The organism is Sulfurimonas hydrogeniphila, assembly GCF_009068765.1.
Classification (GTDB): Bacteria; Campylobacterota; Campylobacteria; order Campylobacterales; family Sulfurimonadaceae; genus Sulfurimonas; species Sulfurimonas hydrogeniphila.
In genome coordinates, this window is the sequence record NZ_CP035534.1 from 2,071,168 (window position 1) to 2,301,853 (window position 230,686).

256 protein-coding genes, 6 tRNA genes and 2 pseudogenes (2 of these 264 running past the window's edge) are annotated in these 230,686 nt (G+C 37.6%); 114 read left to right on the top strand and 150 right to left on the bottom strand.

The window, feature by feature from the left end; genetic code table 11:
* The 3 genes in view from ETP70_RS10855 to ETP70_RS10865 are tightly spaced (each overlapping or abutting the next) and all read right to left on the bottom strand, a layout consistent with a single transcriptional unit that may run on beyond the window.
* Positions 1–213: the start of an ABC transporter ATP-binding protein gene (locus tag ETP70_RS10855; RefSeq protein WP_151901198.1), read on the bottom strand. Its footprint begins 1,014 nt before the window's first position; the window shows 213 of its 1,227 coding nt (coding positions 1–213); the start codon lies at positions 211–213; its stop codon lies off the left edge, out of view.
* Positions 210–1,001 carry an ABC transporter permease gene (locus ETP70_RS10860; protein WP_151901199.1) on the bottom strand — a complete coding sequence of 264 codons (792 nt, stop codon included), beginning with the start codon at positions 999–1,001 and terminating at the stop codon, positions 210–212. Before ETP70_RS10860 ends, ETP70_RS10855 begins: the two co-directional genes overlap by 4 nt.
* Complete coding sequence (locus ETP70_RS10865) at positions 1,002–2,372, bottom strand: mannose-1-phosphate guanylyltransferase/mannose-6-phosphate isomerase (protein WP_151901200.1); 1,371 nt, start codon at positions 2,370–2,372, stop codon at positions 1,002–1,004. It abuts the gene before it with no gap.
* Between the two features lie 55 nt (positions 2,373–2,427).
* On the opposite strand from ETP70_RS10865, the gene ETP70_RS10870 reads away from it, so the two are divergent.
* A complete protein-coding gene (locus tag ETP70_RS10870; RefSeq protein WP_151901201.1) occupies positions 2,428–3,336 on the top strand; it encodes an AEC family transporter in 909 nt (302 codons plus the stop codon).
* Here ETP70_RS10870 and ETP70_RS12880 read toward each other — a convergent pair.
* On the bottom strand, positions 3,323–3,394 hold the full coding sequence (locus ETP70_RS12880) for a hypothetical protein (RefSeq protein ID WP_347400472.1): 72 nt from the start codon (positions 3,392–3,394) through the stop codon (positions 3,323–3,325). The genes ETP70_RS10870 and ETP70_RS12880 overlap by 14 nt on opposite strands.
* A 137-nt stretch (positions 3,395–3,531) precedes the next feature.
* Here ETP70_RS12880 and ETP70_RS10880 point away from each other — a divergent pair, with 137 nt between their 5' ends.
* Together ETP70_RS10880 and ETP70_RS10885 are read left to right on the top strand one after the other, a co-directional pair.
* A complete protein-coding gene (locus tag ETP70_RS10880; RefSeq protein ID WP_151901203.1) occupies positions 3,532–5,079 on the top strand; it encodes a SagB family peptide dehydrogenase in 1,548 nt (515 codons plus the stop codon).
* A 112-nt stretch (positions 5,080–5,191) separates the two neighbouring features.
* The gene (locus ETP70_RS10885; RefSeq protein WP_188109989.1) at positions 5,192–5,944 is read left to right on the top strand and encodes a TonB-dependent receptor; all 753 of its coding nucleotides are present in this window, start codon (positions 5,192–5,194) and stop codon (positions 5,942–5,944) included.
* Positions 5,945–5,962: 18 nt separating this feature from the next.
* Here the strand turns inward: ETP70_RS10885 and ETP70_RS10890 are convergent, their stop codons facing one another.
* Positions 5,963–6,151: a hypothetical protein gene (locus ETP70_RS10890; protein WP_151901205.1), complete on the bottom strand. Its 189-nt coding sequence runs from the start codon at positions 6,149–6,151 to the stop codon at positions 5,963–5,965.
* On the opposite strand from ETP70_RS10890, the gene ETP70_RS10895 reads away from it, so the two are divergent.
* The 5 genes from ETP70_RS10895 to ETP70_RS10910 all read left to right on the top strand — a co-directional run bounded on the left by ETP70_RS10895 (position 6,134) and on the right by ETP70_RS10910 (position 10,570).
* Positions 6,134–7,072: a TonB-dependent receptor gene (locus ETP70_RS10895; protein ID WP_151901206.1), complete on the top strand. Its 939-nt coding sequence runs from the start codon at positions 6,134–6,136 to the stop codon at positions 7,070–7,072. The two genes, ETP70_RS10890 and ETP70_RS10895, sit on opposite strands and share 18 nt — an antisense overlap.
* A gap of 1 nt (position 7,073) precedes the next feature.
* Positions 7,074–7,277, top strand: a complete 204-nt coding sequence (locus ETP70_RS10900; protein WP_151901207.1) for a hypothetical protein — start codon at positions 7,074–7,076, stop codon at positions 7,275–7,277.
* A gap of 51 nt (positions 7,278–7,328) precedes the next feature.
* A complete protein-coding gene (locus ETP70_RS12450) occupies positions 7,329–7,496 on the top strand; it encodes a hypothetical protein (protein WP_188109990.1) in 168 nt (55 codons plus the stop codon).
* Positions 7,496–9,388, top strand: coding sequence for a putative bifunctional diguanylate cyclase/phosphodiesterase (locus ETP70_RS10905; RefSeq protein WP_151901208.1), 1,893 nt, complete (start codon positions 7,496–7,498; stop codon positions 9,386–9,388). The genes ETP70_RS12450 and ETP70_RS10905 overlap by 1 nt, the downstream gene beginning before the upstream one ends.
* A 72-nt stretch (positions 9,389–9,460) precedes the next feature.
* A complete protein-coding gene (locus ETP70_RS10910; RefSeq protein WP_151901209.1) occupies positions 9,461–10,570 on the top strand; it encodes a GGDEF domain-containing protein in 1,110 nt (369 codons plus the stop codon).
* Between the two features lie 3 nt (positions 10,571–10,573).
* Here ETP70_RS10910 and tkt read toward each other — a convergent pair whose 3' ends face one another.
* The 16 genes from tkt to rpmJ form a co-directional block, all read right to left on the bottom strand.
* The gene (gene tkt, locus ETP70_RS10915; RefSeq protein WP_230973271.1) at positions 10,574–12,496 is read right to left on the bottom strand and encodes a transketolase; all 1,923 of its coding nucleotides are present in this window, start codon (positions 12,494–12,496) and stop codon (positions 10,574–10,576) included.
* 2 nt (positions 12,497–12,498) lie between these two features.
* Entirely contained in the window at positions 12,499–13,347 is an 849-nt protein-coding gene (locus ETP70_RS10920) for a polyprenyl synthetase family protein (RefSeq protein ID WP_151901211.1), read from the bottom strand.
* Positions 13,348–13,366: 19 nt separating this feature from the next.
* A complete protein-coding gene (locus ETP70_RS10925; RefSeq protein ID WP_151901212.1) occupies positions 13,367–14,347 on the bottom strand; it encodes a DUF7488 domain-containing protein in 981 nt (326 codons plus the stop codon).
* The gene (locus tag ETP70_RS10930) at positions 14,348–14,620 is read right to left on the bottom strand and encodes a YbaB/EbfC family nucleoid-associated protein (protein WP_151901558.1); all 273 of its coding nucleotides are present in this window, start codon (positions 14,618–14,620) and stop codon (positions 14,348–14,350) included.
* A gap of 42 nt (positions 14,621–14,662) precedes the next feature.
* Positions 14,663–15,028 carry an aspartate 1-decarboxylase gene (panD, locus tag ETP70_RS10935; RefSeq protein WP_151901213.1) on the bottom strand — a complete coding sequence of 122 codons (366 nt, stop codon included), beginning with the start codon at positions 15,026–15,028 and terminating at the stop codon, positions 14,663–14,665.
* Positions 15,029–15,038: 10 nt separating this feature from the next.
* Complete coding sequence (locus ETP70_RS10940) at positions 15,039–15,413, bottom strand: (2Fe-2S) ferredoxin domain-containing protein (protein WP_151901214.1); 375 nt, start codon at positions 15,411–15,413, stop codon at positions 15,039–15,041.
* A 100-nt stretch (positions 15,414–15,513) separates the two neighbouring features.
* Positions 15,514–16,809: a UDP-N-acetylmuramoyl-L-alanyl-D-glutamate--2,6-diaminopimelate ligase gene (locus ETP70_RS10945; RefSeq protein ID WP_151901215.1), complete on the bottom strand. Its 1,296-nt coding sequence runs from the start codon at positions 16,807–16,809 to the stop codon at positions 15,514–15,516.
* Positions 16,799–17,392 (bottom strand): hypothetical protein, encoded by a 594-nt coding sequence (locus tag ETP70_RS10950; protein WP_151901216.1) that lies wholly within the window; start codon positions 17,390–17,392, stop codon positions 16,799–16,801. The genes ETP70_RS10945 and ETP70_RS10950 overlap by 11 nt, the downstream gene beginning before the upstream one ends.
* 9 nt (positions 17,393–17,401) lie before the next feature.
* Positions 17,402–17,677 (bottom strand): NifU family protein, encoded by a 276-nt coding sequence (locus ETP70_RS10955; RefSeq protein ID WP_151901217.1) that lies wholly within the window; start codon positions 17,675–17,677, stop codon positions 17,402–17,404.
* A gap of 324 nt (positions 17,678–18,001) precedes the next feature.
* A complete protein-coding gene (locus ETP70_RS10960) occupies positions 18,002–19,246 on the bottom strand; it encodes an aldo/keto reductase (protein ID WP_151901218.1) in 1,245 nt (414 codons plus the stop codon).
* A gap of 116 nt (positions 19,247–19,362) precedes the next feature.
* Positions 19,363–19,713: a 50S ribosomal protein L17 gene (gene rplQ / locus ETP70_RS10965; RefSeq protein WP_151901219.1), complete on the bottom strand. Its 351-nt coding sequence runs from the start codon at positions 19,711–19,713 to the stop codon at positions 19,363–19,365.
* A gap of 11 nt (positions 19,714–19,724) precedes the next feature.
* Positions 19,725–20,729 carry a DNA-directed RNA polymerase subunit alpha gene (locus ETP70_RS10970; RefSeq protein ID WP_151901220.1) on the bottom strand — a complete coding sequence of 335 codons (1,005 nt, stop codon included), beginning with the start codon at positions 20,727–20,729 and terminating at the stop codon, positions 19,725–19,727.
* Positions 20,730–20,756: 27 nt separating this feature from the next.
* Positions 20,757–21,383, bottom strand: a complete 627-nt coding sequence (gene rpsD, locus ETP70_RS10975; protein ID WP_151901221.1) for a 30S ribosomal protein S4 — start codon at positions 21,381–21,383, stop codon at positions 20,757–20,759.
* Between the two features lie 11 nt (positions 21,384–21,394).
* Complete coding sequence (gene rpsK, locus ETP70_RS10980) at positions 21,395–21,787, bottom strand: 30S ribosomal protein S11 (protein WP_151901222.1); 393 nt, start codon at positions 21,785–21,787, stop codon at positions 21,395–21,397.
* Between the two features lie 11 nt (positions 21,788–21,798).
* A complete protein-coding gene (rpsM, locus tag ETP70_RS10985) occupies positions 21,799–22,161 on the bottom strand; it encodes a 30S ribosomal protein S13 (protein ID WP_151901223.1) in 363 nt (120 codons plus the stop codon).
* Positions 22,162–22,163: 2 nt separating this feature from the next.
* Complete coding sequence (rpmJ, locus tag ETP70_RS10990) at positions 22,164–22,277, bottom strand: 50S ribosomal protein L36 (RefSeq protein WP_041675103.1); 114 nt, start codon at positions 22,275–22,277, stop codon at positions 22,164–22,166.
* 289 nt (positions 22,278–22,566) lie between these two features.
* Between rpmJ and ETP70_RS10995 the strand changes: the two genes are divergently transcribed.
* From ETP70_RS10995 to ETP70_RS12705, 4 genes are all read left to right on the top strand, one after another.
* On the top strand, positions 22,567–24,675 hold the full coding sequence (locus ETP70_RS10995; RefSeq protein WP_151901224.1) for a ribonucleoside triphosphate reductase: 2,109 nt from the start codon (positions 22,567–22,569) through the stop codon (positions 24,673–24,675).
* Positions 24,675–24,824 (top strand): anaerobic ribonucleoside-triphosphate reductase, encoded by a 150-nt coding sequence (gene nrdD, locus ETP70_RS12700; RefSeq protein WP_151901559.1) that lies wholly within the window; start codon positions 24,675–24,677, stop codon positions 24,822–24,824. Before ETP70_RS10995 ends, nrdD begins: the two co-directional genes overlap by 1 nt.
* A complete protein-coding gene (locus ETP70_RS11005) occupies positions 24,790–25,491 on the top strand; it encodes an anaerobic ribonucleoside-triphosphate reductase activating protein (RefSeq protein WP_151901225.1) in 702 nt (233 codons plus the stop codon). The genes nrdD and ETP70_RS11005 overlap by 35 nt, the downstream gene beginning before the upstream one ends.
* Before the next feature lie 131 nt (positions 25,492–25,622).
* On the top strand, positions 25,623–25,751 hold the full coding sequence (locus tag ETP70_RS12705) for a hypothetical protein (RefSeq protein WP_255613235.1): 129 nt from the start codon (positions 25,623–25,625) through the stop codon (positions 25,749–25,751).
* 7 nt (positions 25,752–25,758) lie between these two features.
* On the opposite strand, the gene ETP70_RS11010 is transcribed toward ETP70_RS12705, so the two are convergent.
* Genes ETP70_RS11010 through ETP70_RS11020 form a run of 3 tightly spaced genes read right to left on the bottom strand, consistent with a single transcriptional unit; the run spans position 25,759 to position 28,019 of the window.
* Positions 25,759–26,442, bottom strand: coding sequence for a response regulator transcription factor (locus tag ETP70_RS11010; protein ID WP_151901226.1), 684 nt, complete (start codon positions 26,440–26,442; stop codon positions 25,759–25,761).
* Positions 26,442–27,656: a PAS domain-containing sensor histidine kinase gene (locus ETP70_RS11015; RefSeq protein ID WP_151901227.1), complete on the bottom strand. Its 1,215-nt coding sequence runs from the start codon at positions 27,654–27,656 to the stop codon at positions 26,442–26,444. Before ETP70_RS11015 ends, ETP70_RS11010 begins: the two co-directional genes overlap by 1 nt.
* Before the next feature lie 18 nt (positions 27,657–27,674).
* Positions 27,675–28,019 carry a hypothetical protein gene (locus ETP70_RS11020; RefSeq protein ID WP_151901228.1) on the bottom strand — a complete coding sequence of 115 codons (345 nt, stop codon included), beginning with the start codon at positions 28,017–28,019 and terminating at the stop codon, positions 27,675–27,677.
* 95 nt (positions 28,020–28,114) lie between these two features.
* Between ETP70_RS11020 and ETP70_RS11025 the strand changes: the two genes are divergently transcribed.
* Positions 28,115–28,744 carry an NAD(P)H-dependent oxidoreductase gene (locus ETP70_RS11025; protein ID WP_151901229.1) on the top strand — a complete coding sequence of 210 codons (630 nt, stop codon included), beginning with the start codon at positions 28,115–28,117 and terminating at the stop codon, positions 28,742–28,744.
* On the opposite strand, the gene ETP70_RS11030 is transcribed toward ETP70_RS11025, so the two are convergent.
* Positions 28,734–29,177 (bottom strand): HAD family hydrolase, encoded by a 444-nt coding sequence (locus ETP70_RS11030; protein ID WP_151901230.1) that lies wholly within the window; start codon positions 29,175–29,177, stop codon positions 28,734–28,736. The genes ETP70_RS11025 and ETP70_RS11030 overlap by 11 nt on opposite strands.
* Positions 29,178–29,596: 419 nt before the next feature.
* Here ETP70_RS11030 and selD point away from each other — a divergent pair, with 419 nt between their 5' ends.
* From selD to ETP70_RS11075, 9 genes are all read left to right on the top strand, one after another.
* On the top strand, positions 29,597–30,631 hold the full coding sequence (gene selD, locus ETP70_RS11035; RefSeq protein WP_269138911.1) for a selenide, water dikinase SelD: 1,035 nt from the start codon (positions 29,597–29,599) through the stop codon (positions 30,629–30,631).
* Positions 30,632–30,633: 2 nt separating this feature from the next.
* Positions 30,634–31,734 (top strand): tRNA 2-selenouridine(34) synthase MnmH, encoded by a 1,101-nt coding sequence (gene mnmH, locus ETP70_RS11040; protein ID WP_230973272.1) that lies wholly within the window; start codon positions 30,634–30,636, stop codon positions 31,732–31,734.
* A 20-nt stretch (positions 31,735–31,754) separates the two neighbouring features.
* Positions 31,755–32,438 (top strand): Crp/Fnr family transcriptional regulator, encoded by a 684-nt coding sequence (locus ETP70_RS11045; RefSeq protein WP_151901232.1) that lies wholly within the window; start codon positions 31,755–31,757, stop codon positions 32,436–32,438.
* A gap of 59 nt (positions 32,439–32,497) precedes the next feature.
* Positions 32,498–32,941: an Hsp20/alpha crystallin family protein gene (locus ETP70_RS11050; protein WP_151901233.1), complete on the top strand. Its 444-nt coding sequence runs from the start codon at positions 32,498–32,500 to the stop codon at positions 32,939–32,941.
* An 11-nt stretch (positions 32,942–32,952) separates the two neighbouring features.
* The gene (locus ETP70_RS11055; RefSeq protein WP_151901234.1) at positions 32,953–33,378 is read left to right on the top strand and encodes an Hsp20/alpha crystallin family protein; all 426 of its coding nucleotides are present in this window, start codon (positions 32,953–32,955) and stop codon (positions 33,376–33,378) included.
* A gap of 28 nt (positions 33,379–33,406) precedes the next feature.
* A complete protein-coding gene (locus ETP70_RS11060) occupies positions 33,407–33,901 on the top strand; it encodes an Hsp20/alpha crystallin family protein (protein ID WP_151901235.1) in 495 nt (164 codons plus the stop codon).
* A gap of 26 nt (positions 33,902–33,927) precedes the next feature.
* The gene (locus tag ETP70_RS11065; RefSeq protein ID WP_151901236.1) at positions 33,928–35,208 is read left to right on the top strand and encodes an SPL family radical SAM protein; all 1,281 of its coding nucleotides are present in this window, start codon (positions 33,928–33,930) and stop codon (positions 35,206–35,208) included.
* Positions 35,209–35,220: 12 nt separating this feature from the next.
* Positions 35,221–36,387: an NnrS family protein gene (locus ETP70_RS11070; RefSeq protein ID WP_151901237.1), complete on the top strand. Its 1,167-nt coding sequence runs from the start codon at positions 35,221–35,223 to the stop codon at positions 36,385–36,387.
* A gap of 226 nt (positions 36,388–36,613) precedes the next feature.
* Positions 36,614–37,873, top strand: coding sequence for a transposase (locus ETP70_RS11075; RefSeq protein WP_188109950.1), 1,260 nt, complete (start codon positions 36,614–36,616; stop codon positions 37,871–37,873).
* 60 nt (positions 37,874–37,933) lie between these two features.
* Here ETP70_RS11075 and ETP70_RS11080 read toward each other — a convergent pair whose 3' ends face one another.
* From ETP70_RS11080 to ETP70_RS11110, 7 genes are all read right to left on the bottom strand, one after another.
* Entirely contained in the window at positions 37,934–38,356 is a 423-nt protein-coding gene (locus ETP70_RS11080; protein WP_151901238.1) for a hypothetical protein, read from the bottom strand.
* A gap of 11 nt (positions 38,357–38,367) precedes the next feature.
* Positions 38,368–39,114, bottom strand: a complete 747-nt coding sequence (locus ETP70_RS11085) for a Rieske 2Fe-2S domain-containing protein (protein ID WP_151901239.1) — start codon at positions 39,112–39,114, stop codon at positions 38,368–38,370.
* Positions 39,115–39,127: 13 nt separating this feature from the next.
* A complete protein-coding gene (locus ETP70_RS11090; protein WP_151901240.1) occupies positions 39,128–40,498 on the bottom strand; it encodes an FAD-dependent oxidoreductase in 1,371 nt (456 codons plus the stop codon).
* Positions 40,499–40,817: 319 nt separating this feature from the next.
* Positions 40,818–41,372, bottom strand: a complete 555-nt coding sequence (rnhB, locus tag ETP70_RS11095; protein ID WP_151901241.1) for a ribonuclease HII — start codon at positions 41,370–41,372, stop codon at positions 40,818–40,820.
* Positions 41,372–41,851, bottom strand: a complete 480-nt coding sequence (locus tag ETP70_RS11100) for a DUF2628 domain-containing protein (protein WP_151901242.1) — start codon at positions 41,849–41,851, stop codon at positions 41,372–41,374. The genes rnhB and ETP70_RS11100 overlap by 1 nt, the downstream gene beginning before the upstream one ends.
* A 178-nt stretch (positions 41,852–42,029) precedes the next feature.
* Entirely contained in the window at positions 42,030–43,289 is a 1,260-nt protein-coding gene (locus ETP70_RS11105; RefSeq protein WP_188109950.1) for a transposase, read from the bottom strand.
* Between the two features lie 158 nt (positions 43,290–43,447).
* Complete coding sequence (locus ETP70_RS11110; RefSeq protein WP_151901243.1) at positions 43,448–44,512, bottom strand: ATP-binding protein; 1,065 nt, start codon at positions 44,510–44,512, stop codon at positions 43,448–43,450.
* A gap of 177 nt (positions 44,513–44,689) precedes the next feature.
* On the opposite strand from ETP70_RS11110, the gene rpsJ reads away from it, so the two are divergent.
* The 23 genes from rpsJ (at position 44,690) to infA (ending at position 55,461) form a co-directional block, all read left to right on the top strand.
* Positions 44,690–45,001 carry a 30S ribosomal protein S10 gene (gene rpsJ / locus ETP70_RS11115; RefSeq protein WP_013326019.1) on the top strand — a complete coding sequence of 104 codons (312 nt, stop codon included), beginning with the start codon at positions 44,690–44,692 and terminating at the stop codon, positions 44,999–45,001.
* Positions 45,002–45,009: 8 nt separating this feature from the next.
* Entirely contained in the window at positions 45,010–45,585 is a 576-nt protein-coding gene (gene rplC / locus ETP70_RS11120; RefSeq protein ID WP_151901244.1) for a 50S ribosomal protein L3, read from the top strand.
* A complete protein-coding gene (rplD, locus tag ETP70_RS11125; RefSeq protein ID WP_188109991.1) occupies positions 45,585–46,199 on the top strand; it encodes a 50S ribosomal protein L4 in 615 nt (204 codons plus the stop codon). Before rplC ends, rplD begins: the two co-directional genes overlap by 1 nt.
* Positions 46,199–46,480 (top strand): 50S ribosomal protein L23, encoded by a 282-nt coding sequence (locus ETP70_RS11130; RefSeq protein WP_151901246.1) that lies wholly within the window; start codon positions 46,199–46,201, stop codon positions 46,478–46,480. The genes rplD and ETP70_RS11130 overlap by 1 nt, the downstream gene beginning before the upstream one ends.
* 1 nt (position 46,481) lies before the next feature.
* On the top strand, positions 46,482–47,327 hold the full coding sequence (gene rplB / locus ETP70_RS11135) for a 50S ribosomal protein L2 (protein ID WP_151901247.1): 846 nt from the start codon (positions 46,482–46,484) through the stop codon (positions 47,325–47,327).
* 2 nt (positions 47,328–47,329) lie between these two features.
* On the top strand, positions 47,330–47,605 hold the full coding sequence (gene rpsS, locus ETP70_RS11140) for a 30S ribosomal protein S19 (RefSeq protein WP_151901248.1): 276 nt from the start codon (positions 47,330–47,332) through the stop codon (positions 47,603–47,605).
* A 2-nt stretch (positions 47,606–47,607) separates the two neighbouring features.
* On the top strand, positions 47,608–47,925 hold the full coding sequence (gene rplV, locus ETP70_RS11145) for a 50S ribosomal protein L22 (RefSeq protein WP_013326025.1): 318 nt from the start codon (positions 47,608–47,610) through the stop codon (positions 47,923–47,925).
* 1 nt (position 47,926) lies between these two features.
* Positions 47,927–48,643 carry a 30S ribosomal protein S3 gene (gene rpsC, locus ETP70_RS11150; RefSeq protein WP_151901249.1) on the top strand — a complete coding sequence of 239 codons (717 nt, stop codon included), beginning with the start codon at positions 47,927–47,929 and terminating at the stop codon, positions 48,641–48,643.
* A gap of 2 nt (positions 48,644–48,645) precedes the next feature.
* Entirely contained in the window at positions 48,646–49,071 is a 426-nt protein-coding gene (gene rplP, locus ETP70_RS11155) for a 50S ribosomal protein L16 (protein WP_151901250.1), read from the top strand.
* Positions 49,058–49,246, top strand: a complete 189-nt coding sequence (gene rpmC / locus ETP70_RS11160; RefSeq protein ID WP_151901251.1) for a 50S ribosomal protein L29 — start codon at positions 49,058–49,060, stop codon at positions 49,244–49,246. The genes rplP and rpmC overlap by 14 nt, the downstream gene beginning before the upstream one ends.
* A 9-nt stretch (positions 49,247–49,255) precedes the next feature.
* The gene (rpsQ, locus tag ETP70_RS11165) at positions 49,256–49,501 is read left to right on the top strand and encodes a 30S ribosomal protein S17 (RefSeq protein ID WP_151901252.1); all 246 of its coding nucleotides are present in this window, start codon (positions 49,256–49,258) and stop codon (positions 49,499–49,501) included.
* Positions 49,502–49,505: 4 nt separating this feature from the next.
* Positions 49,506–49,874, top strand: a complete 369-nt coding sequence (gene rplN / locus ETP70_RS11170) for a 50S ribosomal protein L14 (RefSeq protein ID WP_013326030.1) — start codon at positions 49,506–49,508, stop codon at positions 49,872–49,874.
* Positions 49,874–50,104 carry a 50S ribosomal protein L24 gene (rplX, locus tag ETP70_RS11175; RefSeq protein ID WP_151901253.1) on the top strand — a complete coding sequence of 77 codons (231 nt, stop codon included), beginning with the start codon at positions 49,874–49,876 and terminating at the stop codon, positions 50,102–50,104. Before rplN ends, rplX begins: the two co-directional genes overlap by 1 nt.
* A gap of 3 nt (positions 50,105–50,107) precedes the next feature.
* Positions 50,108–50,653 (top strand): 50S ribosomal protein L5, encoded by a 546-nt coding sequence (rplE, locus tag ETP70_RS11180; RefSeq protein WP_151901254.1) that lies wholly within the window; start codon positions 50,108–50,110, stop codon positions 50,651–50,653.
* On the top strand, positions 50,653–50,838 hold the full coding sequence (locus ETP70_RS11185; protein ID WP_151901255.1) for a type Z 30S ribosomal protein S14: 186 nt from the start codon (positions 50,653–50,655) through the stop codon (positions 50,836–50,838). The genes rplE and ETP70_RS11185 overlap by 1 nt, the downstream gene beginning before the upstream one ends.
* A 175-nt stretch (positions 50,839–51,013) precedes the next feature.
* Positions 51,014–51,412, top strand: coding sequence for a 30S ribosomal protein S8 (gene rpsH, locus ETP70_RS11190; protein ID WP_151901256.1), 399 nt, complete (start codon positions 51,014–51,016; stop codon positions 51,410–51,412).
* Positions 51,413–51,421: 9 nt separating this feature from the next.
* Positions 51,422–51,958 carry a 50S ribosomal protein L6 gene (gene rplF, locus ETP70_RS11195; protein WP_151901257.1) on the top strand — a complete coding sequence of 179 codons (537 nt, stop codon included), beginning with the start codon at positions 51,422–51,424 and terminating at the stop codon, positions 51,956–51,958.
* A 13-nt stretch (positions 51,959–51,971) separates the two neighbouring features.
* On the top strand, positions 51,972–52,328 hold the full coding sequence (rplR, locus tag ETP70_RS11200; protein ID WP_151901258.1) for a 50S ribosomal protein L18: 357 nt from the start codon (positions 51,972–51,974) through the stop codon (positions 52,326–52,328).
* An 8-nt stretch (positions 52,329–52,336) separates the two neighbouring features.
* The gene (rpsE, locus tag ETP70_RS11205; RefSeq protein ID WP_151901259.1) at positions 52,337–52,777 is read left to right on the top strand and encodes a 30S ribosomal protein S5; all 441 of its coding nucleotides are present in this window, start codon (positions 52,337–52,339) and stop codon (positions 52,775–52,777) included.
* A 4-nt stretch (positions 52,778–52,781) separates the two neighbouring features.
* On the top strand, positions 52,782–53,180 hold the full coding sequence (rplO, locus tag ETP70_RS11210; RefSeq protein ID WP_151901260.1) for a 50S ribosomal protein L15: 399 nt from the start codon (positions 52,782–52,784) through the stop codon (positions 53,178–53,180).
* A 2-nt stretch (positions 53,181–53,182) separates the two neighbouring features.
* A complete protein-coding gene (gene secY / locus ETP70_RS11215) occupies positions 53,183–54,445 on the top strand; it encodes a preprotein translocase subunit SecY (protein ID WP_151901261.1) in 1,263 nt (420 codons plus the stop codon).
* A 2-nt stretch (positions 54,446–54,447) separates the two neighbouring features.
* Complete coding sequence (gene map, locus ETP70_RS11220) at positions 54,448–55,206, top strand: type I methionyl aminopeptidase (RefSeq protein ID WP_151901262.1); 759 nt, start codon at positions 54,448–54,450, stop codon at positions 55,204–55,206.
* Between the two features lie 36 nt (positions 55,207–55,242).
* Positions 55,243–55,461, top strand: coding sequence for a translation initiation factor IF-1 (gene infA, locus ETP70_RS11225; protein WP_151901263.1), 219 nt, complete (start codon positions 55,243–55,245; stop codon positions 55,459–55,461).
* A 29-nt stretch (positions 55,462–55,490) separates the two neighbouring features.
* Here infA and ETP70_RS11230 read toward each other — a convergent pair whose 3' ends face one another.
* The 3 genes from ETP70_RS11230 to ETP70_RS11240 all read right to left on the bottom strand — a co-directional run bounded on the left by ETP70_RS11230 (position 55,491) and on the right by ETP70_RS11240 (position 56,971).
* On the bottom strand, positions 55,491–55,784 hold the full coding sequence (locus tag ETP70_RS11230) for a chorismate mutase (RefSeq protein WP_151901264.1): 294 nt from the start codon (positions 55,782–55,784) through the stop codon (positions 55,491–55,493).
* Positions 55,785–55,910: 126 nt separating this feature from the next.
* Positions 55,911–56,114: a hypothetical protein gene (locus ETP70_RS11235; RefSeq protein WP_151901265.1), complete on the bottom strand. Its 204-nt coding sequence runs from the start codon at positions 56,112–56,114 to the stop codon at positions 55,911–55,913.
* Positions 56,114–56,971, bottom strand: a complete 858-nt coding sequence (locus ETP70_RS11240) for a CvfB family protein (protein ID WP_151901266.1) — start codon at positions 56,969–56,971, stop codon at positions 56,114–56,116. Before ETP70_RS11240 ends, ETP70_RS11235 begins: the two co-directional genes overlap by 1 nt.
* Before the next feature lie 326 nt (positions 56,972–57,297).
* Between ETP70_RS11240 and ETP70_RS11245 the strand changes: the two genes are divergently transcribed.
* Both ETP70_RS11245 and ETP70_RS11250 read left to right on the top strand, forming a co-directional pair.
* Entirely contained in the window at positions 57,298–58,557 is a 1,260-nt protein-coding gene (locus tag ETP70_RS11245) for a transposase (RefSeq protein ID WP_188109950.1), read from the top strand.
* Between the two features lie 375 nt (positions 58,558–58,932).
* Entirely contained in the window at positions 58,933–59,130 is a 198-nt protein-coding gene (locus ETP70_RS11250; protein ID WP_151901267.1) for a hypothetical protein, read from the top strand.
* Positions 59,131–59,265: 135 nt separating this feature from the next.
* On the opposite strand, the gene ETP70_RS11255 is transcribed toward ETP70_RS11250, so the two are convergent.
* The 5 genes from ETP70_RS11255 to ETP70_RS11275 form a co-directional block, all read right to left on the bottom strand.
* Positions 59,266–60,525 carry a transposase gene (locus ETP70_RS11255; RefSeq protein WP_188109950.1) on the bottom strand — a complete coding sequence of 420 codons (1,260 nt, stop codon included), beginning with the start codon at positions 60,523–60,525 and terminating at the stop codon, positions 59,266–59,268.
* A 220-nt stretch (positions 60,526–60,745) separates the two neighbouring features.
* Positions 60,746–61,291, bottom strand: a complete 546-nt coding sequence (locus ETP70_RS11260) for a hypothetical protein (RefSeq protein ID WP_151901268.1) — start codon at positions 61,289–61,291, stop codon at positions 60,746–60,748.
* Positions 61,291–62,517 (bottom strand): molybdopterin molybdotransferase MoeA, encoded by a 1,227-nt coding sequence (locus tag ETP70_RS11265; protein WP_151901269.1) that lies wholly within the window; start codon positions 62,515–62,517, stop codon positions 61,291–61,293. Before ETP70_RS11265 ends, ETP70_RS11260 begins: the two co-directional genes overlap by 1 nt.
* Positions 62,514–62,960, bottom strand: coding sequence for a molybdopterin synthase catalytic subunit (locus ETP70_RS11270; protein ID WP_151901270.1), 447 nt, complete (start codon positions 62,958–62,960; stop codon positions 62,514–62,516). The genes ETP70_RS11265 and ETP70_RS11270 overlap by 4 nt, the downstream gene beginning before the upstream one ends.
* A gap of 3 nt (positions 62,961–62,963) precedes the next feature.
* A complete protein-coding gene (locus ETP70_RS11275; RefSeq protein ID WP_151901271.1) occupies positions 62,964–63,185 on the bottom strand; it encodes a MoaD/ThiS family protein in 222 nt (73 codons plus the stop codon).
* Between the two features lie 66 nt (positions 63,186–63,251).
* Between ETP70_RS11275 and ETP70_RS11280 the strand changes: the two genes are divergently transcribed.
* Positions 63,252–63,893, top strand: a complete 642-nt coding sequence (locus ETP70_RS11280) for an MqnA/MqnD/SBP family protein (RefSeq protein ID WP_151901272.1) — start codon at positions 63,252–63,254, stop codon at positions 63,891–63,893.
* Positions 63,894–63,927: 34 nt separating this feature from the next.
* Here the strand turns inward: ETP70_RS11280 and ETP70_RS11285 are convergent, their stop codons facing one another.
* The 9 genes and pseudogenes from ETP70_RS11285 to ETP70_RS11320 all read right to left on the bottom strand — a co-directional run bounded on the left by ETP70_RS11285 (position 63,928) and on the right by ETP70_RS11320 (position 73,272).
* On the bottom strand, positions 63,928–65,187 hold the full coding sequence (locus ETP70_RS11285) for a transposase (protein ID WP_188109950.1): 1,260 nt from the start codon (positions 65,185–65,187) through the stop codon (positions 63,928–63,930).
* A 161-nt stretch (positions 65,188–65,348) separates the two neighbouring features.
* Positions 65,349–66,653, bottom strand: coding sequence for a malic enzyme-like NAD(P)-binding protein (locus tag ETP70_RS11290; RefSeq protein WP_151901273.1), 1,305 nt, complete (start codon positions 66,651–66,653; stop codon positions 65,349–65,351).
* Positions 66,654–66,769: 116 nt separating this feature from the next.
* A complete protein-coding gene (locus ETP70_RS11295; protein ID WP_151901274.1) occupies positions 66,770–68,005 on the bottom strand; it encodes a PP2C family protein-serine/threonine phosphatase in 1,236 nt (411 codons plus the stop codon).
* Positions 68,006–68,013: 8 nt separating this feature from the next.
* Positions 68,014–69,021 carry a methyl-accepting chemotaxis protein gene (locus ETP70_RS12845; RefSeq protein WP_430739214.1) on the bottom strand — a complete coding sequence of 336 codons (1,008 nt, stop codon included), beginning with the start codon at positions 69,019–69,021 and terminating at the stop codon, positions 68,014–68,016.
* A 165-nt stretch (positions 69,022–69,186) separates the two neighbouring features.
* Positions 69,187–69,990, bottom strand: a pseudogene (locus tag ETP70_RS12850) (nitrate- and nitrite sensing domain-containing protein); the annotation flags it as partial.
* Between the two features lie 3 nt (positions 69,991–69,993).
* Positions 69,994–70,281 (bottom strand): hypothetical protein, encoded by a 288-nt coding sequence (locus tag ETP70_RS11305; protein ID WP_151901276.1) that lies wholly within the window; start codon positions 70,279–70,281, stop codon positions 69,994–69,996.
* A 40-nt stretch (positions 70,282–70,321) separates the two neighbouring features.
* On the bottom strand, positions 70,322–71,506 hold the full coding sequence (locus ETP70_RS11310) for a replication-associated recombination protein A (RefSeq protein ID WP_151901277.1): 1,185 nt from the start codon (positions 71,504–71,506) through the stop codon (positions 70,322–70,324).
* Positions 71,507–71,509: 3 nt separating this feature from the next.
* Positions 71,510–72,307, bottom strand: a complete 798-nt coding sequence (locus tag ETP70_RS11315; protein WP_188109992.1) for a pseudouridine synthase — start codon at positions 72,305–72,307, stop codon at positions 71,510–71,512.
* A 2-nt stretch (positions 72,308–72,309) separates the two neighbouring features.
* Positions 72,310–73,272, bottom strand: a complete 963-nt coding sequence (locus ETP70_RS11320; RefSeq protein WP_151901279.1) for a KpsF/GutQ family sugar-phosphate isomerase — start codon at positions 73,270–73,272, stop codon at positions 72,310–72,312.
* 68 nt (positions 73,273–73,340) lie between these two features.
* Here ETP70_RS11320 and ETP70_RS11325 point away from each other — a divergent pair, with 68 nt between their 5' ends.
* The 3 genes from ETP70_RS11325 to ETP70_RS11335 all read left to right on the top strand — a co-directional run bounded on the left by ETP70_RS11325 (position 73,341) and on the right by ETP70_RS11335 (position 76,553).
* Positions 73,341–74,075 carry a P-loop NTPase family protein gene (locus ETP70_RS11325; RefSeq protein ID WP_151901280.1) on the top strand — a complete coding sequence of 245 codons (735 nt, stop codon included), beginning with the start codon at positions 73,341–73,343 and terminating at the stop codon, positions 74,073–74,075.
* 2 nt (positions 74,076–74,077) lie between these two features.
* Positions 74,078–75,478 (top strand): NAD(P)H-hydrate dehydratase, encoded by a 1,401-nt coding sequence (locus tag ETP70_RS11330; protein WP_151901281.1) that lies wholly within the window; start codon positions 74,078–74,080, stop codon positions 75,476–75,478.
* 295 nt (positions 75,479–75,773) lie between these two features.
* On the top strand, positions 75,774–76,553 hold the full coding sequence (locus tag ETP70_RS11335) for a thiazole synthase (protein ID WP_151901282.1): 780 nt from the start codon (positions 75,774–75,776) through the stop codon (positions 76,551–76,553).
* Between the two features lie 149 nt (positions 76,554–76,702).
* On the opposite strand, the gene ETP70_RS11340 is transcribed toward ETP70_RS11335, so the two are convergent.
* Positions 76,703–76,984 carry a hypothetical protein gene (locus tag ETP70_RS11340; RefSeq protein WP_230973273.1) on the bottom strand — a complete coding sequence of 94 codons (282 nt, stop codon included), beginning with the start codon at positions 76,982–76,984 and terminating at the stop codon, positions 76,703–76,705.
* Positions 76,981–78,318, bottom strand: coding sequence for a sodium-dependent transporter (locus ETP70_RS11345; RefSeq protein ID WP_151901283.1), 1,338 nt, complete (start codon positions 78,316–78,318; stop codon positions 76,981–76,983). Before ETP70_RS11345 ends, ETP70_RS11340 begins: the two co-directional genes overlap by 4 nt.
* Positions 78,319–78,466: 148 nt before the next feature.
* Between ETP70_RS11345 and ETP70_RS11350 the strand changes: the two genes are divergently transcribed.
* From ETP70_RS11350 to ETP70_RS11370, 5 genes are all read left to right on the top strand, one after another.
* Positions 78,467–78,544 (top strand) — tRNA-Pro (locus tag ETP70_RS11350).
* Positions 78,545–78,581: 37 nt separating this feature from the next.
* Positions 78,582–78,658: transfer RNA gene (locus tag ETP70_RS11355), tRNA-His, on the top strand.
* 41 nt (positions 78,659–78,699) lie between these two features.
* Positions 78,700–78,776: transfer RNA gene (locus ETP70_RS11360), tRNA-Arg, on the top strand.
* Positions 78,777–78,781: 5 nt separating this feature from the next.
* Positions 78,782–78,858: transfer RNA gene (locus tag ETP70_RS11365), tRNA-Arg, on the top strand.
* A gap of 50 nt (positions 78,859–78,908) precedes the next feature.
* A tRNA-Leu gene (locus ETP70_RS11370) sits at positions 78,909–78,993 on the top strand.
* Positions 78,994–79,072: 79 nt separating this feature from the next.
* Here the strand turns inward: ETP70_RS11370 and ETP70_RS11375 are convergent.
* A complete protein-coding gene (locus ETP70_RS11375) occupies positions 79,073–80,173 on the bottom strand; it encodes a tyrosine-type recombinase/integrase (protein ID WP_151901284.1) in 1,101 nt (366 codons plus the stop codon).
* 81 nt (positions 80,174–80,254) lie between these two features.
* On the bottom strand, positions 80,255–80,581 hold the full coding sequence (locus ETP70_RS11380; RefSeq protein WP_151901285.1) for a helix-turn-helix transcriptional regulator: 327 nt from the start codon (positions 80,579–80,581) through the stop codon (positions 80,255–80,257).
* A gap of 96 nt (positions 80,582–80,677) precedes the next feature.
* Between ETP70_RS11380 and ETP70_RS11385 the strand changes: the two genes are divergently transcribed.
* Entirely contained in the window at positions 80,678–81,964 is a 1,287-nt protein-coding gene (locus ETP70_RS11385) for a hypothetical protein (RefSeq protein WP_151901286.1), read from the top strand.
* Positions 81,965–82,333: 369 nt separating this feature from the next.
* Positions 82,334–82,864 carry an antirestriction protein ArdA gene (locus ETP70_RS11390; protein WP_151901287.1) on the top strand — a complete coding sequence of 177 codons (531 nt, stop codon included), beginning with the start codon at positions 82,334–82,336 and terminating at the stop codon, positions 82,862–82,864.
* Positions 82,865–83,413: 549 nt separating this feature from the next.
* Here ETP70_RS11390 and ETP70_RS11395 read toward each other — a convergent pair.
* From ETP70_RS11395 to ETP70_RS12455, 9 genes are all read right to left on the bottom strand, one after another.
* Positions 83,414–84,736 carry a pentapeptide repeat-containing protein gene (locus ETP70_RS11395; RefSeq protein ID WP_151901288.1) on the bottom strand — a complete coding sequence of 441 codons (1,323 nt, stop codon included), beginning with the start codon at positions 84,734–84,736 and terminating at the stop codon, positions 83,414–83,416.
* A gap of 2 nt (positions 84,737–84,738) precedes the next feature.
* Complete coding sequence (locus tag ETP70_RS11400; RefSeq protein WP_151901289.1) at positions 84,739–87,567, bottom strand: type I restriction endonuclease subunit R; 2,829 nt, start codon at positions 87,565–87,567, stop codon at positions 84,739–84,741.
* Between the two features lie 3 nt (positions 87,568–87,570).
* Positions 87,571–88,314, bottom strand: a complete 744-nt coding sequence (locus ETP70_RS11405; protein WP_151901290.1) for a DUF4145 domain-containing protein — start codon at positions 88,312–88,314, stop codon at positions 87,571–87,573.
* A gap of 9 nt (positions 88,315–88,323) precedes the next feature.
* Positions 88,324–89,559 (bottom strand): restriction endonuclease subunit S, encoded by a 1,236-nt coding sequence (locus tag ETP70_RS11410; protein WP_151901291.1) that lies wholly within the window; start codon positions 89,557–89,559, stop codon positions 88,324–88,326.
* Positions 89,560–89,567: 8 nt separating this feature from the next.
* Positions 89,568–91,130: a type I restriction-modification system subunit M gene (locus ETP70_RS11415; RefSeq protein WP_151901292.1), complete on the bottom strand. Its 1,563-nt coding sequence runs from the start codon at positions 91,128–91,130 to the stop codon at positions 89,568–89,570.
* A gap of 81 nt (positions 91,131–91,211) precedes the next feature.
* The gene (locus tag ETP70_RS11420) at positions 91,212–92,588 is read right to left on the bottom strand and encodes a synaptonemal complex protein 1 (protein WP_151901293.1); all 1,377 of its coding nucleotides are present in this window, start codon (positions 92,586–92,588) and stop codon (positions 91,212–91,214) included.
* Between the two features lie 225 nt (positions 92,589–92,813).
* Positions 92,814–93,719, bottom strand: a complete 906-nt coding sequence (locus tag ETP70_RS11425) for a hypothetical protein (protein WP_151901294.1) — start codon at positions 93,717–93,719, stop codon at positions 92,814–92,816.
* Between the two features lie 9 nt (positions 93,720–93,728).
* Positions 93,729–95,057, bottom strand: coding sequence for an AAA family ATPase (locus ETP70_RS11430; RefSeq protein WP_151901295.1), 1,329 nt, complete (start codon positions 95,055–95,057; stop codon positions 93,729–93,731).
* Positions 95,058–95,158: 101 nt separating this feature from the next.
* On the bottom strand, positions 95,159–95,314 hold the full coding sequence (locus ETP70_RS12455; protein ID WP_188109993.1) for a hypothetical protein: 156 nt from the start codon (positions 95,312–95,314) through the stop codon (positions 95,159–95,161).
* 183 nt (positions 95,315–95,497) lie between these two features.
* Between ETP70_RS12455 and ETP70_RS11435 the strand changes: the two genes are divergently transcribed.
* The 4 genes from ETP70_RS11435 to ETP70_RS11450 are packed head-to-tail and all read left to right on the top strand — an operon-like array spanning position 95,498 to position 97,000.
* Positions 95,498–95,761, top strand: a complete 264-nt coding sequence (locus tag ETP70_RS11435) for a hypothetical protein (protein WP_151901296.1) — start codon at positions 95,498–95,500, stop codon at positions 95,759–95,761.
* Positions 95,762–96,082 (top strand): hypothetical protein, encoded by a 321-nt coding sequence (locus tag ETP70_RS11440; protein WP_151901297.1) that lies wholly within the window; start codon positions 95,762–95,764, stop codon positions 96,080–96,082.
* A gap of 56 nt (positions 96,083–96,138) precedes the next feature.
* Entirely contained in the window at positions 96,139–96,804 is a 666-nt protein-coding gene (locus ETP70_RS11445) for a zeta toxin family protein (RefSeq protein WP_151901298.1), read from the top strand.
* The gene (locus ETP70_RS11450) at positions 96,791–97,000 is read left to right on the top strand and encodes a hypothetical protein (protein ID WP_151901299.1); all 210 of its coding nucleotides are present in this window, start codon (positions 96,791–96,793) and stop codon (positions 96,998–97,000) included. Before ETP70_RS11445 ends, ETP70_RS11450 begins: the two co-directional genes overlap by 14 nt.
* Positions 97,001–97,228: 228 nt before the next feature.
* Here ETP70_RS11450 and ETP70_RS12470 read toward each other — a convergent pair whose 3' ends face one another.
* The 3 genes from ETP70_RS12470 to ETP70_RS11460 are packed head-to-tail and all read right to left on the bottom strand — an operon-like array spanning position 97,229 to position 98,924.
* Positions 97,229–97,510, bottom strand: coding sequence for a hypothetical protein (locus tag ETP70_RS12470; RefSeq protein ID WP_223176101.1), 282 nt, complete (start codon positions 97,508–97,510; stop codon positions 97,229–97,231).
* Between the two features lie 9 nt (positions 97,511–97,519).
* Positions 97,520–98,170, bottom strand: a complete 651-nt coding sequence (locus ETP70_RS11455; protein ID WP_223176102.1) for a nucleotidyl transferase AbiEii/AbiGii toxin family protein — start codon at positions 98,168–98,170, stop codon at positions 97,520–97,522.
* A complete protein-coding gene (locus ETP70_RS11460) occupies positions 98,163–98,924 on the bottom strand; it encodes a type IV toxin-antitoxin system AbiEi family antitoxin domain-containing protein (protein ID WP_151901300.1) in 762 nt (253 codons plus the stop codon). The genes ETP70_RS11455 and ETP70_RS11460 overlap by 8 nt, the downstream gene beginning before the upstream one ends.
* Positions 98,925–99,518: 594 nt before the next feature.
* Here ETP70_RS11460 and ETP70_RS11465 point away from each other — a divergent pair.
* The gene (locus ETP70_RS11465; protein ID WP_151901299.1) at positions 99,519–99,728 is read left to right on the top strand and encodes a hypothetical protein; all 210 of its coding nucleotides are present in this window, start codon (positions 99,519–99,521) and stop codon (positions 99,726–99,728) included.
* Positions 99,729–99,874: 146 nt separating this feature from the next.
* On the opposite strand, the gene ETP70_RS11470 is transcribed toward ETP70_RS11465, so the two are convergent.
* Entirely contained in the window at positions 99,875–100,288 is a 414-nt protein-coding gene (locus ETP70_RS11470; RefSeq protein ID WP_151901302.1) for an RrF2 family transcriptional regulator, read from the bottom strand.
* A 134-nt stretch (positions 100,289–100,422) separates the two neighbouring features.
* Here ETP70_RS11470 and ETP70_RS11475 point away from each other — a divergent pair, with 134 nt between their 5' ends.
* Positions 100,423–100,857 carry a globin domain-containing protein gene (locus ETP70_RS11475; RefSeq protein WP_151901303.1) on the top strand — a complete coding sequence of 145 codons (435 nt, stop codon included), beginning with the start codon at positions 100,423–100,425 and terminating at the stop codon, positions 100,855–100,857.
* A gap of 19 nt (positions 100,858–100,876) precedes the next feature.
* Here the strand turns inward: ETP70_RS11475 and ETP70_RS11480 are convergent, their stop codons facing one another.
* From ETP70_RS11480 to ETP70_RS11490, 4 genes are read right to left on the bottom strand one after another with little or no spacing between them, the layout of a single operon-like run.
* A complete protein-coding gene (locus ETP70_RS11480) occupies positions 100,877–101,578 on the bottom strand; it encodes an SIR2 family NAD-dependent protein deacylase (RefSeq protein WP_151901304.1) in 702 nt (233 codons plus the stop codon).
* The gene (locus ETP70_RS11485; RefSeq protein ID WP_151901305.1) at positions 101,566–102,813 is read right to left on the bottom strand and encodes a sugar MFS transporter; all 1,248 of its coding nucleotides are present in this window, start codon (positions 102,811–102,813) and stop codon (positions 101,566–101,568) included. The genes ETP70_RS11480 and ETP70_RS11485 overlap by 13 nt, the downstream gene beginning before the upstream one ends.
* Complete coding sequence (locus ETP70_RS12710) at positions 102,806–103,060, bottom strand: HAD family hydrolase (RefSeq protein WP_269138897.1); 255 nt, start codon at positions 103,058–103,060, stop codon at positions 102,806–102,808. Before ETP70_RS12710 ends, ETP70_RS11485 begins: the two co-directional genes overlap by 8 nt.
* On the bottom strand, positions 103,044–103,634 hold the full coding sequence (locus ETP70_RS11490; protein WP_269138898.1) for an HAD hydrolase family protein: 591 nt from the start codon (positions 103,632–103,634) through the stop codon (positions 103,044–103,046). Before ETP70_RS11490 ends, ETP70_RS12710 begins: the two co-directional genes overlap by 17 nt.
* A gap of 69 nt (positions 103,635–103,703) precedes the next feature.
* On the opposite strand from ETP70_RS11490, the gene ETP70_RS11495 reads away from it, so the two are divergent.
* Positions 103,704–104,411 (top strand): SDR family oxidoreductase, encoded by a 708-nt coding sequence (locus tag ETP70_RS11495; RefSeq protein WP_151901306.1) that lies wholly within the window; start codon positions 103,704–103,706, stop codon positions 104,409–104,411.
* Here ETP70_RS11495 and ETP70_RS11500 read toward each other — a convergent pair.
* Positions 104,401–104,655 (bottom strand): hypothetical protein, encoded by a 255-nt coding sequence (locus ETP70_RS11500; RefSeq protein ID WP_151901307.1) that lies wholly within the window; start codon positions 104,653–104,655, stop codon positions 104,401–104,403. The genes ETP70_RS11495 and ETP70_RS11500 overlap by 11 nt on opposite strands.
* Positions 104,642–105,016, bottom strand: coding sequence for a flagellar export chaperone FliS (gene fliS / locus ETP70_RS11505; protein ID WP_151901308.1), 375 nt, complete (start codon positions 105,014–105,016; stop codon positions 104,642–104,644). The genes ETP70_RS11500 and fliS overlap by 14 nt, the downstream gene beginning before the upstream one ends.
* A gap of 170 nt (positions 105,017–105,186) precedes the next feature.
* Here fliS and fliD point away from each other — a divergent pair, with 170 nt between their 5' ends.
* Positions 105,187–106,578, top strand: a complete 1,392-nt coding sequence (gene fliD, locus ETP70_RS11510) for a flagellar filament capping protein FliD (RefSeq protein ID WP_151901309.1) — start codon at positions 105,187–105,189, stop codon at positions 106,576–106,578.
* 11 nt (positions 106,579–106,589) lie between these two features.
* Here the strand turns inward: fliD and ETP70_RS11515 are convergent, their stop codons facing one another.
* The 14 genes from ETP70_RS11515 to ETP70_RS11575 are packed head-to-tail and all read right to left on the bottom strand — an operon-like array spanning position 106,590 to position 120,743.
* Positions 106,590–107,291, bottom strand: a complete 702-nt coding sequence (locus ETP70_RS11515) for a nucleotidyltransferase family protein (RefSeq protein WP_151901310.1) — start codon at positions 107,289–107,291, stop codon at positions 106,590–106,592.
* Positions 107,292–108,704: a PfkB family carbohydrate kinase gene (locus tag ETP70_RS11520; RefSeq protein ID WP_151901311.1), complete on the bottom strand. Its 1,413-nt coding sequence runs from the start codon at positions 108,702–108,704 to the stop codon at positions 107,292–107,294.
* Between the two features lie 7 nt (positions 108,705–108,711).
* The gene (locus tag ETP70_RS11525; protein WP_151901312.1) at positions 108,712–109,821 is read right to left on the bottom strand and encodes a radical SAM/SPASM domain-containing protein; all 1,110 of its coding nucleotides are present in this window, start codon (positions 109,819–109,821) and stop codon (positions 108,712–108,714) included.
* An 11-nt stretch (positions 109,822–109,832) separates the two neighbouring features.
* The gene (locus ETP70_RS12635; RefSeq protein ID WP_230973274.1) at positions 109,833–110,291 is read right to left on the bottom strand and encodes a transketolase family protein; all 459 of its coding nucleotides are present in this window, start codon (positions 110,289–110,291) and stop codon (positions 109,833–109,835) included.
* Between the two features lie 22 nt (positions 110,292–110,313).
* Entirely contained in the window at positions 110,314–111,105 is a 792-nt protein-coding gene (locus ETP70_RS12640) for a transketolase (RefSeq protein ID WP_230973275.1), read from the bottom strand.
* A gap of 2 nt (positions 111,106–111,107) precedes the next feature.
* Positions 111,108–112,097, bottom strand: coding sequence for an SDR family oxidoreductase (locus ETP70_RS11535; protein ID WP_151901313.1), 990 nt, complete (start codon positions 112,095–112,097; stop codon positions 111,108–111,110).
* An 8-nt stretch (positions 112,098–112,105) separates the two neighbouring features.
* A complete protein-coding gene (locus ETP70_RS11540; protein WP_151901314.1) occupies positions 112,106–113,200 on the bottom strand; it encodes a radical SAM protein in 1,095 nt (364 codons plus the stop codon).
* Between the two features lie 13 nt (positions 113,201–113,213).
* Complete coding sequence (gene cysQ / locus ETP70_RS11545; protein WP_151901315.1) at positions 113,214–113,969, bottom strand: 3'(2'),5'-bisphosphate nucleotidase CysQ; 756 nt, start codon at positions 113,967–113,969, stop codon at positions 113,214–113,216.
* Positions 113,963–114,568, bottom strand: a complete 606-nt coding sequence (gene cysC, locus ETP70_RS11550; RefSeq protein ID WP_151901316.1) for an adenylyl-sulfate kinase — start codon at positions 114,566–114,568, stop codon at positions 113,963–113,965. The genes cysQ and cysC overlap by 7 nt, the downstream gene beginning before the upstream one ends.
* Before the next feature lie 21 nt (positions 114,569–114,589).
* Entirely contained in the window at positions 114,590–116,029 is a 1,440-nt protein-coding gene (gene cysN / locus ETP70_RS11555; protein WP_151901317.1) for a sulfate adenylyltransferase subunit CysN, read from the bottom strand.
* Positions 116,029–116,940 carry a sulfate adenylyltransferase subunit CysD gene (gene cysD, locus ETP70_RS11560; RefSeq protein WP_151901318.1) on the bottom strand — a complete coding sequence of 304 codons (912 nt, stop codon included), beginning with the start codon at positions 116,938–116,940 and terminating at the stop codon, positions 116,029–116,031. The genes cysN and cysD overlap by 1 nt, the downstream gene beginning before the upstream one ends.
* 28 nt (positions 116,941–116,968) lie before the next feature.
* Entirely contained in the window at positions 116,969–118,093 is a 1,125-nt protein-coding gene (locus tag ETP70_RS11565) for a glycosyltransferase (RefSeq protein WP_151901319.1), read from the bottom strand.
* Between the two features lie 6 nt (positions 118,094–118,099).
* The gene (locus ETP70_RS11570) at positions 118,100–119,356 is read right to left on the bottom strand and encodes a sulfotransferase domain-containing protein (protein WP_151901320.1); all 1,257 of its coding nucleotides are present in this window, start codon (positions 119,354–119,356) and stop codon (positions 118,100–118,102) included.
* On the bottom strand, positions 119,343–120,743 hold the full coding sequence (locus tag ETP70_RS11575; protein ID WP_151901321.1) for a CgeB family protein: 1,401 nt from the start codon (positions 120,741–120,743) through the stop codon (positions 119,343–119,345). The genes ETP70_RS11570 and ETP70_RS11575 overlap by 14 nt, the downstream gene beginning before the upstream one ends.
* Before the next feature lie 67 nt (positions 120,744–120,810).
* Here ETP70_RS11575 and ETP70_RS11580 point away from each other — a divergent pair, with 67 nt between their 5' ends.
* Positions 120,811–121,371, top strand: coding sequence for an SIS domain-containing protein (locus tag ETP70_RS11580; protein ID WP_151901322.1), 561 nt, complete (start codon positions 120,811–120,813; stop codon positions 121,369–121,371).
* On the opposite strand, the gene ETP70_RS11585 is transcribed toward ETP70_RS11580, so the two are convergent.
* Genes ETP70_RS11585 through ETP70_RS11615 form a run of 7 tightly spaced genes read right to left on the bottom strand, consistent with a single transcriptional unit; the run spans position 121,347 to position 128,132 of the window.
* The gene (locus ETP70_RS11585; protein WP_151901323.1) at positions 121,347–122,039 is read right to left on the bottom strand and encodes an acylneuraminate cytidylyltransferase family protein; all 693 of its coding nucleotides are present in this window, start codon (positions 122,037–122,039) and stop codon (positions 121,347–121,349) included. The genes ETP70_RS11580 and ETP70_RS11585 overlap by 25 nt on opposite strands.
* Positions 122,039–123,085, bottom strand: a complete 1,047-nt coding sequence (locus ETP70_RS11590; protein WP_151901324.1) for a nucleotidyltransferase family protein — start codon at positions 123,083–123,085, stop codon at positions 122,039–122,041. The genes ETP70_RS11585 and ETP70_RS11590 overlap by 1 nt, the downstream gene beginning before the upstream one ends.
* On the bottom strand, positions 123,082–124,245 hold the full coding sequence (neuC, locus tag ETP70_RS11595) for a UDP-N-acetylglucosamine 2-epimerase (RefSeq protein WP_151901325.1): 1,164 nt from the start codon (positions 124,243–124,245) through the stop codon (positions 123,082–123,084). The genes ETP70_RS11590 and neuC overlap by 4 nt, the downstream gene beginning before the upstream one ends.
* Entirely contained in the window at positions 124,242–125,240 is a 999-nt protein-coding gene (neuB, locus tag ETP70_RS11600; protein ID WP_151901326.1) for an N-acetylneuraminate synthase, read from the bottom strand. The genes neuC and neuB overlap by 4 nt, the downstream gene beginning before the upstream one ends.
* On the bottom strand, positions 125,237–125,812 hold the full coding sequence (locus ETP70_RS11605) for an acetyltransferase (RefSeq protein WP_151901327.1): 576 nt from the start codon (positions 125,810–125,812) through the stop codon (positions 125,237–125,239). The genes neuB and ETP70_RS11605 overlap by 4 nt, the downstream gene beginning before the upstream one ends.
* The gene (locus ETP70_RS11610; RefSeq protein ID WP_151901328.1) at positions 125,809–126,945 is read right to left on the bottom strand and encodes a LegC family aminotransferase; all 1,137 of its coding nucleotides are present in this window, start codon (positions 126,943–126,945) and stop codon (positions 125,809–125,811) included. The genes ETP70_RS11605 and ETP70_RS11610 overlap by 4 nt, the downstream gene beginning before the upstream one ends.
* The gene (locus tag ETP70_RS11615; protein WP_151901329.1) at positions 126,945–128,132 is read right to left on the bottom strand and encodes a UDP-N-acetylglucosamine 4,6-dehydratase; all 1,188 of its coding nucleotides are present in this window, start codon (positions 128,130–128,132) and stop codon (positions 126,945–126,947) included. The genes ETP70_RS11610 and ETP70_RS11615 overlap by 1 nt, the downstream gene beginning before the upstream one ends.
* Before the next feature lie 74 nt (positions 128,133–128,206).
* Here ETP70_RS11615 and ETP70_RS11620 point away from each other — a divergent pair, with 74 nt between their 5' ends.
* On the top strand, positions 128,207–130,219 hold the full coding sequence (locus ETP70_RS11620) for a 6-hydroxymethylpterin diphosphokinase MptE-like protein (protein WP_188109995.1): 2,013 nt from the start codon (positions 128,207–128,209) through the stop codon (positions 130,217–130,219).
* A gap of 20 nt (positions 130,220–130,239) precedes the next feature.
* Here ETP70_RS11620 and ETP70_RS11625 read toward each other — a convergent pair whose 3' ends face one another.
* A complete protein-coding gene (locus tag ETP70_RS11625) occupies positions 130,240–131,457 on the bottom strand; it encodes a flagellin N-terminal helical domain-containing protein (protein ID WP_151901331.1) in 1,218 nt (405 codons plus the stop codon).
* Between the two features lie 218 nt (positions 131,458–131,675).
* Here ETP70_RS11625 and topA point away from each other — a divergent pair, with 218 nt between their 5' ends.
* The 4 genes from topA (at position 131,676) to ETP70_RS11645 (ending at position 136,636) form a co-directional block, all read left to right on the top strand.
* Positions 131,676–133,907, top strand: a complete 2,232-nt coding sequence (gene topA / locus ETP70_RS11630; RefSeq protein WP_151901332.1) for a type I DNA topoisomerase — start codon at positions 131,676–131,678, stop codon at positions 133,905–133,907.
* Between the two features lie 153 nt (positions 133,908–134,060).
* Positions 134,061–134,588, top strand: a complete 528-nt coding sequence (locus ETP70_RS11635) for a metallophosphoesterase family protein (RefSeq protein ID WP_151901333.1) — start codon at positions 134,061–134,063, stop codon at positions 134,586–134,588.
* Positions 134,581–135,426: a biotin synthase gene (locus ETP70_RS11640; RefSeq protein ID WP_151901334.1), complete on the top strand. Its 846-nt coding sequence runs from the start codon at positions 134,581–134,583 to the stop codon at positions 135,424–135,426. The genes ETP70_RS11635 and ETP70_RS11640 overlap by 8 nt, the downstream gene beginning before the upstream one ends.
* Positions 135,427–135,478: 52 nt before the next feature.
* Positions 135,479–136,636, top strand: coding sequence for a cation:proton antiporter (locus ETP70_RS11645; RefSeq protein ID WP_151901335.1), 1,158 nt, complete (start codon positions 135,479–135,481; stop codon positions 136,634–136,636).
* Here the strand turns inward: ETP70_RS11645 and ETP70_RS11650 are convergent.
* The 5 genes from ETP70_RS11650 to ETP70_RS11670 are packed head-to-tail and all read right to left on the bottom strand — an operon-like array spanning position 136,633 to position 139,757.
* On the bottom strand, positions 136,633–137,589 hold the full coding sequence (locus ETP70_RS11650) for an NAD(P)-binding domain-containing protein (protein ID WP_151901336.1): 957 nt from the start codon (positions 137,587–137,589) through the stop codon (positions 136,633–136,635). The two genes, ETP70_RS11645 and ETP70_RS11650, sit on opposite strands and share 4 nt — an antisense overlap.
* A 41-nt stretch (positions 137,590–137,630) precedes the next feature.
* Positions 137,631–138,158 carry a peptide-methionine (S)-S-oxide reductase MsrA gene (gene msrA / locus ETP70_RS11655; protein ID WP_151901337.1) on the bottom strand — a complete coding sequence of 176 codons (528 nt, stop codon included), beginning with the start codon at positions 138,156–138,158 and terminating at the stop codon, positions 137,631–137,633.
* On the bottom strand, positions 138,155–139,021 hold the full coding sequence (locus ETP70_RS11660) for a ketopantoate reductase family protein (protein WP_151901338.1): 867 nt from the start codon (positions 139,019–139,021) through the stop codon (positions 138,155–138,157). Before ETP70_RS11660 ends, msrA begins: the two co-directional genes overlap by 4 nt.
* Positions 139,022–139,075: 54 nt before the next feature.
* On the bottom strand, positions 139,076–139,405 hold the full coding sequence (locus ETP70_RS11665) for a hypothetical protein (RefSeq protein ID WP_151901339.1): 330 nt from the start codon (positions 139,403–139,405) through the stop codon (positions 139,076–139,078).
* Complete coding sequence (locus tag ETP70_RS11670; protein WP_151901340.1) at positions 139,389–139,757, bottom strand: PEGA domain-containing protein; 369 nt, start codon at positions 139,755–139,757, stop codon at positions 139,389–139,391. The genes ETP70_RS11665 and ETP70_RS11670 overlap by 17 nt, the downstream gene beginning before the upstream one ends.
* A gap of 89 nt (positions 139,758–139,846) precedes the next feature.
* On the opposite strand from ETP70_RS11670, the gene ETP70_RS11675 reads away from it, so the two are divergent.
* The 7 genes from ETP70_RS11675 (at position 139,847) to ETP70_RS11705 (ending at position 147,552) form a co-directional block, all read left to right on the top strand.
* Positions 139,847–140,767 (top strand): Lnb N-terminal periplasmic domain-containing protein, encoded by a 921-nt coding sequence (locus tag ETP70_RS11675; RefSeq protein ID WP_188109996.1) that lies wholly within the window; start codon positions 139,847–139,849, stop codon positions 140,765–140,767.
* An 86-nt stretch (positions 140,768–140,853) separates the two neighbouring features.
* Positions 140,854–141,516: a DUF7840 domain-containing protein gene (locus tag ETP70_RS11680; RefSeq protein ID WP_151901342.1), complete on the top strand. Its 663-nt coding sequence runs from the start codon at positions 140,854–140,856 to the stop codon at positions 141,514–141,516.
* Between the two features lie 11 nt (positions 141,517–141,527).
* Positions 141,528–142,109, top strand: coding sequence for a class I SAM-dependent methyltransferase (locus ETP70_RS11685; RefSeq protein ID WP_151901343.1), 582 nt, complete (start codon positions 141,528–141,530; stop codon positions 142,107–142,109).
* On the top strand, positions 142,109–143,908 hold the full coding sequence (gene asnB / locus ETP70_RS11690) for an asparagine synthase (glutamine-hydrolyzing) (protein ID WP_151901344.1): 1,800 nt from the start codon (positions 142,109–142,111) through the stop codon (positions 143,906–143,908). Before ETP70_RS11685 ends, asnB begins: the two co-directional genes overlap by 1 nt.
* Positions 143,909–144,218: 310 nt before the next feature.
* Positions 144,219–145,430, top strand: a complete 1,212-nt coding sequence (locus ETP70_RS11695; protein WP_151901345.1) for a dicarboxylate/amino acid:cation symporter — start codon at positions 144,219–144,221, stop codon at positions 145,428–145,430.
* Positions 145,408–146,280 carry a DMT family transporter gene (locus ETP70_RS11700; protein ID WP_151901346.1) on the top strand — a complete coding sequence of 291 codons (873 nt, stop codon included), beginning with the start codon at positions 145,408–145,410 and terminating at the stop codon, positions 146,278–146,280. The genes ETP70_RS11695 and ETP70_RS11700 overlap by 23 nt, the downstream gene beginning before the upstream one ends.
* 90 nt (positions 146,281–146,370) lie before the next feature.
* The gene (locus ETP70_RS11705; protein ID WP_151901347.1) at positions 146,371–147,552 is read left to right on the top strand and encodes an NAD(P)/FAD-dependent oxidoreductase; all 1,182 of its coding nucleotides are present in this window, start codon (positions 146,371–146,373) and stop codon (positions 147,550–147,552) included.
* 32 nt (positions 147,553–147,584) lie between these two features.
* On the opposite strand, the gene ETP70_RS11710 is transcribed toward ETP70_RS11705, so the two are convergent.
* The 8 genes from ETP70_RS11710 to ETP70_RS11745 form a co-directional block, all read right to left on the bottom strand.
* Entirely contained in the window at positions 147,585–148,625 is a 1,041-nt protein-coding gene (locus tag ETP70_RS11710; protein WP_151901348.1) for a CNNM domain-containing protein, read from the bottom strand.
* Positions 148,626–148,639: 14 nt separating this feature from the next.
* Complete coding sequence (gene mgtE / locus ETP70_RS11715; protein WP_151901349.1) at positions 148,640–149,968, bottom strand: magnesium transporter; 1,329 nt, start codon at positions 149,966–149,968, stop codon at positions 148,640–148,642.
* A gap of 19 nt (positions 149,969–149,987) precedes the next feature.
* The gene (locus tag ETP70_RS11720; RefSeq protein ID WP_151901350.1) at positions 149,988–150,731 is read right to left on the bottom strand and encodes a DUF481 domain-containing protein; all 744 of its coding nucleotides are present in this window, start codon (positions 150,729–150,731) and stop codon (positions 149,988–149,990) included.
* Positions 150,732–150,746: 15 nt separating this feature from the next.
* A complete protein-coding gene (locus tag ETP70_RS11725) occupies positions 150,747–151,397 on the bottom strand; it encodes an AMIN domain-containing protein (protein WP_151901351.1) in 651 nt (216 codons plus the stop codon).
* A gap of 46 nt (positions 151,398–151,443) precedes the next feature.
* The gene (locus ETP70_RS11730) at positions 151,444–151,722 is read right to left on the bottom strand and encodes a hypothetical protein (protein WP_151901352.1); all 279 of its coding nucleotides are present in this window, start codon (positions 151,720–151,722) and stop codon (positions 151,444–151,446) included.
* A 7-nt stretch (positions 151,723–151,729) separates the two neighbouring features.
* Positions 151,730–152,995: a phosphopyruvate hydratase gene (gene eno / locus ETP70_RS11735; protein WP_151901353.1), complete on the bottom strand. Its 1,266-nt coding sequence runs from the start codon at positions 152,993–152,995 to the stop codon at positions 151,730–151,732.
* Between the two features lie 41 nt (positions 152,996–153,036).
* A complete protein-coding gene (recA, locus tag ETP70_RS11740; protein ID WP_151901354.1) occupies positions 153,037–154,074 on the bottom strand; it encodes a recombinase RecA in 1,038 nt (345 codons plus the stop codon).
* A gap of 159 nt (positions 154,075–154,233) precedes the next feature.
* Entirely contained in the window at positions 154,234–154,716 is a 483-nt protein-coding gene (locus tag ETP70_RS11745; protein ID WP_151901355.1) for a hypothetical protein, read from the bottom strand.
* Positions 154,717–154,819: 103 nt separating this feature from the next.
* Between ETP70_RS11745 and ETP70_RS11750 the strand changes: the two genes are divergently transcribed.
* Genes ETP70_RS11750 through ETP70_RS11760 form a run of 3 tightly spaced genes read left to right on the top strand, consistent with a single transcriptional unit; the run spans position 154,820 to position 156,750 of the window.
* Positions 154,820–155,683: a menaquinone biosynthesis family protein gene (locus ETP70_RS11750; protein WP_151901356.1), complete on the top strand. Its 864-nt coding sequence runs from the start codon at positions 154,820–154,822 to the stop codon at positions 155,681–155,683.
* A complete protein-coding gene (gene fliQ / locus ETP70_RS11755) occupies positions 155,684–155,950 on the top strand; it encodes a flagellar biosynthesis protein FliQ (protein ID WP_151901357.1) in 267 nt (88 codons plus the stop codon).
* The gene (locus ETP70_RS11760) at positions 155,950–156,750 is read left to right on the top strand and encodes a UDP-N-acetylmuramate dehydrogenase (protein ID WP_151901358.1); all 801 of its coding nucleotides are present in this window, start codon (positions 155,950–155,952) and stop codon (positions 156,748–156,750) included. Before fliQ ends, ETP70_RS11760 begins: the two co-directional genes overlap by 1 nt.
* Before the next feature lie 245 nt (positions 156,751–156,995).
* Here the strand turns inward: ETP70_RS11760 and ETP70_RS11765 are convergent, their stop codons facing one another.
* The 7 genes from ETP70_RS11765 to ETP70_RS11795 form a co-directional block, all read right to left on the bottom strand.
* A complete protein-coding gene (locus ETP70_RS11765; protein WP_151901359.1) occupies positions 156,996–157,748 on the bottom strand; it encodes a TIGR04219 family outer membrane beta-barrel protein in 753 nt (250 codons plus the stop codon).
* 183 nt (positions 157,749–157,931) lie between these two features.
* Positions 157,932–158,438: a thiol peroxidase gene (gene tpx, locus ETP70_RS11770; RefSeq protein ID WP_151901360.1), complete on the bottom strand. Its 507-nt coding sequence runs from the start codon at positions 158,436–158,438 to the stop codon at positions 157,932–157,934.
* A 127-nt stretch (positions 158,439–158,565) separates the two neighbouring features.
* The gene (gene tsaD, locus ETP70_RS11775; protein WP_151901361.1) at positions 158,566–159,543 is read right to left on the bottom strand and encodes a tRNA (adenosine(37)-N6)-threonylcarbamoyltransferase complex transferase subunit TsaD; all 978 of its coding nucleotides are present in this window, start codon (positions 159,541–159,543) and stop codon (positions 158,566–158,568) included.
* Positions 159,534–160,613 carry a 1-deoxy-D-xylulose-5-phosphate reductoisomerase gene (gene dxr / locus ETP70_RS11780; protein ID WP_151901362.1) on the bottom strand — a complete coding sequence of 360 codons (1,080 nt, stop codon included), beginning with the start codon at positions 160,611–160,613 and terminating at the stop codon, positions 159,534–159,536. The genes tsaD and dxr overlap by 10 nt, the downstream gene beginning before the upstream one ends.
* On the bottom strand, positions 160,614–161,369 hold the full coding sequence (locus tag ETP70_RS11785) for a phosphatidate cytidylyltransferase (RefSeq protein WP_151901363.1): 756 nt from the start codon (positions 161,367–161,369) through the stop codon (positions 160,614–160,616).
* A 42-nt stretch (positions 161,370–161,411) separates the two neighbouring features.
* A complete protein-coding gene (locus tag ETP70_RS11790) occupies positions 161,412–161,732 on the bottom strand; it encodes a cupredoxin domain-containing protein (protein ID WP_151901364.1) in 321 nt (106 codons plus the stop codon).
* Positions 161,733–161,947: 215 nt separating this feature from the next.
* Positions 161,948–163,276 (bottom strand): NFACT family protein, encoded by a 1,329-nt coding sequence (locus ETP70_RS11795; RefSeq protein ID WP_151901365.1) that lies wholly within the window; start codon positions 163,274–163,276, stop codon positions 161,948–161,950.
* 79 nt (positions 163,277–163,355) lie between these two features.
* On the opposite strand from ETP70_RS11795, the gene ETP70_RS11800 reads away from it, so the two are divergent.
* On the top strand, positions 163,356–164,027 hold the full coding sequence (locus ETP70_RS11800; protein ID WP_151901366.1) for a precorrin-2 C(20)-methyltransferase: 672 nt from the start codon (positions 163,356–163,358) through the stop codon (positions 164,025–164,027).
* Here the strand turns inward: ETP70_RS11800 and ETP70_RS11805 are convergent.
* The 7 genes from ETP70_RS11805 to ETP70_RS11835 are packed head-to-tail and all read right to left on the bottom strand — an operon-like array spanning position 164,024 to position 170,105.
* Entirely contained in the window at positions 164,024–164,824 is an 801-nt protein-coding gene (locus ETP70_RS11805; RefSeq protein WP_151901367.1) for a precorrin-3B C(17)-methyltransferase, read from the bottom strand. The two genes, ETP70_RS11800 and ETP70_RS11805, sit on opposite strands and share 4 nt — an antisense overlap.
* Before the next feature lie 19 nt (positions 164,825–164,843).
* The gene (locus ETP70_RS11810; protein ID WP_151901368.1) at positions 164,844–165,893 is read right to left on the bottom strand and encodes a cobalt-precorrin 5A hydrolase; all 1,050 of its coding nucleotides are present in this window, start codon (positions 165,891–165,893) and stop codon (positions 164,844–164,846) included.
* Positions 165,890–166,639, bottom strand: a complete 750-nt coding sequence (locus tag ETP70_RS11815) for a cobalt-precorrin-4/precorrin-4 C(11)-methyltransferase (RefSeq protein ID WP_151901369.1) — start codon at positions 166,637–166,639, stop codon at positions 165,890–165,892. The genes ETP70_RS11810 and ETP70_RS11815 overlap by 4 nt, the downstream gene beginning before the upstream one ends.
* Positions 166,632–167,801, bottom strand: coding sequence for a precorrin-6Y C5,15-methyltransferase (decarboxylating) subunit CbiT (gene cbiT / locus ETP70_RS11820; RefSeq protein ID WP_151901370.1), 1,170 nt, complete (start codon positions 167,799–167,801; stop codon positions 166,632–166,634). The genes ETP70_RS11815 and cbiT overlap by 8 nt, the downstream gene beginning before the upstream one ends.
* A complete protein-coding gene (gene cbiD, locus ETP70_RS11825) occupies positions 167,795–168,886 on the bottom strand; it encodes a cobalt-precorrin-5B (C(1))-methyltransferase CbiD (protein ID WP_151901371.1) in 1,092 nt (363 codons plus the stop codon). Before cbiD ends, cbiT begins: the two co-directional genes overlap by 7 nt.
* A gap of 6 nt (positions 168,887–168,892) precedes the next feature.
* Positions 168,893–169,402, bottom strand: a complete 510-nt coding sequence (locus tag ETP70_RS11830) for a (2Fe-2S) ferredoxin domain-containing protein (RefSeq protein ID WP_151901372.1) — start codon at positions 169,400–169,402, stop codon at positions 168,893–168,895.
* Positions 169,392–170,105 (bottom strand): precorrin-8X methylmutase, encoded by a 714-nt coding sequence (locus tag ETP70_RS11835; protein WP_151901373.1) that lies wholly within the window; start codon positions 170,103–170,105, stop codon positions 169,392–169,394. Before ETP70_RS11835 ends, ETP70_RS11830 begins: the two co-directional genes overlap by 11 nt.
* Before the next feature lie 50 nt (positions 170,106–170,155).
* Between ETP70_RS11835 and bluB the strand changes: the two genes are divergently transcribed.
* Positions 170,156–170,782: a 5,6-dimethylbenzimidazole synthase gene (gene bluB, locus ETP70_RS11840; protein WP_151901374.1), complete on the top strand. Its 627-nt coding sequence runs from the start codon at positions 170,156–170,158 to the stop codon at positions 170,780–170,782.
* Here bluB and ETP70_RS11845 read toward each other — a convergent pair.
* Positions 170,766–172,022: a cobyrinic acid a,c-diamide synthase CobB gene (locus ETP70_RS11845; RefSeq protein WP_151901375.1), complete on the bottom strand. Its 1,257-nt coding sequence runs from the start codon at positions 172,020–172,022 to the stop codon at positions 170,766–170,768. The two genes, bluB and ETP70_RS11845, sit on opposite strands and share 17 nt — an antisense overlap.
* 41 nt (positions 172,023–172,063) lie before the next feature.
* Here ETP70_RS11845 and ETP70_RS11850 point away from each other — a divergent pair, with 41 nt between their 5' ends.
* On the top strand, positions 172,064–172,900 hold the full coding sequence (locus ETP70_RS11850; RefSeq protein ID WP_151901376.1) for a sirohydrochlorin cobaltochelatase: 837 nt from the start codon (positions 172,064–172,066) through the stop codon (positions 172,898–172,900).
* A 14-nt stretch (positions 172,901–172,914) separates the two neighbouring features.
* On the opposite strand, the gene ETP70_RS11855 is transcribed toward ETP70_RS11850, so the two are convergent.
* A complete protein-coding gene (locus ETP70_RS11855; RefSeq protein WP_151901377.1) occupies positions 172,915–173,592 on the bottom strand; it encodes an energy-coupling factor ABC transporter permease in 678 nt (225 codons plus the stop codon).
* Between the two features lie 62 nt (positions 173,593–173,654).
* On the opposite strand from ETP70_RS11855, the gene ETP70_RS11860 reads away from it, so the two are divergent.
* The gene (locus ETP70_RS11860) at positions 173,655–174,080 is read left to right on the top strand and encodes a hypothetical protein (RefSeq protein ID WP_151901378.1); all 426 of its coding nucleotides are present in this window, start codon (positions 173,655–173,657) and stop codon (positions 174,078–174,080) included.
* Entirely contained in the window at positions 174,081–174,881 is an 801-nt protein-coding gene (locus ETP70_RS11865) for a phosphotransferase (RefSeq protein WP_151901379.1), read from the top strand.
* Positions 174,882–174,952: 71 nt separating this feature from the next.
* On the opposite strand, the gene ETP70_RS11870 is transcribed toward ETP70_RS11865, so the two are convergent.
* From ETP70_RS11870 to ETP70_RS11900, 7 genes and pseudogenes are all read right to left on the bottom strand, one after another.
* The gene (locus ETP70_RS11870; RefSeq protein ID WP_151901380.1) at positions 174,953–175,195 is read right to left on the bottom strand and encodes a DUF2442 domain-containing protein; all 243 of its coding nucleotides are present in this window, start codon (positions 175,193–175,195) and stop codon (positions 174,953–174,955) included.
* Between the two features lie 120 nt (positions 175,196–175,315).
* Positions 175,316–175,456 (bottom strand): annotated as a pseudogene (locus ETP70_RS12480) (DUF4160 domain-containing protein); the annotation flags it as partial.
* Between the two features lie 77 nt (positions 175,457–175,533).
* The gene (locus ETP70_RS11880; RefSeq protein WP_151901381.1) at positions 175,534–175,860 is read right to left on the bottom strand and encodes a Rap1a/Tai family immunity protein; all 327 of its coding nucleotides are present in this window, start codon (positions 175,858–175,860) and stop codon (positions 175,534–175,536) included.
* A gap of 84 nt (positions 175,861–175,944) precedes the next feature.
* Positions 175,945–176,940: a 5'-nucleotidase gene (locus ETP70_RS11885; RefSeq protein WP_151901382.1), complete on the bottom strand. Its 996-nt coding sequence runs from the start codon at positions 176,938–176,940 to the stop codon at positions 175,945–175,947.
* 252 nt (positions 176,941–177,192) lie between these two features.
* A complete protein-coding gene (locus ETP70_RS11890; protein WP_151901383.1) occupies positions 177,193–177,876 on the bottom strand; it encodes a hypothetical protein in 684 nt (227 codons plus the stop codon).
* A gap of 12 nt (positions 177,877–177,888) precedes the next feature.
* Complete coding sequence (locus tag ETP70_RS11895; protein ID WP_223176105.1) at positions 177,889–178,116, bottom strand: HTH-like domain-containing protein; 228 nt, start codon at positions 178,114–178,116, stop codon at positions 177,889–177,891.
* Between the two features lie 82 nt (positions 178,117–178,198).
* Positions 178,199–179,194, bottom strand: a complete 996-nt coding sequence (locus tag ETP70_RS11900; RefSeq protein WP_151901384.1) for a PDDEXK family nuclease — start codon at positions 179,192–179,194, stop codon at positions 178,199–178,201.
* 339 nt (positions 179,195–179,533) lie between these two features.
* Between ETP70_RS11900 and ETP70_RS11905 the strand changes: the two genes are divergently transcribed.
* From ETP70_RS11905 to ETP70_RS11955, 11 genes are all read left to right on the top strand, one after another.
* On the top strand, positions 179,534–180,544 hold the full coding sequence (locus ETP70_RS11905) for an aminotransferase class I/II-fold pyridoxal phosphate-dependent enzyme (protein ID WP_151901385.1): 1,011 nt from the start codon (positions 179,534–179,536) through the stop codon (positions 180,542–180,544).
* On the top strand, positions 180,541–180,972 hold the full coding sequence (locus ETP70_RS11910; RefSeq protein ID WP_188109997.1) for a thioredoxin family protein: 432 nt from the start codon (positions 180,541–180,543) through the stop codon (positions 180,970–180,972). Before ETP70_RS11905 ends, ETP70_RS11910 begins: the two co-directional genes overlap by 4 nt.
* Positions 180,973–180,975: 3 nt before the next feature.
* Complete coding sequence (locus ETP70_RS11915) at positions 180,976–182,367, top strand: cobyric acid synthase (RefSeq protein WP_151901387.1); 1,392 nt, start codon at positions 180,976–180,978, stop codon at positions 182,365–182,367.
* Positions 182,357–183,202, top strand: coding sequence for an adenosylcobinamide-phosphate synthase CbiB (cbiB, locus tag ETP70_RS11920; protein WP_230973276.1), 846 nt, complete (start codon positions 182,357–182,359; stop codon positions 183,200–183,202). Before ETP70_RS11915 ends, cbiB begins: the two co-directional genes overlap by 11 nt.
* A 39-nt stretch (positions 183,203–183,241) precedes the next feature.
* Positions 183,242–184,117 carry an AraC family transcriptional regulator gene (locus ETP70_RS11925; protein ID WP_151901388.1) on the top strand — a complete coding sequence of 292 codons (876 nt, stop codon included), beginning with the start codon at positions 183,242–183,244 and terminating at the stop codon, positions 184,115–184,117.
* A gap of 256 nt (positions 184,118–184,373) precedes the next feature.
* Complete coding sequence (locus tag ETP70_RS11930; protein ID WP_151901389.1) at positions 184,374–185,831, top strand: NADP-dependent isocitrate dehydrogenase; 1,458 nt, start codon at positions 184,374–184,376, stop codon at positions 185,829–185,831.
* 136 nt (positions 185,832–185,967) lie between these two features.
* Positions 185,968–186,945 carry a sodium-dependent bicarbonate transport family permease gene (locus ETP70_RS11935; RefSeq protein ID WP_151901390.1) on the top strand — a complete coding sequence of 326 codons (978 nt, stop codon included), beginning with the start codon at positions 185,968–185,970 and terminating at the stop codon, positions 186,943–186,945.
* Between the two features lie 3 nt (positions 186,946–186,948).
* Positions 186,949–187,227, top strand: a complete 279-nt coding sequence (locus ETP70_RS11940) for a P-II family nitrogen regulator (protein WP_151901391.1) — start codon at positions 186,949–186,951, stop codon at positions 187,225–187,227.
* A gap of 30 nt (positions 187,228–187,257) precedes the next feature.
* A complete protein-coding gene (locus ETP70_RS11945; RefSeq protein ID WP_151901392.1) occupies positions 187,258–188,100 on the top strand; it encodes a metallophosphoesterase in 843 nt (280 codons plus the stop codon).
* A gap of 60 nt (positions 188,101–188,160) precedes the next feature.
* Positions 188,161–188,874, top strand: coding sequence for a carbonic anhydrase (locus ETP70_RS11950; RefSeq protein ID WP_151901393.1), 714 nt, complete (start codon positions 188,161–188,163; stop codon positions 188,872–188,874).
* Between the two features lie 58 nt (positions 188,875–188,932).
* Positions 188,933–189,142 carry a hypothetical protein gene (locus ETP70_RS11955; protein WP_151901394.1) on the top strand — a complete coding sequence of 70 codons (210 nt, stop codon included), beginning with the start codon at positions 188,933–188,935 and terminating at the stop codon, positions 189,140–189,142.
* 54 nt (positions 189,143–189,196) lie between these two features.
* Here the strand turns inward: ETP70_RS11955 and traT are convergent, their stop codons facing one another.
* Positions 189,197–189,289 (bottom strand): complement resistance protein TraT, encoded by a 93-nt coding sequence (traT, locus tag ETP70_RS12485; protein ID WP_223176106.1) that lies wholly within the window; start codon positions 189,287–189,289, stop codon positions 189,197–189,199.
* Between the two features lie 67 nt (positions 189,290–189,356).
* Between traT and ETP70_RS11965 the strand changes: the two genes are divergently transcribed.
* Together ETP70_RS11965 and ETP70_RS11970 are read left to right on the top strand one after the other, a co-directional pair.
* Positions 189,357–190,412, top strand: a complete 1,056-nt coding sequence (locus tag ETP70_RS11965; RefSeq protein WP_151901395.1) for a nicotinate-nucleotide--dimethylbenzimidazole phosphoribosyltransferase family protein — start codon at positions 189,357–189,359, stop codon at positions 190,410–190,412.
* A 58-nt stretch (positions 190,413–190,470) separates the two neighbouring features.
* Positions 190,471–192,060 (top strand): methyl-accepting chemotaxis protein, encoded by a 1,590-nt coding sequence (locus tag ETP70_RS11970; RefSeq protein ID WP_151901396.1) that lies wholly within the window; start codon positions 190,471–190,473, stop codon positions 192,058–192,060.
* A gap of 12 nt (positions 192,061–192,072) precedes the next feature.
* On the opposite strand, the gene ETP70_RS11975 is transcribed toward ETP70_RS11970, so the two are convergent.
* A complete protein-coding gene (locus tag ETP70_RS11975; protein ID WP_151901397.1) occupies positions 192,073–194,868 on the bottom strand; it encodes an SUV3 domain-containing protein in 2,796 nt (931 codons plus the stop codon).
* A gap of 267 nt (positions 194,869–195,135) precedes the next feature.
* Positions 195,136–196,395 carry a transposase gene (locus ETP70_RS11980; RefSeq protein ID WP_188109950.1) on the bottom strand — a complete coding sequence of 420 codons (1,260 nt, stop codon included), beginning with the start codon at positions 196,393–196,395 and terminating at the stop codon, positions 195,136–195,138.
* Positions 196,396–196,604: 209 nt separating this feature from the next.
* Here ETP70_RS11980 and ETP70_RS11985 point away from each other — a divergent pair, with 209 nt between their 5' ends.
* Positions 196,605–196,925: a hypothetical protein gene (locus tag ETP70_RS11985; RefSeq protein ID WP_151901398.1), complete on the top strand. Its 321-nt coding sequence runs from the start codon at positions 196,605–196,607 to the stop codon at positions 196,923–196,925.
* Positions 196,909–197,232 (top strand): DUF309 domain-containing protein, encoded by a 324-nt coding sequence (locus ETP70_RS11990; RefSeq protein ID WP_230973277.1) that lies wholly within the window; start codon positions 196,909–196,911, stop codon positions 197,230–197,232. Before ETP70_RS11985 ends, ETP70_RS11990 begins: the two co-directional genes overlap by 17 nt.
* Positions 197,233–197,441: 209 nt before the next feature.
* Here ETP70_RS11990 and ETP70_RS11995 read toward each other — a convergent pair whose 3' ends face one another.
* Positions 197,442–198,572 (bottom strand): MFS transporter, encoded by a 1,131-nt coding sequence (locus ETP70_RS11995; RefSeq protein WP_151901399.1) that lies wholly within the window; start codon positions 198,570–198,572, stop codon positions 197,442–197,444.
* Positions 198,573–198,653: 81 nt separating this feature from the next.
* Between ETP70_RS11995 and ETP70_RS12000 the strand changes: the two genes are divergently transcribed.
* The 5 genes from ETP70_RS12000 (at position 198,654) to ETP70_RS12020 (ending at position 202,920) form a co-directional block, all read left to right on the top strand.
* On the top strand, positions 198,654–199,139 hold the full coding sequence (locus tag ETP70_RS12000; protein WP_151901400.1) for a PAS domain-containing protein: 486 nt from the start codon (positions 198,654–198,656) through the stop codon (positions 199,137–199,139).
* A complete protein-coding gene (locus ETP70_RS12855; RefSeq protein ID WP_188109998.1) occupies positions 199,108–200,544 on the top strand; it encodes a methyl-accepting chemotaxis protein in 1,437 nt (478 codons plus the stop codon). Before ETP70_RS12000 ends, ETP70_RS12855 begins: the two co-directional genes overlap by 32 nt.
* A gap of 176 nt (positions 200,545–200,720) precedes the next feature.
* On the top strand, positions 200,721–201,044 hold the full coding sequence (locus ETP70_RS12010; RefSeq protein ID WP_230973278.1) for a nucleotidyltransferase domain-containing protein: 324 nt from the start codon (positions 200,721–200,723) through the stop codon (positions 201,042–201,044).
* Complete coding sequence (locus ETP70_RS12015) at positions 201,034–201,420, top strand: HEPN domain-containing protein (protein WP_151901401.1); 387 nt, start codon at positions 201,034–201,036, stop codon at positions 201,418–201,420. Before ETP70_RS12010 ends, ETP70_RS12015 begins: the two co-directional genes overlap by 11 nt.
* 3 nt (positions 201,421–201,423) lie before the next feature.
* Positions 201,424–202,920, top strand: a complete 1,497-nt coding sequence (locus ETP70_RS12020) for a B12-binding domain-containing radical SAM protein (RefSeq protein ID WP_151901402.1) — start codon at positions 201,424–201,426, stop codon at positions 202,918–202,920.
* A 337-nt stretch (positions 202,921–203,257) separates the two neighbouring features.
* Here the strand turns inward: ETP70_RS12020 and ETP70_RS12025 are convergent, their stop codons facing one another.
* On the bottom strand, positions 203,258–204,754 hold the full coding sequence (locus ETP70_RS12025; protein ID WP_151901403.1) for an HD domain-containing phosphohydrolase: 1,497 nt from the start codon (positions 204,752–204,754) through the stop codon (positions 203,258–203,260).
* A gap of 72 nt (positions 204,755–204,826) precedes the next feature.
* Between ETP70_RS12025 and ETP70_RS12030 the strand changes: the two genes are divergently transcribed.
* Both ETP70_RS12030 and ETP70_RS12755 read left to right on the top strand, forming a co-directional pair.
* The gene (locus ETP70_RS12030) at positions 204,827–209,152 is read left to right on the top strand and encodes a PAS domain S-box protein (protein ID WP_151901404.1); all 4,326 of its coding nucleotides are present in this window, start codon (positions 204,827–204,829) and stop codon (positions 209,150–209,152) included.
* A 51-nt stretch (positions 209,153–209,203) separates the two neighbouring features.
* The gene (locus tag ETP70_RS12755; RefSeq protein WP_151901405.1) at positions 209,204–210,283 is read left to right on the top strand and encodes a methyl-accepting chemotaxis protein; all 1,080 of its coding nucleotides are present in this window, start codon (positions 209,204–209,206) and stop codon (positions 210,281–210,283) included.
* A gap of 3 nt (positions 210,284–210,286) precedes the next feature.
* Here the strand turns inward: ETP70_RS12755 and ETP70_RS12040 are convergent, their stop codons facing one another.
* The 6 genes from ETP70_RS12040 to ETP70_RS12065 all read right to left on the bottom strand — a co-directional run bounded on the left by ETP70_RS12040 (position 210,287) and on the right by ETP70_RS12065 (position 214,554).
* Complete coding sequence (locus ETP70_RS12040) at positions 210,287–210,730, bottom strand: hypothetical protein (RefSeq protein ID WP_151901406.1); 444 nt, start codon at positions 210,728–210,730, stop codon at positions 210,287–210,289.
* A gap of 14 nt (positions 210,731–210,744) precedes the next feature.
* Positions 210,745–211,176, bottom strand: coding sequence for a methyltransferase family protein (locus tag ETP70_RS12045; protein WP_151901407.1), 432 nt, complete (start codon positions 211,174–211,176; stop codon positions 210,745–210,747).
* Positions 211,166–211,936 (bottom strand): metal ABC transporter permease, encoded by a 771-nt coding sequence (locus ETP70_RS12050; RefSeq protein ID WP_151901408.1) that lies wholly within the window; start codon positions 211,934–211,936, stop codon positions 211,166–211,168. The genes ETP70_RS12045 and ETP70_RS12050 overlap by 11 nt, the downstream gene beginning before the upstream one ends.
* A complete protein-coding gene (locus ETP70_RS12055) occupies positions 211,927–212,811 on the bottom strand; it encodes a metal ABC transporter substrate-binding protein (RefSeq protein WP_151901409.1) in 885 nt (294 codons plus the stop codon). Before ETP70_RS12055 ends, ETP70_RS12050 begins: the two co-directional genes overlap by 10 nt.
* Positions 212,812–212,820: 9 nt before the next feature.
* Positions 212,821–214,065, bottom strand: a complete 1,245-nt coding sequence (locus tag ETP70_RS12060) for a hypothetical protein (RefSeq protein ID WP_151901410.1) — start codon at positions 214,063–214,065, stop codon at positions 212,821–212,823.
* A gap of 213 nt (positions 214,066–214,278) precedes the next feature.
* Positions 214,279–214,554: a hypothetical protein gene (locus ETP70_RS12065; RefSeq protein WP_151901411.1), complete on the bottom strand. Its 276-nt coding sequence runs from the start codon at positions 214,552–214,554 to the stop codon at positions 214,279–214,281.
* Between the two features lie 105 nt (positions 214,555–214,659).
* Between ETP70_RS12065 and ETP70_RS12070 the strand changes: the two genes are divergently transcribed.
* The gene (locus ETP70_RS12070) at positions 214,660–215,073 is read left to right on the top strand and encodes a winged helix-turn-helix domain-containing protein (protein WP_230973279.1); all 414 of its coding nucleotides are present in this window, start codon (positions 214,660–214,662) and stop codon (positions 215,071–215,073) included.
* 19 nt (positions 215,074–215,092) lie between these two features.
* Here the strand turns inward: ETP70_RS12070 and ETP70_RS12075 are convergent.
* The 4 genes from ETP70_RS12075 to cobU form a co-directional block, all read right to left on the bottom strand.
* Positions 215,093–215,180 (bottom strand) — tRNA-Ser (locus ETP70_RS12075).
* Between the two features lie 29 nt (positions 215,181–215,209).
* On the bottom strand, positions 215,210–215,773 hold the full coding sequence (locus ETP70_RS12080) for a histidine phosphatase family protein (protein WP_151901413.1): 564 nt from the start codon (positions 215,771–215,773) through the stop codon (positions 215,210–215,212).
* Positions 215,770–216,495, bottom strand: coding sequence for an adenosylcobinamide-GDP ribazoletransferase (cobS, locus tag ETP70_RS12085; RefSeq protein ID WP_151901414.1), 726 nt, complete (start codon positions 216,493–216,495; stop codon positions 215,770–215,772). Before cobS ends, ETP70_RS12080 begins: the two co-directional genes overlap by 4 nt.
* Positions 216,492–216,986 carry a bifunctional adenosylcobinamide kinase/adenosylcobinamide-phosphate guanylyltransferase gene (cobU, locus tag ETP70_RS12090; protein ID WP_151901415.1) on the bottom strand — a complete coding sequence of 165 codons (495 nt, stop codon included), beginning with the start codon at positions 216,984–216,986 and terminating at the stop codon, positions 216,492–216,494. The genes cobS and cobU overlap by 4 nt, the downstream gene beginning before the upstream one ends.
* 150 nt (positions 216,987–217,136) lie before the next feature.
* On the opposite strand from cobU, the gene ETP70_RS12095 reads away from it, so the two are divergent.
* The gene (locus ETP70_RS12095; RefSeq protein ID WP_151901416.1) at positions 217,137–219,062 is read left to right on the top strand and encodes a DUF1538 domain-containing protein; all 1,926 of its coding nucleotides are present in this window, start codon (positions 217,137–217,139) and stop codon (positions 219,060–219,062) included.
* A gap of 135 nt (positions 219,063–219,197) precedes the next feature.
* On the opposite strand, the gene ETP70_RS12100 is transcribed toward ETP70_RS12095, so the two are convergent.
* The 5 genes from ETP70_RS12100 to ETP70_RS12120 are packed head-to-tail and all read right to left on the bottom strand — an operon-like array spanning position 219,198 to position 224,543.
* Positions 219,198–220,571: a chloride channel protein gene (locus ETP70_RS12100; RefSeq protein ID WP_188109999.1), complete on the bottom strand. Its 1,374-nt coding sequence runs from the start codon at positions 220,569–220,571 to the stop codon at positions 219,198–219,200.
* 57 nt (positions 220,572–220,628) lie between these two features.
* Entirely contained in the window at positions 220,629–222,071 is a 1,443-nt protein-coding gene (locus tag ETP70_RS12105; protein WP_151901417.1) for a TrkH family potassium uptake protein, read from the bottom strand.
* Positions 222,061–223,374, bottom strand: a complete 1,314-nt coding sequence (locus ETP70_RS12110) for an NAD-binding protein (protein ID WP_151901418.1) — start codon at positions 223,372–223,374, stop codon at positions 222,061–222,063. The genes ETP70_RS12105 and ETP70_RS12110 overlap by 11 nt, the downstream gene beginning before the upstream one ends.
* 19 nt (positions 223,375–223,393) lie before the next feature.
* Entirely contained in the window at positions 223,394–224,032 is a 639-nt protein-coding gene (locus tag ETP70_RS12115) for a DNA-binding protein (RefSeq protein ID WP_151901419.1), read from the bottom strand.
* A gap of 13 nt (positions 224,033–224,045) precedes the next feature.
* Positions 224,046–224,543, bottom strand: coding sequence for a YajQ family cyclic di-GMP-binding protein (locus tag ETP70_RS12120; RefSeq protein WP_151901420.1), 498 nt, complete (start codon positions 224,541–224,543; stop codon positions 224,046–224,048).
* Between the two features lie 305 nt (positions 224,544–224,848).
* On the opposite strand from ETP70_RS12120, the gene ETP70_RS12125 reads away from it, so the two are divergent.
* The 3 genes in view from ETP70_RS12125 to ETP70_RS12135 are tightly spaced (at most 48 nt apart) and all read left to right on the top strand, a layout consistent with a single transcriptional unit that may run on beyond the window.
* Positions 224,849–226,561, top strand: a complete 1,713-nt coding sequence (locus tag ETP70_RS12125) for a nitrite/sulfite reductase (protein ID WP_151901421.1) — start codon at positions 224,849–224,851, stop codon at positions 226,559–226,561.
* 48 nt (positions 226,562–226,609) lie between these two features.
* Entirely contained in the window at positions 226,610–230,455 is a 3,846-nt protein-coding gene (locus ETP70_RS12130; protein ID WP_151901422.1) for an FIST N-terminal domain-containing protein, read from the top strand.
* Positions 230,445–230,686, top strand: partial view of an HD domain-containing phosphohydrolase gene (locus ETP70_RS12135; protein ID WP_151901423.1) — the 5' portion only. 799 nt of this gene lie beyond the right edge of the window; the window shows 242 of its 1,041 coding nt (coding positions 1–242); its start codon is at positions 230,445–230,447; the stop codon falls past the right edge of the window. The genes ETP70_RS12130 and ETP70_RS12135 overlap by 11 nt, the downstream gene beginning before the upstream one ends.

The following is a 230,686-nucleotide window of genomic DNA, read 5'->3' on the forward strand; positions in this document are numbered from 1 at the left end:
GATTTTGAGCAGTGTGCTTTTGCCTGCGCCGTTATGGCCGACGATACCTATGGTTTCTCCTCTCTTGGCAGAAAAAGAGATATCTTGCAAAATGGTAGAGAGATGCATACTGTTTGGGGTGTAGCCAAACCATCTTGCAATTTGCTGCCAGGGACTTGCATACATTTTATATACTTTCGTTACATTATGAACTTCTAAAATAACATCATTCATAACACATCCGCCATTTCTTCATTTGCCCGTGCATACATATACAATGAAAGCATGGCAATAAAAGTACCTAAAACCAATGGATAGAACAAAACTGAAAGTTCAGGTTGTTTGTTATAGACTAAAATATTTTGATAGCCTTGTATAATACCACTTAGAGGATTAAGCATTACCAAATAAAGATATTTTTGAGGAATGATACTCCAAGAGTAGACAATAGGTGTCAACCAAAACCAAAACTGTAAAATAATCGGTACTATCTGTTGGGTATCGCGAATAAAAACATTTACTATACCCAAAAACAAGCCCATAGAAGCGCCAAGAAAAACTGTTATCAATGTGAGCGGTATAATCCAAATAACTGCTGTAGAAATAGTATGCCCAAGTAAACCAAAAACAAGCAGAATCGAAAAAAACAGTAAAATATTGTTTATGATGGCACTTCCGATAATAATCAAGGGCAAAGTCATTTTTGGAAAAGCCATTTTTTTAAGTAAATTTGCATTTTCAACAAAAACATTTGTCATTCTTGTAATAATTTCAAAAAAAAGGTTCCATCCTAAAATACCTGCCATAAGATATATGGCATAGGCATATTTACTGTCTATACCCGGCAGTTTTGCCGCAAGTACCGCAGAAAGCACCAAAGCATAAATCGCAACCTGGGCCAAAGGATTTAAAACAATCCATAAACCGCCCAGTTTGCTTCTAATAAATTTTGTAACGAATTCTGATTTTATCGAGGTAAGTATATAATGTCTGTATTTCCATAAATTTTTTATATGTGACACCTAAATCCTTTTGTAGTCATCTTCAACTCTGACAATGTCATCTTCTCCGAGATATTCTCCGACCTGTACCTCGATAAGAATCACATCTACTTTTCCCGGGTTTTCCAGGCGGTGCAATTCTCCCATAGGAATGTAGGTGGATTCGTTTGGTTTGAGTAAAACCTCTTTGTCTCCTATGGTGACAAGTGCCATACCTTCGACTACTATCCAGTGTTCACTGCGGTGAAAATGTTTTTGCAGACTCAAGCGTTTGCCCGGTTTGACGATGATGCGTTTTGTTTTATACTTTTTGTCTTCTTCCAAAACAGTATAGGTTCCCCACGGGCGGTGTGCCGTGAGATGAATGTGATGCAGGTTGCTTTCTCTTCCTTTGAGCTCTTTTACTATGGTTTTTATTTTTTGCGAATTGCCTTTTTTTGTAATGAGCAGGGCATCGGGTGTATCAACCACTATAAGGTTGTCTATGTCGGCAAGTGCCACCAGGCGTTCATTGGCATAGACGAAATTGTCTTTTGAGTTAATAGCAATGAGATTGTCATTTTTACTGTTGCCGTTGCTGTCTTTTTCAAACTCTTCAGAGAGGGCATCAAAACTGCCAAGGTCTGACCAGCCTATGTCTGCTGCAACTACCTTTACCCTGTCGCTTTTTTCCATCACGGCATAGTCTATGCTCTCTTGCGGGATTGCTTCCATATCTGCCTGTGAAATACGTATAAAATCAGAATTTTTTGCATTCTCAAAAGCCTTTTTTGCGGCGGCATAAATCTCGGGGGCATACTTTTGCAACTCCTCAAGATAGACACCTGCCTTGAAACAAAACATACCGCTGTTCCAGTAAAAGTTTCCTGCTTTGACATAACTTTGTGCTGTTTGCAGATCCGGTTTTTCATGAAATGCTTTAACATTTTCACCGTTTGCTTCTATATAGCCAAAGCCTGTTTCTGCAAATGTCGGTCGGATACCAAAAGTCACCAGGGTATCTTGAAGTGCCAGCTCTTTTGCCTGCATAAGTACCTCTTGATAGCTTTTTTCATCTTTGATGAGATGATCAGAGGGAGAGACAAGAACTACTTCCTGTGCATCCAGCGCAAAACAGGCCAGTGCGATTGCCGGTGCGGTATTTCTGCCTAGAGGTTCAAGTAAAAATCTGTTTTGTATGCAGTCCAGCTCTTCAAGCTGATCGAGTGCCAAAAAATACTGTTCACTGTTTGAGACAATAAACTGTTCTTTACATGTAGTCTTGTTTCTTTGCAGTGTCAGTTGAAAGAGAGATTTGTCATCAAAGAGTTTTACAAACTGTTTTGGCATCAGGGTGCGACTGATGGGCCAGAGTCTTGTACCGTTTCCGCCACATAAAATTATATTTATCATAACAGCATTTTACACAAAAAAATTTAAACTTAGCCAAAAAGTGTATAATTGCAGGATGAGTTCCATAATTTTTTCCATTCTCAGTATTTATGTTTTTATCGTGATGGGATACATCGCCAAACGCAGCTTTAAAGAACAGATAGACGAAAGAACCATTACACTGTTAAATGTCTATTTTCTCCAGGTTTTTTTGACTTTTTGGGGGCTTTTGCTGCATCCTGTAGATATTACCCTGCTCTATGCCCCTGCTGTCTATCTTGTCATTGTTGTGCTTGTGCTTGTGTTGTCTGCTCTTTTTGCCGCAAAACTGTTTGCAGACAAAAAAGAGTACTCCATTGCCATGGTTGCTTCCGTCATAGGCAACACAGGCAATCTCGGCATCCCTTTAAACATAGCTGTTTTCGGGGAAGCTTCCATTCCCTACACAACGGTTGTCAACCTTGTGAATGTTTTTGTTGTCTATACTGTAGGGGTTTATTTTTATTCGCGCGGGAATTTTGATGCCAAAACATCCCTGAAAAACATCTTCAAACTCCCTATTCTCTGGGCAGCAATCATTGCCATTGTACTCAGTGTCAATCATTATACACCCTCAGATGCCGTTATGAATATGCTGATGATGGGTGCCTATGCTTCTATGACCATGCAGCTGTTTTTGTTTGGCATCTACATGTATGACATTAAAATACGCTCAATCAACAAAAAACTCATTGGCTGGGTTATGTCACTCAAATTTGTCCTGCTGCCGCTTGTCGCTTTTGTCATTTTATACAATATCGATTTGGCACCGATGATAAAAGGCATTATATTTATAGAACTGCTGATGCCGCTCGCCGTTGCCAATGTCAACCTGGCTTCACTCTATGATTGTCAACCCAAACTTGTGACGGCTTTGGTGTTTTTCTCTTCTGTTTTATTTTTGGGGGTTGTCTTTTTTGGTGTTTCCATACTCAAATATCTTTAACGATGAGTGCCAAGGTCCTTGATGTGCTGATATAAAGACCGTGCATTGCCTCAGACATTAAAAACTCACGTATACTCGAATGCAAAACAGCCAATTAGTTTCATCTCTTCATTGATTGCATTAAAAAAAGCTACTTTAAAAAATTAATTTTTAAAACGCTGGAAACTTTTAAGCAAAAAATATTACACTCCGGGCATGAATAAAGAACTCCAGACACTGTTTCACTACCATGAAACAACCAAACACTCCCAAAAAAGATATGCAAAATCTTTAGGCTATATGGACTGGGCGACACAGCCTGATCCTTTTCGTATGTATCAGGGGACAAAGAGCATAGCACTTGCATTGAGTTTTGACAATCCCACGCCGCCCTATTCTCTTTTGGATGAGGAATTACCCTCTGCACCACTGATGTTAGAGTCCCTGTCTCAACTCTTGCAGTTTTCTATGGGCATTGCCGCATGGAAAAGTTCCGGCGGCAGTTCCTGGGCTGTACGGTGTAATGCCTCAAGCGGAAACCTGCATCCCACAGAGGCCTATCTTGTATTGCCTCCGATATCGGAAAATACAAAAAGCACCGTAGCCCATTATGCGCCAAAAAACCATTCTTTGGAAATTCTGACTGAGTTTGAGAGTGATTTTTTTGACACCCTCCCCAAAGAGAGTTTTGTCGTTGCACTTTCAAGCATTGCCTGGCGTGAAGCATGGAAGTACGGAGAGCGTGCCTTTCGTTATGTCCAACTCGATGCGGGACATGCCTGGCAGGCACTTGCAGTATCTGCAAAAATGCTTGGCTGGAAGATTACAAGAGTTGAGAGTGTCAGTGATGCGCAAATAGCGAAAATCATCGGGCTTGACCAAAAAAACAGATTTTTTGAAGAGGAAAAGCCTGATATGCTTTTGATTGTTTCCAAAGAAGAGATTTCCCCAGGCCTGGATGTTGCACCGCTGACAGACGCGCTTGTAAAAAAATATGAAGGCACAGCAAACAAGCTCAATCCTTCAGTATATGAGTGGACAATTATAGATGAAGTTGAAAAAGCAACTTCAGTGATGCAGATTCCACAGGTACAGACAGACAGATGCAAGGTTGCAAGAGAGCCGAGCCGTGAGTCAAAAGAGGTTGTACTGGGCAGAAGAAGTGTCCATGTAATGGATAAAGAAAAATCCAAAATTTCCAAAAAACAGTTTCATACACTTCTAAAGTCGGTAGACTGCTCACTTGACGGCAAAGCCAATGCCGCCCACCTGGCAATATTTGTTCACCGGGTAGAAGAGTATGCCCAGGGACTCTACTTACATGTAAGAAACCAAAAAGATTTAGAACATTTCAAAAAAGAGTTTCATGATACATTTCTTTGGAAAAAAACAGACTTTGAAAACCTCTATCTATTGGAAACAGCTGATTTTACCAAAGCTTCCAAAATCATAAGCTGCAACCAGGATATAGCCAGTGACGGGGCTTTCTCTCTGGGGATGATATGCAGATACTCCGAAGAACTGCTTGCCTTTAATGCCCACAGATACAAAGAACTCTACTGGGAGTGCGGCATGATAGGACAGCAGCTCTATCTTGAAGCCACATCACTCGGACTCTCCGGCACAGGCATCGGCTGCTTTTTGGATGATCTGATGAATGTCAATGTGCTGGGTCTCAAAAACAATCTCTACCAGAGTCTCTACCATTTTACGGTAGGTGTCGGATATGTTGACTCCAGAATAGAGACAAAACCGGCGTATTAAAATCCGACTGTATTTTGTTTTAATATGTTTTAAGTGGATCTTCCCTATAATTGCTTTTTTTAATGGTAAACGGTAAAACGATGAGGAGAGCGGGAAAATAAAATTTTTATTTGTGATAGGTTTTTGTACAGCACTTTTTTCCCAGGAGCTCCATTCTCTGCTTGATGCCTACAAAAAAGAGTCTGATCTCTCAAAAGTAACAAAAAGAGACACCTCGGGATTTCTTGAGATATATACAAGAGAAGACCTTGAAAGAATGCAGGCACATAACCTTCTGGATGTTTTAAAAACAGTACCGGGTCTCTATCTCAAGAGAGGGGCAAACAACCTGACACTTTTCACAACAGCCTCTGCCCAGAGTACACCTGTCACTTTTTCAAGAATTTACATCAATGACCATGATATGACATCCAGCTCTTTTGGAAGCGGGTTTTTAATCTGGGGTGAGATGTCTATAGAGTATATTGACCACATAGAAATTTACAAAGCAACCTCTTCCATGGAGTTCGGAAATGAAAATGCTTCAATCATTGTCAAACTCTACACAAAAGATGCGGCGCGTGACAACGGTTCAAAAGTAAGGATAATAGGCGATTCGCGAGGAGGCTATGATGCCAACATCTATACAACCGATATCACAAAAAACAGTATAAGCTATTTTGCTTATGCCAACAGTGACAATATACTCAGAAAAACGTATCATAACACCTATAACAACAAAACATATGATTTTAAAAGTGATAAAAAAGGGTACAATCTTTACGGCTCTCTCGGCTATAAAGATTATAAACTGGAATTTGGAAAATATTATAAAAAAAATGACAGTTTTATAGGGATAGGAACACACAAAACACCCGAGGGATGAGGACTTGATGCCCAACAGTTATACATACATCTTACAAAAAAATTCCCCAAGAGACTCAAACTGCAAATCTCCTACGACAACCTTGAATACAACAGACAATACAATGATGAAAACGGCATACGCATTGCCAATGCCCCTCTCATCAATAGCTACAATATAAAATTTAATGATGACATCTTTTCTGTCATTTTGGAAAAAAAGTTTCAAAACGATGCCAATACTCTTTTTATAGGATCTTTTTACAAATATAAAGCTTTTACGGCCGAAGGCGACTATTATGACACCGCTTTGACATACAGACACCAAAACCAACTTTCAAACAGCCTGAATCTGGTTTCTCTCTATGCAGAAGACACCTATGCAGTCAACGATACCACGCATATTTTGGCTTCTGTGAAAGGAGATTTTTTTCGTTATCAAAAAGATGTAAAATCGCAGAATGAATACCTTGCAAAAATCGGTTTTGTCAAAGCCGCAGGAAGGGCCCGATTTAAATTTTCATACAGTAAAACATACATTCCCCTTGCTTTTTATCAACTCTACAATCCCCAAAATATTCCATACAGGGCAAATCCTCAACTTAATGCGCCAAAAATGGATCTCTTTACAACAGGAGTCTATTATCAGGATCACTCCAAAAAGCATAAATTCTCCCTAGAATTTGTTCATGCCACGCTCAAAGATACACTTGTTTATGATCCGAGCACGGTATATGGCTGGGTAAACAGCAAGGAGGACATATACAAAGAGCTCCTGGAAATGGGTTACAGATATAAGTTTGATCTTGACAATAAAATTGTATGCAATATTGACTTTGGGCGAAACAGTAAAGATACAAACTTTTCACCTGCTTTTGAAACAACAATCCGTGCTTACAACAGGTACAAAAAATTTGATTTTTACAATGAACTGATTTATCGGAGTTCTTATACACTTTACAATATATATACAAAAGCCAGTCTTGACTTTACCTCTGCTGTAAAATACAACTACTCAAACGATTTTTCTGTAGGCCTCCGGGGTGAAAACATATTAAACCGCGGCTTTGCTTTGCCATACAGAGGGGTATCCTACGCGATTCCTGTGACTGACCAGAAATTTTTTCTGAATATGGAGTATACTTTCTAATATGAAAAAATACCTTTTGCTTTTCCTGTTTTTAACAGAACTTTTATCAGCTTCGCAAATTGAATATGAATTGAAGATATATCAGACAATTTTTCAGGCGCTTTTTCCGGGCAAAAATGTTGTACATGTATGGAGTGACTCACAGACAACAAACAGAATTTTTACAAAAACAAGAGATATACAACTGGTCACAGCACCTGCGTAGGCAGATATATTACTGTTAGGTACAGGTGAAAATGCCAGCAACCTGAATGGTTTGAAATTTGCCACAAACTATAAAACATTCAAAAAATACAAAAAGAGTCTTATCGGTGGTTTTTATTGGCAAAAAGGGCGTCCGAACATTATTTTTATAAAACGGAATTTGGAAAAATATCATATAACGCTTCCAAAATCAATGTCTGAATATATTGAGGACTATTGATGAAAAATTTAGCAAAAATATATTTTTTTATTTTTATTTTAATCGCTGTTGGTATCGGATATCTCTATTTTTCGCTGCAGCATACGACACAAAAATTATCTGCAAATGTCAACAGACTCTTTATACAGCAGGCAAACGAATTTGCAAAAAACATATCCCGTGAGATAACACAGCAGCTGCCGCAAGATGAAAATTTTTTTGATGCACTTTTTGAGGGAGAGTATCTCAGAGAAGAGTTGGAACGGGAAATAAGCCTGATTGCAACAGATACTTACAAATATGTTTTTGTGCTCTACAGAGATGAATCGGGAACCTACAGATATCTCCTCGACGGCAGCAAAAAGGACAAAGGCGAATTTGGAGAGAAACTGCATGTAAACAAAGAGATATGGGATCAGGTCTGGAAAAATGCCCGCAGTCATGTTTTTTATCACAAACAAGTGGAAACTCTTTGGGTTACCTATCTTTATCCTGTTGTAATAGACGGAAAAACGCAAGCGATCATTGCCATAGATTTTTCAAACAATATAGAAAAACAGATACATGAAGCACTGTTACCGCTGAAGACAATCCTTTTTTCAATTTTTGCCGCTATTTTTCTCATGTTTATTGTCATACTGCTGCAACTCTATTTTACTTATAAAACAAAAAAAGAAAATCTTACAGATCCGCTTACCGGAGCATACAACAGAAACTATTTACGGGAATTTTTAAACAATGTACAGATAGAAAACTATAAAATACTGATGGTGGATATAGATCACTTTAAGCAGGTCAATGATACATACGGGCACCAGACAGGGGATAAAATACTTCAGGAAGTCTCCAAAATTATAAAAAATACAATCCGCGATGAAGACAGGCTCATCCGTTTCGGCGGTGAAGAATTTATCATATTTATCAAGAAAAGCAGAGGTCTGGCTTCTGAATGCAAGGTTGCAAAGAGAATCAGAGAAAATATTGCTGCTACAAATTTTCATTATAACAACCAGGATCTTCGCATCACTGTTTCCATAGGCGTTACATGTAGACCGCAAACATTTAAAACGGTAAGTGATGCCATCAAACATGCAGACGAAATGCTCTATGTCGCCAAAAGAGACGGGCGCAACCAAGTTGTATTAGATGCTGTAAATAGGCAAAAAGAAGCAGGAAAACAGAAACTCCTTCCGGTGTATGAGGTACAAGAAGCAATAGAAGAGGGAAGAGTTGTTTGCTATTATCAACCTATTTTCCATATAAAAAGCAGAAAAATTCATAAATACGAAGCACTTGTGAGAATTCAAAACAGAGACGGCAGTATTACTCCCCCGATGGAATTTTTGCCGGTTGTCATGCATACAAACATATACAATTTACTGACAAAAACTATCTTAGGCATTGTTTTTGAAAAAATCAAAGAGAACAGAGTTTCTATAAGTATCAATCTAAACTTTTCGGATATTATTGACAAAAATATATTTTCACTGATTCTCAATGAATTGGAACAAAACAAAGAATATGCCCACTGGCTTATTATAGAGTTACTGGAGTATGAACCACTCGATAATTCAAGTGAAATATTTATAAAAAACCTGCAAAGCATTAAAGCCTGCGGTGTAAAAATAGCTATAGATGATTTTGGAAGCGGATTTGCCAACTATACACTGTTTCAGTCACTGCCGATAGACATTGTCAAAATAGATGCCTCTATTATCAAAAATATAGATACACCAAACATCTCTAAATCAATTACAGAGTCTATTCTCACTCTGACAAACGCACTCAACATTGAAACTGTGGCTGAATTTGTCCATTCGCTAAGTGTTTTAAAAACCCTTGAAGATATGAATATTGATTATGCGCAGGGATATTATCTGGGCAAGCCCGAAGCGACAATCAGTATTTTATAAATTTTCAGTTCAAATTAAAATTTTTTCTCCCCCGATATAAAAAAGATGTGATGATTGTGATATAATTATTACATGAATAAAATATTAGATTTTTTTATCCTGGAAAAAGAGAGTGATTTTTGTAACAGACGTTCTGTTGTTATAAAATTTGCCTTGATTGCCACTATTGTTCTCTTTTCACTTTTTGCCTGTATCAACCTTCTCATTGGGCAGTACTGGGCAGCGATTATAGACTCCGTCTCTGCCGTAGTCAGCATACTCTCTTATATTTATATGCAAAAAACGGGCAATATTCTTCTGTCTGTCCGTATAGTGACTTTCAATGTTGTTGTCTTTTTTCTTGTTTTTGCATATATTTCACAGGCCTCTCATTTCTCTTTAATCTGGACTATTTTTGTTCCTGTTTTTGCCATTATCAGTAACGGCAAAAAAGCTGGGTTGTATTTTTCACTCCTGTTTTACACCTTTCTTTTTGCTCTTGCCTACCATTACATCAATGTATGGAATGGAGGAGAGTGGCACTTTACAGACTGGGTACGACTGGTCCTTGCTTCCACAATTCTCACACTTTGTATGTATATTTATGAAGCCCTTTTGGATGCGGCACAACAGGACTTACAGCTTGCAAGAGCCAAAGAGCGCCAAAGAAGCGAAGATCTGCATCAGCAGTCTGTTACCGATCAGCTCACCGGTTTGTACAACAGAAGATATTATGACAATATGATCAACAAACTCTCTTTTTTGGCAAAACGCCAGGATCTTTATATCACTTTTTTTATTTTGGATATTGATTATTTTAAATACTATAATGATTATTACGGGCATATAAAAGGTGATGAAACACTCATACAGGTAGCAAATGTACTCCGAGAACACATACAAAGAGGCGATGATTTTGTTTTCAGGCTCGGAGGGGAAGAGTTTGCGGGTATCATTCTTTCAAACGAAAAAGAAAAAACACATCAGTGGGTATCTCAACTCACTGCAATTATAGAAAATCTGAAAATAGAGCACAAAGCCTCTGAAATATCAGATTTTTTGACTGTAAGTATAGGAATCGCCACCCTTGAGCATCTTGATGGTGAAAAAAATATTGATTTACTCTATAAATATGCCGACAAGGCTCTGTATGCCGCCAAATACAGCGGCCGCAACAGAAGCCTGGTCAGTCAGGATTCGTAAAGTCTATTTGATTTTTTCCAGTATGGCATCTACTGTAAAACCAAATTTCTCAAACAGTTCTTTTGCCGGTGCTGATGCGCCAAAAGTATCCATGCCGATGACTTCATCCGCCAAACGGTACCACTCCAGTCCGCGCGCCGCTTCAATGGCTACTTTTTTTGTATCTGGAAGAATAATTTCATCAATATAGTCCTGATCCTGTTCTATAAACAAATCATAGCACGGAACAGAAACAACATTGACAAAAAGACCTTTTTCATTCAGTGCCTCTTTTGTTTTGAGTGCCAGTTCCACTTCGCTTCCTGAAGCAATAAGCGTCAGCGAAGCATTTTCATCACTTGCCAGCAGATACCCTCCGCGGCTTATTTCACCTTTTACCGGAGCAGGGACAATAGCGAGACCCTGGCGGGAACATACAAAAGCAGACGGAGATTTTTTCATTGTCAGTGCTGTTTTCCATGCTGCAACATTTTCAGCACCGTCAGCCGGACGCCACACATAAAAGTTCGGCAGGGCACGGAACTGTGAAAGATGCTCGATCGGTTCATGTGTCGGGCCGTCTTCTCCAACACCGATACTGTCATGCGTCCATACAAAGAACTGCTGAATGCCTGTCAGTGCCGCAATCCTTGCAGCAGGCTTGAGGTAGTCCGAAAATACAAAGAACGTTGAAGTAAACGGCATGAGCGGACCATACAATGCCATTGCATTGGCAATAGCCGCCATCGCATGCTCTCGAATACCAAAATAGATATTTTTTCCTTTTGGAAAAACACCCATATCATTCAAATATGTTTTGTTTGAAGGACTTAAATCCGCCGAACCGCCGATAAAACCGGGAATCGCTTTGGCTATGGCATTGAGAATTTTTCCGTTTGTATTTCTTGTTGCATCGGCTTTTTCAAAAACCGGCCATTGTATTCTTGAAAAGTCATGATTCAGGAGTGCCTCAAGTGCTTCATTCTGTTCCATTAAAGGAGCAGTTTTAAGCGAATGTATCCACTCGCGTTCTGCCAGATCACCCGCTTCAACGGCACATCGAAAACGTACCATCACATCCTCAGGCACAAAGAATTTCTTCTCCGGATCAAATCCTGCACCTCTTTTGGCATCTGCAATCACATCTTCACCAAGCGGTGCCCCGTGAGCATGATGAGAACCTTCAAGAGGACCTGCTCCCTTGGCTATAATAGTATTTGCAATGATAAGGACCGGTCTGTCTGCTTTTTTTGCCTGAGCAATTGTTGCGTCTATCTCATCATAGTCATGCCCGTTACACTCAAGTACTTCCCAGCACTGCGATTCAAAACGTGCTCGGATATCTTCACTGATACTTAAGTCAGTATTACCCTCAATAGTTATACGGTTTGAGTCATAAATAAGAATAAGATTGTCGAGTTTGTTGTGTCCGGCAAGAGAGCATGCCTCATAAGAGATACCCTCTTCCAGGTCACCGTCTCCGCACAGACAGTAGACAGTGTGATCAATCAGTTTCGCTGTATCCGAATTCACCTGTGCACCGACATATTTTGATGCCATAGAAAAACCTACCGCATTGGCGATTCCCTGCCCCAGCGGACCGGTTGTGATTTCTATGCCTTCAGTGTGTCCGTATTCAGGATGTCCCGGTGTTTTTGAATCAAGCTGACGAAACTGCTTTAAATCATCAAGCGTCAAGCCATATCCCCAAAGATAATAGAGGGAGTAGATAAGCCCTGTTGCATGCCCGCCTGAAAAGACAAGTCTGTCACGGTTCAGCCATGAAGGATTTTTAGGGTTATGCTTGAGATGTTCACTCAAAACCACTGCAATATCGGCCAGTCCCATTGGTGCGCCCGGATGACCCGAATTTGCCTTTTGTACCATATCTGCTGCTAAAAATCTTATCGTATTCGCCATCTTTTGACGCATTGCATTTTCATTCATTTTTATTCCTTGTGCCTGTTTATGTATTTTGTTAATAAAGGTGACAACTCGCCTGACAAGCTCTCATCAAAATTACACATTTCACTGTTGAGCTCATCTGCCAAAGCATCTGCCTCTCTTACTGCCGTTTGCAGTCCAAGTATCGTTACGAAACTGTTTTTCTCTTCATCATTGTTTGTCAGCTTTCCTGCTTCGTCTGAACTTTGTGTGACATCCAAAATATCATCCTGAATTTGAAACAGCAATCCGAGTTTAATCCCAAAATCATACAACTTTTCTGCCATATCATCACGCCCGACAATAATCGCGCCCATCTTCAAAGAGGCGGCAATGAGTTTTGCTGTTTTGTTGGTATGCAAAATCTTAATCTCTTCTATCTTCAAAGGCTTGTTTTCAAAATAACAGTCTATAGCCTGTCCCAGCACCATGCCGCCCAGTCCTCCGTTGCTTGCAAGCTCACGAATCAGTTTTACCCGTATTTCATCAGAAAAAGGAGCATTGGACAAAAACTCGAAGGCATAGGTGTTTAAAGCATCCCCTGCCAATATTGCCGTTACTTCATCGAAGCTTACATGTAAAGTCGGATGTCCGCGACGCAGTGGAGAATTATCCATAGCCGGCAGATCATCATGAATAAGCGAATAAGTATGTAAAAATTCTATAGCCAGGGCTGCATGGTTTGCAGATTCAAGCATGAGAGGGTTGTACGCTTTGACAACACCCAGCAGCAATGCAGGACGAAATCTTTTTCCGCCTGCTTTGAGCATATCTTGCAAAGCACGCTCATATGTAGGATGAATACTTTGTGATGTCGGTAAGTTGTCTAATAAAAATTGTTCGAAGTTTTGCATGTGAAATTGTATTGTTTTTCTACTTAATCTTTACAAAAAACTGAAAGTTATTGCGTTCAAATAACAAAGAAGAGCAGTCTTTAAAGTTTTCTATATATTTTCGCAGTTCTTCCTGGTTCTTTACAGTGATGCCGTTCACCTGTATGAGTCTGTCTCCACTCTTGAGTCCATAGTTTTTAAAGGCTTTTTTTAACCGGCTTACATGTAAACCCTCATCAAAATAGATCCCTTTTTGTTCCAAGAAGGTATCACTCAAAAAACCACCGCCGTATCTTTGCCTGCTCTGCACTTCAAAAGTCAGCAACTTTCCTCCACGCTTTATCTGCACCGTGTGTTTAGCTCCCAAAGAACCGAAAAGAACTTTTCTCATAAATGATGCGGCATTTTTCACTTTTTTGTTGTCGTAATACAGTATGCAGTCACCTTTTTTAAAAGGATTGTCCGGCATATAGGGATCACTTGCAATGACGACTACTGATCTGTTTGCATCATTTACACGAACACCGATATCAGCATAACGGACCTTTTCTGTTTTGAGAAAATACTGCAGATACTCTTTTTCTATCACCCCTTTTTTACTGACAACAGCTTCCAAAGAGCAGCAGCTGCTGCTGATGATAGCCGGCAAAGAAAGTTTTTGACTGTATTTTCCAAAAAAGTCGAGTCCTACCTGATGTACCAGCATACTTCCTTCTTTGGCTTCCTCGGCATTGACTATAGCAGTTCCAAGCTGTAAACGCATATTCAGATCATACGGATAGGCAAAAGAGGTTTTCTCTTCGATAAGATACAGAGACAAAAAGGGGTCATGTTTTAAAATTTTTGATTGGGGTTTTTGTCGGGAAAAGACAATACGGTGATTTTTTTCGACAGGAATAAAAAGTGCCCTGTCATGTATGATTTTTGCATCTTTTGCTTTTTTGACACAAAAATCATACCCGCCTTTACAGGCATAAACATTGAAAAAGAATAAATGCAGTATGAGAAACAGGCGAAGCACCTATTTGAGCCCGCCAAACATACTCAAAGCACTGTTTTGTTGATTTTGTTGTACCATTTTATTTGCATCATTGATGGCGCCTATAAGTAAAATTTGCAGGGAGTCTTTGTCGCTTAAGAGCTCTTCATCAATATTAAGATCAATGACTTCGCCGTTGCCGTTGAAGGTGAGTTCAATCATCCCTCCACCGCTTTTGACACTAAAAGTTTTATTTGCCAGCTCTTCTTGAAGTTTTGCAGCATTTTCCTGCATTCCTTCAAGGAGTTTGCCCATATCGCCAAGATTACCAAACACTATGACATCTCACATTCATCATTAAATCTCATCGTGAATAGCGTCGATGTTATTGTCATCATCCAAAATAACAACTTTTGGTTTGTAGCTTTCAAGTTCTTTTTCGTCATAAGTACCGTAGGCTACAATGATAACCTTGTCGCCTTTGTGTACTTTTCTTGCTGCTGCACCATTTAAGCAAATGTCACGTTTTCCTCTTTCGCCTAGAATGATGTAAGTAGAAAATCGCTCACCATTGTTAATATTAAGGATCTCTACCTTTTGTCCGACTCTCATCTTGGCAGCTTCTAAAAGTTCTTCATCTATGGTAATCGAACCAACATAGTTCAAATTAGCATCAGTTACAGTGGCACGGTGTATTTTGCTGTACAACATTTCCATTAACATGACTGTTTTCCTACATTCCCATCTGTTTTTTTGCATCAGCAGGAGATATAGGCTCATCCCACATTTCAGAATCAATTACATATTCTTCAACAACTTTTCCGCCGATTATATGTTCTTCTATAATACGGTCAATTTTTTCCTTGTTTAGGCCTACATACATAGTATGTCCCGGCTCTACTAACATAACAGGACCTGCCGAACAACGGTTAAGACATGAAGTGCGCACGATTGGTGCTGTCATCATAATCCCTTCTTTCATCAGTTTTTGGGCCGTGTATTGAAACAGGTCCTGCGTCTCTGGTGTAACACATGATGGTTTTGGCATACCCGGAGGAGCAGACTGCTCACACTTGAAGATATAAAATGCCGGTTGTGGAATTCCCATTGAAATAATCCTTAATTTTTTCGCAATTATATCGAAAATTTGCATCTGTTTTCTAATAAAGTGAAATAAGTTTAGATTTTTAAGCTATTTTCTACTATTTTCACTCTAAATTTAAAAGTTCTTTTACAACTTCTCTGTCATCAAAAGGAAATTTTTCATCATAAATAATTTGGTCTGTTTCATCGCCTTTTCCGAGAATAACAACAACGTCATCTTCTCCTTGCAACGCAAGTGCCATCTGTATTGCTTTTTTTCTGTTAAGCTCAACCATAATATTTGATTTTTCCTGTATACCTTCTAAAATATCCTCTACAATTGTCTGCGGATCTTCATAACGCGGATTGTCACTCGTAACAATGACCTTTTTGGCAAGACTTGCAGCTACCCTGCCCATAAGCGGTCGTTTTTTTCTGTCTCTGTCACCGCCTGCTCCAAAAACGACAATCAGTTCTTTTTCTTTCAAAGCATTGAGTACCTGAGCCATACCGTCAGGTGTGTGTGCAAAATCCACTATGACATTCGGAGCAGCACAGACCTGTTCCATTCTTCCGCTCACCCCTGCAAAATTATCCACCACATCTGCAATCTCTTCAAGACTTTTGTCTGTTATGAGATGCGTTGCCGATATGGCAGCCATCAAATTATACAGATTAAAAAAACCGTGAAGTGAAGCGGTAAAAGGGACAATCTCTTGAAAATGCTGGATAATACCACTTGAGCCGTCATTGAGAGAATATGCCATAAGTCTGTATGTTGCAGGATTTTCTATACCGTATGTGTAGGCATTTTTAAAATTAAATGCAGCTTTGGATTCATCTTTATTTATAAGTTTTTTGCTCTCATCCTGAAAAAAACTGTTTTTTACATGTATATATTCTTCTAAAGTTTTATGATAGTCCAGATGATCCTGAGTGATATTTGTCAAAATTTTCAGCGCAAAACTGAGGCCTTCAATACGTTTTTGCACGATTGCATGGGAACTGACTTCCATTACAAAATACTCACATCCCGCACTCACTGCCTGGTAAATATGCCGGTAGGTATTGAGTACGGATGGGGTGGTAAGCGTTTTTCCCTCACATGCCTCATCATTCATAAACAACCCGCGGGTTCCCTGCATTGCAGCCTTGTAGCCAAGATCGAGTAAAAATGAATAGATTGCACTCGCCGTTGTAGTTTTGCCGTTTGTACCGGTAATACCGATTATTTTAATCTGGTCAACACCAAAGAACTCTGCAATGTCTTCGATTCTGACAATAGAGTGGGCATTATTCCTCTTTGCATCTTCTATATAGCCGCTGTTTTGGTGCGTCAGAACAAACGCCGTCTCGGCATCACACTCTTTTGAGTTTTCAGTGATATATTTATACGCTTGATTTGGCAGTTCAATTTTCAATATTTTTGCCCTGTGCCAGTTTTTTTAACAGTTTTCGCAAGAGTTTGTCACCGGGATATACACTCAGAGCATTTTCAAGATAGGTTAATGCCATTTGTGCAAAATCATGTTCTATCAGTTTGTCTAAAAAATCTAAAAAATCTTCTTTGTTTGTTATAATTACTCGGGTAGAAAACATAATATTTTCAAAGGTTTCTACAAAATCTCCGCCTTCATCCAAAATTTTTTGAAAATCACTGTAGAGAATCCCCTCTTCAAACTCCAATCTGTTACGCAAAGGTTCGGCAAATACTTCACTGAGTTTTTCCAGGGTACCGTCCATGCTTTCAAGTATTTCACTCATAATAGCATCAGCTTCTTCTTTGTCTTCTTCTCTTAATATTTCATAATAATCAAACAGTGCTTCGGCACCCTCTTCTCCGCTCATAGCCATTTCCGAAAGTATAACCCCGTTAAAAGCCTCTTTTGAATCCGGATCGTTTTGCAAAACCTGTGCAAATTTATCTAAGGCATTTTTATATTCCGCCCGCGAAAAATTCTCTTTTGCCTGTGATAATATTTTATATTTACTTATTGTTCCCATATGCTTCTTTTATAAATTATCTATATCGTTTTCCATGCCCATCGGGACATTAACAACAGTTATTTCAGGATGGATATCCATTCTCAACTGTCTCTCGACACCGTACTTTAATGTACTTCCACTGCTCGCACACCCTATGCATGCACCTTTTAGCTGTACATAGACACTTCCGTTTTTCACGGTAATAAAATCTATGTCTCCCCCGTCAAGCGCCAAAGAGGGGCGCACCTTGTCTATAACACGCCGAACCGGTTCCAATAATTCTTCATCTGTAAATGGAATCATACTTATCCTTTTTATATTATTGCCATCCCAAAGCAAACTTAAGCATACCAGCGATTAAAAGAATATGCAATTGCGAGGCACAAATTCGCAGGAGCTACTAGTAGCTTCAAGGATTTGTAACGAAGTCAAGTGTATGTTCTTTTAATCGTCCTTTGGATAACACATAAAGAGGCAACCTGCAAAGCATCTATTCCTCAACTCTACTAGTAGAGCCTTCAGAATAGCTACTTCACATCTTACCTCTTGATGAGTTACTGGTATGCTTAAGTTTGCTTTGGGATGGCAATATAACTCTTCTATTATCATAAAATATGACAAAATCGCTTAACAAGTCATAAAATTATTATTTAACTCATCTTTTAAAGCCATAACCTCTTGTACGTAAGAGGGCTTTCGCATACCGACGAGTATATAATCAATTGCATCCTGTTTATATAAAAATTCCAAAGCACACACCTGGATTTTTTTATGACACCCCTGAAATTCTTCTTTGAGTTCACTTCTCACACGTTTTGAACACTCGTATGCAACCATTGTTCTGTACTCTTGTAAAAAAAGATCTACAAATCTGAGTAATTCATCCAAAGAATCCGGTTCTAAATTCTTCAATGCTTCTCTTATGTGAGGAATAATCTGTGAATGCAAAAAAGTGTCATACTCACCAATCCATCCGAACCTGTGCTTATTTTCATCCATTTGTTCAATCAAATTATACAACGGTTTGAGTAAATCATTGTCACAGGCCTGAAGCAATTCATTCAGATAGGTATAGTATTCCCTGCTTTCATCATAATCGGCCAGTCTGTGCATCAGTTTGTTTTTTTGTGCATTTAACGGACGGTTGGCAAGGACTCTCAGCCCATTTTTTTTCGCCCAGGCCGCACATTTGAGACCTTCTTTTTCAACTTTGTTTATTGGCAGTTGCACTGTGGTAAAACTGTGTTGTCTGTTTCCCGCTTCATCTGCGGCATTTTGGGCAAGTGTCAGTAAACTTTCATAGGGCAAAAACTCCAAATCGTCCTCTGCCTTTGCAAAGCTGTTGGAACTGATACCGTAGGAGCTGATACGTCCCTCTTTGACCTCTTCTTCCAAGCCCACAAATGCTTCATAGATTCTTTGGTACATTTCATCCAAAACTTCATCTCTGTTTTTGCCCTTATTGAGAGCATCAAGCAAAAAATACTCAGGATTGTGAATTAAATAACAATCAAGTTTACTCATTTGCAGTCTTTGGAGTGAAGCATCAAGCTGTTTTTTTAGAAACGATTTTGCAATTGAGTGGTAACAGTGTTCACTGAACTCTACAACATCTTCAAAAGGCATTTCTTTGTGTGCGAGCAAATTTGAACCCTGGATATATCCGCATTTGCTTACAATTTTAATTTTATCTCTGATTTCATCAGGAACACTGCGCAGCACTTTGCCGATTGCTCTTTCGGCACCGCCGTCTGTATAGTTTGTAGAGGTGTCAATCAGTTCTATCCCGGCGTATACAGCCTCTTTCAATGCTTCTATATGCAAAGGATTCTCATCTGTGACTCTGTAAGTTCCGAATGCGAAAGTACTCATAATGCGTCCTGTATTGTAAAGTATTTTAGAATTCGTAAATTCTCTCTGTCTAATGGGGAAAGTTTAAAAAGAAGTTACAATAACAGACACAGGGTCTGGTATTGTAAATATAGTAACTATACTAATTCGATAAATGCCATTGGTGTAGCATCACCACGACGAATACGAGTTCTCACTATTCTAGTATATCCACCTGTACGATCAACATACTTCGGTGCGAGTTCATTTACTAAAGTTTTCGTTGCTTCTTTGTTTTGAAGCGCAGCAAATACTGCTCTGTGTGCATTTGAGTCATTTTTACCAGCAGTTGTGATAAGTTTCTCAATATAAGAGCGCAGCTCTTTTGCTTTTACAGCAGTTGTTTCTATTTTACCATGTTCTATTAACGAAATACTAAGGTTCGCTAAAAGTGCTTTACGGTGTGCACTTGTACGACCTAGCTTACGATATCCATGACGGTGTCTCATATCTCATTCCTCTATTGTGCCTGTACGGCTTCTATTTTCTTTTTTAGTGCAGTAACTACATCATCAGCTAAATCAGCACCAACTTCAAAACCAAACTCTTGAACTTTTTCTACGATTTCATCGTAAGATTTTTTTCCAAGATTTTTCACATTTTTCAAATCGTTTGTACTCATAAGTACAATCTCACCAATAAGTTTAATGTTTGAGCGATCAAGACAATTAAAGCTACGCGCACTTAATCCTAAACTGTCAATGTTTGTTGTTAGTTTTTTCAAATCAGGTGACTCTTCAACTCTTTCAATGGTAGCAGGCGCTTTAATACTGATTTCTGAATTAAATACAGCCAACTGTGCATACATTACTTCCAAAGAGTTTCTAAATGCATCGATTGGTGAAATTTGTCCATCAGTTCTGATATTCATAATAACTCTTTCAAAGTTAGGGTTATCTTCTACCAGTACATTGTCAATTTTATATGTAGCACTTCTTACCGGAGTAAAATATGCATCCAATGCGATATATTCATCATCATCAACTTCCGCAGCAGTATCTTCACTCGCAACATAGCCGATACCCTGTGCAATTTTAAGCGTAAAATTCAGTGTAGAATCTTCATTTAAAGTTGCAAGCGGAGCATCCGGTGTTACCACCTCTACTTCATCATTGCTGAGATCGCCGCCTTTAATGGTACACGGTCCCGCAAAGCTGTAGTTAATCTCAGCTTCTGTTGCATCATTGTTCAGTTTGAAGCGTATCTCTTTCAAATTTAAAATAAAATCTGAAATATCTTCAAGCATACCGCGAACCGAGTCAAACTCATGTTTGGCACCTTCGATTTTAATTGCGATTGGTGCATAACCAACCGAACTGCTTAATAAAAAACGGCGAAGTGGATGAGCCAACGATATAGCGTACCCTACTTCAAAAGGGTATGCCATAATGTTTGCTTCATTGTCACTTATTTGTTCTACCTCAAACTCTTGTGGAGCAAGTGGAGTAGTTTTAATTTTTTTCATATCTTTTACGCCTTTTGTATTAAATTATTATTTCGAGTAAAGTTCAACGATTAAACGTTCTTCAACTGGAATAACAACTTCTTCACGCTCCGGAAGACGAGTAAAGATACCATACACTTTTTCAGCATCAATGTCTACCCAAGGAGCAAGACCAGTTTGGTTTGTAAGCTCAATAGCACGAACAATCTGATTGTTCTTTTTGCTCGCTTCTTTTACTTCAATCTTTTGTCCCGGTTTAACACGGTAAGAAGGAATATCAAGTTTTTTGCCATCTACCAAAATATGACCGTGTGTTACAAGTTGACGTGCAAATCTACGAGTAGATGCGAATCCCATTCTGTACACAACATTGTCTAATCTCTGCTCGATTAATGTAATAAGGTTTGTACCTGTATTTCCATCACGACGCTTAGCTTCAACGAATAAAGCACGGAATTGCTTTTCAGAAATACCATACATAAATTTCGCTTTTTGCTTTTCATTAAGCTGTAAACCATACTCAGAAACTTTTTTACGACGCTGACCATGTTGGCCTGGACCGTAAGGACGCTTCTCTAAAGCAGATTTTCCTGCCAAACGACGCTCACCTTTTAGGTTAAGGCTTACTCCGAATCTTCTCTCGATTTTTTCTACTGGACCTCTATATCTTGCCATCAGTAATCTCCTTAAACTCTACGACGCTTAGGCGCGCGACAACCGTTGTGTGGTAATGGTGTAACATCTTTCATAAATGTAACACGGATTCCTTCGATAGCTCCGACAGCTTTTACTGCAGTTTCACGACCAGAACCGGGACCTTGAACTTTAATACCAAGCTCTTTTATACCATGTACCTGTGCTTTTGCAACTGCATCTTCAACAGCAGCCTGTGCAGCAAACGGAGTTGATTTTTTAGAACCTTTAAATCCTAAAGAACCGGCAGAACTCCAAGCAATCATATTACCCATTTCATCTGTAATAGTCACAAGAGTATTATTAAATGATGCCGCAATATGAATGATACCACGTGATATATTCTTTTTTATTACTTTTTTTCTAACAGCTTTTCTTTTTGCCATACTATAATTCCTTACGCTGCGCCGACAGTTTTACGTTTACCCTTACGAGTACGCGCATTTGTCTTAGTTTTTTGACCACGGCATGGAAGACCACGACGGTGACGAAGCCCTCTGTATGAACCTAAATCCATAAGTGCTTTAATATCCATAGCAACTTTTTTACGCAAATCACCCTCAACCATATGGTTTTCACGGATCTCTTTTGTTATAGCTGCTACATCTTCTTCGTTTAATTCGAAAACTCTTTTATTGTAGTCAATTCCTGTCGCGTCTAATATTTGACGGGCAGTATGAAGACCAATTCCATAGACGTATGTTAATGCATACTCTATTCTTTTTTTCTTAGGTAAATCAACACCAGCAATACGAGCCATGATTATCCTTGTCTCTGTTTATGTTTAGGGTTCTTGCAGATTACTCTTACAATACCTCTTCTTTTGATAACTTTACAGTCATCACACATCTTCTTTACTGAAGCACGTACTTTCATTGAAAGTCTCCTGTGGTAACATCTTTACTGCCTTTAGGCAAGCGCATAACACTTGTAATAACGTTGCTTGCCAATACTTTTATCTACATGTAATCATATAGATAGAAATACTCTTTGCTTTGTTAAAACAGTAAAGTGGATGGGAATTATATCCAAAACAATGTAAAAGTATTATTAAGAGCATAGGAAGTGACACAAAAGTGACAAATTTTATTAGTGATTTTTAACGCCGGTTTTTATAAACTGTCGATATCACTTAAGAAGGAAAACATAAGAAGGAAAACAACAGATGGTAGAGTATATTTTAAAGCGAGACGGTTCCTACAAACAATTTTTCTCTTATAAAATAGAAGATGCCATCAAAAAAGCCTTTTTAAGTGAAAATGTAGATTTTGACGAAGCGGTATACATCAAAGTCATTCAAAGACTTGAAGCTAAACGGATTGTTGCTGTTGAAGATATACAGGACATTATAGAAAAAGAGCTGTACAAAGCAAAATATTTTGATGTTATGCGCTCTTTTATACTCTACAGACATCTTCATAAACTTCAAAGAGAAAAAGCCATTGAAGATGATACTACCTATATCCATTCGACACAGACTATAGAAGAGTATATCAGCGGAAGTGACTGGAGAATAAAAGCAAACTCAAATACAGGCTACTCCAGCGCCGGTCTTGTAAACAATACAGCAGGCAAAGTGATTGCCAACTACTGGCTTGACAAAATTTACTCAAAAGAAGAGGGGTATGCACATAGAAACGGGGACTATCACATACACGATTTGGACTGTTTGACCGGATACTGTGCCGGCTGGAGTCTGAGGGTTCTTCTGGATGAAGGATTTAACGGAGTAAGGGGAAGAGTTGAGAGTGATGCACCAAAGCATTTCAGAGAAGCTCTCGGACAAATGGCGAACTTTTTGGGAATTTTGCAAAGTGAATGGGCCGGCGCCCAGGCCTTTTCATCTTTTGACACCTATCTGGCGCCTTATCTTTTTAAAGATCAACTTTCATACAAGGAGGTAAAAAAAAGTATTCGCAGTTTCATATACAACCTAAACGTACCCGCTCGATGGGGACAATCACCTTTTACAAATATTACTATAGACTGGAACGTTCCTGATGATTTGAAGGATCAGATTCCAACATGTAAGCAGGAGCATCTTTTTAAAAATATTTCAGATACCGGGTTAAGATTCAAAGCACTGCAGAGGGGTGTTTCATCCCTCACAGAGATGACCTATAAACATTTTCAAAAAGAGATGCACATCATCAACAAAGCTTACTATGAGGTTATGACAGAGGGAGACAAAACCGGTCAGCCTTTTACATTTCCTATACCTACCGTCAATATTACAGAAGATTTTGACTGGTACGGTGAAAATACGGATTTGCTGTTTGAAAACACCGCTAAGATTGGCTCCTCCTACTTCCAAAATTTCATAGGGAGCCAATACAAACGGGACAAAAACGGGGAAATCATCGCAAACGAAGAGGCCTACAAACCCGGACATGTCAGAAGTATGTGCTGCAGACTACAGCTTGATTTAAGAGAATTGCTTAAACGAGGCGGTGGTCTTTTCGGCAGTGCGGAAATGACGGGCAGCATAGGGGTTGTCACTATTAATATGGCAAGGCTGGGCTTTTTGCACAAAGGCAATATGGAATCTCTGCTTGAACGCCTTGACGAACTGATGGAGTATGCAAAGTCTACACTGGAGAAAAAACGTGTTTTTATTCAAGAGATGTACGACAGAGGACTTTTCCCTTATACAAAAAGATATCTGCCCGGGTTTAGAAACCACTTTTCTACCATCGGGGTCAATGGGATGAATGAAATGATTTTGAATTTTACCGGAGGAGCCTATGACATCAGTTCCACACAGGGCATTGACTTTGCCACTGAGATATTAGACCACATAAGAAAAAGAATGGTCGAGTTTCAGGAGGAAACAGGCAATCTTTACAACCTTGAAGCCACACCGGCGGAGGGAACAACCTACCGGTTTGCCAAAGAGGACAAAAAAAGATACGGTGACAAAATCATACAGGCCGGTATGGATGAAAACATCTACTATACCAACTCTTCACAGATTCCTGTAGGTCTGACAGATGACCCTTTTGAAGCACTCACTCTGCAGGATGAACTGCAGACAAAATACACCGGTGGCACTGTTTTGCACCTTTACATGCAGGAGCGTCTCAGCTCAACCGAAGCCTGCCGCAGACTGGTCAAAAATGTCATCACAAATTTCAGACTGCCTTACATTACGGTAACACCGCTCTTTTCAGTTTGTCCAAAACACGGCTATCTCTCAGGAGAACACGAATACTGCCCAAAATGTGACGAAGCACTGATACAAGAATATGAAAACAACAAAAAGGAAGCATCATGATAAATAAAAATAAAATCTTAGAAGAACTTAAAGAACAGAGACAAAAATGTATAGTATACACACGAGTCATGGGATATCATCGTCCTGTTGAAAGCTTCAACCTAGGAAAAACCGGTGAACACAGACAACGCAAACAGTTCAAAGAGTAAAAAATGCATTTATGATATCACAAAGTTTACCCATCTGGACTACCCTGATCATCTAGCCTGCATCATATGGTTCAGCGGGTGCAATATGCGCTGTGATTTTTGCTACAACAAAGAGATAGTCTTTGCAAAAGAAGGCAGTTACAGTATGGAAGATGTGCTGAAGTTTTTGCGAACAAGAGTCTCTTTGCTTGATGCTGTCGTTCTCTCAGGCGGAGAAGCCTCTTCCTATGCCCTCACTGACTTTTGCAAGGCAATCAAAAAGCTCGGATTTTTAATCAAACTTGATACCAACGGCACAAACCCTTTACATGTAAAGGAACTCCTTGGTCTGGACCTGCTTGATTATGTCGCGCTGGATTATAAAGCCCCCCAATATAAATTCACATCTGTAACACACTCCGGCAAATTTCATGAATTCAGCCAAACACTTAACCTGCTTATCCGCAGTGGTATTGATTTTGAAGTACGCACCACACTCCATAGCGATTTGCTCAATGTAGATGACATCAACTGCATTCTGTCAGATTTAAAAGAAAGAGGCTATAAGAATACCTATTATATTCAGGAGTTTATCGAAGCAAAAAGTACTGTAGGCGGACTGCAAAAACCTTCAAAACCTTTCAACAAATCCCTCTTAAGAAGTAATTTTCCTGTTATTTGGAGATAAATTCCTTTTTCTTGACGTAAATCAATTTTTTACTGCCGTTTATAAGTTATCATTCTGTGAAATTTAAATCAGACAAAATTTGTCTTATTTAAAAAAACTGAGTATTTGTATACTCTTCACAAGGAAATATCATGACAAAAGTTATACTGACATTTACATTGGCAATGGTTGCACTACAGGCACAGGACACAGTACACTACGACAAAAAAGAAGTGAAAAAACCGGCTATTGCAAGACCATACCATCCGGGTCAGAATTAATCCGAGGCTATTGATTAAACGCTATCTGATAGCCAAGTCCTTTTACATTTATAAGGAACTCTTTGGAGGTTTTTTCTCTAAAGCGCCTTATAAATGTTCTCAATCTTTCATCACTTACATCTTCCTTCCAAATCATGTTTTTGATTGTTGCATACTCCAAAATACCTCGGTTCTCCTCATAATTTTTGACTAACGCCTGCAAAAACAGAAGTTCCTTTTTTGAAAGTGCGATATATCTGTTGTTTTTGTATAGACTGTTGGTGGTTTTATTAAATACAAATCCGTCCAAAAAATTTAAAAGCTTTTTACCAATGCTTGCTTCGAGTGAGAGAATATACTCTAAAACCTCATCCGGATCAAAAGGTTTTATAAAATACTTAACGACTCCGGTATCTATTGCACCCAACAATTTTTCAACATCACTAAAAGCACTCAGTATTATAATTTTACTTTGTGGATTTATACGTTTGATCTCCTGAGCCATCTCCAGTCCGCTTTTGTTTGGCATCATAATATCGGTAATCACAATGTCCGGAAAAACCTTCTTGTATATATGTAAGCCCTCATCTCCGTCTTTTGCCAGTAAAAAACTGTGAAAATGGTCTCCGATAGCATTTTTCAGCAACAGTGAAAGTTTTTCTTCATCTTCAACAAATAAAACTTTCAGACTTTTTAAAAATTTATTTCTCATTATCTTTTCTCTCTGTTTTGCAGCGGAATTTTTATACTGAAAGTTGTAGAACCGTTTTTGGATTTTACATCTATGGAACCGTTCAAGCCCTGTTCACAAATCATTCTCGACATAAACAGCCCAAGTCCTGTACCCGAAGAGGAGTGCTTTGTCGTAAAATAGGGTTCAAAGATTTTATAAATCTCTTTTTCTTTGATACCGCCGGCATTGTCACTAAACTCTATAAGTGCAAAATCTTTTTCTTTTTTTACACGTATATGTATCTCTTTTATCAAAACAGACGACTGTAAAAAAGCATCTTTTGAATTTTGGATAAGATTGATAATCACCTGTGTCAACTCATTTGAAATGCCTAAAATTTCCACATCTTCAAACTCGGTATGCACACTGATCATCTCTTTGATTATAATTTTTTCTAAAATGTTTAATGATTCATTGATACTGTCTGCTATTTTGAAATAGTTTTTCTGCTTTGTCGGTTTAAAAAAGTTGGTAAAATCATCAATCGTCGTCGACATATTCTGTATAATTGCCTTGCTCTCATCATACAGACTCTGCACTTCCTCTTCTTCGTTGTTAAGCGCTGCTTTTTTTAAACTAAAGAGTGTCAGACTGAGTTCTGTGAGCGGTTGTCTCCACTGATGGGCTATGTTTGCAAGCATCTCGCCCAGACTTGCAAGCCGTGACTGCCAAAACATCACTTTTTGCTTTTGTTCATTTTTGGCTATCTCTTCTTGCACCCGAAGCTCAAGCGTTTCATTGAGTTCTTTAAGCTCCTGTGTCTTCTCCTGCACCCTTTTTTCAAGATTTTCATTGAGTTCCTGCAGCTCTTTTTCTTTTTGTTCCAGACTCTTTTTGTAAAACACCTCTTTTGTAACATCATAACGAATCGCCACAAACTCTTCAATGTTGTTTTGTTTGTCAAGGATGGGAATGACGGTGGTATTGACATAAAAAGTTCTTCCGTCTTTTGCTCTGTTTTTTACGGTGGCCTTATATGTTTTTTTTGCCTTGATTGTCTCCCACAATTTCTTAAACACGGAGGTTGCGACATCAGGATGTCTGACAATATTGTGGTTTTTCCCGAGCAGTTCCTCTTTTGAATAGCCCGAAATTTTGCAAAACTCCTCATTGACAAAGGTAATGATGCCGTTGACATCCGTTTTTGAGATAATATTGCTTTTTTCAATCGCTTCTTTATACTGTTCTAACATAGTTTAATTTTAGCCAAACTAATCCCAAAGTACACTTACGCCATACTCTTCATTCAAAATTATATTTTTTGTATAGTAAATCTTTTTGCCGTATTTTTTACTGAGCAGTTCCACTTCGAGTTCCCCCTCACTTAAAAGTTCTCTGACCTCCTTGTAACCCAGCCATTTACCGTATTTTGCCAAAGAGTTCTGCCAGATTCTGAAGCTGCATGTAGATTCCGGCGTCACTTCAAACATCTCTCCGTCTTCTGTCTGCCAGTGGGCGTTTGAACAGGCATAGAGTTTTACTTTTTTTCCTCGCACCTCTTTGTCACGTACCTCAATCTCCCCATCCTCGCAATATGGGCATTTTCCTAAAATCATTACTTACCTCCCGGCTTTTGTGCTATGATTATAAAACATCTTTACAACTGCTCTGCAATTTATTGCAATTTGACATATATAAAAAGGATCAGACAATGCAAAACAAATTTATGGATGCGATGAACTTTCGCCATGCCTGTAAAATATTTGATGAAACCAAAAAGATAAGTGATGAAGATATGCACTTTATTCTTGAATGTGGCAGAAAATCACCCTCCTCTTTCGGTATGGAAGCCTGGAAATTTTTGGTCATTACAAACGAAGACCTCAAAGCCGAGCTGAGACCGGCATGCTGGAACCAGGTACAAATCACTTCCTGTTCGCATCTCGTTGTTATTCTTGCCGGAATAGAGAGTCTCAAACCGGAGTCAGGAGAAGTCAAAAAAAGATTTTCAAGGCGTAATATGCCGCAGGAATCACTTGATATGTATATGGACCTCTATGCCAAACATTTGGAAAAAACACTTAGCAGCGATGAAAATATTTACTGCTGGAGTGCAAGACAGACCTATATAGCTGCTGCCAACATGATGACCGGTGCTGCCTATACAGGAATAGATTCCTGTCCTATAGAAGGGTTTGAAAAAGAAAAAGTCGAAGATATTTTAGGTCTTGATACTAAAAAATTTCAAGTCGCAATGGTGCTTCCTTTTGGCTACAGACTCAATCCGCAACCAAAACAGATCAGACTGCCGTTCGACGAAGTGGTGGAGTTTATACTCTGAGTGTGGCAGTCAACCGTTTAGGATAAATGAAAAGTTCGAGTGCTTCGGTGACAGACTTGCAGACTATATCCGAAGCGAGCAGACTTTTTGTGCTGCAGCCCTCATCACCAAGTACACAAATGCCTATGTGCGCTTTTTGCAGCATTTTCATATCGTTGTTTCCGTTACCCACAGCCGCACACTCACTTGCATTTAATGCAATAATATATGCCTCTTTTTCCAAAGTATGGTTTGCACTCTCCAATACCTTTACATGTAAAGCATACTCTTTTAGCTCATTTTTGACACTGCCAAAGGTATCTGCCGTGATTACATGTAAAGTATATTCTTTGGCCAGAAGCGGCAGCAGTCTCTTTGCCTCTTCCAGTAAAATACCGTCTTTTGCAAGCGTACCGTTATAATCCAAAATAATATGTTTTATATTTCTCTGCATTTTTTTCCTTCCTGTTTTGTATAGTTTTCAAGTCTAAAGCCCGCACTGAAGTACGGGTTCCGAGAAAATCACTTAACTTTGAAATATCGTCTTTTACTACAGTACTGTTATAATCAAGAACAAATTGTTTTGTGTAATTTTCAAGCCTAAAGTCGGCACTAAAGTACCGATTCCGAGAAATAGTACAGTTTTTCACAACCCGTATTTCAGTGTCAATGCCATTAAGTTAAGCATCTTTTTCGGAACCGGTACTTCAGTGGCTTTATTTTTTTGAAGACTAAAGCCTGGGTTCCAGGAAAATCTCAGTTTTTGTCTTAACTTAATGGCATTGATGCTTCAATACAGATTCCGGCATACTTCTTAATCTCTCTTTTAGTCAAAGAAGACTAGTATATGAAAAAATATTTAGGACATTATACATTATGAAAGGTATAAAACTCACACAATACAGTCACGGGGCGGGTTGCGGCTGTAAAATTTCTCCAAAACTGCTTGATACTATTTTAACAACTACGAGAGAAACGATTGCTTACCCTGATTTGCTTGTCGGCAATTCTTCAAAAGATGATGCCGCGGCTTTTGATTTGGGCAACGGGACGTCTGTTTTAAGCACGACTGACTTTTTTATGCCCATAGTCGATGACCCGTTTACTTTTGGGCGCATAGCTGCCACCAATGCCATTAGCGATATTTACGCTATGGGCGGTAAACCGCTTATGGCCATTTCCATTTTTGGCTGGCCGATTGACAAGCTTGATGCGGATGTGGCACGCGAAGTTATTGACGGCGGCCGCTCAGTCTGTGAAGAAGCAGGTATTCCACTGGCAGGCGGGCACAGTATAGATTCTCCCGAACCTATATTTGGACTTGCAGTTACAGGCATAGCACAAAATAAACATCTTAAACGCAATGATACTGCCGAAATCGACTGCGAACTCTACCTCACAAAACCACTGGGGATAGGCATACTGACAACGGCACAAAAACAGGGAAAAATTGCCGAGGGTGACATAGATATTGCCGTAGAAGCCATGTGTACCCTGAACAAAATCGGTGCAGAAATTTCCGCATTAGAAGGCGTAACCGCACTTACCGATGTGACAGGTTTCGGACTGCTTGGGCACTTAAGCGAAATATGTGAGGGAAGCAGTATCAGCGCTGTTGTAGAATTTGACAAAGTACCGACACTCAAAAATGTCAAAAAGTATCTGAAGATGGGCTGTGTTCCGGGAGGCACACGCAGAAACTTTGAGAGTTACGGAAATAAAATTTCTCCGATGTCCCAAGAACAGCAGGACATTTTATGTGACGCACAAACCTCTGGCGGACTGCTGTGTGTGGTGAAAAAAGATACAAAAGAAGCCTTTTTGGCACTTACAAAAAATGCAGGGCTTTGCCTGGAACCAATCGGATTTACATGTAAAGCAAGCAAATATCTTGTAAAGGTAGTCTGACTTTGCCCAATAATATTACAAATGTAACAGATGATTTTTTATCTATTGTCCTCAATGAAACACCTCTGCTTGATGTCCGCGCCCCTGTTGAGTTTGAAAAAGGAAAGTTTATCAATGCAACAAACCTGCCTATACTTGATGATGAAGAACGCAGACTTGTCGGCATACGGTACAAAGAGGCCGGAAATAGTGCAGCCATAAAGCTGGCCGAGTCTCTTATTCAAAATGAGGGAAAAGAGAAAAGAGTCCGCCTCTGGCAGGACTACCTCAAAAAAAATCCCGAGGCAAAGCTTTACTGTTTTAGAGGAGGACAACGCTCAGGGATTGCACAGGAGTGGCTCAAAGAGAGCAATATTGATATTACCCGACTCAAAGGCGGATACAAGGCTTTTCGCAATTTTTTGATGCAACAGAGTGAAGACATCAGTACGCAGACACCCACACTTATTTTAGGTGGCAGAACAGGCTCGGGAAAAACCATTCTTTTAAATAAACTGCCAAATACCATTGACCTTGAAGCCGTTGCCAATCATCGCGGCTCTTCATTTGGAAGTTTTGTCAACGCACAGCCCTCGCAGATTGATTTTGAAAACAATCTTGCCTACAAACTCATACAGTTTCATCATAAAAATTTCACCCATCTTGTTTTGGAACATGAAAGCCATAATATCGGCAGAACATTTATTCCAAAACCCGTATATGACAATTTTATGCAGGGACAGCTTGTATTGCTGCAGACTCCGATTGAAGTTCGCGCACTCATAACGTATGAGGAGTATGTTCTTGGCGCACTCAAAGAGTATACATTACACTACGGGGAAGAAGGTCCGCAAATATGGGCACACAATGTACAATCAGGGCTCAAAAGAATCCAAAAACGTCTGGGTGACCAGCTTTACAGACAACTTGCACAACTCTTTGACGAAGCCTGTTCCCAAGATACCCAGGCAGAGGCAAAAACATTCTACTTGGAGTGGATTACCCTTTTGTTACAAAGATACTACGACCCGATGTATGATTACCAGATTAAAAAGAGTCCCATACCTGTTGTATTTGAGGGAAATGCTTCTGATGTGTTGCACTTTTTACAACACCAGTTATGAAAATATGATACAATTTCCTCATGCAAAACAATTCAACACAATTAGAGCTTTTAAACAATACAAATAAAACCTTTGAAGAAGAGTTTTTCCGATATGCCAAACCTTTTGAGTATGAAAAAGGGTCTTCGCCATTTTATCCGGATGATCTGCTCAAATATTTTTATATAGTCGTTAACGGCAGAGTCAAAACATATCAGATAAACTTTCAGACAAACAAAGAACAGACTCTCTTCATCTATAAGCGCGGAGATATGTTTGATGTCATCTCCCTGCTTGACGGCAAACCGCATGAGGTTATTTATGAGGTTATCGAAGATGCAAATATTTTACGCCTGCCGATTGAAAGAGTCCGCTACTGGCTTGAAAATGATGCTACTTTTAATAAAAAGTTCTTTCCCTACCTTGCTGCGCACATGCGCTATACGGAAGAACTTGCTACCGAACTTGCCCTGTATGATACAAAAGAGCGTTTTTTAAATCTTTTAGTACAGAATTTAAACCCCAATCACAGATTCCGCTACCAACTCCTGCAAAATCTCTCCAACAGCGAAATAGCAAAACTGCTCGGAACGGTCCGTCATGTTATAGAAAGAAGCATCAAACAGCTCAAAGCCGACGACATTATAGAAACCAGCAGACGCAACATAAAAGTAAAGAATCTTCAAAAACTTTTAGACAAAACCTCCCAAATGCTACTTAAGTAGCAAAATACTTTTTCAAAACAGACTATCATTTCTTAAATAAAAAATTTAAGGAGTGAGACATGTTAGTGACAAGACATAGAAATCCGATACAAAATACAAGAAGATTTGATTTAATTAACGAATTTTTTAATGCACTGGAAACACAAAGCAGCGAAGAGCCAAGAGAGGTTTTTGACTTTATTCCTGCTGTAAATACCAGAGAAGGTGACGATGCCTACTATATTGAGCTTGATCTGCCGGGTATAAAAAAAGAGGATGTGGAGATCAGTGTTGACAAGAACATCTTAACCATCAAAGGCAAAAGAGAAGTCAAAAAAGAAGAAGAGAAAGAGGACTACTACAGAATAGAGAGTGCCTACGGTACTTTTTCAAGAAGTTTTACGCTCCCTGAAAAAGTAGACAGTGAAAATATCCGTGCAACCGGAGAAAACGGAGTGGTCGAGATTACCATACCAAAACTGAAAGTCGAAAAAGATACAACGAAAAAAATTGAAATCGAGTAAGGAGGATTATCATGGATATTGTACAAACATCAAAAGAGTTAGTGGAAAAAGCGGAAGAAAAAGTTGAAAAAGGTTTGGAAGTTGTCAAAGATACATTTCACAATGTAGCATCACATCTTCCTCTGGCAAACTTGGCAAAACATCGTAATGACACCTTCACAATCGAAGTTGATTTACCGGGTGTTAAAAAAGAAGATATAGAATTAAAAGTCGAAGATGACTATCTGACTGTTACAGCGGTCAGAAAATTTAAAAACGAGGTCAAAGAGGATGATTACTATCTCTGTGAATCAAATTTTGGCGTCATCTCAAGAAGTTTTATCCTGCCTGACAATATAGACAGAGATAAAATTCAGGCAAAATTTGAAGACGGAAGACTGTATCTGACTCTTGAAAAACTCGAATCCAAAAAGACAAAGAACATCAGCATCCAATAACAAAGGGTGCTGACACAAGGAGTTAGCTATGAAAAAACTAGTAAGCAGTCTGTTGCTTTCATCTTTGCTGACCGGATCTGCATTCGCGAGTATGGATGCCATGAACCCCTATGATGCAGATTTTGCAAGAATGAACCAGTATTTCAACTCTTTAATAGAGTCCCACTTAAGCAGTTCGGCATTAAATAATTTCAGTTATCCAAGAACGGACATTCAGGATGCAAAAGACAAAATAGTATTAAAGTTTGATTTGGCGGGAGTTGACAAAAAAAATATTAAACTTTCCATTGATGACAATAAAATTTTGACTGTAAAAGGTGAGAAAAAAGAGTCCAAAGAAGAAAAATCCAAAGATTTTGTCAAAAAAGAGATTTTTTACGGTGAGTTTCAAAAATCAATTCAACTGCCTGAAAATATTGATGAAAGCAAACTCGCAACAAAATTTGAAAACGGTATTTTAACCGTCACGATTCCTAAAACAGAAGTTAAAAAACCAAAAGCAAGACTTATCCCTATAAAATAATTAATTTTTTCTGCTAGAATTCCTCTATGAATTCATACGCAGAAAAATTTACCAACGCTATAGAAAACAGTTTTTTTAATAAACTTCCCAAACATGAACAGGAGTTTATCAAAGAGAAATCCTTTGAGTACAAATTTTCCTATCAGGAAATCAAACAGATAATCAATTTCGCGCGAGATCTGGGGATGTGGGATGAGAAAAGAATCACTGCAGTATTTCCCGAACATCCTCAAAGAAAAGTTGTTTTCTCCAGGCTTAAAAAAGCCTATGAAAATATACGCAACAAACCAAATTCCTATAAAAACTTTACCCTCAAAAATATCCCCCAAGAACAAAAATATACCTTTAAAACAGTACCAAAAGAAGGTTTCGGACTTGGACTCTGCCCTGTGGCAAGTGAAAAGACACGCTGCTGCAATCTGCTCACGCTTGATGCGGTTGAGAGCTGCGGGTTTGACTGTTCCTACTGTTCCATTCAGAGTTTTTACAATCAAAATACCATTACCTTTGACAGCAGTTTTGCAGACAAACTCTTAAATCTGCAACTTGATCCAAACAAGACCTACCACATAGGTACCGGTCAGGCATCGGACTCACTGATGTTTGGCAACCGTGAGGGTGTTTTGGATGCTCTTTTTGCCTTTGCAAGAAAAAATCCCAATGTCATTTTAGAATTTAAAACAAAATCGGACAATATAAAATATCTGCTTGAAAATGAAGTGCCGAAAAATATACTTTGTACCTGGAGTCTCAATACCCAGACCATTATAGACAACGAAGAGCATTTAACCGCTTCTCTTGCAAAACGTATAGCAGCCGCTCGAAAAATGGCGGACAAAGGTGTTAAAGTCGGCTTTCATTTTCATCCCATTGTAGAATACGAAGGCTATCTTGACGAATATCAAGAAGTATATGAAGAACTTATACTAAAATTCTCTCCACAAGAGGTTGCGCTTGTCAGTTTTGGGACACTTACCTTTATAAAGCCTGTCATAAAACAGTTGCGTGAGCGTGAATTCAGAAGCAAAATTACACAAATCCCGCATGAAGATGCAAGCGGAAAGACATCGTATCCTGATGCGACAAAAGTTGAAATGTTCAAACATGCCTATGAAAGTTTTGCTCCATGGCACCCCAAGGGCACTTCCTCCGGGGTGACAAAAGAGCAGGTCTTTTTTTATCTTTGTATGGAAGAGCATCACATGTGGGCCAAAACATTTGGATATCAATACTCTACAAACAATGACTTTGAACGCGCTATGCTTGGAGCATACTGCAAAAAACTCGGTCAGGAATTTTTATTATAGGACGGTAGCGTTATGCAGACAAAAGAAAACTATTTTTTATCACAACCCCATCAACCCTTTTTTCTTCTTGGAATACTCAATGCAATCGTTATGATGCTCATTTTTGCATTACAGTACAAAGGCATATTCTCCTTACATGTAACGCTCTTGCTCTTTCACAGCTATTCTTTGATATTTCTGGTTTTTACAAATTTTTTTACAGGGTTCTTATTTACAACTTTTCCGCGTTTTAATCAGACACAGGTGATAGCAAAAAAATACTATTCCAATATTTTTTATGCAAACACGCTTGCATCACTGCTTTTTCTTATCGGTGTTTTCAGCTCTGAAACCCTTTTACTCGGGGCAATGGTTATAAGTCTGACAGCTCAGGTTTTTATAGTATTGAAACTAAAAAACATCTATGAAACAGGAATGGCAGCGGACAAATCAGACTCATTTTGGATACTCAATGCAAACTACTTTGGGCTCTTTGGTAATTTTCTTTTTATACTCTCTTTGTTTATACCGGAAATTTTACCAGTTGCCATCAGTATCTCTTTTTACATGTACCTTATTTTTCTTGCTTTTAGTGTCGGACAGAGAATGATTCCTTTTTTCTCCCATTCATTTGCGCCAAAAAATGAAAATTTTGTCAAAATAATTTTTGTTTTGTTTATTTTAAAAAGTATCTTTGTTTCTGCAGATATAAAAAGCTTGCAGATAGTTATAGATTTACTGCTTGCCGGTTATATGTTTTTTGAGTTTAAACGCTGGGATTTACACCCTTTGCAGTCCCCTCCTATTTTGTGGGTACTGCATCTTGCACTTTTTTGGCTGCCTTTGTCTTTCTTTCTTTCGGCACTCAGTTTGGGTGCGGAGATATTTTTAGATACATCTTTTTTCTTTTTAAATATTCATCTTCTGGCAATAGGTTTTTTAACAACACTCCTTATAGGCTTTGGAACACGTGTGACACTTGGGCACTCAGGACAACCGCCGCAGGCAGATACTTTGGCAACAAAGATATTTTTGTTTATACAGCTTGTTGTGTTGTTCCGTGCGCTTTACAGTATCAATATAGCTTTTGGATGGGGGCTTGGATTTTTGTTTGACATCTCTTTTACTGCCTGGCTCTTGCTCTTTTTGATTTGGGGAGGGAGATATTTTCAAGTGTTGGTTTTTGGAAAAAAATTGTAGCATTGTTTTGCAAAAAGCAAAATTTTCAGATCGGGCTGGCACTTCAATGCCAATGCCATCCAATCAAGCGGCTTTTCGGAACCCGTACTTCAGTCATAAGTATCTACACAACTCAAAAAAGCAAAGAAAGCGGAATAGATATTGCATAAGATTTTAAAAAACAAGAGAGTTTATGCAATGGAAGAGCGTTTAAAAAAAAAGATATATGAGACTGGTAAAAAGTCATATGAATCATAAACAACACAGTACCAATGGATTAAACCTGCTACAAAAGACTGAAGGATTTTCACAAGCACAAAGTGCTTGGAGATTTTACAATAATGAGCATGTAGATATAGAGTCACTCAATGAGCCAATGCTTACAAGAGGGATTAAAACTATTAATAAAAGCAGTGATGAATATATACTTGTAGCCCATGACTGGTCACTCATAAATTATAAAAACCATACGGCAAAAACAGATTGTATACGAAAACGCAGAAGCAATGTAAATAATGCTTCATCAAGAGGATATGAGTTGCAAAGTTCCCTTGCAATTGAGAGCAGCAGCGGCAAACCAATCCTTCCCTTGGTACAGAACCTAAAGACACAAGATAAAGTGCTCTCAAGCTATAATCCTACAATGAAGAGTCATCTTACCCATCTCGGTGAATTAACACAAAGAATAGCTTATATCAATCAATCCCTCAACATACAAAAGAAAATTGTACATGTAATTGACAGAGAAGCAGACAGTGCGGGGTTTTTCAGAGGACTGCAAAAAGAGGATTTATATATAGTACGAGCATTAGACAATGTCAAAGTCAGGTATGAAGATGAAGATATTACCCAAAAAGAGTTGTCCAAAAAAATGGATAAAGGCAAATATGTAAAAACTATACAGTATCAAAATAAAAAAGTAAAAATTTATGTTAATACGGTAGATATACTTATAACAAGAGACAGCTATCAAAAGACAGATACGCCACAAGGTAAAACAATAAAACAAAAAGTAAAAGGCAAGCCAATAAAAAACAGATTTATAGTCCAAAGACTCATAGATGAGAAGAACAATACAGTTGCTACCTGGCTTCTGTTAAGCAATCTTCCAAAAGATGTTGATATAACAAGGATAGGATTGTGGTATTATTACAGATGGAATATAGAAACGTATTTTAAACTGTTAAAAAGCTCAGGGTTTAATTTGGAAAAATGGCAGCAAGAGAGTGCACAGGCTATATTTAAACGCTTGTTTGTTGCCTCTTATGCCTGTTTGCTTGTATGGGAAATTGAACATACAAATAGTAAAAACATGCTGGCAATTAGAAAGTTTTTAGTTCGATTAAGCGGGAGATTGGTAGCAAGAAAGAAGATATCTACCTCTCCGGCTCTGTTAGCAGGTTTATGGAACTTCTTCTCTGCTATGGATATGCTTGAACTTTATGATATTGAAGAACTCCATAGCATTAAAAAAGAACTCAATGACTTTATGCAGATGGAGTTTTAAGTTGTGTAGATACTTATGACTTCAGTGCCGGTTCCGAGATTATTTCACTCCGATTCCTTCTTATTTTAATTTCCAGGCATTTGCTCTTATTCTGGAGTGGCATGATGTACACTGTCTGATAATCTGGGAATAATCTTCTATGGCATCATCTATGTTTTCATTGTTGAGAGATACAATCATATCATCCGCATACATTGTAATCATTTTGGCTCTTTTTTGAGCGAACTTGTCCGCATAGGCTTCATTTGCAGGAAGGTAACTTCTTGCATCTGTTATTGTCAGTGAACCAATTGCACTCTTTAGTTTATTGACGCCCTCTGTCATGCCCTCTTTGTTGTAGTAAAACCCTGCCGTTTGAATCTGATTGACTGCCTGTAACATTTTGCGCATATCTGAAGCAAGTTCTGACTGTTTGAGCGTATCGCCTGCCTGAAGAGACGAAGAGAAGATGAAAATTGCTGTCATGATGAGTAGTGACTTCACTTTGCTATCCTTTAGTATCTTATAATATCTTTTGTAAACTCTGCAAGAGTTACAGTCGGGGCTTTGTCTTTTACAAGTTTTTTTGCTTTTCTTTTTCCGCCATACTGCTCTTTAAGTTCTGGTTTAAATGCTCTGAAAAACTCATGAAATTTATCCGGGCCCAAAACACCGACAGCCCATAAGGTATCATCATCATGATGCTCCAATACAATCGAAGCCAAAGGCTGCGGTGCAGGGCCGCCAAGTACTTTTGCTCCTTTTTTGGGATCATACACCGATAAATGAGAACCGCATACTATTACCTCTCCTTTGTCATGACAGGGCATACTTTTGGTGCAGCCCATAGTTTTGCCCCCTGTTTTTAAGTAAGATATAAATGTGTCACTTTTGTTGATATGTGTAAGCTGGTGCGGGCAGATGGATGAGAAAGCAACAATGTTTCTTTCTTTGCCGACTCCGCCTTTCCATATATATTGGACACCGTCTTCACTTGTCAGTTTGACATTTTTCTCTGTAGGATGAGGCAGGGCAATCAACATACAGCTTGTTCCCGCATACGGATAGTTAAAAACATAATTAACCTCTTTGTCCAGCTGTGATGCCAACAAAGGCTTGCCCTCGGCATCACTCAGCTGTACTTTCTTGTACGATGTATAGAGTGTACCATCCTCGGCATAGAGTCTGCCCTCTATCAAAGAAGGTGCTACAGCGACAACGCCAACACCTCCGACTACTTTTAAAAAGTCTCTTCTTAGCATGCAAAACTCCCTGTTACGCGTTAAACATATCTCTAAACATACCTTTTGCCCATTCATTCAGAGCTTTTCCGTTGTTTAGGCCTGTTTTGCCGCGCCATTGCTGTGAAAGATCGACATTTGTAAATCCTTTGAGTTTTTTGCCCTCAAACTCATACTCTGCCCTGACGGAAATCGCATGTATCGGTCCGGCTGAAACAGCAGAATAACAGACTGTCAGCGGAGACTTCCAAGGAATGTCTTTTTTGCCGTTGACTCTTTGTGCTATAAGTTTCCCGATATAGTGACCTTCAGAATTTGATGTGTTGCCTGATTTGGAGTAACCCATCGGACGTGCATCACCGGAGACAAAAATATCTTTTTCGCCTATAACCTCATAGGTAAACGGGTCAATATTTCCTACTTTCTTGTTAAATACATTGTCTTTTGCAACGCCGCAGACTTCCAAGAGCTTTCCGCCTCTGACATGCGGATAAAATGCAGCATCTTCAAAGGAATACTCATCATCAAATTCACCCGCGACAACGACTTTTTTATCTAAATCTATGCTCATTATTTTAGAGTTTGGATGGTACTCGATATAGTCTTTGTACATTTCGTCAAAAGAAGACTGGAATCCCTCTTTTTTGATCGTTATATCCGGATTTTCATCAAGAAGGATCACCTTGCCCTCAATCTCGTTTTTCTTAAAATAATCTGCTATCAGACAGGCTCTTTCATAAGGAGCAGGCAGACATCTGTAGTTTCCGCCCGGAACCGTCAGTATAAAATTACCGCCCTCAAAATCTTCCAGTTTTGCTTTGAGTGTCATGTGCTCGCTTCCGGGAATAAAGGCGGCAGGATACTCGGTGCGAAGCCTCTGTTCTGTAACAGTATCGACATTCCATGCACTGTAGTCATAGTCAATACCGGGAGCCAGTACCAGATAGTCATATTTGATGTCTCCGTTGCTTGTTTTAATGATTTTGTTTGCTTTGTCTATACCGATAGCCGTAGCATTAAAGTATGTATATTTGTTTTCGCGGGCTGCCTGTAAATAATCATGTGTTAAGAACTCCAAATCCACTTCACCGACAAGATACAGGTTGCTTATAGGACAGGATATAAACTCTGTTCTTTGTTCCACTAAAACAACATCCGCATTGGGTGCGAATTTCTTTGTGTATTTTGCGATAGACAAACCGCTCCAGCCGCCGCCTACAATCACTACTCTTTTGCCGGTTGCCGGAGGAAGGGGTGCCGGTGTGCCCATACCTACACTGCTGTTTGTTTTGTTTTGTTTTTTTGAGGGTTTTGCTTCACCATAAGCGCACCCGGTCAAAGTTGTAGCAGCTGCAGCTACACTGATAGCACCAAGTCTCAGGGCATCTCTACGATTCATATTCATTCCATTCTCCTGTAAAGTTAAATATACTTTAAAAACAAAAACTTGTTTTCAATCAGGAAAATAGTATTACTGCTCGTCTTAAGCAATCTTAAAATATAAAATTAATTTATAATATTAAAGCATTAATCTTTTAATAATCATAATTATTAATTATTATTGTAGAGTTTTTGACCGTGTGTGAAAATGAAAGTTTCATACAGCAGGGCTTTTGAAACAATTTGAGTTTATTTAAAATAATTTTATCACAAAAATGTAATATATCTAAAATATTTTAATGATGTGTATAAAAGTAACATATAGGAAATATTAAAGTCTATTTTTAATCGAAGAGTGTAGATTCCAGTGCCTTAATTTTATAGCTTCTGCGATGAATTTCGCAGTAGCCATACTTTTTTATCATGGCTACATGTAACTTGGTGCCGTAGCCTTTGTGCTTTTCAAACTGATACTGGGGGTATTTTTTTGCCTGTTCCAAAATATCTCTGTCATGTGCAACTTTAGCCAGGATGGATGCTGCACTTACTTCGGGGACTTTACCGTCAGCCTTGATCATAGTTGTCAGGTTTTGTACTCCATAGCTTTGGTTGCCGTCAAACAGATACTCATCCGCCTGCAGATTTTTCATAATTTCAAGAAGCCCTTTTTTTAAACATGCAGATATTCCGTTGTTGTCTATCTCCTGTGCAGAAAATTTGACGATATGGTAACTTGCATTTTTGACAATCAAGGTATAAAGAGCTTCACGCTTTTTGGCTGTCAGTTTTTTTGAATCATGCAGTCCGACAATGGTATTGTGCAAAATACAGCCGGCCATTACCAAATCTCCCGCCAGAGGTCCGCGCCCGGCCTCATCTATACCACAGAGCAAATGCATCAGTTCATGCTCGCCATGGTAAACATTACAGAAATAATATATAAGAAAAAGAGGCAAACAAAGAGAACATAGACCCATACAACCCATTGATTGTATCCGCCAACTTCTTTCATTGTCTCAATACGTTTTTGCGGATCCGCAATAGCATTTTCTATCTCGGCTTTTTTCTGTTTATAGCCTTTGTATACAAAATAGGTAGAAAAACCGCCCGCAAGTATGGCAACAAGCAATCCGCCAAAGGGTATGGCTGTGGCCAATATGGAAAGCACAAAAAGCACAAGTGCAGGGACATACTGTTTTCTGTAAAGCAAAAAGGCCCATCCGCCAAAAAAAGCCCACCAGCTCCAAACCCATTTCATCGTGTCAATCCCGTTGACATCAAATTTGGAAAACGCCTGTTGGTACCAGAATGTTTTTTCCGGTTTGTTCACAAAAGCCTCCAGCATTGCTTTTTCATATTCGTCTTGAGGTAATTGCATAAACTTTTCCTGTTTGTTTTATATAACGTATTATAATGAAAGAAGTTAATAAAGTACAGCTTTGCCAACAAAAGTCAGCCAATTCTCCAGCCACTCCCGGCCCGCACTGAAGTACGGGTTCCGAAAAAGCCGGAAATCTTCCCGGAACCGGTACTTCAGTCATAAGTATCTACACAACTTAAAACTCCATCTGCATAAAGTCATTGAGTTCTTTTTTAATGCTATGGAGTTCTTCAATATCATAAAGTTCAAGCATATCCATAGCAGAGAAGAAGTTCCATAAACCTGCTAACAGAGCCGGAGAGGTAGATATCTTCTTTCTTGCTACCAATCTCCCGCTTAATCGAACTAAAAACTTTCTAATTGCCAGCATGTTTTTACTATTTGTATGTTCAATTTCCCATACAAGCAAACAGGCATAAGAGGCAACAAACAAGCGTTTAAATATAGCCTGTGCACTCTCTTGCTGCCATTTTTCCAAATTAAACCCTGAGCTTTTTAACAGTTTAAAATACGTTTCTATATTCCATCTGTAATAATACCACAATCCTATCCTTGTTATATCAACATCTTTTGGAAGATTGCTTAACAGAAGCCAGGTAGCAACTGTATTGTTCTTCTCATCTATGAGTCTTTGGACTATAAATCTGTTTTTTATTGGCTTGCCTTTTACTTTTTGTTTTATTGTTTTACCTTGTGGCGTATCTGTCTTTTGATAGCTGTCTCTTGTTATAAGTATATCTACCGTATTAACATAAATTTTTACTTTTTTATTTTGATACTGTATAGTTTTTACATATTTGCCTTTATCCATTTTTTTGGACAACTCTTTTTGGGTAATATCTTCATCTTCATACCTGACTTTGACATTGTCTAATGCTCGTACTATATATAAATCCTCTTTTTGCAGTCCTCTGAAAAACCCCGCACTGTCTGCTTCTCTGTCAATTACATGTACAATTTTCTTTTGTATGTTGAGGGATTGATTGATATAAGCTATTCTTTGTGTTAATTCACCGAGATGGGTAAGATGACTCTTCATTGTAGGATTATAGCTTGAGAGCACTTTATCTTGTGTCTTTAGGTTCTGTACCAAGGGAAGGATTGGTTTGCCGCTGCTGCTCTCAATTGCAAGGGAACTTTGCAACTCATATCCTCTTGATGAAGCATTATTTACATTGCTTCTGCGTTTTCGTATACAATCTGTTTTTGCCGTATGGTTTTTATAATTTATGAGTGACCAGTCATGGGCTACAAGTATATATTCATCACTGCTTTTATTAATAGTTTTAATCCCTCTTGTAAGCATTGGCTCATTGAGTGACTCTATATCTACATGCTCATTATTGTAAAATCTCCAAGCACTTTGTGCTTGTGAAAATCCTTCAGTCTTTTGTAGCAGGTTTAATCCATTGGTACTGTGTTGTTTATGATTCATATGACTTTTTACCAGTCTCATATATCTTTTTTTTTAAACGCTCTTCCATTGCATAAACTCTCTTGTTTTTTAAAATCTTATGCAATATCTATTCCGCTTTCTTTGCTTTTTTGAGTTGTGTAGATACTTATGACTTCAGTGCCGGCTGTTGCAACTTTTTAATCTCCCAGTGCCCAGATATCAAAAGGGATGATATCCACACTGCTGAGCGGATGCGCGATATTTCCCTCTTTGTTCATGGTTATGACCGTGATTTTGGTAATTCCGTAGCTGAATATAAAAGCTTCAATACTTTCAAGTTTCTTAAAGAGTCTGCGTTCATCCACAAAAGGTTTGCAAAGAATAATTTCATCGTTTGTGGGAAGATAAAAATCAATACCTTCTTCATAATAACATTCGGCAGATGATTTAAGCAGTTCAAGATAGACCATGTTTTCAAAAAGTTTTGCAAAGTTTTTTTCAATGCTTAAGGCACTTTTTAAAGAAGTATCACACAGATAGACCTTTTTTGTTGCACGTGTATGCTGATATTTTGCCAGTAAATGAATATACTTTTTTTCTGCCAAAAGAGCAAAAGATGCATACAATCTGTCTTTGGAAATTTTACGCGTACTTTTAAGCCTTTCGTATAATGTATAGGCAGAGAGCTTCTGCGACATGAATTTTGCACATAAACACAATATGTCAAATTCAATTTCGCTCAGGGTGAACTGTAAAATATTTTGCAAATAAATTACTCGCTCATCCGGTGCTACAGTATGCATAGATGCAAGTCCTCCGAGTTGGAAAAAGTGGTTGAGCGCACTTGAGTCATATTTGTGCTCATATGCCAAAAATTCTTCATAATCAAGCGGATAAAGTGTCAAAGGCTCCAAAAAGTCAAAATTGTAGGGAATTTCACTTGTAATGACCAACTGCGAAACATTCACGAATTTGATGGTTGGATTGTAGTTATCCAAAACAAGTGTGTCAATTTTGTTGATATTGCAAAAAGAGGGGAGCGCGGCATTGAGTTTTTCGCTCTCTATGCGTACATCATTGCAGTTGATATAAAGATAGGAACTCTTTTTTAAAGATAAAAGATAGTTTTTGACCAAACGGGTTTTTCCGCTTTTGGTGATACCGCTGATTTGGTATGATCTGTCATCTATAAAAACTTTTCTTTGTATATATTTTTCTACATGTAAGTCGGTTTTATAAAATTCTTCGAGTAGTATTTCCATAAAATTTCCAATTTTTAAACTATCCAATTGTATCATTTCCTTATTAAAAGGAAATAAATTATAAAGAAAAACGATTTTTGGACCCTAAATCCTTGAATATTCAGAGCTCTTTGAGTATAATTCCGTTCCCTTAAAATAGTTGGGCTAGGATCCAACGAGTTCTTTAGAAGGAAAAACATGGAAAAAATTCGTTTAAAATTGAAAGCTTACGATCATCGTGTGTTAGATAGATCAGTAGCGTCAATCGTAGAGGCTGTAAAGCGTACAGGTGCCGTAATTCGTGGTCCAATACCTTTACCAACAAAAATTCGTAAATATACAGTATTGAAATCAGTTCACGTTAACAAAAAAGCGCGTGAGCAGTTTGAGATTCGTATGCACGCAAGAATGATCGACATCGTTTCTGCAACACCGGAAACAGTGGATTCATTAATGAAACTAGATCTTGCACCGGAAGTGGACGTTGAAGTTCGCTCTATGGACAAATAGGAGTAATCGTGGAATATATTGTTGAAAAAATCGGTATGAGCCGTACTATCACAGTTCCGTCTAAACCAGTTACTCTGTTAAGAGTTTTAGATGCGAAAGTATGTGAAGTGAATGAAGGTACTGCTATTGTCGCGTATAACAGTGGTAAAAAAATGAATAAAGCAATAGAAGGTCAACAGAAGAAATACAACCTTCCGACTGAATTTAACCGTTTTGTTACATTAGAAGTAACAAATACCGAAGCCGGTGATTTGGATTTAGCTCCGCTTGCAGAGGCAAGTGTACTTAAAACTACTTTCAACACAAAAGGTCGTGGTTTTTCAGGTGCAATGAAGCGTTGGAATTTCGGTGGTGGTCCTGCATCTCACGGTCACAGATTTGGTCGTAGAACAGGTTCTATCGGTAATGCTGAATGGCCAGGTCGTGTAATGAAGGGTAAAAAAATGCCTGGACAATACGGAAATACACAAAACAGTGTGAAAAATGAAATCGTTTCTTTCGATGCTGAAAACAAAATCATTGCGGTTTTAGGTTCAGTTTCAGGTGCTAACGGTTCTTTAGGTCGTGTAAAGGTAGCTAAATAATGAGCGCAATCGTTTTAAATGAAAAAATGGAAAAAGCATCTGAGTTAGCATTGCCAGAGTCTTTCTCTGGAATTAACCCTCATAACCTTTACCTTTATGTAAAGTCTGCTCAGGCTGCACAACGTGCAAACACAGCGACAACTAAGGGTAGAAGTGAAGTACGCGGTGGTGGTAAAAAACCATGGGCTCAAAAAGGTGGCGGTCGTGCCCGTGCGGGTTCTCGTCGTTCTCCTATATTCGTAGGCGGTGGTAAAGCTTTTGGTTCTCAAAACAACCGCAACTACGATTTAAAAGTAAACAAAAAGCAGAAAAAACTTGCTTTAAACTTTGCTTTGAATGAGCATGCACAAAATGGTACTCTTTTTATCGTTGACAGCATCTCTGTTGAGTCTGGTAAAACTAAAGATGCGGCAGCAATGTTCAAAGCTTTAGGTCAAAGAGATACACTTTTTGTTAAATCTTTATTAGATGAAAAAACATATTTGGCGTTTGAAAATCTGCACCAGACATATGTTATCGAATCTAATGAGTTAAACGCATACTTAGCTGCCAACTATCGCTCAATTGTGATAGAAAAAGCTGTATGGGAAACTTTGACAAGTGAGGCTAAGTAATGGCTGATATTACAGATATTAAATCTATTTTATATACAGAAAAGACTTTGGGTTTACAAGAAGATGGTGTTATAGTTGTTCAAACATCACCACGTATGACTAAAACAGGTCTTAAAGAGGTGTTTAGAGAGTATTTCGGAATAATTCCAACAAAAATCAACTCTCTGAATCAAAGCGGAAAAGTAAAACGTTTCCGTGGTGTACAGGGGAAACAAAATGACTTTAAAAAGTTCTATGTTACTCTCCCTGAAGGTGCACAAATAGAAAGTTTGGCGGTATAAGATGGCAATTAAAACTTATAGACCGATAACTCCGTCTCGTCGTTTTTATACGAATGTAGACAGTTCAGATATCACTGCTAAAGCGAGTGTCCGTTCATTACTTGTAAAACTTCCGACAACTGCCGGTCGTAACAACAATGGTCGTATCACTTCTCGTCACAAACAGGCTGGGGCGAAAAAGCTTTACCGTATTATTGATTTTAAAAGAAACAAGTTTGGTGTACCGGGTACAGTCTCTACTATTGAGTATGATCCGTACCGTAACTGTCGTATCGCATTAATTACATATGCAGACGGTGAAAAAAGATACATCTTGCAACCAAAAGGTTTAAATGTTGGCGATACAGTTGAAGCTGCAGAGTCTGGTTTGGATGTTAAACCGGGTAACACGATGAAACTCAAAAACATTCCTGTCGGTACACTTGTTCATAATGTTGAGTTAAAAGTTGGCAAAGGCGGACAAATGGTTCGTTCAGCCGGAACTTCAGCTCAGATTATGGGTCGTGACGGCAAATATGTATCTTTACGTATGCCTTCATCAGAAATGCGTTTAGTGCTTGGTGAGTGTTTAGCTACTGTAGGAATTGTTGGAAATGAAGAATTTGCTAACATTGTTATAGCAAAAGCCGGTCGTCAGCGTCACCTTGGTATTCGTCCACAGACTCGTGGTTCTGCGATGAACCCGATTGATCACCCGCATGGTGGTGGTGAAGGTAAAACGAACTCAGGTCGTCATCCGGTTACTCCTTGGGGTAAACCAACGAAGGGTGCTAAAACTCGTCGTAAGAAAGCTAGTGATAAGTTAATTATTACTCGCCGTAAACCAAATGCTAAAAGGGTAGGTTAATAATGGCTCGTTCAGTAAAAAAAGGTCCATTCGTAGATGATCATTTAATGAAAAAAGTGGAGGCTATGAAAGCCGAAGCGAAGAAAAAACCTATTAAGACATGGTCAAGAAGATCTATGATTCTTCCTGACATGGTTGGTTTGACAATAAATGTTCACAATGGTCGCCAGTTCGTTCCTGTATATGTTACAGAGAACCATATTGGTTATAAACTTGGTGAATTTGCACCAACTCGTACATTCAAGGGCCACAAGGGCTCTGTTCAGAAGAAGGGGTAGTCATGGCTAGAGCATTACTAAAATTTATCCGTGTATCACCTATCAAATCTCGTCTTATTGCACGTGAAGTGCAGGGTATGAATGCTGAAGAGGCAATGGCAGCTTTAGAATTCACTCCAAACAAGGCGGCAAAAATTATCTCTAAAGTAATTGCGTCAGCAGTTGCGAACAGCGGTAGTGAAGCTGAAGATTGTGTAATTACATCATGTCGTGTTGACAATGGTCCAGTACTTAAACGTTTCCGTCCACGTGCTCGTGGTATGGCGTCTGGTATTCGTAAACCAACAGCACATATCTTAGTAGAAGTAGAGGGTAAATAGTATGGGTCAAAAAGTTAATCCTATTGGTTTACGTCTTGGAATCAACCGTAACTGGGAATCAAGATGGTTTCCTAACTTTAAAACAGCTCCTGCTGCTTTGGGTGAAGATCACAAGATAAGAACATATTTGAAAAAAGAGCTTTACTATGCTGGTGTTTCCAACATCATCATTGAAAGAACAGTGAAAAGACTTCGTGTAACTATCGTTGCTGCTCGTCCTGGTATCATTATCGGGAAGAAAGGTGCTGATATCGAAAAACTTAAAACTGCTGTTCAAAAGTTAGTTGGTAAGTCAATCTCTATCAATATCAAAGAAGAGAAAAAAGCACAGACTTCGGCACAATTGGTTGCTGAAAATGTTGCGACTCAGTTAGAACGTCGTGTTGCATTTCGTAGAGCTATGAAAAAAGTTATGCAGGGTGCGCAGCGTTCTGGTGCAAAAGGTATCAAAGTTGCAGTTGCAGGTCGTTTAGGCGGTGCTGAAATGGCAAGAACTGAATGGTATTTGGAAGGACGTGTTCCTCTTCATACTCTTCGTGCAAAAATTGATTACGGTTTTGCCGAGGCACATACAACATACGGTATTATCGGTGTTAAAGTATGGATCTTCAAAGGGGAAGTACTGACTAAAGGTATTCCTGCAGAAGCGAAAGAAGAGAAAAAAGAGCGTCGTGGCAGAAAACCAGCCAGACGTGAAAATAGTGAAAAGGCTGAATAATCATGTTAATGCCAAAAAGAACAAAATATCGTAAAGTGATGAAAGGACGTAACCGCGGTTACGCTCGTTCTGGTTATAAATTATCTTTTGGTGACATCGCATTCAAAGCGGTAGAAGCCGGTCGTATTAACTCTCGTCAGATTGAGTCGGCTCGTATTTCTGCAACACGTCACATTAAAAGACAAGGTAAGATTTGGATTCGTGTGTTCCCTGCCAAGCCGTTAACTGCAAAACCTCTTGAAACTCGTATGGGTAAAGGTAAGGGTGCTGTTGATCAGTGGGTAATGAACATTAAACCAGGTCGTATAATCTTTGAAATGGGTGGTGTACCGGAAGAGCTTGCTCGCGAAGCATTAACTCTTGCTATGCACAAACTTCCATTCAAATGTAAAATTGTTACTGCGGAGATGAACAATGAAATATTCTGATTTAGCAGATAAAAATGCAGCAGAGCTTCAGGCGATGCTCAAAGAGAAAAAGACAGAACTGTTTACTTTAAAAATTAAACAAAAAATGATGCAATTACAAAATACTAGCGAACTTCGTGTTGCTAAAAAAGATATTGCTAGAATCAATACTGCACTTGCTGCAGTAGCAAAGTAGGGGCGGGCGATGGCTAATAAGCGTGAAATTCAAGGTAACGTAATTAAAATTGCAGGCGATAAAACAGTCACTGTACTTGTTGAACGTCGTGTAATGCATCCTCGTTATCATAAAGTTGTAAAACGTTTCAAAAAGTACCTGGTACATGATGAGCGTAATGAAGTAAAAGTCGGAGACGAGATTATTGCAATCGAGTGTCGTCCGCTTTCTAAGACTAAATCTTTTAGACTTAAATCAGTTGTAAAAGGAGCGTAGTAGTATGATACAAGGTTTTACTCGTTTAAATGTAGCTGATAATACAGGTGCTAAAGAGATTATGTGTATTAAGGTACTTGGCGGTTCCAAGCGTCGTTATGCATCAGTGGGTGACGTTATCGTTGCTTCTGTAAAAAAAGCGATCCCGACTGCCAAAGTTAAAAAAGGTAAAGTTGTAAAAGCTGTTGTTGTTAGAACGCATAAAGAAGTCCAACGTGAAAACGGTTCTTTAATCCGTTTTGATGACAATGCGGCAGTTATACTTGATGACAAGAGAGAACCAATCGGTACTCGTATCTTTGGACCAATCGGTCGTGAAGTACGTTACGCAGGATTCATGAAAATTGTATCTCTTGCTCCGGAGGTTGTGTAATGGCAAAATTTAAGTTTAAAAAAGGCGATATTGTAGAAATTATCGCTGGAGATGACAAAGGTACAAAAGCAGCTGTACTTGCGGTATTTCCTAAGAAAAACAAAGTAATCGTTGAGGGTTGTAAAATAGCGAAAAAAGCTGTTAAACCAACTGAAGAGAATACAAAAGGCGGGCATATCAAAAAAGAGATGCCAATCGATGTTTCAAACGTACGCAAAGTGGAGGCATAATAGATGGCTCGTTTAAAAGAAAAATATTTAGCGCTTAAGCCGGAAATTCAAGCAGCTTTAGATATTAAAAATGTAATGCAGATTCCTGAATTTGACAAAATTGTTATCTCTGTCGGTGCAGGTTTTGCTATGAAAGATAACAAACTCATTAAAAATATTGAAGATACTATCACTACTATAGCCGGTCAAAAAGCTTCTACTGTGATTGCGAAGAAATCTGTTGCAGGTTTTAAAGTACGTGAAGGTATGCCTGTAGGTGTTCGTGTAACACTTCGTGGTGAAAATATGTATAACTTCTTCGATCGCCTTGTTTCTATCGCACTTCCTCGTGTGAAAGATTTCCGTGGTGTTCCGAGAAATGGTTTTGACGGTCGCGGTAACTATAACTTCGGTCTTCAGGAACAACTTATTTTCCCTGAAATCAGCTATGATTCAATCATGCAGATTCATGGTATGAATATTACAATAGTAACATCTGCAGATTCAGACAAGGCGGCATTTACTCTTTTAGAGAAAATGGGAATGCCTTTTAGTAAAGGGAGCAACTAATGGCTAAGAAGTCAATGATAGCTAAAGCAAAACGTACTCCAAAATTTAAGGTACGTGGTTATACACGTTGTCAGATTTGTGGTCGTCCACACTCTGTACTGAGAGATTTTGGAATTTGTCGTATCTGTTTTAGAAAAATGGCAAATGAAGGTTTAATACCAGGTGTTAGAAAGTCTTCTTGGTAAGCCAAGAGGAAACTGCTAGCAGTCAGCAGTTACTGGAAGTTAACTATAAGTGCGGATTACTGCACGTGGGCTCTCTGCCGAAGAGAACTCAGCGTTAGCGTAGTTGGCGGAATCTAGGTGCCCCTTGAGGGTATACTTCCGACAACGTGAGTAACTACATAAAAGGAAAATATAAATGGCAATTAATGATTTAGTATCAGATGCGTTAACACGTATTCGTAATGCCGGTATGAGAAGATTACCGGTTACTACTTTGGTACACTCTAAAAGTGTAGAAGCAGTAGCAAATATCTTAGTAGACAAAGGTTACATTGAGTCTTGTAATGTAATCGAAGACGGTGTGAAAAAAACTATCAAAGTTGTACTGAAGTACGGTGAAGATGGAAAATCTGTAATCAATGAAATGAAAAGAGTTTCAAAGCCTGGACGTCGTGTTTATAAAGGTAAAGAAGATATTAAACGTTTCAAAAATGGTTACGGAACTATTATTGTAAGTACATCACATGGCGTACTACCAAATGACAAAGCATATGAGCTTGGCATTGGTGGTGAAGTTATGTGTACGGTATGGTAGGAGTATAGCATGTCAAGAATTGGAAAAAATCCTGTAGAATTTGCCAGTGACATTACTGTTACTACAAATGGAAATGTTATAACTTTTGCTAAAGGCAAAAACAGTGTTGATTTAGATACTAAAGGTTATGTGACTTTCGAAGTAGAAGGAAACACTTTAACTTTTAAAAATCTTTCAGACTCTCGTGAGCATAGAGCTTTCTGGGGAACTTTCAGAGCATTGGCCCAAAATATCGTAACAGGTTTGACTACCGGCTATGAGAAAAAACTTGAAATTAACGGTGTTGGTTACAGAGCAGCCGTTAAAGGAAAAGTTTTAAATCTTCAGCTTGGTTTCTCTCATGATATCAATTATGAGTTACCTGAAGGTTTGGAAGCAAGCGTTGAAAAGAATGTGATAACTCTTAAAAGCCATGACAAACAAATGTTGGGTCAGGCAGCTGCAGAGATCAGATCATTCCGTCCACCAGAGCCTTACAAAGGTAAAGGTGTTAAATACATAGATGAGCATATCGTGCGTAAAGCCGGTAAAACTGCTAAGAAATAAGGGAGGAAGATAGATGAATGCTAAAGTATTAAAAAGCAAAATTGCGAATCGTTTAAAACGTAAGCGTCGTATCCGTGCAAAAATATCTGGTAGTGCTGAACTTCCTCGTGTTTCTGTATTTAAATCAAACCGTTACTTAAGTGTACAGGCAATTGATGATGCAACTGCAACAACAATTTGTTCACTACACTCAAAGGCTACTGGTCACAAAGCTAATAAAGAAGGTGCTGCTGCACTTGGTGAGGCATTTGCTGCCAAACTCAAAGAAGCAAACATCTCTGAGATTGTATTTGACCGTAATGGTTACCAATATCACGGCGTAATTGCTGCATTTGGTGACGCAATTCGTGCAAACGAAATCAAGTTCTAGGAGCACAGATGGAAATCAATAGAGATGATTTTGAAGAATCAATAGTAAATATTGGTCGTGTAACAAAAGTTGTTAAGGGTGGTAGACGTTTTCGTTTTACTGCACTTATCGTTGTTGGTGACAAAAACGGTACTGTAGGTTATGGTGTTGGTAAAGCAAAAGAGGTTCCTGATGCTATACGTAAAGCTGTAGACAATGCTTTTAAAAATTTAACAACTGTTAAGATAAAAGGTTCTACAATAGCACATGACATTGAGCATAAGTACAATGCCAGTCGTGTTTTATTAAAGCCGGCATCAGAAGGTACCGGTGTTATTGCCGGTGGAGCAGCGAGACCTGTTCTTGAACTTGCAGGGATTAAAGATATCCTTACAAAGTCAATCGGTTCAAACAATCCAAACACACTGGTACGTGCTACAATTGAAGCACTTTCTCGTATAAAAGGATAGGAAAATGGGTATTGAAAATTTACAACCTGCTCCGGGTTCAACACATTCTCGCAAACGTGTTGGGCGTGGTCAAGGTTCTGGTACTGGTAAGACTGCCGCTCGTGGTCAAAAAGGTCAGAAATCTCGTTCAGGTTACAAAAGAAAAAGAAACTTTGAAGGTGGGCAACAGCCACTTGCAAAACGTTTGCCAAAAATCGGTTTTCACTCGAAAGTGATCAAACCGTATGTGATAAACGTTGAAAAAATCAAAGCTGTAGCAGAACTTGGTGAAATTACAATGGAATCAATCCGTTCAGTTCACAAGGTTGCTTCTTCAGTGACTAAAATTAAACTAGTAGGTGCCAAAGCAAAAGATTTGGCATCGAAAATTAAAGACGAAAACGTTACAACAACAGGTAACTAGTTGTGAATAAAAATCTAGTAAATAAGATACTTATTACTATCGGTTTTTTATTTATCTACCGCCTACTGGCCTATGTGCCGGTTCCCGGCGTAGATACAGCTGTTATTGCTTCTTTCTTCGACTCACATCAATCAGACGCATTGGGATTGTTTAACATGTTCAGCGGAAATGCTGTACAGAGACTCTCTATTATTTCACTCGGCATTATGCCTTATATCACCGCCTCAATTATTATGGAGCTTTTAGCTGCAACATTTCCGACACTTGGTCAAATGAAAAAAGAGCGTGACGGTATGGTGAAATATATGCAGATTATTCGTTATGCGACTATCGTTATAACATTAATTCAGGCTGTCGGTGTCAGTGTAGGACTGCAAAGCTTAACCGGACCTACGGGCAACTCTGCAATTCTTGCCGATCACACTACATTTATCATGCTTTCTGCTGTTTCAATGCTTGCAGGTACAATGCTTTTAATGTGGATTGGTGAGCAGATTACACAAAGCGGAATCGGTAATGGTATCTCTCTTATTATCTTCGCAGGTATTGTTTCGGCAATTCCAAGAGCAATTGGTCAAACAATCGAAATGGTAAATACCGGTGCAATGAGTTTTATTATTGTCATAGCAATTCTTGCTTTGATTCTGACAACGGTAGGAATTATCATTTATGTTGAGCTTGGTGAGCGTCGTGTGCCTATAACCTATGCGAAAAAGACGATGATGCAAAACCAAAACAAACGTGTAATGAACTATATTCCTATTAAAGTGAATCTGGCGGGTGTTATCCCGGTTATCTTTGCCTCGGCAATTTTAATGTTTCCGATGACTGTGCTTTCAAGCAGTACAAATCCGGCTATTCAGGCTATTGCGGATTATCTGAATCCAAACAGTTACTTTTTTAACTTTTTGACCTTTGTGTTTGTTGTGTTTTTTGCATTCTTTTATGCCTCAATCACATTCAACGCAAAAGATATTGCGGATAATCTCAAACGTCAAGGCGGGTTTATTCCTGGTATTCGTACCGGTGATGCTACGAGAGAGTTCTTGAATGAAACGGCAAGCAGATTGACATTTACCGGAGCACTCTATCTTGGACTCGTTGCGACTCTGCCTTTTATGATTATAAAAGGGATGGGGGTACCGTTCTTCTTTGGCGGTACTGCCGTGCTGATCGTTGTGCAGGTTGCTCTTGACACAATGAGAAAAATTGAAGCTCAGATATACATGAGTAAATATGAAACTCTCAGTGCAGTTGGTCTGTAGCAATGGCTATTGCGCTTAGAAAACCTCAAGAAATTGAAAAACTTCGTGCCGCCAACAAAATTGTCGGCGGCACATTAGATCTTCTTCGTAAAAATACCAAAGTCGGTATGAGTTTAAAAGAGATGGATGCCATGGCAGAGGATTATATTCGCTCTCATGGTGCAAAACCCTCTTTTAAAGGATTGTACGGCTTCCCAAATGCGGTATGCACCTCACTCAATGAAGTTATTATTCATGGCATTCCAAGTGACTACAAACTCCAGGAAGGAGATGTTATAGGGTATGATATTGGAACAGAACTTGATGGCTGGTTCGGTGATGCCGCAATAAGTATGGGTGTCGGAGAAATCAGCAAAGAAGATGAAGATTTAATAGCCTGTGCAAAAGATACTTTGTATTATGCTATTGAAAATATCAAAGAAGGAATGCGCTTTAAAGAACTTTCCTATTTAATGGAACAGTTCATATTGGAGCGCGGTTTTGTTCCTTTACGTAATTTTTGTGGGCACGGAATAGGAAGAAAACCTCATGAAGAACCTGAAATTCCTAATTATTTGGCGGGCGGAAATGCGAAATCCGGACCGAAAATAAAAAACGGAATGGTTTTTTGTCTGGAACCTATGATATGTCAAAAAGAGCCAAAACCTGTTATCTTGGATAACGGGTGGGATGTTGTCAGTACCGACGGTTTACGCGGTTCTCACTATGAGCACACTGTCGCAGTTGTTGACGGTAAAGCTGAAATTTTATCTCTTGCGTGAGAGTTAAAGTAAGAAATTTCTTTATAAAGGACTAAAATGGCTAAAGCAGATGTTATTGAAGTTGACGGCAAGATTATAGAGGCTTTGCCGAACGCAACTTTTCGTGTTGAATTAGAAAACGGACATGTTATACTGTGTCATATCGCAGGTAAAATGCGTATGCACTATATTAAAATACTTCCAGGAGACAAAGTGAAACTTGAGTTGACACCATACTCTTTGGACAAAGGGCGTATCACCTACAGATACAAATAGGCAAAAGAGGTCTCGGCCTCTTTTTAATTTTAAAAATTCCCGGCGTTTCTTAACTCACTTATTTCCGTTTCAACCATTTCATCAATCATTATCTTAAAGAGTTCAGAGATCATATTCGGATTGACATTGAGCTCAATCGCCTTTTTTCTTACTTTCTGCATAATATCATCAATCCTGTCCTGGGCTTTTACCTCTGCCACACTCTCTTTGAAACCGGCTGCCTGACGAATTAAATGGCTGCGCTCAGATATCAGTTCAACAAGTTTTTTGTCAATAATATCCACCTCGTCTCTTACTTCCTGCAGTGTATTGCATTTTTTCATATTTTTACTCCTTTTTCAAGTTTTGTTAACACTATTGTAACAATTTAAGTATATAATCTTACTTGCGATTCTCCTTGTATATCTTTAACATGATTCATTATGGATATGCGTCCATAGAGCCCAGCATTAATTGGGCTTTATACTCTTTTTTACTGCTTTGGGCAAATGTGCAAAAGGCATTTCAATATTCGTTTTTTCATTCTTTTCTATCTTTATTACATCCACTGTCATATTTGAAGGATTAAAACGTAAAACTTTGTAAAAGATATTGTCCTGTATATATTCTACATTTTTTTTACTTAAATCATGTGTTTGTTTCTTTCTTGCCATTACTTTGCCTTGAGATATATACCGGTATCTTTGACCGTAATTTTTCCGTCATCCTGAAGTTGTGTCAAAGAGCGTTTGAACTCTTTTTTACTCAGACCAAATACATTTTTAATCAGCTCGGCATCACTTTTGTAATTATAAGGCATAATACCCATGTTCTGTTCTAACAGGTTGAGAACTTTTTGGGCAGAGGAGCCGTCTTTTTTACTGCCGGGACGCCGGAGTGTAAGGTCGATATTGCCGTCTTTGCGCACTGTTTTGACATAGGCAGTCTTTTTGTCTCCCAGTTTTATCTCTTCAAATATTTCATTGTGATATATCAGTCCTTCATATTTACCGTTGACAATACATTTAAAGCCAAGCGGCGTTTTGGAAATGACTAATATTTCTGCCTCTTTGTTCTGTGCAAGGTCTTTGACTTTGCGATCAAAAAAATCACCGAGTTTTTCTGTGCCGACGAGTCTGTGTGTCCGTTCGTCATATATGATGCGAATAAATCTTTTTTCGCCGATTTCAAAAGGTGTTTTTTGAAACATCTTAGGGACAAGTAAATCTTTTGGCAGTCCCCAGTTCATAAAAGCACCGAAAGGAGCCACATCCACGACTTCCAGGAGTGCAAAATCATCCAGCATTGCAAGGGGTCTGTCGGTAGTGGCTACCAGTCTGTCTTCAGAATCTGTGTATAAAAAAACATCTACAAGAGCATTTTCGCACATATCATCTGTGACATACTGTCCGGGAAGAAGGACATCATTGCCGTCCTCAGCCATAAGGTACAGGCCGGGTGTTGTGTCTCTGTCGACACGCAGGGTATTCATTTTGCCCAGTTCCAGGTAAGGGCTTGTCTCTTTTTTCATGGTAATTCCGTTGTATTAATATGGTGACATTATAGCATTTATTCTTCACTCTTCTTTAAATAATCCGGTTAAGAAAAAACTTGATGTTTCCAAAGAACTTGGGTTTGTACGCTATAGTGTAACCTGACAAAACACAAAGCCCGCACTGAAGTACGGGTTCCGAAAAGCCGCTAAATCGGAATCGGTACTTTAGTCATAAGTATCTACACAACTCAAAAAAGCAAAGAAAGCGGAATAGATATTGCATAAGATTTTAAAAAACAAGAGAGTTTATGCAATGGAAGAGCGTTTAAAAAAAAAGATATATGAGACTGGTAAAAAGTCATATGAATCATAAACAACACAGTACCAATGGATTAAACCTGCTACAAAAGACTGAAGGATTTTCACAAGCACAAAGTGCTTGGAGATTTTACAATAATGAGCATGTAGATATAGAGTCACTCAATGAGCCAATGCTTACAAGAGGGATTAAAACTATTAATAAAAGCAGTGATGAATATATACTTGTAGCCCATGACTGGTCACTCATAAATTATAAAAACCATACGGCAAAAACAGATTGTATACGAAAACGCAGAAGCAATGTAAATAATGCTTCATCAAGAGGATATGAGTTGCAAAGTTCCCTTGCAATTGAGAGCAGCAGCGGCAAACCAATCCTTCCCTTGGTACAGAACCTAAAGACACAAGATAAAGTGCTCTCAAGCTATAATCCTACAATGAAGAGTCATCTTACCCATCTCGGTGAATTAACACAAAGAATAGCTTATATCAATCAATCCCTCAACATACAAAAGAAAATTGTACATGTAATTGACAGAGAAGCAGACAGTGCGGGGTTTTTCAGAGGACTGCAAAAAGAGGATTTATATATAGTACGAGCATTAGACAATGTCAAAGTCAGGTATGAAGATGAAGATATTACCCAAAAAGAGTTGTCCAAAAAAATGGATAAAGGCAAATATGTAAAAACTATACAGTATCAAAATAAAAAAGTAAAAATTTATGTTAATACGGTAGATATACTTATAACAAGAGACAGCTATCAAAAGACAGATACGCCACAAGGTAAAACAATAAAACAAAAAGTAAAAGGCAAGCCAATAAAAAACAGATTTATAGTCCAAAGACTCATAGATGAGAAGAACAATACAGTTGCTACCTGGCTTCTGTTAAGCAATCTTCCAAAAGATGTTGATATAACAAGGATAGGATTGTGGTATTATTACAGATGGAATATAGAAACGTATTTTAAACTGTTAAAAAGCTCAGGGTTTAATTTGGAAAAATGGCAGCAAGAGAGTGCACAGGCTATATTTAAACGCTTGTTTGTTGCCTCTTATGCCTGTTTGCTTGTATGGGAAATTGAACATACAAATAGTAAAAACATGCTGGCAATTAGAAAGTTTTTAGTTCGATTAAGCGGGAGATTGGTAGCAAGAAAGAAGATATCTACCTCTCCGGCTCTGTTAGCAGGTTTATGGAACTTCTTCTCTGCTATGGATATGCTTGAACTTTATGATATTGAAGAACTCCATAGCATTAAAAAAGAACTCAATGACTTTATGCAGATGGAGTTTTAAGTTGTGTAGATACTTATGACTTTAGTGTCGACTGTTAGGGTGCAAAAGTCTAAATTGTATGAAGGAGTGGTTTTAAAAAAGCCGCTTAACTTAACTGCATTGAGCGGTTCTGAAGTTATTTCCTTTAAAATTTATGTTTCAGTGTCAATGCCATACAATCAACAGTTTTACCGGAACCCGTACTTCAGTGCGGGCTGTGTGTCTTGGAAATTAAAACCCAGGCTATAGAAAAAGTTTCAAAGTATTATAATACCAATCCCAACCAAGGAGCAGCATATCTTAGATGAAAATGTAAAAATTGCATTGTATATATGAATAAGAGTAGAACAAGTTGTACGTGATATTATTGCATAAAAACTTAACAAGGATGAGAATATGTTTAAAATAATAGTAGAGAGAGAATGTGGCTGTTTTAAAAGAAGTAATCTTCAAAGTAGTACGGAAATAGCGTCAAAAGATGAGGCGTTGATGAAGTCATTGGAGATGGTCAACCATATGAATGATGAATTCTGCGGCAAACACAAGTTTAAAGTTGAAGAAGCTGACAATACTTTTATAATTAAAATGCAGTAAAAGTTACGTATTTATCGGAACCCGTTTTTTAGACGCCAAAGCGTGGCTTGTGAGAAAATTAAATATTTTCTGTAACCCAGGAATAAGTCTTAAAAGACGCAAAGCCGGCACTGAAGTCATAAGTATCTACACAACTTAAAACTCCATCTGCATAAAGTCATTGAGTTCTTTTTTAATGCTATGGAGTTCTTCAATATCATAAAGTTCAAGCATATCCATAGCAGAGAAGAAGTTCCATAAACCTGCTAACAGAGCCGGAGAGGTAGATATCTTCTTTCTTGCTACCAATCTCCCGCTTAATCGAACTAAAAACTTTCTAATTGCCAGCATGTTTTTACTATTTGTATGTTCAATTTCCCATACAAGCAAACAGGCATAAGAGGCAACAAACAAGCGTTTAAATATAGCCTGTGCACTCTCTTGCTGCCATTTTTCCAAATTAAACCCTGAGCTTTTTAACAGTTTAAAATACGTTTCTATATTCCATCTGTAATAATACCACAATCCTATCCTTGTTATATCAACATCTTTTGGAAGATTGCTTAACAGAAGCCAGGTAGCAACTGTATTGTTCTTCTCATCTATGAGTCTTTGGACTATAAATCTGTTTTTTATTGGCTTGCCTTTTACTTTTTGTTTTATTGTTTTACCTTGTGGCGTATCTGTCTTTTGATAGCTGTCTCTTGTTATAAGTATATCTACCGTATTAACATAAATTTTTACTTTTTTATTTTGATACTGTATAGTTTTTACATATTTGCCTTTATCCATTTTTTTGGACAACTCTTTTTGGGTAATATCTTCATCTTCATACCTGACTTTGACATTGTCTAATGCTCGTACTATATATAAATCCTCTTTTTGCAGTCCTCTGAAAAACCCCGCACTGTCTGCTTCTCTGTCAATTACATGTACAATTTTCTTTTGTATGTTGAGGGATTGATTGATATAAGCTATTCTTTGTGTTAATTCACCGAGATGGGTAAGATGACTCTTCATTGTAGGATTATAGCTTGAGAGCACTTTATCTTGTGTCTTTAGGTTCTGTACCAAGGGAAGGATTGGTTTGCCGCTGCTGCTCTCAATTGCAAGGGAACTTTGCAACTCATATCCTCTTGATGAAGCATTATTTACATTGCTTCTGCGTTTTCGTATACAATCTGTTTTTGCCGTATGGTTTTTATAATTTATGAGTGACCAGTCATGGGCTACAAGTATATATTCATCACTGCTTTTATTAATAGTTTTAATCCCTCTTGTAAGCATTGGCTCATTGAGTGACTCTATATCTACATGCTCATTATTGTAAAATCTCCAAGCACTTTGTGCTTGTGAAAATCCTTCAGTCTTTTGTAGCAGGTTTAATCCATTGGTACTGTGTTGTTTATGATTCATATGACTTTTTACCAGTCTCATATATCTTTTTTTTTAAACGCTCTTCCATTGCATAAACTCTCTTGTTTTTTAAAATCTTATGCAATATCTATTCCGCTTTCTTTGCTTTTTTGAGTTGTGTAGATACTTATGACTTCAGTGCCGGCTGGTGTTAGCACTGCATTGACAATCTGCCATGCCACAGGGTCCGCACTAAAGTACGGATTCCGGAAACAGTGGGTTATGCTGCGACATTCATGGCAAGCTGTGCCATTTTTTGCATATATTCTGCAACATTGTTTTTCGCTGCAACCGCTTTTTTCAATTCATTGATAAAATACTCTTTTGTTCTCTCGTCGGCAATATTAAATGTATAAAGCACCCATTCGGTGTTGAGCGCAATTTTTTCGCCGTTTTTTTCCACCGTGAATGTTTTGTAGAGATTTATGTCTGTATCGGCCAGCACATCCAGTACTTCTGTGTAAAATGCATTTACCTCGGGATTGATTAAAGAATGCAGTTCCTCTTTTGCAATTTTGGCATCAACATCGTCAAAACCGTCTCTGCCCAAGATCAGGGCATCCCCCAAAAGAAGCTGTTCTCCTATGAAATAGGGTTTTTTCTTTTCACTCAGGGCATTTGCATCTGTATATATTACATGTTCTTTCAGACCTGCCAGTTCGTCAATTAAAATTGAACTGAAAAAAGTATATACGGTATTTGCAGCCATGGTAATATCAATCTCTTCAACCACCAGTGTCTGATTGTCTATACTCAGCGCTTTCATTAAAAAGTATCCAGTAAAATAACATTCACAGATGTTCCCGCTTCCAGGAACTTGTCATCTTCGCCTGTAATCATTAATGCACTCTCATGAAGCATATTTGTCAAAATGGCAGAACTTCCTACTTTCTTTCCTTTGAAATTCACAAAATACTCACCATCCTCTACCACAATATTGCATGCGGTAAACTCTGTAAACCGGCTTCGTTTTGTAAAATCTTCCTGCAGTTTTGCAGCAACAGTTTTATACGGAACTTTTTTGCCAAGCATTTTTGCAATCAGCGGCAGTGCATACAAAATCGCTGTAACTGTTGAAGAGTAGGCAAATCCCGGCAACGCCAGAATAAACTTGTGCCCGCGCTGCGCAACCATAATATGGCGCCCTGGCTTGATGCCGACACCTTTATAGACCACTTCTGCACCCAAACGGGGAATAATGTCTTTTACAAAGTCATAATCACCGACACTCACTCCGCCGGTACTCACCAAAATATCTGCAGACTCCAAAGCATTCTCAAACGTTTTCATAATAGTATCTCTGTCATCGGGAGCAGTTCCAAGCTGTATGACCTCTGCACCGGCCGACTCAAAAAGTGCTGCAAGCGTATAATTGTTTGAACTTCTTATCTGGGCAGGGTTATCAGAATTTTCGCCCAGATCGAGTATCTCGCTTCCGGTTGCGATAACTGCGACACGGGGGCGAAGGGCTACTTTTACCATCACCTGATTGAGTCCGGCCATTACACCGATTTGGGCAAAACCTATTTTTGTGCCTTTTTGAATAAGCACATCCCCTGCTCCGTATCCTTCACCGACCGGACGCACCGCATTGCCTTTTTCAACCGGTTCATTGATAATTATCTTGCCGTCACTGTAGCTGACATTCTCTATCTGAATCAGCGTATCACTTCCCTGCGGCATCATCGAACCTGTAAATGTTTTAATAGATTCCCCTGCAGACAGTACCCGTATCTCATCATGTCCCGCAGGGTTGTCACCGAGAACAGCCAGCATGCCGTTTTGCAAATCTTCATGACGCACCGCATACCCGTCCATGGAAGCGGTAGGAAACTGCGGATCATTAAATTCGGCCACAATGTCCTCTGCCAACACACGGCCTAACGCATCGCTTAAAGGCACTCTTTCATACCTGTGGTTGTTTACCTGTAAAAGCTCCAGCATATTTTGGCTTGTCTCAAAAGAGATAAAATCAGTTCCTGTTATACTCATTGTTTTGCTCCTAAAATTCCGCTGCCTTTTATTGCGGTTGAGCGGTCTTTTGCATAGACTCTCTGTCCGTTTTTCAAATCATATTTCCATATCGGCGCGGATGCTTTGAAATCTTCTACAAATTCGTCTATAAGTTCCAGCGCCACCCGTCTTTTTGGTGAAAAGACTGCGGCAATATATGAAGATTCATGCAGCATTACATCTCCGCGGGAGTGCGCCATTTTGACCACAGCACCTTTTTCTTCTGCTTTTTTCTGCCAGTTTTTAAACCATGCTTCCAAAATCGGTTCATAGATATCAAAACTCAGTCCTTCAATGCCGTCTTCGCTGCGTACCGTTCCGACAAAAGGGATATATGCGCCATAGTTGCTTTTCGCCTCTTCTTCATACCATTCCTGCAGGATTTTCGGCACATCCAGTGAATTGTTATATAGTTGCAACAAATCTCAGCCTCCGCAAACAGGAGGAAGCAAAGAGATTTTATCTCCGTTTTTAAGCTCACACTCCAAAGAGGTCACAAGATTGTCATTCACTGCCACCGCACAATTGTCAAGCCACTCTTTTACCTCTTCGTCTTTTTGCAAAATTGCTGCCAGTTCATTGAGATTGGCTATTTCTAATTCCAACGCCTCTTTTTGTATCGGTCCTAAAAATTCTACTCTTACCAAAACAACATCCTCATCTTAAATTACTCTAATTATATCTAAGATAAGTTAAGTGATGTATAATTACGCATGATTTTTGGAAAAATAGAATACCTCAATCTCTTGCCTTTTCATGTATTTATGAAGCGATTTACACGAAGCACACAGCAAAAGCTACAGATGGAATACAAAAAAAATGTTCCGGCAAAAATAAACGATGCTTTTTTAAACAGACGTGTTGATGCCGCATTTATCTCAAGTATCAAAGCAAAAAAAAGCAAACATGTAAACCTTGGAATCATTGCAAAAGAAGAGGTCAGAAGCGTTATTGTTATTCCTTCGGTACAGAATAAAACAGATATTGAATCTGCTTCATCCAATCTTTTGGCAGAGCTCTTACATGTAAAGGGCGAAGTGCTCATAGGAGACAAAGCATTGCGTTATGCGCTTGTAAATAATAACTATATTGATTTGGCGCAACTGTGGAATGAAAAGTATCATTTGCCTTTTGTTTTTGCGCTTTTATGTTATCACAAAAATCAAAAGCAGTACAAAAAGATAGAAAAAGCATTCCTCAAAAGAGAGATAAAAATTCCGCAGTACCTCCTGCAAAAAGCATCAAAAAAGACAAATGTTGCCCCCGCTGATATACTTGAGTATCTGCAGCTTATCTCTTATAAACTTGACTACAAGGCAAAAAAAGGTCTCAAAAAATTTTATAAATTACTGTAACAGCCCGCACTGAAGTCATAAGTATCTACACAACTTAAAACTCCATCTGCATAAAGTCATTGAGTTCTTTTTTAATGCTATGGAGTTCTTCAATATCATAAAGTTCAAGCATATCCATAGCAGAGAAGAAGTTCCATAAACCTGCTAACAGAGCCGGAGAGGTAGATATCTTCTTTCTTGCTACCAATCTCCCGCTTAATCGAACTAAAAACTTTCTAATTGCCAGCATGTTTTTACTATTTGTATGTTCAATTTCCCATACAAGCAAACAGGCATAAGAGGCAACAAACAAGCGTTTAAATATAGCCTGTGCACTCTCTTGCTGCCATTTTTCCAAATTAAACCCTGAGCTTTTTAACAGTTTAAAATACGTTTCTATATTCCATCTGTAATAATACCACAATCCTATCCTTGTTATATCAACATCTTTTGGAAGATTGCTTAACAGAAGCCAGGTAGCAACTGTATTGTTCTTCTCATCTATGAGTCTTTGGACTATAAATCTGTTTTTTATTGGCTTGCCTTTTACTTTTTGTTTTATTGTTTTACCTTGTGGCGTATCTGTCTTTTGATAGCTGTCTCTTGTTATAAGTATATCTACCGTATTAACATAAATTTTTACTTTTTTATTTTGATACTGTATAGTTTTTACATATTTGCCTTTATCCATTTTTTTGGACAACTCTTTTTGGGTAATATCTTCATCTTCATACCTGACTTTGACATTGTCTAATGCTCGTACTATATATAAATCCTCTTTTTGCAGTCCTCTGAAAAACCCCGCACTGTCTGCTTCTCTGTCAATTACATGTACAATTTTCTTTTGTATGTTGAGGGATTGATTGATATAAGCTATTCTTTGTGTTAATTCACCGAGATGGGTAAGATGACTCTTCATTGTAGGATTATAGCTTGAGAGCACTTTATCTTGTGTCTTTAGGTTCTGTACCAAGGGAAGGATTGGTTTGCCGCTGCTGCTCTCAATTGCAAGGGAACTTTGCAACTCATATCCTCTTGATGAAGCATTATTTACATTGCTTCTGCGTTTTCGTATACAATCTGTTTTTGCCGTATGGTTTTTATAATTTATGAGTGACCAGTCATGGGCTACAAGTATATATTCATCACTGCTTTTATTAATAGTTTTAATCCCTCTTGTAAGCATTGGCTCATTGAGTGACTCTATATCTACATGCTCATTATTGTAAAATCTCCAAGCACTTTGTGCTTGTGAAAATCCTTCAGTCTTTTGTAGCAGGTTTAATCCATTGGTACTGTGTTGTTTATGATTCATATGACTTTTTACCAGTCTCATATATCTTTTTTTTTAAACGCTCTTCCATTGCATAAACTCTCTTGTTTTTTAAAATCTTATGCAATATCTATTCCGCTTTCTTTGCTTTTTTGAGTTGTGTAGATACTTATGACTGAAGTACGGGTTCCGAAAACGGCTGCTTAAATTTTACCGTCTAAATGATCCGCTAATCTTTGCAGTTTTATTTTATACGCATCAGTGTCAAAATCCTTTACACGGGCAACACCGTCTTGTATCGCTGCTTTGGCAACCGCGGAAGCGACATACACCAAAACCCGTCTGTCAAAAGGCGAGGGAATAATATACTCGTGCCCAAACTCCATATTTTCTCTGTGATGTATCTGTTTTACATGTTTTGGAACCGGCTCCTTTGCCAGAGCGGCCAAAGCATGTGAAGCTGCAAGTTTCATATTTTCAGTAATTTTTGTTGCTCTTACATCCAATGCACCGCGAAAAATCTGCGGAAAACCGAGTACATTGTTTACCTGATTGGGGTAATCACTTCTGCCGGTTCCAATAATCACATCCGGCCGCGCTTTTTTTGCATCCGCAGGGGTAATTTCGGGGTTTGGATTTGCACAGGCAAAAATAATGGGATTTGTCCGGGACATGGATTTTACCATTTGGGGTGTGACAAGGTCAGGTCGGGAGAGCCCAAGCACCATATCTGCGTTTTTCATTGCATCTGCCAAACTTCTGTCAGCTGTCTCAAATGCAAAAAGTTTTTTGTATTTGTTGAGATCGCTTCTGCCGCTGTGAATAACCCCTTTGGAGTCAAGCATGGTAATATTTTTCACGCCCAAAGCCTTATACATTTTCCCGCAGGCAATTCCCGCTGCTCCGGCACCAATAATGACGACTTTGAGATCCTGTATATTTTTATTGCTCATTTGGGCAACATTCATCAGCCCTGCTGTTGTAATAACGGCTGTCCCATGCTGATCATCATGAAAAACAGGAACATTGCAAATCTCTTTGAGTCGTTCTTCTATTTCAAAACATCTTGGTGCTGAGATATCTTCCAGATTTATACCGCCAAAACTGTCAGCCATCGATGCAACAATATTCACAATTGCATCTGTATCTTTTGTGTTGAGTTCAATATCAACAGCATCAATATTTGCAAAAGATTTGAACAAAACACCTTTACCCTCCATCACCGGTTTTCCCGCCAAGTGACCGATGTCACCAAGCCCGAGGACCGCTGTGCCGTCACTTATCACTGCAACCAGATTTCCTTTGTTGGTATATTCATAGGCAAGGTCTGCATCTTTTTGTATCTCCAGACACGGATATGCGACACCGGGACTGTAGGCCATTGAGAGCTCTTCTTGTGTTGTGCACGGTTTTGTCAGCAGTGTTCCTATTTTTCCGTTTGTGTCAAACTCGCTTTTGGCTTTGTGGTAATCCAGTGACGCCTGTTTAAATGATGGTTTCTCTGCCATAATTGTTATCCTTGTTGTTTATATTTCAAATCTGCTGCCAACACCAGCCGACACTGAAGTACCGGTTCCAAGTGGAAGTATCCGTTGTGAAATTATTCCGCACTCTGCAGAGACTTTTAGACCTTTGTTAGAAAAAGGACACTGTTGCCTTTTGAGTTGTAGTATATGCCCATAGAGTTTTTACGGGAGACAAAAACTCCGCGACCATTGAATTTTTTTGAATTTCTAAAGATTGTCGCCAGTTGATTTGTGTCAAATCCCTCTCCCTCATCTGTGATTTGTGTCACTCTGTATTGGGCAGATGCAGTTTTGATATTATATATTTTTACGGTTATTTTTTTTGTACACTCTTTTTCAAGCGAAACCAGTGTCTCAAAATATTTATCCTGCTCAAGCAACTGATGTTTTATTTCAGAATCAATACCCAGATTTCCATGCTCGTATGCATTCATAAAAAGTTCATTAAAAGCAAGCCCGCTGCAATGATTCCGACAAATACCATCATACCAGTTATTTGCTTCTTCAACGGCATCCAGCGTTGTTTCAAAAACCTTTGCACTGACCAGTGTTGTTTCATTTAATTCTAATCTGTTGATAAATATAAAAGTAAAATCATCTTCCTGTATGGCAATTTTTTCCAATACATGTTTTTTCATCTCTTCTCGGGTAAAAGAGCCTATAAAATCATTTTCAATAAAACTGTTATATACGATTCCCTCTACAGTATTGTTTTCTACTATGCCGTCACTGTAAAAAAGAAATTTATGTATATTTTTTACAGAGCAATTGTCTATCTTGTATGTTTCGCTCCACTTGCTCATCGGCGGATTGTTTGATTTGATTTTTATCACATTGCCTGCATTGTCCTCAAGTAAAAAAGGCGGCATTGCAAATTTGGCATATTCCAATTCAAAAGAGTAGTTGTCAAATAAAATATAGTCTACAGACAGAGCTTCCTCATCAAGCAAGATAGGCTTCATAAAATCCATAGACTCTTGAATCAGTATATCAAGACTGAAATTCTCATACTCTATCATTTTGTCTATCAAATGATTGACAAAGACTGTCACAGCCATGGCACTGAGTGAAGCACTCAATCCTTTTCCCATCCCGTCAACAAGAAAGTAAAAAGTTTTGTCTTCATTGATTCTTCGAGCAGAATAGGCATCCCCGCTCAGTGTGTCAAGAGGCTGATAAAAAAAGTCTACCAGTGAAATATCTTTAGAATCAATCATCTTGTAATAAAAATCATTTCTCAGGATATTGAGCTCTTTTTGAAATGCCAGCTCTTCCTGGTAGGCGGCATAGGCATCTTTCTCCTGTAATGATTTATCTGTACTCTTTTCCTGCATTGTTTGGACTAAATTTTAAATTTACTGAGTTCATTTTTTAAAGCAGCGGCATCCTGAGAAAGTGTTGAGACAACAGCTTCTATCGTTGTGCGCAGCTCATTGTTTTTTGTAGAAACAACAACAATCTCATCCATCGTACTCACAAGCTCTTTTGTTTTTGTTGCTATGTATATGCTTTGGTGCATGACATCAGTGGAGCTCTCTTTTGTCTGCATCAGATTCTCTTTTGTATCATTGGATGCTACGATTAATTCCTGCGCGGATTCTGCAATCTGATCCATACTTTGTGAGGTATGCTGTGTCTCTTCGGCGATTTCAACTACATTTTGGGTAATGAGATTTACATTTGCACTGATTTCGCTTAAGGATTTTTGTGTACGCTCGGCAAGTTTTCTCACTTCATCGGCAACTACGGCAAAACCTCGACCATGTTCCCCGGCACGGGCTGCTTCAATAGCGGCGTTGAGTGCAAGCAGATTTGTCTGATCTGCAATATCTGAAATAATCTCCAGCACATCTTTGATATTTTTTGCCTGTTCTGTCAACTCGCTGACTTTTTGAACAAGCTCCTGCTGTTGTGAACTGCCCTCTTCTATAGACTCTACCACTGTGCTCAGTTTGCTTATAAACTCTTCCAAGAAATTCGATGTTGTCTGTAAATCTTCTGTCACTGTCACAGTAGACTCTTCTACCGTATCGAGTTTACTACCGATATCTACCGCCAGTTCATTGACCACACTGATTTTGCCGTCTTCCACTTCACTGTTTTCTTTTAAAGTAATCACGACATCCCGTAATCTCTCAGATTCATTTTGGTTTCTTCTTGAGACATCGGTAACACTCAGAACTGTCTCTTTAAAGGCACTGATCATTACATGTAAAGCTTTGGAAATTTGGGAAATTTCATCATTGCCTTCTACAATGATGTTACATGTAAGGTCAAGATCACTCGAAACGCATTTTATTTTTTCCAAAGAGCTTTGCACGCTTTTGTTTACGCCTCTGCTGATTGTCATAATGATGATAAAAATAATAATTGCAAAAGCAATATAACTTACAAGAGTAATGACTGTCCGTTTTTTATATTCTGATTCTATTTTTGCCAAAATTGCATCATTGTTTTTGGCAAGTTCATCATCTACATGTTTTAAAAGATTTATCTTTTTTGTAATGGTTTGAAACCAGACAACACTGTCAACCCCAAAATTACCTTCATTTGCTTTTATTTGGGCAATTTCTCTCATTTTGTTTACTTTATCCACAGCAGGAGAGTTCATTGTGCTTCTGTAAAGTTGCTTTGCCCTGTCTGTCGCCATCGTTAAGAATGCATCTATATAAGCGTCCTGCTGCGCCACAAGTGTAATAAACTTGGCATACATTCCCGGAGCAAACCTGTCTGCAGAAAATGTAGCACTCAGTACCGCACGCTCTATCCCCGCTCTCTCTTTTGATTTTAAAAAGTTTGTATAGGCGTCCAAGGCTTTGACCAGTTCAGGAGTCGATGCCAGTTTTGCACTCAATCCGACAATATTTAAAATCTTCCTGTTCATCTTTGTATAATATGCAACTTCTTTTGCAACACTGATACTGAAACTGTCAACAAGATTTCTGATTTGACTGATTTTATTCATATATTCTTGCAGTCCGCGAATCTGATCTTGAAGTTCTTTTGGAAAATCATTTAAATCCAATGTCTTGAGATACTCTTTGAACTCCTGGTTCCTTTTATCTGTCAGTTCTCTTTGTTTAGGAAGAATACCTGCAAATTTCTTCCCCTTCGAACCCAAATAACCGGCACTTGCCCCTCTCTCTTTTTGCGTCTCATGAATCAACAGACTCAGTTTTTGAGACATTACATTCAACATCTTTGACTGTTGTACAACAGTATCTTCTTTCAGCGCTGTGTTAACCGTCAGTCCTATAATTACCAAAGCAAAAGAGACAACAATGGCAGTAATAAGATTGAGTTTGCTTTTTATAGTCATTTTTTATACCTTTTTTACGTGAAATAAAGAGACAAGATTCAGATCTTCAAAAAGCTCCATAAGCTGTTCATCGCCTACTTCCACATGTAAATCAACATTGTCCTTTAAAACAAGTTTGTTTAAATACCCGATCACAGAGGAGGTGATGGATATGGAATCTTTGATTACGAGAACAATATGCCTGTGTGTTGTTCTGAGCGTATCTATCGTCTCTTTAATCTGTTGATAGTCCTGTATCGATTTGATATTTCCGTTTATAGTTACAGTATTTGCAGACACTGAAATAGTCATATAATCTTCCTTGTTGAAAAGTATTTTTTCAAGTATATCATTATTTTGATGAGTGTTTTATAATTTTAATCCACTCTTTCATCTTTTTTTCATAGCCTATCTCTTTTAACTCCACAAAATGCATCGGTTTTGCAAGATAGTTTTGTTCGACATAGCCGCCAAAATCGTGGGGATACAAATAGTTTTCATGATTGTTTGTGATATTTTTCGGGATTTCTGCAATGTTACCCTCTTTCACACTCTTTAAAGCTTTATTTATTGCCAAATATGCAGAATTGGATTTTGGAGAGGCACAGAGATAAATAACCGCCTGTGCCAGGATAATTCTTGCCTCCGGATAGCCTATCTTGCTTACACTTGTCAGGCAGGAGGTCGCCAATGTCAGAGCCTGCGGGTTTGCATTCCCGACATCTTCGCTTGCCAGGATTACAAGCCGTCTGGCGATAAAATCGGCACTCTCTCCGCCTGCAATCAAACGTGCAAGGTAATAAATCGCTGCATCCGCATCACTGCCGCGAATAGACTTAATCAGTGCTGACGTCAGGTCATAATGTACACCGTCTTCACTGCTTCCGGACTGCAGCGCATTGGGACGGAGCGACTGCAACAGCTCCAGAGTCACTGTTTCGTTGATGCTGGCGGCAAATTCCAACAGATTGAGCATCGCTCTTGCATCTCCGCCGCTTGAAGCTATGAGGTACTCTTTTGCATCCTCCTCAAGGACAATATTAGTTTTATTCAGTGCTCTCAGTAACAGTTTTTCCAAACCGGCATGGGAGATACTTTTGAGCTCAAAAAGCATAGAGCGTGAACGGATCGCAGAGGTAAGCGAATAAAAGGGGTTTTCGGTTGAAGCGCCTATGATGAGCACAGAATTGTTTTCCATCACCGGCAATAAAACCTCCTGCTGATTTTTTGAAAGCCTATGCACCTCATCTATAAATATAAGCGGCTTTTGCAGAGCATTTTTATACTGATCAAATATTTTACGAAGCTGTTCGACCTTCAGCGAAGTGGCATTAAACTCATAAAAAGGGAGCTGCATAGTTTTTGCTATGACTCTGGCAAGTGATGTCTTTCCGACACCGGCAGGTCCATAAAAAAAACTGTGACCAATTACTTCTTTTTCACATAAAACACGCAAAGGCGCATCTTTTGCTGTTAAATGCTCCTGTCCTGTCATCTCATCAAAATTTGCAGGTCGCAGCAGATGTGTAAAATCCATCTCCTACTCTTTTTCTTCTTTTCTCTTTTTCTCTCTGGCTCTCTTTTTCTCTTCTTTTAAAAATTTGTAGAGTGCAGAATATTCACTGCGCGTCAAATATCTTGTTTTGCCCGTTGGCAGGTTGTTTAGTTCGATTTCAGCAAAACTTACACGTTTGAGATCAGCCACCTCTGCGCCAAAGTGTGCAAAAAAGCGGCGAAGTTCACGGTTTTTCCCCTCTTTTAGCGCTACTTTGAGGATGGAGTAGTTGGGCTGATTCTTTTGAATCTTATAGCCTATAAAAGGTTTTATGTCCATTGAGATAATTTTGGAATGCGAATGCGCTCCGGCACTTGCATCATCCAGATAGATCCCGTTGAGCATGGCATCCTCCATATCCGGAGTCACCATCCCTTTGATTTTAATCTTGTAAATTCTCTCAAGATCTGACTCCATCAGCGCCGTCGCTACATGGGAGGCATCTGTCAGAAGCAGCAGTCCTTCACTTGCAAAGTCAAGCCGGCCGACAGGAATAAAATGCTTAAACTCTTTGCTTAAAGAGTCGTAAATTGTGCGTCTGCCTTTTGGGTCATTTTTGGTTACAAGCTCGCCTTTTGGTTTGTTATACACAATCACCGTGTATTTTTCCTGAGGAGAAACCTGCTTGCCGCTGATATAGACAATGTCTACACCCTCTTGTATCTGTGTTGCAGGATTCGTTTCTATCTCTCCGTTTACACGCACATAACCGTCCTGGACAGCTTTGTCAGCCTCTCGTCTTGAGTAGGTTGAATAGTGTGCAATATATTTGTTTAGTCTCATTATTATGAAATTCCTTTTTCTATGAGCGTATGAATATGAAGTACGCCCTGTATCTTTTTGTCCTTGTCTGTTACAACCAGAAGCTGGATTTTTTTCTCTTCTATTAAAACAAGTGCATCACTCGCAAGCATCTCTTCATCATCTATACTCATAGGATCAGATGTGGCATATTTAAGCACATCATCTTCAAGTGAAAAGTCATCTCTTAAAAGTGCCCGGCGGACATCGCCGTCACTCATAAGTGCTGCAAGCTTTCCTGCATTATCGGTTATCAAAACAGTTCCGAGCCTGCCTTCGCTTATTTTCAAAATAGCATCTTTTACTTTTGCATCTTTTGAAACTACAGGCAGATCATCGCTTTTCATCAGATTTTTCACTTTAATAAAAAGTTTTTTTCCCAAAGCGCCGCCGGGATGAAAAGAAGCAAAATCACTCTTTTTAAAATCTCTGGCCTTCATCAGAGCCACAGCCATGGCATCACCGAGTGCAAGCGTCAGTGTTGTCGAGCTTGTCGGTGCGATATTGAGAGGACAGGCCTCTTTTTCAACAACAACCTTAATGACTATATCACTGTACTGTCCAAGCGTTGAGTGTTTGTCCCGTGTCATGCCTATAAGCGGTATGCCAAAACGTTTGATATGCGGCAAAATAGAACTGAGTTCTTCGCTCTCTCCCGAATAACTGATAGCAATAACAACATCATTTTTGTCTATCATGCCAAGATCGCCATGCAGTGCTTCTGTTGGGTGCAGAAAAAAGCTCGGTGTTCCTGTCGAGGCAAAGGTAGCCGCCATTTTTGCACCGATAAGTCCGCTTTTTCCAACACCGCTCACAACAAGTTTGCCTTTGCATGCAAGTATGATTTCTACAGCTTTGTTAAAGGCATCATCAATGTTTTTTGCCGCATTGAGCAGGGTATTTGCTTCGATATTTAATGTTTCCTGTGCAATTGTTTTATAATTCATAGTCTAATTATACCTTTTTTATCATCAAGAAGATATAATACTAAAAATATGATTTTTAAGGACATGCTATGAGAAATGTTATTGGTAGATATTTGGATACTATTGATGCTTTAAGATTAGAAAACAGAATGCTCACACACAATACATTGATTTTGGGTGAAGAGGGTGCGGGCAAGACAAACCTGGCCTGCAAAATAAGGAATTTTGTCATTGACAATAATGTACCCACGCTCTATATGGACTTTGCAGATTCCCATGAGGATGATGTTGAGCTCAGATACAAAGATGAGCACTTTAACTATATTCGTTTTGAAGAGAGCGAAGCGTTTGATGAGGCTTTTGCTGCACTTGTAGCTGAAAAAAAGCATATCTATATGGCTGTCAATCCTAATTTTTTTGCCACCAAAAGAGAGAAAAAAAGCAAACTTTCAAAAGTAATTTCCCAGCAGGAACTTTTGGACAACTATTACTATTTTTTCCATGATATTGAAAACCTCAATGGATTTTATACAAAATTTGAAGATTTTTTACTCTATATGCTCAGCTTCACAAATCTTCAAAAACAGGGCTTTACATTTTTGGCACAGCCGCATCCGACTTTTGAGAACCCGCATCTCAAACTGTTGTTTTCCTTTCTTTATGTAGGAAAATGTTCCAATGCCAACTATTTCAATACAGCCATTTTAAAAACACTGAAAAAAAACCACTTTTACTACCAGTACAGAACTGCCTACCCTACACTGCTCTTTAACGATATAAAAAGCAGTATGGTAAAAATAGACGAGTATGTTCCTGAAGTCTGATTATGCAAAAGATATTTGAAGAGGTTGCCCCGCTTGATCAAAGATGCTACCAAGAGTTCTTTTTAAGCGAAGATATTTTAATGGAACATGCCGCAAACGGCATGGCCTCCTATATAAGAGCCAACTTCTCAAACGAAGAGAACATCCTCATAGTCACAGGAAGCGGCAACAACGGAGCAGATGGAATCGCTTTGGCACGGCTTTTGCATGGTGAGCATAATGTCTGCCTTTTGTATGCCAGAGACCCAAAGTCCCAAATGGCTTTGCTACAGGAAAAAAGAGCCAAGGCTTTACATGTAAAGCAGATAAAAGAATTTCAGGAATGTGATATCCTTGTTGATGCCATTGTCGGCACAGGCTTCAGTGGAGAATTTTCTGCAGAAATTGCAAACCTTTTACATGTAATGAACACAGTCAAGGCTTTTAAAATTGCCTGTGATGTGCCAAGCGGGCTTACAAAAAGCGGTGCCTGTGCAAAAACAACCTTTTGTGCAGATGTGACGCTGACAATGGGAGCTTTAAAAAAAGCACTCTTTTTGGACGAAGCAAAAGAGCAGACAGGAAAGATTGAAGTTCTGGATTTGGGAGTTGCAAGAAAACTCTATGAAACACAGACAAACTGGCAGCTTCTGGATCTGTGTGATTTACAGCTTCCGACAAGAAAAGAAAAAAATACCCATAAAGGCAGTTTTGGCCATTTAAGCCTGCTTTGCGGTGAAAAACCGGGAGCTTCCATCATGAGTGCTCTGGGTGCTCTTAGATTTGGTGCAGGGCTTGTTACCCTTGTCGGATATGAAAATCATCAGATGTTGCATATTCCGCATTCCCTCATGTATGCCCATGCTCTGCCGGCTAATACAACTGCAATTGCCTGCGGTATGGGACTGGGAACAGAATTCAGTGATGCTGAACTTAAAGAGCTGCTAAATAACGATCTTCCTCTTCTGGTGGATGCGGACCTGTTTGCGATGCCTCTTGTTTTGGAAATTTTAGAGCGTAAAAATATTGTGCTCACACCGCATCCAAAAGAGTTTGTATCACTTTTAAAACTCACAGAACTTGCCGACATTACTGTAGGGGAATTGCAAAAAAAACGATTTTTCTATGTGGAACTCTTTTGCAAAGCCTATCCGGATGCAACCCTTCTCTTAAAGGGGGCAAATGTTATTATCGGTGCAGGAGATGCATTTTTCATAAACCCTCACGGCAGTGCCAAACTCGCCAAAGCAGGAAGCGGCGATGTACTCAGCGGACTCATAGGCTCTTTGCTGGCACAGGGAAAAACCCCACTCGATGCTGCAATACACGGATCTCTTGCACACACAAAACTGGCACAAAACTATTCCGGTGCTGATTTTTCTCTTACACCGGAGAATTTGATACAGGGAATTGGGAATTTATAAGATTGCTTATGTTATAAATCGTATAATTTCTCTTATAAGCTTTTTTCGGAACCCGGACTTCAGTCTCAATTCCATTAAGTTAAACAGTTTTTCGGAACCCGTACTTTAGTGCGGGCTTTATATCTTTAAAGACAAAGGCCCAGGTTCCAGAAAAACATCAGGTTTTTTCTTAACTTAATGGCACTCAGACTAAAGTCTAAGCTGAGTGTCTTTAAGAAACTTGCTTCCGAAAAATATCATACTCTTTACTCCACAGCATTGTGAAGGGAATACAACAAAAAAGGACAGATAAAAAATGGATAACAAATTAAAAATCGGAAAATATGAACTCGGTTCAAGACTTATTGTCGGAAGCGGGAAATATGACTCTTTTGAAACAACAAAAGAAGCAACACTTGCCAGCGGAAGCGAACTGATCACCGTTGCGGTCAGACGTCTTAATATTACAGACCCGGACAAGGAAAATCTGCGTGATACTTTTGCCGGAACAAATGTAAAGTTTCTGCCAAACTCCGCGGGATGTGTGACTGCCGAAGAAGCAATTACGACATTTCGTTTGACACGCGAGGCTACGGGTATTGATCTGATCAAACTTGAAGTCATCGGCGATACGCAAAAAACACTCTACCCTGATGTGCTTGAAACCATAAAAGCCTGTGAGATTTTGGCAAAAGAAGGTTTTACAATCATGGCATACACTTCGGATGATCCGATTATGGCAAAGCGTCTTGAAGATGCCGGAGCAGATGCGGTTATGCCTCTTGCCGCCCCTATCGGAAGCGGCCTGGGTATTCAAAACCCATACAATATTGTATTTATCCGCGATGCGATAAAAGTACCGGTAATTGTGGATGCAGGCATCGGCTGTGCCAGTGATGCTGCCTATGCAATGGAACTTGGTGCTGACGGTGTTTTGACAAACACAGCCATAGCCCAGGCACAGAACCCTATGGTAATGGCAGAGGCTATGAAGCATGCCGTACAGGCGGGAAGAATGAGCTACCTTGCAGGAAGAATTCCAAAACGCCCTTATGCAACCGCATCATCTCCGGTAGACGGTATGATACAGTTTTAGTCCCGTAAAAGAACAAAGTTCTTTTACTTTGCTTTTAGCGGTGGAGCGGGTGTTTGTAATCTGACGGATTGGCTGCCTTGTACACCAGTCCGCTTACTGCCAAAAGCAAAACAACTGCGATAATAATATTTTTTACCATAAAAACCTCCTTATTTAATATCAAATTTTTCAGAAAGATGTGTCATCAAAAGAAGTTTTCCCATTCCCTCAAAAAATTTTTCAATTCCCATCTCTTTTGCAACTACCGCTTTTTTCAAAGCACTCAAAAATACCAGCCGTGACTCTTCTGATGCCTGCATATACGTTTCTATAATATAGATAAAACTCAAAGAGTGTACTTTGCCGTTCACATCAAAATCTATAGCAGAGACCGGATTTATTCCCTCCTTTTCCAAGATTTTTATACACTCGTCTTTAATTTTGTCCATCATATAATCCCCATTAGTGAAAGCATCACCACAAACATGGCGACAGGCGTAATATAGCGAAGAGAAAAGTACCATGGACCAAAGGCCCATTTTAACTGTGGTTTCATTGTTGCTTCCACTTCCGAACGCGGCATGACATAACCGACGAAAATCGCCATCAAAAGCCCGCCAAGAGGCAACATAATCGCAGCAGTCACATAGTCAACCCAGTCAAAAAAGTTTTTGCTGCCCCATGTCAGATACTCTTTTGCACCGTCTATGTTTGAGAGAATGGCAAAAATACCGAAAAACCAGAAAAATGTCCCCACAGAAAGAGTCGACTTGAGACGATTCCAGCCAAATCGGTCTATAAAATACTGTACCATAGGCTCAACAAGAGAAACAGAAGATGTCAATCCTGCAAAGGCCAAAGCAATAAAAAACAAAATGGCAAAAATATTTCCGATGATGCCCATCTCATAAAATGCAGCCGGCAAAGAGATAAAAACAAGCCCCGGACCTTTTGCAGGACCCGAACCGTACTGGTACAAAAAGGTAAAAAGCATCAGTCCCGCGACTATCGCTATTGTCGTATCCAAAAAGACAACCCAAAAAGCGCTCTTGACAATATTTGCATTTTTTTCAAGTGATGCCGCATAGGTCATAATGGCACCCATCCCAAGACTCAGTGTAAAAAAAGCATGCCCGACAGCGACCACAAAGGCTTCCGAGGTAATCTTGGACCAGTCAGGAGAGAACATAAAGGTGACCGCTTTTGAAAAACCGTCAAGGGTAACGGCATACGCAAACATCGAAGCCAAAATAATCATCAGTGCCGGCATCAAAAACATATTGAGCTTTTCTATACCACCTTTTAAACCCTTGTGCAGGACATAGGTAATCATCACAAAGGAAAGCGTATGGTAGAAAAACTGTGTCCAGAAATCAGCATGAAGCATCTTTGTAAAGGTTGTTTCTGCTTCGGCAACCGTCGAGGGAAGATAGGTCAGCGAGGTAACTATATAGTTGAATATCCATCCGATGACTACAGAATAGAATATCATGATAAAAAGACCTGCCAGCCCTTGAAAACCGGCAAATTTCCATAAGTTTTTATGTTTTGGTGCCAACACTTCAAAAGAGGTCACGGTATCACGTCTGCCAAGATACCCGATGAGCATTTCCGCTGTCATAATGGAAAAGCCGATAAGCAGTACCGTGATGAGATAAACAAGGACAAAAGCTCCGCCGCCATACTCTCCTGTAATATAAGGAAATTTCCAAATATTTCCAAGTCCTACAGCACTGCCTGCTGCTGCCATTATAAAACCAATCCGACTAAATCTAGCTATTTTCATGCGTAACTTTCTGTATTGAAGTAGTCTAATTATACTGAAAAAATCAGTTTTTTAAAAAGAATTTCCAAATACTATTGACATTTTGAATCAAATTAACTATAATTTCGCCTCATTAATCAGCATAACTGTCTGTTTAATGTGTGCAGGTCGGGGTGTAGCTCAGTATGGTTAGAGTACCTGGTTTGGGACCAGGGGGCCGAAGGTTCGAGTCCTTTCACCCCGACCACTTTAAATTTTTACTTTATATTTTATATAACAATATGGTGGGATTAGCTCAGCTGGTTAGAGCACTGGTTTGTGGTGCCGGGGGTCGCGGGTTCGAATCCCGTATCCCACCCCATGAAAAAATATAAAAAATTAAATAATATAACAAATGTAGTAGCGTCCGTGGCTCAACTGGATAGAGTTTCGGATTTCGGCTCCGAGGGTTATAGGTTCGAATCCTATCGGGCGTACCATTTTAGCCTCCTTAGCTCAGCTGGATAGAGCAACGCCCTTCTAAGGCGTAGGCCACACGTTCGAATCGTGTAGGGGGTACCACTAAATTTTTTATATTATTTTGTCAGAAGTGACGTTAAAAACTTATCCATGCGGATGTGGTGAAATTGGTAGACACGCCAGACTTAGGATCTGGTGCCGCAAGGTGTGAAGGTTCAAGTCCTTTCATCCGCACCACTCAACTAAACAACCCCTAAAATACTTACTTTCAGAGATTATCAAAATTACTTGGTGCCAAATGAGTGCCATTCAGTGTCTATATATTATTAAAAGCTTTTCCAAAATCACCCAAATCTCTTGGAATATATTTTGAATAAACTTCAAGTGTCATTCTTGTTGAACTATGCCCAGCAATTTTACTAATCAAATTTATATCTTCTCCTGCACTAATATGTGTAGAACAAAATGTATGTCTAGTTTGGTGAATTTTTCTATACTTGATACCAGCTCTTGCTAAGTCTTTTGTCCATTCACCTTCTCTAATTTTAGAAATATCCCAAAATGGTTTAGAGCAAGTATTTAAAAAGACATAAGAATTTTTATCTCCTGTCATTTCAAATTGCTTTTGTAAATAAGGAAGTAATGCTTCTGTTATTGGAACAGTTCTAAATGAGTCCCATTTTGGTGATCCAACAACTCCCCTACCAATTTGAGAACTTATTTCAATCTCCATTTTCTCAAAATCTACTTTACTCCATTCTAAACCTATTGCTTCTCCACCTCTTAGTCCAGTTGTAAACAAAAGCATATACAAATTTTTCATTTGTTCTGTTCTTGTAGACTGTATCAAGCTCTTTATTTCACTAATACTAAATGGCACTATTTCATTAGTTGCTTTTTTTACTTGTTTTCTTTTAGACATAATAGAAGCATATTTTACAGGATTCTTTTCAATTAGTTCTGCCCTAATTGCTTCTTCAAAAATAGTACTTAAAATACCTCTGACACTTTTAATAGTTTCAATAGCATAACCTTTTTCTAACATACTGTTTTGCCATTCTGTAATGTCTACACCTTTTATAGTATCTAAAAGTTTTTTACCAAAAACAGGTTGCAAATGCTTATTATACTTACTGATATAGTCTACAATAGTAAACTGTTTTCTATTTGACTTCTGCAAATCAAAAGAGATTTTCATATATTCATCAACAGTTTTCATTTTATTTTTAAAGAACTCACCTGTGCTAATCTTATATTGTATAGCTGGTAATATTTGCTTTTCAGCCAATTTTCTATTAGCTGGTGTATTATCAAGGTTCAAAGGTTTTCTATGTCTTACTCCATTATGAGTAAAATCAATCCATAGTGACTCCTTTACACCTTTTTTGTTTTTTGTTTTTTTTACATATAGTCTCATGTGTTTTCCTTTTATTTGAAACCACTTTCAACCATAATTACAGATTATAATTATAGTTGAAAATAGATGAATCTTTTATTATTAAGCTACAATTTTCTCTACAATACTTTCAACAGTATTTTTCATATCAGCTTCAAGTTCTTGGTAATCTTTACCCATTACCCATTTATCTAACACTGCTCTATCAAACATTCTTTTTGAACTGTTTTGATAATAGTGATATCCAGGAAGAAAGTCACCACTTTTAACTTTTGCATTAATGGAGTCTATGGAATATCCAAGATATAGAGCTGCTTCTTTTGTTGAAAGCCATCTCTTATCTACTTGTTTATTGATATCTTCTGATATTTTTTCTAATAGTTTTAACATTGCTGGAATCTGTTCCAATGCCTCAAAATTAATATTCATATTCTTCCTTCAAGTTAAAAGATAAATGTATTCTATTACTATATTAGGTGCTAATTAACACTCAATATGCTATACTTAATAATATAAAGGAATCTTATGATAGAAGAAGAGAAGAATACAATTATCAGCAAATTAGAAAATGTCAATCCATTTAACATTGATGACAACTTAGCAAATATAGCAACAGAATTATCTTTACCATTTGAAGAAATTGAAGCCTTGTATAATGAAATGAATAATAAATTTATGTCATCTTGCAAAAGATATAAAATAAAAGAGAATGAAATCAATACAGTCATATATGAAGTTCTAAACTTTTTTATAGAGGAAGACAAACCTTTACCAAGAACTAAAATAAAAGATTTCATTGAATTCAAATATGATAACAGAAGTGAATACTCTTTGGATTATTTTCTAAAAGGCAGTATTAACCATCTAAAATGTTTACACCTTATCCAAGATATTTCTAAAAGTGAACAAGAAAAAACTCAAAATAAAAAATTATCCTTTTATCAAGTCTTTACACAGTACTGGTTTACTAATAGTCAATATATTATTCATAATAAAAAATTACTCAAAATCCTTACTCCTCTTTTAGTAGAGTATGTAAAATCTTCATCACATGCTAATGCAGTAAACTTTTTTGAGAAAATTGATACTCTTTTTGGGTATGTCATACAACCCTATCAAAATCACAATGAGAACTTTACTCTTGAAAAGTATTTACTTGATAATATTTATGAGACTATACAAATAAGAGTTATTGATCATACCAACAAAAGTAATAAAACTATTACAGTACATAACACTGTATTACATACAAACATTATTCAGATTGTTCCTGTATCCATTTTATTTCAAGATAAAGAAAAGATTTTAGTCTGTGAAGATGATAAAGGTAAGAAAAGGGAAATCCCTCTTAATGACATTATTAGAATTATTGTAGATAAAGAGAAACTCCCAACCAACAAAAAAGTAACTAAGAAGCATAGCAGTGCTTTTGCATACATTAAAGATGGGAAACATTTCTATATTACCAATCCCAACTATATAAAAGACAATATAGCAACAGAATATTTTATAGAGGATACACAACAAATTATATTGGAACTACCTCTTACAACACTTGAATATTTTAGGATAAACCCCCTTGCCAATATGACTCTTTATGTTACAGATAATGAAATAAAAGACTTCACTACAAAATATAAAAAAGTATCTATAAAACCATCTCACTTTTATGTTGTTGCTATTGATACTATTGAAAATGCAACCTCTATTATTATGCATGTACTTTCTGATGTTCAAATTATTGAACCAAAAGAGTTAGTAAAATCTGTACATGATAATATTAGACAGTTTTCAAGTAAACACCCTTGGTAATAGACTCATAAATTTTTAGATACCAAGCTAAAATCTTGGTCTATTTATCATAGAGCCAAGATCTTTATTCCTACTCAATTTGTAAATGTCATTCCCATTCCCTTAAATCTATTCAGTAGCTCTCATTGTTGAGAGCTTTTATTATAGAAGTTTCTTTAAAACTTAAAACCCTTTTGAGACACAAGAATTCTTACAAATATACTATTACATAAAAATCAAACAAGTTTCTATTTTTCTCTAAGAGTAATTTATTCTTGGTCTGCTGTTCAAAAGGGCATTTAAGCCCAAAAGAATATGAGGAAGAGCAAGAGAGTTTCACTCTATGGAGTGCCAAATATTTTTCAAAACATTTGATAAAAGGATTTTATTATGAGAGTATACATTACAGACTTAGAAGCTTACAACAATGGACATTTAGTTGGTTCTTGGTATGACTTACCTATGAATGAGGATTTACTTACTGAGGCTATTGAAAATGAGTTACAGAGGGGCAAAGAGGTATGTGAATCAAAACATAATCATGAAGAGTATTTTATTACAGATTATGAGTGTGATTATATAAAAATTGGAGAGTATGATTCACTTACAAAATTGAATAAAATTGCTGAAAAAATAGAAAAGTTAGAGAAACAAGAACAAGCAGCAATAAAACTAATGCTTGAAAATGCTCTTGCTCCTGATATAAACAATGCTATTGAAAATATAGATAATTTCATCTGCACAGGAGAGAGCAAAATGGAAGATATTGCATATAACTATCTTGAAGAGACAGGAGCTTTACAAAATCTACCTGAAAACTTACAAAACTATTTTGATTATGAAGCATTTGGCAGAGATATGGAGATAGAAGGCTCATATTATGAAGACAATGAGGGGATTTTATGGGAGTATGTGGCATAGTTGCCACATAGATAATTTTATTTATCTTTTTATATCATTTGATGCTTAATTTGGAATAAATTACCACCTGTAATCTGGTGATTTTTGAGAAATTACTCATCACTAAAATATAAAAAGTTGTTGAATGGTGTCATGCACCAAGTATATATAGATTTTAAGTGTAATCTGTTTACTTTTACAAACTCTGAAAAAATGCTATTTAAACTAAGTGAGACCTACTATCCCATTATAAAAGACATAGTTTCACCCCATTGAGGATATATTATCCCACTAAAAAGACTTAATATCCCATTAGTTTTTCAGTTCTTCTAAGAGTACTCTAAGAGTCCTTTTAAGGACTCTCTTAATTAAGTCTCTCTTTATGAGAGATTAATACAAGAGTCAAGGAGTTAATAAAAGGAAAAAGACTACTTTGATAAGCATAATAAGATGCTATCTTGAAGTAAGGGTTTTTAAAAAGAAAAATAGTAATAATAAATTGCTTCAATTCAGCATTTATTGACTGTTTTTTCTGCCTTTAACAAATTATGAGTATAAAATATAGTAAAACTATTTTCTTTTTGTGTTTTGCCTTACTGACACAATAAATTGATAAATTAAATATGCTAATATAGCCTTTAGAACTAAGTGATACATTGAAATATTCTCAGAACTGAATTTTAAAAGAGAATGAAGAGACATTGCAATAGAGTCCAGTTTCTTATCACCATCCATAAGACTTACAATAGAATCATAAGCATTATCTTTTATACCAAGTATACCAATAACCAAAATCCAAACAAGTCCTGATATATAACTTTGTGAATGATTAGAAGACACCCAATGTATTTTAAAAATTATCCACTCAAATGGATTTTTAAAAAAAGACAACTCTTTTCTTTTCTCTCTTAACTCTAAAGCATAATATTTATTAGACTCAATAAGGTTTTTTTGCTGTTCAAATGAACTTTTAATTTGCCTTGCTGTTTCTCTATTAGCTGGATTAACTTCAACTCCTAAAAAAGTAGCTTCATCCCTAAAAATACTATCTCTAAGATCCAAAGTCTTTTTAAACTTACTATCCCTAAACAATACTAACTTTGCAAAAGTAGTATAGTTAAAAGAAACATGATCTTGAAAAGTTACATTTATAAACACCACAGTATCAAAAAACTCAGTAGCAGTAAAATTAGTCTTATTAAAAGTGGAGTTCATAAAGTTAGCAAAGCTGTTAAAAGTGGCATAACTAATATCTAATAAATTGATATTTTGACAATCTTTCATAATAAACATATTTTCAAAATTTGATTCACTAAAACATAAATCCTGATTACTAAAATCACATTCATAAAAACTTACTTCTGATTTTTGAGTTTTAGATAGTAAAACAGTCTTCTTAAATTGACACTGCTCAAAGCTAATAGGATGTGTTCTATCGTATTTTCCAAAGTTTGCTACATCTAAAAATATACAGTTTTCAAAAGTAATATTCAATTTGTTGAAAATTTGATTGACTTCTGGCATTGGTTGTTCATTTGGATGTTCAAATACTTTAAATGAAAAAAAGTTTGTACCCATATCATCTTCATTATAAAAATCATACTCATACTCTGTTTCAAACTTTGGAAATATCACCTTTGTATATGTATAATCAGAGTCACCATTAACATCATAGAAACTATATTCATAGATATTATTTAATTCTAATTGAATGTATGACCAGAAAGTCTTTATTTTACTAGTCCACTCTTTTTCATTAGAAGCATTGATACTATACCAATCATTTTTATCAGTTTTTTCACAGTGTAAAATACACTTATTTTGTTCTTTATCAAAGTATTGTTCCTCAAATAAATTGTCACATACTGAACAAGTGTATCTTTTATCTTTCATAATCAACTCTCATAAAATTTCTCAACAAATGAAATGATTTTATCTAGTACCCTTGGAACTATTTTTCTTCTCTCTAAGAGTTTTGGTTTGACCTGTAAAGTTTTCACTATATCATCATTGAGAGGTTTTCTCTCATCATAAAGATAGGTATCAATTACATTTTTCACTTCATCCTTATTAAGATTTTCTTCTTCACAAAGAGAGTCAAATGCCTTGACTCTTTCTTCATTCCAAAACTTCTCAAACTCACTTTCTATTGATTCACTATCTGCAATATTCATAAGATTTTCATTGATAAACTTCTCAATCAACTCTTTTTTACTTCTAAGCTTTGTATTGCTATTCATAATATTTGAAATTTGCTCTTTTTGCTTCTCTTTATCTGAACCTTTTGCATCTTTGTATCTTGCTAACAACTTTAAAATATAGGCTACATTTATTTCATCTTTATGAATAAGCTCCAACTCAAAGTCCACATCTTCAAGAATAGAGACTTTTTCACTGCCTACACCTCTTTCATTTTTAACTTTTTCATATAAGTCAAGATACTTGCTCTTATAATCTTCATATTGCTGTTCAGTCATTGAAAGGTCATTAAAGCTAAAATCACTAAATGAAACTAATATATTTTTAAGTCTCATTAACTCCCTAAAAGCTTTGATAAAAAGTAATATATCTTCTTCACTGATAAGACTATCAACATGGTTAACACTTGGAGCTATTTTTAAAAGTTCTACAAAGGCTTCATTGAACTTCTTCACATACTCTTCATAAGGCTTCATAAGAATGATTTCTTTTGCATCCTTGTTTGAGAAAAGTGCTATTGCATCATCTGTATTTTTCTTCAAGTTTCTAAAACAGACTATATTCCCTTGTGATTTTTGCTCATTGAGGATTCTGTTAGTTCTTGAAAAAGCTTGTATAAGACCATGATATTTGAGGTTTTTATCAACATAAAGAGTATTTAGCCTTGGACTATCAAAGCCAGTAAGAAACATATTTACAACCAGTAAAATATCTATCTCTTTTTGCTTTACTCTTTTAGATATGTCATTGTAGTAGTTGTAATAACTTTGAGAGTCTTTTGTACTGAACTTTGAACCAAACATAGCATTATAATCTTCTATAAATTCATCTAGTTTTTCTCTACTATGTTGATTGATATGCTCTTCATCTATATGAGCACCATCAGCCTCCTCTATATCTATAATACCATCTGCATCTTTATCATCTTCATTGGCACTATATGAAAAGATAGTGGCTATTTTTAGGTTATGCTTTTTCTTCTTGAACAATTCATAGTACCTAATTAACATTTCAACACTACCCACACACATCATAGCTGTAAACTCTTGTGAGTGAGTTTTTCTTGCATGGTTAGCTAAAATGTAGTCAGTAATTTTATCTATTCTCTCTTCACTTTCTAAAAGCTCTTTTGTATCAATACTCTCTACTTCAATATCAATATTGGTAGAACCCTCTTTTTCTTTATATTTTCCAATGTATTCAATGGAAAACTTAAGAACATTTTCATCACTAATAGCATCTGTAATGACATACTTATGAAGTGATTTATCAAATAATTCAGCAGTAGTTCTTTTGCCATATTGATTACCAACAGCATTTTCAGCAAATATAGGTGTACCAGTAAAGCCAATCATCTGATTTTTCTCAAAAAATTTATTGATTTTTAAGTGTGTTTCTCCAAACTGGCTTCTATGACACTCATCAAATATAAAGACAATATGCTTGTCTTTAAGCTTTTCCATTTGTGCTAAATGCTTCTTCTTACTAATGGCAGTATTTAACTTTTGAATAGTAGTAACTATAAGTTTAGTATCATCAGTAAACTGTTTTACCAGTGCTTTTGTATTATCTGTTCCATCCACAGAGCCATCACTAAAACTATTAAACTCTTTTGTTGTTTGGTAGTCTAAATCTTTTCTATCAACTACAAATACAACTTTATGTACATGAGGCAATTTCATAAGTATTTGAGCTGTTTTAAATGAGGTAAGAGTCTTTCCACTTCCTGTTGTGTGCCAAATATAACCATTTTTATTTGAGTTTTCCACTCTATCAATAATGGCTTCTGTTGCATGGTACTGGTAAGGTCTTAACACCATTAGTATTTTTGGTACTTCTGCTAAAACTATATACTTGCATATCATTTTAGAGATATGGCAAGGCTCCAAGAAAACCTTTGTAAACTCTTCTAAATTAGTTATATTTTTGTTCTCTTTATCAGCCCAAAAGAAAGTTTGTTTAAAAGATTGCTTTCTGTTGTTGGCATAGTATTTTGTATTGACACCATTAGAGATTACAAAGAGCTGTACATAGTTAAACAGAGCACTATTTGAACTAAAAGAGTGTCTTTGATATCTATTAATCTGATTAAAAGCTTCTTTGAGTTCTATACCCCTTCTTTTAAGCTCTATCTGTACAAGAGGAAGCCCATTTATGAGAAGAGTGACATCATATCTATTTTTATACTTACCCTCAATAGTAACTTGGTGAGTCACTTGAAAAAGGTTTTTACACCAATGCTCACTATCTAAAAACTCTATGTATTTTGTAGTCCCATCATCCATTGGTAGGACAAACTTATCTCTAAGGATTTTTGCTTTTTCAAAGACATTACCTTTGTTCAAGTGGTTAAGTACTCTTTTAAACTCACTCTCACTAAAAGTGATTTTATTGTGTTTTTCAAGTTGTCTTTTTAGGTTAGCAATTAATTCTTCTTCTGTACTTACATTGACTTTTTCATAGTTGAGTGAAACCAGTTGCTTTATTAAGTTCTCTTCTAAAATTGCTTCACTTTGGGTACTCATATCTTATCTACCATCTCTTTGGTCTATTTGCTTTTTTTTATCATCAGGTATTATATTCTCATATAATTCATCCATTTCTTTTGGTATTGTAATCATATCATTAGCTATTAGATTTAAAATCTTAAATAGTGTCAGAGCTATATCCTTATTATCATCAAGGTTTATTTCCCCTGGGTGGACTGCCTCATTACCAACAACCCTTACAAAATCTAATGCTTTTTGTATTTTAGGACTTAATCCTTTTTCAACTAAGCTTTTAATATTTCTATCTATCTTTTTGTCTGTTTCCCCAAGTTGAAGCAGAAGTTTTTGTAATGCTAATCTTAGTATTGCAGCAGCACCTTTTGGAGAATCAAAAAGTATCTTGGAAGCTTCATTGTACAAGTCTTGAATATCTTTATCCATGTCAAGATTAGGGGGAGTTGTAAAATTAATTTTAGGATAAACAACTTCTCTTTTAACCCACAAAGCAAAATTATCACATGCTTGACACTTTGAAATTGATAAGGATGATGGTAAATATTCATTTAATTCTTTTGGTAACTCATGTTTCATATGTACAAGAAATTTTTCTATGGATGATTGTTGATAATCTTTAATTGAGCCTCTGTAATCAAGAAAATTATGTATATATATACTGTCAACTATCTCAGACATCATAGTCTTGCTAAACCAATCTTGTTTAGCTAATGCATTGCAATGGGGGCATACAAACTTTTCTTCACCATATTTTAATTTACTTGACATAATATTCCTTTATACAAACATCTGCTGTAACAGTGCTTTTTTAAATTGTTTAGCTTGATTTAGCTGCTTATTTACTTGTTCTATTTTACTATCAATAGAGCTTAGAAATGAAGCTATTTTTTGTTGCTCTTGAACAGATGGAAGACTCCATTTTAACTTTACAAACTCTTTTTTACTCATAACCCTATTTCTACCAGCTCCACCTGGTGAAATTAAATCTAGCATATATCTAAATCTTTTTTGAATAATGACATATTTAAAATATTCATGTAGAACTATATCTCTTTTAAAAGTATATGTTGGAAATCTATGTGAAACCAAGCCACCTTCATCTTCTTTCTTAGCCATTGCTATGGCACTTTCCCAAGCAAATGTAATACTTACAATTAAATCATTCTCTTTTACTTTATAAAGCTTATCCATAGAAATTTTTTTAGGGTCTGATTCAGGTCTTTGAAAAGTACCTTTGCAATGACTTCTAACACCAAGTGCTAAATACTTCTCTTGTGGTTTTGGCACTTCTCTTAATGTCAATATTAAGAACTCTTCCAATCTTTTTTCTTCCCAATCAGGATAAGAGTTTCCACTATCATCCTTAAATCTAATCTCTTGTGAAAATATTTTTTGCATAACCCCTTTTTTATACTCTTGTAACAATTCCTCTTTTTTTGTAAGTTGTTCTATTTTTATATCTACTGCTGTTAAAAAGGAAGCTATTTTTTGTTGTTCATTGATAAAAGGATATTTAAAAATAACCTTATTCAAAAGTGTGCCACTTGTTAATGCCCTTGTTGTAAAAGAGCTTTTAATTACTATCTCTTTTCTAACAGATTGAATAGAAAAACAATATTTTTTAAAAGAATCTAATAAAACATTATGAATTGGTCTGGCTCTTAGTACAAATCCACTAAAAACACAGCCTTCTATCTCTTCCATTAGTACTGCTGACATTCCTATATCAAGAATTGTTTCAGAAGTTCTAGTAAAAAAAACATCTCCTTTTTTTGCAGAAAAATTTTTTTGTTCTTTTTCACTACTTTCTACTAAACCTAAAATATTGTTTTTATTCAACTCATACTGATGATATACATCTTTAAAGTTGATTATAGGAAACCCTTTACCAAAAAATTCCTTTTCTTTATTAATACCATTTTTAAATTCAAAGATATCTTCAATTTTTTTAACTTCCCACTCTCCACTAAACTCAGGAAATCTCAACTTAGGAACTTTTTCTATCTTACTCATAAGAAGTCCTAAAATGGTGTAGATATACCAAGCTCTTTACAGAACTTAGCTATCTCACCATCAGTAGTTTTCATATCAACTTCAAGAGCTTTTAGGGAACTTGTCACCTTATCTAAATCAACAGGCTCTTCTTCTTCAAAAGTATCTACATACCTTGGTATATTCAAGTTATAGTCATTCTCTTTTATCTCTTGAAGGGTTGCTAAATAAGAGTACTTCTTTATCTCTTTTCTCTCTTTAAAAGTAGAGATTATCTTCTCTATATTTTTATCACTCAAATAGTTCTGATTTTTTGCTTTTTCAAACTCATTACTTGCATCTATAAAAAGAACATTGTCACTATCTTCTCTACACTTTTTAAAGACTAAGATACAAGTAGGAATGGAAGTACCATAAAAGATATTTGCAGGAAGCCCAATAACTGCATCAAGATAGTTCTTATCTTCTATAAGATACTTTCTTATATGCCCCTCAGCTGCACCCCTAAAAAGCACTCCATGAGGCAGAACAATAGCCATGGTTCCATTTTCATCTAGATGATAAATCATATGTTGAACAAATGCAAAATCTGCTTTTGATTTAGGTGCTAATTTTCCATATTGAGAAAATCTATCATCACTCATATGTAGTGGATTAGCTGACCAGTGGGCAGAGAATGGAGGGTTTGCAACTATTGCTTCAAACCTTTTATCCATATGCTGAGGATTTTCAAGAGTATCTTCTTGCTTGATATCAAACTTTCTATAATGCACATCATGCATAATCATATTCATTCTTGCCAAGTTGTAAGTAGTTCTGTTTAACTCTTGTCCATAAAAAGCAGATACATCCTTAACCTCTTTTGCTACCCTTAAAAGAAGTGAACCACTCCCACAGGTAGGATCATAAACAGATTTGAGTTTAGTTTTTTTGTTTGTAACAATTTTTGCCAAGATTTTAGATACCTGTTGAGGAGTATAAAACTCCCCTGCTTTTTTTCCTGCTCCTGCTGCAAACTTTGAAATAAGATACTCATAGGCATCTCCAAGCACATCTCTATCATGATTTTTCAGTTCAAAGTTGATATTGTCAAGATGAGCCAAAACTTTTGATATAAGAGTGTTTTTTGCTTCTTCTGTTTTACCAAGTTTTGTACTTGTTAAGTCAAGGTCTTCAAAGAGATGTTCAAAATCATCTTCACTCTCATGCCCCATTGTACTTTGTTCAATACTTCTAAGTATTTGAGTTAAATCTTCTAAAATAAAGTTGTTATTTTCTTGGTTACCCCTTTTAGCTACTGCACTAAACAGTTCAGAGGGTTTTAAAAAATATCCAAGTTTTTCAATAGCTTCTTCTTTAATAGCTTCCAAATACTCTTTACCTTGTTCAGAATTTTCATCTAAACTAGTATAAAAAATCCCATCTTCTTCAAGTATCTCATTGGCATAATCTTCCATTTTTTCAGAAAGGTATTTATAAAAAATAAACCCTAGTATATAGTCTCTAAATTCATCAGCATCCATCTTACCTCTAAGAGTGTTTGCTATGTTCCAGAGTTGTTGTTCTAACAGTTTTTTTGCTTCTTCACCCAAATTGAATCCTGATTTTTTATGTTTATAAATAGTTATAGTGATTATAGCTAAAAGATGATAATTGTGTCTTATATGCACTCTTTATTTACTTATAATATCTATTAAACTCATTCTATGTTCATTATCTCTTAGTCTTAACCTTTTAAGTGTAGCTCCTATTTTTGCCTTTGCTCTTTTCATTATTTCATACTGTTTTTCAAGAGACTTTATCTTCTTTTCAAGTGCTTTATTTGTAGCTGTAAGACTTTCCACTTCTGTTACTTTTTCTTTATGAACTCTTTCTAAATTATGATGTATTTTTGTAAGTTTTGAGAGTTTATGCTCTGATCTAACAAGTTCAGTATTTTTTGCCCTTACTTTTTTGTTAAAAACTTCTACACTTTCTTGGTAAAACTCAGAAGAGAGTCTCTCTTTTCTCTCTAACTCTTGTTGCAATTTTTCAAGCATAAAATTAAGCTGATTGTTTTTTTTGAGTAGTTTGTTTGTACCAAGTGAAGATATAAGTAATTTAAGCTCTATTTTCATAGTTTTAATAGTGTTTAAAAGAGAGTTTAAAACTTTTGTTTTATCAATGTTTCCTTTCTTATCTTTGCTTTTATGTATAATCTTAGCTTTTAGCTGTTTTGTCTCTTGTATAGCTTCATTAGTCACTTCTTCAAGAGTCTCTTTCTGTTGTCTTTTATACTTTTTGAGAGTTGTATATTCTCTTTTTCCACCTTTTACTATATCTTCATACTCTATGTTAAATTGCTCTATTACACCACTCTCTTTTACTTTTTTTTCCCACTCCATGTTCAAGTCTTCTATATGTTTTTCATCATCTTTATATTTTCTCTTCATATCTTTTGTAAAACTATTCTCTGGGTCATATTCAACTAAATAATGGATATGAGGTACTTCCCCTGGTTGATCTCTATGTATGACAGCTTTTACAATCTTAGCACTAATACTTTCTATTAAAAACTCTTTTGAAAGACTATATAATCTATTGGCATATTGTTCATCTTCAAGGAGGTGTCTCACCCCAGTTATACTAAAAACTATCTCTCTGTAAGAGATTTTATTAGCTCCTCCATTTTGTTCTCTACCATCATTTAGAGCTTCTCTTTGAGCCAAAAGTTCATCTAGTTTTACTTGATTTCTTTTGATTGCTGCTTCTGCTCTTTTAATAGCCTTACTATCTCTTTCAAACTGAGCCTTTTTTAATTTGGCTTGTTGCTTTTTCAACTGGCTCTTATAGCTACCTCTTTTTCTGGTAAAATCACTCCTACTTATTTTCTTTTCCTTCACAACAGATACTTGCTGTAATTCAGTTTGACTGGAAAAGTCTTGATTTAAAAATATAATATTGTTAATAACTCCTTTAAATCTATTCCCCTCTTGAACTATATGAGATACTCTCTCTTGTAAATGTTGTTGTGTTCTAATTGATTTAAACTGCATAAATGATGTTGACATTGTAGATACTCCTTTTGAGCATCTATTTTAAGTAACTCTATTGCTAATTTTGTTCTCAACAAAATTGTATACATTAAGATTAACCATTCTTTTGTACAGCAAAAACAAGTAGTGTTAAATATGTATAAAGATTTAGTAAACTAAGCTCTCTATACACATTAAACTCCTTGCTCTATGAGATTCTTTTAAGAGAGAGGGAGCTAAATAGGTTAACTATATAGCCATTTAATAACCTGTAAATCCACTTGCTTGATTATAGCTAGAATCTAGTAATATATTATTAGCCTGTTTGCTATTTGATACTGGTGAATTAGCACTTGCTTTTTTTAGTTCAGTGGCTACATTCCAAAAAATAATATCAGCTTTTTTTCTATATAGGATTTGTTCTGTATGACTTATACTAATGTTAAACTCAGATAAATCATAATCTTTTATTTTTTTCTTGATTCTATTAAATTGTCTTTTGGACATTGTGTGTTCACTGATGTCTAGCTCCTTCAGTATAGAATCTAACTGAGCATTTTTCCAATTATTTGAAATGCCATATCTAATAAATGCCTTAATTGTATCATTTTTGATAGCTAAGATACTTGGTAAGTATTTATTATAGTTAATGACTATATCAGACTGAAAACTATCAATATAATCACTATTAAAAGCAATAATATATTTCTGTTGCTTTTGACTATAAGCAGCTTTATCTAAGATATGAATATCTGACCAGCCACCTGAAAAACCATCCAATCTTTCAAGATTAATAACAACATCAACTAAGTCTTGAATTTTTTCTTTTATCCAAGTTCTATCAGAACCACCAGCAGATTTACCTAACTTTTTCAATATAGAATACAATGTAAACTCTGCATAATATTGACCCTTATTTGTCATTTTTAAAAGCCCTTGTGAAAATATCACATCTAAGATATCCCTATGAGACTGACCTAAAAGTCTGTTCCTAATATTTAGCTTGAATTCTTCATTTTGAAAAAACAGACCTTTATTTTTGTTCTTGACAAAAGCTTTGTAAATGTTTGTATTCTCAATATTTGAGTATGGAAGAAAAACTGAGCTTCTCATTTGGGTCACACTGTTTGTTGATTGATTTAATAAATTGACTAAAAGTTTACTCATGATTTTCTCCTAAAATGGTATATCATCATAATTATCAATATCCTTAGATATTTCTAATATCTCTAAATTGGATTCAACTATTACTGTGGAAGATATGGTAGATTTTTGTGTCAATTGTTCATTAGGAAACAACTGAATTTTATAGACACTATCTGCTTTGAAATGATTAGCTTTTTCTACTTTGCAATGTACACACCCATCATTTTTTTCTTGTTTACTATTTTGCTCATTTTTTTTCTTTTTAGTAGGTTTAATTCTTGGATCATTTTTACTCAGAGAATAATGTACTCTAACTGCATCTATAATAGCTGATGCACCTCTTACACTTGTTGTTTTATTACCATCAGCATCATTACTTCCTTTATTATGATGGTGAATAATTATCAAAGTTTTATTTTCCTCTTCACACCAAGTATTTAATAAGTTAAAAAAGAACCTTACCTCTCCATTATTATTTTCATCAATATTCCCCATAAATTGGATAAGAGGATCTAGTAATAAAACATTATACCGCTGCATCTCTTTTTTAAAAAAATAGAAAAAATCACTTGCTTGAAGATTTCCATTTTTACCTTTATCTACAAAACCCATTGCATGACCCTTACCAGCTATATCAAAATTAGTATTGATTTTTTCTTGATAAATAGCTTTTAATTTGTTTGCTCTATCTTTTACAAATCCTGTTGTATCTTCACTAAACCAAGCAAAAATATTTAATTCATACATATTTTGTAACATTGATAAAAGCAATATACCTAAATAACTTTTACCACTACCACCAGCTGCACTAATAAGATTTATTTCATTAACTTGTAAAGGCAAAAAATCTTTTAAATAAAACTCAGGTTGCTCTACTATGACATCAGATAAATTCTGAATATCTAATGAAAAAGTATTCTGAGAAGAGTCTTTTTCTACTTGGGTTATCATGGTAGATAATTTTTCTATCATTTCATTTGAACTAACATCAGTACCTAATGAAGCATATTTCTTCAAACTCTCTTTAATAGCTTGTTTTTTAGAAGCTTCTTTCATTCTGTTGACATATCTTGTAATATCATTAACTGACTGTCTTGCAACCTTTTTTTTATACTTTTCTATATAGTGAGCATCACACTCTGATTCAAAAAGCTCAACAAACTCTATATGTTTATCTTCTTTATATTGTTCTTGCATATTCTTAAATAATGCCTTATTTTCTTTAACTGTAAAATCACTTACAGTTAAACTGATGTCTTCCATAAGACTATTATTATGCAAAATAGAATCTATAACTATTGATTCATTTTCTGCACTTTGATTAATAGCACTATCAGTGCTATTCTGAACTTTACTCATAAATATCCTTTATTTTTTACAATTCATTTAGTGATTTTATTTACTAAATGAATTGATTTTGTATTATTTCATTTTATAGAGTGCTAATATGCACCCTATGTTTAATAATCAGGGTCACTTGCATATTTATCTTCTCTTGCTTCATGCTCTTCATGAGAATCTATTTCATATTGCTCTGAGTTTAAATATTCTTCAATAAGTAAATCTTCTAAAACTTCAATGATTAGCTTTACAATTTCTTCTTCTGACTTTTTCATAAATATCCTTCTTTTATTTCAATCCATTTAATGAATTGATTTTGTATTATTTCATTTTATAGGGTGTTAATATGCACCCTATATATTTTAAGCAATAGAAGTTACTCCACTTCCTAAAAATAAATCAAAAACTAAGTCACCTTTAATATTTATTACTTAAAATAAATATTAAGGGAAGAAAATATGAGTGAGGAAAAAGAAGTGCAAGAGGAAAATATGATTAAAGAGTTTCTTTCAAATAAAAAAGCATTAGAACTATTAAAAAAGACAAGTGAACAAGATTCAATAGAGATAATGAAATATGGAGTATCTAAGTACCAATCAAAGACACCATTTGAGATGGCACAAGATTTTATAAAGCTAGCTACTCTCTATCCAAATGTAATTCAGAGTAGAGATATATCTAAGATTATTTCAAAAATTGATCTTAAAGAAGAGGAGGAATAGATGATTTATATTTTATTACTGTTACTATCAGAGAGTAACTCAGAAGAGTTAATTGAAGCCTTTAATACTATGAGTAGAGAAAGAAAGAAAATCATTTTAGATGCACTTAAAAAACTGTTTATTGAAGAATTCAATCAAGAAATAATGATTCATAAAAGAATGCATCAAGAGTATGAAGATAAGAAAATTGAACTTGCTATACTGCATAAGTTTGGCTTAGAGCAAGGGTTTATAAAAGAAGATTTTTCTTTTGAAAATGATATAGATTTTCAACTCTTCAACAACTTCAATAATGTTAGCAGTTTAGAAGATATGATATAAACTTGTTGTATTGGTACAAACAATGTACAATTATTTATTAAAAATAAAGGCTTACTTTGAATGATACAGAGCTAGTTAGCAATGCAATAGACTATCTTAATAAAAACAAAAAAGAGTTTATTGCACAGTTTACAGATGAAATCCAGCCTGAACAAAATAAAGTAGTCATTTTTACTGCTGGTATGAGTGGTGTTGGAAAAACTGAATTTGCTCAATTCTTAAAAGAGCAAAATCCTAATTTACTACATATAGATACTGATGAAATTAGAGAGTTTTTTAGACCTATTGGATACAATGGACAAAACTCAAATACTTTTCAAAAACCTGCCAGTAAAGGTTTTAGTAAACTTTTTGATTATGCTGTAAAAAAAGGCTTCTCAATCATACTAGATAGTAATCTATCTAATATCAGTAAAGCTGTTGAGAATATTGATAGATTGATTAACAAAGGGTATACTATTGAACTTTACTATTTATATAATGATCCTGCTGTTTGTTATGAATATGCCATTAAAAGAGAGGTTGTAACTAATAGAAAAGTTCCTTATGACATTTTTGTTAAAAGTAATATAGACTCTTTTCACACAGTTATTAGTATAAAACAGCAATATAATGGTAAAATTACATTAAATTATTTAGACAAAAGAGATGATACCCTTTACAAAGATATTGACTCAGATACATTAATAGAAAAATTAGGAGGTTATTTTGATACTAAGTGAAGAACAGATAAAACAAGCTATTCATAGAATCAATGAGCTCCAAAGAGAAACTATTGAAAAAGCTGATAAAATTCAAGGTTCAAAAGAGTATGTTGAAGAACAAATGAAATTATTTAAAGAGGCAGAAGAGTATAGAAAAAAACTCAATGCAATCAAACAACAGCAAAGAATAATTTCTGAACAGTTTGCCAGTTAAAATCTGGTGCCAAATGAGTGCCATTCCCTACCAAAAAATGGCACTCATTTTAAAAAACTAAAAAATTCAAAGCCTGTATTTATGGTATTTAGTGGTATTTGAAGGGGTTGTCCCCAGTTTCCTTTCATCCGCACCATTTGAAGGCACAACGTGCTCTCAGAGACTTTCTTTCTTAACAAAATCACTTAATTTTTTTACTAGGGTATCAATAAAGGGTATCACTCTACTTTATTCTATACTGTTTTTATTTTTTAGTACCAAACTACGTTCCAACTTTTCAAAAGCTTCTAAACGTTTCACTTTATCCATTTTCTCAAGATTAAGCATTTTCCACTTTACCGATGGAAGCTGGTCAATATTCTCGAACGGCAATAGATTCCAAGCAGGATCCCCTTTTTTGAACCCAAGCAAAAATGCTTTATGTCTCTCTGTTAATTTCTGGTGCAGGAGCTTGATCAGTTCTTCTCTTGTATCTGTCAAAATCTCTAACTCTATGGATTCTGTGGTCATACCCACAAATTATTCTTCAAAAGTATGGCTAATGTCTATGAGGTTTGGCTGTAGCAGTTTGGATATGGGTTGACTGGAGCTGATAAGATAAACCATAAACACCTCCATAAGAGAATCACTGATGCCTTCTTTGTCAAGCAATCCTCTTACATCAAAAAAGTCTCTTGGATGCTGACGGTCAAGTGCAGCACATATTTTACCGGCATAGAGATCATCATGATGTACTACAAATGTTTCTGCAAATCCAAATGCTTCTTCTACTTTTGGACTTACCATTTGAACAGTCGGTTCTTTTACTGTTCCTCTCATGACAGGTGATGTCTCTATCTTAATACGCACACCATCTTTTTCAACTTGCAGCTTAGAGAGTGTTCCGTCTCCTCTTTGTTCCAGTCGGTATACTTTTGAACCTCTAAGACTCTTTTCAATGTCCTGTGCAATTCGTTCAAGTGACTCTGCAATATGCTTTAGACTGCTTGTTCTGTCTTCAATGGGCAGATACATCAAGTCAATGTCTACAGAGAGTCTGGGCATATCTCTGACGAACATATTGATAGCTGTCCCACCTTTAAGTGCAAAACATTCTTCATTGTTGATATATGGTAGTGCTTCTAAAAGTAGTTGCACCTGTTTATAGTAAATATTTGAACTGTCAAGCATTAAATTCCTTTGGTACTGTAATCATATAGGTTTTATTATAATTTCCATCTTTTACTATCTGTAATTTTCCTGCTCCTAGATCCAACGTTTTACTGATGTGTTTAGCCCAGGGAAAGCTATAGTAGTTTGCAAAGAAGAGGAACAGTCGTTTTACTTTTCTATTGCTACAGTTTTGCAGTAACTCATTGAGTAGCCGTGGACTCAATGTAGTTAAGGATTCAAATATCTCTGACACAAACTTAAAAGTGATGCCTTTGTCATCCACCTGATAGAGAAGCTCAAGTATGGCTCTTTCTGCTGAAGATATGGTTATCTGCCAGTTTCGTATAGAGGTACTTTGCTTCTTTAATCCCAGGTCTCCAAAGAGAGGCTTTTTATGAAAGGTGAATGAAGGAGATTCCATTTGTCTGATCCAGGCGGGAGGTGTCTTCTCTCCATATAGAGTGATGGTTTTCTCTCCCCCTATAGGTAAATAGTGTGCATATCCCAATATATTCAGTGAAGAAAGCCCACCCACATGAAAAGGCAGTTCTTCAAGTTTCTGGAGTCCCAGTACAGCTCCCTGCCATTCATGTATGGATGCAGGTCTTATATAGGCTCCATTCCCAAGTTTGGTCAGCCATCCATTTTTAACGTACTTGTAGACTAGCTGTGATGAATAGCCATTAGTCGTGAACCACGCACTTGGTGCTACAACACTTTCGGGTAACAATTGATATAGTTGTTTTAATTTTAACTCTTTTTCTAAACTCATAGTTTATATTCTAGCATATTTTAGAACCAACTAGTATAAAATAGTTCTAAATATTTAAAATAAATAAACTATAGGTATATATATTCATGTATTTTGGAACTAAAAGGAGTTTTTGAGGTATATATAAACGAGACAGATATAGCTTATACCTGTCATCATATCTCTCGTTGCCCACAACAACTTCAATCTATCTTTTGTCATTGTTGTGTGTAAATAAATTGGAGGCACAAATGCCATGGAAAGAATTAGCTTCAATCGCAGTCTCTATTCTCGTACTCGTTATAGAACAGAGTACAAAAAAGAAATAGTAGACTCCCCACACCCACAATGGTTAAAATGGTGGATCATCAAAACAGTGTCAACGGCGGAGTTAAATTCTGCAGTTGACATATGCCATTAAACGAGAGGTTGTCACTAATAGAAAAGTTCCTTATGACATTTTTGTTAAAAGTAATATAGACTCTTTTCACACAGTTATTAGTATAAAACAGCAATATAATGGTAAAATTACATTAAATTATTTAGACAAAAGAGATGATACCCTTTACAAAGATATTGACTCAGATACATTAATAGAAAAATTAGGAGGTTATTTTGATATTAAGTGAAGAACAAATAAAACAAGCTATTCATAGAATCAATGAGCTCCAAAGAGAAACTATTGAAAAAGCTGATAAAATTCAAGGTTCAAAAGAGTATGTTGAAGAACAAATGAAATTATTTAAAGAGGCAGAAGAGTATAGAAAAAAACTCAATGCAATCAAACAACAGCAAAGAATAATTTCTGAACAGTTTGCCAGTTAAAATCTGGTGCCAAATGAGTACCATCCCCTACCAAAAAATGGCACTCATTTTCAAAAACTAAAAAAAAATTCAAAGCCTGTATTTATGGTATTTGAAGGGGTTGTCCCCAGTTTCCTTTCATCCGCACCACTTAATTATTTATTCTTTTAAATTTTCGTTTCTTTGTCCTTTGCAAGAGAAGCTAAAGAAGTTGTCTGCAGCATATTTTCAATATTTGTCTTGGGTTCAACCCATTGCGAATGCAGGGCACAGGGATTTGACGCGTCACACATTTCAAAACCCAAAATACACCGGTCAAATTCCAACGGTTCACCTATTGCTTCAAGAATATCACATAAAAATATTTGCTCAGAATCCTTTGCCAGGTTAAAACCTCCGTTGCGTCCTTTTGAGGCATGTACCAAACCCTGTTTTTCAAGTTGGGTCATAAGTTTCGTAAGGTATTTATAAGGAAGCTCCAACTCTTTATGCAAAAAAGAGACTGAATGTGCCTTATTTGGGTAACGGTCCAGGTAGGACAAAGCGCGAATAGCATATTCAGTTGTTTTTGAAAAGTGCATAAAATACCTCGAAAAATTGAGTTTATTGATTGTAACTTATAAATCATAACAGATTGCTTTTTAGTTAAACAACAATATACCACTTTAAGGTAGTATATATATAATTCCGCATAAATTAAATTAAGGAATATCCTATGAGCTTATCTCAAGAGACAGTAACAGCTGTTAAAAAAACAATCCCGTCAGTCGGAAAAAATGCCGAAAAAATAACAACACGTATGTATGAAATACTTTTCAGCAAATACCCTGAAACAAAACCTTTGTTTGCAAATGCACAAGGTGATCAGCATAAAAAACTCGCAGGTGCTATTGCAGCTTTTGCCGCAAATATTGACAATCTTGGCGCTTTATCTGCAGCAGTTGAAAAAATGGCAAATACACATGTACTGACAAAAGTAAAGCCGGAACACTATCCTATGGTTGCCGATGCTTTAATCACCGCTATGGGCGATGTTTTAGGTGATGATTTCACTGATGAATACAAACAGGCATGGATCGAAGCATATACATTTTTGGCCAATATTTTAATGCAACGCGAAAAAGAGCTTTACAGCCAACAAAATAGTTAAATTAACCTTAGGTTCAAACCTAGGGTTTTAAAAACTCTTCTATATCATTTACAATTTTATCAATTGCCACAGTCGCTTTTTTATACAGCACTTTTGAATACAATTCATCATTTATTGCACTGCTTTTTTCTAAATTATTGAGTATGGAATATCTGATATTTCCCTGCAAAAAAGCATCTGTATTGATAACATTGCCGCTTGTTCCTATAACAACCAACATTTCACAGTCTTGCAGTTCATTGTACAGATCCTGGTATTTCGGAGCCTGCTCTGCAAAAAAGACAATATTCGGGCGTAGTTTATTTGAACATTGAGGACAGTTCTCATATGCTTCACGTAATTTCCTATAGCCTATATTATCTGTAAAACCGCAGCTTTCACACCTGACTTCCGGTAGAAACCCATGCAAATGTAAAACATCTCTGCAGCCTGCACGTTCAAACATATCATCAACATTTTGTGTGATCACGGCTATGTCATCCGGATACTTTTCTTTTAATCTGCTGATTTCACTGTGTGCTTTGTTTGGTTTTTTATCTTTTATCTCTTCTCTTCGTTTGTCATAAAACCCTATCGTAGCCTCATAATTCCAGTCCAGGCAACCGGCATAACAGATCTCTTCTATTTTATAGTTCTCCCAGAGTCCGCCGCTGTCCCGAAATGTTGAAATTCCACTCTCCGCACTCACTCCTGCGCCGCTGAATATTATTACTTTTGCCATGATTTCCTCCAACCTGTCATTTTATGCCATTGTAATCCATACATCAGAATCACTGCATAACAAATAATGCCTATCAGATAAGACATCTGCATATCCTGTGTCAGTTGTGCCACTTTTCCAAAAACAAGCGGTACAACTGCTCCGCCTGCTATTGCCATAATGAGTAATGCACTTCCTTTAGCTGTGTGCTTGCCCAAATTTTTTAATGCCAAAGGCCAGATTGTCGGCCAGACAAGAGCATTTGCCAAACCTAGCATTGCCACAAAAGCCACGCTGTCAGGAAGGCCCGTTATAATGTGTGACTCAGTCGTAGAGCTAAAGGCCACTCCAAACAAAAAAACAATACCAAACAAGGCAGAAAGAACAAGTGCTTTTTCCTGCGATAAATATTTTGGTATAAAAAAGACACCTGCAAGATAGCCGACAACCATAAATCCCATAGTGTATGCAGTTAAGGCAGTTGCATTGGACATACCCAGACTTTGCCCGTACAGCCCAATCGTATCACCGGCTATAACTTCTATGCCGACATAAAAAAAGAGTGCCAAAGCCCCCAATACAACCCGGGGAAAAGCAAAAATACCTGCCTTATCATACGGATCATCTTCAAACTTCACATCAGGCAATGAGGAGAACCAGACAAAACAACTCAACAAAAAAAGTATCCCTGCCATTGTCATGTAGGGGCTAATGAGCTTATGTGCCAGTTCTTGTGTATTTATACTTTCCAGGTCTACGCCAAAACCGATGTCTGCCAATATAAATGCGGTAAAAAGAAGCGGAGCCAAAACACCTGCACTTTTGTTGATGAGTCCCATTATACTGATACGCATTGCCGCTGATTCTATCGGCCCTACCAAAACTATATAGGGATTTGATGCCGTTTGTAGTATTGTGAGTCCTGTTCCAAGTGTAAAAAGTGCTGTCAGAAAAACCAAAAATTCACCGCTCAGTGCTGCGGGAATAAAAAGCAAAGCACCAAGACTCATGACCAGAAGTCCCAGTGCCATCCCTTTTTTATAGCCTGTTTTTTCCAAAATCACAGCCATTGGCAACGCCATTACAGTGTAAGCAATATAAAAAGCAAAGGTCACAAAGAGCGCTTCAAACTCATTTAAATGACAGATAACTTTCAGATAGGGAATTAGAGAGCCGTTGAGCCAGGTTACAAAACCGAATATAAAAAACAAAACACCTATAATGCTCATTGCCAAAACACTTGACTGTTTATGCATTGCTGATTTCCTGCAGATACTTTGCCACACCGTCCTCATCATTTGTATGTTTTAACACTATGTCAGCACACTCTTTTACCTCTTTTTGAGCATTTGCAACCGCTATGGAAGTATTTGCAAGCCTAAACATACCTATATCGTTAAAATTATCGCCAAATACTGTTAGCTTTTTCAAATCAAAACCGACCGCTTCACTGACACTCTGTATGCCATGGGATTTATCGGCATCTTTATGCAAAAGTGTCAAAAAATAGCATCCCATATAGGCTTCGGGTGCCAAAATATACTTCAGTTCCTCCCCCAAAAACAGCTCTGAGATTTTTTTCCAACTCCCTTAAAAGTGCTTCATCTCCCATATAAACGATTTTAAAATTGTTCTGCATGGCTCGTAAATTTTCAAACACCTGTGTATGGTCATCATTCACATAGCGTTTTATTATTTCACTTTGATAGCTGTTGAGCGTTGTAGAATAAGAAAATGCTTCATTAAGTTCATCATCAACCAAAGAAAGTACAAAAGGATAAATGCCGAGTTTTGTACCCTCTTCTATGATAGTGTCGCCTGCTTCTTTGGTCACAAACTTTGTATCAATGATCTTTTTATCCATTGTCGCTATGAGTGCACCGTCAAGCAGTATCATCGGCGCATTCACATGCACACCTTGTAAAAACTGTGCCGTTTTTTTATAGGTTCTTGCTGTTGCAACAGATAAAATCGATCTGTCTGCATACGAGTTCCATATATTTTTAGTATAATCACTCAAAGACAAATCACTCCGTAAAAATGTGTGATCCAGGTCCGTTATGTAAATATTTTTCATACATATAGTATATCAAAATTGTGAAAATAAATTTGACAAGAACTAAATTTCAATACAGGAAGGCACTAAATGTCGAGTCGTAAAAAAGCAGTAGTCACCGGAGCAAGCAGCGGCATAGGAAAAGCTATAACAAACAGACTGTTAACACTCGGGTTTGAAGTGTTAGGTGTTAGCAGAAGTATACAGGAGAAGGATTTCAGTCATGTAAACTTTCAGGCAGTTACATGTAACCTCGCAGAAGAAAAAGAGACAATAAAACTATGTGAAAAGCTTAAAAAAGAAAATCTCTTTTTACATGTAAACTGCGCAGGTTTCGGCCGTTTTGAACCGCATGAAGAGTTACATGTAAACACTATCACCGCCATGACATTTTTAAACCTTACCGCTCCGATGCTGCTCACAAATGCCTCACTGCGTTCTCTCAAAGAAAATGAAGGCTACCTCATCAATATCAACTCCATTGAAGCCTTACGGGCAAGTAAATTCGCAGCCGTTTACTCAGCCACAAAAGCAGGTCTCAAAGCTTTTGGCGATGCCCTTTTCGAAGAAACCAGAAAAAGCAGACTCAGTATAACAAACATAAATCCGGATATGACACAAAGCAACTTTTATGATGAGCTGCGTTTTGATGTCAGTCCAAAAGAAGATGAGAGGCTGATTGCTGCGGATATTGCCGATGCTGTAGAGCATATACTCACCATGCGAAAAGGTGCCGTGGTCACTGAGTATACTCTCAGAAGTTTACATTTTGGAATTGCTAAAAAAGCTAAGAGGTGATGTCAAACTTATTATTTGTCATTGGAGCAGTTGCACCTAAAAAATCTTGATGCTGGCGTAACTTTTTTAAAGTCTCTCCTGTTTCACTTTTCAGTTGCCTTACAACTTTTAATGCCTCTTTTATAAGTAAAGCAGCAGATTTCATCTGCTCTATTGTCTCAAACTTTGGCATTTGTGATACAAGTATATCAATGCGTTGTGCATTTTTTTCTATAATGGCAATCTGCAGTTTAGTATGCCACATCAGTTGTTTCTCTCCATCCTGCAAGCAAACCTTTGAAAACATTACTTACCTCATCAATTTTTGCTGTATTGTTTTCAATATTTGCATAACTTAATAATTGGATCTGATAATTATAAAGTCCGTCCAGATATACAGCAACCTCTCCCTGCGATTTATCCAGCACTGCAATCAGTTCTACAATTACTGAAACGGCACGGTTTATCCAATATACTTTTTTCGCATTATCTTCATCCAAAATAGCTTTTTTTGCCTGTGCATTAAAACGTAAAACACCCTCATACATCATTTCTATTAATTTTTCCGGTGATTCTATATTGACATTGTTTTGATTGTAAATATTATAAGCTGCATTACTGTACATCGCAGATTCCTTTTGTTTTTCTTCATTGTTCATTCAATGTATATCGGCAACATTATGAATAACTTGAACATAAATTTATAAAAAAACATTGTCAATTATGCTAAAGTTTTTATCGCTTAAGACGATATAGTTATAATTATAGTTATAATTATTGAAAGAAGGAATTTATTATGGCAGGAAACATCAGTTCACTCGGTATAGGTTCAGGTGTTTTAACAGCAGATGTTATCGACCAACTCAAAGCAGCCGACACGGCAAAAATAATTGACCCTATTGACAGAAAAATTGAAACAAACAATCAAAAACAGCAATCATATGACCTCCTCTCTTCATATATGAATAGCTTTAAGGGAAGTACTTTTGCCCTTAGTAACGATACTCTTTTTGACAATAAAACAGTTGATGTAAGCGGAGCTGCCGAAGTTACGGTTGATGCCGGAGCCAATGTTGACTCTTTTACTCTCGAAACAGTTACATTAGCCAAAAAAGATATTACAAAACTCGGTGCACTAAACAGTAAAACTACGCCCATCGCTTCTGCAGCCGGCGTTTTGAACCTTGATATCAACGGCACGACCTATAACATTAACTATGATGCGACAACAACACTTGAAAGCCTGACACAATCCATAACAGATATTGCAGGAACCCAGATAGATGCCTCCATTTTAGAGACAAGCTCCGGAGCATTCAGTCTTGTACTCTCCTCTAAACTAACTGGCGCAAATCAAGCTATCACGATAACTGATACAGATGACGGAACCAATGGAACAGGTTCACTTGATGCGGCTCTTTTTGACACGACTGTAACAGACGGCTACCAGAAAATACAAAACGCTACAGATGCTGTTTTTAAATTCAACGGAATCACAGCAACACGCTCAACCAATGAAATAAGTGACTTGATTTTAGGTGTAACTATTACGCTCAAAACGGAGGGGGACATTTCCAATGTTACCATCAATCAAGATACTCAAAAAATTGTTGATGAAATGCAAATGTTTGTTGACAACTATAATACCTTAATGACCAACCTTAACGATATGACCATTTTTGACAAAGAGCAGGGAAAGCGGGGAATCTTCCAGGGAGACAGCTTTGTTAACGGGCTAAAAAGAGATATCGCAGGTACTGTAACAAGCCGTTTTAGTTCAGGGTCTCTTATGGACTACGGAATTGATATAGACAGATACGGAGTAATGAGTTTTGACAGTAGTGTTTTGGAGTCAAAACTGCAAACTGATTCCGCAAGTGTTAAAACTTTTTTTGCAGGAGGAACGGACAGCAACGGCAATACCGTAACAGGTTTCTTTACAAATCTCGATGATAAAGTAAAACAATATACCGGGTATGGCGGGCTTCTCTCAAATTTTGACAGTGGACTGACAAAAGATGCCAAAAATTTAGCCGATGCAAAAGAAAAAGCCCAGGCTTCTCTTGATACAAGATATGAAATTATGACCAAAAGATTCACTGCATACGACGGAATAATCAGCAGACTCAACTCCCAGTTTTCATCACTGCAGCAAATCATCTCAGCGCAACTTAACAGTAACAACTAGCCATCTTGCACTTATACGTACAGATATTCTATCTGTGCCAAGGCATAACTTTCTACAGTTCCAATATCCCTGTGATACACTCTGTTTTCATAAGTGTATATCTTTCCCATAAAATGAGGTAAAACATCCAGACTAAAATCTATATTTTTTTTATGCAAACTTTTCAGAAAAGGAAACAGCGTCGGCTCACAGATATAGACAGCACCGTTTGCCAAATTTGAAGGCGGGTTTTCTACTTTTTCAAAAAAATGCTGTACTATTTCTTTTTCATCCAATTCAACTATTCCACAAGATGACGGTGTATCTGTCTTAAATGTCATCATTGTGATCTCACAGATTTTCGGACGCGTTTTGTGTGCGTTGACAAATGCCTGAAAATCACAAAATGACAAGTTGTCGGCATGAATCAAGAAGAATGCCTCCTTATCAAAAAAATTTTGATTTTGCAGCAGTGTTCCTCCTGTATTAAGCAGTTGCTCTTCATGCACAAGCGTTATTTGTTCACAAAAAGAACTCTTCTCCTTCCATGCCAACACCTGTTCGGCAAGATAGGATGTATTTATCAAAAACTCATCAACTCCTGCTGCACTCAGATTCTCAAGCCAGTAATCCAGCAAAGGCTTCCCGTGAACAGGCACCAGACACTTTGGAATAAAATCCGTAACGGGACGCAGCCGTGTACCCAGTCCGCCTGCAAGCAACAAGGCCTTCATTTACTCCAGCTCCTGTAAAAGTTCATCTTTTTGAATGGGAATATTGCCGACCCGGCTTACCTGAATCGCAGAGGCCAAAGAACCCAAATAGGCACTCTGCCAGATATTTGCACCCACAGCCAGTGCCATCGCGCTACATGTAAGCAGAGAATCTCCTGCTCCGCTGACATCACGGACTGCATTTCCCAAAGCGTTTATGTTATCTGTCAATAAATCATCTTCCCAATTGTTATATATCAAAATACCCTCTGCTCCGAGTGTTGTAAAAACATATTTTGCCTGTGATTTTTTTACCAGTTTGTCCGAAAGCACCACCAAACCCGATTCAAAATCATTTAAAGAGAGTCTGATTTCTCTCTCAGTAGGCGTGACCAGCGTCATATTGTTAAATTTTGAAATATCCCCGACCTGTGAGGAGCTTTGAGAATCAGCGGCCATTAATATACCTGCCTCACACCCCATTGTTGTAATGGTATCAATAATCTTTTTACTCAGCACACCGTAACTGAAATCTGAAAAAATTATCAAATCCGTACGCTCTATATTTTCTTTGACGTCTTGAAGAATTTTTTCTTCTATATCTGTTGCAATACTGTGCTGCTTGAGATGATTGACACGCAGCAGTGTTTTTGTATTGGCACGAAAGCGCTGTTTGAGCGTAGTGGGTCTTGTCGTGTCTTTATAAAGTTTCGCGTCAATATCAAGTTTTTTAAGCCCCTCATCCAAATAGTTAAAATTTTCATCATCTCCGACAACAGAAATAAACTTTACGTTTGCACCGAGCGTTTTTGCATGGCTGGCAACGATGGCGGCGCCTCCTATGAATTTATCACTTACTAAAGGCGTTACGACGATAGTCGGATCTTCCTGACTCATCCCCAAAGGCTCACAAATAATGTACTCATCTACAATGGAATCACCTATGACTAAAACATTGATTTGTGAAAATTTTTCTATAATGGCATTTAAATGCGCCATATCAAAAGAGTGGCGTTGCAAATACGAACTGTTATGTTCTACCGTATAATTGAGTGCCGCAAATTCCTGTTTTAATAAATCTATAGAAGAAAAACCTATCTCTCCGGAGCTAAAAAGAAGTTTGCCGCCATAAGCACTGATAACCTCCAGTTCCGCATTTGATTTATTTGCGAACTCTTTTCCCTTGACAACAATCTCAGGTCTGTTTTGCTTAATGTACTCAAGTGCCGGAACATCCAAAATAAACGCTTCATCCACATAGCTCGTAGCATTGATGGACTCCAGTCTGATATCTTGCGAAATGCCTTTTTGGCTGATTTTATCACTGTTGACACCGACAACAAGGTAATCCCCGCTCTCTTTGGCAAATTTCAACAATCTCAAATGCCCGGGATGCAGCACATTGAAGTCACCCGATACAAATACTTTTTTCATAGCCATACTAAATAAAATTGAGATGCTGCGGCAAATCGCCGCTTGGACGTGTCAGCGCATGTTGTCCTTTTTTATAGGCATCAAGCACTTCATTTGTCTTATCCTGCAAACATAATGTTTCACACATCGAGCAGGCATCAAATTTATCCGATGCCAAGAAATCCATCACTTCCCAGTATCTCTCGCTTTTGAGTATATCTTTAAAACGCACTCCCGGTTCTGTTATATTGGCTATATGGTACTGCTTGTATTTTTCATTGAAAAAGCTCCCGCACGGGGCTATCAGACCTGTTCCGGACATTTGCAGGTGAAAAGGCGTACCGTGGCATCTGCTGTAGTTCCTTTTGCCCTTGGAAAGAATCTTGGACCATTTAGCTTTGACAAGATATTCCTCGTCACTGTAGCTCTCTGCTTCTTTTAAAAGGTCAACCAGGTCATCATATTTGTCATAATCAACCCCCAGGGTTCCCTCTTCATCGTCACTGCAATGTTTAATGACCAGATAATCAGGCCGCAACTCTTTACCGAGTTTTGCCAGAGGAATAATCTCATCCGCATCCTGCGGCATCAAGACCATCTGCATCCCGATAGTCACATCAAGATTCATCTCTTTTTTTATCTGCATCGCCATTTTGATATTTTCGCAGGTTTCATAATACTTCTCAACCGGAACACCCATTATCTCGCTGTACCTTTGTGGTGTTCCCGCACTGAAGTTAAAGCGCAAATATGTCAAAGCCGGCAAAATTTTTCTTAGCACATCTTCTGTAAGTGTATTTCCGTGTGTGGCTATAGCCATATCCAAACCGACTTTTTTGCCGTAGACAATGACATCTTCATATATCGGGTTTGCGGTACTTTCCCCGTCGCTCACAAGGCTGATGGCTTTGACTCCCACTTCGGCACAATCATCCAAAAAGTTTTTCATAATTTCAAAAGTAATTTTATGCGGTTTGTTTCTTTGCATATTTGCATAACAAAAGACACAGTTGTACTGACAAGCCTGTGTCAGTGCCATATCAATGGTGATAGGGACAATCCTCTCCCCTCTCTTCCATTGCTCCAAGCGCTCTTGATGCCATAGTATTTTAGATCCATCTAGTATTAATTCTGACATTTATTCTCCATTTATAAGCATCTCAAATAGGTAGGCCCGTCATAGGCAAACATATTTTTTATATCTTCTTGCAGCGTCTCTTGTGTCGGTGCAAATATTTTAAAATTTTTAAATATTTTCATCATGGCTATGTCATCATCATCCATACAATGACTTCTGCCCAAACTAGAAAAATAATTATCGGCACCTACACCGATAAGTTTAACATTCATTTTATGTTCATTTAAATCATAACGAATCTGCTCATACGCACGCATTACCAAAAAAGGCACCTGAGAATAAACAAGCGGCTTCAATCCTGCCAAATACATTCCCGCACTCATGCTCATGGTTGCCTGCTCGCATATACCTGTATTAAAAGTTCGCTCTTTATGATTGTCAAAAAAATCATCCAACACGGCAAATCCCATATCGCCGACCAGCAGGACCATCTTTTCATCATTTTTAAAATAACTATATATTTCTGCCATAACTTCTTTTTTGCCGACCAGTTTACTCATCATCACACCCCAAAACATATCCGTCTTGCGTCGGGCATCGAAAATGATGGGCTATAGAATTTTCACAAACCGCTACGCCCTTGCCCTTGAGCGTATCACAAAATACAATGGAGAAATTGTCATTTTTTGTATGAAAAAAGTTCTTTAAGCTTACATGTAAGCTGTTTTCATTATGCCCGTCTATTTTTGAGAAATTATCCGTATAACTGTGCAAGACTTTTGCCAGTCTCTCATTATCAAGCCCCACATCTGCCACTCTGTCCATCGCCTGCAGTTCGTTTGCATCGACAATCAAAAGAAGATTGTCAAGTTGAAATCTGTATGCAAGCGCCAAGGCTTCAAAATTGCTTCCCTCCTGCATCTCTCCGTCTCCGACGATACAGACAACCTTGTTTGTTTTGTTTTGCATTTTAAAAGCCTGTGCCATCCCAACGGCTATAGGCAGTCCGTGTCCGAGTGAGCCGGTAGAGGCTTCTATCATATAGTCCAAATTTTGTGTCAAACATCCTTTAATGGATGCTCCCCTGTAAAAATTATCCAGTTCTTCTTTTGGCAAAAAACCAAGCTCGTTTAAGATTACATAGTACGCATAGGCACCATGCCCTTTGGAAAATATGAGCCTGTCACGGCTTTCATCCTGAGCATTTTTTTTGTTATAGTGCAAAAAATCTCTAAAGAGGACACTCAGCATTTCGACGGTACTCAGTGAGGGTGCCAAGTGTCCTGCTCCTGTTTTGCAGGAGAGTTCTATTGTTTTTTTTCTTATCTCTTTTGCATCTAACAAAATTATTTCTCCCCCAGATACAAGAACCACTCTTTAGTCGCTTCTTGAATGCTTTTTTCATCCCAAAGCGGAGCTTCCCGCCAAGAATCTATATTTTCAAGCATTATTTTCACGCCCTCTTCAAAGCTTATTTTTGGTTTCCAGCCTAGCATAGTTTTTATTTTTGAAATGTCCGCATAAGTGCTCTCAGGTTCTCCCGGTCTTTTTGGAATGTAGTGTTTTTCTCCACCTAAAAGCTCGGCAAGGTAATTAATGCTGTAAGTATTGTCACTGCCTACATTAAAAATCTCTTGACTTATAGGGCTTTTTGCTGCCATGAAACATGCATCGACTATATCACTCACATAGGTAAAATCTCTTGTCTGCTCTCCGTCACCCACTATTGTCAGTGGTTTGTTATTTAACAATTGTGCCAAGAACACCCCAAATACAGCACCGTATGTCCCTCCTGTTCTATGACGCACTCCATAGACATTAAAGAACCTCATCGACACTACGGGCATATTATATAACTGCCCCCAGTGCATGACATACTGTTCGGCTACTGTTTTTGTGTGGGCATACGGGTATTCCGGTTTTATGGGAGTATCTTCGGGTGTCGGATAGACATCTGGGATACCATAACATGAACTCGAAGCTGCATAAACAAACTTTTTAAGATTTTTACTTTTTTTCGCCGCTTCAAGCACATTGATTGTACCGTCTACATTGGCTCTGTGGTATTTTACAGGGTTGTTAATTGATGGGACGATATCCGCCAAAGCTGCATAATGAAACACATAATCCGCATCTTCAAAATAGCTGTCCAATTCAGTTTCATAATCGCCAATATCAACTTGGAAAAATTCTATCTTCCCCTTGTGATGTGCAATATTCTCAAGCCGTCCGTTTGCCAGATTGTCCAACACCGTTACATGGAAACCCTCTTTGACCAACAAATCAACCATATGCGAGCCGATAAACCCGGCTCCACCCGTTACTACTGCTTTCATATCATCCCTTATATAAAATTATCATGCGCCTCTGGATTTTTCAACCTGTCCAGATAGCGATTGACCTCATCCATTCTGCAGTTGACTCTGCAATTTTTAATATCCAACTCCTTTTGCACAAAGTTGTACGATTCTCTGCGTTTGTCACTTTCCCAAATTTCACTAAAGCTGTTGTCATAAATATTGCCGTAACAAAAGCGCTCATCCCCAAGGTAAGCACTGCAGCCAAAAACTTTTCCGTCAGCGGCAATGTATCCCCAAAAAAACGGAGTCGCGTGGCAGGTAGAGTAGGAATGCTCTTTTTTCACATATTTTTTCATCGTATTTGCACGAAAAACTATATGAAAATTCTCATCATTAAAGCTTTTTAGTTCCTCTTCAACATCGAGCATTTGAGAGTAGTCTATGTCTTTGTATCTGTCTGTCTCACTGAAATTATGTTGCGAATAGGGTTTTATCACCAAATAGTCAGCCCCGAGCTCTTTGACTTTTTGAGCTAAAATCACCGCTTCATCTCTGTTTTCGGGAAGCAGAAGCATCTGTACGCCAAGCGTACATGTAAGCTTGTTTTGTCTTCTGTACTCCAAAGCATACGCTAAATTATTCATGACCCGCTCAAAATCAAGCTCTTTTGTTTGATGAATTGCGGCGTAGCTTTGAGCCGTTCCCGCATTGAGGCTCACTTTTATCCAGGAACAGTTCTCAATGCAACGCTCAATGTTTTTTTTATTGAGCGGAACAAAGTTTGTTGTTATGGAGGTATCGATACCCACTTGTGAGCAGTGCTCTACAATGAGGTCTAAATCTTTAAACAGCAGAGGCTCGCCTTCTCCTGCAAACATCACACTTTTCACACCATGAGCTGCCATATCACTCAGGCTGTTTTTTAAAACTTCAAAATCTATGCCGATATTTTCATAGCCCATATAATCAAGCGCGCAAAATGTACACCGGTGATTGCATCCGCCATACGGTGACACTTCCACATACACAGGGTAGATTTTTTTGAGTCTCTCCCAGTTATCATCTGCTTCAAGCCATCTTGCAACCCGGACAGGATGTAAACTCATTTTATGGGAATCTATTGCAAATTTATCACTCATTTATAAAATCTTCTTATTTTACTATAAACCAAGGGTTTAGCAAATTCTTTTTATTATACACTAATGGTTGCATGTTTTCAAACTGATATGTCATTTTGCCGCTTTGTCTGACAATAGCATCAGCCGCCGCCGTATCCCACTCCATAGTTGGTCCAAGCCTTGGATAAATATCTGCACTTCCATCAGCCACCATACAAAGTTTCAAAGAACTTCCCCTGTTTCTTTGCTCTTTTTTTTCTGCTGAAAGAGCATCTATAAATGCTTGTGTCTCTGGTGAGAGGTGTGATTTTGAAGCAACAATATGAAGTTCCTTTTGAGGATGGCTGTTTACATGTAAAGGAAGTTTTTGTCCATTTTTAAACGCGCCCTTGCCTTTTTTTGCTTTGTACATTTCTTTTGTTGCCGGAGCATATACTACACCTAAAACCGGTGTGTCTTTATGAATAAGCGCTATGTTTACTGTGAACTCGCCATTGTGCTTTATAAACTCTTTTGTCCCGTCTAGAGGATCAATACACCAGTAATATTGCCAATTTTTTCTTATTTCATAGACTACCTGCTTATTTTCTTCAGAGAGTATCGGTATATTCGGATACAGCTTTTGCAAAGCCAAACAGATAATTTCATTTGCTTTAGTATCTGCTTCCGTCAAAAAAGAATTATCATCTTTGTACTCTATCGTAAAATCTTTTTGATATATTTGCATAATGGCTTTGCCTGCCTCTTTTGCAATCGTAGCAATTTGCTGTAGATTAATCTCTTCTAACACTCTAAATATCCTCTTTTTTGTAAATATTGTATAATTATCTGGCTTGCTTCTTCTATGGTCATTTTCTCTGTTTTTATATGTATCTCTGCTTTATTTGGTATTTCATACGGTGAAGATATACCCGTAAAATTTGGAATTTCTCCCTGCATTGCCTTTATATACAAGCCTTTTGGATCTCTGCGTTGACATATTTCAAGGGAAGTATCTACAAATATTTCTATAAATTCATCTTTTGCTACAAGTGTTCTGACTGTGTCTCTTTCTTTTTGAAAAGGAGATATAAAAGCACTCAAAACTATAAGACCACTTTCAACAAACAATTTTGCGACTTCACCGATTCTTCTAATATTTTCAATCCTATCTTCATCAGAAAAACCAAGTCCTTTGTTAAGCCCTAAACGAATATTATCACCGTCTAAAAGGTAACTATGTTTTTGTAATTGATTGAGTTTCACTTCTACTGCATTTGCCAATGTAGATTTACCGCTGCCGCTTAATCCCGTAAACCATAACACACAGGGTTTTTGTCCCTTTATCGCTGCTCTTTTTTGCTTTGATAGGTGATTCTCATGGAAAATTATATTTTTATTGTTTGTCATGTTTATTTATCTCTTGGTATATTAAATTAGTTTACAGTTCCACTCAGGAAAGTTTTCTCTTATATAATAGTTAAGTGCTTTTTCTGCATCGGTATAATTTCTTGTTTGTGTTTCTTTTCTTTCATTTTCTCTTGCTGCCACATCAACTATCATACCCACACCCACCGTATTATTTGTGACTCTGTCAACGATGATAAAACTTCCCGTTCGGCGATTTTCTTTGTATTTATCTGCCGCTATCGGACGGGTAAGTGTTATTTTGCAAGAGGCTATGTCGTTGAGTTGTAACTCTTTTACCTGTTCTCTTTTATATGTATTCACATCTATTTTATAGTTAATATGCTCCACTACGCCGCTAATAACGGAAACAGCACGTTTAATGTCATACGTCTTAGCTATCTGCATCGGTGTTTCATTCATCCATACAAGCATAACTTTTAACGTATTTGAAACCCTTGGCATTTTTTTGGTATGTACGAGTATGTCTCCACGACTGATGTCAATTTCATCTTCTGTCGTAATCGTTACCGCCATTGGGGCATAGACCTCATTACACGTAAGCTGTTTATGGTTTTCTTTGATATCTCCGGCATTAATAATACTTTTGACTTTCGTCGTCTTTCCCGAAGGAAGCACAGTTATTTCATCACCTACTTTGACGCTACCACTGGCAACAGTTCCACAAAAACCTCTAAAGTCTAAATTTGGGCGATTGACATACTGCACCGGAAATCTAAATTTTTCTTCTGTCTCTTTTTTAGATATATCCATAGCGTCTAGCAGTTCTAAAAGAGGTTCTCCTGCATACCAGGGAGTATTATCACTTTGGTTTACTACATTATCACCTTCTAATGCACTCAAAGGGATGTAGTATCTGTTTTTAATTCCCAATTCGTCTGCTAAAGTTTCATAAGAGGCTTGTATCTCATCAAACACTTCTTTGGAGAAATTTACTAAATCCATCTTATTGATAGCGACTATAACATGTTCTATCCCTAAAAGATTAACTATAAAACTGTGTCTTCTTGTTTGTGTAAGAATACCTTTGCGGGCATCTATAAGTATTATAGCTACATCCGCAGTTGAGGCACCTGTCACCATATTTCTAGTGTACTGTTCATGCCCCGGCGCATCGGCAATAATGAATTTTCTTTTTTCGGTTGCAAAAAACCTATAGGCTACATCTATGGTAATTCCCTGTTCTCGCTCACTTTGCAAACCATCAACAAGCAAAGCCATATCCAACTTCTCACCCGTCGTGCCGTATTTTTTACTCTCATTTTGTGCAGTAGAGAGTTGATCGTCAAATATCATCTTGCTATCATATAAAAGACGACCAATGAGAGTGGATTTCCCATCATCTACACTTCCGCAAGTTAAAAAACGCAATATATCTTTGTTTTCATACTCTTTGAGGTAGGCTTCTATATCTAAAGAGATTTTTTCATTATTTATACTCATTAAAAATATCCCTCTATCTTTTTACGCTCCATAGCACCTTCACTATCTTTGTCTATCAACCGACCTTCTCGCTCACTTAAAGTTGAAAGAAGTATTTCACGAATAATTTCAGGCAGTGTTGTCGCAGTTGAATTAATAGCGCCGGTTAAAGGATAACATCCAAGCGTACGAAAACGCACCATCTCTGTTTTCGCTGTTTTTCTGAGTTGCTCCGGCATTCTTTCATCATCTACCATGATCTTTGTGCCTTCATACTCAACCACTTCTCTCTCTTTAGCAAAGTAAAGAGATGGAATAGGAATACCTTCTAAATAGATATACTGCCATACATCAAGCTCTGTCCAATTACTTATAGGAAACACACGTACGGATTCCCCTTTTTCAATAGCGGTGTTAAAAATATTCCAAAGTTCCGGTCTTTGTTTTTTTGGATCCCACCTGTGATATTTATCACGAAAGGAGAATATGCGCTCTTTGGCACGAGATTTCTCTTCATCTCTTCTTGCTCCACCGATAATAGCATCATAACCACCATTATTAAGAGCTTGTTTGAGTGCTTGAGTTTTCATAATGTCGGTATGAAGTTTACTTCCATGTTCAAAGGGGCTTATATTCATGGCTATCCCTTCAGGGTTTGAGTGCACCACAAGGTCAAAGCCAAGCTCTTTTGCGCGCTTATCGCGAAACTCTATCATCTCAGCAAATTTCCAAAGCGTATCTACATGTAAGAATGTAAAAGGCACTTTAGCCGGTGCAAATGCTTTTTGTGCCAAATGCAGCATAACGGAGCTGTCTTTGCCTACACTGTACATCATTACAGGATTACAAAACTCAGCCGCAACCTCACGGAGAATATAAATTGATTCTGCTTCTAGTTGTTTTAAATGTATTAAGCTTTTTTTTATTAACATTTTAAATATCCATGTAATTATATAAGTTTTATTTTTCTATATCAAGACCAAGTAATTCTACAAAATTACAATTATTAAAACTAAATACCTTTCTAAAGTTTTTAATATTTTCTATAAAAACCTCATATTGATCTTTATGCATTTGAAGAAAAGAAGCAAAATCTTTAAAATTATCATTAGAAAAGACTATACCAATATTATTATCTCTAACTATTTTTGCCATAGATACGAACTTCTCATGTACTAATATTGGCAATGCTCCTTCCAAATAAAATGCAAATTTACTAACAACAGCATATTTATATAACATTTCATTTTTAGAGTCAATAAACAATTCAAAAAAACCAAAATGATAACCATGCAATTTTTTAGAATCTAAATCTTTACCTTCAAGTATCGCAAAATTATTATTGAATCTATCCTCATAAAAAAAGTCTATAAATAATTCTCTTTTAGTTTTCATCTCATCAAGATTCTTCTTTGGAATTAAAAAACTTATTGTAATACTCTCAGATGTAAGTTTTTTAATACTATATATATGAGACTTATTTGGAAATATTTCACCTGGTAATACAGTTGAAGAAATTCTTCCTGCATATACTAAATTTAATTTATTACTAAATTTAGTATTTTTCTCATTAAAGTTACTGTATAAAGTCAATTCGGGTAAAAATATAAATTTATCTACATTTACTTTATATATTTTTGACCATATTACTGCTTGTTCTTCTGTATAATGTGATAATATTTTTTTCCCATATCTAAAAATATATTCTATTGCTTTAAAGTCATCATCATTTCCAAATAAAAATTTATATTCTTCTCTTGTACTAAAATTCCAATCTTTAAGGGTTATTATTGCATTTGGAAAATTTTTTAATATCTCAGCACTAAAAGCATAGGCATGCATCCAACCTCTAGATATTAAAATAGTATAGTCAATTTTACTTATTATTGATAATATTTCATCTTTTGTATCAACTTGAAGAACCTTATCAAAATACTTATGAGTTGTCATATAAGAAGGTTCTTTTAAGATAATTAAAATAATTTTCCACTTATACTTTATAAATAAAAACTGAACTAATCGATCAATGAAAAAATCTTGCTTCTTTAAAATCCCATTTGGTGGAACTATAATTAAAGTTTTCAAAATATTTTACCTCTTAATAAGATGACAAACATCTAAAACCACCACTCCACCGTGCAAACGCAACTTTTTATTTATTGTAACTTTACAGTTTTCTGAAGATTCTGTAATAATAATATAGTCATACTCAGACACCTTAGATAGTAATTTTTTAGGAGATAACACATGTTCTTTATTTATATTTTTAAAATTATTATCACAAATCATAGTAACATTTACATTATTTTTTAAATATCGTTTCAAGTAAGTTTTATAGTTATTATATCCATAAACAACGATATTGTAACCCTTCAAATATTCAACAAGATTTTTTATTGATTGGAACTTTGGAATTATCCTTTTATACACTTCTAACTTTCGCTCAAAAATATTATGGAACTGCAGAGTATTATACTTTTTTTCTAAGCTGATTGAATACCCTAAATCTTGCAGAATATTTTTATTTGTTTCAACAAAGTCTTTATAGAATTTATAAGAAATAAATTTGAACCACTCTTTAACTTTTTTTGATTCATTATAGTGCCGATAATATGCATGTCTGTGTATTGAGGTAGTTAATTCCTTATAAAAGATATTATCTATTATATTCTCTATTTTCTCATCATCAATATCTATTTCTAAATAAATAGAAAGTTTCTTTATCTCTTTTCGTGGATTAGCTAATAAACTTTCATACTGTATTCCATAAAATTCTTTTTTATATTTTAAAAATGCTTCCACATGCTTAGTCCAAGCTTCAATTGTCGCATATACCTTTTCTGGAGTCAAATATCTAAGCTCTTGGTATTTTAACTGACTTTTTAATTTTTTCATTAAAAAAAACACATAATCTAAATTTTCAATAAATTTCATTTTTGAGTTTAAAACATCTAAACCATATCTGTATACATAAATTTTTTTATTAATCTTTTTTAATATCTTATTAGACATAATTTCTATAGGTGAAGCATGTCCAAAATAAATAACTTTTTTAGATAAATCTATCCCATTTGTAATATCCAGTAAGAAATGTTTATATATTGTGCCATTTAAGTTATGAAAATTTGTAGCTACTAATATTTCTTTATTATTCACACTATTTATACCACCAAAAGAAACTCTAGTATCTTTGATGTTTAATTTTTTTAAAAAAGCTTCCAATAGCTCTTCATTTAATGGGGGATCCATTTTATCTATAGATAATAATTTATAAATAATATTAGTAACCAATACTGTTCCAGACTTTGGCATAGATGATATTAGAATATTATGATTATACATTTTCATTGTATTTCCTCGTATTTATTATATTCACTATTCTATTTAAAAACTTATCGTAAGTATATTGTTTTACAAAAAACTCTAAATCCAACTTTGGAACTTTATCACTATTTAATATTTTTTCAAGTTCATTAACTGTTTGAAAATATATAACAGGTATATCTTTTGTATTTTCTTTTGTTCTATATCTATTATCATAAGCCAATGGAATCGCTCCACTAGCAGTGCCTTCAAAAATTCTTTGCTGTAATAGATATGAAGTTGGAATAAAAACATATGTAGCCCTATTATAAACAATTGATATATCTTTTCCATAATTCAATATGCCTTTATAATATGGTTTTACTTCATCATACTCATCCCAGCCCTCTCCATAAATCTCTATCTTATATTTTGTCTTTATTGTGCATAGTCTTAATATTAAAATATCTCTTATGACATACCCAACAATAGAATTTATATTTTTCATATCTTCATTATATTCTTGAGAAATTTCATAAAGACAATCATATTTAAAAACTCCCTCCTTATCATATAAGGCTATAATTCTCTTTGCAATTTGTACAAATTTTTTATTCTTTATTCTATCTTTATACGAAGATCCAATAAAAACTACTTTTTGTTCTCGTACTATGTTATCTCGAATTTTATATACAGTTTTATCTATACAAAATGGTTGTAATTTTGATTCTATTCCTTTCGATAATAATTTTTTACCAATATCATCAGTCAGATGAAAAACAATATCTCGTTTTCTTGCAATGTATTTTTGAGAATCTTGTAAAAAAGGCATCATATCTTGAAACCAGACAATATTAAAAACTTCATCACTAAGCATAATGTTATCCATGTGATTTATATTTATTTTTACATGTGGCTTAGCAAAAAACATATTTTTTAAACACTTTTCATCTTCTATGCCATATTGCATATCTAATACTACATAAAAACCTTTTCTTTCTAATTCCTTTGCAAGTGCTTTCATAATATGCTGCATAACCTTTGTTGAATTATGTGCTCTTAAATAAAATCTCCAAGGTTCTGAGAAATTTAATCTTAAATTTTTCATACTATTAAAATAAGCAAGATTTAGTTCATACCTATATACTTTTGCTTGTTCTAATAAAGAAAAAAAATTTGTTTCTATTTCATTTTTAACCTCTTCTGATAATTCAAGACCAGAGAAATCAATTTGTGTTGGCAATCTATATATACCCTGAGCCAAGTTTTCTAGAAAATCTTCAAATGGTAAATGAATAAAATTAACAAAGTTTGATTCAATTTTTTTACCAGCATAATAACACAACTGAAGTTTATATTTATGATCTTTATTCTGTAATGAAGCAACTCGTAATGCTTCATTTGCGTCTAAAAAGTAGGTGTCTTTAAACATATATTAACCTTCATTTTAAATTATTAAGATAAGATACCCAATCATAACTTAACACAAGGTATTTATTATGAAAAACTTTGCAAAGAAGTACATAAAAAAACTTATTGCTACACTTCAAAAAAGTAATTTAGATATAATTGCAAAAATTATAGAACTCTTAGACAACACTTCTGGAAAAATATTTATTATTGGAAATGGTGGCAGTGCAGCTACTGCTTCACATATGGTAAATGATTTAGGAGTAGGACTCAAAAGAAGAAATATAAAAAGTTTTGATGTAGAAAGTCTCAGTGATAATACTCCTGTTTGTACAGCACTTGCCAATGATATTGGGTATAAAAATATATTTTACATGCAACTCAAAGATAGAATAAAAAAAGAAGATATCCTCATTGCCATTTCCTGTAGCGGCAACTCAAAAAACATAACAAAAGCTGTCAAGTATGCAAAAAAAGAGGGTGCTACTATTATTGGGCTCACAGGTTTTGATGGCGGAAAATTAAAAAAACTCTCAGACATCAATTTCCATGTAGCAACAAAGAAAGGAGCATATGGCATTGTGGAAGATATGCACAGTATTATAAACCATATAATCTATAGCTATTATATTGACTTAGAAAGTAAATAATTGGCTATTTCAAGATCTAATTTCGTGTCGATATCAATTGATTTTTTTTGATCCATCACATAAGCATAAATATTATCTTTTAAAAAAAAACTTTTTTTTTCTAAAAGTTTCGCGACTTTTATAATATAAATTGAGCCGTTTAGCCTATAATATGTTTCTAAATCCTGACTTCTTTTATTCAAAATTTCTTTATGTAAAAAAGTCGCCATACTTTTATCTTTTGGCAGAGTATTAGACCAAAGTGGTGAGTGTTCCATTTCACATACACTTATAACTGCATCTGCATTTTTAGTATGCAAGAACTCTATTGCTTTGTCGATATCTTCACTTTTTCTCAAAGGGCTTGTTGGTTGCAACAAAATAATATATGTATATTGTTTTTCAAAATTTTTTATCAGATGTTCAACAACCTCAAAAGTTGTAGCTGTATCAGTAGCGAGTCTTACAGGGCGTTTCATGATTGAAGCATTTTGTTCTTTCGCAATATTAAGAACCTCATCATCATCACTTGAAACAACAACTTCGTCAATATATTTGCTTTGTTTGGCAGCTTCTATACTCCACGAAATTAATGGTTTACCTGCCAAATCCAGAACGTTTTTACGAGGTAACCTCTTGGAACCGCCTCTTGCAGGAATTATGGCTAAAAAAGTTTTATCATATAACATTAAAATATCTCTTTGTATTCAACTTGCGCTTGTTCAAAATCACTCATCCGTCCAATATCAAGCCAATACTCATGAATAGGAAAGGATATAGTTTTGAGTTCATTTTTTATAATATCTTCAAAAAGTGTCGGCATATCATAAAACTCATTTTTTGGAATATATTCAAAGACCTGAGGAGAAAGAACATAAATACCGGCATTGACAAAAAACTTGTGCACAGGCTTTTCCTCTATAGATATTATTTTGCTTCCCTCAGTCTGTATCACCCCGTAAGGCACCTGATAGTCATACTCTCTCACACACATCGTACCCACAGAATTCTCAAACGAGTGATAGTCCAAAAGATGCTCAAAGTTTACATTGGTCAGTAAATCTGCATTCATAACAAAAAAAGACTCTTGCGGACGTTCTTTTATCAGCGAAAGTGCTCCAGCTGTACCTAATCGTTTATCCTCTTGAATATAATTAATATTGACACCAAGTGTACTTCCATCGCCAAAATACTTTTTAATCATATCTGCTTTGTAATTGACACTGATGGTAATGTTAACAAAACCGTATTTTGCAAAGTTTTCTATAATTGTCTCTAAAATAGGCTTGTTTCCAACTTTTAAGAGGGGCTTGGGTACATCCTGCGTGAGTGGTCTCAGTCTTGTTCCAAGTCCTCCTGCCATTAAAACAACTCTATTTTTTTTCGCATTTGTTTTGAGCAGTTTTGCCAAATCTTCAATCTTGACAAGTTTTCCTTCATCATCAACAATAGGAATCTGATAAATCTGCTTACGAATCGCTTTTTGGATAATAAGTTCTTTGGAATCATTTATATTTGCAAGCGTTGGTTCCTTAAAGTAAAGATTTTCAATACTAGAGTCCAAAGAGAGTCCATTTAAAAGCCCACGGCGGATATCTCCATCAGTAAGCGTTCCTACAACTTTTTCATTTTCCCCAAGTACTATGGCAATACGCATAGCACCTTTGTCTATCACTTTGAGTGCTTCTTGGATAGTTGAATTTTTATGTAACAAAATCTCTTTATATGTACTCATAACATACCTCCTACATCATAAAATTTTTTCTCTAAAATATGTTCAAGTTCTACTGTTTTTAGGCACTCTTTTATCTTTTTACTCGGTTCTTTGCCCTCATAAGGGTTCTTAACTCTTTTGAGACTCTCTAAAAAAGAGGGATCATAAATCTTCTCAAGACCTTGTCTAATGGCATTAGCCTCTATATCTACAGTTATAATACTCTTTGCCTGAATCCGCCCCTCTTGTCTCTCTCCAATATTGAGTGTTGGAATTTTAAAACTTGGAATCTCTAAAATTCCACTTGAACTATTGCCAACCACCCCATCAACAAACTCCAAGGCTGAAAAATAACGAAGCTGTCCAAGAGATGCAAAAACAATGCTGTTTTTATGACTCTTTACATACGCATCTATCATTGCATTAATGATCTGTCCGCCCTCATCAGCATTTGCTTTGGTAAAGATGATTTTTGTCTCTTTTAAACTCTCTAAAGCTTCTAAAAGTGTACTAAATTGCTCTTTTGGAATTTTCCCTGAGAGTGTTTGAGGATGATAGGTTACAAGTAGATTTTTTTTGCCAAGTTTGAAGCCAATACTTTTTTCAAACTCTTGTTTATTTAAAAGCTGCAAAGTCTTTATGCTTTGTACCCCTAAACTACCAACATTAAACACTCTTCTTGGCTCTTCTCCCATTTGTATAACTCTTTTGGCGTATACCTCTGTTGATGTAAAGTGTAGATGTGAGAGTTTGGTAATGGCATGGCGGATGGCATCATCAATTGCCCCTTGTGTAAGCTCTCCACCATGAATATGTGCTAGAGGAATATGCAACATTAAACAAGCAGTAGCAACACTCAGCATCTCATAACGATCTCCCAAAATAACCATTATATCAGGGCAAAGTTGTACCAAAACTTCTGTTATATCTTTTTGTAGTTGTGCCATTGCCAAAGATAGACACTCCCCGCTCTCACAAGATAAATCCATTGAAATCTTTGCATCAATATCAAATTCTTGCTCTATCTCTTTGTAGGTGTTACCAAAGTTTTCCTCTAAATGTGTACCAGTTACTATAAGCTGTAGTTGCAGAGTATCATCATTCTCGATCTCTTTAAGCAGTGGTTTCAAGAGTCCATATTCTGCACGAGTTGCAGTGACTACAGCTATTTTTCGTTTCATATCATCTCATCTTTTGCATAATCTTTTTGTGCAACAGTTCCAATGACTGTATCCCACTTCATAGGGCTTATTCCTTTGGCAGGGCGTTTTGTTGTGAGATTTCTTTCGCTGAATATCTCTCCTTTTTTAATATCTCTTGCTGCTACGATGGATTTTCTTGCAACCTCTATGTTTGGTGTTTCACTTTTGCTTGGTTTTTTTTCACTGCTTCCAAGTGCTGTTTCAATATTTCTTATAGCTGTGACCATGGCTTTGAGTTCATTTGGCTCCAACGAAGCTTTATGGTCAGGTCCCTCCATACTCTTATCAAGGGTAAAGTGCTTTTCTATTACACTCGCTCCCATTGCTACAGCGGCAATATCCACCTCAATTCCAAGTGTATGGTCACTATAGCCATATGCCACATCAAACCTTTTACCAATTATTGGCATTGCTCTTAAATTTACATCCTCCATTGGGGTTGGATACATTGTATTTGCATGTAGTACCGTAATCTTTTGCTTTGGTGTACCTGCTTTTGTTAAAACATTTAAAGCATCCTCTATTTCTCGCATACTTGCCATACCGCTAGAGAGAATTACCTCTTTTGAGAGTTTGCCAATCTGGCGTAAATATGGTAGATTTGTAATCTCTCCGCTTGGTATTTTAAATATTTTCAATCCCAAATCATTAAGCATCTCTATGCTTTCATTATCAAAAGGGGTGGAGAGAAACATAATATTTTTACTTTTTGCATAATTAATGAGTTGATGGTGTGCGTCTACATCGAGTTCAAGTTTTTTAAGCATATTGTACTGAGAGTCATCTGTCTCTTGCATATTTTCTTGTTGATACTGTGCTTTTTTTGCATCACGGCTGACAAGCTTTTCTGCCTTAAAAGTTTGAAATTTTATAGCATCAGCACCGGCACTGCTCGCTACATCGATGAGTTTTTTTGCCAACTCCAAAGAACCGTTGTGATTGACTCCCGCTTCTGCGATGATAAAAACATTCATTTCACAACACTCCCCATTTTGACAAATCCCTCTACTCTATAACCCTGTTTCACAACAGCGCCACTCCCTATAAAACTATGTTCTTTTACATGTACATCACCATTAAGAAGTGCATTTGTACTTACATGTACATGATTTTCTATGGTACAGTCATGCTCAAGAAGTGCTTTGGAATTGATGATGCAATTTTCACCCACACGCACCCCCGCGTTGATAAGTGTATGGTGCATCACAACAGTACCAGCTTCTATTTTTGCGTGTTTGGATACATAGGCAAAAGGGGAGATAATAATGGGAATGGTAAAGCCTAAACTTTTGAGTTTTTCAAAAAGTTTGATGCGTACGGTGTTTGACTTGATGTGTCCAACAGTGACAAAAGCGTATTCATATTGCTCGCGCAACTTCTCTAATTCGTCATCTGTACCGATAAGCTTATACCCTAAAACACTCTTGGACTCACCTACATACTTCTCAATAATACCTGCAATTTTAAAATGACCTTCAGCCTCAATAACATCGATAACAGACTTACAATGCCCACCGCCACCGAGTAAAATTATCTCTTTTTTCATAGCACACTACTTGGTATATTGATAATGCGTTCACTCAAAAATTTTGAGTTTTGAAGTCCATCATTTTGACAATTTTGAAACATCTCTAATTCACTCATCAATCTCCAAATCGGCCGGCTCATCACACCATTTTCATTGAGATACTTAAGATATGTATCCCTTTGCTTTTTATCTTTTAATATTATGGCATTGAGCCAGTAGTTACTTTTTGCATCTTTTGGCTCTTTAATAAAATCTATATCGTCAAACTGCTTAAAAAACTGTATATATTCTTGAGTTAAAAACCGTTTATTTTGTAAAAATGTTTCAAGTTGTTCCATCTGTGCAACTAAAAGGGCTGCATTAAGGTTTGGCAGACGGTAGTTATAGGCGATGGTGTTGTGTTCGTATTCATAAGGGTGAGGGAGTTTTGCTGTGGTTGTGAGATGTTTAGCTCTTTTTGCAAGTTCTTCATCATCGGTGATGATGACACCGCCTCCGCCACTTGTAATGATTTTGTTGCCATTGAAACTAAACACAGCACTTTTTCCAAAAGTTCCTGTGTGTCTACCTTTGTAAAAACTCCCCAAAGACTCCGCAGCATCTTCTATGAGTGTAAGGTGCCACGCCTTACAAATCTCTGCGATTGTATCAATTTTGCAAGGATGCCCAAAGGTGTGCATCGGTACGACAGCTTTGATAGTTTTGTTTGTAGCAGTATTGAGGCAGACACCATTTTGAACTTCGCAGTTCTTCTTTAAAAATGACTCCAAAGCATCAGGGCTCATCCCCAAGGTATCAAGCCCAACATCTACAAAAACAGGCTCTGCTTGGCAATATTTTATGGCATTACATGTAGCGACAAAAGTGAGGGCCTGGGTGATCACTTCATCTCCCGCTTTGACATCAGCAAGAAGGAGACTTACATGTAAAGCACTTGTGCCATTGACTGTAGCTATGGCGTATTTGCTTCCCACATAAGAGGCAAACTCCTCTTCAAATCTATTAACAAACTTTCCGACAGATGAGACAAAAGTAGAGTCGATACATTCATTTAGATATTTTTTTTCATTCCCTCGAAATCGTGGTTCATGCAGGGGGATGAAATCTGTTGTATTGTAGAGGTTCTGAATAAAGTTTACAATTTTTTGCATCACATTTTTCCGTCTAAATATTTCTGCTTATCTTCATACTCAAAGTTTGGGAGAAGTTTAAAAAACTCTGCAACTATCTCCTCTTTACTCCATTGCAGATTTTTTTTAAAATCTTCAATCTTTTGGCTGAATGCATTGAGTGCATTCTCATCAAAATCAAGCTTGTTTTTGATGATGCCAATATTTTCATACCTCTCTACATCCAACACTTCATTTTCAGTAAAAAACTCTTCAAAATCTTTCTCACCTGTGGTATCACTTTTTGTAAAAAGGCAAGGCCATTTTCCCTCTTCTGGAAGTATTTTTGCCAGAGTTCTTGCTTCCTCTTCACTTTTGCAGATGTAAGGCTCATATCCCTTTACATATAAGTATTTTACAGCAATATCTGCAAAAGAAACAAGGTGTAGCGATTCTGAGAGTTTTGGAAAGAAAATATCACGGTTCTCCCCAAAGACAGCACTCATCAGGCATAACTCACCACTCTCTTTCGGTGTGACAAAGTAGCGTTTTATATCATCCGGCGCTACAAGGGGTTGCTGTTTTTCAAGACGCATATTAAAAGAGTGCAAAAGAGAACCATCACTAAAAGCAACATTGGCAAAACGTGCCATAGAGACATTGATTTGTTGTGATTTTCTATGCACATACATCTCCATAATTCGCTTGCTCGCCCCCATCATATTGACAGGATTTGCAGCTTTATCAGTTGAAACACAGAAGTATTTTTTTACTCCGTGTTCAATAGAATGTTGTAAAGTTTTGTCAGTATTGAAAATATTGGTTTCAATCATCCGCATTAAAGTAAAAGAATCTTTTTCACTGCGTACATGTTTGAGTGCTGAAAGATTAAGTACATAGTCATATTTTCCATCCTGTGCAATAAAAGCATCGTACTCAATTGAACCGATATCGAGTGCGTAAGTCGCAAATTCTCCTTCTATATAACCAAATGAGCTTCTAATGTCACGAACCAATTCAGTCAAATTATTTTCCGAAATATCAACAACGTGCAGCTTTTTTGGATTACGAGAAAAAATTTCTTTTACAACAGCACTCCCAATACTTCCTGCTCCGCCAAGCACCAAAAATTTCGCATCACTTACAATTTTGTCTAAATCATTTTTGTATGTTTGTATGTCATCATCAAATAATGCTTTTTCCCTGCCTATTAGTTTTAAAATATCCATACGTATCAATTAGCAACTTTCATACCATTAATTTTGGTATATTTTATGCTTGCAATACTTATGAAAGGATATTTATGCAAAATATAGAAGAGCAGGCTATTAAAAATTATCAAAAAAATATTGAGTTTTTTAAAGAATATAATGAAAAAGTTTCTAATAAAATTCTAGCTTTAGAAAGTTTGCTCAATAACGGAAAACTCTCTGCCAAATATGATCTTGTATATGAAAATGGCTATTTTGATGTTGTAGAACTTTCAAGCGGTGCAAAGCTATACAATACGAATTCTCAGGACTTCTCACAAAAAATTGTAGACAATATCAACTTAAAAAAGAATGACCAAAGCTTTAGAAGTTTACGAAAAATAAACTTTGAAAAAGCTTCTTTTGAGACAATAAAAAATGCAAATGCCTATACGAACTTTGCAACTACAGCAGAAATATATGAACTTTATCATAAAAATATTAACGACTCCAGTCATATGAAAGAACTTGACAAGTTTATATTTTTAGGAGTGGGTCTTGGGTTACATATTCCAAAAGCTATCAAAAAATATGATTTTCAAGTAGTGCTTATAGTAGAAGACAATCTGGAACTTTTTCGCCTTTCTCTTTTTACAATTGATTATAAACAGGCACTTATGGATACAACAAGTTTTTTTTCAATTGCTGATAATGCAGGTAGCTTTAGAGAATGTTTTAACGGTTTTTATACCAATGCTTTTTTCAAAAACCAATTCATAAAGTTTCATCTTTTTTCCTCTGCATATGAAGCAAAAATTCGAGAGATTCAAGCTATTCTTATCTCCCGACCAGAAGCAACTTATTCTCATAATCGTCTTTTAGAAAAAAACAGAAAAGTTTTGGACAGAATCAATGCAGAATATAAATTTCTTGATTTGCGTAAAAGAGAAAGTGATACAATATTTCAAGAAAAGGCATGGCTTGTTTTAGGAGCAGGACCCTCTCTTTATAAAAATGCACAATGGGTAAAAGACAATCAAGACAGATTTATAATTGTCGCTGCTTTTACAGCACTCAATACACTTAAACGTGTCGGTGTCACTCCAGATATTGCTGTTCAAATTGATGAAAATGTATATACAACACATGAAATGCTTAAAAATTTGGGCGATTTAAGCTTTTTGGATGATACACTCCTCTTTTTTAGCGCTTCTGTTTCTGGTGAGCTGTTTGAACACTTCAAAAAAGAAAACATTTATCTGCATGAGGATAGAACAAAATACAAACTCTCCCGTAGCACCTTAACAGTTTCTAGCGTGGGAGACTCTATCCATGCATTTGCACTTATCTTTAATGCACCGGAAATTTATCTTTTAGGGATAGACTTGGCACTTAGTGATGATGGGTTATCCCATACGCCTGATCATTTTAAGGCGCGCTCCATCGAAAATAAAAAAATACAAACAAAAGAAAATCAAGATTTTCACCTTGGCGATGCTATCCTGCAAATAACAGGCAACTTCAAAGAAAAGGTTAATTCTACTCCTTTGTTTATGCTTTCCATCCCTGTTATTAACTACTTTACACGAAAGTACAAAGCACCCATGCAAACTATTTACAACCTTTCCGATGGATGTAAACTTGATCAGACAATCCCAACCCCTCTTAAAGATGTAACGTTACCACAAAAACAAAACAAAATACTTTTAAGAAAAGAAATGAAAAAATATTTTGACACTTTATCTACAACAGAACTTGATCAAAATGAAATAGATGGTATTTACTGTCGTATTGGACAGATTAAAGATTACTTGGCCCTTCTTGAAACATTTAAAAATGCTCCGCACAGTGACAGCTTAATGTTTAAACTCAATCTTATAGAAATGGTAAGCGCAATGTGTAATCACGAGTGCATCTTTGAACTCAGAGATTTAATGACCATATATTATATGAATACTACACCCTATGCAGATGATTTTTTTAATACAAAAGAGTTAAAAAACCCAAAAAAATTCACAAAAAAATTTCATGCTATTTTTGTAAAAAATGTTAAAAAGATTATAGAGACCTATGAAAAAGATCTACATGTACTCAAAGTGCTGGAAAAAGAAAATTCCCAAGCATAAAGCTTGAGAATTTATAAAAACTACTGAAGTAGTCTTAAAACATTTTGTTGAACGGCATTTGCCTGACTCATAGCATATGAACCTGACTGTGCAAGAATATTCAATTTAGAGAAGTTTGCACTTTCCGCAGCAAAGTCGACATCTCGAATTTGAGATTCTGCAGCTGTGACATTCACCTGTGTAATCGATATATTTCTCACTGTAGATTCAAGCTGATTTTGGACCGAACCAATATCTGAACGTGTTGCATCTATATCTTTTAGTGCATACGAAGCAATAGTAATTGCTTTTTGTGCATCTCTACGAGTAGTTACATCAACTGTTGACAAGTTGTTATTTAAACCGGCAGCAGTATTTCCAATAATTGCAGTCGACTTTCCATCTGAAACACCATCGCCAAGTGTCATACCAGTTAAATCACCAGCAGAATCTATACGGATTCCATACTCCGGATTATCTACAGTTGAGCCTGTTGCTTCAATGATTGAGGCTCTTACATCAGCGCCTGCAACCTGTGCCTGTTGATTAAACTTGTCAACAACAGCCTGCGCTATCTCATATCCGGAAAGATCAGCACCAGAAGCAAAAGAGATAGTAGATGTAGATACTGTAGCAGTCGTCCCATCAGCATTTACAACTGTAACAGAAAGTGAAGCTGATCCACCAGCACTGTTTGCAGCACCACTAAGTCTTGAAAAACCAACACTTGTTTCAGCTAAAGAAAACTCAGCTACTTGTGAGGTTTGTGTATCACTAATGGAAAGTTTTACAGTCTCTCCGGAATATGCACCAATTTGGAATGATTTATTTTGGTATGCACCGTTTAAAAGTGTCTGACCATTAAATGAAGTCGTTGAAGCAATGTTCTGTGCCTCTTCAAGAAGTCTGTCAATATCCGCCTGAATTTTTTTACGAGAATCTAATGTTTGCCCGTCAGACGCTGCTTGAATTGCTTTCGTTCTGACAGTATCAATAATTTTAGTATACTCATCCAAAGCACCGTCAGCAGTCTGTGCAACACCAATCCCGTCATTTGCATTGTTGATAGCCTGACCGAGACCCTGTGCCTGTTGACGCAGTGAGTTGGCGATTGCCATACCAGAAGCATCATCTGCCGCTTTGTTAATACGCAGACCTGAAGATAAAGCATTTAAACTTTTGTCTAAACCCAAGTTTGTCTGTGTTGCATTACGCAATGCATTCATTGCCGCAACGTTTGTGTTAATTCTAAAACCCATAATAAATCCTTTTCTATGGAAGAGCTTTCGCTCTTTGTATTTTTTGTTCTCTAAAAGGCATCCTTGCCTTGAGACTGTAACAATATCGTCAGTCAAAAAAATAACTTTAATTTTTTTTGCAAATTTTATAAATTTAAAAATATTTCCTTATTTTATTCTTTTTCGCTACACTTCCAAAACCAAAAACCAAATCACTATACTATATATAGGAAAACTATTTGAACTTAATAATCGTCGAATCACCCGCAAAAGCCCGTACTATCAAGAACTTTTTAGGCAAAAACTATGATGTCATTGCCTCAAAAGGACACATCCGGGATTTGCCAAAATCCCGTTTTGGAATTACAATTGATGAAGAAACTCATGAAATCATTCCCAAATACTCTGTCGCCAAAGAAAATGCGCCAACTGTCAAAGAGATAAAAGAAAAAGCCAAAAAAGCCGACACAATTTACATCGCGACCGATGAGGACCGCGAGGGAGAAGCAATTGGGTGGCATATTGCCCATGCTATCAAAAAAGACCCCGAAACACTCCCGCGTATTGTCTTTCATGAGATTACAAAAACAGCCATCAAGCATGCACTTGAGAATGCAAGAAAAATAGACATGGACATGGTCAATGCCCAACAGGCCCGTCGTCTTCTTGACCGTATTGTAGGCTACAAGCTCTCGCCTCTGCTTGCTTCTAAAATTCAAAAAGGCTTAAGTGGCGGGCGTGTGCAAAGCTCGACACTCAAGCTTGTCGTAGACCGTGAACGCGAAATCAAAGCCTTTGTTCCTCAGGAATACTGGACTATTGACACTCTTTTCAAGCCAAATATCGAAGCCAATCTTATCAAACACAAAGAGCAAAAAATCTCCAAACTCTCCATAGAGAACAAAGAACAGGCAGAGGCAATTACCCAAAGTGTCAAAAATGATGACTTCAAAATTGCAAAAATTGAGACAAAACAGCGAAAAAGTGCCACGCCGCCGCCATTTATGACCTCAACCCTGCAACAGGCTGCTTCAAGCAAACTCGGATTTACCCCGAAAAAAACCATGATGGTCGCCCAGACTCTGTATGAAGGTGTCAAAACTCCAGACGGTACTTCAGGGGTCATTACCTATATGAGAACCGATTCACTCAACCTCGCACAAGAAGCCGTGGGTGCAGTCCGCGGCATCATTGAGAGCCGTTACGGCAAGAAATACCTGCCGAAAGAACCAAAGGTTTATACGAAAAAATCAAAAGGCGCACAGGAGGCACACGAGGCCATCCGCCCGACTATGCTGCAGTTTACACCCGAAGTGGCACAAAAATTTTTAAAAGCTGATGAAATCAAACTCTACCGCCTCATATATGAGCGTTTTATGGCATGTCAAATGGAAGATGCGCTCTTTGAACAGCAAAGCATTATCTTTAAAGGCAATGAAAATGAATTCCGTGCAAGCGGACGAAAACTCATTTTTGACGGTTTTTATGCGGTCACGGGAGCAGAAGACAAAGACAAACTTTTACCTACTTTAAAAGAGGGTGACAAAGCTGAAATTCAGAGTGTAAAACCCGAACAGCATTTCACAGAACCGCCATCGCGTTACTCTGAAGCAAGTCTGATTAAAAAACTCGAATCAGAAGGCGTCGGGCGTCCATCGACCTATGCCCCGACAATTGCGACACTCTCCAACCGTACCTATGTGACCATAGAAAAAAAGCAGATTATCCCGACAGAAATCGCTTTTACCGTGACAGAGATTCTGGAGAAAAACTTTCCAAATATCGTTGATATTAACTTTACGGCTGAAATGGAAGAAGAACTCGATAAAATCGCCGAAGGCAAAGTGGACTGGCAGAAACTGCTCCTTGAGTTTTATGAAAAATTCATGAAGCAGATAGAAGCAGGAAAAGAGAACATTGTCTCGCTCAAACTTGCCAAACCGCTTGGGCGCACCTGCCCTAAATGCGGCAAACATGAACTGCTTCTGAGAAGCGGACGTTTTGGAAACTTCATCGCATGCTCCGGTTTTCCAAAATGCAAATATACAGAGCAGTGTGACGAAGAGGGCAATCCTGTTGAGAAAAAAGAGACAACTACCGATGAAAAGTGTGACAAATGCGGTGCGGATATGATAGAAAAGAATGGCCGCAACGGAAAATTTCTTGCATGTTCAAACTACCCTGAATGCAAAAATACAAAAAGTATTAATGTCGAAGAGAAAGTGAGTGAGACTCCTTGTCCTGACTGCGGCGGAAAAATCAGCCTGAAAAACTCTCGCAGAGGCCCTTTTTGGGGCTGTGAAAACTATCCTGACTGCAAATTTATCTCAAAGTTTGAGCCGACAACCATTAAATGTAAAGAAAAAGGATGCACAGGTGTACTTGCGCCTCGTACCTACAGAAATAAAGAGGTGTACGAATGTGTGAAGTGTAAAGCCCGTACACCAAGAGAAGAAATAGACAAGGCATAAAATCCGTACTCAGTCGGCACTACAGAAAAAAATTTAGTTTTTTTCACAAGTCATGCTTTAGCATAGAAAGTACCGATTCCGCAATACCCTCGGAACCCGTACTTTAGTGCGGGCGAAAGTGGCAGAGAAGTTACAGAAGCAGAGGATAAAAAATTGAAAATAGGCATACTCTCCGATACACATAAAAAAGTCAAAAAGGCAAAAGCCGCCCTTGATTTTTTGGTGCAAAACGGAGCCGAGTTTATTATACATGCCGGAGATATTGTCGAAAAAGAGGTACTGGAGCTGCTTGAAGCATGCGGGAAAAAATATATAGCCGTTTACGGAAACAATGATGCCCATTTAATACAATATCATAACAGGTACCACCTGGTTCAGGAACCCTACTATTTTAAACTTGCGGGTACAAAGTTTAAGCTTATGCACCTGCCTTTTTATATGAGCAGAGATGCCGAGGTTGTCATCTTTGGACATACACATCAGTTTGAAGTAGAGTTTGCAGGGGGTACACTCTTTTTAAACCCCGGTGAAGTGTGCGCACGAAACAAACCGCTTTCTGAGTGTGCCATGCTTGAAGTTTTAGAAAAAAAATTTATAGTAAAATACTATACAAAAAAGAAAGAGCAGGAGCAGTATATGCTCACAAAAACTTTTTCTTATGAAAGGCAAAAAAGTGAGTGAAAAAATATTTTTATGTTCCATTTGTAATATCAACAGCGGTACATGTAAAGAAGACTGTAAGTTTTGTTCGCAAAGTGTGCGCTACAAAGCAGATATAGAACGTTACAAACAAAAGCCTGTGGATGCCATCTGTCAAGAAGCCATTACGGCAAGAGACAACGGAGCCCTTGGATTTTGTCTTGTCACTGCAGATAAAGGTTTAACTGACAAAACACTCAAATTTGTTTGTGATGTTGCCAAAGAGGTACAAAAAGTCGCCCCTGAATTACGTCTCATCGCCTGTAACGGCACAGCAAGTGTTGAGCAGCTCCTCACACTCAAAGAGGCAGGTATCAAAGCCTATAATCACAACCTTGAGACAAGTGAAGCCTTTTATCCGCAAATTTGTACAACCCATCCCTGGAGTGAACGATATGAAACCTGCCAAAATGTCAATAAAGCCGGCTTGGTACTCATAAGCGGTGGAATTTTCGGGCTTGGTGAATCACAAGAAGACAGAATTTCTATGCTCGAATCTCTCAAATCACTCAACCCTGCTTCGGTTCCTGTTAACTTTTATCATCACAACCCTGCACTTGAACTTGAACCAAATCCTTTAACAGTGGATGAAGCCCTCGCACTCATCAGGTTGACACGCGAAACACTTTGTGATGCCGAGAGGATTATGGTTGCCGGCGGTCGCGAACTTATGTTTAAAGAACGTCAGGCAGAAATTTTTCAAAACGGAGCAAATTCCATCGTGATAGGAAACTACCTCACCACAAAAGGACGTGTTATGAGTCAGGATCTGGCAATGTTGCAGTCTCTTGGTCTTGATATTGCAAAAAGTGTGCAATAAAAGCCCGACACACGGGTTATAACCCGGATTTTTAAAAAAAAAGGAGAAAAGTATGACTGATAATATTATACTGATTATTACCATATCGCTTATCATCATTTTTTCTCCGTTTTTTGCCAAAATTTTACGGCTTCCTACAACACCCATTGAAATTATTTTAGGTTCTCTTTTAGGATATGTAGGCTTCTTGCATGATGAACATCTTTTTGACTTAGTCGCTGAATTCGGGTTTTTATATCTGATGTTTATTGCAGGAACAGAGATCAATTTAAAAAATGTACTCAAAACACCTGTCTCTGTTATGAAAAAGGTTGTTGTCTATCTTGCAGTACTTTATGGATTCTCCATCGCCTTTTCCGTACAGTTTGATTTGGGAAAAATCTTTATCGTTTTGTTACCTCTTATATCTGTAGGACTTGTCGCCACACTGGCCAAAGAGTATGGAAAAACACCCTGGATTGCCCTTTCCATGACAGTCGGGGGCATAGGTGAAGTTGCAAGTATTGTGATACTTACTATAAGCTCTGCAGCACTGAAGTCTGGTTTTGGATTAGGACTTTTTCAAACAATCATGGCCCTTTTGGCATTTTTGCTTTTTATGTTTCTTCTTTTTCGCTCTATGCAGCTTCTGTTTTGGTGGTTTCCCAAAGTCGCTATTGCCCTTATGCCTCACAATGACAACAAAGAACAGGACATCCGTCTCTCTATGGGAATATTTTTTCTGCTTATAGGGGCTATGCTCTTTTTGCATCTTGAACTTGCTTTTGGGGCTTTTTTAGCCGGTATCTTCATTCCGACTTTCTTTGAGCACAAGCACGAATTGCCTGAGAAACTTGCTTCTTTCGGATTTGGATTTTTAATCCCTATATTTTTCATTCATATCGGGAGCTCTTTTGACCTCAACGCCCTCTGGATCAACGGACTCATACGGGAGGCTGTCATCATCACAGTGGTAATGATTCTTATGCGGCTTATTGCCTCTTTGGTGTTTATAAAAGAGCTCGGATTAATTGACACGGTTCTTTTTGGACTTTCTCATTCTATGCCTTTGACCCTGCTTATTGCGATGGCCACTCTGGCATATACCGCCAACTCCATTGATCAGTTGCACTATTATGCTTTTATTTTGGCCGCACTGTTTCAGGTTATCAGTATCATGATTATTATCAAACTCATACATATTTATAAAATGCGAAAAGCAAAAGACTAGACTTCACTTTTTCCTTTAATATATCTGGCAATATCATAGCCGTGATTGAGTCCAAGCGCAATGCTGCCGCCGCTCTCCTGAGTAATATCTCCGGCAACAAAAAGTCCTTTGATATTTGTCTCATAATGTTCATCATGTACAGGTTTGCCGTCTTTTTCTTCTATGCCCGAACTTGCCAAAAATGTACTTGGTGTCGTTCCGCCTATGGCATAGATAACTCTGTCAAATGTTTCAGGTTCTCTTTCGCTGAAAAGCACTTTGACTCTGCCCTTGTCATCTTCGAGACCGTTGATATTTATACCTAAAATCGGTCGGACATCTCCCTGTGCAATCGCATCGGCAATATTTCTTTGATTCGTAGGATTTGCCCGGCGGAAACTCTCTCGTCTGTAACAAATGGACACATCATTATGCTCACTTAAATCAACTGCATACTCTACAGCACTGTCACCGCCTCCGACAACAAGAATCTTTTCTCCCTGTGAGCATTCATCTGTTGTATAGTTAATTTTCTTTCGTATAGTTGGGGGGATTTTGTAGCTCGGTTTGTTTGGCTTCCCCATCCGTCCGATGGTCACAACTACATTTTTTGCCTTAATGCTCCTACCTGCCATGTGGACTTCAAAGTAGTCTTCTTTTTTTTCTATAGACTGCACTTCCACCTCTGTTTGCAGTTCTACGAGATGTTCTTTTAAAATTTCATCAAAAAAATCGAGTGTCGTCTCTTTGGTACCGTCTATAAAATGGATACGGCCGTTGAGTTCGACTTTTTGTCCTTTCCATTCCAAATCCACACGCTTGTTTTCTTTGTAATATTTACGAATAGTCGAGTTGTGATTTGTGTCTTTTTCAAGCAGCACAATATCACGGACACCCTGAAGGTAACTTTCAACAGCAGTGGCAATCCCCGCAGGTCCGGCACCGACTATAGCCAATTCATATATTTTTTCCATAAAAACCGCCTCTATGATAATCTAATCATAGTTTATCACATTTAGGCTAATTTATCAGGAAACTTTGTCATAAATTTTTGCAGTTTTGGCGCGATAACCACCTGGCAGTAGCCTTGCGAAGCATTTAAATTATAATAGTTCTGATGATACGGCTCTGCCGGATAAACCTCGGGCAGAGGGCTTACCTCAGTTACTATCTTATCGGAAAAGTCCTGCTGATGTTTTGCAATAGAATCTTCAATCACTTTTTTTTGTGCTTCATCCCCATAGTAAATAACAGAACGGTACTGTGTTCCTTTGTCCGCACCTTGCTGATTCAGTGTTGTCGGGTCATGTATTTCAAAAAATATATCCAAAATCTCACTCAGACTGATAACATCTGCGTCATAGGCAATATCGACAATTTCAGCATGTCCGGTTGCACCTGAACAGACGTTTTCATAACTCGGGTTGGCTCGGGCGCCTCCGGCATAGCCGCTCACCGCCGAGAGTACCCCCTTGACATTTCTGTACACCGCTTCTATACACCAAAAACACCCGCCGCCTAGTACAATTCGCTCTTTTTTCATTTGTTTTCTCTCTTTTTTAACTCATTATAGAGTTTTTGCATAAAAGGCTTTTGAACATATCCACTTAAATTCTCAAGCTCAGTTTTTTTGCCGTTTTTAAAATCAAGAGCCATGGACGTAGAAGCATCATAAGGCACTTTTTTTGCCGTTTCCAAAGACTTTTGCACCTCATCGAAAATATCTATGCCCTGTGTCTCTTTTGCAAATTCGGCAATTTCTGTTAAAAGTCTTTCTGCCTCCTCATAATGTTCTTCGTAAATCGTGCCGATACCTGTCTTGTAATATGAGGTCAATGTCGCAAAAGCGGCAATAAATATATATTTTCTATACAAGGCTTCTTTGATATTTTGCGGTGTTTTGTAACGCAGGCCGGCTTTTTGAAATATATCTGCCACAGTTTGGACAGCCGCCTCATCTTCTCCTCCAAAGAGTGCCGCAAAGACTTTTCCTTTTTTGCGAATCACACCCGGGGATTCAATATGCGAAAGGATGTAGATGCAGCCGTCAAGCACTCTGGCATCACAGCATGCACGCAATACATCACCGTTATTGACCCCGTTTGAAAAAGAGAGCAGAATCGAGTCTGCGTTGATGTGATTTTGCATGCGTTTGCAAGAAGTTCCCAAATCATAACTTTTGACACAAAACATCACAACATCATATATGCCCTCCGCTTCATCCGGATGCTTTACATGTAAAGGAACACGCCACTCTTTTTCATCTTCTGTGATCCTTACTCCCTCTTTTTGTATGGCTTTGAGATGTTCTCCCCGTGCAAAACCCGTCACATCCAAACCGCTTTTTGCAAAGGACGCCGCCAAATATCCGCCGACACCGCCTAAACCGACTATTGCAATTCTCATATGTATCCTTCAATGAGTAAGTACAAAAAAGATTTACTACTTTTTACTGCAAAGTTATTTTTGAATACTTCGATAAAAATCTATAGGATTATTTGAACTTAATAACTTGTTTTTTATTTCATTTTTTGCTTTTATAAATGCTATTTTTTTAGAATTTGACAATAAATAAGCAAGACTATTCAGTAAAGAATTATTTTGATTATTTTTTAATTCATAAAAGTAAATCATCACAAAAGAAAGAAGTTCTTTTTTATAATTAATATCTAGAAAATGATTGTTAAAAGATAATTTCTGCTGAAATTTATTTAGAACTTCAGCAGAAATATTCTCTATAGAAAAGAAAAGGAGAAAAAAAATAATTAAAAAATTATTTTTTCTTTTCAAGTTGCACCATATAGTTATTAGGACTATATTCAAATGCTGCACCAGTTAACATATCTGTTGTACTTAAATCCCAAACAATATTTAATATTGCAACAGGATCATAAGATTTTTCTAGTGTACGAGTGACAGGAGAATATCCTTCTTTAACAACTCTAAAAGTATGTGTACTCAATGATTTTTTCATATTAATACTTAAAGGAGTTATCCCTCTAAGTTGTCCATCCACATATACCTTTGCGCCTTCTGGTTCACTATCTATAGTAATTGCTTGACTTGTACCTTTAAATATTGTTGCGGATCCATATGATAATGATGCCGTGACAAGCAATCCTAATGCTATTTTTTTTAACATTTTTTTCCTTCTTGATAAATTTAATAAAATCTTACATAATACATACTAAATTTAATATAAAATTAACTAAAATAACAAAAAGAGTTTCTATGAAAACATTTATATTGGTTATATTTTGTATTAATATTGTTGCATTTGATAATACTGAATGGAATAACATTATTTACTTCTCTAACAATAAACCAGAAATAATATCTCCAGAATTTTATTTATCAAGAAAAAAACAATTTACATCAGTAATAGAACTTAATGCAACATTAAGTTTATTAAATTCTAAAAAATATGGAAACAGTACAGCATGTAATTATCCACTAAGGTATACATTTTTAAAATCACAGTATTTCAATATTCCAACATATAATCTAGAAAATTGTAAAGAATTAAAAGAATTTACTGATAACTTTAAAAACAATGAGCTTTATTTGGCATATTCTTCTGAATATATCAGTGTTCCTTCTTCTGCTTTTGGACATATAATGCTTGTATTTAAGAATAAAGATGTTCCTTTCGAAATAGCAAAAACTATACATTTTGCAGCAGTTACCAACAAGGAAGATGGTTTTTTTACGTATAATTACAAAGGTCTGACTGGAGGATACAAAGGATATTATGTTTTAAATTATTTTTTTAAAAAACTTTATGAATATAACACAAAAGAGCAAAGGAATATTTATCTTTATAAATTAAATTTTTCAGATGAACAAACAAAAAAAATTATATACTCTTTGTATGAGTTAAGGAAAGCTACTTTTAAGTATTATTTTTTTAATAAAAATTGTGCATCATATACCACGAAGTTATTAAATATACCCAAAAATAAACTTTATAAACAAAAAAACTTTTATCTACCTATTGACACCTTGCAGCAATATAAAAAAAATATAATTGATAAAAAAGTTTTTTTATCCTTAATTTATAAAATTGAATATCTATATAATACTTTATCAACTAATGATAAAAAAAATTTAAAAAAATTATTCGATATAATACAACAGTTGATGACAATTTAAGTAATAATCTCAAATTAGCCCTCATTGATTACTATAAATTTCAGTTTAGAAAGTTTCATATTTCATATAAAAATTATAATAGTATTATGAACTTACACTATAGGGATATTAACATAAAATACAACAACATTAATCCTCTTGATAAAAAACCAAGTGCACTGGGAATAGAGTATGCAAACAATACAAACAAAGAAGCTTCTATTGTATTATCATATAGACCACTCTATAGTGATATATATGATTTTGATTATAATAAATTGCATGAAAATGAATTTTCAATTTTTAATACCGAAATTAATATTAAAAAAAACTCACTATCATTAGATAAATTAACACTTTTATCTATAAAGTCTTATGCTAAGAGAACAGTTTTTTATAAACCTATAAGTTGGCAAATCTATTCTGGACTAAATAAAAATAATATTGATACAAAAATCAAACTTACAAACCAAATTGGATTAGGAATAACAAAACAGTATTTTTATAGAATAAGCGCTAGTATTCTTTGTAATATAGGACTTAATAATATCACACCATACATTGGATCAGAAATATATATATCAAAATATATAGGGAAAAATATTAAACTAGGCATTAATTCTTATGTCAATGTATTTTCAAAAAATAAGAATTATTATTCAAATAACATTTTTCTTTCTTTTAAACAACAAAATTTATTATATACATTAAAATATAATAACAAGACTAATAACAAATATTTCAGATTTGGAATTAGATATTATTTTTAAAAAGGAGCCTTATGCCGCGTATAGACAGTGAAAAATTTTACACAGCAGCACTTCAAAAGCACGGCATCTCCGCATGCGGTCTGCACTGGTCCTCTGATGCGCATCAAAGTATACGGTTTGACAAAATTTTAGAGATGCTCGACGATAATCTTACACAGAGTACCATCGTCGATGCAGGCTGCGGTTTTGGAGATTTTTACAGATTTTTACAAAACAACGGTGTACATGTAAACAAATATATCGGCATAGATTCGCTCCAGGAGATGTGCGACATTGCCCGCGAAAAAACAGCGTGTGAAATCATCCGTGCCGATATAACAAAAGCCAGACTTCCTGTGGCAGACTATTACATCTGCAGCGGTGCACTCAATATACTCACACCTTTTGAAACACAGCTTTTTGTACGCAACTGCTTTGCCTCTTCAAAAAAAGGTTTTATTTTCAATGCCCTCTACGGCGACAAAGAGAGTGATGTTTATAATTATATAAATATAGACACCATCCATACCCTTGCAAAAAGCTTACATGTAAAGCATACCCGTTTGACAGAGGGCTACATAGAACATGACATTACCGTAGGGTTTTTCAAATAATGTGTGCAGTTTTTGGCATTATTGGTCCGTATAATGAGAATCAGGCAAAAAGCGCCTTGTCTCTTCTTGCGCATCGTGGACCTGATTACTGTGGTATTGTGCAAAAGAAAAATCTCTTTTTTGCCCATCAGCGCCTCAGCATTGTTGATGACCATCACAGAAGCCATCAACCACGCAAACACAACAATATTTTGCTCTCATTCAACGGAGAGATATATAACTTTAAAGAGTTAAAAAGAGAACTTGATTTTGACTTTCAGACACACAGCGACAGTGAAGTCATCATCGCCGCTTATCTGAAATGGGGCGTTGATTTTGTCCAGCATCTGCGCGGTATGTTTGCCATTGCTTTAATGGATGATGACACGCTTTACCTTTTTCGTGACAGACTCGGGAAAAAACCGCTTTTTTATATGCAAGGGGAAAGTTTTGTTTTTGCCTCGGAAATCAAAGCGCTCAAACCTTTTTTGTCTACATGTAAACTCAACAATGATGCTCTGCTCTCTTATCTCTCTTTTTTGGCGCCGACTCCGCCGCATACTTTTTACGAAGGTATTCAAAAACTTTCAGCAGGCGAGTACCTTACATGTAAAGAGGGCCGTGTTACATGTAAACACTACTTTGACCTGCTTGATGTCACTCCAAACATTATAACAAACAAACACGAAGCTTTGCGTGTGTTAGGAGAAGAGTTAGAACATTCCATTCATCTGCGCTTAGACTGTGATGTTCCTATGGCATCACTGCTTTCTGGTGGTATAGACTCTGCAACACTCAACTATTTTGCCAAACAAAACAACACACATTTGCAAACATATACACTCGGTTATAAAGAATTTGCAAAATATGATGAGAGAAAAAATGCCAAAGCAAGTGCTGCGTTTTTAGGTTTGGACAACATCCGGGTGGAAATAGATGAAGATGATTTTATCCGTGCAAGCGACAAAGTGTTAGATGCACTTGACGAACCGCTTAATGATCCTGCTGCCGTGCCTTTGTATCTGTTGTTTGAGCGTATTCAAAAAGACGGATACAAAGTTGTACTCAGCGGAGAGGGTGCGGATGAGCTTTTTTTAGGTTACCGACAGTATTTTGAGTATCTAGACATTGAAAATGCCGCAGGTTTGGCACACAAAAACTGGCTCAAAAAATATTTTCGTGCCAATTTTTCAATGAACAGAGAGTGGGAGTGGTACAAGCGGATTTTTGACGACTCGCTTCTTTTTCGTACAAGCGGTGAAAAATTTACGGACCTGCAAAAAAACCAGCTTCTCAGGCGCAATGTCAAAGATAACGAAAGCCTCAAATACCTGCAAAGTTACAGAGAACGTTTTGAAGCCTCTGCCCACAGTGATGAAAGCATTTGGTACAGCTATATTGACCTCAATATTTTTCAGGCGGAGCATTTTTTAACCAAACTTGACCGTGTTTCCATGGCACACTCCATAGAATCCCGTACCCCGTTTTTGGACCATAAACTGGCATCTTTAATTTTTGGCATAGATCCAAAGCTGCGTTATGAAGATGGCATCACAAAATCACTCTTAAAGCAAATCATGACAGACAAACTCCCTGATAAGATACTCACACGGAAGAAAAAAGGCTTTTCCAATCCTTATATGGAGTATCTCATCAGTTCCAAAAAAATTGATCTCATTCAAGAGGTCAATGTGCAAACAGGGATGTTTCACAAAAAAAAGTTAGACGAATATATAAACACCGCATCAAGGGGGAGTTTTAAGCAGCATGTATGGGGACTTTATGTACTATCGTATTGGATAAAGAAAAATCTGCTTTAGTCCGGGCTGAGAATAGAGAAAGAAGCAACAGTCGGCACTGAAGTACCGATTCCGGGAAAGCGGAAGATGCTTTTGTTCGGAACCCGTACTTTCTATGCTAAAGCATGACTTGTGAGAAAAACTAAATTTTTTTCTGTAGTGCGGACTGAAAGTGGCAGAAAAAGAAGCAACAGTCGGCACTGAAGTACCGATTCCGGGAAAGCGAAAGATGTGTTGTTCGGAACCCGTACTTCAGTGCGGGCTGAAAGTGGCTGAAAGTACCGATTCCGAAAACTCAATAATATTTACAAAGAAACAGAGGAAATGTAGAATGATCAAAAAAATAAAAAAATATGCAACGACAAATACCCTTGTCATCTTCGGTATTGTTTTTGGTGTTTTGTTTGGCATTTTTTTTCCCGAACTCGCCCTCAAACAAAAGATGATAGGAACCGCCTTTGTCTATTTTTTGAAGATGCTTGTCGTGCCTCTTGTTTTTGCCAGTATATTTGTCGCTATTCTTGGGCTTGGTTCTATTGAACATTTAAAACGGATGGGCCTCAAAACCATAGGGCTGTATGTTTTGACAACCGCTCTTGCCGTTACTGCCGCCATTGCTGTCATGAATATTTTTCACATTGGCGAGCATGTAAGCAGCAGTGGTCTTGCCTATGAAAAAGCGGCAGCACTGGCTCCTTTTTCTTTTGAGAATATGATTTTAAGCTTCATTCCTACCAATATATTTCATGCTCTTTCTGAGGGCAAGATGATGCAGATTATTATATTTGCTATTCTTTTTGGTGTGGCATCTCTCTACCTTGTTCCAAAACAAAAAGAGGCGCTCAGCACCCTCTTTACAGCCATCAGTGAAGCTATGCTCAAAATGGCAGAGTGGGTGATACTCCTTACTCCCATCGGTGTTTTTTCGCTCATCTCCTATGTTATTGCCGAGCAGGGAATTGATGTTGTCTTTGGGCTTTACAAATATGTTTTGGTCGTGATTGGCGTCATCATTTTTCATGGACTTGTTACTTTACCTGCAGTCCTGCGTTTTTTTACAAAAGTAAATCCCTACAGCTATCTCTCAGATGTAAGAGAAGCCCCGATTATGGCATTTTCCACAGCATCTTCTGCGGCTACGCTTCCTGTGAGTATGCGTGTTACCGAAGAGATGGGTGGTATCGACAAAAAAACTGCCTCTTTTGTTCTGCCTTTGGGGGCTACCGTTTCCATGGACGGTACAGCGGCCTATTTGAGTGTAGCTGTTTTATACATTGCCAATTTGGCGGGAGTCGCTTTGAGTTTGGGAGATCAGATTCTTTTAGGGATTACCGTTGTCGCGCTCAGTGTCGGTGTTGCGGCCCTGCCGAGTGCCTCACTTGTTATGATGGTGATTATACTCAACCAGCTTGGACTGCCTGTTGAATACATGGCTTTGATTGTAGCCGTGGACAGAATTCTTGATATGTGTCGTACCTCACTCAATGTCACCTCTGATTTGATTGTTACAAAAATAGTTGATGAATTTGAAAAACGACGATAGACGCTATGCGTATCTGCTCATTTTTTCCATGCTGCTCTGGGGCGGCGGCTGGACAGCTTTAAAAATTCTCACCACAGCAATGCCGATGGATGTCGTCATCTTTTGGCGGTTTTTTCTGATGAGCCTCGCATTTTTGCCCATTCTTTATTTTTTTAAAATTCCACTGACACTGACTCAGGGCTCATTCAAATATATCCTCGGCAGTTCTTTTTTAAATATAGCCTTTATGGTTTTTTCTTTTTTAGGCATAAAGTACGGTCTTGCGGGTGCGGGCAGTGTCATCATCACAACCTTCAGCCCTATTATGACCTTTTTGCTGGTTGCTGTGATTTTTAGGAGCAGACTCTCAACACGGCAGTATTTCGGGCTTTTGCTCGGGCTGGTCGGCGGCTATGTTTTACTCCAGCTTAACAATTTTTCTCTTTTTTTACACGGCTCAAATATCTACTTTTTACTCTGTGCCCTCATCTGGGCAGGAGTCACTCTGCTTTCGCAGCATTCGCAAAAACATATACATCCGGTCTATTACAGCTTTTTAATTTCTCTCATAGCTACTTTTTTCAGTTTTTTGTATGCCTTTAATGCAGACCTTGGTGCTGTTTTTACCCAGGGAGCAAAATTTTGGACTGCCCTGATTTATCTCGCCGTTTTGGGACAGACTGTCGCAACAACCATATTTTTTATTGCCAGCGGGAAACTCGGCAGTCAAAGGACAAGCTCTTTTATGTTTTTAGTGCCTTTTTTTGCTCTTTTTTCTGCCTGGTTTATATTGGACGAACCCTTACAGTTACACATAGTTATTGGTGGACTTATCAGTATGTTTGCGGTATACTTTATAAACAAAAAGTAAAAATGACGATAAAAATAGCCAGTTTAATCTAATTTTAACATCAAATCAGATAATATACCTTATAACTGTAACAAATAAAAGGGCCAAAAGATGAAAAAAGTACTTATATTGGGAGGCGGTTTTGCAGGTGTTGATGCTGCAATCCACTTAAGAAAACTGAATTATGATGTTACTTTAGTCAGTAACAGAGACTATTTTTACATATATCCTACTTCCATCTGGATACCGACACATGAAAGTGAATTCCAAAACGTCTGTGTTGATTTGCGAGAATTGCAAAATGCACACGGGTTTACCCTTGTTATTGACGACGTGACCGAAATATCAAAAAAAGAAAACAGTGTTACTTTGAAAAACTCAGGAACTCTTGATGATTATGACTATCTTGTTATTGCCATGGGTGCTGCAAAAATGAAAGCACCGGGCATAGAAAACACACTTTCTATCTGTGGCGCACCAGAACAGTCATTACAAATCAGAGATGCTCTGGACATCCTTGTCAAAAAAGGAAGCGGTAAAATCTGTATGGGCTTTGGAGGCAATCCGAAAGACAGTTCGGCAGTGCGTGGTGGACCGGGATTTGAGCTCCTCTTTAATGTGCACAATATGCTCAAAGCAAAAGGCATCAGAGAGAATTTTGAGCTGACTTTTTTCGCTCCAATGGCTGAACCCGGCAAACGGATGGGCCCCCAGGCTCTGAAAATGATGGATATGATGTTTAAAAAACTGAATATCAAACAGCATTTTGGTAAAAAAATAAAACAGTTCGACAAAGACGCTATAGTCTTTGAAGATGACACAAAGCTCGCCTCCGATTTTACCATGTTCATTCCTGCCGGAGACGGGCATGAAGTCATAAAGAATTCGGACTTGCCGACAAATGAAGCCGGATTTGTCAAAACAGACGACACCTCCTGCGTCTTAAACAAGGATGGCTCTTTAAGTAATATTTATGCCATTGGGGATGTTGCAGCACTCGAAGGATACGACTGGCGGGCAAAACAGGGTCATATTGCCGAGGTAATGGCAAAAAATACAGCACACAATATCGATCAGCGTGACAACGGCGGCAGTGATTTTAAAGGCTACCATGAGCATTTGAATATTTTATGCGTTATGGATACCGGAGACGGTGCGGCCTTTGTCTACAGAGACGAAAAACGTGCATTTATGCTTCCAATGCCTGTCATTGGACACTGGCTGAAAAAAGCCTGGGGATTATACTGCCGTAATTCTAAACTCGGTAAAATTCCTAGAATTCCCGGGATGTAAAAGTAGCTGTCCTAAAGAGTGTTGCACTCTTTTCAGCGTTCTTTCAGCTTCCGTTTGAGTTTCATTTTTCTTTTTGCCAGCTCTCTCATATCTTCGGTTGTATCACTCTCATCCATAATCTCCAAGCCCAGTATTGTTTCTATACAGTCCTCAAGAGTGATTATTCCCTCTGTCTGGTCATAATTGTCTGTCACTAAAAACATATGGTCTTTTTTCTTTATAAACATATCCAGTGCTTTGCTTACCGGTATGTTTTCATTGATAATAAATATCTCTTTTTTGATATAAGACAAAGGTACATTGTCATCTTGGAGTGCCTGTTTAAATATCTTTTTTGTCAGTACCAGCCCTGTTACATTTTCTATGGAACCTTTAAAAATCGGTATCCTGGAAAATTTAAAAATTGCCGGCTGGGTCTTGATAACATCTTTGATGAGCATATCTTCATCCAAAGCAAAAACAACACTTCGCGGCGTGAGAATTTCACTCACTTTGATATTGTCAAGATTCAGTATATTTTCAATGACATCTGACTCTTTTTCATCTATCACCCCTTCATCTTCACTCATCAACATACTCTCAAGCAGTTCCTGTTTTGTTAAAGAGTTGGAATCCTTTTTCCCTTTTGATATTTTATTTGTAACAGCCAGAGTTGTCAGTATTATAGGATATGTAATCCATATGAAAACCCGAATAAAATATGCTGCCACAGGCGCCAGCTGTTTCCAGTAAATTGCCCCAATTGTTTTTGGAATTATCTCAGATATAAACAAAATTGCAAAAGTTAATACAACTGATACATACACAACGGCATCATTCCCAAATATTTTTGAAGCCTGTGCACCTACTGCCGCAGCACCGAGAGTATTAGCAATGGTATTTAAAATAAGCACCGAAGCAATTGATTTGTGAATATCTTCTTTGTGATGACGAAGAAGCTTTCCTACAGCAGGTTTCTCTTTTTCTAACACTGCCACATAAGACATATTGATAGAGAGTAATACCGACTCTAATATTGAGCACAAAAACGAAATGCCGACAGAAAGAAGAAAAAATATGAGTAATAGTTCCAAGTTTTACAGTTCCTTTAAAGTAATATATATTTTGCCAATGCCAAAAAGCTGAAAAAGCCGACAACATCAGTCACTGTTGTTAAAATAACAGTACTCCCTATAGCAGGGTCTATGCCAAGTATTTTGAGCAACAAGGGAATCATTGCTCCAAAAAATCCGGCCATTAACAGATTGATTATCATACTTAATCCAATAACTACTCCAAGCATCGGTATATGAAACCACAACCATGCTATTATACCCATTACTACAGCAAAAAGCAGACCATTCATCAGGGAGATGACAACCTCTTTTTTTATGGTTCTAAAGGCATCTGTCTGCGATATTTCACCCAAAGCGAGTTGGCGTACAACAACTGTCAGACTCTGCGTTCCGGCATTGCCTCCCATGGAAGCGACTATGGGCATTAAAACAGCAAGCGCAACCATGGAGTTAATCGTGTCTGAAAACAAACCGATAACCAAAGAAGCGGCAATGGCTGTTAAAAGATTGATTCCCAGCCATGTTGCACGCTTTTTCGTCGCCTTGAGAACATCTTCATCCTCTTCCGCTTCGTCATCAACACCGGCAAGATTATACATCTGCTCTGTTGCATGTTCATTAATGATGTCATAAATATCGTCAGAGGTGATACGACCGACCAGAATTCCTTCATCATTGACAACCGGCATAACTGAAAGGTCATACTCTTTAAAATAGTTGACAACCTCTTTGATATCTTCCGTATCTCGTGCACTTTTAGGTTCAAAAGACTCTTCACTCTGCTCAATATTTTCTTTGACAGTCTTTGAAAAATCAAATATGAGCAGGTCATCCAGACCTACAGTATACAAAAGTCTGTTGTTGCTGTCTACTATAAACAGATTTTGAACATTTTCGAGTTCATTCTCTTTTCTTAAACGGGCAAACCGTTTAATGACATCCTGAACAATTTCATCCTCTTTTGCAGTAAACACCTCAAGCTGCATGTAAGCACCGGCTTGATTTTCATCATACTTTTTGAGTTTTGCAATTTCATGTTTGTCTTCGGCATCAAGCTTGTGAAATACTTCTGAAGCTTTATCTTCATCAACATCTTCCAACTCTTGCATAAACTCAAGCTGATCATCCGATTCAAGTTCACTTACAGCATGAGAAAGTTCCTCTGCATTAAAATTTTCGACCACATCATCAAAATATCTGTCAGGCAGAGCCAGTGCAACATCGCCTACCAGGTCTTTTGGAACCAGTTTTATAGCCTCACTGAAATCTTTGTCATTTAAGCCTTTTAAAATTTTTGCTATTTCAGCCGGGTGCATTTCACTGCTGCTGTGTGATTGTAAATATTTATTCAGTTCTTTCATCTGTTATCTTATGTTCTTTTTAAAAATCATACACAAAACTTGTCTTTTGGGAAAAATCATATTTTTTTACTCCAATAGCAGGCCTTGTATCCTGATTGTATGTCAATTCAAAATTAATTGAAAGCTGTTTGTATATTGTAATTCTTAATTCTGCTGCGTTGGATGCTATGGTATCACTCACCACATCTGCTCTGGGCTGGTAGTAGCCAATGTATGAAAATCTCACATTCCTGCTAAATCTGTTTTTATATGCAATATACATATTTAATCTTAAATTATGCTCACTCGGATCAACATTTGTCGTATAGCTGATATATTCGCTAAAACAGCCAAATCCCACATAAATATTTCCATACCCCTGCATTTGTGTATGGTATCTCAGGCCAAGACCGGCTAACAGCCTTTTTTCTATTTTTGTAAACTTGTTTGTCTGGGACTGTACAAAAGCTTCCCAGTTCAAATGTTTCTTATAGAGTGTATGAATATAGCGCAGATGCGCATACGTGTTTTGTCTGTTTAACACTCCTGATGCTTTCGCGTAATTAAATGCTATATCGCTCCATGTCACATAGGAGCTGTTATTGTCATATATCATACGCAATCCTGCACTGTACTCATCGGTATCGGTATTGCCGCGTGTTGTGGAAAAAGAGCCTTTAACACCGCCACTCAGCCCTGGCTGTTTTCCTATATCCACTGGTGCTATGGTAATGACAGCCTCCAAATTAACCAAAAACAGTACCAATATAATCAAAAACTTCATCTACAACCTTGTATTTTATAAAAGTGTAATTATATATCCTCCACGGATATAATCCAGTTTATAGCTGTAATACCCGTCGAGTTCTATCACAACCCTGTAGTAGCCTTTATGTGTTCCCAGTCGTATTTTTGTAAAAAGCGACCCCTCTTTTAAACTTTTTATCAGGCTGCCTATATCGGTATCACGCTTAAAATCACAGACAATTCTATGTGGTTTTACCAACAAAAAATTTCTCAGCATTTTATCTTTTGTCACAATCTTGAGTTTGTTCTTTTTGACATAAAATGCTATAAACTTTAATGATGCGACTTTTTTGTATTTTATTTTTACACTGCTTTTTTTTATCTGTTTTTCAATAAACTGTGTACTGTCGGATTCATTATAGTTTTGTGAAATAAAAACAGGCAAATGCCAGTCTATCGCATTTTGGATAGTGACTTTTTTATGTGCAATCGAACCGTCCAGGTTTTTATATGTCACGGTAACACTTTCAATCGTTCGTGCAGTGGAGGGTAATGTCACAGTGGCTCTTTTGAGCATCGGCAGTTTTGTTGTCTGATTGGATGTTAAAGGGATATCCTGTCCACTCTGTACCGGGAAAAAGGGATTTTCTCTTGCATGAAGCATCATAAAAAAGAGACTTAAAAACAACAAAACTCTTATCATAATAACAAACCCTATTTTTTTAATACATTATAGCAAATTTATATGATTATTGTGCAGAAATTTCTTTGAGTTCAAAATACTCGCGTTGAAGTTCAGCATTTTCTTTTTTCAAATGCACCACTTCATTTTGAAGATAGTTCTCATACTCCTGCAAACCAAAGAGAACTTCAAGGGAGTTTGTACCGTACAAAAGTACACCCAAATATATCCCCAGTCCTATCACCAGAGCAAACAGGAGAAAAAACTTTTTTAAAGAGAGTCCCAGATATTTTTGAGTAATTGTCTGGGATGTGTCAATCTCTTCAAAAAGTTCTTCTTTGTTCATCAGGTACCTAGCTAAACAGTGCCGAACCTAAATACTCACTGTAGACTGTTTCATTTTCAATTTCCAGCAAACGATTGTATTTTGCGGTTCTTTCACCTCTCGCAGTCGAACCTGTTTTAATCTGACCACAGTTAAGTGCCGTAGCAAAATCAGCGATAAACGCATCTTCACTCTCACCTGAACGATGGCTCATTACACAGGTGTAACCGTTTCTTTGGGCAAGACGAACTGTCAGCATAGTCTCGCTTACTGAACCGATTTGGTTTGGCTTGATTAAAATAGAGTTTGCTATACCTTTTTGAATACCCTCATTCAATATAGCGGCATTGGTAACAAACAAATCATCACCGACAATCTGAATTTTATTGCCGAGTTTTTCAGTCATAAGCTTAAATCCGTCCCAGTCATCTTCGCTTAATCCGTCTTCAATTGAGACAATCGGATACTTTTGACACAGATTTTCATAGTAGGCTACCAGCTCTTCACTGCTGAGTGTGCGATCTTCTGACTCCAGTCTGTATCCACCCTCTGTAACAATCTCGCTTGCTGCAACATCGAGTGCAATCCCAATCTCTTCACCTGGTTTGTACCCTGCTTTTTCAATCGCTTCCATGATAACCTGAATAGGCTCCTCATTCGAACTCAGATCCGGTGCAAAACCACCCTCGTCGCCAAGCGCTGTACTGTGTCCTTTTGCAGCTAAAATAGATTTCAGGTTATGGTACACTTCAGCAGCGGCGCGTAAAGACGTTGCAAAATCTTCAAAGCCGACAGGCATAATCATATACTCTTGAAAGTCTACGTTATTGTCAGCATGGCTTCCGCCATTGATGATATTGAGCATCGGTGTCGGCATAACCATTGCATTGGCTCCGCCCAAATAGCGGTACAAAGGAATATCAAGACTCTGTGCAGCTGCACGTGCAACCGCCATAGAAACGCCAAGAACAGCATTTGCCCCGAGATTTCCATAGTTTTGTGTTCCGTCAAGCTCTTTCATTGTTGCATCAATGACAGCCTGGTTAAAAGGACTCATCCCGATAAGCACATCAGAAATCTGAGAATTCACATTTTCAACAGCCTTTAAAACACCTTTGCCCATGTAGCGATCACCGCCGTCACGCAACTCCAAAGCTTCACGTTTTCCGGTACTTGCCCCTGAGGGTACTATTGCGCTTGCGGTTGTTCCGTCACTCAGTCTTACTGTCGCTTTTACTGTCGGATTCCCGCGGGAGTCCATTACTTCAATTGCACTTACATCATCAATAAACATATATCATACCTTCTTAAAAATTTTAAATATTCAAAGGCTTTTTATGCGTCGGCTTCTGCTATATCAGAAGTATCCATCGTCATAAGAGAGCTCATGCCCATCGCCTGTTTAACCTTCTCTTCAATCTCAGCTGCAAGTTCCGGCTCATCTTTAAATTTCGCCTTGACATTTTCACGGCCTTGACCAAGTTTGGTCTCTCCATAAGAAAACCAAGCCCCGCTTTTGTCTATTATGTCTAATTTTACACCATAGTCAACGAGCTCACCCTCTTTTGAGATTCCTTCTCCGAACATTATATCAAATTCTGCCTGACGAAAAGGAGGGGCCACTTTATTTTTAATTACTTTTGCTTTGACTCTGTTACCAATTTGACTCTCCCCCTGCTTCAGTGAAGCTATACGACGCACGTCTATACGGACAGAAGCATAAAATTTTAAAGCATTCCCGCCTGATGTTGTCTCAGGTGAGCCATACCCCATCATACCGATTTTCATACGAATCTGGTTGATAAATATAATCGTACAGTTCATTTTGCTCAGCACACCTGTGAGCTTTCGCAATGCCTTAGACATAAGACGGGCCTGAACACCGACCTGCTGATCATTCATCTCACCTTCAAGTTCAACTTTTGGTGTCAATGCGGCCACGGAATCTATAACAATCAGATCAATAGCACCGCTTCGTGCAATCGTCTCTACAATATCAAGTGCCTGTTCAGCATAATCAGGCTGAGAAACCAGAAGATTGTCAATATCTACGCCAAGATTCTTCGCATAGATGACATCAAGTGCATGTTCTGCATCTATAAAAGCGCATACCCCTCCGGCCTTTTGGCATTCAGACGTAATTTGGAGCGCCAAAGTTGTCTTACCGGAGCTCTCCGGCCCGTATATCTCAACGACTCTTCCCTGCGGTACACCGCCTATTCCAAGTGCCAAATCAAGCCCCAAAGAACCTGTACTTATAGACCGGATCGGCACAATATCCTTATCACCAAGGCGCATTAAAGCACCTTTGCCAAAGGCTTTATCTATCTGCTTCATCGCCAAGTCTAATGATTTTTGTTTGTTTGCATCCATTTTGGACTCACTTATTATGAAATTTAGACTTATTTTATGTAAAAATTTGCAATATGCTTAAATTTATGTCATTTTGCCATATTTTTAATCATATTCTTTTTCCATAGAATTTGATGAAATTTTAGCTAAAAAACATAAAAAGAAGTAAATAAAAATAATTTACTTTTCACCTGCAGTTTTTTCTGCTATTTCTACGGCAGCTTCATCTCCATGCACAATAACCAGTATTTTGTTCTCCTGTATCATATCTCCGTATTTTTCCGCCAAAGATTTTTCTATGCCCAAATCAACAAGCCAGGCCGTCATCGCTCCGGTTGCGCCAAACATTACAGCCCCTGCTGCCATCCCTGCGATAGATGCAAGTATTCGCCCCGTTGCCACTATAGGTCCGACACCCGGAGCCCAGAAGAGAATACCGCCCATCAGAAGTCCCCAGAGTCCGCCCCAAAAAGCACCCTGTTCACCCCAAAATATAATGTTTTCACTGTGTTTTTTATACTTAAATTCGTTTTTTTCTTCCTGTTCTCCTTTAGCTATTACTGAAATATATTTTTTCAGTACACCGTTTGCCAGCAGTTTATTGACAAATTCTGCTGCCTCATCGTAGTTATCATAGACTTTTACCAATGCTTCTTTGCTCATAACTGTTCTCCTTATATTAAAAATAATGTTATTTAATTATACTCCCATTATTATTAATTTAATCAAAAAGTTCTTTTTATCTATTTTTCGATAAAATAAACCTATGAAAAAAACTCTTATTGCACATTCACCTGACGCAGACGATATTTTTATGTACTATGCCATCAAATTCGGCTGGGTAGATATGAAAGATACACACTTTGACAATATTGCAAAAGATATACAAACCCTCAATGAGGATGCACTTAACGGTGTTTATGATATTGTAGCCATCAGCTTTGCCCTCTATCCGAATATCAGAGAAGAGTATGCTCCTCTTCGGACCGCTGTAAGTTTCGGTGAAGGTTATGGCCCTAAGCTTATCAAAAGAAAGGGTCAGCGACTCAGACGAAATTTTAAAGTGGCTCTCAGCGGAAAACATACAACCAATGCAATGCTTTTTCGCATCGCCTACCCTGAGGCACGCATAAGCTATATGAATTTTCTGGAAATAGAGAATGCCGTCAAAGAGGGGAAAGTGGATGCCGGAGTACTGATACATGAAAGCATATTAACTTTTGCGGACGAACTTGAAGTAGAGCGTGAAATGTGGGATATCTGGCAGGAACTTGCCGGCAAAGAGTTGCCGCTGCCTCTTGGAGGTATGGCAATCCGTCGCTCTTTGCCTCTCAATCGTGCAATAGATTATGAAAAAACACTGACAAAAGCAGTGCAGGTTGCCCGTGACCACAAAGAGAGACTCTCACACATGCTTATAGAACGTGACCTGGTCCGCATAGATGCACAGACACTTGCAAAATATCTTGAACTCTATGCAAATGATGACTCCATCACCCTCAGCGATATTCAATACGAAGCCATCGACAAACTTTTTGAGATAGGCTATGAACACGGATTTTACGACAAACCTGTTGCAATCAGAGACTATCTGATCCCTACAGAGTATACGGCACTGAGAGAGTCATAAATGGAAGCAAAACTCGTAGCACTTGGCGTACAGACATTTCAGATTGCACTCTATCTTGCACTTCCCGGACTCCTTACAGGTATGTTTTTGGGACTTGCTGTCAGTATTTTCCAGGCTACAACACAAATCAATGAAATGACGCTCTCTTTCATTCCAAAAATAATCGGTGTGGTTATCGTCATCGTCCTTACAATGCCCTGGATGCTCAACGAGATGACAGACTTTTCTGTCGGTGTATTTAATATGATTCCCACCTTTGTCGAGTAATGCAGTTTAAAAGTATCGATTTTTCAAAATATTCCTCTTTTAAAATAGGGAATGTTGTTGATGTTGCTCTTTTAGAAGAAGATTTTACAGATCTGGCAGACTACACTCTCATAGGGTCCTGCAATAATACTCTTATAGGACCCAATCCACCAAAACTGATGATGCTCGATAAAAAATACAACTATATAAAAATAAACAACGGTCTTTTAAAAATCGGCGGAGCAACACCCTCGGGTAAAATTGCCTCTTTTTGTAAAAAGCACAATATCGCAAACTTTGAATTTCTTTCCCATCTTCCGGGAAAACTCGGTGGTCTTGTTTATATGAATGCCGGACTCAAAGAGTTTGAAATTTTTAACAATCTTATCAGTATTACCACCCCCTCCGGGTTACATGTAAAAGAGGAGATACAATTTGGTTACAGAAAAACAAATATCAAAGAACCCATACTTGAAGCAGCTTTTTCTTTAACATATGGTTTTAGTCAGGAAAAAGTAACAATGTTTAAAAAAATGCGCGCCAACCAGCCTGCAACCCCGAGTGCAGGCAGCTGTTTTAAAAACCCCGAAGGTGATTATGCCGGCAGACTGATAGAGGCGGTAGGACTCAAAGGCAAAAGAGTCGGCAATATAGAGTTCAGCAGAGTCCATGCAAATTTTTTAGTCAATCACGGAAACGGCAGTTTTGAGGATGCCGTTTTTCTTATAACTGAAGCACAAAAAAAAGTTTTTAACAACTTTGGAATAAAACTAGAGTTAGAAATCGTAATTTTAGACACAAAAACAAAAACACTCTTTTAACTTGCATGCAACCGCTGTTTTTTTCACTCTCAGCCCACCCTGAAGGATGGGTTCCAAATAATCCCGGAAACCCGTACTTTTTTCAGTGCGGGCTTTGTCTCTTTCAAGACTAAGGCCCAGATTCCGAAAGGATATCGAACTTTTATCTTAACTTAATGGCATTGAGACAGAAGTCTGAATTCCCAATGATTCCCGGAACCCGTACTTCAGTGCGGGCTAAAAGCTTGCAGGCCAAAAAACGCCTCTTAAAAACGCAGCATTAAACCTGCATAGAATCCTGAAAAATCCATATCTGTTTTCACATCTTCCCCGTCTTCGTCTATTTTTATTTTTTGTGTTCTGTAGCCTATTTCAAGAGCAGGCTGCACAATCGGTGAGATGTCAAAGGTATAGTCTATTTTTGCACGCACGTCATAAATAGTCGAAGAACCTGTAGTCACATACTTTGCATCACTCTCAAGAGCAATGTTTGTTGTCGGAATTTCCACTCTTACCCTTGCATAAAGAAGCGGAATAGGTGCGGTATAGGAATCCTGATACCCCGGGAACGGTCCGTTTTGTGCCACTGTGTAGTCCATGTTCATCACTTTTATATCCAGCCCCAGATCAACTGTTGTCCAAAAAGTGTTGTCCAGTATATTATAGTAAGGAATAATATCATACTCTTTGATATCCAAAACACTGTTTGATGACCCAGGTATAGTCACGCCACCCCATGAACCTGTTGCCGTACCCGTTGCATGGATACTGACATACTCAAGTCTGATATTCGGAACAACCGGAATCGGATGTTTTACAAGCATCCACACATAGGCGGATGTGTCTTTTTTTTCATCAAATGTATTTGTACCTGTGACACCGCCGCCAGCGTTATAATCAGCTGTACCGGACGGTGTCTGTGCCCATGCACCCGCACCGATTTCAACTCTTGCCATGTCGGCACAAAGCGAAGCGCTCAAAATTGTACTTACAGCAATAGCAGATAAGATTTTTTTCATGTTTAACCCCGTTAAAATAATTTACTTTATTATATCAGAGATTGCTGGAAGAATAATTAAAAATGTTTGATTAGATAGCGTTTGCATTTTGAATAAATCAAAATGCAAACAGAAGGAGAAACAAAATAAGACATACTCATTTTGCTTTTTTGCCACCAATGGCGGCAAGCTAAAAAGAAGTTACTATTTTTTAGCAGCTTCTATTGCAGCGTCATACTGAGGCTCTTCAGTGATTTCTGGAACGATTTCTTTATAAGTTACAATTCCGTTTTCATCAATTACGAAGATAGCACGAGCAGTTACACCTGCAAGTGGAGAACCGCCTAAAAGTACACCGTATGCGTTAGCAAAGTCTTTGTTTCTGAAATCTGAAGCAACAGTTAATTTATCGATTCCCTCAGCTGAACAGAAACGTCCTGCAGCAAAAGGAAGGTCCATAGAAACAACAACAGTTTTAACACCGTCAAGTTCTGCAGCTTTTGCATTAAAGTTACGAGTTTCTGTAGCACATACACCTGTATCAAGTGAAGGAACTACGATGATAAGTTGTTTTGTACCTTGAGCACCACCAACTTTTACATCACCCAAACCATCTGAGTTTACTACATTAACTTCTGGTGCTTTATCACCTACATTTACTTCATTTCCTAATAACTCTACGTCTGTACCTTTGAATTTAGTTGTTGCCATATTCAATTTCCTTTATTTAACACTCATTTTGAATGTTTGATTTTTCTTGTTGGAATTGTACAATTAAAATACTAATATTTATCTTATTAAAGCTCAGAAAACCTTGCTTTAAGTTAAATTTAATTTATCACATCTTTACCCTTGCTGCTACACTCACTTCTTCCAAGGAAGTAAACATCCCCTGCTTGTACATATCCACTGCAACCCGCCCTATCATAGCCGCATTATCAGAACAGTACTCTAAATCGCTCAAAAGTAGTTGTGCATTATAAGGCTGCAGCAGCTTTTTTATTTCCCCTCGCAGATACTGGTTTGCACTTGCACCCCCGACAATGGCAAAGTTTTTCGGAGGGTTTGTCTGAAAATATTTTTTAAGTTTGTGTACAAGATGTTTGCTTGCAGTATATTCAAAAGAAGCCGCTATATCTTTATAGTCTTGCGGTTCAGATTTTTCAACAGCAAGCCGAACCGCATTTTTCAGTCCCGAATAGCTAAAAGCAAATTTTGGTGTTCGCAGCAGAGGAACGGTAAAGTCATATCTTTTTCTGTCGCCCTCTTTTGCAAGTTTTTCTATAACCGGTCCGCCGGGATATCCCATCCCCATCATCTTTGCGACCTTGTCAAAACTCTCACCGAAACTGTCATCCATACTTTTTGCAACTGTTGCAATGTCTGTCAGACTTTTTACTTCCATCACTTGTGTGTGTCCGCCTGAAACAAGCAGAACCGTCAAAGGAAAAAGCGTCTCTTTTTCAATAAAAAGTGAATAAATATGCCCGGTAAGATGATTTACCGCAATAAGGGGAATATCAAGTGCAACACTCACTGCCTTTGCCAAGGTAACCCCCTCTATCAGCGTAACGGCAAGTCCCGGGCTCGTTGTCACCGCAACCGCTTTTATCTTTTTAAAATAAGGCTCACACTGCTCCAAAATCTTTGGCAAAGCCTCTGCATGCAGGCGCGCTGCCAGCTCCGGAACAACACCGCCGTATACGCTGTGCTCAATCTCCTGTGAAATCTTTTTATGAAAAACAAGTTTGTTTGTTGCTATTTCTGTTACAGCAATTGCACTGTCATCACAGGAACTTTCTATACTTAAAACCATCTGTTCTTTCCTACATATTTTCGCACTTCTTGATCTATAAGGAATATATCGCTTACATGTAAAGGGAGTGCATCACTGAAATTTTCATACGCATTGATAATAATTTTACTGATATCCATAAAACCTATTTTTTTGGCGATAAACATCTCAATAGCCGCCTCATTTGCCGCATTGACAACAACGCCTCTTTGCGGATTTTTCAGCAGATCTTCTTTAATCTGCCAGACAGGATAGCGCTCCGGACTGATTTGGCGAAACTCCAGACGTCCCACCTGTACAAGATCAACATGCGGTAAAATCGCTTCATCCATTTTTTCATCAAGCGCATAGGCTATGGGCAACTGCATACTCGCATTGGCAAAATGTGCTGTGGTTGAGCCATCTTTGAAGTCTATCATCGCGTGAATCAAAGACTGCGTCTCAATAATGGCATCATATTCTCCCTCGCCAAAGAGCCAGCGTGCTTCGAGGAGCTCAAACATTTTATTGACCATGGTTGCCGAATCAATTGTGATTTTTTGCCCCATTGACCAGTTTGGATGCTTTTGTGTATCTGAGAGTGTTGCTGTATGCAGTCTTGTTATATCCCAGTCACGAAAAGCTCCGCCGCTTGCTGTAATCGTCATTTTTTTTACCGGTCTCTCCTGCAACAGATACCACAATCCAAAATGCTCGCTGTCAATAGGCTGAATTTTTGATGTATCAATGAAACTGCCGCAGGCTACAAGGGATTCTTTGTTTGCCAGGGCCACTTTTTTATCACATTCTATGGCTTTGAGTGTCGGACGCAGGCCTAAAAAACCTACCAGTGCATTTACTACAAGTTTGGAGGTTGCTTCTTCTATTACATGTAATATAGCTTCTTCTCCACTATAAACACGAGAATGATTTACTTTTGCAACATCTGCTTTATTTGCTACAACGACAACTTTTGGCTTATGTTCTTTAATTTGCTTATTTAAAAGTGTAATATTTTTACCACAAACCAACACCTCAACTTTTATACCAAAACGTCTGGCAACCAGCAAAGCATTGACACCGATGGAACCTGTCGAACCTAAAAGTATCAACTAGACCAGTCCGCGAAGCAGTACAAGCATGACAATCGCACCAAAAAGGTAGCCGTCAATTCTGTCAAGTATGCCGCCATGCCCCGGAAGCAGATCACCACTGTCTTTTACCCCGGCACTGCGTTTGAGCGACGACTCAAACAAATCGCCGAATATTGAGCTCAGAGCAACCATAAAAGAGATGACAAGAGCAATCCAGAAATCAACAGCAAAAACACCCAAAAATGCGCCGACAAATGTTGCAAGGGCTACACCGCCTATGACACCTTCAAGGGTTTTATTCGGACTTGTCTCACAAAATTTTGTTTTTCCTATGCTTTTGCCTACAAAATAGGCGCCGATATCAGTCAGGGCAACAACACCCAGCAGCCAGACTAGTGACAGTACGCCATACTCTTCATACATTGTTAAAATAAAAAGCAGCCCTGCCGTCGGATAGATAAACGGTAAAAAGTCAACCCATTTCAGATTTTTGTCATACGCCACAGCAGATGCATAGCCGACGCCTGCAAGCACAAACAAATCATCCCCGTAAGGATAAAAAGCGGCTATAAGCCATAAGGCTGCTGCATATGGCAGAAGATTATCTTTTTCTACACCAAAAAGCACCACAGCCTCTTTAAAAGCCAAAATGTATACAGTCCCAAGAAAAAGCCACATAACAAAAAAATTGTCTATCAATCCGACAATCAGCACAACGGCCAAAAGTGCCAATCCTGTGACTATCCGCTCTCTACTATCTCGTAATATGCTCATAAAAGATCCCTACAAATTTTTCAGATAAAATATTATATCTAATCAGACTTTAATATCTAATAGATGCAGTGGTTCGTCCGGTTCGTCCTCACTCTTTTCTTCAACAATTTCATGCCCCTGGTTTTTTGGAAGATTGTTTGTTTCCTGATCTGCTTCTTCTCTTTGGTGTTCACGGTCTGGGTCTATTGCATGACTCTCTTCGGTAGGACGGACCTCTTCTATCTCTTTTTCTTTCTCCTGCACAGCAGCCTGCGCGGCAAGGTTTTGCAAATCAAAGCGGACATATTGATTGCCCTGCAAAGGTGTGACGGCAGGTGTCATCTGGTTTACCAAGACTACATTTCCGATAGCTCCGACACTCATAGGCTCCTCCTTCCTTTTGGTTCACAAAGCCGGTACTGTAGTGCCGGCTGTTGTTACTTCTTCACCATTCTCAGCCCACCCTAAAGGATGGGTTCCAAAACTTTCCGGAATCGGTACTGTAGTGCCGGCTATTGCTACCTTTTCGCCATTCTCAGCCCACTCTAAAGGATAGGTTCCGAAACTTTCCGGAATCGGTACTTCAGTGCCGACTGTTGCTAGGCTCTTGTATCTACCTCTATTGTCTTATACTTATTATACAACACATTTGCCCCGTTTTGTATCGTGACTTCTCGTCTGGGAGTATAATCGACCAAAAAGCGGTCTTTTGAAGCGGTACTGAATTCTACACAAAGTCTTGCCCCTGCCAAAATGATGTTTTGCGGGAGATTCTGCTTGTCAGTGGTAATGATGACATGGGCGGAAGGACGGTCTTTCATATGCAACCATATATCTTTTGCGCGTGCATTTTTTAAAAGTTCGACATTGCCTTTTTCATTTTTTCCCAGTTGCACTTTATAGCCTTCTATCCAAAACACTTCTATGGAGTCATTTTGCCTGACTTTTTTGTTTTGTACTTTTTTGGGCAAAAGCATCTCTATCTTTGCCACATCTTTTGCCTCTTTGATTACATGTATAAAGCGCTTGAGATGTTCTATTTTTGAGCGTAGGGACTCCTCTTCTATATGCAGATGCTTGGCACGTTGTTTTGCTTTTTTACTTTTGGAAAAGAACATTTCACTTATCATAAAAGGAGTGGGATAGCGTTTTTGCAATGCTATGTGCACTTTTGAACCGTCATAATCTTCCAGTTCTATTTCTCTTGCATAAGGCTTAATGTTTTGCACATTTGAGAGCACCAAATTGCCCAAATGCCCATTTTCCTGTGCCTCTTTTTCCAGGCTCTCCTGTGAATCAAGTTTTGCATAAAGTTTTTGCAGTTTTTGCAGTTTTTTCTCAAGCTGGGAAATTTTTTGCTTTTTCAATCCTTCAAGTTTTACATTTTGCTCTTTTTCATACACTTCGTATAAAAATGCTTCCACATCCTCAAGCGGATACTCTTTTGCCACAAAAGGCGCAGGCGGAACATCCAGCAGTTTTTGCCCAACCCGAACTTCCCGAAAAGAGGAAAACAGATCAACATGACGCAGTGCTTCAAGCACAATATTCTCTTCATCCAGAATAATGACATTGGTATATTTTCCGGTAAATTCTATCTGCAGATAGGTTGTTTCTTCTTTATAAGCAGAAGCCAGCGAGGTTTTAATGCGTATAATTTTATCATCATTGAGCAGTTCTGCATGTAAGACGTTTGCACGGTTGAACCGTTTGGCTAAAATGACATCAAAAGGGGCATTATAGACCTTGGAACGCGGGTACTCTTCACATTTGAATATGCTTGAATTCGAGCGTTGCATGTTAAAATAAAGCGCATCATTTTTGTCAAAAACAATTTTGATGATGCTGTCGCTTACCCGAAATGCAGCAGATATTTTTTTAAAATTTTGTAAATAATCAGTAATTTGTTCTAAATGTGAAAGTTTCATAACTTAATTCTAACATACAAATCATTCACAAAAAGCACACTTTATAAGAAGTTAGTTATAATTTCACAAAAAGAAAACAATGAATCAAAAACTTACTATGGTCTCTTTAGGTCCAGGAGATGTTGAACTCTTGACACTTAAAGCACTCAATGCTTTTAGGGAATGTGATGCCATCTGTGTACCTACAAAAAGCGAAGACAATACTTTTACAAAATCTATCAGCTATAAAATCGTCTCGGATGCGCTTTCACTCTTACATGTAACCAAGACTATTGTACCGGTTTATTCACCTATGCATTTTAACTATGAAGACTGGGTACACGAGGCCGATATAATTTTAGAGACACTGCAAAAATACAATAAGGTCTGCTTTGTCACACTTGGAGATGCTGCTATTTACTCAAGTATCTACTATCTGCTTGACATTATCAAAGAAAAAAATGAAAAAATCTATAAAAGCTGTAAAGTTATAGCAGGTGTCACTTCATTTAGCGCCGCTTCCGCCGAAGTGCAAAAAGCACTTTGTTTAGGTGATGAAAAACTCATCATTAAGCCTATAAATCCACGATCTGAAGTCAAAACTACAGAAATTTTAATGCGCCCAAAAATCGGAATGAATACAGAGGTTTTAGGAGAAGGTAATTTTTATACTTTTGAAAATATGTATCTTGAAGATGCTAAAATCACATCTTCAAAGATTAGTAAAGTCAAAAAGTATATGACCCTTTTTATCAATTTTGCAAGGCGCTAGTTAATCTTTTCCCATTCACCCTTTTGCATACCACTTAAGTCATATTTATTTAAATAGCCTCTTGGTGTTAAAACTCTGCCATCCCTTGTAAGTTTTGTTGTAGAGTTTCCTATAAGCAGTGTCGTAGACATATTTACATCTTCATTTTCTACGCCTGCATCTATCAACTCTTTTGCTGTAATTATTTTTATCATCTGATTTTCACGCCCTAAATCTCTTGCAACTACTACAGGGCGATTTGCATCAATATTTTTCAACTGTTCTAGCATTCCTTCATACGGCTCAAGTCTACTTCTACTTTTTGGGTTATAAATTGAGATAATGAAATCTCCCTCCAAAGCCAAACGTAATCGTTTTTGAATCAACCCAGCATCTGTTAGCCTATCAGAAAGTGATATAAGACAAAAATCTTGACTAATAGGCGCACCGACTTCACTCGCAAGTGCTAAAACAGAACTAATCCCAGGTAAAGCCGAATATTCTATACTTTCCCACAAGTCAAGCGTATCTATAAGTTCAACAACCAAAGAACCCATAGCATAAACATTTGCATCACCATTTGAAAGCAATGCAACAGTCCTGCCTTTTTTAGCTTCATCTATGGCATGCTGAACACGTTCTATCTCTTTTGTCATTGGCGTCGTAAAAACCTCTTTATCTGCTACCAATTCTGGTAAATCCTTGGCATATTTGGTATAAGCTACAACTAAATCCGCTTCACGTATTGCGTTTATTGCCTCTTGTGTCAAATATCTGTCACCACCTGCGCCGGTTGAGACTAATGTTAATTTTCCCATCTTGTTTTTGCTCCTTATATTAAAATGAAGCGGCAATCGTTACCGCGCCGTAAATTCTTTTACTTAAAAAAAGTGTTCTGTTTTTACTTGCCAATAAAGAAGCCGGTTCAGCCACTCCTTTAATATTAAAAAACTTTGTCGCCTGCGAAGGGCTAAACTTCTCAGGGAGTGCATTAATGGCATCCTCGCTGAAAAATTCTAACTCTTTGTTTATGTTTGAAACATATTGAAGTAAACCTTTTTCATCCGCTTTAGCACTAAAACTTGCAAGTTTTGTAATTTGTTCTTTTTTTATACCGTGTTCAAAACAAAATCTTGTAACTGCCTTGTCTATTTCATCAGCACTTGTGCCTCTGTTCATCCCAAGCCCTAAAACTATCTCTTGCGGATGAATTTGTAGTGCACTATTTGGTAGCTTTTGCGGAGTAATATAGACAGTCGGTATATTTTTATCCCACTTTCCTAAATCATCTGGCATAAAAAAAGAAAAATTTTCCTCTTTGTAACCTTCAAACTCTTTTACTGCCTCAATCATACAGGGATAGCTTATTACCTGTACTTTTTTCTTGTTGATGATGGCATTGGAAACCTCTGCTAAAGATTTTAAGTTGCTGATAGTAAAACCGTACTTTTTTGCAAACATATCAAAAGCAAGAACTTTTATCTGATCACTTGCCGTAGTTACAAAATTCACACAGCCTTCTATCTTTGCGCACAATTCATTGGCAAGTTCATTTGCACCTCCCAAATGCCCTGAAAGTAAAGGAATTACTCTTTTTAAATCAAGCGTCATTATGAGCACAGCAGGGTCTGTTGCTTTATCTTTTAAGTGTGGTGCAATTTTTCTAATGACTGCACCCGTTGCCATTAAAAAGATGATGGCGTCAAACTCAGCCCATGCCGTAGGCATGATATCATCGACTTTGGTAAAAATGTGAAAAGCCGCCTCTTTTGTTGTACCATCTTCACTTTTGTTAAAAATATGACATTCATGTCCTTGCAGATAAGGTAAAAGTTTTTTTGCTGCTTCTAATGAAGGATTATTTATAGTTGCTATTGCTATTTTCATAATGATTTTGATTTCCTTTGACTCTCTTGTTTGTATTTGTCTGCGTACAGATGAGATTCTGCCGTTGAGTTTTGGTGTAAAAATTTGCCAAACATGATGAGTGCAACACCCTTTACATGTAAAACCTGCTCTTGTATAGTAGAAATAGTGGCTTTATAAATTTTTTCATCAGACCATGTCGCTTTTTCAACAACCCAGCAAGGTGTATCTTTGCTATAGCCTAATTTATAAGCTGTCTCTTTGAGTTTTTGTATAAGTGAGATAGAGAGATAAAACGCAAAAGAAGAGTGCTTGTTTGACAAAAGTTGTTCCAGACTTTCTGGATTTGGAGTACGCCCCTCAATACGGGAGATAATAAGCGTCTGTGATACTCCGGGAATAGTATATTCAATACCCGCCGATGCTGCCGCACCAAATGCTGCAGTAACTCCCGGAATAATCTCAAAATCTATATTTTCACTTCTTAAAAATTTTATCTGTTTGGCTATGGTAGAGTAAATAGAGCTGTCCCCCGTATGCAAACGCACAAATTTATTCTGGGCATATTTTTTTATAAAGCTAAAAATATCCTCATAACTCATATCTGCCGAGTTTTCTATAATCGTTCCCTCTTGACACCACTTAAGTAGCTCTTTTGGAACAAGGGAACCTGTGTATAAAACTACTTCAGCGTCCTGTAAGGCTTTCATCCCTTTTACAGTTATAAGTTCAGGATCCCCTGGACCCGCTCCTACAAATTTAATCATTTATTTCCTTCTTTAGTATAATCTGATGCATAATGCGTTCAGGTTCTGGCATAAGCAGGCTCATTTTATAAGTTGTCAGACTAATGCTTTTAACGTCAAAAGAAATTTTTGCTTTTCTTAAAACAGTGATAGCTTGTGTTAGGTTTGTAAGTGTTACAAAGTTAGCTACCAGAATACCGCCTTTGGCTAAGCGTCCATAGAGGTACTCAAGTTCAGCTATCACTTTTTGTCCGCCACCACCGATGAAAATTCTCTCAGGCGTGCTTAATTCTTTCTTGTATGCTTCACTTGCTTCGCCTTCATAAAGTTTTGTATCGAGTACTTTATGCTTTTTTAATGAATTTTTTATCATAGCCGAACGTTTGGGATTTTTTTCAAAAAGAATAGTTTTTACTTTATAACGTTTGTAGCCGTCTATACTAACAGAGCCAGAACCAGCTCCTATATCCCACAAAAGCATATTTGGCTGCAGTTCAAGGTTTTGTAAAGAAATATGTCGCTTATAGCTTTTGGTAATCATCCCGTTTTCATGTTCAATACTTTCTTCGCTTGAGATATTAGGTAGTGGCTTATACTTTCGTTTAACAAGAAGAGAATAAGGCATACGAGGTGATTTTTCTAGCATTTTTTGTAATGTTGTCGTAGAAAAAGTCTCATCTTCATAACCAAACTTTTCACCAAGTGTAATACTTATGTCATCTTCATCTAAAAAACTTATAGCCTGCGACAAAACACGAGGTGTATCATTATCACAAACAATAAAAGTGTACTCTTTTGTCAAAAAGTTTTGTAAATCCACAAAGTTTTTTCCATGTAAAGTTATAATGCCTGTTTTAACAAGACTTACACCCTCATGAGCTAACATATAATTAAGGCTTGAAGTGTTATCAATAATTTTGAAAGCAATCTTTTGTTTTTTAAGTGCATTTATAATTAAAATTGCCCCAGAAAAAAAAGTAGGTGAACCACTGACTACATAGAGTAACTCTTTGTCAAGATTATTTAATATTGCTTCTTTGACAACTTTAAAATTTCCCTTTGTCACATTTGGCAAAGGGGTTTCATAGTTTTGATCGCAAAAAATCATATCAAATTTTGAGAAATCAACATCTATATTCTTAAAATTATATTCACCCATCCCTGAGCCTGCTATTGTTACCATTTTAGCCTTTCCTTTATCTCATTTGGCAAAGTAATTGTTTCAACCTCGTGTACATGTAAACCAAGCTCTAAAAACCACTCTTTCAATCTCAAAGCAGATTTATACCCTAAAAGTTTTATAAATGGCTCTTTATACTCATCCGGCAGAGTTTGTAAAACTCCTTTTAAGGTTACAAATTCTTCATTGCCCAGTTTAAAATTCAGTTCTGAATTTAACCAAATTTTCACCTCATCAAAATCAATACTGCCATATTTGTTATGTGTATTTTTAAAACCCTGTGCTACTTTACACATTTTTGCAACACTTGTTATAAATATCAATTTTTTTATTCTGTGTTTTTTCAGCCGAGAAGATGCATCATACACAAAATTACCAATCTCTATAATAGAACTTTCATTATAATATTTTTTCGCAAAATCATGCGCAGAATTACCAAGAGTAAAAATAATTTCCTCCTGTGACTCTGCCGCTGCGACATCTATTTCAGCTGTAACAGAATCAATATACGCAGAAGAAGAAACCGGCTTAACAATGCCTCGGGTACCTAAAATAGAAATGCCGCCAACTACGCCAACCTTTGCATTTGCCGTATCTTTTGCTATGTGCTCTCCATCTTTAACACTAAACACGGCATATAAAACTTCTTTCGATTCTTTTACAATACTTTGTGCATTTTCCAGCATCATGGCAAGAGGTACAGGATTTATTGCAGGATGCGGAGGACTGATTTTCAGCCCTTTTTTTGTGACGATTCCTATCCCTTCTCCGGCATAAACATAGACTTTTGTATTCTTAATTTTTAGGAGTGAGGGCATTTGTTCTTTAATCTTTTGCGGTTTTTGTTTTAAAAGTTTACAGCTAATTTCACATCCTTTGGTTACATCAATATCGTCATTATCACCTTTAACACTAACATAACAAAGCCTCTCCTTTTGCCCAACATCTATAAGTGCTTCTGCACCCTGTGGCAACACTACTGACAACTTTTGCATAGGAAGCTTACCAAAATATTCATACAAAGTCGCTAAAAACACTGCTGTTGCATGTGTTCCTGTTGTGTACCCCGACTTTAGTTTTTCACTCATGCGAATTTAGTTATAAACCTTCATAGGAATAAAATACTTCTCATCCAACATCTCTAAAAGAATTTTATCTTCACTTAAAAGCTTAAAAAGTTCTCGCCACTGCTTGTCTGTAAAATTATGTGTGTGCCGTAACCAAAGTGCGTTGTTTTTTGCATTACCATTTGCCTGCGTATTTTCTGTTACTTGACAAACTTGGCGAAATCTACATGCTCCATAACAGCCTGTACGGCTTATCTTTATACGATTTTCTCCCTTATTAAGCCCCATCTCCTTTAGAATCTCACGCAAATGTGTTGCCCTGTCATCTTTGCCCGCTTTACCACATCGCTCGTCATCGCACAAAAGGAGCAGTGTTTTATAGTGCATAATTGGGCGATTTTTATCATAGTTTTTTGGTTTACATGTATAGCCTTCAACCACTTCACTGCCCATTTCATTCAGACGCACTTCACCTTTTTTTACTGGGTTACTACCGTATTTTGAACTTGAATGTGAATTTATCAGACTACTTGCCATTATATTTTCCTTGCCCTGTGTCAAAGTCTTTTATAAGCTTATAGGCTGCATGCAGTGATGCGACAACCATCGTTGATGCACCGTATCTGCCTTGTAGAATAATGCCCTCAGCACCAAAATGCTCTATAAATTTTTTTCCATACTCTTTAGATTCGACCACATTGACAAAACCAACAGGAAAAAGTAAAAACATGACATTTTCAAGATTTACTTTATTTTTTATCAATGTATTTACCGCTGCATAAATAAACGTCGGAGCATTTCCACAGGCTAAAACCATAGGCTCGTTTTGAAACTTTTGTATTGCAAGTTCTACTGCTGCATAAGAACGGGTTGTAGCATTTTTTTCTGCCATTTCAAAAGCTTCGGGTTCATTGACATAACAGATAACTTCGTTCTCATACTTATTTAAATAAAACTGGCTCAATCCTGATCGAATCATATTGGTATCAACAATGAGTTTTGCTTTGTTTTGCAACAGATCTTTGAGTTTAAGCATCGCGTTTTTGCTAAAGTAAATATTGTCTATAACCTCATTAAAACAGGTTGTTGTATGAATCAGTCTTGCAACAAGTGCTTTTTCATTTTCATCAAATTCATGGTATTTCGGATAAGAAACAATTTCATCTTCTATCATTTCAAAAGATTTTTCGCTAATATCTGCACCGATATTTATAGGGGGTTCTTCCAGAATAAAGTCCATACATTCTCTTCTTTTTTTTTAATAAGGATTATAACACAGTATAATTACGTATGAACTTTACAAAAGACGATGCTGACAAACTCTTAAATATTATAAAAGCTAGACGAGATGTCCGAGGAAACAGATTTATAAACAAAGCAGTAGAAAAAGAAAAGCTCAATATGATCTTAGAAGCAGCTATTTCGGCACCTTCTGTGGGTTACTCGCAGCCTTGGAAATTTATAGTCATCAGCGACAAAAACATAAAACAAAGACTTATAGAAAATTTTGACCATGAAAACACAAAGGCGAAAAAAATCTTCAAAGACAACCCTCTTTATAAAAAATTAAAATTAGAGGGCATAAAAGAAGCCCCTCTGAACATTGCTGTACTCTATGAACCAAAACAAGGTAATATTTTGGGAATGACCAGCATGGAAAAAATGGGTGAATATAGTGTTGTCTGTGCCGTTCAAAATATGTGGCTTATGGCAAGAGCCTTAAACATTGGCATAGGTTGGGTGAGCATACTCGATGAGAAAAAAGTGCTCAATACTTTACATGTAAAACAAGGCTCACGCCTTATAGCCTACCTTTGTGTAGGCTATGTAGATGAATTTTATCAAGAGAGTGAGCTTAAAACTTTAGGCTGGGAACGTGAAAAACTTTTAGATAAATGCGTCACATACAAAAATTAATACGCCACATTGTATGTAAATAGGTAGCAAAAATATTGTCTTGTCTATAGCCTCCCTCTTTTGCACTTTTTTTTGAAACTTTATAGAGCTTTATATCTGTTTTTGGTGCATCAATAATTTTAGAATAGTGAAAAGCATGTCCTTTGATGACCTCTCCATCAAACTCACATTTGTAGTAACCCAAACGCTCACGTTTCTTTGTGAGTGTAAAGGTTATAGGTAATATTTTACTCATCTTTTTTTCATCACAAGTCTCACCAAGATAAATAAACCCGGCACATTCTGCATAAACTTTTTTAGTTTTGACGTGCTCTTTCAAAGAGTTTTTAAAATTATGTGAATCTTTTATTTTTGCATAATGGCTATCTGTCTCCACATAGCCACCCGGTAATATCACAAGATCTGCATCATCTGGAATTGCTTCATCTTTTGTACTGCTTATAAATTGCACTTCTTTGTAAAGTTCTTTTAAAAACTCTATATTGTCATGATACACAAAAGAAAAGTTTTCATCTTTCACAAGTACACATTTTTCATCTCTTTTTATTACTTTCTCAAAGGGGTATACACTAACATTTTCTAAAACAGTTTTCATAACAGATTCTAACTGCTCTATATCAATATGTTCCAATACCTCTTTTGAAATTTTTTCTACCATATAAGAATCTAGTTCTTTTAAATCAAGCCCCAAGTGCGTTGCATTTAAAGTTTGTAATCCCTTTTGTATCCAACCACAGACTACAATCCCTTCACACTCTGCTTCTATATGCTTTTTTACGAGTTCATAGTGCATGGCAGAAGAAATTTTGTTGAGCACTACTGCTTTTATCGTATTGTCTTTTCTAAAGAAGAGCAAACCTTTTAAAACTGCAGCAACAGTTATGTAACTGCCGCCTGCATCCAGAATTAAAAGAGAAGGAATATTGAGAGTTTTTGCCACATCATAAGCACTTGCACCCTTGTCCATTCCGTCATAGTAACCCATAACACCTTCCAAAATGGCAACATCTTTGTCAAAATACTTTGTTAACATCCATTGCAGCTGCACTTGATTCATCATGTATCCATCAAGGTTAACAGATGGAATACCGGCTATACGTTCGTGAAACTGCGGATCAATAAAATCCGGCCCACACTTAAAAGGGCGTACATTCTTCTTATAATGATACAAGAGAGCCATGGTAAGAAGTGTTTTTCCTTGATTGGATGCGATTGCAGAGATTAATAATGCTTTTTTCAACTTTTTATCCTATAATTTGCAAAAAATTAGATTGGTGTATTATGAAACGATATAGACATTATAACAAAGGCACGGCAATAATTCTCTCCTGTTTTGGTTCGGTGATAGAGCAGGAAAAATATTTGGAGTTTGAAAAATTTATACAAGACTCCTTTACAGAGATTCCTGTTTTTACTGCATTTTCTTCAAAAATGGTCATTAAAGAGTTGGCAAAAAAAGGCGAAGTATATAAAAATCTTCCTCAGGTGATGGCAGATGTTGATATGGAGGGTTATAAGCGTTATATCATAGTAAGTGTAAATATTTTCCCGACAGATGAACATGAAGTCCTTATGAGAATGGTTAAAGGATTTCGGGAGTTTTCTTTAGCAAATATTAGATATACGAACCCTCTATTACAAAAAACAAAAGAGACATCACTTTATCTTAAAGCACTTGATGAACGTATACGACAGAAAAAAGAAGACATTATTAACCTTTATATCATCCATGGTGTTCCTGTTTTAAATATCGGTGGACTTGAAGCTGTCAGTTACGCAGCAAACTTTTTAAGAATGCTCAATGAAAGAAATCTCACCTGTTCCTTAGAGGGAGAGTTTCCATTTTATGCTGTAAAAGATGCCATCAAACGCGACATACTCAAACTCACGCAAGGTGATAAAGAGCGAAAAGTTCAAATTGTTCCTATGCTTCTGGTCAGTGGGAATCACTACGACAAAGATATGAAAGAGATATGTGAAGAAGTGAGCGAGTATGCAGATGCAAGTATTGTTCAGCCAATCACACAAGATGAAAAGTTCAACCTCATAGAGCAAGAAGAAGTTCGAGAAATATTTAGAAAAAATATTGAGATAGAGCTCAAGAAATTAGGATTATAAAATCCTGATTTCTTTTACGCATGACAAAGTTTTTTGTCAAATAAAAATGCACATTCATTTGTTTTGTCGTAAGCTTTTACGGCAGTTAAAACTGCAATGTCTACCAAAGGTTCTATAATAATCACAGACATGTACGCCGCACCGAAAGTAGCAATGTTTTGTAAATTTTCAACTTCAAATCCTTGCCCATAAAGTGCCCAAAAAGCAACCCATGAAACAATACTCCCCTCCCAGACAACAGAAAGTTTTAAGAGTTGTGTATAGCTTATATCTTTATATGCCACACCTTCCGGTATCACTTTTTTTGCTGCTATATTTAAAACAAACATACTTGCAAGAAGCGTTGTTACATTGATGCCATACTGAGGCAAATCAAACTGAGCAAAGAAAAGTCCCTGAATTAAAAGTCCCAAAGCCAAACCAATTGCGGCAGGAGCAATGCCAAATACTAAAAATATGGTTGTTCCTAAAATAAGATGCACTTCACTTACACCTATTGGGTAGTGTGGTAAAACTTCAAAACAACAAAATACTATAATCGTTGCTATTATACTTTTAAATACTAAAGACAAAGCACCATTTTCCTTGATATTGTCATACGCTGTTTTTGCTGTAGCTCCAAGCACTGCTGTTGCAGTTCCATAGCTCAAAAACATTTTAGCGCCTTCAACTACGCCTGCTTCTATATGCATTTTTGCATCCTTTAATTTGTTTATTCCAAATTATACTATAATTTCAAAAAAAGGAACTTTAGTTGGCTTACATTGACTGGGTACAAAACCATGCAAAAAAACATAAAAAGATTGTAGATAAACTTTTAGCACAAAACTTCAAAAAACAGCAGATCATCGACTACTTTGATTTTGAAAACATGAAAGAAAAAGAGAGTGACTTTTGTCCGCTTTATGCCAAAAATAAAAAATGCCATGATATGGAGAATCTCAACTGCTATCTTTGTTCCTGTCCGAATTTTCGTTTTAATGACGAAGGCATTCAAAAAGTAAAAGAAAAAACACAGTACAGTTTTTGTGATATTGATTCAAAAGACGGCAGACAGGGTGTCTACGGAGATAAAATACATCAAGACTGTTCCGGATGCAGTGTACCGCATCACAGAGCCTATGTCGAGAAACATTTTGACCTGGACTGGGCAAAGATTATGAAAGTCTGCCAGGTTTAAATGGGTGTCAAAACAGAATTAACGCTTGAACAACTATGTCGGATTTTTCCCGACTATGGTTTTAAGCAAATTATCCCCACAACAAACGGCATAATGGATACAACCTACATTGTAAAAAACAGCAAAAACAGCTATATTTTAAAAAAATATGAAAGAGAGACGGGCAAAAAGGTGCAAACAGAACAGGCACTTTTAAAGCATCTCTTTACATGTAAACTCAATACACCGCAGTTTTTGGAAGAAAAAAATGGCTGGTATCTCTACTCAAAACTCCAGGGCAGTATGCCAAAAAACATACAACTCTTCCATATTCGCGCACTCGCAAGATTTTTGGCACAATTTCATACTGTGAGTAAAGATTTTACGGATGCTTCTCCTTTTTTAAACGCATACAATATCAACAGTATGCTGGATTTTGTAAAGAAAAATCATTTTTATTATTATAAAAAGCTCTGCTCACTGCAAAATTTACGCCAAAAGAACGAAGGTTTCATCCATGGAGACATTTTCAAAGACAATACCCTTTTTCACAAAAACAACATAGCCGTATTTGATTTTATAGACGGCGGTTTGGGAGAGTTTGCCTTTGACGCGAGCGTAGCCCTGCTCTCTTTCAATCCAAAAAACAGGCAACTCTACACAAAAATGTTCTTGGCGACATACAACCAAAAAAGAAATAAAAAAATCACCACAGCAAAGCTACAAAAACAGCGCAACATAGCAGCAAACTTCTATGCCCTTCTGCGAATAAACCATGACAAAAAAACAAAACGTGCCAAAGAAATGTATAGTGCCTTCTAAAAGCTAAGACAACAAGTCAATCAGTAGTAAAGTATGAAAGATATTCAAACATAGGGAGTGTAATTTATTGGCTACTCTGTTTTGTTGTATGACTTTTCATATAAAAGTTCTGGGTCTAAATCTAACTGGTTATCCCACTCAATACTATCAAAGCATACTTTTACACTTTTAAACAAATTTTCATCTTTTAGTTCTTGGAACTTCCCTGTGTTAAGATAGGGTTTTACATCAAATATTTTCTCTTCTTGATTTTCAAATTTTAACAATAAAAGATAATTATTTAAAGGTTTTACCTCTTTGACTGATAAATACATGCTATCCTCCTATTTTAAAGGGTCAATTTTAAATGGCAGTTCACCATTTTGAGCTAAAGTCCAATCTGCCATTAACTCTTCTTTTCGGATTTCAACCCATGCCAAAACAATTTTCAACTTGTTTTTTGGTAGTTTTCCTTACGTAACTTCACACTTTTGAATATCTATAACAGCTTTATCATCTTGATAATATACATGAATATGTGGAGGGTTATGCTCTCTTGGAGCACAATACATTCTAATAATGATTCCATAAAACATTGATATTGTTGGTATAAAACACCCTTTATACTTGTTTTTATTGTATATTATCTAATCTCTCTTTAATATTTACTAATTCATTTTTTCTTTTTGCATGGAAAGGCTTGTCCTAAAGAAGAGAAAATCATCCAATTGCCATTATTCCATTCTTCCGGATTGTTTTTTATATATTTTCTTACAATTGCACATAGCTGATTATTGCTAATATCTTTCGGAATACAAAATTGCTTACCATCTAAAGATGCTGAAACACCACTTATAGTTCCCATGTAAAATCCAAGAGCTAAACTATTGTAATTTTTATTACCATTTTCAATTTGTTCCCATGCTTTTGATCCATCAACAAGTAAATTTCCTGCTTGTAAATGACCAGCAACAAGTATAACTAAAATTATATTTTTCATATTTTTATCCTCACACAACGGTCGAATATAGCCGATAAATTTCCGTTAGGTAATTTATTGGCTACTATGTTTTGTTGTACATGTTTATGTAGTCTGTTTGAATACAATGTTTTTAGAAATTTTTGTTTTACTATTTAATACAGAATCACTAGTATAAGGGACTTTTCCTGATGGAATATAATGTGAAGTTTCATCTAATTGTGTATCTTGATCATCAAAAAATATATGAGCTTTAAACGCTCTTAATATTTTCGATTTGTCAAGTCCTCCAAGAAAAAATATTTCATCAACATAAACACCCCATGCACGAAGTGTTTTAATTACTCTCATTTCAGCAGGAGCATTACGAGCTGTAACAATCGCAATACGAACAGGAGAATATTCGACACTAAATGGTAATCTATCTTGTAATCTTGCAAGTTTTCTTAGTAAACTAGCATAAGGACCTTCTATCATTGGTTCATTCTGTTTTGAATCTTCATTTTTATAAAATTCTTCAATACCTTTAGCTTTAAAAACTATTTCACTACTTTCATCAAAGATTACAGCATCACCATCAAATGCTATTCTAACTTGTCCTTCAGGTATTTTTTCTATATCTGTAGGTGGTTCTTTTACTAATGCAACAGCACAAGTATTTGAATCTCGTACTCTTTGAGCATCTTTAATATCTGTTGTTAAAAATAAATCTACATCAAAAGCTTCAAGATAATCTGTTACAGATTCTCCACCTGTAAAAGCATGTCGTGTAATGCCTAGTTTTTTACTTCTTATATTGTTAAAAACTTGAATACCAGTTTCTGGACTATTTCGAGACATAACTACAACTTCAATAAGTAAATTTTTATCAGTATTTTTTTTATATTTATTTAGTTGAAGAAGTGCTTTAATTAGTGGCATACCTGTTCCATCTTGTAAATCTTGGTCTTCTCTTGTAAGCATAAATTGACGGTATTCAGATATTGCAGTATCTTTATCTTCTTTATACTTTTTTCTAAAAACAGCATCAGCTTCACTTAAATCAAAAAGAGCAGTAGCAGTAACTCCAATAACTAAAGTATCTGATAAATTTAATCCCATATTTTTTCCTTTTCTCTTTGTACAACGGGGGCGCGGGTGAATGACGGCGACATCTGAAAATTTATTTTCTGATGTTGTTGCTCATTCCTCCCGCTTGTTATCTGGCGCTGTGCGACAGATGACTAGCGGGTGTTCAACCCGCGCCCCCGTTATCCGGTCACACAGTGAGCGGATAACGGTTGAAGATAGCCGATAAATTTCCGCTAGGTAATTTATTGGATACTCTGTTTTGTTATCTTTTTAAACCATTCTTTATTCTATGGGTTTTAACTCGTTTTTAGCATCAATTTTAAACTTGTTGAAGGTTGTTTTATCAATATCTAAACTATTTTCCATTATGTCAAATGCTTTTTCTAATTTATCTTCAGAAAAATATTTTAATGCTAAACTATTGTATTCATCTATAAATTCAGAGTACAGTTCTTTTGATTTTTTTATAAATGCAATTTTATACTCTTCAGTATTTTCACCTTTTGATTCATGTCCTGTGAAGGGGTCTAAAATTTTTGATTTCCATACTATATTCCAAGGTGCTGTAAATAAAAAAGGATTTTTAGTTTTTCCAAATATATGTGTAACTTGATAATTACTGATTTTTTTCTTTTTTTCATTATCTTTTTTTATTGTTTTAGAAAATCCAGTTATCTTTTGTAATAATTGTGTAGGTTTAGTATTATTAGTTGAATCTTTTTTAATATTGTTATTATTTAATATAATTTTGAATAATTCTTGATATAAATATGTCCCTTTTGCATCTCTTCCATATCCTCTAATAAATACTTCATTATTGTTTTGAATAGAGTTAATTAAGCTTTTCCATTCTACTTTAATTTCATCTGGTTTTGGATAAATTGTATCTAGTTCAACGCCAAATTCTATAATATCTTGAAAATCTATTTTAAAATGTTGAAAAAATGTTTGATATGCTTCTCTCATTAATACCCTTGACTATTTGATTTGAACATATTTAGCTAGTTTAATACCTTTGCTAATCTCTGCTTGATATGAAGGGCCTTTATCAATGCCCGATATTTCAATAATTTCTTTATTTGAAGCATTACAGTTTTTTAACTCTTCTGAATATTGAATTCCAAAAAGTCTTATCATTGTTGGCCCATCATCTAAATTATTTTCATACATTCTTTTTAATGCTGATGCTAAATCTTGTTTTGTCATTTTGAGGTTCCTTGTGTAAGATAACGTTTGTCGTGAGCGATAATTTTCCCGTTAGGGTAAATTATTGCGTTCCTCGTACTTGTTAACTTTCGTCAATCTGATATCCTAGCTTTCGCATGTCGTTAACAAAGTCTTCTATGTTTCCAACTCCCCATTGATTTGAAATAGCATATTCTTCATTTCCAATTGTTACAGGCTCTCCATCTTTCAAGAAGTGTCTTGGTTGTCCATGTTTATTCGCTTTCTCAATTGCATCTTGTAGAGGTGCAAATAGTCTTTGATTTGAAAAGTTTTTTCTAAAGTCTTCAATATCATTTGGCGTATTGTCTTCAAAATATTTTTTCATTACAGCAAGGACTAACTTTCTTTTATTGTAAATTTCACCTTGAAATTTATAGTTTGTATAGTCCTTATCTGTCTGTCTTGCTTCTCGTCTTTGTGAAACTTGTTGCTTAATTTGAATTTGATAGTTTTCAGCTTCAGGCAAAGGGATTATCTGTTGTACATCAATTAAAACTTTTTCATTAAGTTTATAGGGAACAAGCCTTATACATTTGATATCAATATTTCTTTCATTTAACCACATCACAGATGTTGTAATTTCTTTTGAAAAATTTGAAGAAACTAAAATTATTTTTACATCTAATGCAAAATCATCAGCTTGGTTTTCATCCCATTCTAAAAATTTTAAAAGATTGTTTTCTGCATCTTCTGATATGTTTGATTTATCTAAATATTTTTGATAAATTTTTACAGTTCTTGAAAATGTCAATGTTGAAACCATTGAAGCATATCTAATTGCTTGAAGTTCCATATGTTCACCAGTTTCATCTCTTTTTAATTCAATAACAACTAAATTAGCTTCTTTATCAATAGCTAATAAATCTATTCTCCTTTTGCTTCCATCCCATTCGGAAAATTCTTCTGAAATAACAAGACAATCAGGAGCAATAATATCAATTTGTTTTTTCAATGCATCTTGAAGATTCGTTCTTTCAAGTATATTTTCAACTTGAAAGCTCGTTCTATCAATTTTTTCTAAATTATTATTTATAGTATCGAAATCGAATATTGCCATGTAAGTTCCTTTTAGTAAGTTAACGGGGGCGCGGGTGAATGACGGCGACATCTGAAAATTTATTTTCTGATGTTGTTGCTCATTCCTCCCGCTTGTTATCTGGCGCTGTGCGACAGATGACTAGCGGGTGTTCAACCCGCGCCCCCGTTATCCGGTCACGCAGTGAGCGGATAACTATTTATTAACGCACATTATAGGTAGAACAACCTTAAATCACACAATTAACTGTCAATATAAATGTGTGTTATTTGTTAATTTTCGTACATAACACACAAAATGTCGCTTAAAGTTTTTCTTTCAAACCAAGTAAAGTTAGTAAACTTTTGGTAAAATCCGCGTATGAAACACGGTGCCAATATATATAAATATGCAAAACAACTCGGATGCAGCAGTGATGAGATTATAGACTTTTCATCAAACATCAATCTTTATCAACCCCAGAGTGCTTTACATGTAACCAATAGTACCATTGCAAAATATGCCCAAAGCAATTACACAACACTCAAAACGGCCATTGCACACAATTATGATTTGAAAAAATCACAAATTTCTTTGTATAACGGAGCGACTGCCGCTGTTTATGCTTTGTTTGAGGCATTGAAACAAAAAAAAGTCACTTTGTATGCACCTCTGTACGGCGAATATGAAAAAGCGGCCCTCCAAAGCAAAAAAGATGTTTACAAAATCAACCGAATTGAAAATATCGACGCAACCGTTGCAAAAAAGTCCATTGTTGTTTTTGTCAACCCCTCTACGCCCGAAGGGAGTTTTTACGAACTTGCAACACTTTTTGCTTACTGGAAAAAGCAAAAATGTACCGTTATTTTGGACGAAAGCTTTTTGGAGTTTGAGAGTCATCCCTCTTTGCGGCAGATGATTCAAAACTATAAAAAACTCTATATCGTTCAGTCATTTTCCAAATTTTACAGCTGTGCAGGGGTGCGAATCGGTGCTGTTTTTTCAAACAAAAAAAATATCACAAAATTGCATCCGCCGCTTTGGAATATCTCTTCACTCGATGCGGCATTTTTGCAAAAACGTCTTGGCGATAAAACTTTTAGAGAAAAAAGCCGCCAACTGCATACGATACAAAAACAGGAACTGCTTGATATTCTAAAAAAATGCGGACTTTTTGAACAGATTGTCCAAAGTGATGCAAACTTCATTCTGACACAATCATCACAGGCGGAAGAAATTTTTTCTCATCTGCTCAGACAGAAGATACTCGTCAGAACCTGCGGCAGTTTTGATTATCTTACAGACAGATGGCTTCGCTTTGCCGTAAAAGACAAACAATCACATACAGCGCTGCAAAATGCACTTACAACTTACCCAGGAGAAAACCAATGAAAATTATACTTAGCCTGCTACTCGTAGCCTTTAGCCTTTTCGCTCGCGCTGATTTGGACGAATACGCCCAGAAAATGGGCTTTCAACGCGATTATTACGCAGCCCTTGCCAAAGCAAAAAAAGAGCAGCGTCCCCTGATGCTTGTCGTGACCAAAGCAGAATGTCCCTGGTGCGACCGTCTCGAAGACCGCACTTTTACCAATCCGACAGTGCATAAACGCTTAAACAAAGAAGTGGTTGTTGTGCTTGTATATAAGAATTTTGATGAGGGAGAATACCCTGCCGAAAAATTTCCAGCACCCTTTAGCCCCCGTATCTTTTTCGTTGACCCTGCTACGCAAAAAACACTGCTTATTGTTAACGGCTATGTCAAAGCAGACAGCTTTCTTCAAGAACTCGATACACTGCAAATGCTGTGGCGCAAATAAGCTATGCACTCTCTGAGCATATTCGGCACCAGCAGTGATGCGGGCAAATCAACACTTGCCTTTGCCCTGACCTATCTTTTACATCACAGAGGTTTACATGTAGCCCCTTTCAAAGCACAGAATGTCTCGAACAATTCGCTTGTTACCGACATTGACAACGGTGAAATAGCCATTCCTCAGGCCTTTGCTGCCGAATCTATCGGGCTCAAAACTACCCCTCTTTTTAATCCCATACTCTTAAAATCAGGCGGAGCGAGCAGAGCCCACATGATTATCAACGGTAAAAGTGTCGGCGATACGGATGTCTGGAGCTATTACAAAGACATAAACCGGCTCAAACCCATCGTCAAAAAAGCATTTGCTTCTTTGCAAAAAGAGTATGACTGTATCATTGCCGAGGGGGCGGGCAGTCCGGTTGAGCTCAATCTGATGAGCAAAGACCTCTCAAACATCTATGTAGCCCAGGAATTTCAAACAAAGATAGTACTTGTCGCAGACATTCAAAGAGGCGGTGTTTTTGCCTCCATTTACGGAGTTTACAATCTTTTGCCGAAAAAACTGCGTAAAAATGTCATCGGTGTAATTGTCAATAAATTTCAGGGTGACATGTCTTTGTTTGATGAGGGGGTCCAAATCATTGAGAAAGATTTTGGCATCAAAGTTTTAGGTGTCGTTCCTTTTAAACCCTTTAATCTCGGCTTTGAAGACTCTGCTTCACTGATGGGCTACACACAGGACACTTCCAAATCCATCATAAAAGTCGGTGTTGTCAAACTTCCGCACATCAGTAACTTTACTGATTTTGAGCCTCTTGTTGCGGATGCGGAAATTGAGCTGAACTTTATTGAGAGTGTGAATGAAGCAAAACATTATGATCTGCTCATCATTCCCGGAAGCAAGCGGGTTGTCGATGATTTGCTTTGGCTGAAAAAACGCGGTTTTGAAACTCTCTTAGATGACAAACAGAGACACGTCATAGCGATCTGTGGAGGTTATGAGATGCTGTTTGAGCAAATTCTTGACCCCGAGCATATAGAATCAGAAAAAGAAGTGACACAGGGATTTGGACGTTTTAAAGGAGATGTTGTTTTTCAAAAAGAAAAAATTGTACAAAAAGGCTGTTATAACCTCCAAGGCGTTATGGTAAAAGGATATGAGATTCACAACGCTGTCGCCAAAAAACGTGCCAAAAAAAAGAAAAACCTCTACGGCACCTTTGTTCACGGGCTTTTTGAAAGCGATGCCTTTCGCTATAAAGTTTTTCACAGACTCAACAAAAAGTACAAAGGTTATAATTTTAAAGCATTTAAAAAAGAGACCATTGCCGACTTTGCCGAGCATATCGCTTTACATGTAAACATAGACGCTATCCACAAGGCACTGGATGATACATAATATTTTCATCGCACTCTTTGCCTACCTCATCGACAGAAAATTCGGGGAGTTCTCCTTCATAAAACATCCTGTAATCGTTATAGGAGAGATTATCACTTTTTTTGAGGAAAAATTTTACAAGGACTCTGTAACACGCGGCTGTTTGTTAGTTCTGTTTGTGCTGGGAACTATGAGTTTTTTCACTGTTTCACTCTACCTCTATCTGCAGCTTTTCAACACCTTTGTAAACATTCTCATCAGCTCCTTTATTGCCTCCATGTTTATCGCCCATAAGATGCTGCGAGACTCTGTACGGAATGTCTTACATGTAAAGAACAAAAAAGAAGCTATTGCCATGCTGGTATCACGCGACACGCAGGAGATGAGTGAAAGTGATGTCTATAAGGCAGCGATTGAGACCTATGCCGAAAATCTGAGTGACGGCGTTGTCGCCCCGCTCTTTTATCTGCTGCTGTTTAATCTGCCGGGCATTGTCATTTACAAAGCCGTTAACACAATGGACTCTATGGTCGGCTACAGAAATGAGAAATATGAAAAATTCGGCAAATGTGCGGCAAAACTTGACGATATTGCGAACTTCATTCCCTCAAGGCTGACGGCACTGCTTATTATGCTTCTTGCAAAACAAAAAAACATTTTTGCTTTTTATGCAGACGGAAAAAAGCACGAGAGCCCCAATGCAGGACATCCCATCACTGCCATGGCACTGGCTTTACATGTAAAGCTTGGCGGAGACACATCTTACTTTGGCAAACTCAAGAAAAAAGCGCATTTTGGCGAAGGCAAAACAAAAATAGAAAAAGCAGATGTGCAAAATGCTTTGAAACTTCTCTAAAGCAAATCATTCACAGTAATTTTTGCTATAATTTACATCATGAAGCGAGAAACACTCAATAAAAAAACACAGATATCAAATGATATACTCTTCTATATATATACACATATTGATACCGACATCAATATGGATGAGCTGGCCCAGCAGTTTAACATCAGCAAAGTCTATATGCACAAGATCTACAAAGAGGTTTTCGGAAGAAATATTTATGAAAGCATCAAATCTATCAGGTTGCAAAAAGCCTCTTCTTTGCTGCTGACAAACAAATATTCCACTATCACCCAGATAGCCGCTTTGTGCGGATACAGCTCACAGACCTCTTTCATTCGTGTTTTTAAAGAGAGATTTTCCATGACTCCTACGGCATGGAAAAAAGGCGGACACAAAGAGTACTCCCAAACTATTCTTGCAGAATCAAAAAAAGCAATCGCCTCCAATGCAAACTATAATAACATTGAAGCAACTATAGTCAATATGCCGCAAATCGAAGTTTACTATATGCGACACAACGGCTACAATGACCAAATCAAACAAACCTGGCAGAAAGTGCAGACATGGACCTACAGCAACAATATCAAAGACTACGAGCATATTGCCCTTTTTCATGACAACCCTACGGTCACACACCTTGAAGAGTGCCAGTATGTCGCCTGCATAAAAGTCAATGATAAAAGCAAAATTGATTATGAAAGACTGCCAAAACTCAACATTGCAAAAGGTGTCTATGCCAAATTTGACATTACCGGTGCCGATGGAGATTTTTTACACTTTTTATACTGGGTTTACACAGAATGGCTTCCAAACAGCGAATACGAAACAACGACCCAACCACCCTACGCAATCTACAAAAAGAACAAATATCTCTCTGATGACAATCATTTTGATTTAAGCTTTTACCTCTCAATCAAGTTTTAACACAAACCCTTTAAAACAGGCATATTCAGAATGGTCAGTTTTTCAAAAGTAAAAATTCTGAATAAAAATTGAAGATATTTAGAATAATATTTGTGTATAAACAGATTAAAAATAGATAATTTTAACAATAAAACCTGTAAAGACTTAATCTTTTATTTTTATTAAAATACCGGCATGTTTTCAAATGTAGGTGGAAATCATTATCAAAATGATGATTTCTCAAATATTATGAAGGATTTTATTAAGGAGAATTAAAATGGCAAAAAGAACTATTACAGTAGCACGCGGAGACGGAATCGGTCCTGAGATTATGGATGCAAGTATCAGAGTACTTGATGCTGCCGGCGCAGATGTAGAGTGGGAACACATTGATGTTGGAGAGAAAGTATACCTTGCAGGAAATACTTCAGGAATTACTGATGAAGCATGGGAGTCTATCAAAAAGAACAAAGTGCTTTTCAAGGCACCTATTACAACACCTCAGGGAGGCGGATACAAAAGTTTAAATGTAACTATCCGTAAAACACTTGGTTTGTATGCGAATGTTCGTCCGGCTATCTCTTATGATCCGTTTATACCTTCAAGATACCCGGGTATGAATGTTGTCACTATTCGTGAGAATGAAGAAGATTTATATGCAGGGATAGAGCACCAGCAAACACCGGAAGTAACACAGTGTCTTAAAATCATTACAAGACCGGGTTGTGAAAAAATATGCCAGTACGCATTTGAATATGCCAAAGCATACGGCAGAAAAAGAATTACATGTATGATCAAAGACAACATCATGAAAATAACAGATGGTCTTTTTGTAAAAGTATTCTACGAAACTGCCAAAAAATACCCTGAAATTCAGGCGGATGACTGGATTATAGACATCGGTATGGCAAAACTTGTTGATGCGCCTGAAGATTTCGACATGGTGTTAATGCCTAACCTTTACGGAGATGTTGCAACAGATATACTTGGACTTATGACTGGTTCTGTCGGGATTGCACCGGGTGCGAATGTTGGTGCCGATATAGCAATGTATGAAGCAATTCACGGTTCTGCACCGCGTCATGCCGGAAAGAACAAAGCAAATCCGTCAGGTCTTTTACTCTCTGGTGTGATGATGATGGTACAGGTAGGACAGCCTGAAGTAGCTGAAAAAGTACACAATGCCTGGTTGAAAACAATAGAAGACGGTATTGTGACATATGACCTTGCCAGAAAACTCAAAGCACAGGGCAAAGAACATACAGAAGTCGGAACAAAAGAGTTCGCTGATGCTGTCATTGAAAGACTGGGACAGGAGCCATCAACACTTGCTCCTGTAAGATATGACAAAGCGATTCAGATCAAAAAACCTGTTCTGTCAAATGTAAGAAACGAAAAAATGGATCTTATCGGTGTGGATATCTTTACAAGAGATGACTGTGATGCAAATACTATCGGTGACAAACTGGTTGAGCTGGCAAAAGATACAGGTATGGCACTCAAAATGATCTCTAACCGTGGTCAGAAGGTCTACCCGAACGGTCACCCGGAAACTTTCCTGACAGACCACTGGAGATGCAGATACTATGCTAAAAACCAAGGGGATATCATAAGCAACAGTGATATTACAGATATGATGAACAGAATTGATGCAGCAGGCATAGAGGTTATCAAAACTGAAAACCTTTATATGCTTAACGGTGAACGCGCATACTCTTTAGGACAAGGCGAATAAAAACCATACCTTTATCCCTCCTTTTTTAGGGGAAAAGGAGGGAAATACCACATAAAGATAAAGGTTTGTTTCGCTACACTACAGATAAAAATCTGAATCGAATTAATACCGCCTTTATGCAATAGGAGTTTAAAAAATGAATATCGATATAATTTTACAAAATATGTTAAATCCGCCTGTTTTATTCTTTTTTTTAGGAATGCTGGCCATTTTCTTAAAATCTGATTTAACTATTCCGCAGCCATTACCTAAACTGTTTTCTCTTTATTTGCTTATAGCAATTGGTTTGCACGGCGGACATGAACTTTCCCAAAGCGGACTCAGCACATACATCTTTAAAGCACTGCTTATTGCAGTAGTTATGTCCATGCTTGTTCCTGTATACAGCTTTTTTATCTTAAGAATGAAAATAGATGTTTACAATGCCATTGCCATTGCGGCGACTTTTGGGTCTATCAGTGCTGTTACTTTTATTACGGGGATTACCTATCTTGACACCATAGGTGTTGCACATGGCGGATTTATGGTTGCTTCTATGGCGCTTATGGAGTCTCCGGCTATTGTTATAGGTCTGGTCTTTGCAGCACTCTTTGCCAAAAGTCCTGACGCAGAAGATGAAAATACAAGTATAAAAGAAATTTTGCGGGAAGCTTTTTTAAACCCTTCTGTATTTTTGCTTATAGGCGCGCTTGCCATCGGGATATTGACAGGAGACAAAGGATGGCACTCTATGGAGCCGCTTTTTGGAACGCTCTTTAAAGGGATGCTTGCATTTTTCCTTCTTGACATGGGTCTTGTTGCAGCAAGAAAAATTCATGAACTGAAAAAAGTGGGTCTGTTTTTGATAGGATTTGCACTCATCATGCCGATGGTCAACGCCTCTGTAGCTGTAGCGGTAGCCTATTTCTTCGGAATTGAAAAAGGGGATGCTTTTCTTTTGGCACTGCTCAGTGCGAGTGCCTCTTACATCGCTGTTCCGGCAGCAATGAGACTCTCTGTACCTGAAGCAAATCCGGGAATATATCTTCCGCTCAGTCTGGCAGTTACCTTCCCATTCAATATTTCATTAGGTATACCGTTGTATTATTATATGATAACAACATTTTGGGGGTAAAAGATGAAAAAAATCGAAGTCATCATTGAGTCTGTTTACATAAAGAGACTCTTGAAAGTTTTTAAAAAGCACAAAGTAGACGGATATACTGTCATCAAAGATGTAGAAGGCTACGGGGGTCACGGTTTTCAGACAGCAGATGATGTCTCGGATGTACTGAGCAATATCCTGGTCTTCAGTGTTTGTAAAAAAGAACTGCTGGAGAACATGCAAAAAGATCTTAAAAAGTTTTTGGAGACATACGGGGGAAAATGTATTGTCAGTGATGCTACATTACTGTAGAGAGTATTTAAACAAAGAAAGGGAAAAACAATGTCACAAATATCACGAAGAAACTTTTTAAAGAGTGCAGTAGTCGCCGGTGCCATGCCTTTAATGGCCGGCACCCAGACAGATTCGAAAAAAACACTGAAGTTTATACATGTAACCGATTCGCATATGGATTTGAGCGACAGTGACAGTGTCGAAGCGATGCAGCTGATGGCTGACTTTATCAACACAAACTACAAAGATTTGGATTTTGTTCTCTTTGGCGGTGACAACTTTAACAACAATGCGCCGCAAGACAGTGATGCTTTGAAGTTCAAAGAGATTGCCGATACGCTTCACTGCCCATACTACACGGTAAGAGGAAACAAAGAATCTTTTCCAAGCGGCGACAAACAGATTAATCTTGAAGCATTTAAAAACATGTTCTGCAGTGCAAAAGAGTTACATGTAGAGGGGAAAGACTGGCTGCTGCAAACAAAAGGCTACAATATTTTAGGGCTTGACAGCTGTATAGAAAACCACAACAACGGAGTCTATACAGAAGAGACAATCGCTTTTGCCCAAAAAATTCTCGACCAAAACAAACCGACGGTAATACTCAACCACCATCCCTATACAAACTACTGGGGCGGCACAGAAGAAAAAGATATTCATAAATATGTCCTGAACAACACACAAGAGGTACAAAAAAAACTTTTTAAATATCCAAACCTGATTTTGACGCTTTCAGGACACAAACATATAGACTCTGTCAAAGAGATTCAGGGGACAAGGGTTATTGTCACACGCGGATTTGTCCGTCCGCTTGACTTGGATATGTACCCGATGCGTTATGTTGAACTGAGCGGAAACACAATCAATGAAAAACTTATATATACAGCCTGATTTAGTCTCTATTAAGTAAGCTACCCTTATAATTAATATATAAATTAAAAAAGGCAGCTTATGACAAAATTCTCTACAATCGCTTTGACACTCATGGCGAGTTCAACAATTGCATTTGCAGGTGTTGAAGCACATTGGGACTATGCAAAACATGGTCCTCAAGACTGGGGACACTTCAGCGAAACTTGCAAAAAAGGCAAAGAACAGTCCCCTATAAATATAGAAACAGAAAATACACAGCAGTTAGACGAGAGTTACACGATTGAACTTTCCGAAGATTACAAAGGTATTTCCACTGTTGTTGATAACGGGCACTCTCTAAAGGTTACCCCGGTAGATGCAGGCTATATCTCACTGCACGGCAAAGACTACAAACTAAAACAGTTTCATTTTCATGGCATGAGCGAGCATACAATTGACGGCAGAAGATACAATGCAGTCGCGCACTTTGTTCATATGGCAAAAGACGGTTCAGTGGCAGTTGTGGCAGTAATGTTTGAAGTCGGAGAAGAAAATCCTGCTTTAGAAAAGATTTTACATGCAAAACACAAAATAGCCATAAATCCTAATGATTTGCTGCCTGAAGATACGGATCACTACTATCACTACAAAGGTTCATTTACCACACCACCCTGTACAGAGGGCGTAGAGTGGTATATTTTCAAAGATACTGTCAATATTTCAAAATCACAACTGGATGCTTTAAGAAAATACTACAGAAACAACGAAAGACCGACACAGCCTCTTCACAAAAGAGTTGTCCAAACAAAATAAAACCTGCAGACATTTAGCCGAAATTAGCAAATTTTGCTAAATTTGGCTAAAATATTTTATGCAGATAACTATTAACGACTACAACTTACAAAACCTGGAAACATTTACACAGATCCTTAAAAAAGATGAAAGCACACTTATCAATGAAGCCTTGGAACTCTACTTTGAAGAACAGCAAAAAAAACTATTGGAGAAGAACCTTGCAGATGAAAATGCACTGACTAATCTTGATTATGACGAGTTCTGGGAGGGTGTGGATATTGACTAGAGAGTTTATAAAGGGGCAGAAAGAACAGTTTTTAAACTGCCCTTTCTAATTTTGTTAAAATACACCTGCGATTGAACGAGCAAGCGCTTTTTCAAGAACCGGACGTGCTTCGTCAAATTTTAAATTCATTTTGTTTGCAGTTTTCATTGTACTACAACCACTAAAAAAGAAAATATTTGTAATTTTTGTTACAATTAGAAAAAAGATTCTTATAATGCAGACATATAACATACTGACAAACGACTTAGACTCTCTTCCTGAGGGAAAAGCCGATTTTTTACTTGCCGCAAGTGTCACAAAGACATGTGAGATAGACAACATTACCCAGGCCGGGATTCCGGGGATGATTCCGCTTACCCCTACACTTGACGCCGAATATATAAGTCATGAAAAAGTTTTCTCTTTGGGCGAACTTGCCGAAACACCGACAGGTGTCCCTACCCCTGCACTTATTACCCGTGCAGTTCACAATCTGACACCTTTTAGCACTATAGAGATTTTGGATTTGGGTCTTGTTTCCCAGCCTAAAAACTGTATCACACACCATTTTGGCATCCGCCCCTCCGAGGCAATAGACAAAGGTGCCGGTATCAATGCAAAAGAGGTATTCGCAAAAGGGATGCAGTTTGGAAAGTCCTATGAGCTTAAAGGAAATTATCTTATTTTAGGAGAGAGTACACCCGCGGGAACAACCACAGCGACTGCTTCGGCTTTGGCACTCGGCTTTGACTGCGCCGATGATTTTTCCTCAAGTTTCCTACATGTACCCGATGATATTAAAACACAAACGATAAACAACGCCCTCTCTTTGCTTGACAATGATATGAGCAATTTTGAAAAGCTTGGCATCGTAAGTGACAATATGCTGCTTTTTTGTGCCGGATTTTTGCTTGAAGCCTCAAAAAGATTTCAAATCGTCTTAGCCGGCGGAACACAGATGGCAGCCTGTCTGTTAATCGCCGACAAACTCAGGGAAGATGTTTTGATGCGGGTAAAGCATGACAATATTACCCTTGCAACCACGCAGTGGGTCGCACAAGACAAAAATTCCGATATTGCCCATGTTTTAGAGCAGTTAAGCTATGCACCACATGCCGTTTACACTACATTCAGTTTTGCAAATACCCAGATACCCATACTCAAAAAGTATGACGAGGGCGAAGCAAAAGAGGGCGTAGGTGCTGGGGCTTCTCTTGCGTACGCCGTGCAAAGCAACATACAAAATCAGGAACTTTTGGAGCAGATTGAGTATTTAATCTATAGTATGTAATTCTGCAAAGGTTTTATTACGTTATAATACTTAAATTTTTTACTCTTAGGATTTTTTCATGTTTGCATCAGTAAAGTCAAAAGTCATTGTCTCCATTGTTGCCTTAAGTGTTCTCGGGCTTATCGGAATGTCTTATTATCTCTCCTTTACACTGCACAGCCTTTCAGATACTACCGCAAAAAAATCTTTGAAAATGCTCAGTCAGTCCATATTTCAGACGATGACAACAAGCATGATGATGGGAGACCCGGAAGTGGTTCAGACTGCTTTTGAGAGTGCAAAAGGCATTGACGGCATAGAGGACTTGAAAATTGCAAAGTCAAAAGCTGTTATGGAAGTTTATGCACCAGATGAAACATATACGGCCGACCCTCTTGTGCAAGATGTATTGCAGAACAAAGAGACAAAAATTATCGAAAAAAATGAAAACGGGCACCATATTATTCGCATGATTAAACCTATGATAGCCGAAAAAAGATGCCTGCAGTGCCACTATAATGCAGAAGTCGGTTATGCACTCGGTGCCATGGATTTGACGATATCACTGGATAAAAATGATGAAGATATTGCACAGACAAACACAACACTTGTCATCTCTTTGATTCTGGGCAGTATTGCATTTAGTATGGTTGCCCTGCTCTTTTTCAGCCGTGAAATTTTTACACCGCTGAACAACCTCAAAGAGAGAATTGCAGATCTTGTGCGCGGGAACAAAGATTTAACCAAACGTCTTGCCTACAAAAAAGGCAATGAATTCGGAGAGACAGCCAATGAAGTAAATCATTTTATAGAAATGATTCAATCTACAGTAAATGAGGTGAAATCACTCGGCGAACAAAATAATGAAATTGCTTCTGAAATAGAAATTTCCTCCCACGTCATACGAAAAGGCGTACAGCAGGAGAGAGAGATTGTTTCCAAAACAAGCAAAAAAACAGAAGATATCCAAACTATTTTAGATGAGACCATAGAGGCGGCCACTGTTACCCAGGAAACCATCCTCAATGCCGAAAAAGAACTCGAAGAGGCACACAGCTCTTTGGCAAAACTCAACAGTGAAGTAGAACATTTTGTAGAGAGTGAAAACGAACTCTCAAGCGAACTTTTAGTCCTTAAAAATGATGCCGACCAGGTCAAGGACGTCCTCAATGTCATCAAAGAGATAGCCGAGCAGACAAACCTTTTAGCTCTCAACGCTGCCATAGAAGCGGCACGCGCAGGAGAACACGGGCGAGGATTTGCCGTCGTTGCCGATGAAGTCAGAAAGCTTGCAGAACGGACACAAAAAAGTCTGGCGGAGATAGACATCAGCGTCAGTACCATTGTACAGGCTATCAATGACGTCAGTGACAAGATGACAATCAATGCACAAAACATTGAAGCCCTTGTCAATATATCTGATGATGTGGAACAAAAAATCACGACAACATCGCAAGCGATGCAAATCTCCACACAGATGGCAAACAAATCAAAAGAAGACAGTGAAAAAATGTCGCAGAATATTCAGGAGATCATCACCTACATAGAAAAAATCGAAACACTCTCAACAGCCAACGGCACCAGTGTTGTAAGCATTGAAAATGATTTGCAAAAACTCGTGCAGGTTGCCTCTTCTTTACAAAAAACTATCGACGAATTTAAAAGCTAAGGACAGAACTCTCTAACGCGGCAAACGCCGGTGCCCTCTTTTGTGCACATAGTTCTTTTTAAAACACGACTGGCAGATACTGTACTTGGAATTTACCGGCAAAACCGTGCCACAGAGCTTGCAGCTTTGACTCAGCTGTGTCTGCCTGAGTGTCTCTTCTATATATTTGTTCAAAACACCCCTGTAGGCTCTTGCCTTGTTTTCATCTACAAAGTAGTCATTAAAACGGTAACTCAGCCACAGATACAGCGAAATCTCTTTGACCATATCTTCAGCGCGCAACAGCTCTTCGGAGGTTTGTGCATACGAACCTGTCAGTTTTGGCGCATGATAATAAACCGGCTCTTTTTTCTCCAAAGCATTGATGTAGCGCTCATAGGCACTGATGATATAGGCTGATTTTAGCGTCAGCGGCGCGCAGGCAAGATGGTACTTGGTGGCAATATCCAGATCATAACTGTCAACAATGCGGGAAGCCTCCAGCATATCATCAAGCGAAGCCGCATAAAAAGGTCCGTCAAAGACCATATTTTTGATAAAAAAGCGCAAAATTTCTTCCAAAGAGTTTTCTTCCAAAATCGTACTGACAAGTTTTATATGTTCCAAATTTGCCATTACTTTAAAGGGCACTTTTATCTCTTTTGCCGGCTTGGTGAAATTTTTCTTGACTACATGTAAAGCATCCCCGTGCAGAGCCCCGACATAGCCCTTTTCATGCAAACCGTAACGCCCTGCCCTTCCTGCAATCTGCTGTACCTCCGAAGGAAAGAGACTGCGTTGGATTATCCCGTCAAATTTTTCGGCTTTTGAAAAAAGCACCGTTTTTATGGGCAGATTCATCCCCATCGCTATGGCATCGGTGGCAACAAGTACCTGCGTTTCGCCTTCTCGAAAACGTCTGGCTTCTTCCCGTCTGACCTCAGGAGAGAGATTGCCGTAGACAACACTCACTTCAAAATCTTTAGAAAAATTCTGCTTCAGCCGCAGAACATCTTTACGACTAAAAGCGATAATCGCCGTGCCTGCCTCCACATCTTTTGGATGTGTCGGTTTTTCCAAAAGTTCCAAAGGATTTTTCCTCTCAAACTCCCGTATCTCCAGCTCTTCACCCAGATACTCTGCCAAAGCGACAATCGCTTCTTTGACATTTGGCGAACCTGTCATAATGACCTCTTTTGCAGGCGCACCTATAATGGCATTTGCCCATGCCCAGCCGCGGTCACGGTCATCTATCATCTGCACTTCATCTATAACACAGACATCCACATCCACATCATAATTCATCATCTCGATTGTAGAACTGATATGTGTCGCTTCATCATCAAGGATCTGCTCCTCACCGGTAATGAGTGAGCTTTCAATGCCCTGTGCTTTGAGTGTTTCATAACCTTCGAGTGCCAGAAGCCGCAAAGGCGCCAGATAGTAGCCTGTATCTGCCTCTTTGAGATGCTCCATCGCCTCATAGGTTTTGCCGCTGTTTGTAGGACCGATGTGCAGTATAAGTTTTCTCTGCATACTGCGCGCAATGGGAAAGAGATTTTTAAAATCACGAATAGTCCGCGCAAGCAGTGCTTCACGCTGTTTTTTAATCAGTTCGTCATGGATAGAGTGTAAAAAACGCCGTGTTATTTTTCTGTGAATTTTAGGCGTTATGTTCAGGGTCTGAGGAAGCAGTTCGAAAAGATACTCATAGACTCTCGCATGCAGCTCTTCTTGGCTAAAATGCAAAAGCTGGGCATACTCTTCACACTCTTTTACCAAAGCATCAAGTGTGAGTAAAAATTCATCTTCGTGCTCTTTTTTGACTTCTGCCAAAATAGCATCAAAGTTAAACCTTTTCGCGTTCCATATCTCTTCCAAAAGTCCTTCAAGCTCTACATGTAACTCCAGTTTATAAGAGATTTTCTGCTCACTGTAGGGGAGGCAAAGCTGCTCATTGACACGAATAAGCACCTCTTCTTCATGCAGCTCCACTCCCTCGGCCTCTATTTTAGACTTGACAATTTTTTTTAAAAGTTTCTGTGATATCAGCGGATAGCTCACTTTTGATTTTGGAGGCGAAGCCCGCAGTGCATCTAAAATTTCTTTGGTACTCAAATAGGCATGCGGATATTTCAAATTGCTTAAAAAATTATTAATATTCTCCTGCTTTTGTTCCACAACCGAAACTTTGTCCTGCCCTATCTTTTGCACAATCGCATCAAAATCCGTTGTTTCAAGGTATTCATACGCATAGGGTTTTGTTTTGAGTGTCAAAATCTTGTGAAAATGCTGTTCGTAGAGTTCGTACTTCAGCGAGGCATTAAATTCAAAGCAGTCATCCAGATCAAAAAGTCCCTCAAGTTCACGTTCTAATCTCTCTTTTTTCATCTCAAAACGGATATGACGCAAAGATGATTCCATTTTTTCTATGGTTATTTTTTTGCTTCTTACATGTAAATAGGCTTCTCGCAGACGCACGGCCTCTTCCTGGCTTACATCAAGTTCTTCCAAAAGTGCGTTAATTTTGTCTTCTCTGTCAAAAACAACTTCTTTTTTTGGCTTCTCAGACTTGTACACCCGTCCGTCACTCTCAAAAAAGTTGAGTATATCATGGCGCATACCGCTGTCTGCCTCGCTCCAAATCATTCGGAGTGTTTTTACCATCAGCGTTTTGTTATGCTCTATATCATATATGCCCAGTGTTGCAAAAAGCTCACTGAGGGTTTTACCCTCCACCCGTTCAATCCCCACATCAAAGGGGTCATCATCAAAATATTTTCTAATTCTCTGGTTAATTTTACTGTTTTTTTTATTTTTTCTTGCCATAAAAGAGATTATAACACAAGTTTAGCAGCTTTATGGCTCAAAAGCCTGACAGCCCGCACTGAAGTATCGCTTCCAAAATAAATACACAACCTCCTAGGAATCGGTACTTCAGTGCCGACTGTTGCAACATCTCTGCCACTCTCAGCCCACCCTAAAGGATGGGTTCCGAAACTCTACTCAGCTCCTAGGAATCGGTACTTCAGTGCCGACTGTTACAACTTCCCTGCCACTCTCAACCCGCACTGAAGTCATAAGTATCTACACAACTTAAAACTCCATCTGCATAAAGTCATTGAGTTCTTTTTTAATGCTATGGAGTTCTTCAATATCATAAAGTTCAAGCATATCCATAGCAGAGAAGAAGTTCCATAAACCTGCTAACAGAGCCGGAGAGGTAGATATCTTCTTTCTTGCTACCAATCTCCCGCTTAATCGAACTAAAAACTTTCTAATTGCCAGCATGTTTTTACTATTTGTATGTTCAATTTCCCATACAAGCAAACAGGCATAAGAGGCAACAAACAAGCGTTTAAATATAGCCTGTGCACTCTCTTGCTGCCATTTTTCCAAATTAAACCCTGAGCTTTTTAACAGTTTAAAATACGTTTCTATATTCCATCTGTAATAATACCACAATCCTATCCTTGTTATATCAACATCTTTTGGAAGATTGCTTAACAGAAGCCAGGTAGCAACTGTATTGTTCTTCTCATCTATGAGTCTTTGGACTATAAATCTGTTTTTTATTGGCTTGCCTTTTACTTTTTGTTTTATTGTTTTACCTTGTGGCGTATCTGTCTTTTGATAGCTGTCTCTTGTTATAAGTATATCTACCGTATTAACATAAATTTTTACTTTTTTATTTTGATACTGTATAGTTTTTACATATTTGCCTTTATCCATTTTTTTGGACAACTCTTTTTGGGTAATATCTTCATCTTCATACCTGACTTTGACATTGTCTAATGCTCGTACTATATATAAATCCTCTTTTTGCAGTCCTCTGAAAAACCCCGCACTGTCTGCTTCTCTGTCAATTACATGTACAATTTTCTTTTGTATGTTGAGGGATTGATTGATATAAGCTATTCTTTGTGTTAATTCACCGAGATGGGTAAGATGACTCTTCATTGTAGGATTATAGCTTGAGAGCACTTTATCTTGTGTCTTTAGGTTCTGTACCAAGGGAAGGATTGGTTTGCCGCTGCTGCTCTCAATTGCAAGGGAACTTTGCAACTCATATCCTCTTGATGAAGCATTATTTACATTGCTTCTGCGTTTTCGTATACAATCTGTTTTTGCCGTATGGTTTTTATAATTTATGAGTGACCAGTCATGGGCTACAAGTATATATTCATCACTGCTTTTATTAATAGTTTTAATCCCTCTTGTAAGCATTGGCTCATTGAGTGACTCTATATCTACATGCTCATTATTGTAAAATCTCCAAGCACTTTGTGCTTGTGAAAATCCTTCAGTCTTTTGTAGCAGGTTTAATCCATTGGTACTGTGTTGTTTATGATTCATATGACTTTTTACCAGTCTCATATATCTTTTTTTTTAAACGCTCTTCCATTGCATAAACTCTCTTGTTTTTTAAAATCTTATGCAATATCTATTCCGCTTTCTTTGCTTTTTTGAGTTGTGTAGATACTTATGACTGAAGTACGGGTTCCGAAAAAAGCCTAATCTTACTGCTTCAATAAAATATAAAAAAGCTGTTATATAATGACCGCATGAATTATCCTGACGAATGGACGCAAAAAGAGTTTTTGCAAAATAAGAAAAAACTGGAACAAGAAGGTGTGGATGTCGTGCTTGTTGACACTGTTTTAGCACCCATAGAAAAAGCAGACACAGTAACCTACAATCCTTATGAACTTAAACAATACCCCAAAGGGAGTGTCTTTGTTTTTTACTGCGATTCCGGCAAGGCGACACTTGATCGGCTCAAAGAGTACAAAGAAAAATTTCCGAATCACCACTGTATTTCCCTTAAAGGCGGTCGAGGATACTGGAGAAAAAATATGATGCTACTGGATGAAAACGATGCATAAACATATCAACGAATTTATAAAATGCCTCGAAGAAGAGCGTTATTATGATGCTCATGAAGCATTGGAAGCAGCCTGGTTTCCCCGACGTTTCGAAAAAGACAAAGAGGTCAAACTGCTCAAAGGCTTCATCAATGCCGCTGTCAGTTTTGAGCTGGTAAAGCGAGGCAGGGAAAAACAGAGCAAAAAGGTCTGGGCAAATTACCTCAAATACAGACCTTTTCTTTTTGAAATAGACTCACAATATCAAAACAGTTATTATCAGCTTTCACGGCTTGTGGAAACTATAAAGCCTAAGAGTCGGCACTGAAGTACCGATTCCGGTATCTTCCAGAGATTAGCCTGTGCAGCTTTTCGGAACCCGTACTTTCTATGCGAAAGCATGACTTGTGAGAAAAACTAAATTTTTTTCTGCGGTGCGGGCTGAGGGCGGCAGGAAAGTTGCAACAGTCGGTACTGAAGTACCGATTCCGGTATCTTCCAAAGATGAGCCTGTGCAGCTTTTTCGGAACCCGTACTTTAGTGCGGGCGAGCGTGGCGGGACAGATGTTCCCCTTTGTGCTGCCTTACAGCCATAAACAGCAAAAATGCTCCAAATGCCATCAGACTTGAGGTTAAAAAGAGATATTTCGGATAATACTCATACACATATCCGGCAATAAGCGCGCCGCTGAGTCCTCCAAAACCGTAAGTTATTCCGGAAAAAAACTGCTGAGAGAGACTTTTGTGTCTGTAGCGCTGAAACAGATAGCTGATCGCGGCTGTATGAAACAGGGCAAAACTCAGAGCATGCAGGGCCTGGGAGAAAAACAGTATCGCCAAATTTTCAGGAAATGCAAAAACTAAAAACCAACGCAGTACCGTTGCCAGTGCCGTAAAGCGTAACAGGTTGAGTAAATTTCCCTGCAACAGTCCCCCTTGAAAGAAAAACATCCCTACTTCAATAAGTACGCCAAAACTCCACAAATAGATTGTCATATCCAAACTGATACCGTGATCCGTTTCATAAATGGTAAAAAAGTTATAAAAGGAGCCAAAGCTCATCTGCACCAGAACAAGTCCGCCCCAGAGTTGCCAGTCTTTGAAGATATCTATATCATTAGAGATACTTTTCTCTTTTACATAACTGGTGTCAGGCGCGCGGCAAAGCACCAAATAGGCTACAAAAGCAGTCAAAAGGCTCAAAACAAACAAAAAATCCAAGGCAACATAGGCCGAACTTAAAAACCTGACCAGCACAAGCGCAACAACGATAAAGCCCACAGAACCAAAAAGCCGTACTTTTCCGTAACGCTCTTTGCCGATGGTATGCAAAGAGATAACCTCCACAAAAGGCAGCATCAGGCTCATACCCAATCCAAGAAATATGTTTGAAAGCAGCAAGGCATAAAAGTGTTCCAAGGAGAGATAAAAAGAGAGCGTACTTGCAATAACGGTCAATAATGAAAATTTAAAAACAGCAGCATTGAGCGTCAGTCCACGCAAAAACAAAAAAGGCAGAATAAAACGCACCAAAGGAGATGCCGCAAAAATAATCCCTATCTCACTTGCATCATAGCCGACACCGCTGAGAATTTTTGGCAAAAATATAATATATATTCCCACTATGGAAAAATAAAAATAGTAAAAAAGAGATAACAGAGCAAACATAAACTTCCTTATCACAAATTATAGCAATAATCCAATAAAGATATGCTACAATATTTTCAACAAATAAAGGAGAGAGCTAAAATGGAACGAACATTAGGCGAAAACGATTTTATTGTCTCTAAAACAGATACAAAAGGTCGACTGACCTATGTCAATAAAATCTTTATTGACTTAGCGGAATACAGAGAGGAAGAACTTCTCGGAAAACCTCATAACATTGTCCGTCATCCGGATATGCCAAAGGCAATTTTTAAACTTTTATGGGACAGAGTTCAGGCAAAAGAAGAGATTTTTGCCTATGTCATCAACAGCACAAAAAACAATAATTCCTACTGGGTCTACGCCAATGTCACACCCTCTTTGGATGAACGCGGCAATACCGTAGGATACTACTCTGTAAGAAGAAAGCCAAACCCTGAAGCACTTAAGGTTATCAAACCGCTCTATGCACAAATGCTTCAGGCAGAAAGAAGCGGCGGTATGGATGCAAGTATGAAAATTTTAACAGATTTATTGAATAAGGAAGGAGTCAGCTATGATGAGTATATCATCTCTCTTCAAAAATAACCAGGCTTTATTGCTTTTTGTAACACTTTTAGGCGTTGGTGTCTACAGCCTGCTGAGTGCAAATTACATTGTAGGCGGACTTGTTTTGCTTATAGTAATTGTGGCACTCTTTATTCCTGGGGGAACAGCTTCAAAGAGTTCAACCGTTATGGACAAACTCGAAGAGATTTTAATACAGGCTGCGCAGGGAAAACTCGAAGGACGCATTACACACATTCCAAATGACAACTCTTATGATGCTAAAATCGCCTGGGCACTCAACGATATGCTTGACCAGGTAGAAGCGTTTATGCGTGATATCGCAACAACGATAGAGTGTGCTTCATCTGGAAAAACATACAGACACACCTATCCGCAAGGACTGCAGGGGCTGTTTCATACTACCGCCGCTCAAGTCAACACAGCCATAGAGGCAATCGCAAGCGGATACAGAAGAAAACTGCAGGCCGAACTCTCTGCTAAATTTGCTACACTAGGTGGAGGTATCGGCGAAGGGCTTTCTATCATTCAGGCAGATTTAACCACTTCTTCCGGTGAAGCAGAAAGAATCGTTAATGTTTCCGAACAAACAGCAGAAAAAGCTTCGGGAAGTCTTAACAGTGTTCTTGAAATAGGGCAAAGACTGGGCTCTCTTGTGGAGCTTATATCTTCGTCACACGAAGGCATTGTTAATCTTGAAGGGCGCTCACGGGATATTTCAGAGGTTGTAGGTCTTATCAAAGACATCGCTGACCAGACTAACCTGCTTGCGCTCAATGCAGCCATAGAAGCAGCCCGTGCAGGTGAACACGGCCGCGGTTTTGCCGTGGTTGCCGATGAGGTAAGAAAACTTGCCGAACGTACCCAAAAAGCAACCACAGAGATAGAAATCAACATTTCCACGCTTCAGCAAGAGGCAAACGATATGCGAACAAACTCTGATGAGATTACAAGTATCGCCCATGAGTCAAGTGAAGTAATTCATGAGTTTGAAAATACCTTTAGTGAACTCAATGAGCTTGCAAATGCCGCGCATACGACAGCTATCGGTATTCAAAATCGTCTCTTTACTACACTTGTCAAGGTTGACCATATTTTATTTAAATCAAATGCTTATTCAGCTGTACTCAACGAAGATGCAAGCAAAGAGTTTCCGGATCACAAACACTGTAGAATGGGGCAATGGTATCTCAGTACAGGCAAAGAACGCTTTGGAAACACTTCTGCCTTTAAGAAAATGGATACACCGCATGCGACTGTGCATGATGCAGTGACCAAAAACATGGTTTTTGTCAAAGAAGGAAGCGTGCTTAAATCCAATCATCCTGATATCATAGTAGAAAACTTTAAAAGAATGGAAGATGCTTCGCATGAACTTTTTAAAGATTTAAATCTCATGATAAAAGAGTATGAAGAAACAAGGTAATTTATCGCTATTTACCTAACATTTACTTATAATAAATATAATTCTATATCTCAATTATGTTTTTCCCCTTTCATAAGAGAGATATTTACTCCTATAAATTTTTAAAACAGCCGAGTTTTCCCCCTTTTTTACTCTCGGCTGTTTTTCCTCCCTTTAAGCCCATTCAAAAAAGAAATATGATATTATTCCTCATTATGTATTTAACGAAAAATAAAAAAGTAACTTTTATTCACACTATTACAAAGAAACTCTCCCAATTTTCAGAGATAAACAGTGTTGTGCTCTTTGGCTCTTTTTTATCTTCCCAAAATCCAAATGATATTGATATTGCGGTCATACAAAACTCAGATGACAACTTTTTAACGCTTTCTCTAAAATACAGAAAGGTATTGCGTGAAATTTCCAAAATCATTCCTATAGATATAATTCCCATTAAAGAGGATGCAAAAGGTGTTTTCTTGGATGAAATTTATAAAGGAAAAGTTGTTTATGAAAGATGAGACAAAGAAATGGCTTGTTTTTGCAGATGAAAATTTTCAATCAGCTAAGATTTTATTAAAAAGTCATCTCTATAATCCATCCCTGCAAAACACACAGCAAGCAATAGAAAAATATATAAAAGCATATTTAATTGAATATGGAATAAAGTTACAAAAAACACATAGTATATTATCTCTCAATGAAAAACTTAAAAAAGAGAATGTATTATTAACTATTACAGAAGATGAAATTGACCTGATAGACACTATTTACCTTTCATCCAAATATCCTTTTGGTTCAGTACTGCCTGATTTTGAACCAAATGAAAAAATTACCCTACAGTGTATCCAAATAGCGCAACAGGTTCAAGTTGATATTAAGAAATATCTCTCTTAGCAAATGAAAATCATACTGACAACTTTAAATTCACGCTTTACACACAGTGCCATAGGGCTTCGCTATTTGTATGCAAATATGCAGGAACTCCAACAGGACACGACTATACTCGAATTCAGCATCAATGATGCCATCCAGACGATTGCAGAGAAACTCCTTCTCTCGCAGCCTGACATTATAGGCATAGGCGTGTATATCTGGAATGCCAAAGAGGTGCACGAACTTATTCACATCCTGAAAAAAGTTTCACCCCAGACACTTGTAATTCTCGGAGGTCCCGAAGTGAGCTACCTGCCTTTTCGTGTCAACTTTGATGATGCCGACTACATCATACAGGGTGAAGGCGATCTGGCTTTTTACCGGCTGTGCAAAAATATTCAGGAAGAGCGTCCTGCCGAGAAAATCATAAAAATGACCTTGCCCGATCTCAAAGCTATTCAGCTTCCTTACATGTACTACACAGACGAGGACATAAAGAACCGTTATATTTATGTGGAAATATCAAGAGGCTGTCCTTTTGAATGTGAATTTTGCCTCTCTTCCATGGATGAAAAAGTACGTGCCTTTGATCTTGATGCAGTTTTAGCCGAATTTGACAAGCTTTGGCAAAGGGGTGCCAGGAACTTCAAGTTCGTCGACAGAACCTTTAATCTCAACATGAAAGCGGCAAACAAAATCTTGGACTTTTTTTTAGAAAAAGAGCCGCCCTATTTTGCCCATTTTGAAGTTATTCCAGACCATTTTCCCCTCTCTTTGCGGGAAAAAATAAAACGTTTTCCTCACGGTGCGCTGCAGCTTGAAATCGGCATACAGACACTCAACCCAAAAATTGCAAACAATATCTCCAGACAACTCAAACTCGACAAAATAAAAGACAACATCGGCTTTTTGCAAAATGAGACAACGGCGCATATTCATCTTGACCTGATCGTGGGGCTTCCTGGGGAGAGTTTGCAGAGTTTTGGACGCAACCTTGATGAGCTGATGCGCATCAGCAGCTGTGAAATCCAGATAGGCATCCTGAAAAAACTCTCCGGCACGCACATCAGCCGTCACGACAGGGAAGAGGGCATGGTTTACAGCGACATTCCGCCCTATGATATTTTAAAAAACAACAAACTCAGCTTCAACGATATACAGATTATGAAACGCTTTGCACGCTTTTGGGATTTGTATTACAACAGCGGAAATTTCAAAACAACGCTCCCGCTGTTATGGCAGAATGAAAGTGTGTATGAAAATTTTTATGCTTTTGGACTCTGGATTTACGAACAGACAGATTCGACATGGAAAATCTCTCTGCAAAGACAGGGCGAACTGCTTTTTTCCTATTTACATGTAAAGAAAAAGATAACCGAAGAGGAAATCGCAGAGTATATGCTTCAGGATATGATGAAGTTAAAAGGCAGAGCAATCCCCGCATACCTCAAGCCCTATGCAAAAGAGTTTCACCCAGAGGCAAAAATGGGAACTTCCGGATTTAACAAAAGGCAGGCTTAGGCTTTTGCACCCTGACAGTCGGCACTAAAGTACCGATTCCAAAGAGCTGAGCAGAGTTTTGGAACCCCTCCTTTAGGGTGGGCTGAGAGTGGCATGAAAGAAACAACAGTCGGCACTGCAGAAAAAAATTTAGTTTTTTTCACAAGTCACGCTTTAGCGTTAGAAAGTACCGATTCCCAGATTTTCGGAACCTAGGTTTTAACCTAGGCCTTAGTTTTGAAAGACACAAAGCCCGCACTGAAGTACGGGTTCCGAAAAAGCCGCTTAACTTAATGGCATTGGTACTTCAGTACCGGTTCCGAGAAAGCATTAATTTTCTTCACTTACCTGGAAGATATCAAAGTTTTTCCAAATCATCTACACTTATACTCTTTTGGGTGTCAAGAGTGAGATTCAGTATGTCTGATTCTATAATAGTGTTGTCTAAAATGGCATTGATTTTCTGCTCTATTTTTTTCATATTGCACTCTCCGTTATCAAGGAGGGCAAAATCATCGCCAAAAATTCTAAAAACCATAGAGAGGTCAAAACAGTTTTGTAAAGATTTGGCAATTTTCACCAAAACAGTGTCTCCCTCTTTCCATCCGGATTCTTTGTTGTAACGCGAAAAATTTTTCAATCGCAACAGATGCAGCTGTGTGTATTTTTTTTCATAAGAGTTTTGCAGCAACATTACATCGAGATAGCTCTGATTGTACAGATCGGTCAGGTTGTCCTTGTAAAAATAGGCAAATCGTTCCTTTTCTATATCTGTATGGGGCAACTGATTGATATTTTTGTCTACAACCACATCTTTAAGCGCCTCGAGTGTTGCTTTGACTGCATCCCTGTCGTACTGCACACCACTGAGGCGTTCTATCTCATCGAGTGCTTCTTTGGGTGTTTTTCTGCCTTTGTATATTCTGTTGGTTGTCATGGCATCAAAACAGTCGGCAATCATCATCACTTTTGCAAGAGTGTCAATTTCATTGGCGGCAATGCCTCTTGGGTATCCGCTGCCGTCACATCGCTCATGATGATCACGGACTATATCTGCCAGCTCCTCGTACATAGGAATATTTGCCAAAAGCCTGTAGCCGACCTGAGGATGCTCCTGAATCAGTTTATACTCCAGATCATTGAGTTTTTTTGGCTTTAAAAGGACAACATCCGGTGTGACAATCTTGCCGATATCATGCAAAATTCCCGCCTGATAGACTTTTTCGCACTCTTTTTTGGAGAGTCCCATCTTTTGGGCTATCATTTTAGAGTATTTGGCAACTCTTTGGGAATGCCCCGCCGTATAGGTATCTCTCTCTTCTATAAGTTTGACCATTGCCAAAAGAGTTTTTTCATAATTGTCATGCTGAAACTGCATCATAGCACTCAGTTCGGCTGTTTTTTGCTCCACCATACGCTGCAGGGACTTTTTGTACGCTTCATTCTCCTGCATGACTTCTAGTTTTTCACTTACCTTGTAGAGTTCGTAATTCAGCTGCTCATAATCAAAAGGTTTGATTATATAGCCGTCAACCCCTATTTTAATAGCCTGAGACATATAGTCCGAACCGCTGTGTGCGGTTGTTATCAGTATAGCCTGATTCGGATTTATCTCTCTTATTTTTTTGAGCATCTCTATACCGTCCATTTTAGGCATGGACAGATCTGTAATCACGATGTCAAACTGCCCCTTCTTATAGAGCTGTAAACCCTCCAGCCCGTCTTTTGCAGTCGTCACATGTGTAAAAAAATTCTTCAAATAGCCCGTGAGTGCAGTTTGCACAGCCATATCATCTTCTACATATAAAACTTTAAATTTTCTTGCCAATGATTGTAATGCTTTTAAATTTATCATACACTAATCTTATCAAAATTATGCTAATATTAAGAAATAAAAGCTTTCGTTTCAGCTACAAGGCAGAGAAATATGAAAAATTCTGTATTTATCGGGATAGGTGCGAGTGCCGGAGGGTTACAGGCTTTAAAAGAGCTGTTTCCTCTGCTGCCCACAGACCAGGAGTATGTCTATATAATTGCCCAGCATCTTGACCCGCATAAAAAAAGTGCCCTGGCCGAAATATTAACCGCATATACGGTTATGCCTGTCTCTCTCATCACAAAAGACCAGCAGTTTTTGCCAAACAATGTCTATGTTGTTCCTCCGGGATACAACCTCATCTACACACGCCACCGACTGCTCCTTGAAAAAGCACCCGATACTCCCCATATTCCGACGCCTTCTATCGATGTATTTTTCAAAGCGCTCAGCAGTTACAAAAAAGAAAACTGCCTCGGCATCGTCATCAGCGGGACAGGACATGACGGAACTGCGGGTGTGAGAACCATCAAAGAAAACGGCGGGATCACCGTCGCCCAGTCTCCCAAAGAAGCCCAGTACCCGGAGATGCCGCAATATGCGATTGCAAGCGGTTTCATTGACTATATATTTGAGGTAAAAGAGATCGCCAAAAATCTTGTAAACATCGTGCATACCGCACCTGAACCTTTTATGAAGATTGTAAAACTTCTCAAAGGAAAAGAGTCCCTTGACATACAAAAGTATAAAAAAGAGACTATTATGAGACGACTGAGCAAACGCATGCTTCTGAATAAATGCGCAACGCTTGAAGAGTATATTGACTATATCAATGCCTATCCGGATGAGTTGCATCTGCTGTATCAAAACATCCTTATCGGGGTTACAGAGTTTTTCAGAGACGAAAAATCCTTTGAAGCACTCAAGCAGCATCTTGAAGAGTATCTCTCTGACAAGCCAGACAGCTATGATCTGAGAGTCTGGTCTGTTGCCTGCTCTACAGGAGAAGAGGCTTACTCTCTGGCTGTCACCATTGACCAAATCAAAAAAAAGCTCAAAAAAAATTTCGATGTTCATATTTTTGCCACAGACATTGACGAAAAAGCACTTGACATTGCAAAAAAAGGGATCTACTCCAAAAAAGCACTCCAAAAGACTCCAAAGAAAATACGCAAAGAGTATTTTGTTCCCTTGGACGGAGCCTACAAGGTCAAAGAGTCTATTCGTTCTCAGATTATTTTTACAAAACACAATGTTTTATGCGATCCGCCTTTTATCAATCAGGATATTATCAGCTGCAGAAATTTTCTTATCTATATTTTGCCTGAGGTCCAGGAGGATCTTTTTGTGCTCTTTCATTATGCGCTCAAAGAAAAAGGTCTCTTGTTTTTAGGCTCCTCGGAATCAACACTTACAAGCGTTGCCTATTTTAAAACGCTCAACCAGGAGCATAAGATTTACATCAAAGAGCAGCTTGAGAATCCTCCAAGAATCTCTTCGCACTACTTTTCAACACATACACATGCCAAACAGAACCTCTCGGAAGTAAAAACATTTACCCTCAAAGATATCAACATACAAGAAGAGATAACAAATACCATATTTGAACTTTTCTCTTCGGAGTGCATTATCGTCGATACAAATTTCACCATTGTCTACAAACAGGGAAACAACCCTTTTTTAGAGCTTAATGACGGTTTTGTGACTTTGAATATTGTCGAAAACCTGAAAAAAGAGCTGCAGTACAGCGTCAAAAAGATTCTTGATCAGACTGCAAAAAGCGCAAAAGTGCAGAGTACAAAATTTATCGAAGTCAAACTCGGCGAGGACAGGCAGAGCTTTGTCAAAGTGATTGCCACTCCTTTTGCGAACAAACATGACGCTGTTTTTATTTTACTCTACTTTCAGGAACTCAATGCCAACAATCTGGAGTTCAACACCCGAGAAATAGTCCTGCCAAACGAATCGTATGTGATAGAAAACCTTACAAACCGGGTGCAGGAGCTCCAGGAGGACAATCATGCTCTTTTGGATGAGCTGATGCTTTCCAAAGAGAATATGCAACTGCTCAATGAAGAGCTCCAAAGTGCCAACGAAGAGTTGCAAAGTGCCAACGAAGAGCTCGAAACTTCCAACGAAGAGCTGCAAAGCTCCAATGAAGAGCTGCAGGTATCCATCACAAATGAGCAGAAGATGCAAAGGCAGCTCTCTTTGATTTTGAATTCCACGCATGACGGTATCATCGGGCTTGATCTGCAGGGGTGCCATACTTTTGTCAATGAAGCTGCCCTTACAATGCTGGGCTACACAGAGGATGAGCTGCTTGGGAAAAACGCCCACAGAATCTGGCATCATACAAAACCCGACGGCAGCCACTACCCTCTTGATGAGTGTACCCTGCATCTGCATCTCATCAAAGGTATTTCTATCCGTAAAGAGGAACTTTTTTTCAAAAAAGACGGCACTCCTTTTAATGTTGAAGTGCTGCAGAATCCTATTATAGAAGATGGAAAAGTCAACGGGGCTGTGCTCTCTTTTCATGACATCACACAAAAGAAAAAACTGCTCCAAGAGGCTGAGTATGAGCACAAAATGAACGATTTGTATCTCAACTCAACAGAAACAATAGTGCTGATTTTGGATCTTCACGGAAGCGTACAGATGATAAACAACAGTGGTTCCAAACTGCTCAGGCTGCCAAAAAAGAAGATACTCGGCAAAAACTTCATTCAGCATTTTGTACCAAAATCAATACAGCCGAAGATGCAGAATATTTTTGATGCCATTGTCTCTCAAAAAGCAAAAGCTGCCAAAGAGTACAAAAGTCAACTGCTGGATGCAGAGGGCAACGAGCACACTGTATCATGGCGAAATACCTGCATCAAAGACAAAGACGGCAATATCATCAACATAATAAGTTCCGGTGTAGACATAACCGACCAGGAAACGCTCACAGAAAAGCTTTACGAACAGGAGCATCTTTACAAACTGACTTTTGAAGAGGCAGACATAGGCATAGCGCATGTCTCCCTTGAGGGAAAATGGATAGATACCAATGAATACCTCACAAAACTCCTGGGATACACAAAGCAGGAGTTCAAAAACATGCATGTCTCCGACATCACTTTTGCCCAGGACAGAGATACAGACAGATACATGCTTGAACAACTGCAAAACAATGAAAAAAAATCATACCATATTGAGAAGCGTTATATCCATAAAAACGGCACTGTCATCTGGGTAAGTCTGGCAGTGGTGCTTTTAGTCGACGAACAGAAAAAACCGCTTTATCTGCTCAAAATAATTCGGGACATATCACAACTCAAGCTTTTAATGTACCAGCTGGAAGTCGAAAAGAACAGATTTGAAAAAATGATAGAGTTTACACCCATTCCTTTGATGCTCTACAATGCAAACGGGGAAATTTTAATGCTCAACAGAATTTTTCAAGAAACCACAGGCTATACCCTCAGCGAAATTCCGACAATCGAAAAAATGCTGAAAAAACTCTTTGTTCACGAAGAGGAAAAGAGTATGAAAAGCATTAGGCAATACTACAAAAACCCTCTAAAAGAGCCCAAACAACAACAGAGTATTACCACAAAATCAAAAGAGCAGAGAGTCGGAGTTTTGCATGCCGTCAAACTTGACGACCAGTACAACGGCAATGAAACCCTGTACCTCATAGCCATTGTTGATATCACCGATATACAGAGAAAAGACGAACTGATGATTTCACAGTCCCGTCAGGCAGCCATGGGCGACATGCTCTCCATGATAGCCCATCAGTGGAGACAGCCTTTGAGTGTGATCTCCATGGTCGCAAACAATATTCAGGTACAGCTGGATCTGCAGGGAAATGTTGATGCAAAATCTCTGCAGGAACTCATTCATACACTCAACGGACAGACGCAATACCTTTCGCACACCATTGATGACTTTAGAAACTTTTTCCAGCCTGACAAAAAGAAAGAGCTTGTCACGGCAGATACTGTTTTGAAAAAACTCACACATCTTGTTGAAAAATCTTTAGAGAACAATGCCATCACACTCTCCCTTCCGCAAAACAGCGATATTGAATTCTGTACCTATCAAAATCAGCTTCTGCAGGTCCTTATAAATATACTCAACAATGCAAAAGATGCCATTAAAGAGAACACAAGAGAGGGAGGCCGCATCAGTATAAATGTGACAACATCAGAGCAGGAAATTCTCTTTGATATTTGTGACAACGGAGGAGGCATAAAACCGAAAATACTCAAAAAACTCGGAGAGCCCTATGTCACATCAAAATCCAAAAACGGCACAGGACTTGGCATATATATGTCCAAAATTATTGTAGAAAAACATCTTGGGGGAAAACTTTCATGGAAAAGTGATACCGAGGGGAGCTGTTTTTCACTTTTGCTGCCACTGGATACAGTGTGTGAGTCTTAATTTAACCCGGATTATGTTAAAATAACAGGAAATAAGCAAAAGGAATCAAATATGTTTGGATGTAGTGCAAAACTTGAAAAACTTGAAAATGAATATAAAGCAAAGATAGCAGAGATGGAGGCTGAAAACAACAGGCTTTATGATGAGATTCAACAACTGAAAAATCAGCAAAGCACAAATGAGGCTTCCTTAAACACAAAAGATAAAGACTTTATTGACCTTCTTATAAAAAGTTATATCAACGGTTCACATTTTTTACAAGAAACAACTAATGAAAGCATCCTTAATCTTGAATATACTAATGAGCTCAACGATAAAACAAACAACAGAATGCACAATATTGAAGAACAGACTGCTGAAATTACATCTACCATAGAAACAATTCAGGAACATTCCAATACTTTGGGTGAAGATTCAAATGCACTCAATGACAGTGTTATATCTATCTCAGAAATTATCAATCTCATTAAAGATATTTCGGATCAGACCAACCTGCTCGCACTCAACGCAGCTATAGAAGCAGCCCGTGCCGGTGAGCACGGACGCGGTTTTGCCGTTGTTGCCGATGAGGTAAGAAAACTGGCAGAACGTACACAAAAAGCGACACAGGAAGTAGAAATTAACATCAACGGACTCAAACAAAACGCAAACTCTATCATAGAGATCGGAAACACTTTTATGCAGGAAACATCAAAAGTTATGAATATAGTAGATATCTTTAGTGAAAATATTCAAAAGGTTGTCGAAAACTCAAATAACATTAAAAACAATACTCAAGGTGTTATCGCACAGCTCTATGTCAGTAAGGGTAAAATCGATCATATTGAGTTGAAAATTACTAGCTACAAAGCTATCTTCAACAAACAAATAATAAGTATACCAGATGAAAACAGTTGTCAATTTGGAACATGGTTTGCTGAAGTTGCTAACACACTGCTCAAAGGAAGTAATTTCCTTCCAAGTATTAAAAAATATCACCAGATAGTGCATCAGGGACTCAAAAAAGCCATGCAGGAAAATGTACAAGGAAATTTTGATGTAGCACTGCAGACACTAAAAGAGGTCGAGGACGCAAGTGAAGTCGGATTCAGAGAGCTTCTCACTGCCGTAAAAGAGTCAACAGGCAGATAAAGTCTAAAAGCCTCTTGTATCCAAACCTTTTGTCAAGGAGTCATCCAGTTCAAGGGCATATTCAGGGTTGCGTCTGTGCAGCTCTTTGTCAAGTTTTATGATGATGTCTTTGTTCACATTGGGATGATGACAGATTCTTAAAATCAGTTCCGAATATATTTCAAATTTCGGATGAGCACGCATACCCAGTTTCTGAGGAATTTTTCCGTAATACTTCAGTATCAGTTCAACTGCTTCTTTTAGCTCCTCTGTTGTTGATTTTTTATCTTTTATAACTTCTATCAGCATATTTAAATCAGGCTTCACTTCACGTATACGCAATGGTTTTTTAGAGATTTTTCTCTTTTGCTGTTTTTTTGCATGTAAAAAATAAAAATATAAAAGGACCAAGATGCCAAGCGCTCCGCTCAAGGCAGCCAGAGATTTTATAAGAAGTGTTATATCCATTGCAGCAGCCTTTTTTAAAAGACAAAAGGTATTAAGCGTTTTGTCTTTTTCATATATGCAATATATGCCGGATTATGGCATTGCCACAAACTCTCTTCATAAAACAGTTTTGCCAAAAGCGTCAGCAGCAAAAAAAGGAAAAGCACAAACTCGTAATAGGTAAAATAGATCACGGCGACACCAAACATACTCACCAAGACCGAAAGATACATAGGATGCCTCACGTATGCATATATACCGCCTGTGACCAGTTCACAATTTTCTTTTATATCGGGGCGAATATTAAAGTTTCCTCTTTTATGTTCTCTTATCGCCAAAAGTCCGATGCCTATTCCAAGACAAAGAATCACTAAACCGCTATATAAATGCTGGGTTTTTGAGCCCAAAGGCAAAATCATCAAAAATATAATAAAAAACTGCAAACCGACCAATATCTTACTTTTCATTTACTCTCTTTTTAGAACTCATTATACTGGAAATAACAACAAAAACAAGTGAAAACAAAACTGTTACAAATATAATAGCATATCCCGTCGGCAAATCTAAATAGTATGAACCAAAAAGTGCTAACACAATACTCACAGAACCAAACAGACAGGCAAACACAAAGGGCTTTGTTTTTCTTTGGCTCAACCCTGCAAATGAAGGAGCGATAAGCAGAGCAAACACAACCAGCACACCGGCAGACTGCACAGAAGATGTCACGGTTAACGCAAGCATTGCAAAAAATAAAAACTCTTTTTTTGCACCGCTCATTCTTGGATAAAGCACAAACATAACAAAGGCAATGCCGCTGTATAACAGCAGACTTTTATACAGGTCTTCACTTGAAGTAAAAAGAATATCTGCCGCACTGAGTTTGGAAAAAAGTTCGGTCCCCTCTGCACTTTGCGCAAGTATGAGCATTATAGAAGATATGCCCAAAGCATATAACAATCCTATAAACGCTTCAATCTTTTGTACTTTTTTTGTAGCCCAGGTAATAATTACGGCAGCCAAAAGTGCAAAAAGCAGGGTCATGGCACTTTGATACTGCGAATCCATAAATGCAACACTCAGCGCCATGCCGACAGCGGCAATCTGCCCTATCGCCAGGTCGGTAAAAACAACACCTCTTTTAATAATCTCCAAACCAAATACAGAGTGGATAAACACTAAGGCAACAGCCAGCACAAAAGCCGGCCACAGTAACTCGACTACTGACATATTCTCTTAGCGATTCTGTTATAAAACTCTTGCAGTGTTTTACTGCCGTCAGCCCCTAAGTCATGAGGAATAATCACAACTTTTGCTCCTGTCTTGCCTGCGATGAATTTTGCTGTTTTTTTCTCATGGTAAACATCCTGCAAAATCTTTTGCACACCCTTGTCTCTCATTATATTGATCAATTCCAAAGTGTGTTTTGAGCTCGGAGCAATCCCCGGAAGCGGTTCAATCGTTCCATATATTTTATAGTTGTATCGCTGTAAAAAGTAGTTAAAAAGCGGATGATACTGTACCACTTTTTTATCTTTACATGTATGCATTTTTGCATCAAACTTTTGTAAATAGTTTTGCCAATCATTTGTGAACTTTTTCAAATTTTTTTCATACTCCCCTGCATGCTGCGGGTCAATTTGCGAAAGTTTTTGGGCTATGGCTTTTGCCATCGGCAGGACAGCATAAGGATCTGTTGTATAGTGAGGATTACCCTGTGCATGCACATCACCAAAAGCACGTGAAACGGTTGTCGGTACATTTATCAAATGCACATAGTGAGACAGATCCAAAAAGCCTTTGGCTCCGTTTTGAATCTTGGCATTGTTTGCAGCACGCAAAAGCGGAGGCAGCCAGCCAAGCTCCAAACCTGCTCCGTTAATGATGAGCAAATCTGCACGACGGAGTTTTGCGATAAGCGAAGGCTTGGGCACAATAAAATGCGGATCATACTTCGAACTTCCAAGAACCGTTACATGTACTAAATCTCCTCCTATTTTTTGCGCAATGGCACCGGCTGTTGTATATGTTGCATCTATTTTGACTGTAGCAAACAAAAAGTTTGTGAGTAAAACTGTTAGTAGTATAGTTTTAATGTTTATCATATTTTTCTCCTAATACGAGTGCGCGCCATGTGCACCTGCTGCAATGTTGAGTGAGAGCATTACTTCACTGATGTTTTTTCTCTCACCTGCTATGATTTTTGTTCTGTCGTAAGTATAAGAGAGACGCAGACGTGACATCGGAAATGGTTTATACTCCAGTTCGGCTGTGTACCTGTCCAAATTACCCGTGTCAATGCCCGCATAAGAAGACAGGTCTGTCTCATTTTTTGTAATTGCCCCATAACGCAAACCTGCTGAGTAGTTGTTGTTATACTGATAAATCAGTTCACTGTAAAGTCCTGCCTGTTTATCTGTTCCTGTGCCGACATCTTTGTTTCTGTAAAGATATTCGCTCTGCCAGACAACTGCGCTGTAGCTTCCTAACTGCTCACGCAGTGTCAAATCAATGCCATAGACATTGGTAGTATTTGCTGTTGTATTTTTCCCGTGGGCAATACTTACACCGCCAAAAACTGACAAATCATCGCCAACATCGACACTTGATTTTATATAGCCGACATAGAGATTATTTGACTCGGTATCGCCAAAACTTTTGTCATTTGTTCCCTGCATCGCTTCTGCACCCGCCATAATATATGTATCTGTCGGGGCAACCCATTGGAATTGCACACCAGGATCACTGATGCCATCGGGACCAAAAAGCGTTTCATAAATAACAGGCTGTGCATCAAAATGCCAGGAGTGCTGGTGTTTTGCATTTATGCGTCCAAAATCACTTTTGAATTTTCCGGCTTTGACTCTTAGCCCATAAGGCAGAGATGTAGTCAGAATATATGCCTCACCTATTTCAAACTCGTTTGGCTGCAGATGAAAATATGCATAGGCCTGAAAATAGGGATCAACTACAGAGTGCATGGCTATTTCTGCATAATTAAGATTAAATCCTCTGTTTTTGTTAAAGGGCAAAGGCGCCGGTGATATACCATCATCATTTATAAGACCCGGTATCTGAAAATTTTCATAATCACTGTTTTTCACATTCCGACTTACTGCCGACATATTTAAAATCAAAGCGATATCCGGCAAATAGGCATTTTGAGAAAAAGAGGCAGAGGTATTGACACTTTGTGTCACCTGCATCTGCGATTGTTTTGTATTCAAAGCCTCAAATTTCGCTTCTAGTTTTTGCATACTGATTTTTTGTTGTTCCAACTGCTGTTTGAGTGCATCCATATCTGCATCCGCAAATAAAGAGGAGCATACAAGCACAGAGAGACAGAGTCTTTTTTTCATTGTTTATTCTCCAATATTTTAGTAGTAATTTTTATGTTTTTTTTTGAAATCCAAGCTGCACTATTTGGAATCGGTACTTTCTCACGCTAAAGTGTGACTTGTGAAAAAAACCAAATTTTTTTCTGCAGTGCCGACTGTTGAAACGTTCCTGCCATTCTCGCCCGCACTGAAGTACGGGTTCCGAAAAAGCTGCTTGGATTAAACGGTATTGAATTAGGAGATTTTTGGAGGGGCCCGTGCGTAAAGAGTATTGTGAACCTGCTTTACATGTAACGAGACTAGAGGCGCAACAACAGATTCTTTCAGTATTTCCAGTGCTGTCAGATAATTTATGGCAACAGGGGTATCGGCATGTGACAGGCTTGACTGCACTGTACAGATTTTACAGTCGTTATGCTGTTTCAAATCATTATGATGATGAAAAACACCCATAAAAGTTGCAATAATAAAGATAATACTGAGATATTTTTTGAAAAACTGAGTTATCATAATGAAATTTTATCATAATTATCAGTTGATTAAAAGAAATATTTTACACAGCTTTTACACTTCATTGTTATACTATTGCTATTTTTAATATTAACGGAGGAGCTTGTGAGTAAAAATGTTGTACTGGTATTCGAAGCAAATGATACAGATATAGTAGATATAGAAAACTATATAGCTTCCCGTGGCTATGAAATAAAAAAAATAGATAAAAAAACAAAAAAAGCAGATAAAAATATTATTGAATTTGCAACAGGCTACCATTTCAATCTCAAAACAAAAGAAACTTTTTATCAAAACCAAAAGCTCAAACTGACTAAAAAAGAGAGCCTTTTTTTGAAACTTCTTCTCCTGAACATGGGGCAGGTAGTCACCTTTGAACAGGCCACAAACTATATATGGAACAAAGAAGAGCTGATAACCGAAAACAATTTGCGAACCTTGGTATGGCGGCTCAGAAACAAACTAAAAACTGACATTATCAAAAATAATCAGGGGATTGGTTATTTTATAGAAGCTTAATGATTTTACTATAAACAGATGGTGGACAGCTAGGGATTCGAACCCTAGGTAGATTGCTCTACACCCGCGTTCCAGGCGAGCGCCTTCGACCACTCGGCCAGCTGTCCTTTGTTGTAAGAGCGGTATTATAGCAGAGCTAAGTTTTAATAGTGCTAAAAGTTTGTAATTTTGTATCATAAACAGTATATGACGCATAAGGAAGCGCAATGCCAAAAGCATCTTCGAGTGACAGATTTTGCACAACTGCCATAAAAGTTCTAATAACGCCTGCATGTGTTACAACCAAAATATTTTCAGCTTTTTGTTGCAACACTGTTTCAAAGAAAAATTCTTTTATTCTTTGTATATAAACTCCATAAGGCTCGCCGTCAAGGGCTTTTATCCACTGTGCAAAGTTTTCATATTCTATGCCTTGCGCCCTAATCTCTTCATATCCGAGTCCTTCATGTCTTCCCCATGATTTTTCCCGCAATTTTGATGTATATACTGCTTTTTTTGCCTGGGAGAAGGGTTGTATTGTCTCTTTTGCCCGTCTGAGATCTGAACAGTAGACCAAATCAAATGCTTTACATGTAAAAGCTTTTGCCAGCTTTTTGGCATCCTCATGCCCTTTTTTTGAAAGGCCTATGTCATTATGTCCGTTATATTTGCCGATATATGCCTTTTGCACTTCACTATGGCGGATAAGTGTTATTTTCATACCAAACCGACTATAAGAACATTTAACAGTACAAGTTCTGTCACTTCTATGCAAAAACCGTAAATATCACCCGTAAACCCGCCGTATCGCTTCATAAAAAAATGTTTGCATACAAACAGCACCAATAAAGCAACAAACAGCAAAACAAAACTGTGAAAGAGTATGCTGATTGCTGTAACATATACCACACTTATCAAAAACTGTTTTTGCGAAAACTCTTTTTTTGCCAAGGCACCCATTCCGTTTGCAGAGAGATATGGATAGAGACAGATTGCAGCAACTGCCGTAAAACGTGAAAGCATAAGCACGACAGGTAAAAGATACATCGCATCCAAAGCCGCTACAGAAGATGCCTTGAGCAATAAAAACACTACCGTAAAAATCATACCCATCCCGCCGTTATAGGGGTCTTTCATTACATGTAAAGCTTTTTCTTTGGGAACAAACAAGCCGTCTACAGTGTCTGCGAAACCATCAAGATGCAAGGCACCTGTCACTAAAACCCACAAGGAAAAGACAATGAGGCTACCATGTAAAGGCGGAAAAAAAAGAGTAAGCAACAAAAAAGTACCATACAAAAGCAAACCGAGCAAAAAACCGACAAACGGATAAAACATCACCGCATAGCCGTTTATGCCTTTATAAAAATCATGCACTTTAAAAAAAGGAAGAATGCTGAGCATTGAAACAGCCAGAGTAAAGCCTTTGAAGAGTTTGCTCATTTTATCTGTGTACTGATTCCGGCCACAACATGATAGACCTCATCACATTTTTGTGCAAGCATTTGGGAGAGCTTTCCGCTGATATCCACAAACTGACGGGCAAGTTTATTCTCAGGGATAATGCCACAACTCACATCATTCATAACAAACACAATGTCTTGTTTTAATGCTATAACATTCGCCAATTCCGCTTCCATTTCCGTATAACTTTTTTCACGATAGAGCATATTATTGATCCACATACTTACACATTCAACAAGTACCGCACCCTCCTGCAAAGATATTTTTTCTCTGAGATTTATCGCCTCTTCGACTGTGATGAAATCACTCTTGCGTTGCTGTTGGTGCTGTGCTATACGTTCTTGCATTTCATCATCTATGAATTCAGTCGTTGCCAGATAGACAGGTTTTTTGTCTGAGAGTTGTTTAATGTAATTTTCGGCACTACGGGATTTTCCACTCTTAATGCCGCCTATAAATAATGTTTTCATTTTAAAATTATAGCAGTTTTATAATATTTTTCGATATTATTGCATAAAATAATTTCCGGAAGCGATGCTTTAGCTTCGTCTTTTAGTCTTCAAAACATAAAGCCCGCACTAAAGTACAGGTTCTGGAAAATTAACGAGAGGAGATATAACGTGCTGAGCATTTCAACTTTTTTGCAACTTCTAAAAGAGTCATTCCGTGACCTTTTGCCAATCATACTTGTGATTATGTTCTTCCAGCTTGCCATCATCCAGAGTGTCCCGCCAAACTGGCTGAGCACGTCCATAGGCTTAGGCATCGTCGGTGTGGGGCTTGCAGTATTTTTACTTGGTCTTGAAGTCGGGATTTTTCCTGTAGGAGAAGGGCTTGCGAGTGAATTTGCCCACAAAGGCTCAACCTTTTGGATTTTGATTTTCGGCTTCATGATAGGTTTTGGAACCACCATTGCCGAACCTGCGCTTATCGTCATCGCAGACAAGGCTGCAAGTATCAGTGCAGGACGGATTGACGCTACAGTGCTAAGAACTGTTGTTGCCTTTTCTGTCGGTTTTGCCATTGTTTTAGGGGTATGGCGCATCATTAAAGGGCATCCTATCCACTACTATATCATTGCAGGGTATATCCTGGTTGTCAGCGCAACGGCTTTTGCTCCCCAGGAGATAGTGGGCCTTGCCTATGATTTGGGCGGAGTTACCACATCCACTGTCACCGTTCCGCTTGTTGCCGCCCTTGGTATAGGACTGGCTTCTACCATCAAAGGGCGCAATCCTGTACTTGACGGCTTTGGTCTCATCGCCTTTGCTTCGCTCACACCTATGATATTTGTACAGTTTTACGGTATCGTTGTGTACCAGTTCATAGATGCTTCTGCAACTGTTGTTCCTGCTGTTATCAAAGAGATTGAGACAGTCAACCTGGACTTTAGCGCCATGACAATCTTAAAAGGACTGCTGGGTGTCATCACAGATGTCCTGCCTATTTTGGCGATTATTCTCTTTTTTCAGTACATCATTCTAAAAAAACCCATAGAAAATCTCAAGAACGTGATGATAGGTTTCGGGCTGGTTATTCTGGGGCTTGATGCCTTTATAGTCGGTTTGGAGATGGGACTTTTTTCTGTCGGTGAGACTATGGCATTTGAGCTTACCCGTTATGACAACAACCTTATCATCTACTCTTTTGGTTTTTTTATCGGTTTTTCAACCACCATGGCAGAACCGGCGCTTACAGCAATCGCTAGAAAAGCAAAAGAGGTCAGTGACGGTAAAATCAATGACTTTGTTCTTCGTCTTTTTGTAGCGCTGGGCGTTGCTATAGGAATTGCACTCGGAGCCTACAGAATCGTTACCGGCGGTGAAATAGTCTACTACATCATAAGCGGATATATTTTTGTCATCATTCTCACCTTCTTGGCACCAAAATACATTATTCCCATAGCCTATGACAGCGGCGGAGTCACAACCTCAACCGTTACAGTTCCTCTTGTTGCTGCTCTTGGACTTGGACTGGCAACAAACATAGACGGCAGAGACCCGTTGATAGACGGTTTCGGGCTCATTGCCTTTGCTTCTTTGTTTCCAATGCTTACCGTTATGCTCTATGGTATTATTACAGAAAAAATGGGCGTTAAAGGAGAGCGGGAAAAAGAAGAAATCCATATGGAAGAGTTGCGACATGCACTCGAAGATGTACAGAATATGGAACTCTCAACTATAAGAGTGGACGGTGCAGACGCACTACACCACTCTCCGCATATGAGCTTTTCTGCAGTACATGTAATCGTTCCAAAAGACAAACAGGAAGAGGCAATTATTGCAGCAAGAGATGCGGGTGCAAGAGGGGTAACTATCATGAGTGCACACGGTATGGGGCTTGAACATATGGAAAATTTTTATGACAGACTCCATGCGGGCGCGACTGATGCAAACCTGATGTTTATCACCCAGACAAAAAATGTTGACAAAATTATAAGAGAAATAATAACAAAACTCGACATCACAGGAAACGGCAGAGGGCTTACCTTCGCCTACCCTGTTTCTCACATCAAAGGCCTGCGTCTGAAACTCACTGATTTATAATGCTTTCTCGGAACCGGTACTTTCTATGTTGAAGCATGACTTGTGAAAAAAACTAAGTTTTTTTCTGCAGTGCCGGCTGTTGCAATAGTTTTGCCGCTCTCAGCCCGGACTGAAGTCCGCGTTCCAAAGAAATGCTTACTTCTTTTTGTTTTTTTTATGAAGTCTTCTTCGAAATTTTTCTATTTTATCTATCTCGTGTTTTTCCAGCGAAATACTTATATTTTCTACCTCTTCACCTATTTTTACACTCAGCATTTCGGATTTTCTCATGGCCAGAATCTGTGAAGAGAAGATACTTCTGTGCCCTGAAATCAAGAAGCTTATAACTGCTGCAAGTGCTGCATAGTGTGCGATATCTATCCCGAAGAGTTCTACTGCCATAATCGTTGAGGCAATAGGTGTATTTGTGGTGGCCGAAACAACACTTACAAAGCCGAGGGCTGCAAAAAGCGTAATATGTTCGGGAGAGATGATGGAGCCAAAAAAATGCCCGCTTGTTGCCCCGATGTAAAAGATCGGCGTAATGACACCCCCGCTTCCTCCTGCGGCAAGAGAAAGAGAAGTAAATACTGTTTTTAAAAGAAATGTATACCAGTGAATGTCCTGAGATGCAGCGGTATGGGGATTGAGAGCATCTGCAATTGTACTCATTCCCAAACCTATATACTGCTCACCGAAGACCAAGGTCAGTGCGACTATCAAAATACCGCCCACAAAAGCTTTGATGTATGTATTTATTTTGATGCTTTTTACATATGTATGGCTGTAGGAGATTGTTGTTATCACTATATCAGAGACAAAACCGAAAAAGAGTCCGGCAATGACCACTTTGGCTATCAGCCAGATATCCAAAGAGATATCCTGAAAAAAATGCAGGTCATAATAGGTATATTCTATCCCCAGAAACTGGGCTGTTGTAAAAGCGGCAAAACCTGCAATAAAAGACGGCAGAAGCACATCATACATAATCACACCGATAATTAACACCTCAACACCGAAGATTGCTCCGGCTATCGGGGTACCGAAAACTGTGGCAAAACCGGCACTGATCCCGCATACAACAAGCTTTTTTCTGTCTTGTTTGTGAAACTTCAAAAGCGTAGAAATAAAAGAGGCAACACCTGCCCCAATCTGCGCGCCAGGGCCCTCTTTTCCGACAGAAGCACCTGCAAAAATACTTAAAACGGTCGCAAGTGTTTTTACGGGAATGACCGAAACATCTATTTTCCCGTTATCTTTATGAATTGCGGAAATAACTTTTTCCGTTCCGTGCCCTTCTGCACTCGGGGCAAAGGTTTTCACCAGCCATACAGTCAGAACAAGGGCAAAAGGAAGCGTATAGTAGTATTCAAACGGTAAAAAAGAACGGCTTGTTTCACTATAGGCTAAAATTTTTAAAAAGCCTGTAACTGTTGCACCAATCATTATGCCGATGATTGATGAGAGAAAAACCCATTTTGTAACACTGAAAAAAATAGCTGTCTGTTCTGTTATATGATTTTGTATCATCTCATTTTCTACTTTAAAGTCTTTAAAAAGATTATAACACTTTTTATTAAGATTGTATTAGAACTTTTTCCAAAAAGAACTGCTGAGCAGGACAAAAACAGTATAACACTCCAATCTGCCTATAATCATAGCCACGGAGAGAAAGATTTTGTCAAAATCAGAGAAAAAAGAAAAGTTGTCTGCAGGGCCTACCATAGAGAATCCGGGACCGATATTGCCTACTATGGCAAATGCACCCGAAACTGCAGTCATCGCATCATACCCCCGGGCATAAATATAGACGGTTACTATGGCTACAGTAATCATAAAAAGCGTAAAAAAACCAAACGTTGAAGACAAAATCCGCTCTTTTTGCTTGAGCCCGTCGATAAAAACAGAAATAATCATATTTGGATGCAGTATTCTTTTAAGCTCCGCAGAGAGTGTTTTAAAAATAATTACATGGCGGATGATTTTAATGCCGCCTGCCGTTGAACCGGCATTGCCCCCCATCAAAAGCCCCAAAAATATAATTGCTATAGCCAAATGCGACCAGGAGCCGTAATCTATAGTTGCAAATCCTGTTGTTGTCATGACAGAAGCAATCGTAAAAGATGAGTGTTTGAGGGCATCATAAAAAGAATCTCCGCTGATATCTACATGTACAAGACTCAAAGCAAGACTCAGCAGTAAAAAAACTGTAAAATACCATCTGACCTCTTCTGTTTTGTACCCGCTGACATCCCTGAAATAAAGCTTTAAATGGGCTAAAAAATTTATCCCTGCCAGCATCATAAAAATTGTCGTTGTCCAAATAATGCCGTCATTGCCAAAAGAGCCCAGAGAATCATTTTTTGTAGAGAATCCTCCCGTGGAAATTGTCGAAAAGGCATGGTTGAGCGCATCAAACCAACTCATACCGAAAAACTTCAAAAGCAGCATGTCGACCAGTGTCAGCAAGGCATATACTATCCACAGACGCAAGGCTGTATCTTTTATTTTTGGTGTCAGTTTTTCAAGAGAAATTCCTGTTGATTCGGCTTTAAAAAGAGAGAGGCTTCCCGTAGGATTGATGACTGACAAAAGCCCAACGCCCAAGACAATAACGCCAAGCCCTCCAAGCCAGTGCATCAGACTTCTGTGAAATAGTATCAAATGGGGCAGAGCTTCTATATCGCTGTAAACTGTTGCTCCCGTTGTTGTAAATCCGCTGACGGCTTCAAAAAACGAAGAGGCAAGAGACACATTTGTATAAAGAAACAGCGGTATGGCTCCGGCAACGCCAAGCAACACCCAGAGCAGATTAACCACCAGGATACTCTCTTTTATTTTCAAATCCAGTTCATGCTTTCTCAGCCACAGCCATACGCCAAGATTGATCAAAAAAAACACCCCGTCATAAAGCAAAAATTTTCCATACGCTTCTTTGTATATAACGCCTATCAAGACATCAAACAAAAAAAGTGCAGAAACAGTAATGCCTATAAGAGAGAGAATCTTCAGCACATTTTTATAGTTCATAAATCCATTCTTTTACTTTTGCACTTGTTTTTACTGCACAAAAGGCTACAATCAAATCATTTTCCTGCAGTCTCACTTTTTCACTGAGACTCCGTATCACATTTTCTCTTATATAAAAGAGGCTGGATTCTTTTACATGTAAAGGTTTTATCACTTTGTCAATAAGCCTGGAGGCGGGAAAAACTTTACGCATAAAAACCACTGCCTTTGCCCCGCAGTAACTTTTTTGAATAACAACACCTGTAGAACTGATCTCTTCCATGATTGCATTGTAGGCACTCATTTTTGGACCTCTGACAACGACTATCCCCAAAGAGTGCATCAGGTTGTAATATTCCATTTCATTGTTAATCGCAACCACTTTTTTTATGCCGCTCTCTTTTGCTTCGAGACATTTTATGATGTTATACTCATCATTGTTGGTCGCTGCTATAAAAATATCGGCACTCTCCAGTCCTTCATCTTCAAAAATATCATGCGAACCGTATTTATAGTTAATGATGGAGACCCTGCCTTTGAGCTCCTCGTCCGCTGTTTCACAAAGTTTTAAATCTTTTTCTACCAGTTTGACCTCTTTGTCTGCTTTTAGAAGTTCCTGCGAAATGGCAATCCCCAGTTCACCACCGCCAAATACAACACATCTTTGAATATCCAGAGTGTTGTCCACATCCAATTTCTGGCACACCTGCTTGATTTCATTTTCATCACCAAAAAAATAGACAAGATCATTGGGAAGAATTTCCACATCTGCATCAGGAATGCAAAAATCCTTCTTGCGTTCAATGCCGACTATTTTAAAATGCTCAGAACTGATGCTTTGCGGAAGTGTTTTGCTTGAAACCATAACAGAAATAAGTTTGCAGGGTGTGTATTTAAAAAATTTTACATTATTTGCTTTTGGGTACAAAAGAAGTGAAGAAACGGCCCCCGAGGTAAGCTTTAAAGGGAAAATAACTTTTTCAACAGCAAGTCTCTTTTGGATAACCTGCTCTTGAAAAAAATATTTTTGCACCCGTACAAATTTTCTCTTTACATGTAAAGCCGCATCTACTGTCATTGCAGCAATAAGATTTACATTGTCAATATTTGTCACTGCTATAAACAGGTCGATTTCCTGACCGATAAAACGCTTATATGTATGTATGTCCTCGACATCCCCCTGAAGCGGTAAAATATCCAGACTCTCCTGTATCCTGTCCAAAGCCTGTGAATTTTTATCAATGACAGTAACGTTGTGTCCCACACTCAGTGTTTTGGCAAGGTTAAAACCAACCTTTCCGGCACCCGCAATAATTATATGCATATACCACCCTTAAAAAAGATTAGCCAATTATATCACTATAGTCATATTTTTTTGTATCTATGTAATATTTTTTCCCTACAATAATAATTCTTTCATCTTTTTTTGCACTCTTTTTAAATCTTGCTTTGATTTTTTTAATTTTTTTTGCTGAAAAACCACGTTTTTTAAGATGCCTGTTTAAAGAGACAACCTTGCTCTCTTGGGCAACCTCGGATTCTATTACTGCCTCAAGCATCTCCTCCTCGGCTACTGCTTCTTGCGGAGCATTGAGCATAAACTGTGACGAAATACTGCTGAGAATATTTTTGAGCTGTTCATCTTTTTCTTTATAGATTCTTTCTATTTTTTCACGCTCGGCTATAAGCATCTGCTCTTTTTGGTCTCTAAGGCTCCGCGTTTCATTCTCCAGAGTATCCACACGCGACTGCAGTTTTTGGTTTTGTTCTTCAAGAAGTTTGTAATATCTGTCATTGCTGAGTGTGGTGCGTCTTGGCTGCACAGTTTTTCGCCCTGTTTTTGCCTGTGTCTCATCCAGCAGCACCATTTTGACACCGTTCTCTACAACACTTTGCAAAGAACCCCGTCGGACCCGGTTGTGTATAGCCTCTTTTGAAACACCAAAATACTCAGCCGCATCATTTATGCTCATCTTTTTCATCTTTTTTCCCCTGCTAACGCATGTTTTCAAAAACCAAAGGAGCTTCCCACTCGCCTTCACGCACCATTTTCATCACCTTTTGCAGATCATCAAGCTTTGCACCTTTTACACGGATAGAATCCCCTTCTATCTGGGCGTTGACTTTGAGTTTCATCTTTTTAATTTCTGCAGTAATTTTTTTCGCCTCTTTGGATTCTATATAATCCACAATTTTAAAAGTCGCCTTGCGTGTGCCTCCACTGGCATCTTCCACACGAAGTTCATCCAGCACTTTTGAGGAAAGCCCCTGTTTTAGCAGTTTTGCTATAACAATGTCTTTGAGTGCATCCAGTTTGTTATCACTCGAAGCAACAAGTACCAGTACTTTGTCTTTCTCTTTCAGATTCACTTCATACGGTGTTCCCTTGAAATCATAACGATTGGAGACTTCTCTGTCTACCAGGTTAATAGCATTTTTCAAATTCTGCATATCTATTTTTGCCGTTATATCAAATGAGTGTTCTTTTGCCATAGGTGTTATCCTTTTTTTGTTTTAATTATAACATAGTTTGTTTGTTATCAATAACAGTCGGTACTACAGAAAAAAATTTAGTTTTAAAAATGCAAGGTCGGCACTGAAGTACCGATTCCGAAGAAATATAAACCTCCTCTTAGGAACTCGTACTTCAGTGCGGGCTTTACGGCTTGAAAGCACAAGGTCGGCACTAAAGTACCGATTCCAAACAGTATAAATCTAACTAAAATTGACTTATATCATCTCCATGTAAAGAAAAAATAGCTATTATCACTCTAGTTATTTTACATCTAGGTACTTATATGCAAGAAGAGTTAGAAAAAAAACTCAACAAACGTGAACGCTACAAAGCCAGACTCAAACCCTATGACTATTTTGTCAAAGAGTTCGATACCATTGATTTTGAGAGTCTGGGTGAAGGTGACAGGTACTATCTTCAAGATTTTGGCATTTTCAATACCGATTTTTTGGAAGATGAATTCACCATTCGTATTCGCGTAGCCGGAGGCAGAATCAGCACACAACAGTTTAATTTTTTGGCAGATATTGTCAACAAATATGATTTAACCCTTGTAGTCACGGCACGTGCAGGCTTTCAACTCCATGATGTCGAAGCCGACGATGTCCATGAACTTTTTAGACTCTTGAATGAAAACGGACTCATTACCTGGCAAAGTTTTGGCGACAACATCAGAAATATAGTCACTGATGTCTATGACGGCGCCAACAAACACGCAAAAATTGAAGTCTATCCTCTGATACAACAGATGCAGGACTACATCATCAAAAACCCGAAATATGTCGGCATGCTGCCCCGCCGTGTCAGTATCGGTATCTCGGGTAACGAGGCAAATGTCAACTCCTTTTTTGCAAATGACCTCTACTTTGCACTTGCCAAAAAAGAAAACACTTACGGTTTTAATGTCTATATGGGCGGCAAAAATACGGAAATAGCACAGGATGCAGATGTATTTTTGCTTTATGAGGAAGTTTTTGATTTTTTTACGGCTTTTGTAGAGACATTTTATACGCACGGCTCACGCTTTTCACGTTCTAAAACCAGACTCTTTTACATGATAGAAGAGTTGGGGCTGGACAGACTCAAAGCACTTATCGAAGATGTCTATGGAAAAAAATTCAATGCTGCCGGCAAACTGCAGCTTTTTCATGGCGAATTTAATGAATTTGAACTTTTAAACAACAACAAATATGCCTTTTGTTATCAAACAGACTTCGCCCGTCTCTCGCCAAAAGAGATGCGCCAAATCAGCGACTATGCGAACAAACACGATGCCCATATTCGTTTGGGGATTGACCAAAACATCTATATTGTCGGCATAAACGAAAAAACAGCGCCTTTTGATTCGCCCGCGCTCAGCTCTACAGTAGTATCCTGTGCCGGCAATCTTTGTCCCTACGCAGTTTGGAGCATTAAGGATGAAAGTGCCAAATACCTGCCCCTGGAAAAAATCTACGAACATAAAATAAAAGTCGGGTTTTCAGGCTGTGCCAAAGGGTGTGGACGCCATCGCCATACCGACATCGGGCTCATAGGCTTGAAAACCAACAACTTCGGAGATACCGACGGAGGGGCAAGAGTTTTTATAGGTGCCGAACACGACAGCGGAAAAAGTGTGGCAAGACAGCTCTTTTCCATGGTGCCTTTTGTGCACTTAAAAGAGACAATAACACTGATTGTAAATCTTTTTGAAAAAAGTGGACATAAAAATTTTCAGCTTTATGCACATCATGTTTTGAATAAATATTCCGAAGATTTCTTAAGTCTTTGGCATCTGTACAATCTCAAAAACAAAACAGCACTCACACTTCCAAAACAAAACAATATACTTACATGTAAAGAAGAAGAAAAATTGCTTTTTGAAAGTTTTTCAGATGTAATACTTATAGAAAACGACTTTAAAAAGAGTGTAAGTGCTTTAGCAAAAGAGTTATGGACGGTAGAGGGAAAAGACCCACACTACAAACCGCCTATGAAAAGGATAAATGTCAGATAAAGTTTAAATTTGCTAGAATAAATAAAAAAAGATTATACAGTATCCTTTATGAAACAACTAAACTATAACTACACATCAAAAAAAGAGTTCATCGAGTATTTACATGTAAACGATGTGCCTCTTTTTGATGACAAAATTTTAATCCAAATATTCACCTCTTTACAAAATAAAGAAGAGATAGAACGCATTGCAAATGATGTCTGTGCAATCCTGCCTCATGCAAAACTCATCGGCTGTTCAAGTGCGGGAGAGATTCTTGAAGACAAAATGCTGGAGAGAAGTGTTGTTTTAAGTATCTCTGTTTTTGAAAATACAACCCTCCAAACATTATACATGGATGATGAAAATTCCTATCGGCTTGGTGTCAAAGTTGCCAATGAACTTTTAAAAGACGATACAAAATGTGTCATCTCGTTTGTAGATGGATTATCACACATTGGAGAAGAGTACCTTAACGGCTTTAACTCCTGCAATAAAACAGGCGTTCTTGTAGCCGGTGGTATGTCTGCAGACCTTTTTAGCTTTGATGATACTTTTGTCATTTATCAAAACAAAATTTACAAAAAAGGTGCTGTTGGAGTTGCGCTCAGAGGAGAAGACCTTGAAGTCACAAGTGATTACAACCTTGGCTGGAGAGCCGTCGGTCCGACTTTTACAGTGACAAAAGCAGAGGGCAACAGAGTTTATGAAATAGACAACAAACCCGTAAAAACACTCTATACAGAAGTTTTAGGCGAAGACGTTGTGACAAATCTTCCCGCCTCGGCAGTCGAATTTCCTCTGTTAAAGCAAAAGAACGGTGTTTTGGTTGCGCGTGCAATGGTGAGTATTCTCGAAGATGAAAGTATCCTCTATGCAGGACTTTTTGAAGAAGGAGACAAAGTCAGTTTCGGTTTGGGAAGTGCCACACAGGTGAATGCACATCACCCTGAAGAAATACTCAAAGAAGAAAACAAAGAAATTCAGGCTGCCTTTATCTACTCCTGCGCCGCACGCAAGCAGTTTTTGTCCTTTGAGTTGGAAAAAGCATTCTCCCACATAGCACAACTTGCCCCTACAGCAGGCTTTTTTACCTATGGCGAATTTTATACAGACACGCAACAGGCAAATCTGCTCAATATTACAAATACTCTGCTGTTTCTTAATGAAAAAAATACACAACATATAAAAAAAGAAGCACCAAAACAAACAGACGCACCTGTGCAAACAGGTAAATTGACAGAGAGTGCCACCCTGCACCTCATCGACTATGTCTCAAAAAACCTTCAACTCCAACAAAAAGAGTTTGATGCAACAAAATTCAAACTTGACGAATTTTTAGAAGCCATTAACAGTGTTGTCATTATTTCAAAAACTGACTTACAGGGAAAAATCACCTATGTTAATGAACAGTTTGAAAAAATAAGCGGTTATAAAAAAAGGGAACTGCTGGGAAAATCGCATAATATAGTACGCAGTCCTCTGGTTGAAGCAGATGTCTTTAAGGATTTATGGAAAACAATAAAAAAAGGTAATGTCTGGCACGGAACACTTTCAAACCGTAAAAAAGACGGTTCTCTCTACTATATAAAAACACATATCTTTCCAATTTTTGATCAAAACCATACTATCACAGAGTATTTGGCTATTCGTCAAGATATAACAGATGTTGTCGAGAGCAAAAAAGCCTATGAAAATCAGCTCAAATTTACAAATATGCTCCTTGACAATGAAGAAAACATAGTCATTGTCACAAAAAATAATAAAATAGACAAAGTCAATCAAGCATTTTACAGACGCTTCGGATATAAAACTTTAGAAGATTTTACAAGCTGGCATGAGTGTATCTGTGACCTTTTTATAGAAAAAGAGGGCTATCTGAAAAAAGAAAAAAGACCGAAAGTCTGGTATGACACAGTTTTAAAAGAGCCTTATAAAATTCATCTGGCAATGATGCTTGATGCAAATAACCAGGAACGGATTTATCATGTACGGTCCCGTCAGGTTGTTTATGATGATGAAACCATCTATATCATCAATACCTTCAATGACATTACCGAACTCGAGCAGGCAAAAGAAAAAGCACAACGGGCAGAAGCGGCGCAGGCAATGTTTTTGGCAAATATGAGCCATGAGATACGAACACCGATGAACGGTATTTTGGGCTTTGGAGAACTTTTGCAAAACACCCAGCTATCAGATACACAAAAAAAATATGTAGATATCATCAACAGTTCAACCCAGACACTTTTAAACATTATTAACGATATTCTTGACTCTTCAAAAATTGCCAACAATAAAATAACACTTGAACATATAGAGATAAATCCTTATGTTGAGTTCAATACAACCTATGAGCTTCTTAAATCATTGGCAGAAAAAAAATCATTGCTCTATCTGCATAAGTTTGATACAAAAATGTTTGAGTGCATTATCAGTGATCCGACAAGACTGCGCCAAATCATTACAAACCTTCTCTCAAATGCCATTAAATTCACTCCTGAAAATGGAGAGGTTCTCTTTCAGACGGAGGTTATAAAAACAAATAACGATTTTCAAACTATCCGTTTTAGTATTCATGATACAGGCATAGGCATACCAAGAGAAAAACTGCAAACTATATTTAAACCTTTTTCTCAAGCCGATGACTCTACCACACGTAAATTCGGCGGTACAGGACTCGGTCTCACCATAAGTGCAGATTTGGTAAAACTCTTTGGAGGCAAACTGGAAGTAGAGTCGCAAGAAGGCAAAGGCACCACATTTTTCTTTGATTTGGAATTTAAAAAGTGTACAGGCATGCCTACATTGAAGAAGCTTTTAGCAGACTATGAACTGATACTCATAGAAGACAATCATGAATTTGTTATACAAAAGATAGCCCAGACATTAGACTCTTTTCATCTGAACTATACACGTTTGCCCAAAGAGGATGATTTTACAAAGAAACTTTCTCAAAACACTATTTTATTAACCCTGGATACCACTGTTGGTATGCAGGCAAGAGATCTTCTCCCGCGGGAACAAATCATCTGTATCAGCGATACATGCAATAATGAGCATCTTGATTGTATTGATTTGACTTTTGATGAATCTTTTGGTTCGAATTTATATAATTTTCTTCTCTCCAAAATGCAAAATCATGCTGCAATGCATAAAGAAAACGAACAGATTATAACACAGACATTAAAAATTCTTGTTGCCGAAGATTATGACATTAACCGCATGCTTATAGAATCTCTTCTGAACAGACATCCAAACATCAGTTATGAATTTGCAAATGACGGGGAAGAAGCTGTTCAAAAAGCAACGGCTTCCTCGTATGATATGATATTTATGGATGTCAATATGCCAAAAATGAACGGTATCGATGCAACAAAGAAAATACGACAAAAACTAGAGCATCATATTCCCATCATAGCGCTCACAGCCAATGCACTTGACGGAGACAAAGAGCGCTTTCTCGCTGCAGGAATGGATGACTATATAGCCAAACCTATCCAAATCAAGGAACTCCAAAGAGTCATCACAAAATATGCTCCCACACAGAGTATTCACACAGATGACAAACCCGGTGACTTTAATTTTAATGCTCTGCTTAAAGAGATAAAAGAACGCTTGGAACTCGATGATACCATCATCATAAAACTTCTGAGTGCTTTTACAACAAACTTTCGCAGCGCACTTGAAGAACTTGAAACTGCATTTGAAACAAATGATACACAAACCATACTACACCTGGCCCACAAACTCAAAGGTTCCTCAGCAACACTTGCCCTGGATGAAATAGCTGATATAATGGGAGAGATAGAAAAAGATATAGCAAATAATATTTCAATTAGCTATAATGACAAAATTAAAACACTCAACACCTATACCAATCTACTGGAGGATGGTTTAAAAGATGCAACATAAACTACATATTGTCATAGTCGATGACGAAACAGTCAATCTGCTTTTACTCGAAAGTATTGTAAATGCAGAAGGCTACGAGCATATCCAGACTTTTGAAAATGCTCACGAAGCATTAAGCTATATACAATCAAACACTGTTGATGCACTCATTACCGACTTCAATATGCCTGAAATGGACGGGATAGAACTTCTCAAGCAGGCAAAAACACTCTATCCTGACCTGGTAAGCAT

Coding starts and splice junctions, on each gene's coding strand:
- ETP70_RS10865 (WP_151901200.1), bottom strand. CDS start 2,372: ATGATAAATATAATTTTATGTGGCGGAAACGGTACAAGACTCTGGCCC.
- ETP70_RS10870 (WP_151901201.1), top strand. CDS start 2,428: ATGAGTTCCATAATTTTTTCCATTCTCAGTATTTATGTTTTTATCGTG.
- ETP70_RS10880 (WP_151901203.1), top strand. CDS start 3,532: ATGAATAAAGAACTCCAGACACTGTTTCACTACCATGAAACAACCAAA.
- ETP70_RS10900 (WP_151901207.1), top strand. CDS start 7,074: ATGAAAAAATACCTTTTGCTTTTCCTGTTTTTAACAGAACTTTTATCA.
- ETP70_RS10905 (WP_151901208.1), top strand. CDS start 7,496: ATGAAAAATTTAGCAAAAATATATTTTTTTATTTTTATTTTAATCGCT.
- ETP70_RS10910 (WP_151901209.1), top strand. CDS start 9,461: ATGAATAAAATATTAGATTTTTTTATCCTGGAAAAAGAGAGTGATTTT.
- tkt (WP_230973271.1), bottom strand. CDS start 12,496: ATGAATGAAAATGCAATGCGTCAAAAGATGGCGAATACGATAAGATTT.
- ETP70_RS10920 (WP_151901211.1), bottom strand. CDS start 13,347: ATGCAAAACTTCGAACAATTTTTATTAGACAACTTACCGACATCACAA.
- ETP70_RS10930 (WP_151901558.1), bottom strand. CDS start 14,620: ATGGGCAAACTCCTTGAAGGAATGCAGGAAAATGCTGCAAAACTTCAA.
- panD (WP_151901213.1), bottom strand. CDS start 15,028: ATGTTAATGGAAATGTTGTACAGCAAAATACACCGTGCCACTGTAACT.
- ETP70_RS10940 (WP_151901214.1), bottom strand. CDS start 15,413: ATGGGAATTCCACAACCGGCATTTTATATCTTCAAGTGTGAGCAGTCT.
- ETP70_RS10950 (WP_151901216.1), bottom strand. CDS start 17,392: ATGGGAACAATAAGTAAATATAAAATATTATCACAGGCAAAAGAGAAT.
- ETP70_RS10955 (WP_151901217.1), bottom strand. CDS start 17,677: ATGATTCCATTTACAGATGAAGAATTATTGGAACCGGTTCGGCGTGTT.
- ETP70_RS10960 (WP_151901218.1), bottom strand. CDS start 19,246: ATGAGTACTTTCGCATTCGGAACTTACAGAGTCACAGATGAGAATCCT.
- rplQ (WP_151901219.1), bottom strand. CDS start 19,713: ATGAGACACCGTCATGGATATCGTAAGCTAGGTCGTACAAGTGCACAC.
- ETP70_RS10970 (WP_151901220.1), bottom strand. CDS start 20,729: ATGAAAAAAATTAAAACTACTCCACTTGCTCCACAAGAGTTTGAGGTA.
- rpsD (WP_151901221.1), bottom strand. CDS start 21,383: ATGGCAAGATATAGAGGTCCAGTAGAAAAAATCGAGAGAAGATTCGGA.
- rpsK (WP_151901222.1), bottom strand. CDS start 21,787: ATGGCAAAAAGAAAAGCTGTTAGAAAAAAAGTAATAAAAAAGAATATA.
- rpsM (WP_151901223.1), bottom strand. CDS start 22,161: ATGGCTCGTATTGCTGGTGTTGATTTACCTAAGAAAAAAAGAATAGAG.
- rpmJ (WP_041675103.1), bottom strand. CDS start 22,277: ATGAAAGTACGTGCTTCAGTAAAGAAGATGTGTGATGACTGTAAAGTT.
- ETP70_RS10995 (WP_151901224.1), top strand. CDS start 22,567: ATGGTAGAGTATATTTTAAAGCGAGACGGTTCCTACAAACAATTTTTC.
- ETP70_RS12705 (WP_255613235.1), top strand. CDS start 25,623: ATGACAAAAGTTATACTGACATTTACATTGGCAATGGTTGCACTACAG.
- ETP70_RS11010 (WP_151901226.1), bottom strand. CDS start 26,442: ATGAGAAATAAATTTTTAAAAAGTCTGAAAGTTTTATTTGTTGAAGAT.
- ETP70_RS11015 (WP_151901227.1), bottom strand. CDS start 27,656: ATGTTAGAACAGTATAAAGAAGCGATTGAAAAAAGCAATATTATCTCA.
- ETP70_RS11020 (WP_151901228.1), bottom strand. CDS start 28,019: ATGATTTTAGGAAAATGCCCATATTGCGAGGATGGGGAGATTGAGGTA.
- ETP70_RS11025 (WP_151901229.1), top strand. CDS start 28,115: ATGCAAAACAAATTTATGGATGCGATGAACTTTCGCCATGCCTGTAAA.
- ETP70_RS11030 (WP_151901230.1), bottom strand. CDS start 29,177: ATGCAGAGAAATATAAAACATATTATTTTGGATTATAACGGTACGCTT.
- ETP70_RS11045 (WP_151901232.1), top strand. CDS start 31,755: ATGCAAAACAATTCAACACAATTAGAGCTTTTAAACAATACAAATAAA.
- ETP70_RS11050 (WP_151901233.1), top strand. CDS start 32,498: ATGTTAGTGACAAGACATAGAAATCCGATACAAAATACAAGAAGATTT.
- ETP70_RS11055 (WP_151901234.1), top strand. CDS start 32,953: ATGGATATTGTACAAACATCAAAAGAGTTAGTGGAAAAAGCGGAAGAA.
- ETP70_RS11060 (WP_151901235.1), top strand. CDS start 33,407: ATGAAAAAACTAGTAAGCAGTCTGTTGCTTTCATCTTTGCTGACCGGA.
- ETP70_RS11065 (WP_151901236.1), top strand. CDS start 33,928: ATGAATTCATACGCAGAAAAATTTACCAACGCTATAGAAAACAGTTTT.
- ETP70_RS11070 (WP_151901237.1), top strand. CDS start 35,221: ATGCAGACAAAAGAAAACTATTTTTTATCACAACCCCATCAACCCTTT.
- ETP70_RS11075 (WP_188109950.1), top strand. CDS start 36,614: ATGAATCATAAACAACACAGTACCAATGGATTAAACCTGCTACAAAAG.
- ETP70_RS11085 (WP_151901239.1), bottom strand. CDS start 39,114: ATGCTAAGAAGAGACTTTTTAAAAGTAGTCGGAGGTGTTGGCGTTGTC.
- ETP70_RS11090 (WP_151901240.1), bottom strand. CDS start 40,498: ATGAATATGAATCGTAGAGATGCCCTGAGACTTGGTGCTATCAGTGTA.
- rnhB (WP_151901241.1), bottom strand. CDS start 41,372: ATGCATTTGCTCTGTGGTATAGATGAGGCCGGGCGCGGACCTCTGGCG.
- ETP70_RS11100 (WP_151901242.1), bottom strand. CDS start 41,851: ATGCAATTACCTCAAGACGAATATGAAAAAGCAATGCTGGAGGCTTTT.
- ETP70_RS11105 (WP_188109950.1), bottom strand. CDS start 43,289: ATGAATCATAAACAACACAGTACCAATGGATTAAACCTGCTACAAAAG.
- ETP70_RS11110 (WP_151901243.1), bottom strand. CDS start 44,512: ATGGAAATACTACTCGAAGAATTTTATAAAACCGACTTACATGTAGAA.
- rpsJ (WP_013326019.1), top strand. CDS start 44,690: ATGGAAAAAATTCGTTTAAAATTGAAAGCTTACGATCATCGTGTGTTA.
- rplD (WP_188109991.1), top strand. CDS start 45,585: ATGAGCGCAATCGTTTTAAATGAAAAAATGGAAAAAGCATCTGAGTTA.
- ETP70_RS11130 (WP_151901246.1), top strand. CDS start 46,199: ATGGCTGATATTACAGATATTAAATCTATTTTATATACAGAAAAGACT.
- rplB (WP_151901247.1), top strand. CDS start 46,482: ATGGCAATTAAAACTTATAGACCGATAACTCCGTCTCGTCGTTTTTAT.
- rpsS (WP_151901248.1), top strand. CDS start 47,330: ATGGCTCGTTCAGTAAAAAAAGGTCCATTCGTAGATGATCATTTAATG.
- rplV (WP_013326025.1), top strand. CDS start 47,608: ATGGCTAGAGCATTACTAAAATTTATCCGTGTATCACCTATCAAATCT.
- rpsC (WP_151901249.1), top strand. CDS start 47,927: ATGGGTCAAAAAGTTAATCCTATTGGTTTACGTCTTGGAATCAACCGT.
- rplP (WP_151901250.1), top strand. CDS start 48,646: ATGTTAATGCCAAAAAGAACAAAATATCGTAAAGTGATGAAAGGACGT.
- rpmC (WP_151901251.1), top strand. CDS start 49,058: ATGAAATATTCTGATTTAGCAGATAAAAATGCAGCAGAGCTTCAGGCG.
- rpsQ (WP_151901252.1), top strand. CDS start 49,256: ATGGCTAATAAGCGTGAAATTCAAGGTAACGTAATTAAAATTGCAGGC.
- rplN (WP_013326030.1), top strand. CDS start 49,506: ATGATACAAGGTTTTACTCGTTTAAATGTAGCTGATAATACAGGTGCT.
- rplX (WP_151901253.1), top strand. CDS start 49,874: ATGGCAAAATTTAAGTTTAAAAAAGGCGATATTGTAGAAATTATCGCT.
- rplE (WP_151901254.1), top strand. CDS start 50,108: ATGGCTCGTTTAAAAGAAAAATATTTAGCGCTTAAGCCGGAAATTCAA.
- ETP70_RS11185 (WP_151901255.1), top strand. CDS start 50,653: ATGGCTAAGAAGTCAATGATAGCTAAAGCAAAACGTACTCCAAAATTT.
- rpsH (WP_151901256.1), top strand. CDS start 51,014: ATGGCAATTAATGATTTAGTATCAGATGCGTTAACACGTATTCGTAAT.
- rplF (WP_151901257.1), top strand. CDS start 51,422: ATGTCAAGAATTGGAAAAAATCCTGTAGAATTTGCCAGTGACATTACT.
- rplR (WP_151901258.1), top strand. CDS start 51,972: ATGAATGCTAAAGTATTAAAAAGCAAAATTGCGAATCGTTTAAAACGT.
- rpsE (WP_151901259.1), top strand. CDS start 52,337: ATGGAAATCAATAGAGATGATTTTGAAGAATCAATAGTAAATATTGGT.
- rplO (WP_151901260.1), top strand. CDS start 52,782: ATGGGTATTGAAAATTTACAACCTGCTCCGGGTTCAACACATTCTCGC.
- map (WP_151901262.1), top strand. CDS start 54,448: ATGGCTATTGCGCTTAGAAAACCTCAAGAAATTGAAAAACTTCGTGCC.
- infA (WP_151901263.1), top strand. CDS start 55,243: ATGGCTAAAGCAGATGTTATTGAAGTTGACGGCAAGATTATAGAGGCT.
- ETP70_RS11230 (WP_151901264.1), bottom strand. CDS start 55,784: ATGAAAAAATGCAATACACTGCAGGAAGTAAGAGACGAGGTGGATATT.
- ETP70_RS11235 (WP_151901265.1), bottom strand. CDS start 56,114: ATGGCAAGAAAGAAACAAACACATGATTTAAGTAAAAAAAATGTAGAA.
- ETP70_RS11240 (WP_151901266.1), bottom strand. CDS start 56,971: ATGAAAAAAGAGACAAGCCCTTACCTGGAACTGGGCAAAATGAATACC.
- ETP70_RS11245 (WP_188109950.1), top strand. CDS start 57,298: ATGAATCATAAACAACACAGTACCAATGGATTAAACCTGCTACAAAAG.
- ETP70_RS11250 (WP_151901267.1), top strand. CDS start 58,933: ATGTTTAAAATAATAGTAGAGAGAGAATGTGGCTGTTTTAAAAGAAGT.
- ETP70_RS11255 (WP_188109950.1), bottom strand. CDS start 60,525: ATGAATCATAAACAACACAGTACCAATGGATTAAACCTGCTACAAAAG.
- ETP70_RS11260 (WP_151901268.1), bottom strand. CDS start 61,291: ATGAAAGCGCTGAGTATAGACAATCAGACACTGGTGGTTGAAGAGATT.
- ETP70_RS11265 (WP_151901269.1), bottom strand. CDS start 62,517: ATGAGTATAACAGGAACTGATTTTATCTCTTTTGAGACAAGCCAAAAT.
- ETP70_RS11280 (WP_151901272.1), top strand. CDS start 63,252: ATGATTTTTGGAAAAATAGAATACCTCAATCTCTTGCCTTTTCATGTA.
- ETP70_RS11285 (WP_188109950.1), bottom strand. CDS start 65,187: ATGAATCATAAACAACACAGTACCAATGGATTAAACCTGCTACAAAAG.
- ETP70_RS11290 (WP_151901273.1), bottom strand. CDS start 66,653: ATGGCAGAGAAACCATCATTTAAACAGGCGTCACTGGATTACCACAAA.
- ETP70_RS11295 (WP_151901274.1), bottom strand. CDS start 68,005: ATGCAGGAAAAGAGTACAGATAAATCATTACAGGAGAAAGATGCCTAT.
- ETP70_RS12845 (WP_430739214.1), bottom strand. CDS start 69,021: ATGACAATCAGCAGAGGCGTAAACAAAAGCGTGCAAAGCTCTTTGGAA.
- ETP70_RS11305 (WP_151901276.1), bottom strand. CDS start 70,281: ATGACTATTTCAGTGTCTGCAAATACTGTAACTATAAACGGAAATATC.
- ETP70_RS11310 (WP_151901277.1), bottom strand. CDS start 71,506: ATGGATTTTACACATCTGCTGCGACCTGCAAATTTTGATGAGATGACA.
- ETP70_RS11315 (WP_188109992.1), bottom strand. CDS start 72,307: ATGAGACTAAACAAATATATTGCACACTATTCAACCTACTCAAGACGA.
- ETP70_RS11320 (WP_151901279.1), bottom strand. CDS start 73,272: ATGAATTATAAAACAATTGCACAGGAAACATTAAATATCGAAGCAAAT.
- ETP70_RS11325 (WP_151901280.1), top strand. CDS start 73,341: ATGAGAAATGTTATTGGTAGATATTTGGATACTATTGATGCTTTAAGA.
- ETP70_RS11330 (WP_151901281.1), top strand. CDS start 74,078: ATGCAAAAGATATTTGAAGAGGTTGCCCCGCTTGATCAAAGATGCTAC.
- ETP70_RS11335 (WP_151901282.1), top strand. CDS start 75,774: ATGGATAACAAATTAAAAATCGGAAAATATGAACTCGGTTCAAGACTT.
- ETP70_RS11340 (WP_230973273.1), bottom strand. CDS start 76,984: ATGATGGACAAAATTAAAGACGAGTGTATAAAAATCTTGGAAAAGGAG.
- ETP70_RS11345 (WP_151901283.1), bottom strand. CDS start 78,318: ATGAAAATAGCTAGATTTAGTCGGATTGGTTTTATAATGGCAGCAGCA.
- ETP70_RS11375 (WP_151901284.1), bottom strand. CDS start 80,173: ATGAGACTATATGTAAAAAAAACAAAAAACAAAAAAGGTGTAAAGGAG.
- ETP70_RS11380 (WP_151901285.1), bottom strand. CDS start 80,581: ATGAATATTAATTTTGAGGCATTGGAACAGATTCCAGCAATGTTAAAA.
- ETP70_RS11385 (WP_151901286.1), top strand. CDS start 80,678: ATGATAGAAGAAGAGAAGAATACAATTATCAGCAAATTAGAAAATGTC.
- ETP70_RS11390 (WP_151901287.1), top strand. CDS start 82,334: ATGAGAGTATACATTACAGACTTAGAAGCTTACAACAATGGACATTTA.
- ETP70_RS11395 (WP_151901288.1), bottom strand. CDS start 84,736: ATGAAAGATAAAAGATACACTTGTTCAGTATGTGACAATTTATTTGAG.
- ETP70_RS11400 (WP_151901289.1), bottom strand. CDS start 87,567: ATGAGTACCCAAAGTGAAGCAATTTTAGAAGAGAACTTAATAAAGCAA.
- ETP70_RS11405 (WP_151901290.1), bottom strand. CDS start 88,314: ATGTCAAGTAAATTAAAATATGGTGAAGAAAAGTTTGTATGCCCCCAT.
- ETP70_RS11410 (WP_151901291.1), bottom strand. CDS start 89,559: ATGAGTAAGATAGAAAAAGTTCCTAAGTTGAGATTTCCTGAGTTTAGT.
- ETP70_RS11420 (WP_151901293.1), bottom strand. CDS start 92,588: ATGTCAACATCATTTATGCAGTTTAAATCAATTAGAACACAACAACAT.
- ETP70_RS11425 (WP_151901294.1), bottom strand. CDS start 93,719: ATGAGTAAACTTTTAGTCAATTTATTAAATCAATCAACAAACAGTGTG.
- ETP70_RS11430 (WP_151901295.1), bottom strand. CDS start 95,057: ATGAGTAAAGTTCAGAATAGCACTGATAGTGCTATTAATCAAAGTGCA.
- ETP70_RS12455 (WP_188109993.1), bottom strand. CDS start 95,314: ATGAAAAAGTCAGAAGAAGAAATTGTAAAGCTAATCATTGAAGTTTTA.
- ETP70_RS11435 (WP_151901296.1), top strand. CDS start 95,498: ATGAGTGAGGAAAAAGAAGTGCAAGAGGAAAATATGATTAAAGAGTTT.
- ETP70_RS11440 (WP_151901297.1), top strand. CDS start 95,762: ATGATTTATATTTTATTACTGTTACTATCAGAGAGTAACTCAGAAGAG.
- ETP70_RS12470 (WP_223176101.1), bottom strand. CDS start 97,510: ATGACCACAGAATCCATAGAGTTAGAGATTTTGACAGATACAAGAGAA.
- ETP70_RS11455 (WP_223176102.1), bottom strand. CDS start 98,170: ATGCTTGACAGTTCAAATATTTACTATAAACAGGTGCAACTACTTTTA.
- ETP70_RS11460 (WP_151901300.1), bottom strand. CDS start 98,924: ATGAGTTTAGAAAAAGAGTTAAAATTAAAACAACTATATCAATTGTTA.
- ETP70_RS11470 (WP_151901302.1), bottom strand. CDS start 100,288: ATGCACTTTTCAAAAACAACTGAATATGCTATTCGCGCTTTGTCCTAC.
- ETP70_RS11475 (WP_151901303.1), top strand. CDS start 100,423: ATGAGCTTATCTCAAGAGACAGTAACAGCTGTTAAAAAAACAATCCCG.
- ETP70_RS11480 (WP_151901304.1), bottom strand. CDS start 101,578: ATGGCAAAAGTAATAATATTCAGCGGCGCAGGAGTGAGTGCGGAGAGT.
- ETP70_RS11485 (WP_151901305.1), bottom strand. CDS start 102,813: ATGCATAAACAGTCAAGTGTTTTGGCAATGAGCATTATAGGTGTTTTG.
- ETP70_RS11490 (WP_269138898.1), bottom strand. CDS start 103,634: ATGAAAAATATTTACATAACGGACCTGGATCACACATTTTTACGGAGT.
- ETP70_RS11495 (WP_151901306.1), top strand. CDS start 103,704: ATGTCGAGTCGTAAAAAAGCAGTAGTCACCGGAGCAAGCAGCGGCATA.
- ETP70_RS11500 (WP_151901307.1), bottom strand. CDS start 104,655: ATGTGGCATACTAAACTGCAGATTGCCATTATAGAAAAAAATGCACAA.
- fliS (WP_151901308.1), bottom strand. CDS start 105,016: ATGTACAGTAATGCAGCTTATAATATTTACAATCAAAACAATGTCAAT.
- fliD (WP_151901309.1), top strand. CDS start 105,187: ATGGCAGGAAACATCAGTTCACTCGGTATAGGTTCAGGTGTTTTAACA.
- ETP70_RS11515 (WP_151901310.1), bottom strand. CDS start 107,291: ATGAAGGCCTTGTTGCTTGCAGGCGGACTGGGTACACGGCTGCGTCCC.
- ETP70_RS11520 (WP_151901311.1), bottom strand. CDS start 108,704: ATGAAAAAAGTATTTGTATCGGGTGACTTCAATGTGCTGCATCCCGGG.
- ETP70_RS11525 (WP_151901312.1), bottom strand. CDS start 109,821: ATGTCAGAATTAATACTAGATGGATCTAAAATACTATGGCATCAAGAG.
- ETP70_RS12635 (WP_230973274.1), bottom strand. CDS start 110,291: ATGGCAGAAATATATAGTTATTTTAAAAATGATGAAAAGATGGTCCTG.
- ETP70_RS11535 (WP_151901313.1), bottom strand. CDS start 112,097: ATGAAAGCAGTAGTAACGGGTGGAGCCGGGTTTATCGGCTCGCATATG.
- ETP70_RS11540 (WP_151901314.1), bottom strand. CDS start 113,200: ATGAGTGATAAATTTGCAATAGATTCCCATAAAATGAGTTTACATCCT.
- cysC (WP_151901316.1), bottom strand. CDS start 114,568: ATGACAAACAATAAAAATATAATTTTCCATGAGAATCACCTATCAAAG.
- cysN (WP_151901317.1), bottom strand. CDS start 116,029: ATGAGTATAAATAATGAAAAAATCTCTTTAGATATAGAAGCCTACCTC.
- cysD (WP_151901318.1), bottom strand. CDS start 116,940: ATGTTAATAAAAAAAAGCTTAATACATTTAAAACAACTAGAAGCAGAA.
- ETP70_RS11570 (WP_151901320.1), bottom strand. CDS start 119,356: ATGAAAATGTATAATCATAATATTCTAATATCATCTATGCCAAAGTCT.
- ETP70_RS11575 (WP_151901321.1), bottom strand. CDS start 120,743: ATGTTTAAAGACACCTACTTTTTAGACGCAAATGAAGCATTACGAGTT.
- ETP70_RS11580 (WP_151901322.1), top strand. CDS start 120,811: ATGAAAAACTTTGCAAAGAAGTACATAAAAAAACTTATTGCTACACTT.
- ETP70_RS11585 (WP_151901323.1), bottom strand. CDS start 122,039: ATGTTATATGATAAAACTTTTTTAGCCATAATTCCTGCAAGAGGCGGT.
- ETP70_RS11590 (WP_151901324.1), bottom strand. CDS start 123,085: ATGAGTACATATAAAGAGATTTTGTTACATAAAAATTCAACTATCCAA.
- neuC (WP_151901325.1), bottom strand. CDS start 124,245: ATGAAACGAAAAATAGCTGTAGTCACTGCAACTCGTGCAGAATATGGA.
- neuB (WP_151901326.1), bottom strand. CDS start 125,240: ATGAATGTTTTTATCATCGCAGAAGCGGGAGTCAATCACAACGGTTCT.
- ETP70_RS11605 (WP_151901327.1), bottom strand. CDS start 125,812: ATGAAAAAAGAGATAATTTTACTCGGTGGCGGTGGGCATTGTAAGTCT.
- ETP70_RS11610 (WP_151901328.1), bottom strand. CDS start 126,945: ATGCAAAAAATTGTAAACTTTATTCAGAACCTCTACAATACAACAGAT.
- ETP70_RS11615 (WP_151901329.1), bottom strand. CDS start 128,132: ATGGATATTTTAAAACTAATAGGCAGGGAAAAAGCATTATTTGATGAT.
- ETP70_RS11620 (WP_188109995.1), top strand. CDS start 128,207: ATGCAAAATATAGAAGAGCAGGCTATTAAAAATTATCAAAAAAATATT.
- ETP70_RS11625 (WP_151901331.1), bottom strand. CDS start 131,457: ATGGGTTTTAGAATTAACACAAACGTTGCGGCAATGAATGCATTGCGT.
- ETP70_RS11645 (WP_151901335.1), top strand. CDS start 135,479: ATGACTGATAATATTATACTGATTATTACCATATCGCTTATCATCATT.
- ETP70_RS11650 (WP_151901336.1), bottom strand. CDS start 137,589: ATGGAAAAAATATATGAATTGGCTATAGTCGGTGCCGGACCTGCGGGG.
- msrA (WP_151901337.1), bottom strand. CDS start 138,158: ATGAAAAAAGAGCGAATTGTACTAGGCGGCGGGTGTTTTTGGTGTATA.
- ETP70_RS11660 (WP_151901338.1), bottom strand. CDS start 139,021: ATGAGAATTGCAATAGTCGGTTTAGGCGGTGTCGGCGGATATTTGGCG.
- ETP70_RS11670 (WP_151901340.1), bottom strand. CDS start 139,757: ATGTTAAAAAAAATAGCATTAGGATTGCTTGTCACGGCATCATTATCA.
- ETP70_RS11675 (WP_188109996.1), top strand. CDS start 139,847: ATGAAAACATTTATATTGGTTATATTTTGTATTAATATTGTTGCATTT.
- ETP70_RS11680 (WP_151901342.1), top strand. CDS start 140,854: ATGAACTTACACTATAGGGATATTAACATAAAATACAACAACATTAAT.
- ETP70_RS11685 (WP_151901343.1), top strand. CDS start 141,528: ATGCCGCGTATAGACAGTGAAAAATTTTACACAGCAGCACTTCAAAAG.
- asnB (WP_151901344.1), top strand. CDS start 142,109: ATGTGTGCAGTTTTTGGCATTATTGGTCCGTATAATGAGAATCAGGCA.
- ETP70_RS11695 (WP_151901345.1), top strand. CDS start 144,219: ATGATCAAAAAAATAAAAAAATATGCAACGACAAATACCCTTGTCATC.
- ETP70_RS11700 (WP_151901346.1), top strand. CDS start 145,408: ATGAATTTGAAAAACGACGATAGACGCTATGCGTATCTGCTCATTTTT.
- ETP70_RS11705 (WP_151901347.1), top strand. CDS start 146,371: ATGAAAAAAGTACTTATATTGGGAGGCGGTTTTGCAGGTGTTGATGCT.
- mgtE (WP_151901349.1), bottom strand. CDS start 149,968: ATGAAAGAACTGAATAAATATTTACAATCACACAGCAGCAGTGAAATG.
- ETP70_RS11720 (WP_151901350.1), bottom strand. CDS start 150,731: ATGAAGTTTTTGATTATATTGGTACTGTTTTTGGTTAATTTGGAGGCT.
- ETP70_RS11725 (WP_151901351.1), bottom strand. CDS start 151,397: ATGATAAGAGTTTTGTTGTTTTTAAGTCTCTTTTTTATGATGCTTCAT.
- ETP70_RS11730 (WP_151901352.1), bottom strand. CDS start 151,722: ATGAACAAAGAAGAACTTTTTGAAGAGATTGACACATCCCAGACAATT.
- eno (WP_151901353.1), bottom strand. CDS start 152,995: ATGTTTATTGATGATGTAAGTGCAATTGAAGTAATGGACTCCCGCGGG.
- recA (WP_151901354.1), bottom strand. CDS start 154,074: ATGGATGCAAACAAACAAAAATCATTAGACTTGGCGATGAAGCAGATA.
- ETP70_RS11745 (WP_151901355.1), bottom strand. CDS start 154,716: ATGAGCAAAGAAGCATTGGTAAAAGTCTATGATAACTACGATGAGGCA.
- ETP70_RS11750 (WP_151901356.1), top strand. CDS start 154,820: ATGAAAAAAACTCTTATTGCACATTCACCTGACGCAGACGATATTTTT.
- fliQ (WP_151901357.1), top strand. CDS start 155,684: ATGGAAGCAAAACTCGTAGCACTTGGCGTACAGACATTTCAGATTGCA.
- ETP70_RS11760 (WP_151901358.1), top strand. CDS start 155,950: ATGCAGTTTAAAAGTATCGATTTTTCAAAATATTCCTCTTTTAAAATA.
- ETP70_RS11765 (WP_151901359.1), bottom strand. CDS start 157,748: ATGAAAAAAATCTTATCTGCTATTGCTGTAAGTACAATTTTGAGCGCT.
- tpx (WP_151901360.1), bottom strand. CDS start 158,438: ATGGCAACAACTAAATTCAAAGGTACAGACGTAGAGTTATTAGGAAAT.
- tsaD (WP_151901361.1), bottom strand. CDS start 159,543: ATGGTTTTAAGTATAGAAAGTTCCTGTGATGACAGTGCAATTGCTGTA.
- ETP70_RS11785 (WP_151901363.1), bottom strand. CDS start 161,369: ATGAGCATATTACGAGATAGTAGAGAGCGGATAGTCACAGGATTGGCA.
- ETP70_RS11790 (WP_151901364.1), bottom strand. CDS start 161,732: ATGAGTGTCGGAGCTATCGGAAATGTAGTCTTGGTAAACCAGATGACA.
- ETP70_RS11795 (WP_151901365.1), bottom strand. CDS start 163,276: ATGAAACTTTCACATTTAGAACAAATTACTGATTATTTACAAAATTTT.
- ETP70_RS11800 (WP_151901366.1), top strand. CDS start 163,356: ATGAATCAAAAACTTACTATGGTCTCTTTAGGTCCAGGAGATGTTGAA.
- ETP70_RS11805 (WP_151901367.1), bottom strand. CDS start 164,824: ATGGGAAAATTAACATTAGTCTCAACCGGCGCAGGTGGTGACAGATAT.
- ETP70_RS11810 (WP_151901368.1), bottom strand. CDS start 165,893: ATGAAAATAGCAATAGCAACTATAAATAATCCTTCATTAGAAGCAGCA.
- ETP70_RS11815 (WP_151901369.1), bottom strand. CDS start 166,639: ATGATTAAATTTGTAGGAGCGGGTCCAGGGGATCCTGAACTTATAACT.
- cbiT (WP_151901370.1), bottom strand. CDS start 167,801: ATGGTAACAATAGCAGGCTCAGGGATGGGTGAATATAATTTTAAGAAT.
- cbiD (WP_151901371.1), bottom strand. CDS start 168,886: ATGAGTGAAAAACTAAAGTCGGGGTACACAACAGGAACACATGCAACA.
- ETP70_RS11830 (WP_151901372.1), bottom strand. CDS start 169,402: ATGGCAAGTAGTCTGATAAATTCACATTCAAGTTCAAAATACGGTAGT.
- ETP70_RS11835 (WP_151901373.1), bottom strand. CDS start 170,105: ATGGACTTTATTCTGGAAGAACCCCCTATAAATATCGGTGCAGATATT.
- bluB (WP_151901374.1), top strand. CDS start 170,156: ATGAACTTTACAAAAGACGATGCTGACAAACTCTTAAATATTATAAAA.
- ETP70_RS11850 (WP_151901376.1), top strand. CDS start 172,064: ATGAAACGATATAGACATTATAACAAAGGCACGGCAATAATTCTCTCC.
- ETP70_RS11855 (WP_151901377.1), bottom strand. CDS start 173,592: ATGCATATAGAAGCAGGCGTAGTTGAAGGCGCTAAAATGTTTTTGAGC.
- ETP70_RS11865 (WP_151901379.1), top strand. CDS start 174,081: ATGGGTGTCAAAACAGAATTAACGCTTGAACAACTATGTCGGATTTTT.
- ETP70_RS11870 (WP_151901380.1), bottom strand. CDS start 175,195: ATGTATTTATCAGTCAAAGAGGTAAAACCTTTAAATAATTATCTTTTA.
- ETP70_RS11880 (WP_151901381.1), bottom strand. CDS start 175,860: ATGAAAAATATAATTTTAGTTATACTTGTTGCTGGTCATTTACAAGCA.
- ETP70_RS11885 (WP_151901382.1), bottom strand. CDS start 176,940: ATGGGATTAAATTTATCAGATACTTTAGTTATTGGAGTTACTGCTACT.
- ETP70_RS11890 (WP_151901383.1), bottom strand. CDS start 177,876: ATGAGAGAAGCATATCAAACATTTTTTCAACATTTTAAAATAGATTTT.
- ETP70_RS11895 (WP_223176105.1), bottom strand. CDS start 178,116: ATGACAAAACAAGATTTAGCATCAGCATTAAAAAGAATGTATGAAAAT.
- ETP70_RS11900 (WP_151901384.1), bottom strand. CDS start 179,194: ATGGCAATATTCGATTTCGATACTATAAATAATAATTTAGAAAAAATT.
- ETP70_RS11905 (WP_151901385.1), top strand. CDS start 179,534: ATGAAACACGGTGCCAATATATATAAATATGCAAAACAACTCGGATGC.
- ETP70_RS11910 (WP_188109997.1), top strand. CDS start 180,541: ATGAAAATTATACTTAGCCTGCTACTCGTAGCCTTTAGCCTTTTCGCT.
- ETP70_RS11915 (WP_151901387.1), top strand. CDS start 180,976: ATGCACTCTCTGAGCATATTCGGCACCAGCAGTGATGCGGGCAAATCA.
- cbiB (WP_230973276.1), top strand. CDS start 182,357: ATGATACATAATATTTTCATCGCACTCTTTGCCTACCTCATCGACAGA.
- ETP70_RS11925 (WP_151901388.1), top strand. CDS start 183,242: ATGAAGCGAGAAACACTCAATAAAAAAACACAGATATCAAATGATATA.
- ETP70_RS11930 (WP_151901389.1), top strand. CDS start 184,374: ATGGCAAAAAGAACTATTACAGTAGCACGCGGAGACGGAATCGGTCCT.
- ETP70_RS11935 (WP_151901390.1), top strand. CDS start 185,968: ATGAATATCGATATAATTTTACAAAATATGTTAAATCCGCCTGTTTTA.
- ETP70_RS11940 (WP_151901391.1), top strand. CDS start 186,949: ATGAAAAAAATCGAAGTCATCATTGAGTCTGTTTACATAAAGAGACTC.
- ETP70_RS11945 (WP_151901392.1), top strand. CDS start 187,258: ATGTCACAAATATCACGAAGAAACTTTTTAAAGAGTGCAGTAGTCGCC.
- ETP70_RS11950 (WP_151901393.1), top strand. CDS start 188,161: ATGACAAAATTCTCTACAATCGCTTTGACACTCATGGCGAGTTCAACA.
- ETP70_RS11955 (WP_151901394.1), top strand. CDS start 188,933: ATGCAGATAACTATTAACGACTACAACTTACAAAACCTGGAAACATTT.
- traT (WP_223176106.1), bottom strand. CDS start 189,289: ATGAAAACTGCAAACAAAATGAATTTAAAATTTGACGAAGCACGTCCG.
- ETP70_RS11965 (WP_151901395.1), top strand. CDS start 189,357: ATGCAGACATATAACATACTGACAAACGACTTAGACTCTCTTCCTGAG.
- ETP70_RS11970 (WP_151901396.1), top strand. CDS start 190,471: ATGTTTGCATCAGTAAAGTCAAAAGTCATTGTCTCCATTGTTGCCTTA.
- ETP70_RS11975 (WP_151901397.1), bottom strand. CDS start 194,868: ATGGCAAGAAAAAATAAAAAAAACAGTAAAATTAACCAGAGAATTAGA.
- ETP70_RS11980 (WP_188109950.1), bottom strand. CDS start 196,395: ATGAATCATAAACAACACAGTACCAATGGATTAAACCTGCTACAAAAG.
- ETP70_RS11985 (WP_151901398.1), top strand. CDS start 196,605: ATGAATTATCCTGACGAATGGACGCAAAAAGAGTTTTTGCAAAATAAG.
- ETP70_RS11990 (WP_230973277.1), top strand. CDS start 196,909: ATGAAAACGATGCATAAACATATCAACGAATTTATAAAATGCCTCGAA.
- ETP70_RS11995 (WP_151901399.1), bottom strand. CDS start 198,572: ATGTTTGCTCTGTTATCTCTTTTTTACTATTTTTATTTTTCCATAGTG.
- ETP70_RS12000 (WP_151901400.1), top strand. CDS start 198,654: ATGGAACGAACATTAGGCGAAAACGATTTTATTGTCTCTAAAACAGAT.
- ETP70_RS12855 (WP_188109998.1), top strand. CDS start 199,108: ATGATGAGTATATCATCTCTCTTCAAAAATAACCAGGCTTTATTGCTT.
- ETP70_RS12010 (WP_230973278.1), top strand. CDS start 200,721: ATGATATTATTCCTCATTATGTATTTAACGAAAAATAAAAAAGTAACT.
- ETP70_RS12015 (WP_151901401.1), top strand. CDS start 201,034: ATGAAAGATGAGACAAAGAAATGGCTTGTTTTTGCAGATGAAAATTTT.
- ETP70_RS12020 (WP_151901402.1), top strand. CDS start 201,424: ATGAAAATCATACTGACAACTTTAAATTCACGCTTTACACACAGTGCC.
- ETP70_RS12025 (WP_151901403.1), bottom strand. CDS start 204,754: ATGATAAATTTAAAAGCATTACAATCATTGGCAAGAAAATTTAAAGTT.
- ETP70_RS12030 (WP_151901404.1), top strand. CDS start 204,827: ATGAAAAATTCTGTATTTATCGGGATAGGTGCGAGTGCCGGAGGGTTA.
- ETP70_RS12755 (WP_151901405.1), top strand. CDS start 209,204: ATGTTTGGATGTAGTGCAAAACTTGAAAAACTTGAAAATGAATATAAA.
- ETP70_RS12040 (WP_151901406.1), bottom strand. CDS start 210,730: ATGGATATAACACTTCTTATAAAATCTCTGGCTGCCTTGAGCGGAGCG.
- ETP70_RS12045 (WP_151901407.1), bottom strand. CDS start 211,176: ATGAAAAGTAAGATATTGGTCGGTTTGCAGTTTTTTATTATATTTTTG.
- ETP70_RS12050 (WP_151901408.1), bottom strand. CDS start 211,936: ATGTCAGTAGTCGAGTTACTGTGGCCGGCTTTTGTGCTGGCTGTTGCC.
- ETP70_RS12055 (WP_151901409.1), bottom strand. CDS start 212,811: ATGATAAACATTAAAACTATACTACTAACAGTTTTACTCACAAACTTT.
- ETP70_RS12060 (WP_151901410.1), bottom strand. CDS start 214,065: ATGAAAAAAAGACTCTGTCTCTCTGTGCTTGTATGCTCCTCTTTATTT.
- ETP70_RS12065 (WP_151901411.1), bottom strand. CDS start 214,554: ATGATAACTCAGTTTTTCAAAAAATATCTCAGTATTATCTTTATTATT.
- ETP70_RS12080 (WP_151901413.1), bottom strand. CDS start 215,773: ATGAAAATAACACTTATCCGCCATAGTGAAGTGCAAAAGGCATATATC.
- cobS (WP_151901414.1), bottom strand. CDS start 216,495: ATGAGCAAACTCTTCAAAGGCTTTACTCTGGCTGTTTCAATGCTCAGC.
- cobU (WP_151901415.1), bottom strand. CDS start 216,986: ATGAAAACATTATTTATAGGCGGCATTAAGAGTGGAAAATCCCGTAGT.
- ETP70_RS12100 (WP_188109999.1), bottom strand. CDS start 220,571: ATGATACAAAATCATATAACAGAACAGACAGCTATTTTTTTCAGTGTT.
- ETP70_RS12105 (WP_151901417.1), bottom strand. CDS start 222,071: ATGAACTATAAAAATGTGCTGAAGATTCTCTCTCTTATAGGCATTACT.
- ETP70_RS12110 (WP_151901418.1), bottom strand. CDS start 223,374: ATGCATATAATTATTGCGGGTGCCGGAAAGGTTGGTTTTAACCTTGCC.
- ETP70_RS12115 (WP_151901419.1), bottom strand. CDS start 224,032: ATGAAAAAGATGAGCATAAATGATGCGGCTGAGTATTTTGGTGTTTCA.
- ETP70_RS12120 (WP_151901420.1), bottom strand. CDS start 224,543: ATGGCAAAAGAACACTCATTTGATATAACGGCAAAAATAGATATGCAG.
- ETP70_RS12125 (WP_151901421.1), top strand. CDS start 224,849: ATGCAAGAAGAGTTAGAAAAAAAACTCAACAAACGTGAACGCTACAAA.
- ETP70_RS12130 (WP_151901422.1), top strand. CDS start 226,610: ATGAAACAACTAAACTATAACTACACATCAAAAAAAGAGTTCATCGAG.